This is a genomic window from Pseudomonas idahonensis, assembly GCF_037903935.1.
In the GTDB taxonomy this organism is placed as follows: Bacteria; Pseudomonadota; Gammaproteobacteria; order Pseudomonadales; family Pseudomonadaceae; genus Aquipseudomonas; species Aquipseudomonas danubii.
Genome location: NZ_CP149586.1, coordinates 2,866,468 through 3,093,469, shown reverse-complemented (window position 1 = coordinate 3,093,469; position 227,002 = coordinate 2,866,468). Strand labels below are relative to the sequence as shown.

The window sequence follows — 227,002 nt, the reverse complement described above, 5'->3', positions numbered from 1 at the left end:
CAGTTGCGCAAGCATCAGGTACTCAGCGTGCATCAGTTGATGGAGATGTTCGACTGCTCGCACATGACGGTGCGCCGGGATATCGCCCTGCTGGAACAGGAAGGCCGCGCCCATTCGGTGACCGGTGGCGTACGCATCGCCAGTCAGTTGCACAGTGAGCCCAGCCATCAATCCAAGGCTGTGGTGGAACTGCCGCAGAAGCAGGCCATGGCCAAGCTCGCGGCGGGCCTGTTGCATGCGGACATGACGGTGTACCTGGATGCTGGCACCAGCACCCTGGAGATCGTGCCCTACATCAAGGCGCTGTCGGGCATGACCGTGATCACCAACGATTTCGGCGTGGTCCAGGCGTTGCTCGACGCACCCCAAGTGACAGTGATCCACACCGGTGGTCAGCTGGACCATTCCAACCATTCCTGCGTTGGCGGGCTGGCAGTGGCGACTCTGCGCCAGGTGGTCACGGACGTGGCCTTTATCTCCACCAGTTCCTGGGACCTGCGCCGGGGCCTCACCACGCCCTCGGCGTTGAAGGTCGAGGTCAAGCAGGTGGCAATGCAATCGGCGACCCAGGTGGTGCTGGTGGCCAGCAGCTCCAAGTACGGCACCTTCGGCATGTACAAGATCGCCGACCTGGAGCAGTTCGACATCATCATCAGCGACGCGGCCCTGGCCCCCGCAGCGGCGGACGGCATTCGCAAGCACGGGGTGGAATTGCTGCTGCCGGCACCATCCTGAGGCCAGCGATAGCCCCCAACACCTGCAATCCGTGGCCAGGGAACGTGCTCCCACTCATCTGCGCAGCAGACGCAATGCCTGATGCCCCTCAATCCCCGAAAGGTCGCGCCGTCCGGCTTTGGGGCGGCGGCGCCACCTGGCATGAGCACGTTCCCTCACCACAAAGAGTGAACAGCCCTCCCTAGGCTTTGTACGTAAAGCCTTGATACTCGGTGAAGCTGCGTGGAAAACGGTCTCGTGCGCGAGTCCGATCGGAAGGCTCATTTACACCCCGTAAAGTCGAACGCGACCCTGGCCGTTCCTCGACCGTTTTCGCCTTGCCTGACCTTCGTCTCAACACTTTTCGTACAGAGCCTAGTGGGCTCTCTCGGTGTCGGCCATGAACTGCCCCAGCTCACGAGCATAGAACCGGGCCATGCCGGTGGTGCCGTGCCCGCGAGTTTCGGCGCTGGCGGGAATCAGCAGCAGGCGAGCATCTTTCACTTGCTTGAGCGCCGCTTGCAGGGTGCCGGTTTCCGGCGGGTTGCGCTCATCGTCCGCGGCGTTGATCACCAGCACCGGCGCCTGGATCTTGCTCAACCCCGGCGCGGCGTTGTAGTCCGCCGAAGACTGCCACTGGTAGATGAAGTCGTTGGCATCGGCGGTCTGTGGCGCCTTGAGGCGCTCATCCACCAACTGGTCGGCCTGGGCCCGGGTCGGCGCCAGGGCCTGATAGGCCAGAGTGCCGCCGCTGGTGCCAGTGGCGAACAACGCATTGGCCAGACGCAGAGACGGCGGCTGGACCCGGTAATTGCCGTTGTCCCAGGCCGGGTCCTGCTTGATCGACTCCACCAGCAGCCGGCGCATCATCCAGTTGCGCGAGGACATTTCCCCGGGCTGGGAGGCCATGGGCACCAGGGCGTCCATCATCTGCGGCCATTGCTGGCCCCAGAGCCAGGTCTGCATGCCGCCCATGGAATTGCCGATGATCAGGCGCAGGTGCTTGACCCCCAGCCCCTCGGTGACCAACCGGTACTGGGCCTGGACCATGTCGTCGTAGTTGTACTGGGGAAACCGCGCGCGCAGGCCATCGGAAGGCTTGCTCGACTGGCCGACGCCAATGCCATCGGTGGCGATGATGTAATACTTGCTCGCGTCCAGAGGTTGCCCCGGGCCGAACAGCTCGCCACCAAAATCCTTGCTCAGCAGGTCGCTGGCCGGCCGGTAGGTGCCGTGCAGGTAGAGGATCGCCGGGTGCTTGGGGTTGCCCAGGGTGATGTAGTGCAGTTTCAGGTTGGCGAGCTGTTCGCCGTTGTGAAAGGTGAATTGCGGGGCAACCCAATCGCCCTCGGTGGCCGGCGGCAAGCTCGCGGCCGCGGCCAGGGACATACCGCCCAGGGACAAAATCAGGCCGAGCGCGGCCCGGCAGGCAAGACGCTGCATGGAAAAACTCCTGTGTTTATCGCTACGAATCATCGCAAGCCGTTCGTGGCCTTCGTACCCTCTGTAGCCGCTGCCGCAGGCTGCGCAAGGCACCGCAGGGGCCTCGGCGGTTGGGGAATCGCTGCGAGCCTACGGCTCGTTCGCAGCCTTCGGCAGCGGCTACATAAAGCGCCCGCAGGGCCTTGCGCGACGTTCCCCAGATACCTTTTCCTGCGCAACCTGCAGTAGCGGCTACACCGCCGAGCCTTGGCGCGCCTGCCAGTCGCGCAGCCATTGCAGGCCAGCGGAGGTGTCGCCGCGGGGGCGGTATTCGCAACCGACCCAGCCGTCATAGCCAAGCTCGTCCATCAGCTGGAACAGGTAGGGATAGTTCAGCTCGCCAAGGTCCGGCTCGTGACGATCCGGCACCCCGGCGATCTGGATATGGCCAATGCCCGCCAGGTCCCGACGCAGCTTCACCGCCAGGTCGCCTTCGACGATCTGGCAGTGGTAGCAGTCGAACTGCACCTTGAGGTTGGCCGCGCCGACTTCCTTGCAGATGGCCTGGGCCTGGTCCTGGCGATTGAGGAAGAACCCCGGCATGTCACGGGTGTTGATCGGCTCCAGCAGCACGGTGATCCCGGCCTTGGCCGCCTGGGCCGTGGCATGGGCCAGGTTCTCCAGGTACACCGCGTGATGGCGGGCCCGGTCCTGTTCCGACGGCAGCAGGCCGGCCATCACGTGAATCCGTGAATTGCCCAGCACCGCGGCGTACTCCAGGGCCTGGTCGAAGCCCTGGCGGAACTCTTGCTCGCGTCCGGGCAGGGAGACGATGCCCCGCTCCCCCGCCGCCCAGTCACCGGGCGGCGCGTTGAACAGCGCCTGCTGCAGGCCATGATCGTCCAGGTGCTGCTTGAGCACCTGGGGGCTGTAGTCGTAGGGAAACAGGTACTCCACGGCCGTGAAGCCGTCTGCCGCTGCGGCGGCGAAACGTTCAAGAAAGGCATGTTCCGGGTAGAGCATGCTGAGGTTGGCAGCAAAACGAGGCATGGGAACTCCTGGGACAAAGGGTCAGACAAACGGCCAGATCAGCAGGGTAATACAGAACCCCAAGGTGCCGAGCAAAGTGGTAATCACGGTCCAGGTACGCAGGCCATCGGCGACGTTGAGCCCGGCCAGCTTGGTGAAGATCCAGTACCCGGCGTCATTGATATGGGACATGGCCAGCCCGCCACCGCCCATGGCCAGGCACAGCAGGGCCATGTGGTTGGGGCTCAGGTCGAGGGTGGCGATCAGCGGCGCGATGATGCCCGCCGTGGTCACCAGGGCCACGGTGGTGGAGCCTTGCACGGCACGCAGCAGCATGGTCAGCAAAAAGCCCAGGGCCAGGACCGGCAGGCCGGTGGTGCGCAGCATGTCGGAGACCACGGCACCGATCCCGGTGTCCACCAGGACCTTGCCGAACACCCCGCCGGCACCGGCGATCAGGATCACCATGGCCACCCCGGGCAAGGCCGAGCCGATCACGTCGGAGACCTGGCTGCGGCTCCAGCCACGGCGCGAGCCCAGCAGCCAGGCACAGAGCAAGGTGTCCAGCAGCAGTGCCACCAGCGGTGCCCCCAGTACGGTCAACACGCCGCGCAGGGTGGATTCCAGAGGCAGCAAGGACGTGGCCAGGGTGCCCAGCAGGATCAACACGATAGGCAGCAGGATCAGGCTGACGATCAGGCCGAAACCCGGTGGCGGCGCCGGCGGCAGTTTCGCCGCCAGAGTGCCGGTGGATTCCTCCAGGCCCATATGGGCCACGGCCGCCAGTGCTTGCGGGCTGGCCGATTGCTCGGCGCCACTGTTCCAGGCCGCCAGGTCTTCATTGGTGACATGCGGGCCATAGACTTCGGCGCGGATATCGTCGGTCATCGAGTAATTGCTCCGGGTCATGCGCCCGGCCACGCGGTAGCCGACGTAGCACAGCAGCGCGGTCAGCGGCAGGCCGAACATCAGCACCCGGCCCAGGTCCGCGCCCAGTTGGCTGGCCGCCGCCACCGCGCCCGGATGGGGCGGCAGGAAGGCATGCACGGTGAGCAAGGCGGCACACATCGGCAAGGCGAACACCAGCAGCGGCTTGCGCGCACTGCGGGCCACGCCGTAGGCCAGGGGCATGAGGATGATCACCCCGACCTCGAAAAACACCGGCACGCCGATGATGAAGCCGGCGATGGTCAGGGCCAGGGGCGTGCGGCGGTTGCCGAAGCGCTCGATCAGGGTCTTGGCCAAGGCCTCGGCACCGCCGGACAGTTCGATGATGCGGCCGATCATGGCGCCCAGGGCAATGATGATGGCGATGTGGCCAAGGGTCTTGCCCATGCCGCCTTCGATGGTGGCCACCAGCTCCGCCGGTTTCACCCCGGCCACCAGGGCCACCAGGATGCTCACCAGCATCAGCGCGACAAAGGGCTGGAACTTGTACTTGAGCACCAGAAACAGCAACAGGGCGATGCCGGCCCCGGCGGTGATCATCAGAATCAGCGGGCTCATTGGGCAAGCCCTCCACCCAGTGGTTGGCAGGTGTTGCAGGTGACGCTGGAACCCGTAAAGCCAATGCAGTCATTCATCTCGGGAAGTCCTGTTGTTATTGTTTTTTACCGGCAAGCCGCTCCCCACGAGAGCCCGATGGCGCTCCCGGGGGCGCTTGCCGTGAAGCGTTGTCAGTGATTACCAGGCGGTGCCGAAAGCGTCCCGCAGTTCGTCCAGGGCGTGTTGATCCAGGGGCTCAGGTCGCGGCTGGCTCATGAGCCACAGGCGCGCGGTTTCCTCCAGTTCTTCCAGGGCATAGCTGGCCTTGGACACGCTGCTTTCCCAGACCACCGGGCCCAGGCGTTCGAGCATCACCCCGCGCACCCGGTTGGCCAGTTGCGCCACCTGCTCGGCGACCTTGGGCGAACCCGGACGCTGGTAGCCGATCAGTGGAATGTGCCCGACCTTCATCACCTGGTACGGGGTCAGCGGCGGCAGGATGTCGTCGTCGCGCCAGACCCCGGCCAGGGTCAGTGCCACCAGGTGAGTGGAATGGGTGTGCACCACCCCGCCCACACCCGGATTGCGGTCATACACCTGGCGATGCAGGGCCAGGGTCTTGGACGGCTTGTCGCCGCTGACCCACTCCCCCGCCAGGTTGACCTTGGCGATGGCTGCCGGATCGAGGCGCCCGAGGCAGACATCGGTGGGGGTGATCAGCCAGCCATCGTCGAGCCGCGCGCTGATATTGCCGGCGCTGCCCACGGTGTAGCCGCGCTGATAGAGGCTGCGGCCGACGTCGCAGATTTCTTCGCGCAGGGCGTTTTCGCGGCTCATGGCTGACCTCCGGCCAGTTGGCGCAGGGCCTTGCTGAAAAAGTCGCGACCGCCGAAGTTGCCGGACTTCAGGGCCAGGGCCAGGGGCTCGCCGCCGCTGCTGACCGTGGCCGGCACCCCGGGATCGATCTGCGCACCGATCTGCAGCAGGCGCACACCCAGGGCCTTGACCACCGCTCCGGAGGTTTCGCCGCCGGCCACCACAAAGCGCCGCACGCCGTTATCCCGCAGGCCACGGGCGATCTCGCCCAGGGCGTTCTCCACCAGGGCCCCGGCACGCTCGACGCCCAATTGCCGCTGCACCGCCTTGACCTGCTCGGGAGTGCTGGTGGCGTAGATCAGCACCGTGTCCTGCTGCGCCTGGACAAAGGCCAGGGCCTGGGCCACCACCGATTCGCCCGCCGCCAGGGCCAGGGGATCGATGCGTAGGGCTGGACGCTCGGCCTCAAGCCAGGCGTCCACCTGGGCATTGGTGGCCGCCGAGGCGCTGCCGGCCAGCACCACTTCGCCACCGGCCACCGACGGCAGATTCGCGGCGTCGAGATCACGCAACTTGCCGGCGCGGCGGAAATTCTCCGGCAGGCCCAGGGCCAGCCCGGAACCGCCGGTCAACAGCGGCAGGTCGGCGCAGGCGGCGCCGAGGGTATAGAGGTCGGCATCGGACAGCGCATCGGCAATCGCCATGGCGACGCCCTTTTGCCGCAGTTCGGCGATCTTCGCCCGCACCGCGTCCACGCCCTGGGCCACGCTGTCGTAGCGCAGCAGGCCCACCGGCAGTGCGGTCTGCGCCTGCAGCACCCGCACCAGGTTGGCGTCGGTCATCGGCGTCAGCGGGTGATGCTGCATGCCCGATTCATTGAGCAACTGGTCCTGGACAAACAGATGGCCACGGAAAATCGTCCGGCCGTTCTCCGGAAACGCCGGGCAGGCCAGGGTGAAGTCGCCACCCAACGCCTTGAGCAAGGCCTCGCTGACCTGACCGATATTGCCCGCCGCGGTGGAGTCGAAGGTCGAGCAGTACTTGAAGAAGATCTGTTCGCAGCCTTGCTCGCGCAGCCATTGCAGCGCCGCCAGGGATTCGGCCACGGCCTCGCCCACCGGGGTGGTGCGGGACTTCAGGGCGATCACCACGGCGTCGGCGTCCAAGCCGGCGGCCACTTCGGCGCTGGGAATGCCAATGCTCTGCACCGTGCGCATGCCGCCGCGCACCAGCATGTTGGCCAGGTCGGTGGCACCGGTGAAGTCATCGGCGATGCAACCCAGCAACGGGCGTGGAGTGGAAGTCGTCATCACAGGCTCCTCAAACGGCATCGGGCTTGGCCACGGGCAGCTCGATGCCCGGGAAGATCTTGATCACCGCCGAGTCATCCTCGCGACCGAAACCGGCGCTGGAGGCCTGCATGAACATCTGGTGCGCGGTGGCCGACAGCGGCAGCGGGAATTTGCTGGCGCGGGCGGTATCCAGCACCAGGCCCAGGTCCTTGACGAAGATGTCCACCGCGGACAAGGGCGTGTAGTCGGCCTTGAGGATATGCGGCACGCGGTTCTCGAACATCCAGGAGTTGCCGGCGCTGTGGGTGATCACCTCGTACAGGGCATCGGCATCCACCCCTTCGCGCAGGCCCAGGGCCATGGCTTCGGCGGAGGCGGCAATGTGCACCCCGGCCAGCAACTGATTGATGATCTTGACCTTGGAGCCCAGCCCGTGGGCATCCCCCAGGCGGTAGACCTTGCCAGCCATGCCCGCAAGGATCGCCTCGGCCTTGGCGTAAGCGCTGGCCGGGCCGGAAGTCATCATGGTCATCTCGCCGGCGGCGGCCTTAGCCGCGCCCCCGGAGATCGGTGCATCCAGATAGAGCATGCCCAGGGCCTCAAGGCGCTGGCCCAGGTCCACGGCGTAGGTCGGGGCCACAGTGGCGCAACCGATCACCAGGCTGCCGGGGCGCAGGGCCGCGACCGCCCCGCCCTCGCCGAACAACACGCTCTCGGTCTGCTCGGCATTGACCACCACGGTGATGATTACCTCGCACTGCTCTGCCAACTGCGCGGCCGAGGCGCAAGCCACGCCGCCTTCAGCGGCGAACTGCTCGGTGACCGCGGCACGCACATCGCAGGCGTGCACCTTGAAACCGCTGCGCAACAGCGAACGGGCGATGCCCAGGCCCATGGCGCCAAGACCGATGACGCCGACATTGTTGTTATTCATGGGGGACTCCAGAAATAGACCAGGACTGTGCCGCGCCGGACAGGCGCCGGGCAAGAACCGGACAGGACAGGGAAATCCGGATTGCAGGTCCGGCAAATGCAACACAGAGAGCGGCAACAGGCGCAGCGCCAGACGGCAAGCCCGGAAGGTGCATGGCACCGTGAACCGGTGCCGAGAGAGGCAGGAGCGAAGCGATCATCATGGCCATCCTGTTGCTGTTGTTATCAGGTTGAGCGTTGGCTGTGAATGATCATCCACCAATGAGCGGATTATGTGAAGATATTTTTCAATCTAACATTTTTTAACATCGCTTTTTCCTGCCCGTTGCCTCCGGCCCGCGCCCGCCACTGGTCGGAACATAGAGGTCCAGTCGCCATCCCCTGCTACAACCTTTCACAGCCCTGATCTGGATCAGCATTGAGCGCGAGATCCTGACCGAGGCTCAGGACAGGTGAAGGCGGACTGGCGGTAGCACCCTTCATCGCAACCCCGTTGACGCCCCCACTGACCAGGGGCTCAATGGTCCGTCTCGTTATGCTTGGATAAGGATGATTCAACATGGCAAATATTGAAGTTTTATCGGGCGATTTTCTGCAGGGCGCTGGCGAGTACCGCCACGGCACCTTCAGGCTCAAGACAGTGCTCAACAGCGCCGGTGTCGAGATCAAGGCATCGGCCTTCAAGAGCCTGGAAATCGCTACTGAAAGTCCCATCGCCAACAAGGACGCGTTTGGCTATGGCATCGCTGGCGCCATGCTGCTGGGGCCGGTAGGCGCCATTGCCGGTTACCTGATGGCGGGGACTGAAAACGAGGTGACCTTCATCGGCACCTTAAAGGATGGACGGCAACTGATGGCCGCCACCGACAGCAACACTTACAAGGATATCTCCCGGCACTTGCTGAACTGATAATCCGCGAAGTTATATTCAGTGCCCATGACGCCCCATCGGTCATGGGCACTTTTTATTTGTATCCCTTATATGTTTCCCACTCTCGACGCCTGAACTCATCCCTCAAGCTGAACCTCACCTGAAACTTCATCATCGAACAACGATTCAAGGCAATTTAACCTTGACTCGATGGACCCTCCTGAGTAAATTGCGCGGGCCGGGAAATCCGGCCTTTTTTCAACTCACTAAAGAAGCCAATGGACACAGTATCTAGACGCTGTCTGGTCACTGCCGCTGCGCAGCGCCAGGCACCCCTGAAAAATGACGGGACTCGACTCCGCGGTCGGGTGAGCTGCGCTAGGGCTTGACGCTCCAACGTAACTTGCCTCCCCGGAACCAGTCCGGTCACGAGGCACAAGTTATGCACTTCACATCTTCTGTAATGCCCGGCGTACGCGCCTTTGCCGCCACCATGCGGGTCAAGCTGTGCCGTGAGCCCAAGGCTCTCGCACGCTCGCCGTTCTCCTCATCCTCACCTTGCGCCGCCACCGCCCTGCGGGCCAATTGGCGCGTCTGCCCGATGACCGGCCAGCTGCAACAACGCTGGAGCCTGGACGACAGCCAGGACCCGCAGAGTCGGGGCGCGGCCCTGCTCTTGCAGCAGGCCGGACTGATCTTCGGCCTGTACCTCGGGGCGCGCACTTACCCATAAATCAACGGTCACTTTCCGTTGTTTTCACACAAACTTCTTACTTGGAAGTTTGACGGCGCCTTATTGCCTTCTCGTTAATGAAACTTGCTGGAGAAAGTTATGGAAGAGGCCAGTAGTAGGTTCGCTGTCCATTCAACTTCATTGTTTGGGCAGCGAACGTTAAAACCTGAAAAACGCCAAGATCCGTATCGATCGCTAACCTGCGGCTCGACATACTTTCGCTCGTCTTTAATTAGTTGAGTGGTCGCTGTGTCGTGCCGTAGTCAGGCGGCAGGAGCACACGCAATGACTGTAAAAACCACAACTTCCCGCAACACCAGCGCCACCCGCGACAGCAACAAACTGTCGATGCGTGCCGCCCGCGAAGCCCAGAACGGCCTGGCCGTGACCCTGGCCAACGTCAACTCCAGCACCGCTGGCCTGACTGAACTGGACGCCGAAGGCCGCCTGCAACGGGATGGCCACAACGAGGTCGCCCACGACCGTCCGCCCCACGCCCTGGTGCAATTGCTGCAAGCCTTCAACAACCCCTTCATCTATGTGCTGATGACCCTGACCGGTATCAGTTTCTTCACCGACTTCTGGCTGCCGCTGCAAGCCGGCGAAGAAACTGATCTGACCGGCGTGATCATCGTCCTGGTGATGGTGCTGGCCAGCGGCCTGATGCGCTTCTGGCAGGAACACCGCTCGGCCAAGGCCGCCGAAGCCCTCAAGGCCATGGTCCGCACCACTGCCGCGGTGCTGCGCCGCGAGCAGATGGGCATGCAGGCCCGGGTTCGCGAAGTACCGATGCGCGAACTGGTGGTGGGCGACATCATCCAGCTGTCGGCCGGCGACATGATCCCGGCGGACATCCGCCTGATCGAATCCCGTGACCTGTTCATCAGCCAGGCGGTGCTCACCGGCGAAGCCCTGCCGGTGGAGAAATACGACACCCTGGGGGCCGTGCAGGAAAAATCCGCCCAGGCCCTGGCCGCCGACCAGCAAGACCTGCTGGACCTGCCCAACATCTGCTTCATGGGCACCAACGTGGTCAGCGGCACCGCCACCGCCGTGGTGGTGGCCACCGGCGGGCGCACCTACTTCGGCTCCCTGGCCCGCTCCATCGTCGGCTCGCGCACCCAGACCGCCTTCGACCGTGGGGTCAACAGCGTCAGCTGGCTGCTGATCCGCTTCATGCTGGTGATGGTGCCAGTGGTGCTGCTGATCAATGGCTTCACCAAGGGTGACTGGGCCGAAGCCTTCATGTTCGCCCTGGCGGTGGCCGTCGGCCTGACCCCGGAAATGCTGCCGATGATCGTCAGCGCCAACCTGGCCAAGGGCGCCGCGGCCATGGCCAAGCGCAAGGTGGTGGTCAAGCGCCTCAACGCGATCCAGAACTTCGGCGCCATGGACGTGCTGTGCACCGACAAGACCGGCACCCTGACCCAGGACCGGATCATCCTCGAACACCACGTCGACATCAGCGGCAGCCGCTGCGACGCGGTGCTGCAACTGGCCTGGCTCAACAGCCACCACCAGAGCGGCATGAAGAACCTGATGGACCGCGCCGTGGTCAGCTTCGCCGAGGGCAACCCGCACTTCACCCCGCCGGCCGCCTGGCGCAAGGTCGATGAGCTGCCCTTCGACTTCGTCCGTCGGCGCCTGTCGGTGATCCTTGCCGACGCCCGTGGCGACCACCTGTTGGTGTGCAAGGGCGCGGTGGAAGAAATGCTGGAAACCGCCACCCGGGTACGCCAGGACGGACTGGCCGTGAGCCTCGACGCCGAGCGCCGCGCCGCCCTGCTGCAACTGGCCGAGGACTACAACCGCGACGGCTTCCGCGTGCTGCTGGTGGGCACCCGGGACCTGCCCAAGGGCCAGACCCGCAGCCAGTACAGCGCCAGCGATGAGCGCGAGCTGGTGATCGAAGGCTTCCTGACCTTCCTCGATCCACCCAAGGAAACCGCCGGCCCGGCTATCGCCGCCCTGCGTGACAACGGCGTGACGGTCAAGGTGCTGACCGGCGACAACCCCATCGTCACCGCGAAGATCTGCCGCGAAGTGGGCCTGGAAGCGGGCGAACCGCTGCTGGGTCGCGACATCGAGCACATGGATGACCAGGTGCTCGGGCGCCTGGTGGAAGAGCGCACGGTGTTTGCCAAGCTCACTCCCCTGCAGAAGTCCCGGGTGCTCAAGGCCCTGCAAGCCAACGGCCACACCGTGGGCTTCCTCGGCGACGGCATCAACGACGCCCCGGCCCTGCGCGATGCCGACGTCGGCATCTCGGTGGACAGCGGCACCGACATCGCCAAGGAATCGGCGGACATCATCCTCCTGGAAAAGAGCCTGATGGTGCTGGAGGAAGGGGTGATCAAGGGTCGCGAGACCTTCGGCAACATCATGAAGTACCTGAACATGACCGCCAGCTCCAACTTCGGCAACGTGTTCTCGGTGCTGGTGGCCAGTGCCTTCATCCCCTTCCTGCCGATGCTGGCGATCCACCTGCTGCTGCAGAACCTGATGTACGACTTCTCCCAGCTGGCGCTGCCGTGGGACAAGATGGACAAGGAATACCTGGCCAAGCCGCGCAAGTGGGACGCCAACAACATCGGGCGCTTCATGCTGTGGATCGGGCCGACCTCGTCGATCTTCGACATCACCACCTTCGCCCTGATGTGGTACGTGTTCGCCGCCAACAGCGTGGAAATGGCCGCCCTGTTCCAGTCCGGCTGGTTCATCGAAGGGCTGCTCTCGCAGACCCTGGTGGTGCACATGCTGCGCACCCGCAAGATCCCGTTCATCCAGAGCACCGCGGCCCTGCCGGTGATGCTGGCCACGGGACTGGTGATGGCGCTGGGGATCTACGTGCCCTTCTCGCCCCTGGGCAGCATGGTCGGCCTGGTGCCGCTGCCGTGGGAATACTTCCCTTGGCTGGTGGGCACCCTGCTCGCCTACTGCGTGGTCGCCCAGACCATGAAGACCCTGTACATCCGCCGCTTCAAGCAGTGGTTCTAAGGGCCTGAGCCCGGCGCGGCCGCCCTCGGACGGCCGCGCCCGATACACCTAACCAACGATGCCACCGTCGGCGCGGCCAGCGCCCTGCCGACGGCGACGCTGTTCGCCCGAAAGGAGCATCGCCATGTATCTCAAGCCTTTTTCCATGTTGCAACGCGGCCTCCAGGCCCTGCTGGTCTGCAGCCTGTGCACCTGCGCCCGCCTGCTCACCCGCGTGAGCATCCGGCTGTATGTCCGCGGCCTGCTGAGCGCCGTTGAAATTCGTTTTCTGCTGGGTTTCAGCGCCGCCCTCACCCGCGCCTCGCTGCGCGTGGCGATGGCCTGAACCTGTCACCGACCCGGGAGCACACTCATGTCGGGCACCACTCTTCTGATCAACCTGGCCGGCGCCATCGCCCTGCTGCTGTGGGGTTCGCAGATGATCTGCGGATCACTCCTGCGCGGCTTCGGCAGCCCACTGCGGCACTGGCTCGGGCAACACCTGAACAACCGCTGGCTGGCGCTGCTGTGCGGCGTCGGCATCACCGGTGTGCTGCAAAGCAGCACCGCAGTGAGCCTGATGGCCAGCTCCTTTACCGCTGCCGGCACCCTGGGCCTGGCCCCCGCGCTGGCGGTGATGCTGGGGGCCAATATCGGCTCGACCCTGGTGGTCCAGCTGCTCAGCCTCGACCTCTCGCTGCTGGCCCCGGTGCTGCTGCTGGCGGGTTTCCTGACCTTCCGCCTGCGGGACGACTCGCGCTTTGAAAGCATCGGCTGCGCGCTGATCGGCCTGGGCCTGATGCTGCTGGCCCTGGGCATGCTCGGCGCCACCCTGGGCGCGGTGGAAAGCACCCCGGTGTTCCAGCTGGTGATGACCAGCCTCGACGGCGACCTGTTGCTGGCGCTGCTGGTGGCCATGCTGCTGACCTGGATGTGCCACTCCAGCGTCGCGGTGGTGCTGCTGATCGCCTCCCTGGCCGGCACCGGCCTGCTGTCGCCAGCCACCAGCATGGCCCTGGTGCTGGGGGTCAACCTCGGCGGCACCCTGCCATCCCTGCTCGGCGCCAGCGGCAACGTGGCCCGGCGCCTGCCCCTGGGCAACCTGCTGGTGCGCCTGGTGGGCGTGGTCCTGGTGCTGCCCTGGATCACCGCCCTGGCCCACCTGGACGCAGTGCAAGCCCTGCCACCGGAGTTGCTGGTGGTCTACCTGCACAGCGCCTTCAGCCTGATCCTCGGCCTGCTGTTCATTGGCTTCACCGAGCCCCTGGGCAAGCTGCTGACCCGGCTGCTGCCGGCTCCCGCCCCGGTCACCGATCCGGGCATGCCGCTGTACCTGGACCAGGCCGGCCTGGAAGTGGCCAATATCGGCCTGGCCAACGCCGCCCGCGAAGCCCTGCGCATGGCCGACATGCTTTCGAGCATGCTCGACCGGGTGCTGCAGCTGTTTCGCACCTCAAGCATCACCCATGCCGAGCAGGTGCGGCACATCGACCAGTCCCTGGACCTGCTCAGCGCGGCGATCCGCGCCTACCTGGCGGACATCGGCAAGGAAGGCATCAGCGACCAGGACGCCGACCGCTCCCAGGAAATCCTGCTGCTGGTGATCAACCTGGAACACGCCGGCGACATTCTTTCCACCAGCCTGGCGCAATTGGCAGTAAGGCGTCTGCGCCGTGGCGAGGCCTTTTCCGCTTTCGAGTTGGGCACCCTGTACCCGCTGCACCAGGAGTTGCTGGACAGCCTGAGCCTGGCGATCACCGTGTTCCTGCGCGAAGACCTGCCCACCGCCCACCAGTTGCTGGCGCGCAAGGAAAACGTTCGGCGCCTGGAAGCCGCCGCCGGCCGCGAGCACTTTCGCCAACTGCGCGAAGACCAGAGCGCCTGGGCCGAATCCGGAGACATCTTCCAGCGCCTGCTGCGCGACTACCGCCGGGTCCACCACCACATCGCCGCCCTGGCCTACCCGGCCCTGGAGCGCGCCGGTGAGCGCGACATCGAGCACGGCTACCTCAGCGAGCCCCTGGCCGACGCGCCCGGCGCCGAGCACCCCGTGACCGGAGCCAAGGAGGACAGCCCATGCGCGTCCTGATCTGCGCCGGCCGCTACTACGCCGACAGCCGCCTGTGCCGCCGGGTCCTGGAAGCCTTCCAGCGCCTGCACGAAGTGCGGGTGGTGATCCACGGCGGCAGCCAATTCCTCGGTGCCCACATCGAGGACTGGGCCCGGGAAACCGGGGCCCACATCGTCCGCTACCCGCCCAACTGGCAACTGCACGGCAAACACGCCGAGCGCCTGCGCAACAGCTTCATGCTGGCCGACAGCCGCCCGGACATCGTCCTCGCCCTGCCCGGCGGGGAAGACACCGAAGAGCTGCTGGCCCAGGCCCGGGTCCGCGGCATCCAGACCCTATCGGTCGACGACCAGTAAACACCCCACGCAGCACCCACCCGCGCCGGCTCCCCAACCAAGCGGTCCGGCGCCCCAACAGAACGAGATCCGCCATGTCCAAGCACCGTCCACATCGCTCCTCGCGTTCCGCCTCCTGGGGCCACACCCTGCCTGCCGCAAAAAGCCGCATGCTCAAACGCAACCTGCTGTTCCTCGCCCTCACTGCCGGGGCCACCGCCACCCTGGCCCTGTGCTCCAAGGCCCAGGCCGCCGGCGGCGCCTATGTAGTGGATGACGGCGCCATCAACGCCCCTGGGGAATGCAATGTCGATGTCTGGTACCAGAGCACCCGGCATCAAGGCTCCAGCCACAACAGCGTGATTGCCCCGGCCTGCACCTTCAGCCAACTGCCCTGGGTGCAACTGGGGGCCGCCGTGCAGCGCCAGCAGGCCGACGATCACGGCGAAACCCAGCTCAGCCCGCAGATCAAGGTCCAACTGCTGAACCGCGAAGACCTGGGCCTGCAACTGGCCCTGGCCGGTTCCGCCCACTGGGCCCTGAACCGCCACCACAGCTTCGACGGCGGCGACCTCACCCTGCCCCTGACCTTCAGCGCCAGCGACAGCCTGCGGCTGAACCTCAATGCCGGCTGGACCCATGCCTACGACGATGGCGAACAGAACCACCGCTGGACCTGGGGCAGCGGTGTGGAATACGACCTCATGCCGAGCCTGACCCTGATTGCCGAGCGCTACGGCCAGCGCGGCGGCGAACAAGGCTGGCAGGCCGGCCCGCGCCTGCACGTGGGGCAGCACCTGGACCTGGACCTGATCGTTGGCCAGCACCTGAGCGAAGACCGCGACCGCTGGCTGACCACCGGAGCAACCCTGCGCTTCTGAGCGCCCCATAGAATCGCCGCCCCCTGTAGCCGCTGCTGAGCCTGCGAAGCTGCGCAAAGGCCCAAAGGGCCTTGCCTGACGATCGCCTGCCGATCTTGGGCGGCCTTAAGATCCCCGCGTCTCCTGCGTCGGAATGCCGCCCAAGCCGTTCGCAGCCTGCGGCAGCGGCTACACAACCCCGATCGGCATTGGCCCTGTAGCCGCTGCTGAGCCACGGCGAAGCTGCGAAAAGGTCCGCAGGACCTTGCCTGACGATCGCCCGCCAAACTCGCAGCGATCTCAAGAACGCCGCGGCCCTCGCGGGCCGTTCGCAGCCTGCGGCAGCGGCTACAGGGGCAGTGGATGCAGGGCTTCGTCGAACTGGTCCAGGCGCGGGAAGACCAGGGGTTGCTCGTCCGCCAGGTGCTGCAGGCGTTGACGGTAGCTGTGCAGGAATTCTTCTCGGGCTTCCTGGCTGATGTAGGGCACATGCCAGGCCACGAACGGTTCCAGTACGTCACAGCCCACATAGGCCAAAGTGCCCCGCAGCAACGGGCGCAACATCTCTTCGAGCGGTCCATGGATCGCGCCGTCACCAAACATGTGCTCGCGCCCGCCCAGGGTCAGGGTCACCAGGGCTTTCTTGCCCGCCAGCCCGCCCTGGTCATAGAAACGCTTGCCGCCATAACACACCCCCGACACCAGCACCCGGTCGATCCAGCCCTTGAGCATGGCCGGCACCGAGAACCAGAACACCGGGAAGTTGAGGATCAACAGGTCAGCCCACAGCAGCTTGTCCAGCTCGCCCTGGATGTCCGCGGCGATGCTGGCGTTCTTCACCCCCAGACGTTGCTCCAGGGCGTACACCAGATAATCCGGATTATCCCGGGCGCCAAAGTCGGCGGCGCTGGCCACCGGGTTCCAGTTCATGGCGTACAGGTCGCTGACCTGCACCTGATGCCCCTGGGCCTCCAAGGTGCTGCGGGCCTGGTCGCGCAAGGCGGCGGTGAAGGATTGCGGTTCGGGGTGGGCGTGAACGATCAGTACCTTCATGAAGACTCCTCAAACAGTGGGCAAAGTGGCAGGGGCAACCCGGCGGCTCAGGCAGTGCTCAGCGCACAGGGCGATGCGCCGACAGGCTTCGCGCAAGTCATCCGGCTGCAGCACCAGCCCCAGGCGGATATGCCCAGCGGCGCTGGGGCCGAAGGCTTCGCCGGCCAGCACCGAGACGCCCTGCTCGTCCAACAGGCGCTGGCTGAAGGCCTGGGCGCTGAGCCCGGTGGCGCGGATGTCGACCATGACGAACATGCCGCCATCAGGCTTCAACGGCCGGGCGCCGGGGCAATCGGCCAGACAGTCGCAGACCAGATCCCGCCGCTGGCGATAGGCCTCGGCCATCTCCCGCAACTGCGGCAAGGGTTGCTCCAGGGCCACGATGGCTGCGTCCTGAATGAATTCCGGCGAGCCGTAGAGCATGCACAGGGCGAGGTTTTCCAGGTGCGCCGCCAGGGCCGTCGGCGCCACCACCCAGCCCAGGCGCCAGCCAGTCATGGCGTGAGACTTGGACAGGCTGTTGAGGGTCGCGGTGCGCTCGGCCATGCCCGGCAAGCTGGCCGGGCTGACGTGTTCGCCCTCGTACAGCAGCTCGCTGTAGACCTCGTCGCAGATCAGCCACAGGTCATGTTCGATGCACAGCGCCGCCAGGGCTTCCCAAGTGGCCCGGGGAATACTCGCGCCCGTGGGGTTGTGCGGGGTGTTGAGCACCAGGGCCCGGGTCTTGCCGGTGATGCGCGCGGCCACCGCCTCGGGCTGCACCCGAAACCCGTCCTCGGCCCGCACCGGCAACGGCACCACCTGGGCATTGCAAGCGCCGAACACCGCTTCATAGGTGACGTACATCGGCTCGGCCACGATCACCTCATCGCCCGGGTCCAGCAGGCACTGGGCCACGCTGTACAGGGCGCACTGGGCACCGGCCAACACCACCACTTGCTCGGCATCCACCACTTGCCCGCTGCGCTGCTGATGGCGCCGGGCAATGGCCTCGCGCAAGGCGCGCTTGCCGCGCACATCGGCGTAATGGGTGTGGCCGGCCTGCAGGCTGTCGATGGCCGCCTGGACGATGGGTTGCGGAGTGTCGAAATCCGGGTCGCCCACCGACAGCAACCAGACTTCCTCGCCACGTTCGCGTTTGGCCAGGGCCCGGTAATGAATGTCCCAGGCGGCGGCGCCGTCTCCGGCAATACGTTGGGTCAGTTGAGAAAAGCGCATGCTCAGGCTCCAGGCAAAAGGGGATGGTCAACGCGCGCAGGCGTGCTTGAGTTCGATCAGGGTCACGCCATTGCGGGCAAAGCCGCTGCGCAGTTCCTGCTGCAACTCATCGAGGCTGGCGGGCTGGCTGACGCTGCAACCAAAGGCCCGGGCCAGGGCGGCAAAATCCGGATTGCGCGGCAGCACACCGATGGGTTCGATGTTCAGATCCAGCATGTCATCGCGAATCTGCCCCAGGGCGTCGTTGTTCCACAGCAGCACCACCAGCGGGCTGTCCAGCTCCTCCACCGCCGTGGCCAGCTCCTGCACCGTGTAGAGAAAACCGCCGTCGCCCACCAGCACCAGCCCCGGGCGCTCGGGGGCGCCGAGCTTGGCTCCGATGCCGGCCGGCAAGCCGTAGCCGAGGGTGCCGTAGCCGGTGGGATGCAACCAGCTGCGGGTGGCCCGGCTCGGGTACAGGTAGTTGCCGCTGTAGGCCAGTTGGGTCATGTCGCTGGCGATAAAGCCGTGCTCCGGCAGTTCGGCGGCAATCCGTTGCAGGATCGAGCGGTGAATCTGCTGCAAGGGCCCCTGCCCGTTCTGCACCGCCTGACGCAGATCGGCCACCGCGTGAATCGCCGCCCCCGCTTCGGCCGGTGTGGCTGGCAAGGCCTGGAGCAAGGCGTCCAGGGTGGCGCGGGCATCACCGTGCAAAGCCACCGCACACGGGTAGAAGTCATTGAACTTGCGCGGGTCGATATCCAGGCGCAGCAGCTCGCCGTTCAGCGGCAGGCGCTCGCGCCAGTAGTCGGTGTCGGCCATCTCGGTGCCCACCGCCAGCACCACGTCGGCCTGACTGATCAACTGCCAGCCGGGCTCAACACACAGGGTCGCCCCGGCGTTCAGCGGCGCCTCCTCCGGCAGCAGGCCCTTGCCCGCCACGCTGCTGAAAAACACCGCGCCCAGGCGCGTACTCAAGGCCCGCAACTGCTCGGCCGCGTGCAGCGCGCCGCCACCGGCAATGATCATCGGCCGCTTGGCCTTGCGCAGTTTGTCCGCCGCTTGCTGGATATCCGCCGCCGCAGCCGGGCCGCGAGCGGGGCGTCGCCGCACCTCGCCGGTCCAGTCCCGGGCGAGCTTGGCCGCCAGCACATCCAGGGGCACGCTGATGTGCACCGGGCGCGGGCGCTCGCTGTCGAACACGGCAAAGGCCCGGGCGATCAGCTCCGGCAGATCTTCCGGGCTCAGGGCCAGGGCCGAAAAGGCGGTGATAGGCGCAGTGATGGCGCGCTGGTCCTGGGTTTCGTGCAGCGAGCCGCAGCCCTTGCCCAGGCTGGCGCTGTGGTTGACGCTGGAAATCACCAGCAGCGGGATCGAGTCGGCATAAGCCTGGCCAATCGGCGTGGCGACGTTGGTCACCCCCGGGCCGCTGATAACGAAGCACACCCCGGGCTTGCTACTGACCCGGGCGTAACCGTCGGCCATAAAGCCCGCGCCCTGCTCGTGGCGGGTCAGCACGTGGCGAATGCCGCTGCCGGGCAGGCCGCGATACAGCTCCAGGGTGTGCACCCCGGGAATGCCGAACACCGTGTCGACGCCGTAGCCGGCCAGCAGGCGTACCAGGGCCTGGCCACCGGTCAAGGTCTGATCGTGCATGTCTCTCTCCTCAAGCCTGGCCAAGGCGAATCAACGCATCGACCGCGACGGTGCCTTGGGCACCGACCAACAATGGGTTCACATCCAGTTCCAGCAATTGCCCGGCGTGTTCGCAGGCGTAGTCCGCCACCGCGCCGATGGCCGCCACCAGGGCTTCAAGATCAGCCGTCGGGCGCCCGCGAAAACCCTGCAGCAAGGCGGCGCTGCGCAGGCTGAGCAGGGCCCGGCGGATCGCCCCTTCGGTGGTGGGCAGCAGCAGGCTGCGACTGTCCTTGAGCAATTCCACCAGCACCCCGCCAGCACCGATCACCAAGGCCAGGCCGAAGTCGTTCTCGCGCTTGATGCCGACAATCAGCTCCGCCAGGGGCGGCGCGGCCATGGGTTCCAGCAACACCCGATCAAAGGCTACCCCAGGCGCATGCTCGGCGATCCGCGTGCGCATCAAGCGCAAGGCCGCACCCAGGGCTTCAGGGTCCTTGAGATTCAGGGCCACCGCCCCGGCCTCGGTCTTGTGCGGCAACTGCGCGCTGACCGCCTTGAGCACCAGCGGATAACCGACCGCAGCGGCCGCGCTCAAGGCCTGCTCGGGGGTGCTCAGCACACCGTCCGGAATGCTCAGGCCGAAGCCGCGCAAGGCCTGTTTGGACTGCCACTCGTCCAGCAGCACGCTGGCGCCGTGCAGGGCCTGCGGGCACAGCGGCACCAGGGCCGATTCACCTAGGGCCAGCAACGCCGAGCGTCGCTGTTGATAGGCGACGATCCGGCCCCAAGCGGCAAGGCCATCCTCCACCCCTTGCAAGGCGGGAATGCCATGCGCATGCAAACGCTCCCGGGCGCTGGCCGGCAGCAGTTCGGGAAAGGCCGAAGTGACAAAACCGCGCTTGCCGTGGCGTTGCAGCGCCGCGCAAAACAGCTCCAGCAGCAGGTCGCATTCCTTGCGCTCGCCAGTGAACTCGGCCGGGTAATCCAGCACCAGCATGGCGCTGTCGGCCTCGGTCCGCAGGGCGCTATCGAGCATGGTTTGCAGGGCCTGGGCGTCGCCCCAGATCGCCGTGGTGAAATCCAGCGGGTTGACCAGATTGGCGTAGCCCGGCAGCACCTCGGCCAGCTCAGCACATTGCCCGGCCTCCAGCTTGGGCAGCTGTAGGCCGTTGCGCTCGGCGTAGTCAGCGATCAGCCCGGCATCGCCCCCCGAACAGGCCAGGGCCATCAGTTGCGGGCCGGCCGGCAACTGCCCGCAGGAGGCGGCCTTCAAGGTCTCGACAAAACTCACCGGACCGCTGACCCGGATCACCCCCAGGCGCTGGAACAACGCGTCGTACAAGGCATCGGAACCCGACAGCGAACTGGTGTGACTCAAGGCCAGCTCGGCGCCGATCTGCGACACCCCGGTCTTCAGGGCAATGATCGGAATGCCCTTCTCCAGGGCTTTATGTGCCGCCCGGGCAAACCTCGGCACGTTCTTCAGGCCTTCCAGGTGCAGGCCGATGGCCGTGACCCGGGGTTCGTCCAGCAGCACGTCCATCAGCTCGGCAATGCCCAGCTGCGCCTGATTGCCCACCGACGCCATGTAGGCCACCGGCAGCGAGCGATCGCTCATGGACAGGTTGTAGGCAAAGTTGCCGCTCTGGGTCAGCACCGCCACACCGCGTTCCACGGGTTGACCGCCATGGGCCACCGGCCACAGCGCGGCGCTGTGCAGGTAATCCAGCAGGCCGTAGCAGTTGGGACCCAGCAGCGCCATGTCGCCCGCGGCCTGCAGCAGTTGCTGTTGCAGGGCCTGGCCCTGGGCGCCGGTTTCGGCAAAGCCCGAGGCGTAACAGATCGCCCCACCCGCGCCCTTGGCCGCCAGCGCCGCGACGCAGGTCAGGGTCAGCTCGCGGTTGGTGGCGACGAACACCGCATCCGGGGCGCAGGGCAACTGTTCGATGCTGGCCACACAAGGCACACCATCGAGCTCGGCATGCTGCGGGTTGACCAGCCACATGGGCCCGGTAAACCCGCCTTCGGCGCAGCGCTTGAGGGCCCGGGCCATGCTGCGCCCACCGACGAAGGCCAGGTGCCTTGGGGCCAGCAGGCGCTTGAGATTGTCACGTAGAGTCTGGGACATGACGGCAATTCTCCAGGGCGCTCAGCGCATCAGCGGCCGCAGCAGTTCACGGGAAATGATGTGGCGCTGGATCTCCGAAGTACCTTCCCAGATGCGCTCGATCCGCGCATTGCGCCAGATGCGTTCCACCGGGCCTTCGTCCATCAGGCCCATGCCGCCGTAGATCTGCACCGCCTCGTCGGCCACCCGGCCCAGCACTTCACTGGCGAACAGCTTGGCCATGCCGGCCTCGCCGTCGGTCATGCTGCCCTGGTCCATCTTCCAGGCGGTGTGCAGGGTCAACAGCTCGGCGGCGCGGATCTGCGTGGCCATGTCCGCCAGCTTGAACGACACCCCCTGGTAACTGCCGATGGCCTGGCCGAACTGCTTGCGATCCGCCGCCCATTGCAGGGAGGCATCCAGGGCGCGCTGGGCCTGCCCCACGCAGTTGGCCGCCACCATCACTCGCCCGGCGGTGAGCCAGGCGTTGGCCACTTCCCAGCCCTTGCCCACCTCCCCCAGCACCTTGTTGGCCGGCACCCGGCAGTCGTCGAAGAACATCTCGAAGGTGTGATAGCCACGGTTGCTCACGCACTTGGGGCCACGGCGGATGGTCAGGCCCGGGGTGTCGCGGTCCACCAGGAACGAAGTCACCGCGTTGCGCTGACGACCGTTGTGCTCATAGGTGCCGGTGACCGCAAAGACAATGGCAAAATCCGCATGCCCGGCGTGGCTGATGAAATGCTTGCTGCCGTTTAGCACGAAGTCGCCGCCGTCGCGCACGGCGCGGGTCTTGATCGCATTGGCATCGGAACCGGCGCCGGGTTCGGTCAGGGCGAAGCAGTCGACCTTGCGCCCTTGCACGCAGGGCAGCAGGTAGTCGCCGATCTGCGAGCCGGTGCAGGCCATGAGGATTTTCGACGGCCGGGCCACGAACACATGCAGGGCCCAGGAACACTTGGCCAGCTCACGCTCGATCAGCGCCTGGGACAGGTAGTCCAGGCCACCGCCGCCGACTTCCTCGGGCATGTTGAAGGCATAGAAACCAGCGGCGATGGCCTTGCTGCGAATTTCTCCAGCGAGGTCGGCACTGACCTCATCGGCGCGGTCCACCGCGTCCTCGTGGGGCAGCAACTCCTTGCTGACAAAACTGCGAACCGCGTCCACCAGCATTTCTTGTTCTTGGCTGAGTTGGAAATTCATGGCGCTACCTGTGAGTGAGTGACGGTGCAAAAAAACAGTGATCGGGCAGGACGGCCTGCCGAAAAAACCTTCCCGTAGGAGCCAGCTTGCTGGCGAAGAGGCCCTTGAATAAGGCGCTGTTCTTGCGGGCGCCTTCGCCGGCAAGCCGGCTCATACAAAATGGGCGCATGGCCCAGGGGCCCTTTCGCCGGCAAACCGAGCGCCGCCCGGCCGCTCCTACATGCCCTGGAAACGTGGCGGGCGTTTTTCCGTAGCAGCGCGCAGGGCTTCGGCACCGTCGGCGCTGCGCCCGCACAGCAGGCCGGCGGCCAGCTCGGCCGCCAACTGCTGCGGCAAACTGCGCTCGGCGCCCTGGCGGATCAGCTTCTTGGTCTGGGCAAAGGCGAAAGTCGGGCCAGCGGCCAAGCGCGCGGCCAGCTCACTGACGCTGGCGATCAACTGCTCATCGGCGCACACCTCGCCCACCAGCCCGGCGGCCAGGGCCCGTTCGGCGCTCCACAATTCGTCGAGAAACAGCAGGCGCTTGGCCTGTTCGCTGCCGATCAAGCGCGGCAGGTGCCAGCTGGCGCCGGCGTCCGGCGAGTAGGCCATGCTGGTGTAGCCGGCCTTGAACCGCGCCGACTGCGCCGCCACCCGCAGGTCGCAGCACAGACTCAGGTCCATGCCCGCGCCCACGGCGGTGCCGTTGATGGCGGCGATGGTGGGTTTGTCCAGGCTGTGCAGCCGGGTCATCAGGGCGTGGGCGGTTTCGGTCCAGCCGTAGCTTTCCAGAGCGCCGCGGGCTTCGGCTTCGGCCCACTCCGCCAGGTCGGCACCGGCGCAGAAACTGCGGCCGCTGCCAGTGAGTACCACGGCTCGGACGCTGGGGTCGCTGTTGCAGGTGTCCAGCAGGCTGTGCAGCGCTTTGAGGGTCGGGATGTCCAGGGCGTTGCGTTGCGCCGGGCGGTTGAGGGTGATCCAGGCTACGCCGGCTTCGATCCGGCTGAGCAGCGACGATGAAAGGGTCATGGGCGTCCTCGAATTATTGTGGTTGGCGTGAGGGGGTGGCTTGAGGGTGATACTAAACGAGTGTTCAACAAGGCGGCAATTGGGGGGCTTGGGGGGAGTTTTGGTCGACTTTTTGAAGTATCCCTTTGTTTTTATTAGGTAAAAATCTGGGCATTGGGGGTTGTTGCGTGGGGGTTGTTACAACTTCGAACAAGCCTCGACAAAAGTGCGGGTGGGGGAGTTTTTTTTGTGGCCAGGGCGCTTGCTCCCGCTCGGGCGCGCGGCGGTCGTAAAACATGAGGGTGCGGTCTGATTGGTGGGCATATCCGTTGCTGCGGGTGCGGCGGCTTATGGTTCCGCTTTTACAGCGGGGGTTGGGTACATATCCGTTCCTGCGGGTGCGGCCGCTGGCGGTTTCGCTCTTACAGCGAGTCACTTTGAAAAGCCCAAAGTAACCAAAGGCTCCTGCCCCTCCACTCGGTGCCTCGCCTAGGCTCGGCATGCCCGAACTCCGGCATTGATCCGTGGGCCGCCGCCACCGGCCATCCATGGCCGGGTGGCGGCTAACCCGGCATCCCTGCCGGGTTACCCACGGATCAATGCCTGCGTTCGGCCATCGTGGTTGACGGGGCGTTCAGATCAAGATCAAAAGCCAGAGCAAGATCAAAATCTGACGGCGGCCTGCCGGCCGGCCTGTTTCATTGCCGTTCGCGTTAATGTAGCCGCTGCCGAAGGCTGCGAACGCTCTGGGCGGCACTCCGTCGCAGGAGACGCTAAACCTGCCTCCCCGATATTCCTGACATATCGCGTCGCCTGGTTTCGCAGCCTTCGGCAGCGGCTACAAAGAGCCGGCCTGCGCACCTTGGCTTTGGCTTTGGCTTTTGATCTTGATCTTGATCTTGATCTTCAGGCCCCTTCCCAGCAGGCCGAGCGTAGGCGTTGCGTAGGGGGCAGCTCGGCATGGATGCCGAGCTAGCCGCCACCCGGCCATGGATGGCCGGTTGGCGGCGGGCCCCCGGAGCAATGCCGAAGCGAGGGAACCCCGAGCCCCAGCGAGGGGCCCATGGAGGGGCAAGCGTTTTTGGTTCCTTTTTAGGCGTTTGTAAAAAGGGACTCGCCGTAAGGGCGAAACCCTAAGTGGCCGTGACCGCAGCAACGGATATGTACCCCGTCAACCTCGCTGTAAAGGCGAAACCATCAGCGGCCATGACCACAGGAATGAATATCTACCCCGTCCTTCTAGCCGCAAAGCCGGCAAAGGCATCCACCCAGACGCTGCACGCCTCACGGGCCCCTTCGCCGGCAAGCCGCTCCTACAAGGCGGCGGCAGGTTGCAATTGACGCTTGCGCTGCATCAGGTAATAGGCGCCATAGCACAGAGCGATAAAGCCCGACCCCCAATACAACGACGGCCGCTGTGTTTCATCCATAGCCAGAAACACAAACAACGAGCTGCACAGCACGATGCACAGCAACGGCACCAGAGGAAACCACGGCGCGCGGTACTTGAGCTGCTCCAGCTGCCCGCCCTCACGCAGGAACTGGCGACGGAAACGGTACTGGGCCAGGGCGATGACGATCCAAGTCACGGTGCCAGCCATGCCACTCACAGCCATCAGCACCATGAACAGGGTGTCGGCAGCGATAAAGCTGGTCATCAGCGAGATCAGGGCAAAGCACAGAGTGATGAACAAGGCACGCAGGGGCACACCCTGTTTGCTCAGGGGCGACAGGGCCTTGGGCGCCATGCCGGATTTGGACATGGCCCAGAGGATGCGCGTGGAGGCATACAACCCGGAGTTGCCCACCGAAAGAATCGCCGTGAGGATCACGAAGTTCATCAGGTCGGCAGCGTAGGGAATGCCCACCATGTCGAACACCTGGACGAAGGGGCTTTCCACCAGCCCGGCTTGCTGCCAGGGAATGATCGCCGCCAGCACCATCACCGCCAGGACGTAAAAGATCAGCACGCGGAACACCACGTTGCGCACGGCCCGCGGAATGCTTTTTTCCGGCTGGTCGGTTTCGCCGGCCGCCACGCCCATGATCTCGCAGCCCTGGAAGGCGTAGACCACGGTCATCATCACCGCGAACACCGCCGGCAGGCCGTTGGGGAACAGGGAGTCGCCCTTGAGGTTGTCGAACATCGGCGCCGGGGCGCCGCTGGGCAGGTCGATAACACCGAAGATCACCAGCGCGCCGACCACGATAAAGCTCAGGATCGCCAGCACCTTGATCCCGGCAAACCAGTATTCGGCCTCGCCAAAGGCGCGGGTGGCCAGCGCGTTGATGCCGAACAGCAAGGCCACGAACAGCGCCGACCAGTACCAGATCGGCACGTCGGGGAACCAGCGCTGCATCAGCATGCCGGCGGCGGTGAATTCCAGGCCCACGGTGGTGGCCCAGCTCATCCAGTAGACCCAGCCGATCATGAAGCCGGTGGCCGGGCCGATGTACTTGGTGGCGTGGGCCTGGAACGAGCCGGACACCGGCATCTGCACCGACAGCTCGCCGAGGCAGACCATCACCAGGTACATCAGGAACCCGGCCACCAAATAAGAGAGGATCGCCCCCCAGGGGCCGCCCTGGTTGATGGTGACCCCGGAGCCCATGAACAGCCCGGTGCCGATCACGCCGCCCAGGGACAGCATGAAAATGTGCCGGCTCTTCAACGAGCGGGTCAGGTGGATGCCTTTACGTTCAGTGGTGGTTGTCATGGCGCACCTCAGCAGTCGGTAAGGCGCGGAGCGAAGGGGTGTGGCGGAAGGCGGAAGCAGCTTGCAGGCAGTTCATTATTATTATCTCCAATAAGCTTCGAAGACCGCGGCGGGCGCGGCTCAAGCGATTATTGGAAAGCCATGTAAGTTCGGATTGAACGCCAGGATCGAAGATGTAAAAAGTCGTAAGGATTTTGTACGTCAGGCCGCCAACAGCTGGTGCAGCAAGGTGCGGGACTGCTGCCAGGACGGATGCAGGCGCGCCGCCAGGGCCGTCAGCGCCGGGCGATCCGTCTGCTGCGCCGCCTCCTCCACTTCCCGCAGCACCCGGGCCAGGGCGCAGAAGCCCAGGGAATCGGCGCTGCCCGCCAGGCGATGGGCCAGGTGCTGGACTTCGGTGCAGTCTTCGGCGGCCAGGGCATCAGTCAGCAGGGGCAGTTGCTGATCCAGGGCATCGGCCAGGACTTGAAGCAGGCTGTGTAATTTCTGCTCGCCCAACAGGCTGCGATGGGTGTCCAGCAAGCCCTGGTCGAGCAAGCCCTCCTCTGTGTCGGCCTGCGGCATCTGCACCTGCCCAGCCAACACCTGCCGCAGGCTCTCCAACTGCAACGGCTTGCCAAGAATGCCTTGCATCCCGGCCTGCAGATAACCGCGCACCACGGACGGCTGGACGCTGGCGGTCAGGGCGACAATGCGCACCTGCCGGTTGGGCCCGGGACGCTGGCGGATCTCGCGGCACAGCTCGACTCCGCTGATGCCCGGCAAGTGCACATCCAGCAGCAACAGGTCAAAGGCTTGCTGCTGACACAGGGCCAGGGCGCTTTCACCGTCTTGCGCCAGCCACACCTGATGGCCGTCACGCTCAAGCAGTCCGCTGGCCACTTCGCGATTCAGGGCCACGTCTTCCACCACCAGGATTTTCAAAGCCTGCGTCGGCAGCTGAAGCGCGGGCGCCGGCAAGGGCTCTTGAGCAATTCCCAGCAGCAGCTCGAACCAGAAACAACTGCCCTGCCCCAGCTCGCTGTCCACGCCGATGTGTCCGTCCAGTTGCTGCAGCAGGTGCTTGCAGATGGCCAATCCCAGGCCGGTGCCGCCATAGCGCCGGGTCACCTCGTCACTGGCCTGGACGAAACGCTCGAAGATCTTCTCGCGCATCGACGCAGCAACGCCGATGCCGTTGTCGCGCACGCAGCAGCGCAGGCGCTGGCCCTCGGCGGTGCTGCCGAGCACTTGCACTTCGACCCGCACCCAGCCGTCTTCGGTAAAACGAATGGCGTTGGCCAGCAGGTTGCTCAGCACCTGGCGCAGGTACTGCTCGGCGCCCTGCTGACGCGGCGCCAGTTGTTCGTCGATGTGCAATTCCAGGCGGGTGCGGTTGGCCTCGGCCCGGGGCTGCAACAAGGTGGTGACTTCTTCCAGCAACTGACGCAGGGAGAAGTCCCGCACTTCCGGGCGGCTTTCGCCCTCCTCCAACCGGGCAAAGGACAGTACTTCATTGAGGATGCTCAGCAAGCCCTCCCCGGCTTGATGCAAGGCCTGCAAACGCTGACGGTCCTGCTGGTCCAGGGGCGCCTGGCGCAGCAGTTCGGCCATGCCGAGGATGCCGTTCAACGGGGTGCGCAGTTCATGGCTCATGGTCGCCAGAAAGCGCGACTTGGCGAGGTTGGCGGCTTCGGCCTCGTCCTTGGCGTGCATCAGGCTGGCGGTGCGGCGCTGGACCATTTTCTGCAATTCGTCGCGCTTGTCCTGCAAGGCCAATCGGTCGGCTTCGCGGCGCTGCACGTCGTCGAGCACTGCCCGGCGCATGTCGTCCAGGGCCCGGGCCACGGTGTCGATCTCGTCGCCGCCGGGGCGCTGGCGCTTGTCCAGGCGCAGGGGCTCGTGCAGCTCGCCGGCGGCCACACGCCGGGCGAAGTCGGCCATCACTTGCAGGTGGCGGGTCACCAGACGGTAGAACAGCCCGGACAAGGCCACCGCCAACCCGCAGAGAAACACGCTCATCCACAACAGGCTGGCCAGCCCGGTGGCGTACAGGCGCCGATACACTGCCCCCAGATCGGTGCTGACCTGCAACTCGCCCAACTGGCGCAAGGGTCCGGATGGCGGTTGATAGCTCAAGGGAAAACGCTCCACCCGCAACGGCCCGATCAGCTCGGCGCTGCCCTGCTGCAAGTCGAAATCGTTGCTGATCAGGTGCACCCGGGCCACGTCGGAAAAGTCCACCAGCCCCTGCAACTGCACGGTCAGTTGCTCCTGGTTGAGGTCCCACAGGTTGCGTTCCAGGCTGCCCAGGTAACCGGCGCGGATCAGCTCCATGCGGCTGTCGATCTCGCGCATTTCCCGGCGGTATTCGAAGTACAGCTGCACGCTGCTGGCGAGCACGGTGAAGCACAGGCTGAACAGCAGGATAAACAGCAGCAGGCGACGCAACAGGCCGGCGGAACGCAGGGCGATCATGGCGCTGTCTCCCGTTGCGCCTTGAGCATGGCGCGGTAGTCGTCCTGGCTTTGCGCCAGCCAGCGCTGCACCGCGCCGCTGTCCACCTGGCGCTGCAACTGCGCGTCGATCTCGGCCATGCGCGGCGCCAGGGGCGAGTGGCGCGACACCGCCAGGCGCAGGTAGTCGACGCTCACCGCCTGGGGCAAGGCGATGATGTCTTCGGCCCCCGGCAACTGCTCGATAAACAGCTGCCCGGTGCGGCGTTCATGGGGGATGAAATCGATGCGCTGGCGGATCAGCTTGCCGAAGTTCTGCTGACTGCTGGAGACCCATTCGATGTTGCCGTGCTGCACCACTTCGCGGTCGAAATCCTGGCCGTAGCTCTCGCCGAACAGCAGGCCGCCGCGATAGCCCCGCAAGTCCTGCAAGTGCGTAAAACGCGGCAGATGGCGACGGTTGACGAACAGCGCGACTTCTTCGCGCAGCACCGGCACCCGGGAAAACAGCAGGTCCTGCTGGCGCTGGCTGGTGCTGTAGGCCAGCACCACATCCACCCGGCCTGCGGCGGCGTCCAGCAGGCAGCGCTTCCAGTTGCCCAGCACCACCACCTGCACCTGATAACCCAGGTCCCCCAGCACCTGGCGCACCAGGGTCGGCGCCAGCCCGCGCACTTGCTGGCCGTCGCTCCAGGAAATCGGCGGGTACACCGGGTAGTCGCAATAACGCAGCACGGGCCGGGGTTCAGCGAACGTCGGGCCGGCCAGGAGGATCAAGCACAGGCTCAGGCACAGGCCCACTGCGCGGCGCAGCAATTCAGGCGGCCACGCTGGCGGTGAACAGGTAACCGGCACCGTGGATGGTGATGATCAGCTCCGGCTCGGCCGGGTCGTCGTGCAGCTTGCGTCGCAGGCGGCCCACCAGCACGTCGATGGAACGGTCGCTGGGCACCCATTCACGGTTGCGGATCTGGTCCATCAACTGGTCGCGGCTCAGGGTGTGGCCGCTGTTGCGCAGGAACACGCTGAGCAGTTGGTACTCGCCATGGGTCAGCAGGGTTTCAGCGCCCCCGGCATCGATCAGCCGACGGCGGTCGGTGTCCAGGGCCCAGTCGGCGAACTGCTTGACCGGGCTCGGGCTCGACGCCTGGGGTTGCGGCTGGCGCGCATGACGCACCCGACGCACCAGATTCTTGGCTCGGGACACCAGCTCGCGCGGATTGAGGGGTTTGATCACGTAGTCGTCGGCACCACATTCCAGGCCGACGATGCGGTCGATGTCGTCGTTGCGCCCGGTGATCAGGATGATCCCCACCTCCGAGCGCACCCGCAGTTCCCGGGTCAGGGTCAGGCCATCCTTGCCCGGCAGGCGGATGTCCAGCATCAGCAGGTCCACCGTGTGCTGGCCAAGAAAGCTCTCCGCCTGCTCCGCGGTGGCGGCGCAATGCACGTCGTAGCCTTCCTGGGAGAGATAAGCCTGAAGCAGTTCGCGAATCAGCGGATCGTCGTCGACGATCAAAACCCGAGGAGTCATCGCCTGTTTCCTGATTATTTTTATTGGAGATCAAGCCTTGCGCACGCTAACCATTACTGAACAACCGATCAATAGCCCTATGTCGGCCTGATGAAGCCGCGCCCCTGGCTGGCCAGCAAGCCCTCGACCCAGGCTTCACAGATCTGCACGCCTTGCTGCGGGCTGAAGGTCCCGGGGTTGAGCCCGGACTCCAGCCACAGGCCGTCGAGCAAGGCGCTGAGGCTGATGGCCGCCAGATCGGCGTCGAACTGCGCCCAGCCCTGCTCCCCGGCCAAGCGGGTCAGCAGGCTGGCCAGCTCGTTGCGGTATTCGCCGTAGGAATGTTCATGGGCCAGATTGATCGCCTCGGCGGTCTTTACCGCGCCCCAGAACGCCAGCCAGGCGTCCAGCAGCTTGGGGTCCAGCAGTTCGGCGCAGAACGAGGCGCGAAAGAACGCCGACAACCGTTGCCGCGGATCGGGCGCGGCCTGCTCCATCGCCTCGCGCAGCAGACTCATGACCCGTCCGGTGACCGCCCGATACGCCTGCGCCACCAACTCGTCCTTGCCGGCGTAGTGATGGCTGATCAGCCCCACCGACACCCCGGCCTCGGCGGAGATCTTGCGGATCGACGCCCCCTGAAAGCCGTGACGCTTGAGACAGGTCAGGGTCGCCTCGATCAGCTCGGCCTTGCGCAGGTCGGGTTCCAGACGGGAAAAGCGCGCTTCCTGGCTCATGGGGCGGGTTCCTTGGACGGTGGCGGGAAATTGAAACTGAACGACTGTACAACAGGCCTTTCGTGGCGATCCAGCGTTTGTGTGGCCGCCCAAGCCGCACCGCTTCCTGTGGCCGCTGCCGCAGGCTGCGAACGAGTTGGGCGGCATTCCGTCGTAGGGACGCAAAGATCCTGCGGGCGCCACAGGTTCGGCTGGAGATCGTCAAGCAAGGCCCTGCGGGCCTTTTCGCAGCTTCGCCAGGGCTCAGCAGCGGCTACAGGCAGATACGAACCCACGGGGGGGTCAGGCGCGGTAGTCGGGGGCGATGCGCTCCAGCAGGCGCAGCAACGCTGCCCAGGCCAGTTGCATGGCGTCCGGGTCGTTGAGTTCGCCTTCCTGCAGTGGCCGACCCGGGTCGTTGAACTGGCGTTCGGTGTGGGCACAGACCGCGTCCGGTGGCAGGACGATCTCCCCCGCCGCCTGGGCCGCCAGTTGGATCTCGCAGGCTTTCTCCAGGTAGTACATGCGCAAAAACGCCTGGCTCACGGTTTCGCCCACGGTGAGCAAGCCATGGTTGCGCAGCATCAGCACGCTCTTGTCGCCCAGGTCAGCCACCAGCCGTTGCTGCTCGCCCAGGTCCAGGGCCACGCCTTCGTAATCGTGGTAGGCCACGCGGCAATAGAACTCCATGGAAATCTGGTTCACCGGCAGCAAGCCGCACTTGAGCGCCGCCACCGCGCAACCGGCCTTGGTGTGGGTGTGCAGCACGCACTGGGCGTCTTCCCGGGCGCCATGAATCGCGCTGTGGATCACAAAACCCGCCGGGTTCACTGGGTACGGCGACGGCTCCACGGCCTCGCCATTGAGGTCGATCTTCACCAGGTTGGAGGCGGTGATTTCCTCGAACATCAGGCCGTAGGGGTTGATCAGGAAATGATGCTCGGGCCCAGGCAGGCGCACCGAGATATGGGTAAAGATCAGGTCGGTCATGCGAAAGTGCGCGATCAGCCGGTAGCAGGCCGCCAGCTCTTCGCGCAGGCGCTGTTCAGTGGCGCTGCGCTCGGTCAGGGCGTGGGGGCTGGGAGCGATATTGTTCATTGTTGGAGTCCTCCAGGCAGGTGGTCGGGCAAACAGGGTCGGTAAAAAGAGCCGGCAAACAATAGGACCGGACGCCCGCAGGCGTCCAGCCCGTTGCGCTTACTTGCTGGCCCAGGCGTTGAAGCGCTCCTCCAGCTCTTCGCCATGATCGACCCAGAACTCCACGTTCATCGCCAGGGCGTCCTTGAGGTTCTGTTCCGAGGTCGGCACCCACTGCGCCAGGGCCGGGTCGAGCTTGGCCGCGGCCAGGGTGTTGGTCGGGCCATAGGGGATCTGCTTGACGTAGTCGACCTGGACCTCGGGGCGGTTGGCAAAGGCGATGAAACGCTTGGCCTGATCCACGTGTTTCGAGCCCTTGATGATCGCCCAGTAATCCATGCCATACAGGCTGCCGGGCCAGACCACCGCCTGGGAGGCACCGCCCTGGGCCGCCACGGCGATACGCCCGCTGTAGCTGGAGGTCATCACCACATCACCGGCGGCCAGCCACTGCCCCGGCTGGGCCCCGGCTTCCCACCACTGGATGTAGGGCTTGAGCTCGGTCAGCTTGGCGAAGGCCCGTTCCACCCCTTGGGGCGTGGCCAGGACCTTGTACACGTCCTCGACCTTGACCCCGTCGGCCATCAGGGCGAATTCCAGGTTGTACACCGCGCGCTTGCGCAGGCCGCGCTTGCCGGGGAACTGCTTGACGTCCCAGAAATCCGCCCAGGACGCCGGGGCCTTGGCCAGCTTGTTGCGGTCGTAGGCAATGGCCACGCTCCACACCAGCACCGCCGAGCCGCAGGGCTGGGCGGCATCTGGAATCAGCTGCTCGGCACGGCCCAGAGTCTTCCAGTCCAGGGGCTCGTACATGCCCTCCTCGCAGCCGCGCATCAGGTCCGGGCCTTCGATCTGCACCAGGTCCCAATCGACGTTGCCGGTGTCGACCATGACCTTGATCCGGGCCATTTCGCCGTTGTATTCGCTCTGGATCAGCTTGCTGCCATCGGCCTTGCTGAAGGGTTGGAACAACGCCACGTCCTGGGCTTTTTGTCCGGCTCCGCCGTACGCCACGACCACCATGTCGGGGGCTGCCTGGGCCTTGTTCTGAATCAGCGGCTGGCCCAGGGTCAGACCCAAGGCCAGGCTCAGGGCCAGGAAAGAACAACCGTGCTTGCGGGTGAGCGCTTTCATCTGTGAATCCTCGTCGCGGTGCCACACCGGCAGGCGCCGGCACGGCCCTTTTTTATTGTTGTGAGGTTCGCGCCAAAAGCGGGCGCAGGTCGAAGCTACTGCAAGCCTTAGTAAAAAAACAAGTTGATTTTTTACTGGCGGTAAATTTTGATAGGCCAACAATAACAACGCCAAGGCTGTGCTCCCCTGCCCTTGGCCCGCCTGGAGTCACCGCAATGACCAGCGCCTTCCCGCACCTGTTCGCACCCTTGCAGATCCGTGGCAAACGCCTGAAGAACCGCATCATGTCCAGCGGCCACGACACCTCGATGCCCACCGACAACCTGGTCAACGAACAGCTGATTGCCTACCACCGCGCCCGGGCCGAAGGCGGCGTCGGCCTGATCGTGCTGCAGGTGGCCGGGGTCCACGACAGTGCGCGCTACACCAGCCACGTGCTGATGGCCACCGACGACGCCTGCATCGACGGCTACCGGCGCCTGGCCGAAACCTGCCACGCCCACGGCACCGTGGTGCTGTCGCAGATCTTCCACCCGGGGCGGGAAATCATGGAGTCCGCCGACGGCCTGCTGGCCGTGGCCTATGCGCCCTCGGCGGTGCCCAACGAACGCTTCCGGGTCATGCCCCGGGCCCTGGACCAGGACATGATCGACGAGATCATCCAGGGCTACGCCGACGCCGCCCGGCGCCTGCATCAGGCCGGGCTGGACGGCGTGGAACTGGTGGCCAGCCACGGCTACCTGCCGGCGCAGTTCATCAACCCGCGGGTCAACCGCCGCACCGATGGCTACAACGGCGAACTGGAACAGCGCCTGCGCTTTATCCGGGAAATCCTCGACGCCATGCGCGCCAGCACCGATGCCGACTTCATCATCGGCCTGCGCATTTCCGCCGATGAACGCGACCCCGAAGGCCTCACCGAAGACGAATCCCTGGCCGCCGTGCAATTGCTGCAAGGGCAACTGGACTACGTGCACATCGTCGCCGGCACCTCCGCCTCCCTCGGCGGCGCCGTGCACATCGTCCCGCCCATGGCGGTGGAAGCGGCTTATCTGGCCCGGGAAGCCGGCACCTTCAAGGCCAAGCTGTCGATCCCGCTGTTCGTCACCGGGCGCATCAACCAGCCCCAGGAAGCCGAGGCGATCATCGCCAAGGGCCAGGCCGACGTCTGCGGCATGACCCGCGCGCTGATCTGCGACCCGCAAATGCCCAACAAGAGCGACAGCGGCCACGCCGAAGACGTACGCGCCTGCATCGCCTGCAATCAGGCGTGCATCGGCCACTTCCACAAGGGCCTGCCGATCTCCTGCATCCAGCACCCGGAAACCGGCCGCGAACTACTCTACGGCCAGCCCAAGCCCAGCGCCCGCGGCAAACGCATCCTGGTGGTGGGCGGCGGCCCGGCCGGGATGAAAGCCGCCGCCGTCGCCGCGCAACGCGGCCACCGCGTGACCCTCTACGAAGCCAGCGCGCAACTGGGCGGCCAGGTCCAACTGGCGCAACTGCTGCCCCGACGCAGCGAATTCGGCGGCGCCAGCACCAACCTGCAACGGGAAATGCAACTGGCCGGTGTGGAAGTGGTGCGCAACACCCGAGTCGACCGCGCCCTGATCGAACGGGAAAAACCCGACCACGTGATCATCGCCACCGGCGCCCAACCCTACTGGCCGAACTTCGAACGCGGCGGCGACCTGCAAGTGGTGGACGCCTGGCAAGTACTGCGCGACGAAGTGCAACTGGGCCGCAGCGTCGTGGTGGCCGACTGGCGCTGCGACTGGATCGGCCCCGGCATCGCCGAGCGCCTGGTACGCGCCGGGCACCAGGTGCAACTGGCGGTCAACGGCACCCACTGCGGCGAAAGCCTGCCGCTGTACGTGCGCGACCAGATGGCCGGCGAACTGCACAAACTGGCGGTCCCGATCATCCCCTACGCCCGACTCTACGGCTGCGACGACAGCACCGTGTACCTGCAACACACCGCCAGCGGCGAACCCATGCTGCTGGAAAACGTCGACAGCCTCGTCCTGTGCCAAGGCCACCAATCCGTGGACGATCTCGGCCAGCAACTCAAAGGCCTGGTGCCCTTCCAACGCATCGGCGACTGCCTGGCACCGCGCACCGTCGAAGAAGCCATCCATGAAGGCTTGAAAGTCGCCTGGGCGCTTTGAGGCTGCTTTATACTCCAGGCCTTTTGCAGGACGGGTGCCCGAGCAGGCTGTGTGAAAACGTCACGAGTGAAGGCAAGACAAGGCAAAAACAGGCGAGGAACGGCCGGGGTCGCGTTCGACTTTACTGGCTGTAAATGAGCATTCCGAGCCTGTTTTTAACGCAGTATTGCCAAACGCAGTAGTTTTCACACAGCCTGCGGATGCGCCCGTTCTCTTGGTCCGGAGCCCGCCATGAACCCCAGCAGCAAGACGCCGCCCGCGAGCCGCCCTCCCGCAGCGGAGCCCGGCACCGACAACCAGGCCCCTGGCGGCCCACAGTTTCTTGGCACCCGCATCCGCGGCCTGCGCAAACGCCGCGGCCTGACCCTGAGCGAACTGGCCCAGCAGAGCGAACTCACAGCCGGCTACATCAGCCAACTGGAACGCAACCTCGCCTACCCCTCCATCCCCGCCCTGTTCAACATTGCCCGCAGCCTGGGCGTGACCATCCAATGGTTCTTCGCCAGCGAAACCCAGACCGCGCCCGAGGATCAGGGCTATGTAGTGCGCAAGAAACAGCGGCTGCAGGTGAATTATGAGAACGGGATTATCGATCAGCTGCTAACCCCACAACCGACCCGGCAGCTGGAGTTTCTGCACTCACGGTTTCCGCCGGGGACCTACAGCAAGGAGAGTTACAGCCATGAGGGGGAAGAAGCCGGGTATGTGCTGTCAGGGAGTTTTGAGCTGTGGGTGGGGGAACGGTATTTTCAGCTGAGTGAGGGGGATAGTTTTAGCTTTTCCAGCCAGGAACCGCATAAGTATGGGAATCCTGGGGAGGAGGATGCGGTGGTGTTGTGGGTGATTACACCGCCGACGTTTTGAGGGGAAACTACTGAACGGGGTATTTTTTAATTAAGGAGTCTTGTTGGCTTAATCGCGCCTCAGGCGCTCAGGGAGCGGGAACGAAATGTCAGGTAAGATCGTACCAACGCTAGACAAGATGAACGTGTTAGAAAACGCCGTAATCTCAATTCAATTAGGCATTGAACACTATCAACTTACTCAGGGAGAAAGAGAAAACCCGCTCCGAGCAGTATCTGCAGCTCGCAATTTGTTCGCTGGTGCACTTCTATTATTTAAGTACAAGTTTTCAACTTTGGCTGACTCCCCCGAGCACGCAACGAACCTAATCTATAAACCCAGGAAGCTCAAACCGTGCCTAAAGGATGACACCAACATTGAGTGGCGCCTTGAACTTGAACAAAACAAGACAATCGACGTGACAGATATTCAACTTTACTTTGAAGGCTTGGGAGTTCGGACAGACTGAAAAGCGGTTAACACCTTACAAACTTGTCGAAACGATCTAGAACATCTCCACCCAAAACATCCACTGAAAGAAATTAATAATTTTTTCTTGACCTATTTCCACCTCTGAGAGACTTCATCACACACGAGCTTTCAGAGAACCCTGCGCCCCTGTTAGTTAATACATGGGAGGTGATGCTCAAAAACCATGAGTTTTTTTCGCTAGCAACCTAAATGAGATACAGTACCAGTGGGCAAAACTAGATGTTATGAAGCATACACGGAAACTGTTCAAAGCTTGCGTATGCCGCACTTGTGGATCCTCATTATTAGAGCCAAACCGTGACAACATGCAATTGGGGGCGCCATTACAATTGTATTGCCTTCAACCAAACTGATCCGTTTATTGAGTCGATGACTGAGCAACTACGCTTATCAAAGGAAGACCCTTTCAGCAATGAGGAGGTGATTACAGATTGTGGCAACAGTGGAACGTCGATGTTTGACTTAACCGAGGGCCACTGCCATCTATGCGGCTACAGCTATCAACCACCAAGATGCGTAGGTTGCCATCAAATACTTGAAGGTTACGAAACAGAGAGTGGAACGCTCTGCGATAGATGCTCAGAATATGCACACTACAACGATGAATACGAGCAAAACATAAGCTAGACCACTGAAACCGTATAAAAAACAATATGCAATTTTTAAGCCCCGCCTAGAGCATCAAGAGCAAGTGGCAGCACCTCCACAGCCTAATTTTAACCGTTGACTACCGTTGATAGCGGTCTGCAACCTATAAAAAGCAATCTATTTAGAGCAGAGAAAACAACTCCCCCTCTTTACAACGAATTACAGACGCAGATATAAACCCAACAGAGCAGCATGAACCACCCTGTTGGTTTACTGCCGAAACACTAACCTCGAATTATTGACCCAAGCAACTGCATAACTGCCTGCCGATTAGCTACAAAGTAATTTTCAGCAAAAATCTTCAGCACTACTTCTTTCACGTTCATGAATGTAGCGTTCGGGATCTGAACCATAAGAGCATTACAAACTTCGTTAACTATGTCCTTGCAAGTATTCCTTGACCCTGGGGTTCCCTGCTGAGGAGGTTGTCGAACATCGCGAGTTCGAAGATGCACGCCGTTGAGTCCGAAGTGCAAACGAATCTGAGCCTCTAAAGCTACTCTATTCATAAAAATATATTTAGCGGCTTCTTCCTCCGGTGTGAACGGAAGAAAGGATATTCTCTGCCTTTCGTCTCTGTAAATGCTAATCAGATCGAGCTTCGTAGCATTCTCAAGTTCATACTCCGCGTCGGCATCAAGCATCACGTAAGCCCGAGTGATTGATGGTAGCATTGCCCTCTGTCGAATATAGAACCTCAATACTTCAACGAAACCTCCCACCGCAATTACAGTGACACTTGGAATCAGGTGCTGTTGGGAAATTGCGCTCGTTAGAAACTTCCGAACAAATTGTTCGAGAATTGTTCGGGCAGCTTCATCTTCAACATATATTAGAACGTCAGACGCTGACTCCTCTTGATATGCAAGCGCACCCAACACATAGGAAGAGAAGCAATTTTTAGCGCAGATTACGTTACCCTGCTCATCCGATTGCAAATATAGAATACTGCCCCGATCAGCTTGCTTTATTAAAGTTGCAGAGTGTGTGGATACCACCACAGTCAATGATTTCTCCATAGCAATTTCTTTTAGATACTCAAGCAACTCCGCCTGTGCAGTTGGGTGCAATGCCAACTCTATTTCATCAATTAAAATCAATGCCCCACGCTTGCATGACGAAAGCTTGCGTAGGAGCTTTAGAATACAAAGCTCGCCAAGGCTCAGATTTTTTTCCGAGTAATAGCTCTTAGCTTGTTTCCCATGAACCGGTAGCTCTACAACAAATGCTTGAGAACCAATACCCGTTCGAACATTGATCGTTTTTAGAGCGTGAAACTTCTGTGTCCCGAATATTTTATTAGCAGCCTCAATAATATCTTGCTGAGCAGGGCGAACTTTGTTTGGTGAAAAATCCTCTTTACGAGGTTCAATGCGATCTGCATCAGCAGCCACATAAATAGTTTCGGGATAGCCTAGTCCCTCCAAAATTTTACTGGCACTTTTGGGGGTTGGCGCCCATCGCTCGGTAGCGTACGTATATGTAACTTCACCATTACTGGTTTTGTAACAAATTGAGGCACCCTCATTGGAGTCGAGTCGATCAGACTTCCGCGACGCAGGGAAGTGGACAGGAAAAGCATTCTTATATCCAATTCGGCGTAGGCAGCCAAGGACAGATGACTTGCCAGTACCATTGGTACCTGTCAGCAACCAAACTCCAGCGCCGGGAATATCAAATTCAAGACTATTAATATGTCGTAATTTACTAATAATTATCTTTGCCACATCATCTTCCTTGGCGATTTATTATTCGTACTTCAATTCACCAAACAGACTGTACATCAAATCCCCATTCAGAACCTCAAATGGAAGTTCGACGTAGTCATTTCGGTGGCGTGGTAGAGCGCTGCCATCATTAGGTGCATTTTTGGTGTGTCCCTGCACTCGTTCGCCGTTCGCTTTAATGTAAGGCAACACAACGATTCGGCCATGGTTCTTGGATAAAATCGTACCTTCAAACCATACCGTTTCTCCAGTCTCCGACTTGCCGGAAACACCTACTTGCTTAACTACCCATTGCGGAACAACGCCATTCTCATACCAGAATACAAAGTTACCCAAGATCAAGACCCGTTGCCCTCGATACAACGCATCTGCGAGTAATAGCTTCACGCTGGCAAGTTGTAGTAACTTGTTTGCGCGAGGAAGAAGTGCATCGCGAATTGCAGCTTTGGTTTGGCCCCAGTGGTCAGTACCACTCATCCCAAATCCTCGCGCGATTTTTTCGCGGTAAGCATAGCGGGCCACCCTGAGACTATTAGCTCCGATGTTGCGCCAGGTGAAGCGCCCTTCGCGCTCAAGAAGCGCGCCATAACGCGCCAAGAAAACTAGCTGCACATAGGGGTACTGCAGTAGGCGTTTATGCAGTTCTGCCTGTAGGACGTCGTTACCATTGAAGACGGTCAAGTCTTCTAGTCGAGGCCGAGGGTCCGCCGCATGTCGCTTCATAGCTTCCATCAACATGAGCCTTTCCTCACCAATCAACCGCTCCTCAGCTGTCAGCGCCTTCTGCACTTTCAAACGTATCGACTCGGCCTGTTCAAACGGTAAGGCAAGATTGCTTACAGCATGCTTAAGCAGGAGATTTGTGGACTTGGCCTCCGCTACAGCAACGTCATAATCTTGATAGACAATCAAGCCATAGCCGCCATGGGCTACATCATCACGACGAAGATACCAATCAACATTTCCATCTGGCTTCAGTTGTAACTCGAACATATGCCAGACGGATTCATCTTTAAACCACGGCTGTGGCCAACAACCCAGAACAGGTAGGCGGTCGCGGTGTCGCCTCAATGATTTCATTACAAGCTACTCCGTCTACCTAGAAGCTTGATCTTACGCAGAAGCGCTCCTACCAAGCCATCAGTTCTATTCGCTCTCGCCATCGACCTTCGTCTTCTTGCGTGAGTCAGCGTGGATTTTGTAGCGCCGATCACCGCTTCTAGCCGAAAGCTACCTCCTCAAATGAAAAAACTCCGCTTATCAACCAAAAATAAGCAGCGTTTCTGTCTACTTAGTACGGTCTATCCCTAACTCAGAGCCCCTTCGTCAGCCCCTCTTCCCCGCCAAAAAACACACATCATCAATCACCGCCTTGCCCATCTCCGCCAGGAAATCGCCACCAGCGGGTGTCGCCAGGAGCGGACCGCATAGATTATTAATCACCCTTTTTCGGCCTTTACTGCTATCTACCGGTTCGCACCTCTCACCTCACCCCCGATTACAGAAGGCTTTTTATTTACTAAGGCTATCTAGTTTGACTCTTAGCCTCTCGAGCTCCTCTCGCAACTCTAAGTTTTCTTTTTCCAGCATCTTGGCCCGAATAGCTTTTTTGTTTGCGTTGCCGGGAATTGACAACAGTGTTTCAAGCTCATCCTTGTAGGGCATTATCGGCTGGTAAAGCTGGTGATATGCCCTACCAACCGCCCCCCTATAGAGTTGTAATTCTGGACTATTACCCCCTACCAATAGAGTATGCCTGGTTGCAATTCCAGGGTATGGATCTATGAATACAATCTTACTGATTCCTAATTGGTAGGCTTTCTTTGAACAGAGTTCGCATGGGCTTGCTGTAGTAAATAACACTCCATTCCTAAGCTTCATTCCGCCATGTTTTGAAATCTGAAGGAATGCATTTTCTTCCGCATGTAGCGAGCGAGTGTGAACTTGATTTTTTTCGCCGTCTATTTCATTTTGAATATCTTTAAAGCAAAAAGATAAATTGCGTCCCTCCAGTAGTGGTGACTTTCTTAGCTTGTCAAATTTCCCATGTAAAACCTCCCTGAATTTACTATCATTTCTTTCATACTCGCTGTATGCATAACTATCCTGACCAAGCAGTAAATCTTCGGCACTTCTGAGAAGGCACGGTACTTGCCCTTGTGGCGAATTATTCCATCCAACTGACTTAACAGAGAATTCCTCATCAGTTACAACCGCCCCTACCTGTCTTGATATGCAGCCAGAGCTTTGCTTAACTGTGTAAGCAATTTTCATGCAGCTTTCTAAAGATGTTGGCATCACCAAGCCAGGGTGCTGTATCAAAGAAACATACCAAGCAAGCTGACATTTTAGTTCAACATTATTGAATTGTTCTTTTCTTGGATTGTGTATATGTATATCGGATATCTCTATACATTTTTGTATATTTTGGGAGATGAATTTACTGTAACCAGCAAGTTTACTTGGATACTCTTTTTCATCAAGCTCCTTTATTTGAGATTCAGAAAATTTATGTGTACTGCGGAGATGGGCTAGCCTGTTTTCATTTTCTGTGTTTATTGATACCAGATAAAAACCGGCGTAACGCTCTTTGAAAAATATTGCTTCGTATGGGTTCCTAATGGCATCAATCACAATGAAGCAGGACTCATTATTTTTTCGAGCCACATGGTGTGCGGATTTTATTATTTTATTTATAGTTCTTGGAAAGTGAAAGACTTTTGAGTCATCAAACTTAGAGCTATTCGCCTGCCCTGACGCGCGAATGTTGTCACCTGCACTCTGGTATATTTTTGTGTATGCATCTATCGAGATATTTTTTAGGGCCTCTCTTATTTTATTTGAGAAGATTGGTAATTTTCTGAAGTAAAGCTCGAATGCAAACTCTTGCTTCGACTCTATTTCGTCAAGTGTGCTTTCAGGGCTCCTTAGATACTCCGATACTTCGATATGAAGGTCTTCGTACTCTTCTTTTATGTCCCTCATAGCTTCGGAGGCTGTGTGTATATCCCTAGCCATTACATCAGAAATAAAACGACAAAACTCTAAAAAACCTAGCGCAAGAATGTATCTAGTTATGACGGTTCTAACCTGAAGACACTTAAACGACTGCCATCGCTGCTCAATAAATTTCTTTATTATTCTATGTTTTCTGAGCTCATTATTTGAGATTCCAGAATAGGCATTCTCTGGGAGTTCAATGAAGGCACTACAAAGAATTTCAGCTGATGTAGAACAGCCAGATCCAGTTCTCCCAGTCAAACCAACTACAACAAACTTTTTATTCTCTTTGTAAACGCTTCCAATAGCTCTTGATGATGGGTTTCCTGAAAGCTCTGACATATGGTTTTCCATGCGTGGATTTTTTGTGGGGGAACTATTAGCTGCTGTCTAGGTTGGTTGTCAGTCCGTGACATACGGTTAAGCGTAGCGACGCTCATCAATAACGGCCATCTGAAATCATCGCTACCGCACTCACCATCTGCGCCATCGACCGCCATTCCATTCGCCCAACCCTTGGAGCGAAAAGGGGACGCATTTATTTATAGAGCAGATAATCTGCCCGTGGCCGAAAGCTACCTCTCAAACCAGACAGACGCCGCTTACTAACCAGCAATAGGCGGCGTCTCTATCTACTCCATACGATGTTGCCTTAACTCCAAATCCCTCCTGCCACTAACCCCAACCCCACATCATCAATCACCGCCTTCCCCATCTCCGCCAAAAAGTACGCAGCCCACGCATACCGCTCCCCCTGCTCTTCCATGGCCGCATCCAGCGCAAGTTTCTTGGCGTAGTACAACAGCGTCGAAGCCTGCTCCAACGCCTGCTGCAAAGGCACATCCGCATTGACGCGAAACAACGTTAGTTCAGGATCGGCACATTGGCCAAAGGTGACAAAGCCTTGGGTTTTGATCGAGTTTGAATGGCTCATCGTGCACCTCCCGCCAGGGTCTGGCAGCAGAGGCTTTTGAGCGGAGGAAGGCGAAAGGAACAGCAGCAAACTTCACACAGATTACCGGCAGACATGATTGAAGCTCCCTGATCAATAATGTGCCTGTATCTGATCGGGTTCTCAGGCCCGGTCGCTGATTTTGCAGCGACCGCAGCAGACTAGGCGCTCTGCTCAGGGTCCGGCAACCGCTAAACCGTAGCCGGTTATGTCGTTCGGATTAGCGAGCCGTTATGCTCTCCCCCACCCCGGATAAGGACATCTGCCCCCTCATGATCGACCGCGAACAGCTCCATCAAAACGGTTACCTGTTACTGCGTCAGGCGGTGCCCGCCGACTGGCTGGATGAGCTGCGGGCCACGTTCGAGGCGGGGGTGATTGGGCCCGAGCAATGGCCGGTGCCTCGGGGGCCGGACTGGCGTCATGCGCTGGTGGATCTGGATGCACGGGTGCAGGCGGTGTGTCGCTTGCCGGCGCTGTTGGCGGTGGCCGGGGAGTTGATCGGGGAAGGCTTTTTTCTGGCTCAGGTGGAGGGCCGCGAGCCGTTGGCGGGGGGCGGTCATCAGGTATTGCACCGGGATCTGTCGGAGCAGCGCCTCGGTGACCGGGTCACGGCGCTGGTCTATCTCGATGACTATGGGCCGGCCAATGGCGCGACGCGTATCGTGGCCGGCAGTCATCGCCCCGGGGAGCGGTTGGCGCCCTTTGATTTCAGTGATGAATCCCGTGTGATGCAGCTGGCGGGGAATGCGGGGGACGTGCTGCTGTTCGATGCTGATCTGGTGCATGGGGCCAGTCTGAACCCCAGTGGTGCGCGCCGCCGCAGCTTGCTGGTCAGCTATTGCGCCCTGGGGCTGTATGAGTCCCATCTGCAAACGCTGGGCCTGCGTGCTATCCGCATGGACACCAGCGAGCGCTTCGAACCGGCGGATTTTGTCTGAGTGGGCTCGGGCGCGAGGTGTGCGTCAGCCGCAGCGTGGCGCTCATTCAGTCGGCCAGGCGGCTGGCCAAACGTTGCAGTGCCTGGGCCAGTTCCAGGGCCTGTTCTGCCGTCAGTTCCACGGGGTCGTTGTGCGGGCTGATGGCCTTGAGATGAATGGCACTGCCCTGCTCTATCCATAGGCGCACGTCGCCTTCGCTGCTCTCGAAATAATCCGTTGTGCGGTCAGCCGACATGCTCATTCACCTTGTGCGTGGGCGCTGGCCAGTTCCAGCAGTCGGGTGAAGTCGGCGATGGCGAAATACAGGTCATCGCGGGTGTCGCCGTCCCAGTCTTCGACGGCTTCCCTGTCTGCCTTGAGTGAGGCGATGCGGGTTTTGATCTCGGCGATTTCCGCCGCGCCGCACTGGGTGGCGATGGCCTCCCAGCGTTCCTGGGGAATGTTTTGCTGGACCGACAGCCCGGCTTGGGCTTGGGCGATCAGTGCGGTGAGTTGGCTCATGGGGTATTCGTCCTGAAAATGCAGCCTTTGAATCGGGGCGCGATCGCGGGCTGGAATGTGCAGAGGCGCAGCTTGTGCGTCAGGCGCTTTGAGGCGGGTCACTTTATCGGTAAGCGTCTGGACAACACACCTTCCAGACCCCGACGCCAAAGGCGATGGTGTACACCTCAATTTAAGTGGACACCCTCTCTGGCCTTTTAAGCGGGTCTTTCCATGCAGCCACAACGCCGTTCCTATTCCTAATCCTTCAAGGCCCAGGTTGGCCAAGAATGCGCCCAGCCCGGCGCTTCGATTGCCAGCGTCGCGCAGAAGCACAGTATGCGTCTGGCCGTCCCATCCTGATGGCATTGTCAAGGCATGAACAACCTTCAGAGAGCTGTGGGACACCTCAATTGGCTCTGTAGAATATGGTGCATTGGGTGGGGGGAATTTTTAACATGCTTTTACTTTTAAGTCTTCGTGACGTTATCGAAGCCCTGGCGACCTGTGATAGCAATAACGATGTCTGGAGCCGCTATTCATGGGTCTATGTCAAGGACGGAGCACCGCTGATCGAAGCTCGCTTTTACCTTTCTTCGCCCGAGGAAGAATCGAATAGCGTACCCGGCGAGAACGGTGAGGAAATGCCGGCCTTTGCCGTAGCGCACGGCCTTTCGTATTGCCTTGAAGCTGCCGACTTTGTAGATGTACTGAGCGTACAGAAGCGTCAGCAGCCGCTCTCACAACTTGAGGACTATGCCGCTGCGCTTGAACACTACGTCGAGCGAGACGCCTTTCTAGATCGGGGCGAGTTCTACAGTGATCGGTGCGTGGATCAACAGCCGTTGCCAGGCATTTCACGCGACTTTTTTCCCGAATACGATCTTCAGCTGGATACGTGTCCGGCTGATCGCATCCGAGATGCTGCGCGCGTCATCGCTAAATTGCTGCACATAAGTGTGGCTGATGCTCTCGCGCGTTGCAGGAGGCTGCCGGTAATTCTGGGGGAACGCACCGACTCACAGGGGCGCGTGCGGATTGAGACACAATTCATCGCTCTTTCGTTGCCGCTGCAAATAACGACACACTGGCCGCTTGCCTGGCTTCCCGGAGTTGATCCGTAAGAAGTCGATGAACGCGCACCGCCACTGCCCATGCGTTGCCAGGGTAAACCCAACACCAAGGCCTGAAGTTGCTCGGTATTCAACTCGAGTTCAGGGCCTTGGCGAATGCCTGGCCAGTGGAACTTGCCTTGGTTCAATCGGCGAGCAGCCAGCCAGATGCCAAACCCATCATGCACCAGCACTTTCATGCGATTGGCGCGGCGGTTAGCAAACAGATAAGCACAGTGCGGTTGCGCCGCACCGAACACGGCAACCACCCGGGCCAGCGCAGTTTCAGTTCCGGCGCGCATGTCCATGGGCTCGATAGCCGGGCAATGCTGACCGGCTATGGACGGATAGAAAACCTCAACGGCTCGCTTTCAGCGTTTCAAGCATCGCCTCGGCGGCCAGGCTGTGGACTTTGCGGGTCGGGTGCCATTCATCCCAGTAGTAATGGGCATCCGGATCCGCACACACGGGTTTGACGTCCGGGTAGGTGGCTTGGCACGGGGTATCCAGATCCTTCAAGCCCGCCACCTCGGGTGCCGCGCGAAGCGTGTTGCTGAAGGCCAGATGGTCGAAGTAGCCAATACTCACGTGATGGGCGTTAGCCAGTGTTGTCAGCACGGCGGGCAGTTTTTGTTCGAGTATCTGCTGGTATTGCGTTGCGTTCTTGACTTGATTGCCCTGCACCACAGCCGGCACATGGCTCAAATCCGTGGTCCCCACCACCATCAGGTGCTTCGCCCCTGCGGCGATCAGCGTCTCGGTGCTCTTCTGTATGTTCGCCACGCTGTTCTGGCCAAGCACGTCGATCGTTTCTGGGTGCGCGAAGTCGGCCCATTCAAAAAAGTCGTTGGCTGAGATGAAAATGAAATACAGCGCATCCGGATCCGCCTTGTGTGTTTTAGCGGCCTTCAGGTGATCGGCGATTTGCCCGAAAACCCCGGTGTCGCGAGAGGGCTGCATCCAGGCGTAGTAGTTGCCGTTGCCGCTTTTGGCGCCGCCAATGGCGTAGTCGGTCAATGGGATTTTCAAGGCCTGCGCCAAGTGTTCGACCGCGGTGGGACCATTGCTCCAGCGTCCCTGCCAATACAACGAACCGGGCAGCTCCTGTGCATCTTTGACCTTCTGCGCGGCCATGGTTCGGGTGAAGGTTTCACCCGCGCCATTGTCAGAGTAGCTGTCACCGAACGCATAGAGATGATCGTAGCCCGGGCCGCCAAAGGCGGTTGCGGCAGTCATGGTCAATAGAGCGGCCAAGCAAGCGCGTCGAATCATTGAAAGTCTCCCGGGTGGTGCTCTTAGACTACCGGTGGCGACGTTTTGCCTTGCCACGCTTGCGACCTGTATTTAGCCGAGGGCGCAAAGAGTGTGCTGTTCGCGACAGGTCGGTGGCGGGTGAGTCCAGCGTGTGCACCGGTTTTTTTACCCCGCCTGCTGCCTTGGGTGCTTGGCAGCGCCGCACGGGTCGGCTTCAATAACCGCCCCTTTTCATGTTCAGGAGCTAGAAGGATGCAGCTTTATTACCGCTGGGCGGCCGCATGGGTCATGGCGTGGGTACTGGGAACCGGGCTGGCCCAGGCTGAGGAACGACCACAGGTGGCGGACAAGATCCTGGCCTACACCGGGCCGCACGGGGTGAAGGTCTGGACCTTGCGCATTGGTGAGCGCAGCGCCAATCAGGCGTTGGTGCAGGTGGAAGACGCCGACCACGACTGGAACATGCGCATTCAGAAAATGAACGTGGAGCAAACCGACCGCGACACCCGTTACTTCACTCAGGTGGACGGGCAGAAGTTCGTGGTGCTGCTGCTTCAGGAAGGCTATGGCGAGCTGCATCTGCCGGGTGAGGCCAAGCCGCTGAAGGTGGGCTATGACAGCAACCTGTCCAGCTATGGCGATGCCCAGGCGTTTCTTAATGAGTACCTCAAGGCCCAGTAAAGCGTCGGGCGAGCGCTGCAGGTGCGACGCTCGTTGATCTGCAGCGCTCGTGCCGCGAGCGCTCTGCAACAACGCCTCCCTAGGGAGGCGTTGTCGTTTTACCCGGTTTGCAAACCTCTCAGCGCAGATCGAACCGATCCAGGTTCATCACCTTGTCCCAGGCCGCGACAAAGTCCTTCACGAACTTCTCCCCCGCATCCGCCGCTGCATACACCTCGGCCAGGGCCCGCAGTTGCGAGTTGGAGCCTAGCAACAGGTCCACGCGAGTACCGCTCCATTTGTATTGCCCGCTGGCGCGGTCGCTGCCCTCGTACAGGTCGCGGGCCTCGGACTGGGGTTTCCATTGGGTGCCCATGTCCAGCAGGTTGACGAAGAAGTCGTTGCTCAGGGTGCCCGGGCGCGCGGTGAATACGCCGTGGGGCGATTGCCCGACGTTGGCCCCCAGCACCCGCAGGCCGCCCAGCAGCACGGTCAGTTGCGGGGCGGTCAGGGTCAGCAGTTGTGCTCTGTCCACCAGCAGGGCTTCGGCGCTGACGCCGGAAACCGGCTTGAGGTAGTTGCGGAAACCGTCGGCCACAGGTTCCAGCACGGCGAAGGATTCGACGTCGGTCTGTTCCTGGCTGGCGTCCATGCGCCCCGGGGCGAAGGGCACGGTGATGCTGTAGCCGGCATTTTTCGCCGCCAGTTCCACCGCCGCGCAACCGCCGAGGACGATCAGGTCCGCCAGGGACACGCGCTTGCCAGTGCTTTGCGCGCTGTTGAAGGCGCTCTGTACCCCTTCCAGGCTGCGCAGCACCTGGGCCAGTTGCTGCGGTTGGTTGACCTCCCAGTCTTTCTGCGGGGCCAGGCGAATCCGTGCGCCGTTGGCGCCGCCGCGCTTGTCCGAGCCGCGGAAGGTCGAGGCCGAGGCCCAGGCGGTGGACACCAGTTGCGCCACGGACAGGCCGGAGTTGAGGATCTGGCCCTTGAGCTGCTGGATGTCCTGGGCGTCGATCAGCGGGTGGTTCAGCGCCGGAATCGGGTCTTGCCAGATCAGTTCCTCGGCCGGCACTTCCGGGCCCAGGTAGCGGGCGCGCGGGCCCATGTCGCGGTGGGTGAGTTTGAACCAGGCCCGGGAGAAGGCTTCGGCCAGTTGCTCGGGGTGCTGGTGGAAGCGCCGAGAGATGGCCTCGTAGGCTGGGTCGAAGCGCAGCGACAGGTCGGTGGTGAGCATCGACGGCGTGCGGCGTTTGTTCGGGTCGTGGGGGTCGGGCACGCTGTCGGCCCCGGCGCCGGCTTTGGGCCGCCATTGGTGGGCGCCGGCGGGGCTGGTGGTCAGTTCCCATTCGAAGCCGAACAGGTGGTCGAAGAAGTCGTTGCTCCAGCGGGTCGGGGTGGTGGTCCAGATCACTTCCAGGCCGCTGGTGATGGCGTCGCCACCAACGCCCGTGCCGAAGCTGCTTTTCCAGCCCAGGCCCTGCTCTTCCAGGCCGGCGGCTTCCGGTTCCGGGCCGACGTGGGTCGCGGGGCCGGCGCCGTGGGTCTTGCCGAAGGTGTGGCCGCCGGCGATCAGGGCCACGGTTTCTTCGTCGTCCATGGCCATGCGGGCGAAGGTTTCGCGGATGTCCCGGGCCGCCGCCAGCGGGTCGGGGTTGCCGTTGGGGCCTTCCGGATTGACGTAGATCAGGCCCATCTGCACCGCCCCCAGGGGGTTCTCCAGCTCGCGGTCGCCGCTGTAGCGCTGGTCGTCGAGCCAGGTGGTTTCGCTGCCCCAGTAGACGTTGTCTTCCGGCTCCCAGACGTCCTGGCGGCCACCGGCAAAGCCGAAGGTTTTAAAACCCATGGATTCCAGGGCGACGTTGCCGGTGAGGATGATCAGGTCGGCCCAGGAGATCTTGCGCCCGTATTTCTGCTTGATCGGCCAGATCAGCCGCCGCGCCTTGTCCAGGCTGACGTTGTCCGGCCAGCTGTTGAGCGGGGCGAAGCGCTGCTGCCCGCCCCCGGCGCCGCCACGGCCATCGGCGATGCGGTAGGTGCCGGCGCTGTGCCAGGCCATGCGGATGAACAGCGGGCCGTAGTGGCCAAAATCCGCCGGCCACCAGGGTTGGGAGTCGGTCATCAAGGCCAGCAGGTCGCGCTTCACCGCGGCCAGGTCCAGGGTCTTGAATTCGGCGGCGTAGTCGAAGTCCTTAGGCATCGGGTCGGACAGCGGCGAGTGCTGGTGGAGGATCTTCAGGTTCAGTTGGCCGGGCCACCAGTCACGGTTGCTGGTGCCTTCACCGGCGGTGTGTTTGAACGGGCACTTGGATTCATTGGACATGGGTCACTCCTTCGGTCATCGGAAACCTGCCGCTCGACGTTGGCCCCGGGTTGGACAACCGTGTGAACAGCGTAGTGAAGGACAAGCGAAGGTAAAAATAGCTTCGCTTGATGACCCTGGCAGAAAAAAACCATGACAGGTGCCAGACCCCCAGCGGGCGCCCTGCCCCCTGGAGCCTGTTCATCCTCTGGCGAGCGATGCTCAGGCTTGTTCAACGCGGCATAAGGCAAACACCGCACATCCTGAACCGCGGCTTAGCCCTGGGCGTTCAGTCGACGCTGGGTGTCGATGTCGATCTGCTGGCGCAGGGCCTGGAACAACGGGCTGGCATCGGTGTAGCGGCGGCCGTAGCCGAGGTTGAAGCGGTAGTCGAAGTCCGCCGGGTTCTGGCCCTGGGTGTGTTGCAGCAGGGTTTCCAGCTTGTCCAGGGCCTTGACCGTCTGCGCCTCGGCGCTGGCGGCGCCTTCGTATTCATCCCACAGGTCCAGCAGGCGTTGGTGGGCCGGGGCGTCCAGGGCTCGGGCGAGCAGTTGCAGGTCTTCGCGCTCCTGCTGGCTCTTGTGCGGGTGGCCGGCCTGGGCCACCGCCGGGATGTCGCCGTGAATGGCCTCCCCCAGGTCGTGGACGATGCACAGCTTCAGCACCCGCAGCAGGTCCAGTTCGCCCAGTTGGTCTTCGAACAGCAACGCCATCAGGCACAGGCGCCAGCTGTGTTCGGCGGTGCTTTCCTGGCGGCCGCTGGAGGTGTGGGCGCTGCGCAGCACGTCCTTGAGTTTTTCCGCTTCACGGAGGAATTCAAGGCGGCCGCTGAGAAGTTCGGGGGTCATGGACAAGCCTGCTGCAAGTGAACGAGGCCCGCGCCGTGGGGCGGCGGGCGATGGCTTACCAGACTAGTCAGCGGCCGGAGCCCGGTCCACGGATAAAATATGCGTGGCGTGGCCTCGACAGGCGCTTCAGAGGGTTTCCACCAGCCGCACGGCGTTGCCGTCGGACAGGTTGAGGCGGGTCCAGCGGCACTGGCTGGGGGCGATGGGCACGATGGCCGAATCGTTGTGGCCGCTGAAGAATTCCACGGACGGCGGCGCCAGCACTTCGCGCCAGCCCAGGTCATCCAGGGCGGCTTCCTTGCGGGTGATTTCCTCGGTGCAAAAGCCCCACAGCGATTGGCCCAGCAGCTCACTCAAGGGCACGCCGAACTGCCCGGCGCGGGTCGCTGAACAGGCCAGCAGGCGGTGGGTCAGGTCGCACACCAGGTGCACGGCGCGCGGGCTGTCGTTCACCAGCCGCGCCAGGGCCTGATCGGCGGCGGCGCTGAGATTGGCCGCCAGCAGTTGCTCCAGGCGCGCACGCTCTGTCGGCTCCATGGCCTGCTGGCCGTTTTCCCAACGGGAAATGCTCGACTGCGCCACACCGAACAGCTCGGCGGCGTGCTGTTGCTTGACCCGGTGCAACAGGCGCCAGCGCCTGAGGGCCAGGCCCAGATGGGGTGAGGTGAACAAGGCTACGGACATGGCCTGGGCGATGCGAGTAAAGGGGCTGGCAGTTTCGCAGGCGCGGCGCATGGCGGGCAACTGGCGCCGACCAATGCAATTGGTCCGGCCCGCCACAAGTTGCTGGACAGTGCAGTAAAAGCCCCGAAAAATCAGCGCCTTTGCCCTGCCCTCCACGGGCCGGGCGCCTGTGCCAAGGAGTTCGGCCCAATGCTCAATGTCTTGTTTGTCTGCAGCCAGAACAAGCTGCGCAGCCCCACCGCCGAGCAGCTGTTCGCCGATTGGCCGGGGATCGAAACCGCTTCGGCGGGGCTCAATCACGATGCCGAAGTGCCCCTGGGTCCGGAACTGGTGCAATGGGCCGGGCTGATTGTGGTGATGGAAACCCGGCACCGGGAAAAACTGCGCAAGCGCTTCAAGGCGCAGCTGCGCGAGCAGCAGATTGTGTGCCTGAACATTCCCGATGATTACGAGTTCATGGACCCGGAGTTGATCCAGTTGTTGCGGCAGAAGGTCCCGCCGTTTCTTCCCGATGGCGGCGAGGGTCGCTGATATGCCCCTGATCTTCAGGGCCCCGCCTGAGCTGCGGGTGGAGCTGCGCAAGCCCCCATGGGTTTGCGAGATCGCTGGCGAGCCTGCGGTGCCTCGGCGGTTGGGGGATCGCCACGAGCCTGCGGCTCGTTCGCAGCCTTCGGCAGCGGCTACATGAAGCGGATGCTGGCGCTGGCGTCATGGGCACCTCTGTAGCCGCTGCCGCAGGCTGCGCAAGGCACCGCAGGGGCCTCGGCGGTTGGGGGATCGCCGCGAGCCTGTGGCTCGTTCGCAGCCTTCGGCAGCGGCTACATGAAGCGGATGCTAGCGCTGGCGTCACGGACACCTCTGTAGCCGCTGCCGCAGGCTGCGCAAGGCACCGCAGGGGCCTCGGCGGTTGGGGGATCGCCGCGAGCCTGTGGCTCGTTCGCAGCCTTCGGCAGCGGCTACATGAAGCGGATGCTAGCGCTGGCGTCACGGGCACCTCTGTAGCCGCTGCCGCAGGCTGCGCAAGGCACCGCAGGGGCCTCGGCGGTTGGGGGATCGCCGCGAGCCTGTGGCTCGTTCGCAGCCTTCGGCAGCGGCTACACGAGGCGGATGCGGGGTGGGGTCATGCGCGGTGTGCGGCGCCAAGGGCGGCGGTCAGTTCGGGCGAGGCGTTGTACAGCGGTGTGCTGCCCTGCAACAGGATCTGTGCGCTGCGCCGGTAGGCGGCGCCGTCGATCAGCAGCTCCCCGGCCACTTGCCGGGCATTGATCAGGGTCTCCAGCACGCCGGCGGGATTTTCAATCGCCAGTTGGTACTCGCCCGGCTCCTCGCCTAGCACCGGCGCCCGCGCCAACAGGGCGTGGGCCACGGTGCCCTCGGCCAGGCAGGCCGCCGCCAGGCAGCAGCCACCGGACACCGCCAGGGACGGGTGGGCGTTCTGCGGGGTGAAGTAGCGGGTGGCGATATCCCCGCCTTCTCGCGCCGGGCTGACGATGCAGATCTTCGGGATGGTTTCGCTGCGCCGCAGGTCGTCGGCGCTCATCAGGCGGCCGTCGCGCTGGCGCAGGCCCATGCGCAGGCCGCCTTGCACCATCAGGTCCAGCAGACGCGCCTTGAACTGCGGGTCGGCGTCGAGTTCGGCCGGAGTTTCCTCGCCGGTCTGGCCCAGGTCCGCTGCGCGCAGGATGACCATGGGCACCGCCACATCGATGCAGGTGGCGGCAATGCCGTCCAGCAGGTCGACCCGTTGCCCGGTGGGAAACAGCGCGCCGGTCTTGGCCCCCACCGGCTTGTCGAGAAACAGGTCGACCCCGGGAAACACGCCGTTGACCCCGGGAATGCGCGTGTCGCTCAGCAGCCGACCGTCGCGCAGGCTCAGGCGTGCATACATCGTGGTCTGGGTGTTGCTGTTGTAGATCTCGATCTGTCCACCGCCCTCCCCGGGCTCCAGCCAGCCGCGTTGCAGGGCGTACAGCGGCAGCGCCGCGGACATGTTGCCGCAGTTGACGCTCCAGTCGATGGCGCTCTTGCCCGCCGCCAGTTGCGCCAGGGTGCTGATCATCCGTGTCTCGCCGGGGCGGCGCTCGACGATGAACACCTTGTTGCTGGTGGGCCCGCCGCGCCCCAGGCCGGTGATCTGGGTGTTGCCCGGCCACTCGCCCTGCAGCGGCACGCCCATCAGGTGGCGCAGCAGTTCTTCCACCAGGGCTTCGTCCCGGGGCAGCGCTTCGCGGGCCAGGATCAGCCCGGTGGAGGTGCCGCCACGGGCGTGGCACACGGGGAACTCAGGGATAGCAGCAGGCTTTTGCAGATCGGGCATGGCGGGCGCCTCCACGGTGGGCGAAAAGAGCAGCCCCTTGTCGCGCGGGCAACGGGCGGCAGCGCAGCATGATAAACCGTCGCGGCCGATCCCGGGGCGGCGGCATGGCGAGCCGCGGTCGCCTGATACAGCCCTTGCTCGCGCAGCCCGAGCACCGTACTTTCTAGCGCCGCGCGCGACCCTGCCGTCAGCGCGAGGGTTCAATCCACCGCCCATGGACCCGGAGCGATGCCATGCCCCAAGCCCCCCAACAACTGTTGTTCCTGCCCGGCGCCTCGGGCAACCGTCAATTCTGGCAACCGCTGGCCGCGCAGCTGCGCCATCCGGCGCGCCAGGTGCACCTGGGCTGGCCGGGTTTTGGCGACACCCCGGCCCGGGCGGACGTGCAGGGCATGGACGATCTGGTGGACCTGGTGCTGCAACACATCTACCAGCCCACCGCGCTGGTGGCCCAGTCCATGGGCGGCATCATTGCGGTGCGTGCGGCCCTGGCGCGACCGCAGCTGATCACCCATCTGGTGTTGAGCGTCACCTCCGGCGGCGTCGACATGTCCGACCTGGGCGCCAGTAACTGGCGCAAGGATTACACCGCGGCCTATCCGCAACTGCCCCGCTGGTTTGTCGATGACCACAGCGACCTCGGCCCGCGCCTGGGGGAATTGCCCATGCCGGTACTGCTGCTGTGGGGCGACTGCGATCCCATCAGCCCGGTGGCGGTGGGTCAGCGTCTGGCCCGACTGTTGCCACAGGCCCTCTTGCGTATCGTGCCCGGGGCCGACCACGACCTGGGCCTGAGCCATGCCACTCAGGCGGCGCAATGGCTCGACCAGCACCTGGGCGCAGCCTGATCGAAGGCGCCCAAGCGGACGCCTGCCCCTGGCCTTGCACCGCTCGTCTTGTGCTCGCTCTTTTTACAGCGGGCCATTTGACTAAGCGTCTTGAGGATCTAGATTCCACTCGCGACTTCACGGAAGTGCATCAAGCTCGAAGCCCGGCAAACCGGGGCCCGGGTACCGATGCTCAGTGGCCGCGCCCGGAAACTCGATTGCCTGTTTGCCTGGGCACTCCAGGCATCTAACGCGACAGCAGGGAGCTGGACATGAACGACAACATCATCGACATCATGGTCACCATTGATGTGGACACCATTCTCAATAGCCAGGGCAAACAATTCGACAGCGGCCAAACATTCAACCTGCAAAAAAGCGACCCGACGCAGCCCAGCCACCTCTACAACTTCACCACCGGCGGGGTAAGGCTCTCCAGTCAGGCGATCTACATGGTTGCCAGACGCAACAACGCCCCAGTCGGCGAAGGTACGGATGAACTGTCGGTCAACCTCAAGGAGGGCGACCTGATCCACTGGCGCAGCACCAGCCTGTCCGAGGGGCTGTACCACACGGTGCTGCTGTATCAGTACACCCAGACGTCGCCGGTAGTGACGCAACAGAACCCCAATTACGTGCAAGACATCACGCCGGTGGTCTTGAACCACACGCCCATGCCGATCATCAATCAAAGCAATCCATCCGCGCAGCCCATCGCCCAGAGCGTCAAGAATTTCTATTGGGAAGGCCGCGCCGTGCGCCAAGGCAGCATCACCTATACCTGGGCCTTCATGATTGTCGACAGTGACAACCAGGTGGTGGGTTACTGCGACTGGGACCCCTACATCAATATCAACTGAGTGCCTTGCCCCTCTCCCTGTCGGCACCGGGAGAGGGGCTTGCCGTCGCCCTGCCCGATCACTGTCACTGCCTCTCCTCCCCGCTCAACCTTGGCCAAGCCTTGATGCACCGCGAACCAGGCACTTGCCTCCCGCCCGACGCGGCCCGTATTTTATCGCCCCCCGCCGCAACAACCTCCCGGCCAGCCCCGAGGTCGCCGATGGCGTGGGCCCGTTCCCCTTGCCTTGTCCCGGAGACTGTATGGATCTCGCCACCCTGAGCCTGTTCATCCCCGCCTGTTTCGCCCTGAACATGGCCCCCGGCCCGAACAACCTGTTGTCCGTGAGCAACGCCACCCGTTATGGCTATCGGCAATCCTGCCTGGCGGGCAGCGGCCGGTTGCTGGCCTTCGCCGCCATGATCGCCCTGGCCGCCGCCGGCCTGGTGGTGGTCCTGCAGACGTCGGAACTGTTGTTCCATGCCATCAAGATCCTCGGCGCGGGGTATCTGCTGTACCTGGCCTGGCAACTGTGGCGTGCCAATCCCGGCAATGAAGTGGCCGATGACCCGGCCCGCGTCGGCCTGTGGGCCCTGGCCCGCCAGGAGTTCCTGGTGGCGGCGGGCAACCCCAAGGCGATCCTGATCTTCACCGCCTTCCTGCCGCAATTCGTCGATCCGGCGCAGCCGATGGGCCCGCAGTTCCTGACCCTGGGCGCACTGTTCCTGGGGCTGGAGTGGATCGCCATCTGCGCCTACGCCTACATGGGCCTGCACCTGCGCCGCTGGTTCGCCGAACCCCGGGGCAAGCGCCTGTTCAATCGCGCCTGCGCAGTGCTGTTGTCGGGGGCGGCGTCGGTGCTGCTGATGGCGCGGCGGGGCTAGTCTGGCCAGGCCAGGAACCGCCAATGCCTGGCCACTCTCCCCCAGCGGCCTGAACTGCACAGCCTGGCTGGCCGCTCAGGCAGAGCCTTGGGTTGGCGATGTATCGCTCGCCGGTCAAAGCGCGCCGGCAAGGCGCAACGCGTAGACGCGGATATCCCCGGGCCAGTGCTCGATGCACTGTTGCAGGCGCGCAAGGTCCGCGGCGAACAGCGCCCGGGTGGCTTCCTCATAACCGGGAAGGTCGCCGCCCATGGCCAGCATGAACTGGTAGGCCGCCTCTTGCGCGGCCCGCTGGCGCTGCGGTTCGGCGCCATTGCGCCGGGCTTCGTCCACCAGCCGGCGCAGCACCGCCGAGGCACCGCCCGGCTGCTCGGCCAGCCATTCCCACTGGCGCGGCAACAGGGTCACCTCGCGGGCGATGACCCCCAGCTTGGGTCGCCCCCGCCCCCGAGGCGCGGCTTCTTCGCCTTCGACTGGTGCGGCGGCAGGCTGACGCGGGCGATAGCGCCCGTTGCCCGGCGGCAGCGTGGCGGCCAGACGCTGGCGCACTTCGTCCGCGGTGCCCCGCAGGTCGAGGTCGATGACCCGGCCGCTGGCATCGTCAAACACCAGCAACGGCTGCGGCTCCGCACCTTCACTGGCGCGCTTGACCAGCAGCGCTACCTCCAGCAACGGGCCAGCCGCCAGCACCTGCTGGGCCTGAAACGCAGTGACGGGTTGGGCAAGTGAGTCGGACATGGCTATGGCCTCAAGGAAACGAGGCTGCATATTACCCGGGTATTAATCAGGCAAGCAATAACACCCGGGTAATATTTACACTGCGGACCGCACTCGCGACTGCTGCGGCTGTGGGGCCGCCTCAGTGTCGGCGGAGATCTCGATGCCCCAGTCGCCGTCCAGGTACCAGTCCTCCCCGAGCATTTCCGCCGGGTGCATGGTGCGATCAGAACCATTACCGCAGGCCAGGGCATTGGCCGCGCAGTAGCGGTCGCAGCCCCAGCAGATCCGCTCGGGATGCTTGGGGCGCAGGGGAAAGGGCTTGGCCATGGCGGCTCCCGGAACCTGGAGGAAGGAGCCTGCACCTTAGAACCTGCGGCGCCTTCGAGGCTTGATCCCGATCACAATGGCAGGGTGCGGTCCTGGATTACCTGCTTCATCACCAGGGTCGAGGTCAGGCGCTGGACGTTGGGCAAGGTCGACAGGCGTTCGTCATACAACCGCTGGAACGCCGGCAGGTCGCGGGTGATCACCTGCAGCAGGTAATCGGGCTCGCCGAACAGCCGCTGCGCCTCGACGATCTGGACAATGCCCTGCAAGGCAGTTTCGAAGGCTGTCACGGCCTGATGATCGCCCTCGCGCAGGGTGACGAACACCATGGCCGAGAAATTCAGCCCCAGGGCGCTGGGCGCCAGTTGCGCGCGATAGCCGAGAATCACCCCGGACTGCTCCAGCGCCCGTACCCGGCGATGGCAAGGCGACAGGCTGAGACCGACCCGCTCGGCCAGGTCGGTGACCGAAAGGCGGCCGTCGGCTTGCAGCTCGGCAAGAATCTTCTGATCAATCCGGTCCATTTGAATAATTCTCCCCAAACAAAGGTTTTCGCTTGGAATATTAGAGAAAAAATCCCCCTCGATCTTCACTATTCTTTCTTCACACCTTAAAGCCCCTGTTCACCGCAGCTGTCCGGCGGTCGAGCCCCTGATGCCCGTGAGAAAGCCCCATGCCCTACCCCCTTGCCAAGCCGCGCCCTGCGCTGCCCACCGCGACCGCCTGCCCCACCCACGCTGCCTGCAGCCAGCCGAGGTAAGCCAGCATGGAACCGAGCATGTTGGCCGCGTTCTGGGCAGTGTCGCTGCTGTTCGTGATCACCCCCGGCGCCGACTGGGCCTATGCCATTTCCGCCGGGCTCAACGGCCGGGTGGTGATTCCCGCGGTCTCCGGGCTGCTGAGCGGGCACCTGCTGGCGACCCTGGTGGTGGCCGCCGGGGTCGGCGGGCTGGTGGCGCGTTACCCCCTGGCCCTTGCGGGCCTGACCGTGGCCGGTGCCGGCTACCTGCTGTGGCTGGGCGTCGGCCTGCTGCGCCACCCGTCCACGCCCCAGGCCGGCGCAGGACAGGCAGATGCTTCCTGGGCGCGCTGGTCATTCAAGGGCCTGTGTGTCAGCGGCCTCAATCCCAAGGTCTTCCTGCTGTTCCTGGCCCTGCTGCCACAGTTCACCAGCCCCGCGGCCGCCTGGCCGGTGTCGTTGCAGATCCTCGCCCTGGGGCTGCTGCATGCCTTCAGTTGCGCGGTGATCTACCTGCTGGTGGGCTTCGGCTCGCGCACTGTTCTGCAGGCGCGGCCGGTGGCGGCGCTGTGGGTCAGTCGCCTGTCGGGCGGGTTGATGGTCCTGATTGCGCTAGTGTTGCTGGCGGAACAACTCCTGGCTTGAGGAATACCCATGCACAGTTTCAGACAACGGGCGGCTCGCGGGCTGCAAAGCGGTGACAGCTTCAGCCTGTCGCGATGCTTCACCCTCCAGGACATCCAGCGCTTCGCCGAAATTTCCCGGGATTACAACCCGGTGCACTACCACCCCCCCTTCGCCGAGGCCCGGGGCTTTCGCGAACCGGTGGCCCACGGCCTGCTGAGCGCCAGCCTGGTGACCGAGATCGGCGGGCAGATCGGCTGGCTGGCCTCGGCGATGAGCTTCCAGTTCCGCCGCCCGGTCTATGCCGGGGATACCGTGACCTGCCGCTGGCTGATCACCGAGGTGGATGCCCGGGGTCGGGCCACGGCGGTCATCACCCTGAGCAACGAAGATGGCGTGATCGTGCTCGACGGCGAAACCCGCGGCGTGCTTCCCGGCGAACAGGAACGGCAGTTACTGAGCCAGATGCTCGCCGAAGGCGACCCCGGCAATCCGCTGACGCACTCCGGCGTAAAGCGGCTCAAGGACGATGAGCATCGATAAACAACTCCCGCAGTTGTCGACGCATCCAGGCATGGGCATCGCTGCGGGCGTACTTGGCATGGCTGTAGAGCTTCAGGGTGTAAGGCGGGATCGTGAACGGCGCCGGATACAGCGCAATGCCCGCCGCGGATTGCAGGGCCTGGGCCGCCTGGCGCGGAATGGTCATGATCAGCTCCGTGCCTCGCCCCAGGGCGTGATGACCGCATGCCGTTCCGCCAGGTAGCCCGCAAGATCAGGCGCCCCCTGGATTCGCGGCTGCGGCGCCGGCAAGCTCATGCTCAAGCACCTGGCCCGGGAAGCCTGCGCCAAGGGTTGCGGGCGTTTCGAATGGAGCGTGCTGGACTGGAACGAGCCGGCCATCGAGTTCTACCAGTCCATGGGCGCGCGCCCACAGGCCGAATGGGTGCGCTATCGCATGGACGGCGACACTCTAAAGAACTTTGCCCAATCCTGATGATGCCGGGGCAGGCTGGCGGTTCGTTGCGCTGACCAGGGCGGGCCGCGATCAGGCCGCCTGATAGCGCTCGATGGCGGCGAACAGCTTCAGGCGTCCACGGTGCAGCAGCACTCGCGCATTGGTCAGGGAGATCGCCAACTGCTCGGCGATCACCTCCAGTTCCAGGCCCTGGCGTTCGCGCAGCAACAGCACCTGACGCTGCAACCCGGGCATGGCGCCCAGGGTCTGCTCCATGCAGCAACGCAGATGTTCTTCATCCAGCAGCGCTTCGGGGGTGTCTTCATGCCATTCCAGCGGGCCTGGCGACCAGCCGCCGTTGCTCGGCGCAGAGCGCTGTGGGCCCAGGTTGCCGGGCAATACCGGCCCGGCGCCGCCATTCTGCTCCCGCCGGGTCTGCAGGTAGCGGCTCTTGGCCGCGTTGGCGGTGATGGTGAGCATCCAGGTCTTGAGGCTGGAGCGGCACTGGAAACCGCCAAGGCTGCGCACGATGGCCAGCCAGGCTTCCTGTACCACGTCATCGACATGGCGCTGGCCGACGATGGCAAAGGCCACCGCACGCATGGCCACCGAATAGCGCTGCACCAGCTCGCGATAGGCCTGCTGCTCGCCGGCCAGCAAGCGCGGCAACAACTGCGGATCGTCGTGGTTCGATAGCGGCGTGACCGGCTGCTGTAATTCCATGTCCCTGGCACTCCCGAATGGCAAAGTTCGCCCCTTCACAGGAAGGGTAAGGACCATACGGAGCAGGCATGGAAACGGATGCGGCGACCGCATATTTTTCTCTGACAGCTTCTGCAGGGTCGCTATGATGGTTCCCCATGACACCTAGCACGCCCATCCGCCAACCCTGTCCGCCCGGCGCCTGCATTTGCGAGCGCGAGCAGTTGCTGGACACCCCCGGAGCCGACCTGCGCATCCTCTTGCTCACGCGCCAGGAGGAAAAGCGCCTGCTCGAACGCCTGGAAAACCTCAAGGACCTGGCCGACCTGGAACACATGCAGCGCCAGATGCAGGAGAAACTCGGCATCCGGGTGCAAATCACTCCCAGTGACAACGAAGTGCGCAGCATGCGCGGCATCGCCATTTCCCTGGGCGAGCTGCCCGGGCTGTGCCGCAAGACCCGGCAATCGATTCCGGCCGCCATTCGCCGGGCCATGGAGAACCGCCCGGAAATCGCCTACCGCCTGCTGGACGCCCAGGATCTGTTGCGCGGCACCTGAGCCCCGCCCGCTCAGGCCCCGCGCTGGCCGCTTGAGGCTTGCAGCCGGGCGCGTGAACCCGGAAACTTGCCGCTGCTTTTTCCAGGACTCCCCTCATGCAAAACACCCCACTGAACGCCGCCGACTTCGAGCTGATCGAAGACACCCTGCTCCAGTACGGCGACGACCACTCGGTGCTCAACCCCTGCGAGCTGGACGGTTACTTCACTGCGCTGGTATCGGGCCCGGCTCAAGTCGATATCGCCGAATGGTTCCCGGGCATCTGGGGCGGCGAAAACCCGGCCTGGGAAACCCCGGAGCAATGCCGGCAGTTCATCGACCTGTGCGTGCGCCACATCAACACCCTGGCCGCGCAATTGGCCCAGGCCCCGCAAGCGTTCAAGGCGCGCTTCGAACAGACCGAGCACCAGGGCCAGAACCTGCTGCTGGCCGAAGAATGGTGCTTCGGCTACCTGCGCGGGGTGGCCGTGGGCAACTGGCCGGAGATGCCGGCGCCGCAGGTCCAGGCGCTGCAGTTGATCATCGACTGCGCCGAACAGGACAACTTCGAACTGCCCGCCGACCTGAACCTGGAGCAGCATCGCCAGCAGATCGCGGCCATCGAACCTGCCGCGCGGCAGTTGCATGCCTACTGGTTGGCGCAGCGCTGAATCTAGCGACGCCAACAGCAACGCCCCTCTCCCCTAGGATTGAAAAAAGGCAGGTTTCCCGTTCAGGGATACCGGCCTGCCAAGTACGGATACTTCCCCATGCTCAAATGCATCAAAAGACTTTTCACCGCGCCTGCCCCGGTAACGGAACAAGCACACGACATTCCCGTACAAGCCACCGCGCCAGCCACATTCAAGGAATATTTAGCAGGCTTGCCGACTTGCGATCATGAGCCCAGCGAGGACTTCTATTACAGGACAGAGGCCGCTGAAAAATGGCAACAGTACTTCTCAAGCGAGTTCAGAGTGACCTGTCGCAATTCAGCAGGAGGCCACTCTCAGGATCTCGCCATGAACGCTGCTATGCGAGACGCCTGCGACCAGGGCCTGGTACATGCTTTCTACTACTACGCCCCCTTCACCTATGCAAAAGAGAGAATTGCCTCGCACCATGAGCAGTGCATCAGGTCGCATCTGATCTCGACTGATATGCATTGGATGACTCTTTGCTTTCTGGCCCGTTATAAAAAAAACACCGAGGCCTTGGCTGGGCGAACAAGCCATGTCGATGGGACCCAGAACAATAAAGGGTGCCGATACATCATTTGCGGCACTGACGGCCTGACCATTCCACGGCAGGACATCCAACTTCACTTGAATGGTCACTGGTATCCACTTCCAGATATCAGCGATGCAACCCTGAGAAACCTCCTGGTGACTTGGCGCGATGATGCCTTGTCCCGCGAATCGCGCGCCTCTTCCTTACTCCAGGCCTTGAAGGTCTGATCAAACTGGAGCTTGCCTAGGTGTAGGTCATCAGGGCTGCAACAGTAAGGCCCTCAAGTCATTGAGTAGGCGCATATTCCTCAATCAGCTTCCACAGCAGACGGCCCATCGGCAGACGGTAGATATCGCTGTGAGCGCCTCCTCCAGACCCCGGCGAGTTGAATTGGGTAATGCCGTTCGATGCATCGATGTAAGCCACTTTCCTGTCCGGGCCGTTGCTTTTGAACGGCTCGGCGCAGCCTTGTTGACCGTACTTACAGACTTCGAAGCGCCCCCCAGGAACTGCGGATGTGTCAGAAGCCGTCATGCACTCGAATATGCGCTGGTACTGGGAGTCGGCCGTATCACAGGCCTTGTGGTAAGAGCCTATCGACCCGGAAGGATCGGTCCAGACGATAAAGGGAGCACCAGTCGCCGAATCGTTGGTAGCTGCCGTCAGCACGACCTTGGTCTTTTGAAGATGCCCGTAGTCCCGATAGGGAGCGCCTTCACGTCCGAGATCCGGGGCAAAACGGTTGATGCTCATCGCCCCCTGCAGGCCGACTGCTAGATCAACCGGGCTGGTGACCATAGGCTGATCGGGGAACTGACTGTCCAGCGGGACCAGGACCGGCGAACTGAACACCGCGCGAGTCATGGCACGCGCACCGAAGCTGTGGCCCAGCGCAACGACTCTGGCCTTGCTGCCAGAGGCCGCCAGGCTGCGCGGGATGGTTTCGTTGAGAATCTTGTTCAGCCAGGACAAGCCTATTTCGTCCGCATCATTGGCCTTATTGGAATAGCTGAATACGTTGCCAAAAGAGTTGGACCAATAAGACGGCCAGGTCACACCAATGACCAAGGGGCGGAAGTTGCCAACCACCTGATCATTGACCAGTGGTTTAATTGCCATCGTCCTGTCGATCGGACTTTCCTGCAGTCCCTTCGCTGCTTCCAAGGAAGCAGCCATCAAATTACCGGCCAGGTCATTGAAGTTCCGAATCGCCTCTTGCTGGGCAGTGTTCCACCCCATGACAATCACCAGGACATGGGTATAACGACCTCGCCGAAGATCCTGGGTCAGATTATCTTCCAGTGACCGCAACGCATACTTTCCATAATCGTAGAATTGATAGGCACGGGCATCTACCTTGTCCAGGTTAGTGGATATGGAACAAGCATGCCAATCACTTATTTTCGCCAGATCATAGTTCTTTTGGATTAGTGATAATTGCTTGGCCGCGTAAGCGTTATATACAAAGCAATGGTCTTTTGAAAGATAAGGATCACTCGTTCCTGCATCGTCCTTGGCGATCGAGTTTTTTATGATGTGCGAAATAAACATCGCCTTTGAGTCACTTTCCTGAAATCTTCTTATCTGACTTGGTGTTCCCCAAGTGCTTGGCTTTTCTGCATTAATATATTGACCGCTCCGGACGAAGCTGACCTGAGGATAGGGCTTGGGGCCACCGACAATCGACTGCGGGCTTTTTTCAATGGCAACGATATACCCCGGATAATGCAACGCTGTTCCAGATGGAAAATACAGGCTGGAATGGAAATTCTTTGCATTGGTGCTTTCCAGTTGCAATGCCGACTCGTAAGGCTCCATGACCGACCCAGGTCCGGAACAACCAGCGACTCCTAATCCCAAGGCAATCAGGCTTAACCATTTAAGACGCATCATAACCAACTCCTTGGATCATTCTTGACCCTTATGCCGACAAGCACGCTATAGACACCACAACTAGAGACAAACTGAGTGCGTCGCCTAGTTACAACACCACTATAGTCGGCAAACTCCCATGAGCCAGCATCTCAACATATAAAAATTAAGACTTACCCCTAAAGCAATTCTCACATAGAAGCCACTCTAAACCCGCGCTTCAATCGAGCTTCTTCTTGCCAATAGAACCCAAACTTAAACTCAGATCTTACTTGAAAAATCCTACTCAATAGCCAACTTATAGTTAGCCAGCAATCAAATTTTACTTATGAAAATCAAGAGCAGCCAGTGGATAGAAGATCAACTACAGCGGGCTCAGGCCAGTGCAGTTACACAAGAATATTGGCCCCGCAGCAGGTTCGTTCAATAAAAAACGCCGCATGCCCTGAACAGGCAAGCGGCGTTTCTATTGGCGCCCGGCCAGCGGCGCGAGTTACAGCAATCTGCGCTGCACCGCTTCATCCAGGGTGCTGCGGGCCAGTTGCTGGACCACGTCGCGGGTATCCGCCTGGAAAGGAATGGCGACGATCAGCAGCAACTGCATCCAGGTGCGCACCGACTCGCTCTTGCGAATCCGCCCCAGTTCCTTGCCGTCCTTGTCCTTGAACACCGTCTCCAGAGTAAAGGTGTTCTTGGCCGTGGACGGAATCACGAAGAAGGTGGCGCCGGTGATGATGGCCGAGGCCATGCTGAACTGTTCGTTGTTGTACAGGGTGGCTTCGGCATACAGGTCCGATTCGACCTTGTCGGTGCTGACCCGGGCAAAGCGCCCGGACTGGCGGTAGGCGTCGGCCACCACGGTTTCCCAGGCGGCCGCCGGAGCGCCGGCGGCGGCATTGGCCGGGCCGCCGTTGACCTGGTACATGGCGGTGGTGCGGACAAAGGCGCTGGGCTTTTGCTCGGTGGTCTGTGCCGCCGGAGGCCAGGTGCCGACGGCTGTCAGTTCGTGTTGCGAGTAGGACACGCAGCCGCTCAGCAGCACTGCGCCGAGCACCAGGACGTGCTTGATGGAAACCAACATGTGTCTCTCCTTGATCTTAGCGTTGTGCCAAGCGGGCGCTGGCGTTGTCGAGCAATTTGGCAACCAGTTCATTCAGTTGCTTGGCGCCCTGGGTCGGGGCCCAGTACTCACGGCCGTACAGGCCGACGTTGCGCTCGAACTTGAGCTGCTCCTTGGCACTGGCCAGTTCCTGGCCGTTGCGGTCGACGATCGACAGCTCGCCGGCCAGGTCGAAGCTGTCGACGTAGATCGGCCCGTTGACCCAGATCCATACGGTCAGGGTCAGCAAGGCTCCGGGCAGGTAGCCCGGGTGGGGCGCGCGGTGGCCCTTGAGGGAGGTCATGTTGAATTTCAGCACTACGTCCTCCTCGCCCAGGCGGGTGGGGAACTCGCTGAGCTGGCGGAAGTAGCCGGCGCTCTTGACGTAGGGGGTCAGCTGGGCTGTGAGGGAACGGCTGATGGCGGTGCGTGTGGCTTCGTCGATACCGGGAGCGGTGACTTGCACATCGGCAATTTGCGCAGTGCGCGGGCTGCTGATGGGCGCGGGATGCAGCGGCGCGCCCAGCGGGCCGGTGACGCTATAGGAGACACAGCCGGTCAGCGCCAGGGTGGCGATAAGGGCGGCGGCCCTGAGGAGGGTTTTGAACACGAAATATCCTTATTGATCAACGGACAGCACCAACGTCTCGACCCCAGGGCCCAGAACTTTAGGAAAACCTCGCATTCAGTTGGGTGCTACAGGCCCGCTCCCGGGCCTTATTGATAATCCTCTTCACAGGCCTGGAGCAGATTGAACAAGTGCTCCTGGGGCATCGCGCAGTCCTGCAACGGTTCGGGCGCAACCCCGTTCCACTCCTCATCGGGGTCGCTTTCGACAATCAGCAGCGGCACCTGGGCGTTGTTGAAGAAGGCGAGGATGTCGCGCAGTTCCTGCTCGCGTTCCACATGGTCGTTGTGAAACAGCTTGGCGCTGTAGAAAAAACCCTCGGCGCCACGGCGCAGATAGCCCTGGGCAACGCTCAGGGACAGGCCCAGGCGTTGATGGAGAAACTTCACCAGCGCCAGGCTGCTGGTGGGGGTCGCCGTGGCGAGGCTGATGCGGGACATGGCAGGTTCCTTGAAAAACGACAGGTAATGACAGCGCGGTTACTCGGGGCGCCACAGTTCGAGCCCTTGCACATGACGCTCGATGTCGTCCATGTCGTCCTCCCCCAGGGTGCGGTCGAAGGGCTCGCTGAGAATCCTGCGCACCTGCGCCAGGCGCTGGGTGACCTGCTGGTTATCGATGAAATCGGTGGTGGCGCGCTGGTAGTCGGCCACGGGTTTATCCCTGTAGTAGGCGCCCATCTTGTGCAGCGAGATCAACACGAACTCCAGTTCCGCCAGGGCTTGCAGGGCCTGCTCCCCCGAGAGGGTGATGGTGCGGTTGCTTTCCAGCATCGAATACTTCCTTGACTCTCAACCATTGGACAGACCGCCGCCACCTGGGTAGCGTGCGGCGCACATTTCAAACAGGCAGGCCCCAAACATGCTGATCAGGGACTTTCAAAGCAGCGACCTGCAAGCGTTGCTGGCGCTCTGGCTGGACGCCTCGATCCAGGCCCACCACTTTGTCGACCCCGATTTCTGGCGCGCCAAAGTCGAGGACATGCGCAACCTCTACATTCCCCATGCCCAGACCCGAGTGGCCGAACGCGACGGCCAACTCCTGGGTTTCTACTGCCTGCATGAGGATCAGCTGGCAGCGATTTTCGTCAGTGTGCAGCACCAGGGCCAGGGCGTAGGCAAACAGCTGCTGGCCGATGCCCGCGAGCGGCGCTCACGCCTGGAACTGGCGGTGTATGCCGCCAACCTGCCAAGCATCGGCTTCTACCGCCAGCAGGGATTCCAGGTGATCGGCAACGGCATTGACCCCAATACCGGAGAAGCCGAGCTGATCATGGCCTGGCCGGGCTGAAGGGCGCGACTCTACTCCCACAGGCGGTGCCCGGACAAATCCGCCGGCGGGTATCAGGCCGGCTCGTTAAAGCCACCGCTGCTTCAGAGGAAGAGGCTGCCCTTCAGGTACAAGGCGCCGTGGCCGCTGATGATCACCCGCCCGTTATCCAGCACCTGACACTCCAGCTGGCCCTTGCGCGCCCCGCCCTGTTGCGCCCGCAACTGACGCTTGCCCAGGCGCGCGGCCCAGTAAGGCGCCAGGGAGGTATGGGCGGAACCGGTGACCGGGTCTTCATTGACTCCGACCCGCGGGCCGAACCAGCGCGAGACGAAATCGAATTCCCGGGACGGCGCCGTCACGGCAATGCCGCGCACATCAAAGGCCGCCAGTGCTGCGAAATCCGGCTTGAGCGATTCCACCAGGCGTTCGTCGTCCACCACCAGCAGGTAATCGTCGGTGCGATACAGGGCCTCGGCCGCTGGCAAGCCCAGGGCTTGCAACAGGGCCGGAGCAATCGCCACGGCCTCGGGCTGCTTGGCGGGAAAATCCATGGACAGCAGGCCGCCCTCGCGGCTCACCCGCAACTCGCCGCTGCGGGTGGCAAAACGCAGCACGTCGCGGCGCTCGCCCAACTGCTCGAACAGCACCCAGGCCGCCGCCAGGGTGGCGTGCCCGCACAGGTCGACTTCCACCGTGGGGGTGAACCAGCGCAGCTCGAAGACTTCGCCCCGGGGCACGAAATAGGCGGTTTCCGACAGGTTGTTCTCCAGGGCGATGCGCTGCAGGAGCTCGTCCGGCAACCAGGCCTCCAGGGGGCACACCGCCGCCGGGTTGCCACCGAAGACGTGGGAGGTAAAGGCATCCACTTGAAAGATATCGAGTTGCATCGCGGTCATTCCTCGGCGCCTTCGGCGCGGATCTGTTCCAGGTAGTTGTAGATGGTGTAGCGGGTCACCCCCAGGGCCGCGGCGGCCTTCTCGATTCCGCCCTTGACGATGAACACCCCGCGCTCCTGCATCTGGCGCACGGCGTCGAGCTTGTGCTGCTTGCTCAGGCGCGTCGCGTTTGCCGGGCAGGCACCCTGGATGATCTGGGCCAGCAACTGCTCCATGTCGCGGGTTTCATCGTGGCGCGGCGCAGGCGCGCTGCCCAGGCCCAGCAACTGGCCCAGGCAGGCGTGGGCGGCGGCGATGCCGCTCAGGTCGCTGTTGCTGCACAGGCTGGCGAAGGGCTGCCCGCTGCGGTCGCGAAAGATCACCGTGGAGCTGCGCAGCTCGCGGCCGTCGGGGGCCAGGGTCGGGTAGTTTTCCAGCACCAGCGGGGTGCTCGCCGAGCGGTCTTGCAGGGCACTCAGCACCGCGGCAAAACCCAGGTCCTGGCGCGGCCCGCCCAGCACCGGGTCGCCGACCCGGCGCCCGGTGACATGGCCGTTGGCGATGGCGACGATCGACGATTCCGGGCGGTCCAGGTCATGCAGGACGATTTCCACATGCTGGCCAACCACGCTGGCGAGCATCTGCAAGGTGCTGCGCAGCACCTGCAGGACCAGTTGGCGCTCGGCAAGAAGGGCATCGCAAGGCGGGTTCATGGGCGGTTACCAAGGAAAGTGGCCGGGAAAAATATCAACACCTTGTTGAACATTCAACTTTTAGTCGATCAACGACTCAATCCTGTCAACCCATCGTGGCAATTGCACAGCCAGGGGCATTGCTGCAATATCCGCAAATGTAAAACATTCTCATTAGAGACCTCCATTCAAGTGCTCTCCCCCATGCCCCCCAACCTGCTCCTCGTGGAAGACGACGCCCGACTGCGCGACGATCTGGACCGGCATTTGCGCCAGCGCGGCTTTGCCGTGACCACCTGCACCGACGGCCGCCAGGGCCTGGCGGCGGTGCGCGCCGGCCGCTTCGATCTGGTGCTGCTGGACATCATGCTGCCGGGCCTGGACGGCCTGGCCCTGCTGGAAACCCTGCGCCAGGAGCAAGACACGCCGGTGATGCTGATGTCGGCCCTGGGGGCCGAGCAGGACCGCATCACCGGCTTCACCCGGGGCGCCGACGACTACCTGCCCAAGCCCTTCAGCCTGGCCGAACTGGACGCCCGCGCCGACGCCCTGCTGCGGCGCATGGCCCGGGTGCAACAGCAGCAGGCCACACGCCAGGACCCGAACCTGAGCTTCGACGACCAGGCCCAGGATGTGCTGCACCAGGGCCGCGCCGCGGGCCTGACCGGCTCGGAATACCGGCTGCTGGTGACCCTGCGCGAGCACCCCGGAGAAACCCTGAGCAAGCCCTTTCTCTATCAGCACGTACTGCACCGCATCTATACGCGCCTGGATCGCGGACTGGATGTGCACGTGTGCAACCTGCGGCGCAAACTCGCCGACCTTGGGGTGCAGCACCTGCAGATCCAGGCGGTGCGCGGTGCCGGCTACATCCTGGTGGAGGCGCAACGTCACTGATGCGCCGTCATCCCCTGCTGTGGAAACTGGCCGGGCTGCAGATCGGCTTCTGCCTGCTGCTGACCTGGATCATCTGGACCTGGGGCCTGTCGGCCGAGCGCAGCACCTATTTTCTCGACCCCGCCGACCGCCAGTATCTGGCCCGCTATGCGCAGCAGGCCGAGGCCGCCTGGCAGCAGGGCGGCGCAGCGGCGGTGGATGCCTTTGAAAAACGCCTGGCGGCCGAGGAAGACACCTGGGTCGCGGTGCTCGGCGAACGCCTGCAACGCCTGGGCAGCACGCCGCTGAGCGCCGAGGACGCCAGCCACCTGACCTTCATGCGCAAGCTCGACTGGCCCATGAGCCGGCGCCTGCAGGACGAGTTGCCCTACGTCAGCATCGAGTTCCCCGAGCACCCGGAACAAGGCCGGCTGGTGCTGCAACTGCCCGAGCGCCTGCTGCCCAGCGGCCTGACGCCCTGGACCCACCTCTTCAGCCATGGCGTGGTGCCGACCCTGCTCGCCGCCCTGCTCGGCCTGTTGCTCTATCGCCATCTGGTGCTGCCACTGAACCGCCTGCGCGACCGCGCCGATGCCTTGCGCGCCGACGACCTGGAAAGCCAGGGGCTGGGCACGCCCCTGGTGAACCGCCACGACGAACTGGGGGAACTGGCCCTGGCCTTCGAGCACATGGCCGAGCGCCTGCGCCAGAGCCTGGCCCAGCAGCGCCTGTTGTTGCGCACCTTGTCCCATGAGCTGCGTACGCCCCTGGCGCGGTTGCGCATCGCCCACGACAGCCCTTTGCCGCCGGAGCAGTTGCGCCAGCGCCTGGACCGGGAGATCGCCGACATGCAGCGCCTGCTGGAAGACACCCTGGACCTGGCCTGGCTCGACACCGAACGTCCGCAACTGCCCACCGAAGCGGTGCAGGTGCTGTCGATCTGGGAGGCGCTGCGCGAGGACGCCTGCTTCGAAAGCGCCTGGGACGCCGAGCGCCTGCCCTGCCTGCTGGACGCCGAGTGCCGGGTCCAGGTGCACCTGGACAGCATCGCCCAGGCCCTGGAAAACCTGCTGCGCAATGCCATCCGCTATTCCCCCGCCGACGGCCGGGTGAGCCTGCGCGGCTGGCGTGAAGGCGGCTATTGGCACCTGTGCCTGGAAGACCAGGGACCGGGCGTGGCCGAGCAGGACCTGCAACGGATCTTCCAGCCCTACCAGCGCCTGGACTCGGCACAGGGCGACGGTTTCGGCCTGGGCCTGGCCATCGCCCGGCGCGCCGTGGAACTGCATCAGGGGCGGATCTGGGCCAGCAATGGCAAACCCGGGTTGTGCATGCACCTGCTGCTGCCTGCCGCCTAGACCCACGACCTGGAAGTGTTTAGAAAGTTAATGCGCTTTACTCGCAAATAGCAGTCATTATCATTCGCGATCTTCTGTTTCTGCCTCTGTCCGGAGATCACCGATGTCCATGCGCTCGCTGCGTCCTTTCGCCCCCTTCCTGCTGTCCGGCTGCTGCCTGCTCAGCCACGCGGTGCAGGCCGCCAATGCAGGCTCGACCCCACCGGTCCTGGAGCTGGAACCCCAGAGCGTCATCGCCACCGCCAAGGAAGAAACCAAGCAGGCACCGGGGGTCTCGGTGATCACCGCCGAGGACATCCAGAAGCGCCCGCCGGCCAACGACCTGTCGCAGATCATCCGCACCATGCCCGGGGTCAACCTCACCGGTAACTCCACCAGCGGCCAGCGCGGCAACAACCGGCAGATCGACATCCGCGGCATGGGCCCGGAAAACACCCTGATCCTGGTGGACGGCAAGCCGGTGGGCAGCCGCAACTCGGTGCGCTACGGCTGGCGCGGCGAGCGCGACAGCCGCGGCGACACTAACTGGGTGCCGGCCGATCAGGTCGAACGCATCGAAGTGATCCGCGGCCCGGCGGCGGCCCGCTACGGCAACGGTGCCGCTGGCGGGGTGATCAACATCATCACCAAGCAGGCCGGCAGCCAGACCCACGGCAACGCCACGCTCTACAGCTCGTTCCCGACCCACAAGGACGAAGGCGCCACCCAGCGCGCAAGCTTCGGCCTCAACGGCCCGCTCACCGACACCTTGAGCTACCGGGTCTACGGCAACGTGGCCAAGACCGACTCCGACGACGCCGACATCAACGCCGGCCATGAATCCCTGCGCACCGGCAACCAGGTCGGCACCCTTCCCGCTGGCCGCGAAGGCGTACGCAACAAGGACCTCAACGGCCTGTTGAGCTGGCGCATGACCCCGGACCAGACCCTGGATTTCGAGGCCGGTTTCAGCCGCCAGGGCAATATCTACACCGGCGATACCCAGAACACCAACAGCAACAAGAATGTGCAGAACCTGCTGGGCCACGAGACCAACCGCAGCTACCGCGAAACCTACGCCCTGACCCATCGCGGCGATTGGGACTTCGGCAGCTCCATGGCCTACCTGCAATACGAGAAGACCCGCAACACGCGGATCAACGAAGGCCTGGCCGGCGGCACCGAGGGCATCTTCAGCAACAGCGAGTTCTACACTGCGGTGCTGCGCGACCTGACCGCCCATGGCGAAGTCAACCTGCCGCTGCACTCAGGTTTCGAGCAGACCCTGACCCTGGGCAGCGAATGGTCCCAGCAGAAGCTCGACGACCCCAGCGCCAACACCCAGAGCACCAGCGAAGGCGGCGCCGTGGGCGGCCTGAGCTCAAGCAATCGCAGCACCCAGTCCAGCGCGCAGATCTTCTCGCTGTTCGCCGAAGACAACATCGAACTGCGCCCGGGCACCATGCTCACCCCGGGCCTGCGCTTCGACCACCACAACATCGTGGGCGACAACTGGAGCCCGTCCCTCAACCTGTCCCATGCCCTGAGCGACACCCTGACCCTCAAGGCCGGCATCGCCCGGGCCTACAAGGCGCCGAACCTGTACCAGCTCAACGCCGACTACCTGCTCTACAGCCGCGGCCAGGGCTGCTATGGCCAGAGCACCAGCTGCTACCTGCAGGGCAACGACAAGCTCAAAGCAGAAACCAGCGTCAACAAGGAACTGGGCCTGGAGTACAAGGCCGACGGCTGGGTCGCCGGCCTGACCTACTTCCGCAACGACTACAAGAACAAGGTGGAATCCGGCCTGGCGCCAGTGAGCCGAGCCAGCGGCGGCAGCGGCGCTTACCGCAACGCGGCGATCTACCAGTGGGAGAACGTGCCCAAGGCCCTGGTGGAAGGCCTGGAAGGCACCCTGACCATCCCCCTGGCCAGCCAGCTGACCTGGAACAACAACTTCACCTACATGCTGCAATCGAAGAACAAGCAAACCGGCGACTACCTCTCGGTGACCCCGCGCTACACCCTCAACTCGATGCTCGACTGGCAGGCCACCCAGGACCTGTCGTTGCAGGCAAGCGTGGCCTGGTACGGCCAGCAGACGCCGAAGAAGTACGACTACCACGGCGACCGAGTCACCGGCAGCGCTACCCAGCAACTGGCGCCCTACGCCATTGCCGGGGTCAGCGGCACCTACGCCCTGACCCGTCACCTGAGCATCACCGCCGGGGTCGACAACCTATTCGACAAGCGCCTGTTCCGTGAAGGCAATGCCCAGGGCGTGAACAATATCGCCGGGGCCGGCGCCGCCACCTACAACGAACCCGGGCGCACCCTGTACACCAGCCTGAGCGCATCGTTCTGATGTCATCGCCCAGCCCCTGCCGAGAACGCCTGATGAGACGTTTTGTTCTGCCCCTGGCCCTGGCCTGGGGCCTTGCGGGAACGGCCCTGGCTGCCCCCGCCCCGGACCAGCCCATGGACCGCAGCCTGCTACAGCGCCAGGACCTGCCCTACCGCTTCAGCAGCCTGCAACTGGATTCCGCCGACGGCCAGCGCCACTACCAGCTGTGGATCGGCCAGCCGCTGCAGGCACCGCCGCCACAGGGGTACCCGGTGCTGTGGATGCTCGATGGCAATGCCGCCATCGGCGCTCTGGACCCCGAGCAACTCAAGCGCCTGGACCGCGGCCCGGCGCCGCTGCTGGTGGCGGTGGGTTACCAGACCCCGCTGCGCATCGAACGCAACGCCCGCACCTATGACTACACCCCGCAGCAACCGGGCCTTGAAGCACAGCAAGACCCGCTGACCGGGCAGCCCAGCGGCGGCGCCGAGGCCTTCCTGCAGTTGTTGCGCGAACGCATGCGCCCGGCCGTGGCGGCGCAGGCGCCGATCGACCCGGCGCAGCAGACCCTGTGGGGCCATTCCTACGGCGGCTTACTGGTGCTGCAAGCGCTGTTCGCCCGGCCCCAGGAATTTCGCCACTACGCCGCCGCGAGTCCTTCGCTGTGGTGGGGCGACGGCCTGGTCCTGACCCAGGCCCAGGGCCTGGCCGGACGCCTGCAGGGCCAGCGTGCGCAACTGTTGCTGATGCGTGGCGGCGCCGAACCGGGCAACCCGCGTCAGCCAGCGGGGCCCGAGGCCGACCAGCGCGCCCGCCAGTTGCAAGCGCAACTGGCCCAGGTGCCGGGGCTGGCCCTGGACTACCACAGCTTCGAAAAACTCAGCCATGGCCAAACCCTGGCGGCTTCCCTGCGCTACGTGCTGGAGCAGCTCTACCTGCCGGCGGCCAAGGACTGAAAACCCTGCGCCCGGGTGCAAGGCCCGGGCAGCGAGTTCCAGCGCAAGAGACGGGGTGCAAGCCTTGGGGCGGCGGGCTAATCTGCCGCTCGCCCCGCCACGTGTTCCGGATCGCCAATGCCCACCTGCCCCGCCACTCGTTTTCTTGCCGCACTGGATGCCGACTGGGCCGCACTGATCGCCGCCGTCGGCCCCTGCCTGCACCAGCCCCGCCCGGAGCGCGAGCCTTATCAGGCGCTGGTGCGCGCGGTGGCCTACCAGCAACTGCATGCCCGCGCCGGCGACGCGATACTCGGCCGCCTGCGCGCCTTGTTTCCCGGGCAAGCCTTCCCCACGCCCCGGCAACTGGCCGATGCCAGCCTGGAGCGCCTGCGCGGCTGCGGCTTCTCCGCACGCAAGGTGGCGACCCTGCACGGCATCGCCCAGGCCACCCTCGACGGCCGCGTCCCCGATGCCGCCAGCGCCCGCGGCCTGGATGACGAACAGCTGATAGAGCGCCTGACCCAACTGCCTGGCATTGGCCGCTGGACCGTGGAGATGCTGTTGATCTACAGCCTTGAGCGCGAGGACATCTTGCCGGTGGACGACTTTGGCGTACGCGAAGGCTACCGCCGCCTCAAGGGCCTGGAGCAACCGCCCAGCCCCCGCCAGCTGCGCCAGATCGGCCAGGCCTGGAGCCCCTGGCGCACCACCGCCGCCTGGTACCTGTGGCGCGTACCGCCCCGCCAACCGTAACCCTGTAGCCGCTGCCGCAGGCTGCGAAAAGCCCCGAAGGGGCTTCGGGGACCTCAAGAGCGGCGCCTGCTTCGCAGTCGTTCGCAGCCTGCGGCAGCGGCTACAGACAGCCAGTGCAGCCAGTTGCAGCCAGTTCAACCAGTTCAACCAGTTCAACCAGTTCAACCAGTGCAGCCGTGCAACCAGCGTCTCGTTTACATGCCCAGCCAGTTGGGCAAGGCCAGGGAGATCAGCGGCACGTAAGTCACCAGGATCAGGAACAGCAGCAGGATCATCAGCCACGGCATCGCCGCGCGGATGGTCTGGCCCAGGGTCAGGCCGGTCACCGCCGAGGTCACGAACAGGTTCAGGCCAACCGGCGGATGCACCAGGCCGATCTCCATGTTGACCACCATGACGATGCCCAGGTGAATCGGGTCGATCCCCAGCTTCATGGCAATCGGGAAGAAGATCGGCGCCAGGATCAGCACGATCGCCGAGGGCTCCATGAAGCTGCCCGCCACCAGCAGCACCACGTTGACCATCAGCAGAAAACCCAGCGGCGTCAGGCCTTCGGAAATCACCCAGGCGGTGATTTCCTGGGGGATCTGTTCGGTGGTCAGCACGTGGGCGAAGAGCATGGCGTTGGCGATGATGAACATCAGCATGATCGACAGCCGCCCCGACTCCAGCAGCACCTTGGGGCAGTCGCGCAGCTTCATGTCGCGGTAAACGAACAGGGCGACAAAGGCCGAGTACACCGCCGCCACCGCCGCCGCTTCAGTGGGGGTGAACATGCCGCTGTAGATGCCGCCAAGGATGATCACCAGCAACAGCAGGCCCCAGAAGGCCCGGCGCGCAGCACTCAGCCACTGGCCAAAGGTCGCCCGTGGCTGGGCCGGCAGTTTTTTCACCCGGGCCACGATGTAGATCGCCACCATCAGCAGCAGGCCCAGCAGCAGCCCGGGAATCACCCCGGCCATGAACAGCTTGCCCACCGAAGTCTCGGTGGCGGCCGAGTACACCACCATGACGATCGAGGGTGGAATCAGGATGCCCAAGGTCCCGGCGTTGCAGATGATTCCGGCGCCGAATTCCTTGGGATAGCCGGAGCGCACCATCCCCGCCACGGCAATCGAGCCCACCGCCGCCACCGTGGCCGGCGACGAGCCTGACAGCGCGGCGAACAGCATGCAGGCCAGCACCGCGGCAATCGCCAAGCCGCCACGGATGTGCCCGACGCAGGCATTGGCAAAGTCGATCAGGCGCTGGGCCACACCGCCGGTGGTCATGAAGGCCCCGGACAAGAGGAAGAACGGAATCGCCAGGAAGGTGTAGGCATCGGAGGTCTCGAACAGCTTGATCGCCAGGGAACTGAGGGAGTCCTGGCTGAACATCAGGATCGACATCGCCCCCGACAGACCCAGGGCAATGGCAATGGGTACACCGAGGAACATGAAGACCAACAAGAAGGCAAACAGACAGAACACGGCCATCAGTCACGCTCCCCCGGGTGGCCCGCCAGCTTGCTGGCCTCCCCCGCTTCGTCCGCCAGCCCCAGGCCGACCTGACGCCGGGTGAACAGGCGGTAGAAGATCTCCAGGTAGCGCAGCAGCACCAGGGCAAAGCCGATGGGCACTATCACCACGATGTGGCTGACCCGGATACCGAAGCGGTCCAGGTCTTCGGCGCCGATGTGGGCGGCCATGATCGCGCTCAGCCATTTGAAGCTGGCCACCATGAACAGCCCGGCGTACACCAGGCAGCACAGGCAGGCGAGCAGCGCCAGGTAGCGTTGCACCGGGCGCGGGGTCAGGCGCACCAGGGCGTCCACCCCCAGGTGCCCGGCAGTACGCACGCCGTAGGACATGCCGAAGAAGATCAACCAGCCGAACAGCGCCTTGGTCAGGGCCACGCTCCAGGTCATGTCCTGGGCCTGGCCCATGCAGGCATCGCCCAGCGCATTGAAGAAAGCACTGCTGGCGGCCCAGCGGTCGGCCAGGGCAAAGAACAGCGTGTAGATGTTGTTGAGCATCACGTAGACAAAGGTCACCAGGGTCATGGTCGCCAGCAGCAGGGCAATCAGGCCCTCCTCCAGGTGCTCCCAGATACGTCTCAGGGACTGCATAGAGATACCTCGCAAAACGAGCGGGGCCGTCCGCAGCGGGACGGCCAGAGGGCAATCAGCGACGCTGGTTGGCGGCGTCGGCGGCCTTGATCAGGTCGGCGCCGACCTGCGCCTCGAACCGGCTCCACACCGGGCGCATGCTGTCGCGCCAGGCCTGGCGCTGCTCGGGGGTCAGTTCGATGATTTCGCTGGTCTTGGCCTCGACGATCTTCTGCCTGGCGCTCTGGTTCAGGGCCTCGGCCTGCTTGTTCACCTCCAGCGAGACCTCGCCCATGATGGTTTCCAGCTCGCCGCGCACGTCCGCCGGCAGGCCGTTCCAGAAGCTAGCGTTGGTGATCACCATGTAGTCGATCAGGCCGTGGTTGGACTCGGTGAAGTACTTCTGCACCTCGTTGACCTTCTGGCTCTCATAGTTCGACCAGGTGTTCTCGGTGCCGTTGACGGTGCCGGTCTGCAGGCCCTGGTAGACCTCGGCGAAACTCATCTTGCGCGGGTTGGCGCGCAGCGCCTTGAACTGCTCTTCGAGCACGCTGGAGGCCTGCACGCGGAACTTCAGGCCACGGGCATCCTTGGGTTCGTGCAGGGGCTTGTTGGCCGACAACTGCTTCAGGCCGTTGTGCCAGTAGGCCAGGCCGAGGATGCCCTTGCCCTGCATCGCGGTCAGCAGCTGCTTGCCCTCGGCGGCCTGGAAGCGGTCCACCGCGGCCAGGTCGTCGAACAGGAACGGCAGGTCATAGATCTGGATCTGCTTGGTGTACTGCTCGAACTTGGCCAGGGACGGCGCCAGCATCTGCACATCCCCCAGCAGCAGCGCCTCCATTTCCTTGCCATCGCCGAACAGCGACGAGTTGGGATAGACCTCGACCTTGACCCGCCCCGGCAGGCGCTCCTCGGCGAGTTTCTTGAACAGCAGCGCGCCCTGGCCCTTGGGGGTGTTCTCGGCCACCACGTGGGCGAACTTGATGACAATGGGACTGGCACCGGGATCGGCAGCCTGGGCCAGGCCGGCGCTGAGCAATGCGGCGGTACCGAACAGCGCTCGAATGAGCTTGAACATGGACTTCACCTTTTTATTGTTGTGATTGAGGGAAGAGTGCCCAAGGCGCGGCGTATAGAGAATTTCGAATTTTTGATACCCGCGTTCACCGCAGACGAACACCTCGCGTTCACTACCCGCCTCTTCGCAAGAACTGGCTTGCCGGCGAACAGGCCCTCAAGCCTGGCGCTACCCTCGCCGACGCTTTCGCTGGCAAGCCCGCTCCTACAAGGGGCAGTGCCTGCGCAATCGCGCTGCCAGCGCCTGCAAGTGGGCAATTGAACCGCGCGCGCGTAACCCCTAAAGTCACGCCTCCCGCTTTCAATCTGAGATCGCCGATGGCCGCTCTTCGCCTGACTACCCTGCACACCACTCAAGCGGTGCTGGACGCCTTTCGCGACAGCGATGTATCGCCCGAGGTGCTGCTCGAAGGCAGTGGCATCCAGCTGGCCGACCTGGACCTGCCCAACAGCCTGATCAACATCAGCCAGGAAATGCGGGTGTTCAGCAACGCCGTGAAATTTCGCCAGGACCTGGGGCTGGTGCTGGGACGCAACCTGCATATCAGCGCCTACGGCATGTTCGGCCTGACCCTGCTGACCAGCGCCACCCTGCGCGAAGGCTGGTCCCTGGCGCTGCGCTACCCCTTGCTGCTGGGCACCTTCTTCCGCCTCGACCTGGAGGTCCGCGACGGCCTGGCCTGGCTCACCGCCGACCAGTACAGCGAGACCGAGCTTGAGGTGTTCAACACCGACTTCTGCATGTCGTCCTACCGGGTCACCTGCCAGGACCTGCTGGGCTGCTCCCTGCCCTTGCGCCAGGTGCAACTGATGCACGGCCCGCAACCCTACCTGGACAGCTACGAGCAGGCCTTCAACTGTCCGGTGCAGTTCAACGCCGGGCGCAATGCCATCGGCTTCGACCTGGAATGGCTGGATCGGCGCCTGCCCCTGGCGGACCTGGTCACCCAGAACGACATGCTGCAACGTTGCATCCGCCTCAACGAAGAGCTCAGTGCCCGGCCGACCTGGATCGATCAGGTGCGGCGCATCCTCAATGAACAGCTGCACGCAGTGCCGGACTTCGACAGCCTGGCGCGCCAGGTGCACTGTTCCCCCAGCACCCTGCGCCGACGCCTGCGGGCCCAGGACACCAGCTATCAGCAGTTGCTCGATGAGCTGCGCTATGCCCGGGCGCAACAGTTGCTGGGCCAGCACAGCCTGCCCATCTACCGCATCGCCGAAGCCCTGGGCTTCAAGGAAACCGCAAGTTTCCGCCATGCCTTCCAACGCTGGAGCGGTGTCGCTCCCGGGCGCTTCCGGCAGTTGGCCGGCCAGCTCGGACCGCTCTCGGACTGCGCTGAAGATTGACGCTAAATATCCCCTATTGACCGTTGCCAACATTCTCTCAGGGACCTATCCGGCCAAGAATGATCCACTCGGAAGGTCCCGCTCATTTCAGACATGGAGTTGTCGCATGAAATCGCTGCATACCGCCCTCACCCGCCTGGCCCTGAGCTGCTCCCTGAGCGCCCTGGCCCTGAGCGCCAGCTTCAGCGCCCACGCCGCCCCCGAGCGCACGGTGAACATCTTCAACTGGTCGGAGTACATCGCTCCCAACACCATCAAGGACTTCCAGGCCCAGAGCGGGATCAAGGTCAAGTACGACATCTTCGAAAGCAATGAAGTGCTGGAAGCCAAACTGCTGACCGGCAACAGCGGCTATGACGTGGTGGTGCCTTCCAGCGGTTTCGTCAGCAAGCAGATCAGCGCCGGAGCCTTCCAGCCCCTGGACCGTGGCCAACTGCCGAACTGGAAGAACCTCGACCCGGCAGTGATGAAGCTGCTGGAGCAGAGCGACCCGGGCAACCGCTACGTGATCCCCTACATGTGGGGCACCAACCTGATCGGCTACAACCGCGACAAGGTCCAGGAACTGCTGGGCACCGATGCCCCGGTCAACAGCTGGGACCTGGTGTTCAAGGAAGAGAACCTGAAGAAGCTCAGCCAGTGCGGCGTGACCTTCCTCGACTCGCCCGCCGAGATGCTGCCCCTGGCCCTGCACTACCTGGGCCTGGACCCCAACAGCCAGAACCCCGAGGACTACCGCAAGGCCGAGGCCCTGCTGCTCAAGCTGCGTCCCTATGTGCGCTACTTCCACAGCGCCAAGTGGATGGGCGATATCGCCAACGGCAACATCTGCGTGGCCGTGGGCTACTCCGGCGGCTTCCTGCAGGCGGCCAACCGCGCCAACGAAGCCAAGAACGGCGTGCACATTGAAATGCGCATTCCCAAGGAAGGCACCCTGGTGTGGATCGACACCGTGGCCGTTCCCGCCGGCGCCAAGCACGTGGACACCGCCCACGCCTTTCTCAATTACCTGATGGAACCGAAAGTCATCGCCTCCATCAGCAACTACGTCGGTTACCCCAATGGCGTGACCGACTCCAAACCGTTCATCCAGCAGACGCTGCTGGACAACCCGGACCTGTTCCCCAGCGCCGAGACCATGACCCGCCTGTACCCCCTGGCACCGCTGCCGGCAAAGGCCGAACGCACCCGGACCCGGACCTGGGTCAAGGTCACCAGTGGCCGCTGAGTTTCTCACCCTCAAGGGTTTGCGGGCCGCCACCAGCGGCGCGTTCGCAGCCCTTGCCCGTTGGCCCGCCACCGGCGCCCCACGGCCTTGATAGAAGAGCTGCCCATGTCGTTATCCCCGTCCAGCACACCGGCCCTGCACCTGCTGTCCATCGAGGCATTGCTGCACGGCTTTGCCGCCCGGCAGTTCACCCCGGTGGATCTGCTGCACGCCGTGCTGGCCCGGATCGAACGCCATGAGCCGCAACTCAACGCCCTTTGCGAGCGCCAGGACGAAGCAGCCCTCGCCGCCGCCCAGGCGGCTACCGCGCGCTGGGCCGCCGGGCAACCGCTGGGCCGGCTGGACGGCATCCCGATCCTGGTCAAGGACAACAGCGACATACAGGGCTGGCACACCCGCAGCGGCTCCAGGGCGCTGGCCGACCGACCGCCCATGACCTGCGACACCAGCCTGGTGGCGCGGTTGCGCGAGGCCGGGGCGATCTTCATTGGCAAGACCACCCTGCCGGAACTGGGCAGCACGCCCCTGACCGACAGCCCGCTGACCGGCATCACCCGCAACCCCTGGAACCTGGCCCTGCATGCCGGTGGCAGCAGTGGCGGCAGCACCGCTGGCGTGGCCGCCGGTTACGCCCCGGCGGCCACCGGCAATGATGCCGCCGGATCGATCCGCACCCCGTCGAGCTTTTGCGGGGTGATCGGTTTCAAGCCCAGCCATGGCCTGGTGTCCGCCTGCCCGAGCATCGACCCGGGGGGCATGGCCGCCGAAGGCCCGATTGCCCGGCATGTACGGGATATCGCCCTGCTGATGGAGCTGATGAGCGCCCATGAGCCTGATGAACCTTTCGCCTGGCCCCATGCTCCCGGCCAGTTCCTGTCCGGCATCGAGGACGGCATCAGCGGCCTGCGCATCGCCTTCAGCGCCGACCTGGGCCATGCCGCCCATGTCGATCCGCAGATTGCCGCCCGTTGCCTGGCCGCTGCCCAGTTGCTGCAGCAGGCCGGGGCGACCGTGGTCCAGGCCTCGCCGGACATCGGCCGGCCGGCCGCGAATTACCTGCGGGCCTGGCCGGTGGAAGTGGCCAGCGCCATGGCCGAGGAAATCCCGCTGGAGCGCCAGCACCTGGTCGGCGACTTCCTCCAGCAGGCCCAGGTCCGCGCACGCCAGCTCAATGCCCTGGATTACGCCTGCGCAGTGCAGGAGCGGCATCGGGTCGCGCAACAACTGCATGACTTTCTCGGCGACTACGACCTGCTGCTGACCCCCACTGCGGTGGTCGAGCCCTTCGCCGTGGAGCGCCAGATGCCGCCCGACTGGCCGGAGCAGATCAGCGCCATGTGGCAGCCCACCACCTTCCCGTTCAATTTCAGCCGCCAACCGGCGCTGAGCATGCCCTGCGGCCTGAGCGCCGCCGGCCTGCCCATAGGCCTGCAGATCGTCGCCCGCTTCGGCCATGACGAACGGGTCCTGCGGGCCGCCCGGGCCCTGGAAAAACTGCTGCCTGCCGGGGTGTTCGCTCATCCCGCCGGCCTGCTGGACGCCCCCCGGGCGTGAACTGCACTGAACAACCCGCTGACGCAGCAACATCGCGCCGCTTTACGGACAAGGAGGTGGACCATGGAGTCTTCTAGCAGTTGGTATCAAGACACTCAATTCGACCACGACATCTACGTGATGATCATTCGTGAGCCGAGTTCGCCGAGCCTCTACGCACATCAATCCGGCGCCAGCTTCAGCTACGTCGGACGGCTCACCGGCCATGGACAGCACCCGTGCTTTTCCGTGCACTTTGCCTGCCCGCCCTACGGCAACGACTACGCCAGCACCGAAGCCGCCCTGCAAGCCGGGCTGGCCCATGGTCGCGCCCTGATCGAACACTGGCGCACCCGGGGCAGCAAGCCACCGGCGCGCAACACCGAAGTCGCCCTTTCCAACTACAGCAACTGAACGCCCCGGCGCCGCTGGCCCTGGGCTAGCGGCTCAAGGCCGGTCCAGGCTGTCGAGGTATTGGATGGCCTGGCGGTACTTCTCCAGGCGCCGCCGGTCATCCTCGCTGGGTTCGGGGATGCGTGACAGGTCACTGTTCTCCGCCAGGTCCGCCCGCTTTACCCGCCGCGCCAAAGGATTCTGTGCAGCGCGGCGGATAAACCCCGAATAGTCCTCACCCTCGACCTTGGTCAGCGCCGCCAGGGCCTGCAGCACCTCTTCACTGAAACCTTCGCCGCGCAGTTGCTCCAGGGTCACCGGGCTGTCTTCGATGACGTCGTGGAGCACCGCGACCAGCTGTTCCCGGGGCTCGGACAGCCGCAGCATGACCCGCAGGGGATGCAGGATATAGGGCGCACCGCCCTTGTCGACTTGCCCGGCATGGGCCCGGGCAGCAATGGCGATGGCGCGTTCCAGGGTACTCATGGGCGGTGGCTCCGGATCTTGGCAAAAATGCTGCGGCCATACTAACCCGACCGGTTCAGGCCAGGGCCAGCAGACGCCGGGCCCGTTGCAGCACCGGTGCGTCGACCATCTGCCCGTCCACCTGATAGGCCCCGGCGCCGCCCTGCCCGCCCTCCACCACCCGCCGTGCCCAGGCCAGTTCCTCGGCGCTGGGGGCCAGGGCCTGATGGATCACCGGCACCTGTCGCGGATGGATGCACAAGGCACCGGCAAAGCCCATGGCGTAGGCATGACGGATCGACGTCGCCAGGCCGGCACTGTCGTCGATTGCCGGGTGCACGCCGTCCAGCGGCGCCATGAGCCCCGCCGCCCGGGAATGCAGGATCAGCGCCAGGCGCGCCTGATCCAGGGCGAACTCAGCCGCCGCCGAACCGCTGCTGAGGTTGAGGTCCAGGGCCAGGTCCAGGCCGCCGAAGGACAGGCGCTGGACTCCGGTCGCCATGGCAATCTCGGCCAGGGCCAGCAGGCCCCGGGCACTTTCGATAATCGGCCAGATCGGCTTGCCGGTGGCAGCCACCCGGGTGACCTGGGCGGCGCTTTCGACTTTCGGCAGGAGGATGCCCGCCACTCCGGCATGGCTCTGGCAGAACGCCAGATCGGCCAAATGCTCAGGGTGCTCCGGTGCATTGACCCGCACCCAGAGCCGCACCTGGGGCTGCCCCACGAGGAAGCGTCCCAGGTGTTCCCGGGCCAGGACCTTGAGGGGTTCTTCGACAGCGTCCTCGAAGTCGACGATCACCGCGTCGGCGCCGCTGGCCAGGGCCTTGGCGAAGCGCTCGGGGCGGCTGCCGGGAACAAACAGCGCAGAGCGCGCAATGGGGTTGGACATGTTCGGTTCCTTGTTATCGATGGCCAATGGCGGGCCCTGATGCGGCGTGTTGCTTCATCCTCGTAAGAGACGGCTGGCCGGCGAAGGCGATCTGTGGGGCCTTTTCGTCGACAAGCTGGCTCCTGCACCCTGGTACCAGGGTGGCGAGGTCAGATGACCCCTCGGGAGCGCAATTGGCGGATGCGCTCGGCAGACAGGCCCAGTTCGCCAAGGATCTCGTCGCTGTGCTGGCCCAGGGCCGGGACGGCGTCCATGCGCGGGGCGAAAGCGCTGTTGCGCGCCGGTGGCAGCATAGCCGGCAGGCTGCCGGCCGGGCTGTCCACCTGGCACCAGGCATCCCGGGCCGCCAATTGCGGGTGCTGCCAGACCCCCTGCATGTCGTTGACCCGGGCATTGGCGATCTGCGCCAACTCCAGGCGGGCCATCACCTCGGCCACGCTCAGACGGCTGAAATGCTCGACGATGATCCCGCGCAAGGCTTCACGGTTGGCCGAGCGCTTGAAGTTGGCGCTGAAGCGTTCGTCCGTGGCCAGCGTCGGCAGCTGCAGCACCTTGTCGCAGAACGCTGCCCATTCCCGTTCGTTCTGCAGGCCGAGCATGACCGTGCCGCCATCACCGGCGGGAAACGGCCCGTAAGGATAGATGGTGGAATGGGCGGCGCCGGCCCTGGGCGGCGGTTCGGCGCCCTCGAAGGCGTAGTACATCGGGTAGCCCATCCACTCCACCAGGCTTTCCAGCATGCTGATGTCGAGACGGCTGCCCAGGCCGGTGCGCTCGCGCAGCAACAGGGCCGAGAGGATGCCGCTGTAGGCATACATGCCGGCGGCGATGTCGGCAATGGAGCAGCCGGCCTTGGCCAACTGTTCCTCCCCGGGGCCACCGGTCACCGAAAGAAAGCCGCCCTCGCTCTGGATCAGCAGGTCGTAGGCCTTTTTCTGTGCATAGGGACCACCCTGGCCATAGCCGGAGATGTCGCAGACGATCAAGCGTGGAAAGCGCGGGTGCAGCGCTTCGAAGGACAGGCCCATGCGCGCGGCCGCCCCCGGTGCCAGGTTCTGCACCAGGATGTCGGCGTCGGCCAGCAGGCTCTCCAGCAGGCTGTCGGCATCGGCATGCTTGAGGTCCAGGGTCAGGCTTTCCTTGGAGCGGTTGGTCCACACGAAATGCGAGGCCAGGCCCCTGACCCGCTGGTCGTAGCCCCGGGCAAAGTCGCCGCTGCCGGGGCGCTCGACCTTGATCACCCGGGCCCCGAGGTCCGCCAACTGGCGGGTGCAGAACGGTGCGGCAATGGCGTGCTCCAGGCTGACCACGGTGATGCCGTCCAGCGGCCGGGGCTGTGCTGTGTGCTGTGTCATGTTCGGTCCTCGCCCTGTTCGATGTCGGGCATTCAGAGCAGTGAGTTGAGGTCGCCAGCGTCCCGCAGGGCCCAGACCCGACGGATCAGCTCGGCCCCTTGCTGCGGGCTGCGGGCCCCGGAGAACTGCAGCAGACGCTGGAACTTGTCTTCCAGCTCGGCCCGGGACAGGCCATTGCCCGGGTCGCCCTTGGGTTCTTCGATGGCCCCGTACAAGGTCCGGCCATCCCGGCAATCCACCTCCACCCGCCCCAGCCAGCGCCGCGGGTAGGCCGCGTCCACTTCGGGGTCCAGGTGCAGGCTCACCTTGTGGCGAAAGGCGGCGACCTGAGGGTCGTTCAGAGCCCAGCGCTGAAACTCCGGCAACCCGGCCTGGCCATGCACCGCAATCAACCCCAGCACGGTGCCCATGGAGAACTTGGCCTGGTGCACGGTCTGCGGCACCTGGACCCGGCCCAGCACATCGATGGCGCCCTGGTGCACTCGGGTTCGTACCCGGGTGATCTGCCCGTGCGCCAGCCCCTCACGCTGCATCAGCCCTAGCAAGGCATCGGCGGCGGGATGGGTATGACGGCAGGAGGCGTGAAACTTGAACGAAGTCTCCAGCAGGGCCCAGCGACTGCCGAGGCGATCACTCAGCCGCCTCGGCTCGGCATCGCGGGACATGCCCGCCGCCATGCCCTGCTCGCCCTCGAGGATATTGCGCGCCCCGCTCAGGCCGTCCCGGGTCAGGTAGGCCGCGAGCAGGCCGTCGGCGGCGGCCTTGGCCGTGTGCAACTGCTTGGAATCGGCGGCGTCCCGCAGAAACTCCCAAAGCCCCGCGGCCTGGGTCCCGGCGCTGCCCAGCAGGTTGATGAATTGTTCGCTGTCGAACGCCATCAGCTTGCCCACCGCCACGGCAGCGGCCAGGGTGCCGACGGTGGCCGTGGTGTGGAAGATCCGGTAGTGGGAACGACCGAGGAACTCGCCGATGCGAATCCCCGCCTCATAACCGGCCACCGCCGCCAGCAACAGCTCGCGGCCGGACTTGCCCAGGTCCTGGGCCGCCGCCAGGGCTGCCGGGAACACCACGGTGGCCGGGTGCAGCACTGAACTGTTGTGCAGGTCGTCCTGCTCCACCAGATGGGATGAGGCGGCGTTGACCAGGGCGGCAAAATACGCCGAGGTGCCGCTGCCGTTGACCAGGATGCGCGCCGGTCCGGCGGCCGGTCCCATGTGCCGGGCATAGGCCTCGAACAGCGGAATCGGGTGGGCGCCCTGGGCCGCCAGGGCCGAGCCCAGCCAGTCGAGGAACAGCTCCTCGGTGCGCAGCAAGACTGCTTCGGGCAAATCGTCAGGGCCCAGGCCGGCCAGGAATCCGGCCAGATCGTCGGTGTGGCTCATGGGGATTCCTCAGAAGCTGCGGGGCAGCTCCAGCAAGTGTTCGGCCACGTAGGACAGGATCAGGTTGGTGGAGATCGGCGCCACCTGGTACAGCCGGGTCTCGCGGAACTTGCGCTCGACGTCGTATTCGCAGGCGAAGCCAAAACCGCCGTGGGTCTGCAAACAGACGTTGGCCGCTTCCCAGGAGGCCTTGGCCGCCAGGTACTTGGCCATGTTGGCACTGGCTCCGGCGTTGACCCCACTGTCGTATTCGGCACAGGCGCGCCAACGCATCAGGTCGGCCGCCTCGATCTCGACATGGGCCTCGGCGATGGGGAACTGCACCCCCTGGTTCTGGCCGATGGGCCGGCCGAACACCACCCGCTCCCGGGCGTAGGCGCAGGCCTTGTCAATGAACCAGCGACCGTCGCCGATGCATTCGGCGGCAATCAGGGTGCGCTCGGCATTGAGGCCGTCGAGGATGTACTTGAAGCCCTGGCCCTCCTCACCGATCAGGCTGTCGGCGGGCAACTCAAGGTTGTCGAAGAACAGCTCGTTGGTCTCGTGATTGACCATGTTGGCAATCGGCTGCACGGTCAGGCCCTTGCCGATAGCCTCGCGCAGGTCGACGAGGAAGATCGACATGCCCTCGGACTTTTTCTGCACCTGGGCCAGGGACGTGGTGCGGGCCAGGAGAATCATCAGGTCGGAATGCTGGACCCGCGAGATCCACACCTTCTGCCCATTGATCAGGTACCGGTCGCCGCGCTTGATGGCGGTGGTCTTGATCTGGGTGGTGTCGGTGCCGGTGGTAGGTTCGGTGACCGCCATGGATTGCAGGCGCAGTTCGCCGCTGGCGAGCTTGGGCAGATAGTGGCGCTTCTGCACTTCGCTGCCATGACGCAACAGGGTGAACAGGTTGTACATCTGGCCGTGGACGGTGCCGGAATTGCCGCCGCAGCGGTTCACTTCTTCAAGAATCACCGAGGCCTCGGCCAGCCCCAGGCCGGAACCACCGTACTCGGCCGGAATCATCGCCGCCAGCCAGCCGGCCGCGGTCAGGGCCTTGACGAAGGCCTCGGGAAAGCCTTTTTGCTCATCGATGCCGCGCCAGTAGGCGGCATCGAATCCGGCGCACAGGGCGCGCACGCCTTCACGGATGGCATTGAGTTGTTCAGTGTCATGGGGGGTCATCAATCGGCACTCCGCCTTGGCTTATGGTTGGAATTCAGTCGAATTGCACGTCGCCGCGCTGGGCCAGTCCGGCCTGATTGCCGGCCCAGAGTTCGGCGCGTCCGGGGGCGCTGAGGCGCCCGCCCACCTCGAAGGCCTGGGGGGCAATCAAGGGGCGCAGGCCGCGGTAGGAAAAATGCCGCAGACGCGCTGCAGGATGGGCCCGGCAGAAGGCTCGCAGGCTCAGGGTGGCGATCAGCGGGCCGTGCACCACCAGGCCGGGATAGCCTTCGGTGGCGGTGACATAGGGATGGTCGTAATGAATGCGATGGCCATTGAAGGTCACCGCGCTGTAGCGAAACAGCAGGGTCGGACTCGGCGTCACCGGCTCGCGCCAGTCACCCTGGACCAGGGCCTCGCCACTGCTGAGCCTGGGCGGACTGGGCTCGCGGTAGACGATGTCCTGCTCTTCGCGCAGTGCCAGCCGACCGTCCTGGAAATACTCGTGGCACAAGGTGACAAACAGCAGCTGGCCCGTGCGCCCGGCCTTTTCCTCGACCGCAATAACAGTGCTGACACAGGTGGCCGCAGCACCGGCTCGCAGCGGCTCATGGAAGTCCAGGCGGCCACCGGCCCACATGCGATTGCGCCCATCTGCCGGTGGCAGGAAGCCGCCCCGAGCCGGATGACCGTCCTGGCCCAGGGCCGACTCCGGTTGCGGTTCCTGGAAAAAGCACCAGTGCCACAGCGGCGGCAAGGCGCTGCCCTGGGCCGGGGTCTGCTCCCCCAGGGTGGCGGCAATGCGGGTCAGCAGGTTGTGGCTGAGCAGGTCGTCAGTGCGCTGGCTGCGGCCGATCCAGGCGCGGGGGTCGGTGGCACTCATAAAGGCGGGGTCCTGTTACGCAAGGGGTGAGCGCCATGATGCAAGGGCCGGTCGCGTACTGAGAATTTGCATTTTTATAAACCGGCGTTCGTTTATGCTGAACGCCTTGCGCCCACAGGAGCCCGGACATGCATTTCGATCTGGCGGACCTACGCCTGTTTATCCATATCGCCGAATCCCCCAGCCTGACCCAGGGCGCACGCCGCGCCTTTCTCTCCCCGGCCGCCGCCAGTGCACGGATCAAGGCCCTGGAAAACCAGCTGGACACCCGCCTGCTGTACCGCGACAGCCGCGGGGTCGAAGTCACTCCGGCCGGCGAACGGCTGCTGCAGCATGCGCGGCTGATCATGCGCCAGGTGGACTACCTGAAAAGCGAGTTCACCCAGTACGGCGGCGACGCCACCGGGCACATCCGCATCTTCGCCAACACCACGGCCGTCACCGAATTCCTCCCGGAAGTGCTGGCGGGCTTTCTCTCGGCGCGTCCCGGCGTCACCGTGGACCTGCAGGAGCGCCTGTCCCGGGACATCGTCCGCGGGGTGCTGGACGGCACCTCCGACATGGGCATCATTGCCGGCCCGGTGGAAGCCAGCGGCCTGCAGGTGCTGCATTTCAGCACCGACCGGCTGGTGCTGATGGTGCCGGTGGACCACCCACTGGCCCGAGAAGCGTCAGTGAGCCTGGACCAGACCCTGGCCTACCAGCACATCGGCCTGCACGAGGGCAGCACCCTGCTGAGTTTCTTGCGCGAGCACGTGGAGCGCCTGGGCAAGCAGCTGTCGCTGCGCATCCAGGTGTCGAGCTTCGAAGCGGTGTGCCGCATGGTGGAGGCCGGGGTCGGCATCGGCATCATTCCCGAGTCCGCGGCGCTGCGGCACAGCCGCACCATGCAATTGGTGACGGTGAAACTGAACGAAAGCTGGGCCGTGCGCGAGCGCAGCATCATCGTCCGCGAACTGGAGGCCCTGCCCGGCACCGTACGGGCGCTGATTACCACGCTGATTCCGCCAACGCCGAACTAGCCGGCGGCGAGCACGGCGTGCGCAAAAGCCATCTCATCCATGTCAGGGTGGGGTAGATCGGCCCGATAACTGCGCCAGGCCCGTTCGAACTGGGCTCCGCGAATATCGCCATCACTGGCGATGAAAGCGGCGGCATCATCCTTGGCGTAACCAAACAGGTTCTTGATGCTGTCATAGGTGAAGACAGTAGCGGCGAAGGTGGTAGTCGTAGCAATGGTGGTCACCATACAGCCCATCATCAGCGCCTCATGGGGCTCGGTCCAATCGCAGGAATTTCTCCACTCCCAGGGCTTTGCCCAAGTGGCGTGGCTGAACAACGCGCCCGGCAACACTAGCGCAACGGCAGTGAACATCAGCTTCGGGTTGAAACTTAGACCTAGTCGAATAGACATGACTTACATCCTGTTAAGCCTTACGGGCAGCAACCTTCTGCCGTGAAGGCCCATTAGGCCATGACCGACAGCAACCTACAAAGGCGGCCCAAACCGCCCCTGGCCGATCACCCCAGCACCGCGTGTCGCCAGAGGCCAGGTAACGGCAGGCCCCAGGCCCCGGATCGGGCCATGACCGGTGATCGCCAGCCGAGGCGCGACAGCAGCGGACATTGATGCCGATCAAGCGCCCGGGTCGCCGGCGGAGTAAAGCTTGTGGCAATCACCTGCCCTTTGCTTCCCCGGAGACTTGATCATGTCCAGCAGCGCCCTCGATGTCCTCGCCCAACCGCCATTTCCGGCCCAGCAAGGCCAATACTGGATCGACGCCCTGAGCGACGGCAGCCACGTGCTGATCCGCCCGCTGCGCCCTGAAGACCGGGGCCGGGAAAAGGCCTTTATCGAAAACCTCTCCCCCGTCACCCGGCACCAGCGCTTTCTCGGTGAGGTCAAGGAAGTCGGCGATCAGTTGCTGGATCAGCTGATGGATGTCGGCACCCCGCAACGGGTGGCCTACGTGGCCCTGGTCCACGACAACGGCGAGCTGCGGGAAGTCGGCATCAGCCGTTATGCCCAGGTCGACGACCAGCCCTGGCGCTGCGAGTTTGCCGTGACCATCGCCGATCAATGGCAAGGCAAGGGCCTCGGTGCCCTGCTGATGCAGCATCTGATCGATGAAGCCCGTACCAATGGTTTCCAGCAGCTGTATTCGGTGGACAGCGCCGCCAACTACAGCATGCGCCGCCTGGCGAAGACCCTCGGTATGCGCAGCGCCATCGACCCCGACGATGCCACCCAGGTGATCCACAGCCTGGAGCTGTAACCCGCCCAAGCCGCGCCTCGGTCCGAGGCGCGGCCACCTTCGCTTAACACTCTTTGACAGTTTCCAGACAAAGCTGCCAAAGACTCCTCAGACGCCCTTCCCTAGCATCCGCTCATCGAATTTCCGGTCGGGTGCTGCATGTCCCCCAAACTTCTCGGCCTGCCACTGCTGGGCATCCTGCTGAGCAGCCTCGGCTGCAATGGCCAACCACCTGCGCCACCGGTCATAGCGCCCGGCGACTACGCCAGCATCATCAGCTACTTGAAGCAGTACATCCCCCGGGAGATGGCCGAGCACCGGGTCCCGGGGCTGTCCATCGCCCTGGTGGACGGCCAGGAGCTGATCTGGGCCCGAGGCTTCGGGTTTGCCGACCAGGCACGGGGCCTGCAGGTGACCGAGAACACCGCGTTTCGCGCCGGCGCCCTGTCGCAGTTGCTGACCGCTACGGCGGTCATGCAACTGGTGGAACAGGGACGCCTGCAGTTGGATGCGCCCCTGCAGGACAGCCTCAAGGAATTCTACGTCCGCTCGCGCTTTCACCAGGACCAGAACGCCGCCGACCAGGCCGTGACGGTGCGCCGTCTGCTCAGCCATCAGGCCGGGATGCCCGCCGAGTACCTGCGCGACTCACGTACGCCCCAGGCCCTCAACGAGCTGCCGAGAAAGGTCAGCGGGGTCTGGCTGAACAATGCCCCGGGCACCCGGACCGCCCCCTCCAACCTGGGCTACGCCCTGCTGGGCGCGGCGGTGGAACGCAGCAGCGGCCTGGATTTCGAGATGCAACTGCAAAAAAGCCTGCTGCGCCCGCTGGGCATGAGCCAGTCGAGTTTCATAGGCGGCAGCGGCGCACAACCCTACCGCACCCAAGGCTATACCGACGGCACCCGCAGCAATGATGTCCTGGTGCGCGACTTGTCCGCCGCTGGCTTGTGGAGCAATCCACGGGACCTGAGCCACTTCGTGCGCATGCTCTTCGCCCAGGGCAGCTACAAGCATCAGGCGTTGCTCTCGCCGGCCTCGATCAAGGAGATGGTGCGTCCGCAGAACAGCGGCAACCCGCTGGATTTCGATTGTCAGGTGGGCCTGGGCTGGTTCCTCTCGCCCTGTGGCGACGAGTGGGTCAACCCGGGGATTGGCACTTGGCAGCGCAGTGGCTCCGGCGATGATTTCCACGCCCGGATCAGCGTGCTCCCGGAGCAGCAACTGGCAGTGATCGTGATGAGCAATTCCGGCTCTGGCGCAGCCCTGGCCCAGCCGTTGGTGCCGCAGATTCTGCGCATGCTGCAGCAGGCCCATGGCGCCCCCGAAGGGATGCAAGCCGGCCCTGTTCAGCAGGGCTGCGTTCAGCACGATTCCGGCCAGGATGGCTCCGTAGTGGATAGCCCCGTACCGAGTAGCTCCGTCCAGAGTCGCACTGACCAGAAGGGCTCAGACCAGCCCAGCCCGCGGCGCCGGGCGCCGGAAGCCGCCGACCGCCAGCATCTGGCGGGGTTCTATGCCACGACCTGGGGCGTGCTGCGCATCAAGGACCAGGACCAGCGGCTGTTTGGCGAACTGGCCGGCACGCGCTTCGAGTTGCTGCGCGACGAACACGGCTGGCTGCGGGCGCAGAAGAAAATCCTCGGCCTGTGGCAGCAGGACCTGGGCGACCTGGGACGGGTGCAACTGGACGTCATGAACGTTCAGGGCAACCGGGTATTTACCGCAAAGCGCCACGGCCAGCTACTGGCCATGGGGGAACGGATCGATCCGGTGCCCCTGCCCGACAACTGGCTGGCCATGGTCGGCACCTATCACGCCCTCAACGATGACGAAGCCAACGCCCCCTTGAACGGCGTCAGCATCGCCCTGGAAGACGGCTTCCTGATGATCCGCAGCCTGCAACAGGGCCGCACCCTCACCGATTACATCCTGGCTCCGGTGGACAACGCCCATGCGGTGATTGCCGGCCATGGCCCCGGGCTGGGCGACACCGTGCGCCGCCAGGTCAACGGGGTCAACGTCCTCGGCTACTCCTTCAAACGTATCTACACCCCCCACTACCTGAGGTTCTAAAACACTATGAAAAGCCTGAAACGCTGCACCACCGTCGCCCTTTGGGCGGGCACCCTCGGCCTGGCCACAGGGTCTGCAGCGCTGCATGCCGAGGACTGGAAATATGGCGTGCGCGGCGGTGTGGCCAGCGTGCCGCGCTACAGCGGCAGTGACGAGCGCACCGTGGCGCCGATTTTCGGCGGCGAAATCATCAGCCCCTATGGCCTCTTCCTCAACACCGACCAGGGCCTGGGCTGGGGCCATGAATGGGGCGACCTGTCGTTCAGCACCTGGGTCGGCCCCAGCGAAGAACGGCGCGACAAGAACCACCTGGGCCAAGGCTCCAAGCGGCTCAAGGGCATGGGCCAGATCAAGTCCCGTGCACAGTTCGGCGCACACCTGGGTTACGACCTGGGCCCGTTCGAACTGGGAGCCACGGTGACCCACGCAGTGAAGAAAAATGACAACAAGGACACCGGTTCGGCGTACAGCCAGCTGCAGCTGAGCATTGGCACCAACCTGTACGAGGGCCGTTTGGGCAGCCTCGATGCCAGCCTCAACAGCCTGTTCGGCAATGCCGACTATATGCAGACCTGGTACGGCGTGAGCGGCACCCAGGCCGCCAACAGCCGCTTCAGCGCCTACCGCGCCAAGGGCGGGCTGGTGAGCAATGGCCTGGACCTGGAATGGACCCTGCCCCTCAACGAGCAGACCAAGCTTTCGACCCTGCTGTCCCTGCAGTACCTGGGCAAGGAAGCCGGCGACAGCCCGATCGTCGATCGGCGCATGCAGACGGTGCTGGGCACCCAGCTTGAGTACAGCTTTTAAGCGGTAGGCTTCGAGCGGCAAGCGGCAAGCAGCGAACTGGCGGCTTGAAGCTTGCCGCTTACCGCTTGCAACTTGCCGCTGCCGCTAATCGACATGGGCCCAGGTCAGGCGAAACGAGGCCCCGCCCCACTCCGAATCCACCACCTCGACCTTGCCGCCATGCCACTGGGAGACCCGTCGCACCAGGGCCAGGCCCAGGCCGAAGCCACCGGTACGCCGGTCGCGGCTGGCGTCGAGCCGGGAAAAGGGTTCAAAGATTTTCTCCCGTCCGTCCACCGGCACGCCGGGCCCGTCATCATTGACCCGCACTTCGTAGCCCTGCTCCAGGCGTACCAGGGACACCTCCACCCGCCGGTCGGCGTAGCGAATGGCGTTGCGCAGCAGATTGATCACCGCCCGGGCCATGAAGCGTGGCTCGATCCGCACGTACTCGACCTGGCAGGAGCGGATCAGCAACTGCACCCCCGCCGCTTCCGCCTCCAGGGCGACACTGCCGACCACGCTGTCGAGCCAGCTCTGGGCCTGGATATTCTCGCGACTGATGGTGGCCGCGCCGTGCTCCAGGCTGGCGTAGGACAACAGCTCGGAGACCATGTCCTCCAGTTCGCCAAGGTCGGCGTACATGTCGGCGATCAGCTCGCGGTTTTCCTCCGGGTCCGGTTGCTGCTGCAACTGGTCCAGCTCGAATGACAGCCGCGCGATGGGCGTGCGCAACTCGTGGGACACCGCGTTGGTCAGCTCGCGCTGGTTGGCGATCAGGCCCTCGATGCGCGCCGCCATGCGGTTGAAGTGCTGGGCCAGGTCGCGAATGTTGGAACGCTGGGACAGTTGCAGGCGGGTGCTGAGGTCATTGCCGCCAAAACGCTCGGCGGCCAGGCGCAGGCGCTCCAGGTCGCGCCAGTGCGGGCGCACCCAGAAGTACAGGACGATGGCCAGCAGCGTGCCGAGCAAGGCATAGGCGGCGATGTTGTAGAGCAGGGTCAGGGGTGGGTCTTCCGGCAGCTTGATGCTCAGTAACTGGGGACCGTCGTCGATGCTGGAAATGAATTCGTTGAAATCATCCCGGACCACCAGCTGCTTGGCGCTCAGCAGCGCCCGCTCCTTCTGGTTGAGGTCCAGCTCGCCGGCCTGCACCAGCTTGAGCCCCAGCCCGTAATGGGGTTTGAGCAACTCCAGTTGATGCTGACGCCCGGCCTCGTCAAAGGGCCGCAGCTGCTCGCTGAGGCTGTAGGCCGGCCCGCGCACCGCATCACGGTTGTAGGCCTCGATCAGGTCCACCGCCAGGTAGTTGAGGAAGATGTGTTGCACCGCGGTCATGGCTCCGGCAAAGCCGAGGGCCAGGAACAGGTAGAGCCCCAGAAACAGCCGCAGCATTCAAATCTCCCAGGCGAATGGATTGAACAGGTAGCCCTTGCCCCACACGGTCTTGATGCACACCGGCTCGCGCGGGTTGTCCTTGAGCTTGCCGCGTAATTTGCTGATGTAGACGTCGACGCTGCGGTTCAGACCGTCGAACTCGATACCGCGCATGCGGTTCAGGATGTCATCCCGGGACAGGGTCTTGCCTGCCGCATTGGCCAGCAGCCAGAGCAGCTCGAACTCCATGGTGGTCAGTTCGATCGGCTCGCCGGACAGACGCACCTCGCGGCTGCTGCGGTCGATGCTCAGCACGCCGAACTCCAGGGCCCCGCGCAAGGCGGTCGACTCCGGCACCTGGCGCCGCTGCAGGGCCCGCAGCCGCGCCAGCAGCACCGCCGGCTTGATGGGCTTGATCACATAGTCGTCGGCGCCGGACTCCAGGCCGAGGATGTGGTCCAGGTCGTCTTCCTTGGCGGTGAGGATGACAATCGGGGTATCGGCCACGGCGCGGATTTCCCGGCACACGTGCAGGCCGCTCTGGCCCGGCAACATCAGGTCGAGCACCACCAGCTTCGGTTTGAATTCGAGAAACGCCGCCAAGGCCACATCGCCCCGGTATACCGTCAGCACTTCAAAGCCATGCTGGGACAGGAAGCTGGCAATCAGCCCGGCGAGCTTCTCGTCATCTTCCACCAGCAGGACTTTGCCAAGACCCAGGTTTTCCATACCTTCCCGTTCGCAAGCACACAATTTTGAGTGCGCGCATTATAGAAGGACCCAGGTTAAAAAAAGGCTAAGGTCGCGGCAAAACCAGCGACTTATCGCGGCTTTGCGCAAAGTTTCATTCTTTTAAGAGTTTTTAACAATTTGCCCCTGCTTTTATACAAGGGCAGCGACACAAGGGTTGTGCCTTACCAGGCCGGTACGCCGCTGTGGAAGCGGAATTCCGGGTCCGGGGACTCGATCAGCTCCTGCTCGGCGGCCCGCACCTTGTCGATCACCTGAGCGATGTCCCGGGCGTCGCCATACTGGTAGGCCAGCTTCAGGTAGCCCTGATAGTGCCGGGCCTCGCTTTTGAGCAGGCCGAAATAGAACTTGCCCAACTCCTCATCCAGGTGTGGCACCAGGGCTTCGAAGCGCTCGCAACTGCGGGCTTCGATAAAGGCGCCGACCACCAGGGTGTCCACCAGCTTCACCGGCTCATGGCTGCGCACCACCTTGCGCAGGCCCGAAGCGTAGCGCCCGGCGTGCAGTTGGCGCAGCTCGACCTTGCGTCGTTTCATCAGGCGCATGACCTGTTCGTGGTGCACCAGTTCTTCCCGGGCCAGGCGCGACATCATGTTGATCAGGTCGACATGGGAATGGTACTTGGCGATCAGGCTCAGGGCGGTGCTGGCGGCCTTGAACTCACAGTTCTTGTGGTCGATCAGCAGGGTTTCCTGGTCGGCCAGGGCCGCCTGGACCCAGGCGTCGGGAGTCCGACAGCCGAGGAAGTCATGAATTTGTGGAAAGTTCATCGGCGCATTTCCGAGCAATCCGCCACAGCAAGGCGAGCAATGGCGGCACTATCAGTGATCGATAACATGAGGCTCACGAGACAAATAAGGCTTCACAGCGAAAGGCTGGCGATTATACCGGCCACGTCGCAGACCACCAGCGGCCGCGCTTGATATGCATCAACATGCGGCGCGGGCGCCAGCAACTATAGTTGTGCACGCTAGGGTCTGTTCCCGTTTGGTGACGAGCCGCGTTGCTGGGCCAAACGGGAACAGACCCTAACCATTCATCCCTTTCCTGGAGATCCCGATCATGCAAAGTATCCGCAGCATCCTGGTGGTCATCGATCCCACGCCTGGCGAAAGTCTCGCCCTCAAGCGCGCCAAGCTGATTGCCGGGGTCACCCAGGCCCACCTGCATCTGCTGGTCTGCGACAAGAAGCACGAACACTCGGCGCTGCTCAGCGTGCTCAAGAGCAGCCTGACCGGCGAAGGCTACAGCGTCACCACCGAGCAGGCCTGGAACGAGAGCCTGCATGAAACCATCATCGACGTGCAGCAGGCCGAGGGTTGCGGCCTGGTGATCAAGCAGCATTCCCATGACAATCCGCTGAAGAAAGTCCTGCTGACCCCGGCGGACTGGAAGCTGCTGCGCTACTGCCCAACCCCGGTGCTGCTGGTCAAGACCGCCACCCCCTGGGCCGGTGGCGTGGTCATGGCGGCCATCGATGTCGGCAACATGGACGGCGAACACCGCACACTGCATGCCAGCATCGTTGACTATGGTTTCGACATCGCCAGCCTGGCCAGGGCCCAACTGCACGTGATCAGCGCCCATCCATCACCGATGCTTTCGGCATCCGACCCGGTGTTCCAGCTCAAGGAAACCATCGAGAAGCGCTATCGCGAGGAATGCAGGGCGTTCCAGGCCGAGTTCGATATCGACGATGCGCACCTGCATATCGAGGAAGGTCCGGCGGACGTGCTGATTCCCCATATGGCCCACAAACTGGGGGCCGTGCTGACCATCATCGGCACCGTGGCCCGCACCGGGTTGTCGGGGGCCTTGATCGGCAACACCGCCGAAGTGGTGCTCGACTCCCTGGACAGTGACGTGCTGGTGCTCAAGCCGGCGGACATCATGGACCACCTGGAAGAACTCGCCGCCAAAGCCTGAGCCCCTTCCCCGCAACGCCAGCGCGTAACCTGCGTCGCCCATGACGACGCTGTCGCTGGCAAGCCCATGCCTGCAGCACCCTTTGCGCAGGAAGTGGCTGGCCGACGAACCTCTCAGCCCAGGGCGTCCTTGAGAAACCCCGGGGCGATGTAGCGCTGGTAGTGGGCTTCCGACAGCAGGAAGAATTCCCGATCGATGGCGTCACGCAACTCCGGCAGGCCCCAGTCGCGGAACTCCGGCAACAGCGCCATACCGTAGGCGTCGAGCTGGTTGATCACCCGCGCGCCCCGGGCAATCAGCTGGTAGGCCCAGCAATACTCGGACTGGTGCGGCACGAAACGGATCTTGCGCTGCTCCAGTTGCCCGCGCAGACGCGCCGGGTCGAAGACTTCCAGCTTGGCCGCCATCACCTGCACCAGCAGTTGTTCAAGACGCAACCAGACCGCGCGTTTCTCCTCCTCGTTGTAACCGTTCCAGTTGATCACTTCGTGATGGAAACGCTTGCAGCCGCGGCACACCAGGTCGCCGTAGACGGTGGAGCAGAGGCCGACGCAAGGGGTCTTGATGGTCTGATTGGGCATAGAAAAACAACACACGCAAAGGCAAAACAGTCGGCAATGTTAGCCCTTTGTCTAAGATTGATCACCCCTCAAACTTCAATACAGCAACTTACGTTTAGATTTTTTTTGCCGTAGAATCAGCCAGCCTTTTTAGGCGCCAATGTCCGTTTGAAGCTGTTTTCAAAGCGTCACGAGCACAGTCGTTCCTTCAGAGCGGTGTTGGCGAGGGATTTTTCCAGCGGGGAAAAATCCAGCGCCAACCCTCATCAGCTCCCCGTTCTGCAGGCGTAAAACTTTGAAAGCAGCTTCTGTAAGGAATTGTCGGTAATTCTGGCTAAGTGGCCCACAACGCCACGCAGCGCATGAGTACGGCAATTTCGGGATGAGCGTCCCGGACACCCATTTGGGACCACTGATGAGGGTAATAACTGTGCTTGAAGCCTACCGCAAACATATCGAAGAGCGCGCAGCACTGGGTATCGTTCCCCAGCCGCTTAACGCCGAACAAACTGCAGGCCTGGTCGAGCTGCTGAAGAATCCCCCGGCTGGCGAAGAAGCTTTCCTCGTTGACCTGATCACCAATCGCGTTCCGCCAGGAGTCGACGAAGCCGCCTACGTCAAGGCCGGTTTCCTCTCCGCGCTGGCCAAAGGCGAAGCCTCCTCCCCTCTGATCGACAAGAAGCGCGCCGTAGAACTGCTGGGCACCATGCAGGGCGGCTACAACATCGTGACCCTGGTCGACCTCCTGGACGACGCCGAGCTGGCGCCTGTTGCTGCCGCTCAACTCAAGCACACCCTGCTGATGTTCGACGCCTTCCACGACGTCGCGGAAAAAGCCAAGAACGGCAACGTTCACGCCCAGGGCGTACTGCAATCCTGGGCCGACGGTGAGTGGTTCAAGAACCGCCCGGTACTGGCCGACAAGATCAGCCTGCGGGTGTTCAAGGTCACCGGCGAAACCAACACCGACGACCTCTCCCCTGCCCCTGACGCCTGGTCCCGTCCGGACATCCCGCTGCACGCCCTGGCCATGCTGAAAATGGCCCGTGACGGCATCGTGCCTGACGTGCAAGGTTCCATCGGCCCGATGAAACAGATCGAGCAGATGCGCAACGACGGCTTCCCGATCGCCTACGTTGGCGACGTGGTCGGCACCGGTTCGTCGCGTAAGTCGGCGACCAACTCGGTCCTGTGGTTCTTCGGCGACGACGTTCCTTACGTGCCGAACAAGCGTGCCGGCGGCTTCTGCTTCGGCAGCAAGATCGCTCCAATCTTCTACAACACCATGGAAGACGCCGGCGCCCTGCCGATCGAATTCGACGTGTCGAAGATGAACATGGGCGACGTGATCGACCTGTACCCGCACGCTGGCAAAGTCACCAAGCACAACAGCGACGAAGTCCTGGCCACCTTCGAAATGAAGACCCCGGTGCTGCTCGACGAAGTCCGTGCTGGCGGCCGTATCCCGCTGATCATCGGCCGTGGCCTGACCGAGAAGGCGCGCGCCGAGCTGGGCCTGCCACCGTCCGACCTGTTCAAGAAGCCTGAAGCTCCAGCCGAAAGCACCAAGGGTTTCACCCTGGCGCAGAAGATGGTCGGCAAGGCTTGCGGCGTGACTGGCGTACGTCCAGGCACCTACTGCGAACCGAAGATGACCACCGTCGGCTCCCAGGACACCACCGGTCCTATGACCCGTGACGAACTGAAAGACCTGGCTTGCCTGGGCTTCTCCACCGATCTGGTGATGCAGTCGTTCTGCCACACCGCGGCCTATCCGAAGCCGATCGACGTCACCACTCACCACACCCTGCCTGACTTCATCATGACCCGTGGCGGCGTGTCCCTGCGTCCGGGCGACGGCATCATCCACAGCTGGCTGAACCGCATGCTGCTGCCGGACACCGTCGGCACCGGTGGTGACTCCCACACCCGTTTCCCGATCGGCATCTCGTTCCCGGCCGGTTCCGGCCTGGTGGCCTTCGCCGCCGCCACTGGCGTCATGCCACTGGACATGCCGGAATCGATCCTGGTTCGCTTCAAGGGCAAGCTGCAGCCTGGCGTCACCCTGCGTGACCTGGTCCACGCCATCCCTTACTACGCGATCCAGAAAGGCCTGCTGACCGTCGAGAAGAAAGGCAAGAAGAACGCCTTCTCCGGCCGCATCCTGGAGATCGAAGGCCTGGAAACCCTGACCGTCGAGCAAGCCTTCGAACTGTCCGACGCCTCGGCCGAACGTTCGGCTGCCGGTTGCACCATCAAGCTGTCCAAAGAGTCGATCGCCGAGTACCTGAAGTCCAACATCACCCTGCTGCGCTGGATGATCGGCGAAGGCTACGGCGATGCCCGTACCCTGGAGCGTCGCGCTCAAGCGATGGAAGCCTGGCTGGCCAACCCTGAGCTGCTGGAAGCCGACAAGGACGCCGAGTACGCCGAAGTCATCGAGATCGACCTGGCCGACGTCAAGGAGCCTGTGCTCTGCGCGCCGAACGACCCGGACGACGCTCGCCTGCTGTCCAGCGTCGCTGGCCAGAAGATCGACGAAGTGTTCATCGGTTCCTGCATGACCAACATCGGTCACTTCCGCGCGGCCGGTAAGCTGCTGGATCAGGTCAAGGGCCAGCTGCCAACCCGTCTGTGGCTGTCGCCGCCGACCAAGATGGACGCTCACCAACTGACCGAAGAAGGCTACTACGGCATCTACGGCAAGGCTGGCGCGCGCATGGAAATGCCGGGCTGCTCGCTGTGCATGGGTAACCAGGCCCGCGTTGAGCCGAACTCGACCGTGGTGTCGACTTCGACCCGTAACTTCCCGAACCGTCTGGGCGATGGCGCCAACGTCTACCTGGCTTCGGCCGAGCTGGCGTCGGTGGCTTCGATCCTGGGTCGCCTGCCGACCGTCGAGGAGTACATGGAATACGCCGGCAAGATCGACAGCATGGCAGCGGACGTGTACCGCTACCTGAGCTTCGACCAGATCGCCGAGTTCCGTGAAGCGGCGGCCAACGCCAAGATCCCGGTGGTGCAAGCCTAAGGCTCTAGCGTTGTAAAAAAGAACGCCGCGTATTCCACGATACGCGGCGTTTTTTTATGCCTGTAACTTTTGCTGACTGCCCTGCCCGCTAGTTCGCGCTGCGCTACGCTGCCACAGGCCAGGCGCGATACACCCAAGCGCCAAGACTCAATGCCAGAGTCCTGCCTGAGCCTGACCGCTCCAGATCTGCAGGCTTTCCTGCAGCGTATCGTCGACGCTGGTGCCACTGAGCAACACCTGATGCTCGGCAGTCGACGGCAGGCCCGCCAGGGCTTCCTTGGCCCTGTGCTTGAGCCGGGCCAGGGCCAGGCGCTTGTGCTCCAGGCGGACCTGACGGAAGAAGTCGTCCAGGGCCTCGATGCTGGTGCCGTCCAGATTCGGCGACTCTTCCAGGCTGAGAATGACCGTGTGAATCGGCGTCTGCACATGCCGGATCAGATGCAAGGCACCGCCCAGGATGCGCTCGGCGTTGGCGAAGAACAGCGCCTCCCCCGGACGCAGAATCAGCACCCCCGGCACCTGCCGCGCCTGAGGATGGCGGCTGAGGTCGACAAAATCATGTCCGCTGCCCAATTGACCGAGGATCTGGATATCCGCCGCCGACAACTGGCGCAGCATCAACAGAATGCTCACCCCTACCGAAAGCAGCAAACCATCCAGCACCCCCAGCACCAGCACCGCGGTGACCGCACAGATCACCAGCAACCGATCCCGGCGCCAGATGAAATAGCGCCCCAGCGGTTGCAGGCTCAGGCCATGGCCCAAGGCATAGATGACGATCGCCGCCAGCACCGGCTCCGGGGTCAGGGCGATATAGGGCAGCACCGTCAGAACGATGATCAGCATCACCGCAGCAGCGGTCAGCCCGGCCAGCCGCGAGCGGGCCCCCGCCGCTTCGTTGGCGGAAGTGGCCGAATAACCGGCGCCGACGGGCATGCCATGGAACAGACCGGAGAGCAGATTGCCAGCGCCCAGGGCCAGCAGGTCGCGGTTGGACGAGACCCGGTCGCCATGCTTGAGCGCCAGGGAGCTGATGGAGCCGTAGGACTCGGCATACAGGATCATCACCAGGGCAAACGCCAGTTCCCCCAGGCGCAGCCAGTCGGCAAAGGGCAGGTCCGGCAGGCTCGGCACCTGCAGCTTGAGTTCGATCACCCCGATCAGGGCCACCCCATGAGCCGGCAGATCGAGCCATTGCCCGGCGCCAATGCCGATCACCACCGCCACCAGCCCACCGGGCACGTAGGGAATCCGCGAACAGATCGCCAGCACCAGCAAGGCCAATGCCGCCACCGCCGCGCCGGCCCAGTTCCACTGCGGCCACTGCTCCAGCAACTGGGGCAGAAAACGCACCAGGTTGCCGGTGCTCAGGTGCACCCCCACGATGGTGGCGAACTGCTTGAGGATGATGGTCACGGCCAGGCCGAAGGCGAAGCCGCGCAGCACCGGCTTGGCAATGAACGCGGTCACGCCGCCGAGGCGAAACAGCCCCGCCAGGACGAAGAAGCCTCCGGTCAGCAGCACCAGGGCGAACGCCAGGTTCAGGCGCAGCTGCACGTCGCCCTCTGCCAGGGACAAGGTGGCAGCGGCCAGCACCGCCGCCGATGAGGACGTGGCCGAGACAATGGCGAAGCGGCTGCTGCCCAGCAGGCCGTAGCACAGCAACCCGGCGAACAGGGCAATGACCCCGGCCTGGGGCGGCAAGGCGGCAATACCGGAATAGGCCACAGCCTCCGGCAGCAACAGGCCGGCGATGGACAAGCCGGCCAGCAGATCACGGCTGCGCTTGGGGACAACAGTTGGCTGGGTGAGGGGTTCAGTGGCCAATCGGGTTCGTCCGTGACAAGGCAAAATTCGAATTCAGAGGGTGTCGCCCAACGGCATCAACGCCTTTGGGCCAGATTGCAGCCCGTGTGACGGGAGTGGCCATTGACGGGTTCCGGGCAGCAATAAGAGCACCAGCTTAGCCCTTTATTCAAGGCAGCAAACGATCCTGATCAATGCCTTGAACGACAACGCCGCCGGTGCTGTGAGCACCGGCGGCGTTGGTTGTGTTGCCAGCAATCGCGTCAGGCTTGAGGGCCTGTCCGCCGGCAAGCCGGCTCCAGGCGGTGAGCGTCGCGCAGGTGTGGAATGCCGGCGAAGGCAGCCGCCAGCGCGTCGCACCACTCACGAAGCCAGGGAGTACACCAGGGCGGTAATGGCCACCAGGCCCACCAGGGTCACGAAGACGTTGGAGGCCTGGCCGCGATAGCGGGCCATGGCCGGCACTTTGCGAATGGCGTACATCGGCATCAGGAACAGGATCGCCGCGATCACCGGGCCACCCATGGTCTCGATCATCGTCAGGATGCTCGGGTTGAGGGTCGCCACGGCCCAGCAGATCACCAGCATGAAGGCAGCGGTAACCCGGTCCAGGGTTTTCGCCCCAGGACGCCGGCCGCTCTTGCCGATCAGGCCCTTGAGGCCTTCGCTGGCACCGATGTAGTGACCCAGGAAGGACTTGGCGATGGCCACGAAGGCAATCAACGGTGCGGCGAAGGCGATGGTCGGATTCTGGAAGTGGTTGGCCAGGTAGGACAGGATCGACAGGTTCTGCGCCTTGGCTTCGGCCAGTTGCGCCGGGTTCAGGGTCAGCACACAGCTGAAGACGAAGAACAGCACCATGCCCACCATCAGCAGATGGGCACGCGAGAGGATCTGCGAGCTGCGCTCTTCGGCGTGCACGCCATAGCGGCGCTTCTGGTCCACGGCAAAGGCCGAGATGATCGGCGAGTGGTTGAACGAGAAGACCATCACCGGAATCGCCAGCCACAGGGTATGCAGGAAGGCCGAAGGCGCCGGGACATCGCTGACGGTGGCGAGGATGCCGCCATTCCAGTGCGGGATCAGGAACACCGCGAGGAACAGCAGGGCCACGATGAACGGATAGACCATCAGGCTCATGGCCTTGACGATCACCTGCTCGCCGCAACGCACCACCACCAGCAGGCCGAAGATCAGCACCAGGGCCAGGATCGCCCGCGGTGGCGGCGCGATGTGCAGTTGATTGGTCATGAAGCTGTCGACGGTGTTGGTCAGGGCCACGCTGTAGATCAGCAGGATCGGGAAGATCGCCAAAAAGTACAGCAAGGTGATCAGAGCACCGGCGGTGAGGCCAAAATGTTCTTCCACCACGTCAGTGATGTCCGCACCGTCACGCCCGGAGAGCACGAAGCGGGTCAGGCCGCGGTGTGCATAGAAGGTCATGGGGAAGGCCAGCAGCGCCAGGATCAACAGCGGCCAGAAACCGCCGATGCCGGCATTGATGGGCAGAAACAGGGTACCGGCACCAATGGCGGTGCCAAACAGGCCCAGCATCCAGGTGGTGTCTTGGCGGTTCCAGCTACTCAGGGTCGCTGGGGTCGCCGTTTCAAAGCGTTGATCAACGCTGTTGGCCTGATCATTCATCCGGTGGGATCTCCACATTCCGGTCGTTTGCCATTCGATCAGGGCGCGTCGGAGTACCCGACAGACAGAGCCCCGACCGAAACAGAGGGGGCGCGATTGTCCGGGATTCCGCGAGCGCTGCATAGACTTAGCTGAGGAACGGTTTGTACGGTGCAGATTTATTTTTTTGCCGTGGCGAAGCGTCTGGCCCGGCCTTCTCCCGCCTTCCCCTGGCACCGGCTTGCCGGCGCAAGCGTCCGCGAAGGCGATGCACATCCCACGCACCTGTTCCTCGGCAAGCCGACGCGCGCTGGGCTGCGTTGACAAGATTCACGGCCAGGCGGCATGATCGGCCCCCATGAATATCTACGCGCTCAACCCTACCTCTACCACCACGACTGCCTACGGCGGGTCGTGTGGTAGCTGTGCGGGATGATGCAAGCACAGTAAAACCAAGGCCCCGCCAGCAATGGACGGGGCCTTTTGTTTCTCCGTCCAGCTGGCACTACAAGGAGAGACAAGATGCCTTTATCCAACGCCAAGCGTGCCCTGCTGGTCATCGACATGCAGGTCGGCCTGTTCAACGGACCGGACAAGCCCTACAAGCGCGAACAGACCCTGGAAAACATCAACCAGCTGATCCGCCGCGCCCGCCAGGCCGGGGCGCCGATCTTCGCCGTGCGCCATACCGGCCCCACCGAATCGCCGATTGCCGCCGGCAGCCCGCTCTGGCAACTGCTGCCGACCCTGGAAGTGGATGAAGAACTGGACTGCGTGCTGGACAAGACCCGCCCCAGTTGCTTTGTCGGCACCGGGCTGGCCGAGCGCCTGCAGGAAGCCCAGGTCAATGAGCTGGTGATCGTCGGCATGAAGACCCAGTACTGCGTCGATGCCACCTGCCGCGCCGCCGGCGACCTGGGCTTTGCCGCCGTGCTGGTGGAGGACGCCCATACCTGCATGGACACACCCGTGCTGGGGGCGAAGAAAATCATCGCCCACCATAACGCCACCCTCAACGGCCCCTTCGTGCGCCTGGCCACGACCGCCGATGTGACCTTCTGACCCCATAGTCCCCACACCGCCCCGGGCACGCCGAACATGGCGTGACTCCCCCGGGAACGGTGCCGGCGAGCATTGCCAAAATCCCTCGCAACCCGCACCCTTGAGCCTTCGTCCCCGCCTGTATGGAATCCTCCATGAGCGCCACCACGATCGCCGGCTGCATCCTCTACAGCCTCGACCCGCCGTCACTCGCCCGCTTCTATGCCGACCTGCTGGGCTGGCCCATCACCGAGCAACAGGCGGATTACCAGCAACTGGTGCATCAGGGCTTCGAGCTGACACTGGTCCAGGTGCCTGCGGCGATTGCCGCGCGCATCGTCGTGCAGGAACCGCCACTGCCCCGTAGCGATGGCGCGTGCAAGCCGCTGTTCCAGGTTGCCGATCTGCAACAGGCCAGGCAACGGGCCGCCAGCGCCGGGGGCCGGTTGTACGAGGCCGAGCGCGAATGGTCATTCAAGGGGGCGCAGATCTGCGACGGCGTCGACCCGGAAGGCAACATCTTTCAATTGCGCCAGCCCTTGCCCCATTAACTGCTGAGGAACCGTCATGCGCGCCACCGTCCTGGTCCTGGTCGAGAACGTCAACGCCTACCTGCCCTTGCTCGAAGCGCTGGGCTTCAACCTGATCCTGGCCCCCACGCCCGCCGAACGGGCCCAGGCCATCAAGACCCACGCCCCACAGATCGACGCCGTGCTGACCCGAGGCCCACTGGGGCTGACAGCGGCGGAAATCAACGCCCTGCCCCGGCTGCAGATCATCTGCGTGATCGGTGCCGGCTATGAGCAGGTGGACCTGCAAGCGGCGAGCAACCGCGGGATTGCCGTGACCAATGGCGCCGGGGTCAATGCCTCGTCCGTGGCCGATCATGCCCTCGCCCTGCTGCTGTCGCTGGTCCGAGGCATTCCCCAGTCAGATGCCGCCGTGCGCCAGGGGCAATGGCCAAAAGTCCTGCGCCCTTCCGTGGCCGGCATGCGCCTGGGCATCCTCGGGCTGGGCGCCGTGGGCCAGGCCATCGCCCGGCGCTGTGCCCTGGGGTTCGACATGACCGTGAATTATCACAGCCGCCAGCCCCGGCCGGACCAGCCCTACCGCTTTTGCCCGAGCCTGCTGGAGCTGGCCCGGGACTCGGATGCCCTGGTGATTGCCACCCCCGGCGGCGCCGACACCCGGCATCTGGTGGACCAGCCGGTGCTGGAAGCCCTTGGCGCCGAAGGTTTCCTGGTGAACATCGCCCGGGCCAGCGTGGTGGACACCAACGCCCTGCTGCAGGCCCTGAAACAGCGGCGGATTGCCGGCGCGGCCCTGGACGTGTTCGATGACGAACCGCAAGTGCCGGACGGTTTCAAGGGCCTGGACAATGTGGTGCTGACGCCCCACGTCGCCGGCCTTTCGCCCCAGGCCAGCCGCGACACCGTGGACATGGTCGGCCAGAACCTGGTGGCCCACTTCGAGGGCCAGCCCCTGCTGACCCCACTGCCCCTGCCGACACCCAACTGACCCATCCCCTGGGCAACGCCTATGCTCGTGGGGCGGACAACCTCTGGCCTGCATGGCTTGTGCAGGAGCTGGCTTGCCAGCGAAAGCCAGCGCCGGTCAGGACATCCTCTTCGCCGGCAAGCCGGCTCCTACGGGGGCTTGCTCTCACCGGGTCGTAGACACACGGGGGTAAATTCAAACGCTTGTATCAAAAGCAATGATTGTCCGGCAACACGCGCACCTATAAAGGCTCGCCGCGATTGTGAGGGGCCGGTAGGCGCATTAGATTAGTCAATAATCTCTGGCCTCCAGAATAAGCAGAAGGGATAAGCATGGCGCTTACAGACCAATCCACCCGTACTCGCCCCGGCGAGGAGCTCGATGCCAACCTGATCAATCCGTACCTCAAGGCGCATATTCCCGGCCTCAGCGGCACACCGCAAATCAGCCAGTTCCCAGGCGGTGCCTCGAACCTCACCTACTTGCTGGAGTACCCGGACCAGGAATTCGTCCTGCGCCGCCCGCCGTTTGGCCACAAGGCCAAGTCCGCCCATGACATGGGCCGCGAGTTCCGCATTCTCAACCAGCTCAGGGACGGTTTCCCCTACTGCCCCAAGGCCTATGTGCACTGTACCGACGAGTCGGTGATCGGCGCCGAGTTCTATGTCATGGAACGGGTCAAGGGCATCATCCTGCGCTCCGACCTGCCGGCGGAACTGGGCCTGGATGCCGGCAAGACCCAAGCCCTGTGCAAGAGTTTCATCGACCGTTTCGTCGAACTGCATCGGGTCGACTACAACGCCTGCGGCCTGGGCGACCTGGGCAAGCCTGAAGGCTATGTGCAGCGCCAGATCAAGGGCTGGAGCGAGCGCTACGAGAAAGCCCTGACCCCCGATGCGCCGCACTGGGAAACCGTGAAGGCCTGGCTCAACGACAAGATGCCCGCCGATCACCCAACCTCAAGCATCGTGCATAACGACTACCGCTTCGACAACGTCATCCTCGATCCCCACAACCCGATGCAGATCATCGGCGTGCTGGACTGGGAACTGACCACCCTGGGCGATCCGCTGATGGACCTGGGCAACACCCTGGCCTACTGGATCGAGGCCGCCGACCCGGCGCCAGTGCAACTGATGCGGCGCCAGCCGAGCAACGCCCCGGGCATGCTGACCCGCCAGGAATTCGTCGATTACTACGCCGAACGCTCGGGAATCGAAATCGGCAATTTCGACTTCTACTACACCTACGGCCTGTTCCGCCTGGCCGGCATCGTGCAGCAGATCTACTACCGCTTCTACCACGGCCAGACCCAGGACAAACGCTTCGCGCAGTTCATTCACATGAACAAACTGCTGGAGCAGATGAGCCTGCAGGTCATCGAAAAATCCAGCCTCTGACCGCGCCCTCGGCGCCCGACAGCCCAGCAAGGAAAAACCATGTCCAAGACTCAGTTGTTCGACCTCGACGGCAAGATCGCATTCGTCTCCGGCGCCAGCCGCGGTATCGGTGAAGCCATTGCCAAGCTCCTGGCCCAGCAAGGGGCCCACGTGATCGTGTCGAGCCGCAAGCTCGAAGGCTGCCAGCACGTGGCCGACGCCATCATCGCCGCCGGCGGCAAGGCCACGGCGATTGCCTGCCACATCGGCGAAATGGAGCAGATCAGCCAGGTCTTCGCCGGGATTCGCGAGCAGTTCGGCCGCCTCGACATCCTGGTCAACAACGCCGCCACCAACCCGCAATTCTGCAACGTCCTGGACACTGACCTGGGGGCCTTCCAGAAGACCGTCGACGTCAATATCCGCGGCTATTTCTTCATGTCGGTGGAAGCCGGCAAGCTGATGCGCGACAACGGCGGCGGTAGCATCATCAACGTCGCCTCGATCAACGGCATCTCGCCGGGGATCTTCCAGGGCATCTACTCGGTGACCAAGGCCGCGGTGATCAACATGACCAAGGTCTTCGCCAAGGAATGCGCACAGTTCGGCATCCGCTGTAACGCCTTGCTGCCGGGCCTGACCGACACCAAGTTTGCCTCGGCCCTGGTGAAGAACGACGCCATCCTCAAGACCGCCCTGGCGCAGATCCCCCTCAAGCGCGTGGCCGACCCGAGCGAAATGGCCGGCGCGGTGCTCTACCTGGCCAGCGACGCTTCCAGCTACACCACCGGCATTTCGCTGAACGTGGATGGCGGCTTCCTCTCCTGAGGCCCGCTTGCACCACCGAAAAGGCAGCCTCCGGGCTGCCTTTTTCATTTCCCTTGGCAGCGGGCTTGCCAGCGAACAGGACCTTGAACCCAGCGCAAGCCACAGGGGCCCTGTCGCCGGCAAGCCGGCTCCTACAGCGCCAGTCAAAATTTTAATTCCAGCAATTGCAATTAGAGAATTTTTATTCCATAACTAGCCCTTCCTAAAACAATAATTCTGCAGGTGCGGCTATGGATGAACTTGGCATTGGCTTGATCGGTACCGGCTTCATGGGCCGGGCCCACGCCCTGGCGTTTCGCAGTGTCAGCGCAGTGTTCGAACTGCCGGTGCGCCTGCACCTGGCGGCCCTGGCCGATGCCGATGCGCAGCGCGCCGAGCACTGCGCCGGGGCCTGGGGCTTCGCCCGGGCCCATAGCGACTGGCAAGGCTTGATCGCCGATCCCCGGGTCAATCTGGTGGCCATCACCACCCCCAACCATCTGCACTTCCCCATGGCCATGGCGGCCCTGGCGGCGGGCAAGGCGGTGTACTGTGAAAAACCCCTGGCCATCAGCGTCGAGGAGGCCCGGCAGATGCACCACGCCGCCCAAGCTGCCGGGGTGGTGACCCGGGTCGGTTACAACTATCAGCACAACCCGATGATCGCCCTGGCCCGGCAGTTGATCGGCCAGGGCGAGCTGGGGCAGTTGGTGAGTTTCCAGGGCGAGTTCAGCGAGGATTTCATGGCCGACCCGGATTCACCCTGGTCCTGGCGTTGCGACCCGCAGCACGCCGGCGGCGCCCTGGCCGACCTGGGCAGCCACCTGCTGGCCATGGCGCGCTTTCTCATGGGGCCGGTGCAGGCGGTGTGCGCCGATGTACAGACGGTGCATCTGCAACGACCGACCCACGCCGGCAGCCAGGAACGGCGCCATATTGCCGTGGACGATCAGGCCCACGCCTTGTTGCGTTTCGCCAATGGTGCGCGGGGCACGTTGAGCAGCAGTTGGATCAAGCATGGCTACAAAAACCACCTGAGCTTCGAGATCAGCGGCACCCTGGGCACCCTCGCCTTCGACCAGGAACGGCTCAACGAACTGCGCCTGTACCGGGTCGGGCAGAAAGGCTTCCAGCGCCTGCTGGCCGGACCGGACCTGCCCGGCTACGCCGCCTTCAGCCCGGCCCCCGGGCATCAACTGGGCTACAACGAACTCAAGACCCTGGAAGTGCATGAACTGATCATGGCCCTGTGCGGCCAGGGTCGGGACGGCACGGATTTCGCTGAGGCCTGGGAAATAGAGCGCCTGGCCGCGGCGATCCGCACTGCCGCCCAGGAACAGCGCTGGATCACCCTCCTGTAGCCGCTGCTGAGCCCGCGAAGCTGCGCAAAGGTCCGCAGGACCTTGCTTGACGATCGCCTGCCGATCTTGGGCGGCCTCAAGATCCCCGCGTCTCCTGCGTCGGAATGCCGCCCAAGCCGTTCGCAGCCTGCGGCAGCGGCTACAAGGGCAATGCCGCCAGGTGCGCGGCGAGGGCCTTGGCCTGCAGGGCGACGTCGGTGACGGCGGTGCTTTCCCACCACAGGCCGCGCAACGGCGGGCCCATGGCGAACAGGCGCTCGGATGCCTGGCCACGGGCGTTGTGCACGGCACCCTCTGCCGTGGCGCTGATGCCCAGGGCCAACGGCCCGGGGATGACCAGACCACGGGCCAGCAGTTGCTGCGGCAAAGGCCGGGCGACCCGGCGCCAGTCGTATTCAATGCCGCTGGAGTTGATCAGTGCGTCCCCCTCCAGGCGCTCGCTGTGCTCGGTGCCGCGATAACGCAGGCGGATCGTCAGGCGACCCTCCACCGAAGGTTCCAGTCCCTGGTAGGCCGCGGCATGAATGCGCAAGCGGCCCTCGGCGTGCAGGCGCGCCACCCGCTCGGCGCTCAAGGGCGGCGAGCGATGGTGGTGGCTCTCCCACCAGGGCCGCACATGCCGCACGAATTGGCGTTTCTGCGCCTCGCTGGCTTGGCTCCACAACCGGCCGATATGCACCCGCACCGTGTCCAGCGGCGCTTGCCAGTCGATGCCTTGAGCCTGGGCCTCGCGGCACTGGCGCCGCACCTCCCGCAGCAGTTGTCGCGGGCTGCGCAGCTTGAGGTCGGCGGCGAGGAAGTCCACCCAGGCCGGCGGCTGGCGGCGCACATGGGGCAGCAGGCCGTGCCGGGAAAACACCTCGATCGGCCCGCGATGCCCGGCCTGCTCCAGGGACACCACGGCGTCCACCATGGTCAGCCCGGAGCCGATGATCAGCACCGTCGCCTGCGGGTCGAGGCAGGCCATGGCGGCCACGTCCCAAGGGTCCAGGGCTGCGGCATTGAGGCCGCTGGACCGGGTTTGCGGTGTGCGCGCCGCCGGGAACATGCCGGTGGCCAGTACCGCCATCCCACCGCGCAGCTGGCGGCCGTCCGCCAGTGTCAGACGGACACCGTCACTGTCGGTTTCCAGGTCCACCGCTTCGCCGCGCACATGGCTCAGGCTGGAGCCCTGTTCCAGGCCCAGCTGCAGCGCCTCGGCCAGGCGTTGCTGCACATAGACGCCAAACAGCCCCCGAGGTGGAAACAGCTCGCTGACCGGCACCGACTGGCGGCCCGATTCGGGCCAGCCACCGCCGGCAATATGCTGGGTCAGCCAGTGGGTCAGGTCATCGGCATTGTCCGGATCGACGCTCATCCGTGCCGCGTTGCCGTTCAGGGTATGCCCCAGCTCGACAGCGCTGTAGGCCTCGCCGCGACCCAGCTCGCTGCGGGGCTCGATCACTAGCATCCGCCGCCGCCCCGGCAGGCGCAGCAATTGCGCTGCCAGCAAGGCGCCACTGAGGCCGCCGCCGACAATCAGAATTTCAGCATCACGGGTGGCTGGGGTTGCCTGTCCGCTGTGGGTTTGGCTCATGGAGTACTCACGTTCAGTGTTTGCCCAGGTAGAAGTTCTGCAGATCGCCCCGGGCCAGCAGTTGCTCGGCGGTGCCGGACAGGGCCACCCGGCCGGTGTCCAGCAGGCAGGCATGGGAAACGTAGTTGAGCGCCAGATTAATGCTTTGCTCGGCGATCAGAAAGCTCACTCCCGCCTCACGATTAAACTGGGCAACGATCTGAAAAATCTCCTGGACGATGATAGGCGCCAAGTCCTTGGAAGGTTCATCCAGCAGTACCAAAGTAGGATGGGCTCGGTTGGCGTCATGCGATGTTCCGTTTGAATTCGGCGGCCCAGGCCGCAGTTGTGGGTTGAGCCGTGGCCTGGGGCGGCTGCCAGATGAACTTCAGGCGGACACCCCCCTCGCAGCCGGGGCAGCGAACGACAGCCGTGACGGGGGCCAGCCCGGGGGGCAATCGGGGCAAGGATGGCTGGCCTGGTCGCTGGCAAGCCAGCCCCTACCTGCAGGTCGGCGGCGTCTCTGTAGGAGCCGGCTTGCCGGCGAAGGCGCCGGCAAATCGGGCGCAGGTCTTGCGGGCCTCTTTGCCGGCAAGCCAGCTCCTTATCTGTTCTAGATCTGCCAAATTAGGTGTCGAGAGTCGGCGTGGACGATCGCTAGCTCCTAGATCCAAACGATCGCCTCGTAGCAAGGTCTCCACGCCGATATCTCCTCAGCGACGCCCGTACAGTTGCTCGAGCCGACACTCGAAGATAAGGCTGGGCTGCCGAGGAGAACTCTCGACGTCTCAAGACTAGAGGAGATCATCATGGGCTGCATAGGTGCCGGTATCGATGTCAGCAAGGACACCCTGGATGTAAAGGTGGACGGACATAAGCCCCAACTGCTCACCACCAATGACCCAGCAGGATGGCAGCGAATCATTGACTGGCTAGCCCCATTTGCTCCTCAGCAAGTCGTACTTGAGGCCACCGGCGGCTATGAGCTGAAGGCACTGGAAGCCCTTTATAACGCAGGTTTATCCATGGTCAGGGTCAATCCTCGACAAGCCCGGGACTTTGCGCGGTCCACAGGCCAGTTGGCCAAAACGGACCGCTTGGATGCCAGCGTGCTTGCCCATATGGCCAGTGTTCTCAAGCTCAATCGTTATCAGCCGCTGAGCGAAAAGTCTCAGTTCCTGCACGCTTGTCATCGGCGCCGTCAGCAAGTGGTACAAATGTTGGCTGCTGAAAAGCAGCGGCGTCGTCTGACTGAGCATCCGGCCATGCGCCATATGCTCGAGCGCAACATCCAGCGCTTGGAAGCTGATCGAGATGAGCTGGACGTTAAGATTGCCGAGCAGCTCAAAGGGACGCTGCAAGCGCAAGTAGCCTCGACGATTAAAGGCGTTGGTCCAGTTGTTCTCTCGACGCTTGTTTGCGACATGCCTGAACTGGGTTATTTGAATCGCAAGGCTATCGCCAAGCTATACGGTGTGGCGCCCCTGGCCAGGGATAGCGGTAAGTCCCATGGAAGACGGATTACCTGGGGTGGGCGTGCTAGTCCACGAGCGGTGATCTACATGGCGGCTTTGAGTTCGATTCGATATGACCCTGTCCTCAAAGCGTTTTACGAGGGGCTGGTTGGTCGAGGCAAGTCGAAGAAACTGGCGCTGGTTGCAGCCATGCGCAAGCTCGTCACTATCTTGAACGCGCGAATGCGCGAAGCCTTGCAGGCTTCTGCGCAAATCGCGTGAGGAACACAGTTGCTACGAGAGGCGCGGGGTCAGGCGCTGGCGCGTTGCGGCTGAAGCCGGGTTGCGAGGTCGCGCCAGGCGCTGCCGGGGTGGTTCACCGGCAGCCGCGGGCCGGCGCCAAAGAGCTTCTCTCGCAGGGTGCCCGGTGCGTATTCGGTCTTGTAGACCCCGCGTTTCTGCAACTCGGGCACCAGCAACTCCACGGCATCGATAAAGGTTTCATGGGTCAGGGCGTAGGCCAGGTTGAAGCCGTCGACATCGGTCTCCTCGACCCACTCCTGGAGCAGGTCGGCCACGGTTTCCGGGCTGCCGACGAACAACGGGCCAAAGCCGCCGATGCCGACCCAGTCCGCCAGTTCGTGGGGCGTCCAGACCTTGTTCGGGTCTGCGGTGGAGAAGGCTTCCACCGCAGACTGGATGGCGTTGGTGTGCACGTGTTTGAGGGGCTCGTCGGGCTTGAAGCGGCTGAAGTCGATGCCGGTCCAGCCGGAAATCAGCGCCATGGCGCCTTCGTAGCTGACCCAGGACTTGTATTCCTCGAACTTGGCCTTGGCCAGGGCATCGGTCTCGCCGAGGATCACCGTCTGCAGGTTGAAGATCAGGATCTTCGACGGGTCGCGCCCGGCTTCGGCCGCGCGGCGGCGGATGTCGGCCACGGTCTTTTTCAGCAGCACCTTGGACGGCGCGGCAACGAACACGCATTCGGCCTGTTCGGCGGCGAACTGCTTGCCGCGGCTGGACGCCCCGGCCTGGTACAGCACCGGAGTGCGTTGCGGCGACGGCTCGCACAGGTGAATCCCCGGCACCTGGAAGTGTTTGCCCGCGTGGCGGATCTCGTGGATCTTGCTCGGGTCGCTGAAGATCCGCCGCTCACGGTCACGTAGCACCGCACCCTCCTCCCAGCTGCCTTCCCAGAGCTTGTAGCAAACCTCCAGGTACTCCTCGGCGTAGTCGTAGCGCGCATCGTGTTCGGTCTGCGCCTGCTGACCGATGTTCTTCGCCCCGCTCTCCAGGTAGGAGGTGACGATGTTCCAGCCGGCGCGGCCCTTCGTCAGGTGATCGAGGGTCGAAAGGCGCCGGGCAAAGGGGTACGGATGCTCGAACGACAGCGAGGCGGTGAGGCCGAAGCCCAGATGCTCGGTGACCAGGGCCATGGGCGGAATCAATTGCAGCGGGTCGTTCACCGGCACCTGGGCCGCCTGGCGGATCGCCGCCTCGCCATTGCCGTTGTAGACGTCGTAGATGCCCAGCACATCGGCGATGAACAGCCCGTCGAACTTGCCCTTCTCAAGCATGCGCGCCAGGTCGGTCCAGTACTCCAGGTCCTTGTACTGCCAGGAACGGTCCCGAGGATGGGCCCAGAGCCCCGGTGACTGGTGACCGACACAGTTCATGTCAAAGGCATTGAGGCGGATTTCACGGGACATCACACAGCACTCCTGAAACCTTGGGGCAGCACGCCATTGAGGCGGTAGTTGCCGATCAGTTGATACTTCCAGCGCAGCGGGTCTTGCAGGGCCTGTGGCTGCGGGGTGCGCTGGCCGGTGAGTTCGAATTCGGCGTTGCCGGCCGCCGCCAGGGCTTCGGCGGCGGCAATCGCCGCCTCGGCCAGGGCGATGGCGATCTCGGCCGGGTCCTTGCCCTCTTGCAGCCGGTACTGCGCCCGCTCCTGCAGGGCGGCGGCCACCTCGATGCGGATCTGCAGATCGCCAAAGCGGCTGATGACATACGGGTCGTCGCTGGCCTTGCTCAGGCCGCTGCCAGACCAGGGCCGGGCCTGGTCGCGAACGAACTCCAGGGTCCGCTGCAACAGGTCGCGGGCCCTTTGCAGTTGCTCGCCGATCGCGGCCAGGGCGGCCTGGGGGCTGTCGGGTTGGGTCAATGCGTTCATGGCGGTGTCCTTTCAGTTCCAGGCGTGACGGGGTGGCTTGACGCCGTTGAGCAGGAAGTTGCCGATCAGGTGGTATTTCCAGCGGGCCGGGTCGTGCAGGGTGTGGGTGCGAGCGTTGCGCCAGTGGCGGTCGAGGTTGTACTTGGCCGACACCGAGCGGGTGCCGGCCAGTTCGAACAGCTTGCTGGCGGCGAGCAAGGCGCTTTCCGCCGACAGCACTTTGGCCTGGGCCACCACCAGCGAGGCCTGGGCGACGCTGTCTTCGCTGGGGCTGGCCAGGGCCTGATCAACCGCCTCGGCGGCCTTGACCAGGATCGCCTCGGTGCCGTGCACCCGCCATTCCAGGTCACCGATGGCGGCCTGGGTAAAAGGGTCCTGCCAGCCGTGATCCAGGCCACTGTCGATCCACGGCCGGGACTGCCGGGCGTAATGCTTGGCGTCTTCCAGGGCGGCGACGGCGATGCCGGTGTCCACCGCGGCCTGGATGATCTGCGAGATCGGGCCGTCGGCGGTGGGTTGGTCGAAGGCCCGGTGGGCCGGGATCACCGCGCTGCGCGGCACTTGCACGGCCTTGAGGCTGACCCCGCCGCTGGCGGTGGTGCGTTGGCCGAAGCCGTCCCAGCTGTCGATCACCGTGAGGCCGGGGTTGTCGCGTTCGATAAAGGCGATATGGGCCTGGTTGTGCTCATCCACCGCCACCGTCGGCACGATGTGGGCAAACAAGGCGCCGGTGCAGTAGAACTTCTCGCCGTCGACCTGCGCCTGCTCGCCGGTAAAGCGGATCTGGGTTTCAAAGGCACCGACGTGCTTGCTGCCGGCCTCGGAAAACGCGTTGCCAAAGCGGTAGCCCTGCAACACCTTGGCGAAGTAGTGCTGCTTCTGCTCTTCGCTGGCGGTCTGCAACAGAATGTCCACCACCCCGAGGTGGTTCTGTGGCAGCTGGCCCAATGAGGGATCGGCGGCGGAGATGAGCTTGATCACCTCGGCCAGGGTCACGTAGGACACCCCGGCGCCGCCGTAAGCCTGGGGAACGGTGATGCCCCACAGGCCGCTGGCAGAGAACTCGTCGAGTTCCGCCACCGGCAGGCGCCGTTCGCGGTCGCGTACCGCGGCCTCCACGGCAAAGCGCTGGGCCAGGGCCTGGGCCACGCTGATGGCCTCGGCATCGCTGCGGATGAGGTGGGCACTGGGTGAGGGTTGGGCTGGGGCTGTCATGGGCCGACTCCACGTCCTGAAGATCAAGATAAACACCGCTCGGGTGCTCGCTATCAGGACAATTGCAGGAGTCGTGCCTAAATATAAAATCTTTTTATTTCAACAGCTTGAAGATTACTTCGGAGAAAAGGCATCAACTGAAAACAGGCAGAATGTTCAACCGCTGTTGACTGGCCAACAGTGGCCGGCACGCCTGGGCAATCAGTACACCACGTTGCGCACGAAGCGCGTGGCCTGGGCGCCGTCATTGCGATAGCCGTGAGGCACATGACTGGCGAACATGAAGAAGTCGCCGCTTTCCAGGCGCCGCTCGGCGTCGCCGAAGAACAGCGTCAGGCAGCCCTCGACGACATAGATCTGCTCGCTCCAGCCGACGGTGTCGCACTCCGAGTGATAGACCTCGCCAGGCTCGAGCTGCCACTCCCAGAGTTCCACTTCACGGCTGGCCTCGGCCTTGGCCAGGAGCAGCGCCTTGCTCCCGGGGATGACGCCGGCCCAGGCCAGCTCGTTGATACGACTCGGGTCTCGGGCATCCGGGGCCTGGATCAGGTCGCTGAAAGCCACGTTCAAGGCCTCGGCCACTCGGTCCAGGGTGCCGAGGCTGACGTTCTTCTCCCCGGCCTCGATGGCCACCAGCATCCGCCGACTGACGTCGGATTTTTCCGCCAGGGCGCTCTGGCTCAAGCCTGCGGCATGGCGCAGGCGTCGCACGTTGAGGCTGACATGTTGCAGGACCGAAGCCCGTTGGACGTTATCTTTGTGCACTATATTGCTCGCTCTCCGGGCCTGCGCAGTATACTGCCCAGCTTCAGGCGCATTGTGCGTCCCCCCTCAGGTAGCACGCAAGGCCATGACTTCAACGCCCTCCCGCGCAATGCGCTTCCCACTCAGCAGGGCCGAAGCGGTGCTGGTGCTGATCACCATGATCTGGGGCGGCACCTTCCTGCTGGTGCAGAAGGCCATGAGCGTCAGCGGTCCGATGTTCTTCGTCGGCCTGCGCTTTGCCGCGGCGGCGTGCATCGTCGCCCTGTTTTCATTGCGCCACCTGCGCGGGCTGACCCTGTTCGAGCTGCGTGCCGGGACCTTTATCGGCACCGCCATCATGCTCGGCTACGGCTTGCAGACGGTGGGCCTGCAAAGCATTCCCAGCAGCCAATCGGCGTTTATCACCGCCCTCTATGTACCTTTCGTTCCCCTGCTGCAATGGCTGTTCATGGGCAAGCGTCCGGGGCTGCTGCCAAGCATCGGCATCATGCTGGCGTTTACCGGGTTGATGCTGCTGTCCGGCCCCAATGGCGCCTCGCTGGATTTCAGCCCCGGGGAGATCGCCACCCTGATCAGCACAGTGGCCATTGCCGCGGAAATCATTCTGATCAGCAGCTTCGCCGGGCAGGTGGATGTGCGCCGGGTCACGGTGGTGCAACTGGCGGTCACCTCACTGCTGGCCTTTGCCATGGTGCTACCGACCGGGGAAGCGTTGCCGGGGTTTTCCTGGCTGCTGCTGGCCAGTGCCTTGGGCCTGGGGGCAGCCAGTGCGGCGATCCAGGTGGCGATGAACTGGGCGCAGAAAAGCGTCTCGCCGACCCGCGCCACCCTGATCTATGCCGGTGAGCCGGTGTGGGCCGGGATTGTCGGGCGGATCGCCGGGGAACGCCTGCCTGCACTGGCGCTGCTGGGGGGAGCCCTGATCGTGCTGGCGGTGATCATCAGCGAATGGAAACCCAAGGGCCGGGCCGCGGATGCTGATCAACCGCCATTGACCGGGCAGGCAGCGGACGGCCTGTAGCACCCGGTTTGCCGGCGAAGGCGGTCTCGCGGGCCTCTTCGCTGGCAAGCCAGCTCCCACGGTTGGCAGGGATATCGCGGAGAATCTGTAGGAGCCGACTTGCCGGCGAAGGCGATCTTGCGGACCTCGTCGCTGGCAAGCCAGCGCCTAGAGCGCGGGGTCGCCGGGGGCGTAGAGCCAGGTCGGGACGGTCAACGACCCCTTGTGCTTGGGCTCCAGCAGCACCCGGTCACCCTCGGGCTCGCCGTGATAGTAGAAATAGGCATGGTAGAGCACATGCCCCTCGGCAAAGGCGCGGTCGAAGTAGAGCACCGTGCCCGCTGGCAGCTGGTAGGTCCGCTCATCCCCCATCGGGCCTTCGATGATCAGCGCCTGGCGGGTCTTGAGCATGTCGGGTCGGTCGAGATAATGCTCCACACCCACCCCCAACCCGGCGCCGAAGGCAGTGAACAGCAAGGCGAAACAGCCCCGTCGAAACAGCCGGCCCATGGCCGATCCTTTAATCATGTGCACCCTTGTCGATCCTTGTGGTGTTTTGACCTGGGCAGGACCTTGGCCCTGCAGCGCCCGGTGAACGGGCGCATCAGGCATTTGTCTCCTACCTTTGAAAGCGTATGTAACATTTCTTTGGGGGGCCGGGCCGCGCATGGCGGTTGGTGATCCAGGGCCTGGCACGTATTATGCGTCATACTTTTCCGCAGATTAGAAGCCTATGTCCCTGATAGTTCTACTGCTTCTGCCATTCATAGGCAGCTGTCTGGCGGCCGTGCTGCCGCACAACGCACGTAACACCGAATCCCTGCTGGCCGGCCTGGTGGCACTCATTGGCACCGTCCAGGTGGCTTTGCTGTACCCGCAGATCGCCGATGGCGGGATTATCCGCGAGGAATATACCTGGCTGCCGAGCCTGGGCCTGAACTTCGTGCTGCGCCTGGACGGCTTCGCCTGGCTGTTCTCATTGCTGGTGCTGGGTATCGGCAGTCTGGTGGCGCTCTACGCGCGTTACTACATGTCGCCGCAAGACCCGGTGCCGCGCTTCTTCGCCTTCTTCCTGGCGTTCATGGGGGCCATGCTCGGCCTGGTGATTTCCGGCAACCTGATCCAGATGGTGTTCTTCTGGGAGCTCACCAGCCTCTTCTCCTTCTTGCTGATCGGCTATTGGCATCACCGCTCCGACGCCCGCCGTGGCGCCTACATGGCGCTGATGGTCACCGGCGCCGGGGGCTTGTGCCTGCTGGCGGGGGTCATGCTGCTCGGCCATGTGGTCGGCAGCTACGACCTGGATCAGGTGCTAGCTGCCGGAGACAAGATCCGCGCCCATGCGCTCTACCCGATCCTGTTGCCATTGATCCTGCTGGGCGCCCTGAGCAAGAGCGCGCAGTTCCCCTTCCACTTCTGGCTCCCCCACGCCATGGCCGCGCCGACGCCGGTCTCGGCCTACCTGCACTCGGCGACCATGGTCAAGGCCGGGGTGTTTCTCCTGGCCCGCCTGTGGCCGTCGCTGTCCGGTACGCAAGAATGGTTCTACATCGTCAGCGGCGCCGGGGCCTGCACCCTGGTGCTGGGCGCTTACTGCGCGATGTTCCAGAACGACCTCAAGGGCCTGCTGGCCTACTCCACTATCAGCCACCTGGGCCTGATCACCCTGCTGCTGGGCCTGAATAGCCCCCTGGCGGCGGTGGCGGCGGTGTTCCACATTCTCAACCACGCCACCTTCAAGGCGTCGCTGTTCATGGCCGCCGGGATCATCGACCACGAGAGCGGCAGCCGCGACATCCGCAAGCTCAACGGCCTGATCAAGCTGATGCCCTACACCGCAACCCTGGCCATGGTCGCCAGTGCCTCGATGGCCGGGGTGCCGCTGCTCAACGGCTTCCTGTCCAAGGAGATGTTCTTCGCCGAGACGGTGTTCATCAATTCCAGCGCCTGGGTGGAAATCGCCCTGCCGGTGATCGCCACCATCGCCGGGACCTTCAGCGTTGCCTACGCCCTGCGCTTTACCGTGGATGTGTTCCTCGGCGAACCGGCCACCGACCTGCCACACACGCCCCACGAGCCGCCACGCTGGATGCGTGCGCCGGTTGAGCTGCTGGTGTTCACCTGCCTGCTGGTGGGGATCTTCCCGGCGCAGATCATCGGTCCGCTGCTGGCCGCCGCCGCACGGCCGGTGGTGGGCGGCACCCTGCCCGAATACAGCCTGGCCATCTGGCACGGCCTCAATGCGCCGATGATCATGAGCCTGATCGCCATGTCCTGCGGCATCGTGCTTTACCTGTTGCTGCACAAACCGCTGGTGGCGGGGCGTTTCGCCTACCCGCCGGGAGTGGGCCGACTCAACGGCAAGCTGCTGTTCGAGCGCAGCCTGGTGGGCATGACCCGCCTGGCCCGGCGCCTGGAGCGGCGGCTGAGCACCAAGCGCCTGCAGACCCAGCTGTTTCTGCTGATTCTGGCGGCGGTGATCACCGGCCTGATTCCCATGCTCTACAGCCAGCTGACCTGGGGCGACCGGCCGAAGATCCCCGGCTCCATCGTCTTCGTGACCTTCTGGCTGCTGGCCATCGCCTGCGCCCTGGGCGCCGCCTGGCAGGCCAAGTACCACCGGCTGGCGGCCCTGACCATGGTCAGCGTCTGCGGGCTGATGACCTGCGTGACCTTCGTCTGGTTCTCGGCGCCGGACCTGGCCCTGACCCAGCTGGTGGTGGAGGTGGTGACCACGGTGCTGATCCTCCTCGGCCTGCGCTGGCTGCCACGGCGGATCGAGGATGTCTCGCCGCTGCCCAGCAGCGTGCCCAAGGCGCGCATCCGCCGCCTGCGCGACCTGAGCCTGTCGATCGCCGTCGGCCTGGGCATGGCCGTGCTGTCCTACGCCATGCTGACCCGCCCCACTCCCAACGATATTTCCTCGTTCTACCTCAGCCGTGCCTTGCCTGAAGGCGGCGGTACCAACGTGGTCAACGTGACCCTGGTGGACTTCCGCAGCTTCGACACCCTGGGCGAAATCACCGTGCTGGCAGCCGTGGCCCTGACCGTGTTCGCCCTGCTGCGACGCTTCCGCCCGCCCAAGGAAAGCATGCAATTGCCGGCGCAACAGCGCCTGCTGGCCCCGGACGTGGTCACCGATCTGGTCAACCCGCGCCAGGCCAGCGACACCGCCCTGGGCTTCATGATGGTGCCGGCGGTGCTGGTGCGCCTGCTGCTGCCGATTGCCCTGGTGGTGTCCTTCTACCTGTTCATGCGCGGGCACAACCTGCCGGGCGGCGGTTTCGTCGCCGGGCTGGTGATGTCGGTGGCCTTCATCCTCCAGTACATGGTGGCCGGCACCCAGTGGGTCGAGGCCCAGATGAGCCTGCGGCCGCTGCGCTGGATGGGCACCGGCTTGCTGTTCGCCCTGGCCACCGGCCTCGGCGCCCTGGCCTGGGGCTACCCGTTCCTCACCACCCACACGGTGCATGTGGACCTGCCGCTGTTCGGTGATATCCACATCGCCAGCGCCCTGTTCTTCGACATCGGCGTGTACGCGGTGGTGCTGGGCGCGACCCTGCTGATCCTCACCGCCCTGGCGCACCAGTCGGTGCGGGCCCACAAGCCGGCCAGCCAGTCCAAATCCCTGATCAAGAGCGGAGCCGCCTGATGGAAGAAGTCATCGCAATCGCCATTGGGGTCCTCGCCGCTTCCGGAGTCTGGCTGGTCCTGCGCCCGCGGACCTTCCAGGTGGTGATGGGCCTGTGCCTGCTGTCCTACGCGGTCAACCTGTTCATCTTCAGCATGGGCAGCCTGTTCATCGGCAAGGAACCCATCGTCAAGGACGGCGTGCCCCAGGACCTGCTGCACTACACCGACCCGTTGCCCCAGGCCCTGGTGCTCACCGCCATCGTCATCAGCTTCGCCATGACCGCGCTGTTTCTGGTGGTGCTCCTGGCGTCCCGGGGCCTGACCGGCACTGACCACGTCGACGGCCGGGAGCCCAAGGAATGAGTTCGTTGTCCCACCTGATCGTCGCCCCCATCCTCCTGCCGCTGCTGACGGCGGCCATCATGTTGCTGCTGGGGGAGAAACACCGCCCGCTCAAGGCGCGGATCAACCTGTTCTCCAGCCTGCTGGGGCTGGCCCTGGCCGCGTACCTGCTGTACTGGACCCAGGTCCAGGGCGCCACCGGCTCCTTCGGCGTGTACCTGCCGAGCAACTGGCAGGTGCCCTTCGGCATCGTGCTGGTGGTGGATCGCCTGTCGGCACTGATGATGGTGCTCACCGGGATCATCGGGGTCAGCGCGCTGCTGTTCGCCATGGCCCGCTGGGACGGCGCCGGGGCCAGCTTCCATGCGCTGTTCCAGATCCAGCTGATGGGCCTGTACGGCGCCTTCCTCACCGCAGACCTGTTCAACCTGTTCGTGTTCTTCGAGGTGCTGCTGGCAGCCTCCTACGGCCTGATGCTGCACGGCTCTGGACGGGCGCGGGTGTCGTCGGGGCTGCACTACATCACCATCAACCTGCTGGCTTCGTCGCTGTTCCTGATCGGCACGGCAATGATCTACGGGGTCACCGGGACCCTGAACATGGCCGACCTGGCGATGAAGATCCCCCTGGTGCCGGAAGCCGATCGCGGCCTGCTGCATGCTGGCACGGCGATCCTGGCCATCGCCTTCCTGGCCAAGGCCGGGATGTGGCCGCTGAACTTCTGGCTGGTGCCGGCCTATTCCTCGGCCAGCGCCCCGGTGGCGGCGCTGTTCGCGATCATGACCAAGGTCGGGATCTACACCGTGCTGCGCCTGTGGACCCTGCTGTTCTCCGGGCAGGCCGGGGCCTCGGCCTACTTCGGCAACCAGTGGCTGATCTACGGCGGCCTGGCGACGATCTTCTGCGCCGCCCTGGCGATTCTTCCGGCCCAGCGCCTGGAGCGCATGGCCAGCCTGAGCATCCTGGTGTCGGCAGGCATCCTGATCGCGGTGATCGGCTTCGCCCAGCCGGCGCTCACCGGCGCGGCGCTGTTCTACCTGTTCAGCTCGACCCTGGCGCTGTGCGCGCTGTTCCTCCTGGCGGAGTTGATCGAGCGCTCGCGCTCGGCGGTGGAAGTGCCTCTGGAAGACGAAGGCGAAATCCTTCCGCGGCCCATGGAAACCCTTCCCCCGCCCCGGGGCAGCAACCTCGACGACGAACAGCAAGTGGTGGTCGGCCAGGTGATTCCCTGGACCATGGCCTTCCTCGGCCTGAGCTTCATTGCCTGCGCCCTGCTGATCATCGGCATGCCGCCGCTGTCGGGCTTTATCGGCAAGCTCAACCTGATCGCCGCCCTGCTCAACCCGACGGGCCTGGGAACCAGCAGCGACACGCCGATCCCGCTGGCGGGCTGGATTTTCCTGGTGCTGCTGATCCTCTCCGGCCTGGCGTCGCTGATCGCCTTTGCGCGCCTGGGCATCCAGCGTTTCTGGAGCCCGGAGGAGCGACCTTCACCGGTGTTGCGGCGTCTGGAATGCGTGCCGATCGTGGCGTTGCTGGGGCTCTGCGTACTGCTCAGCTTCAAGGCCGAGCCGCTGCTGCGCTTCACCCAGGCCACCGCCGACAGCCTCAATCATCCGGAGCACTATGTGATGGCGGTACTGGGCACCCGCACCGTGCTCAGCCCTGAGTCCAAGGCCACCCAGGCGGCGGAGGTGCAACCATGAAGCGTCTGTTCCCTGCCCCCTTCCTGTCCCTGGCGCTGTGGCTGCTGTGGCTGGTGCTGAACCTGTCCATCAGCCCCGGCAATCTGCTGCTGGGGGCCATCCTGGGCTTTCTCGCACCGCTGCTGATGCGCCCGCTGCGGCCGCTGCCGATCCGCATCCGCCGCCCCGGCACCATCCTGCGGCTGTTGCTGCGGGTAGGCTGCGATGTGCTGGTCTCCAACCTGATCGTGGCCTGGGGCGTGCTCAACAACGGGCGCCGGCCGGTGCGCTCGGCCTTCGTCAAGATCCCCCTGGACCTGCGCGACGCCAATGGCCTGGCGGCGCTGTCCACCATCACCACGGTGGTGCCGGGCACGGTCTGGTCCGAGCTGTCCCTGGACCGCAGCATCCTCTTGCTGCACGTCTTCGATCTGCAGGACGAAGGGCAATTCATCCAGCACTTCAAGGCGACCTACGAGCGCCCGCTGATGGAGATTTTCGAATGAGCGTGCTGTTGACCAACGCGATCCTGCTGAGCCTGTTCCTGTTTTCCCTGGCCATGGTCCTGACCCTGGTGCGCCTGTTCAAGGGCCCCTCGGCCCAGGACCGGGTCCTGGCCCTGGACTACCTGTACATCCTGGCGATGCTGATGATGCTTGTGCTGGGCATCCGCTACGCCAGTGACACCTACTTCGAGGCGGCGCTGCTGATTGCCCTGTTCGGCTTTGTCGGCTCCTTCGCCCTGGCCAAATTCCTTCTGCGCGGTGAGGTGATCGAATGAACAGCCTGGAACAACTGCCCCTCTGGGTGGAGGTCCTGGTGGCCGTGCTGCTGGTGATCAGCAGCGTCTTCGCCCTGATCGGTGCCCTGGGCATCCTGCGCATGAAGAGCTACTTCCAGCGCATGCACCCGCCGGCCCTGGCCTCAACCATGGGCTCCTGGACCGTGGCCCTGGCCTCGATCCTGTATTTTTCAGCGCTCAAGTCCGGGCCGGTGCTGCATGCCTGGCTGATTCCGATTCTGCTGTCGATCACGGTGCCGGTCACCACCCTGCTGCTGGCCCGCGCGGCGTTGTTCCGCAAGCGCATGGCCGGTGACGATGTGCCGGCAGAGGTCAGCAGCAAACGCAACGAAAGCGGCAACTGAGCGCACCACCCCATGCAGGAGCCGGCTTGCCGGCGAAGAGGCCTTTGAGCCTTGCAGCGAATCGGCTGGCGCCTTCGCTGGCAAGCCAGCTCCTACACCAGCCAGCGCCCACAGTGGGCGGGCTTGCCCTTCAGGCCCAGGCCAGCACCAGCAATCCGGCACCCAGTACCACGCACAGCGGGGAATAGAACAGGGTGTCGAGACGGGCGAACTTCGAGTCACGCACTTGCTTGAAGAAGCCAACCAGCTCGGAATCGCCAATGGCCCGGGCGAACATCAGCAAGGCAATGGCGCTGATCACCCATTGCAGGGACGGATGGGTCACGGTCGGCAGGTAGAGCCCAACCCGCAGGCAGACCAGCATCGCCACCAGCAACAGCCCCACCGCCACCAGCAAGGTGGCCAGGGCCGGAGGGTGAAAGGCCGGTTGGCTCTGCCCGGGAACCGGCCCCGGCACTTGGGGGATCACCGCGTCGCTGCCGCGCTTGCCTCCGGCGGCCCAGTACAGATGGATCAGGCTGATGAACAGAAAAGTGCCGGACATCCCCTGAGCGAGCAGAAGATTCATGTTCAGACGTCCTTGTAAAAAAGTCGTAAAGAGAATGGACTCGATTGCTGGTTTTTGTAAGTACGTTCGTCGCCTTCGATGATAAAGTGCCGCCCCATGAAATTGACCCGTTCCGATCGCTCGCTCGTTGCCTGGATGCTTTATTGCTGCGTCCTGTTCAACGTGTTTGCCTGCAGCATCGGCCACGGGCAGATGCTCGGCATGCAGCTCAACGGCATCGGCGGGCAGTTCTGCAGCATCGATCCCAACACCCAAGCCCCCCTGCAACAGCCGGCCGACCAGGACTCCCTGCCCACCCTGTCCAAGGCCTTCGGTTGCCCGCTGTGCTCCACCGGCGGCATGGGCCCGGCACTGAACTCCAGCGTCACCCTGGCGCTGTTGCCCCAACCCCAGGCGCCGCCGCTGGCGCGTCAGCTTCAGACCCACCTCCCGGCCCGTTTCACCTGGCCCGCCGCCCATCCTCGGGCACCGCCCTACGCCTGATTCCTGCTCGTGCTCGACCCGCCCACTGCGCTGCTGCGCGGCGCGCTTTCGTGGGCCTTTTCCTAGTCAAGAATTCAGGATGCATGCATGAAACACCTTCCTTTACTGGCGAGCCTGCTGGCCTGCCTGTCCGTCAACGCCTGGGGCAAATCCGGCCTGGAGCTGGCCCCTACCACCGTTAACGCCGAAGAGGCGGACGTTGAACCCGGCCTGTCCCTGGAGCAGTCCAGCGGCATGGCCTCGCGTTTGGGCCTGAGCCTGCGGGAAACCCCGGCCTCGGTGGCGATCGCCAGCCGCCAGGACATCGAGCGCCGTGGCGCCCAGACCTTCCAGGACGCCGCCAACGCCCTGCCCGGGGTCAATGCCAGTGCACCACCGGGGTTCGGCGGCTTCATCTCCTACCGCGGCTTCACCAGCAGCCAGATCACCCAGATGTTCAACGGCATCAACGTCGCCACCGGCCTGGCACGGCCGGTGGACGCCTGGATCTATGACCGGGTGGAACTGGTGGGCGGCCCCTCGTCGCTGATCAATGGCGCCGGCTCCGTGGGCGGCTCGCTGAACTACGTGACCAAGCTGGCGGACCGCCGCGAACAGGCGGCCGAGGGCCTGCTCAGCTACGGCAGCTACGACACCACGCAAACCGCTTTCGGGGTCAATCACGCCCTGAGCCCGGCGGGTGCCGAGGTGCAGCACTACGCGCGCTTCGACGTCAGCCACAACACCAGCAACGGCTACATCGACCGCCAGGAGCGCGATGCCTGGAGCCTGGCCTTCTCCCTGCTCAGCGACTTGACCCCTGACCTGTCCCACACCCTGGCGGTGGAATACCAGGACGAGCACGAAGACAGCCCCTACTGGGGCACCCCGGTGCGCAACCCCAAGGCCGGCGAGCTGAAGATCGACAAGCACCACCGCTTCAACAACTACAACGTCGCCGACGGCCTGTATGAACAGCGCACAGTGTGGCTACGCTCGATCATCGACTACCGGATCAACCCCAGCACCAGCCTGCGCAACACCCTCTATCACCTGGACAGCCAGCGCGACTACCGCAACCTGGAGACCTACCAGTACAGCCCCGACAACAGCCGGGTGAACCGCTCCACCGCCTATCTGGTGCGGCACCAGGGCCAGCAGGACGGCAACCAGTTCGAACTGCGTCATGACGATCAACTGTTCGGCCTCGATACCACCTGGTCCGGGGGTTTTGAGTACAAGGTCAACAGCACCACCAGCTCCCCATGGAACGTCTCGGCCAACAACAGCGTGGACCCCGGCAACTTCCAGCCGGGGTACTTCTACGACCTGAAGGGCACCCGCCAGAGCTGGGTCAAGGACAAGACCAACCAAGTCACCACCCGCGCCCTGTTCGTCGAGAACCGCCTGGCCCTGACCGACGAGCTGTCCCTGCTCAGCGGCCTGCGCTATGACGCCATCGACCTGGACGTGACCAACCACCGCGTGATCAGCGCCAGCAACCCGCGGCATCTCAAGCGCAGCTGGGAGCCGGTCACCGGGCGCCTGGGGCTGACCTGGCAGTTCCTGCCCAGCGCCAACGTCTACGTGCAATACAGCACGGCCGCCGAACAGCCCAGCGGCACCCAGAACTTCGAGGTGTCCACCGGCAAGCAATGGGAAGTGGGCAGCAAGTTCGACTACCTGGACGGACGCGGCTCGGCGACCCTGGCGGCCTACCGCATCGAACGCAAGGACTTTGCCGTCACCGATCCCCAGGACCCGGCCAACAGCATTCCCGTGGGCCAGCAGACCTCCAGGGGCATCGAGCTGGCCAGTTCCCTGCGGGTCACCCCCAAGCTGCTGGCGGAAGCCAACTTCGCCTGGGTCGACGCCGAATATGACGCGTTCAACGAGAAGGTGGCCAGCGGCGCGGTGGTCTCACGCAAGGGCAACACCCCGACCAACGTCCCCGAGCGGGTGGCCAACCTGTGGCTGACCTATGACCTGGCCCCAAGCTGGCAGACCGGCGTCGATGCCCGCTACGTGGCCTCGGTGTACGCCGACAACGCCAACACCCTGACACTGCCGGCCTACACCCTGTACGGCAGCTTCCTGCGCTACCAGGTCGACAGCCACACCACCGTCACCGGCCGGGTACGCAACCTGACCAACGAGGTCTACGGCAAGTTCGCCCATGTCTCCCCGGCTTACTACCTGGGCACCCCGCGCACCTTCGAACTGGCGGTGCAGACCCGCTTCTGACCCGCCTTGGGGGCCTCTTCGCCGGCAAGCCGGCTCCTACAACAGGGCGGCGGCGACTTTGGCGGCGACGTCCTGGGGCACCCAGTTGCGCCAGAGATCAGGATGCTGCTTGAGGAAGGCCCGGGCCGCGTCACGGGGCGTGCTGTGGTTTTCGCTCATCTGCGCCAGGGCCTGGTTGAGGGGTTCGATGGGCAGCTCGACCTGGCTGAAGAAGCTCACCAACTGCGGGTACTGCTTGTGGAATGGCGCAGACACGCCGATGGACAGTTTCGAGGCCAGGGAACGGCTGGGACGCGGGTTAGGGTTGCTGGCGTCGGTCAGGGTCTTCCAGGCCTCGGCATCAAAGGGCGGCTCTTGCAGCTGGATCAGTTTGAAGCGCCCCAGCAGCGGCGTCGGTGACCAGTAGTAGAACAGGATCGGTTTGCCCCGACGGATCGACGAGCTGATCTCCGCATCCAGGGCTGCGCCGGAGCCACTGCGGAAGTTCACGTAGCTGTCCTCCAGGCCATAGGCTTTGAGCTTCTGCTGGTTGACGATCTCCGAGGTCCAGCCAATCGGGCTGTTGAGGAAACGTCCCTTGGTCGGACTCTCCGGGTCCTTGAACACATCCTTGTAGCGCGCCAGGTCGGTAACGCTGCGCAACTCCGGCGCCAGGGCCGCGATGCCCTTGGCGGGATCACCCTTGATCACGTACTCCGGCACCCACCAGCCTTCGGTAGCGCCCTTGACCGTGTCCCCCAGGGCCAGCACCTTGCCTTCGGCCTCGGCTTTGACCCACACCGGGCTGCGCCCCGCCCACTCTTCGCCAATCACCTGGATATCGTTGTTGGCCAGGGCGGTTTCCAGGGTGATGGTAGTGCCAGGCAGTGTATCGGTGGGCAGGCCATAACCCTTCTCGACCACGATCCGCAGGATCTCGGTGATCAGGCTGCCGCTCTCCCAGTTCAGGTCGGCGAAGTGAATCGGCGCGGAAGCCGCCGCCACCGGTGGCGCGTTCAAGGCGGCAAGGGCCAACAGGCTGCTGGCCAGCAGCGCTCGAACTCCTTTCATGGGTGCACCTCTCGGATCAGGACCAGGACCAAAGGGACACGCCACGCAAAGCTGCCAGGCCCCTGAAGCATTCAGTCAACTGACTGTAGTAGAGGTTCCATATTTTCAACCGGGGTCGCGGCCCGGATCGACCATCAAGGGTCCGCCGGCTCCTGCAGCCGCTGCAACTCGCGGCGCACCATGCTGGCGTATGCCGCCGGGCGCAGGTGGTACAGCTGGCCGGCCACCCAGTTCAGCCAGGCGCCCTGCAAGCGCGCCTTCTCGGCGAACAGGCGTTGAGCTTCGTCACACGCGGCCTGCTGGTGCTGCTGGTGAAACTCGGCGCGGCTCTGGCTCATTACTCGCTGGCCTTGAAACTCACCAGTTCGCCCTTGCGGAATTTGGCCGCCTTGGCGCTGACCGCCTTGAGGGTCTTGCTCAAGCCTTCCTGCAATTGCTCGTTGGCGGCGAAGACCATCACCACCGAGTGACCTTCCTTGAACACAATCCCCTGCCCCAGGGGACTGCTGACAAAGGCATAGTCGCCCAGGCCGTATACCGTCAGCTTGATCTCGCGAAAGCGGATTTCCAGCTTGCCGCCTTCCCGGCTGGGCAGTACAGCAGCGCGAAAATGATCGCCCACCTTGAGCTCCAGCCGAGGCTTGTCGTCCACCACCAACGCGCTCTCGGTATCGATCTCGGCGATGTAGATGCCTTCGGCGGACTGTTCGGTGATGTAGACAAAACGAGATTGGAACTGCTTGACCAGTTTTGCGCGCAAATCACCCAAAACGAACAACGCATGCATTTCAAGATTACTTACTGCCAAGGAACACTCCCCGATACTCAAAAGGGTGCCGTCCGAGGAAAAACGGACAGCACAAAAAACCGCCATGACGGCGTGATCACCCCAATCAGTTACCCCAAAAAAACACTCAAATGCAGCGGGTACTCCAGGCCACGGCGTTAACGCCGGCGCTGAGCAGCGGGCATTTCGCCGAAGCATCAGGCACAGGTCAAAGGCTGTAGGAGTAGGCTCTGACACCCCGAAAAGTGTGGCGGCGAGCTATCTGGGGCGGGTACTGAAACAGGCCGGAAAGCCGGATATACCCTGAGATTGAATCCCCGGATCGGCAGCCACTTCGGGTTGCAGAAGCAATTCTAGAGCAACTTTGTGCATTTCGACCATTTAAAGCGAGCGATTCATGACTGCACGGCCATTCATTAGTACAAAGACTAATGTTGCTCATCAGCGGGTAATCTTGCCCGCAGTCGTCACGCAAGGCCCGGCATTCTAACCAGTAACACTCTGGTGCAGTGATCTGGATTGGCGGATTGAAGCGTAAGAAAGTTCACTTTAGTGCCCCAGAACAATCTCTACCTAAAACCGCAATGACATAACTCAGCCCGTCGCAACGCAACAACTGCCATACTCCCTCGCTGGTTGAGCGCTCGCGGTACGGGCGCTCAAGCACTCACTCATCTCCAAGGGAAGGCTAGAAGTGACCGAACTAGATATTGGCGAGTTTTTCATTCGTGGCGAGTGCAGAGAAGTCGAAGGCGAATTCCAGGCCGTGATTGCCATGCGCGCCAAACCTCCACTGACCCAGATCACCTTCCACCAGGTGGAACGCGACCGCTGGTTCAAGACCTCCGAAGAAGCTGCAGCGGCGGCCAGGGAATCCGCCAAGGCCCTCAAGCTGGCCATTGACCAGGGCGCCCTGAACGCCTGATACCTGCCACAGCGCGCCGCCCGGGAACCCAGCGGCGCCCCCGTGACCCAGGCGAGATCCGTTTAAGAGCATCATGATGATTAACTTAACACCAGCGACTCGCCTTCGGGCCCTGCCTGCAACAGCCTGAATCCAGACATCCGCCCCAACCGATCAAGCCTCTATCTGCCACCCAAGCATCAAGCCGAATGCTGGAATGCATGGCGCCCAGGCCGGCACTGCGCCAGTTTCGCCTGCCAGGCCTGCCGGCACTCCTCGGCCTCGACGCGGCTGGCAAAGGCAGTGCCACGTTGTTCGCCATTGACCAGCACCACCCAGCACGCCTTGCGTCCCAGCTCCCGCAGCATGGGGGGAACACCACTGCCGATCATCACGGCTACATCAACTTTGCTGTGCATGGAGAACCTCCAGGAATTAGTTAGCTCCCTAACGATGTGAGCATACTAGTCAGTTCCCGGCGTCTGAAACAGTCACATCCTGCACAGCAGTCTTACGCCCCTGGTAACAATGTTCTCAGCCCTTGCGCTGGGGCGGCGCCTGCTCGGGCTTGTAGCCCAGGCGCAACCCGCCCCAATGCCGCCCCTGGACCCAGATCGGCACCGACAAGTCGTGCATCAGTTCGCCGGTATCGCGGGTATAGGTTTGCAGCAACAGCGGTTGCTGGTGACTGCCACAACGAATGCCGGTGCGATCGGCGAACTTGCGCTTGCTGCGGTTATGCAGGTTGTCCGCCACGGGATCGCCGGTCAACGGCTGGGAGAAGGCCAGGTTGTGGGTCGGTACATAACCCTCCTGGGTACAGGCGATGGAGAACACCAGGCCATCGTGGCGCGGCAGCAGGGATTCCTGGATCGGCGGCAGCACCTGATCGGTGTAGCGGTCAAAACGGGTCTGGTACCTGGCCGGATCGGTGTTGGCGATCAACTGGTAATGGCGGTCGAACAGGTCGTCGAGGCTGATGCGGTTCTGCGCCAGGTCGGTCTCGAACTGCTCGGCGATACGCCGGGCGCCTTCACGGGCCAGGTCATAAATGCGCTGGTGGTAGTCATCCAGCCCCACAGCCGCCAGACGCTCACTGATGGTTTCCGCCTGCCCTTCCATCTGCACCGCCGCCTGAGCCAGGCTGCGGGTCTGCTGATCGCTGACCGCCAGGTCGCTGCGCATCTGCTCCACGGCATGGAACAGGCTGTCCAACTGTTCGCGGTTGGTCTCGGCGCCCCGGGCGATCTCGCTGACCTGGCCTTCCACCCCTGCTGCCAGACGGGCGATGTTGTCCAGGTGCCGACCGGTGTGTTCCACCTGCTCCACCCCCAGGTTCAGGTCGTCGGACAGCTGACGGATCTGCTCCACCACATCGCTGGTGCGTTGCTGGATATCGGCCACCATCACCCCGACCTCATCGGTGGCCGTGGCGGTGCGCCCGGCCAGCCCGCGCACCTCGTCGGCGACCACGGCAAAACCCCGTCCGTGCTCCCCGGCCCGGGCGGCCTCGATAGCGGCATTCAGGGCCAGCAGGTTGGTCTGGCTGGCGATGGACTGGATCACCAGGGTCACCCGCTGGATCTCTTCACTGCGCTGGCTCAAGGCCTCGATCAGCTCGCGGCTGCCACTGGCCCGCTCGCTCAGGGAGTGCATGCGACTGATGGACTCCCCCAGCACCGTGCGCCCTTCGGCGCTGCTGGCGTGGGCCTCACTGGCCGCCTCCAGGGCCTGTCGGCTGAGTTGCGAGGTGGCCTGTTCGGTCTTGATCATCACTTCGGCGTTGCCGACGATGCGCGCCGCGGCATCCAGCTGGGATTGCAGCTTGCCCGCCAGTTGCGTCACCGAATAGGCCACGCCAGCGGCAGACAGGGCGTTATGGGTGGTGCTGTAGGACAGGTCGCGGGTCAGCGAGGACAGCTCGCTGTCGGCCGTTGTCGCCGGCGCCTCGGGCACCTTGCGGCTTCTCAGCCGGGGCAGCCAGACCACCAGCACCGCCAGGGGCAGGCACAGGTACAGCGGCCAGTCACCCAGTGCCTGGCCACCCAGCAAGCCCATCAAGGCCGCGCTCTGCAAGGTCGGCGCCCACCAACGGACGGCGGGTGTTGCTGCCAGCGGTTGCGCGATCGGCACCGCTAGAGATCCTTCTCTTGACATGTTTAGCACCCCACATCGTTCTAATTATTTTCGGCATTAGACGCCACTAGAAGGCCATTATCCATGGTCCCTTAGTCGGGGGTTTGCAGTAGATCAAGGGAATGAGCGGGTATGGAGTCGTACCCGAAAAAACAAAGCCCCCGCTGTGGCGGGGGCTGGCGATCAGGCTTGACGCTGATGCTTGTCGATCTGCTCGTGGCGCTCTTGGGCTTCGATGCAGTACTTGGTGGTTGGGCTGATCAGCAGGCGCTTGAGGCCGATCGGCTCGCCGCTGTCATCGCACCAGCCGAAGCTGTCGTCACTGATCCGGCCCAGGGCCTGCTCCAATTGCGGCAGCATGCGCTGGTCACGATCAATGGCGTTGACCAACCAGGTGCGCTCTTCTTCGACGGAAGCGGCGTCGGCCGGGTCAGCCGGGGTGTCCAGGCTTTCAATGGCGATCCGGTTCTGTTCGATGCGCTCGTGGGTTTCCACCTTCATGGCTTGCAACAGGTCGCTGAAAAAAGCGTGCTGCTCGGCATTCATGTAGTCATCCGCCGGCATGGCCAGCAACTTTTCCTTGGTCATTGATTTCTCTATAAAAAATACGTGCATTAAGGCGAATTCAAACTGTTTCCGGTTGACCCGTCAGGTCATCAGAAAGGCGCCATACCTTCCAAGCGCCACCCGGCACTCAATTTACGAGGGGCGGCAGTCTAAGGCCGGTTTGAGGGCGCAGCAACTGAAATGACAGCGAATCTGTCTGACAAACCGCACAAAGCCCGCAATTGCGGGCTTTGGTGGCGCTTGTCAGAGTGCTTTTATAACAAAAAATTCCATATGAGCAGGTCTTTTAGAAGACAAACGGCAGTACCGGACGGCGGATTCGGAGCCTTTTCCCCCGTTTCTCCGCCGCAAAAACCAACTTGCCGGCGAACAGCCCCGCCCGTTGTACCTCATCTTGTGGGCGCCTTCGCTGGCCAACCAGCGCCGACAACAGGCTGGTGGATCAGCGCTTGAGCTTGCGCTTGTTGCGGTACTGGTCAATGACCACCGCCACCACGATGATCAGGCCCTTGATGATGTCCTGGATGTAGGCGTCCACGCCGACAAAAGTGAAGCCGCTGGCCATGACGCCAAGAATCAGCGCGCCGATCACCGTGCCGGTGATCCGCCCCACGCCACCGGCCAGGCTGGTGCCGCCGATCACGGCCGCGGCAATCGCATCCAGTTCATAGGACATGCCCATCCCCGCCTGCCCGGTGGCGGCCCGCGCCGAGGCCACCACCCCGGCCAGCCCCGCCAGCAACCCGGCGATGCTGTAGACGATCACCAGATGGCGCTTGACGTTGATCCCCGAGGTGCGCGCCGCCTGCATGTTGCCGCCGATGGCGTAGGTGTACTTGCCGTACTTGGTGTAGCGCAAGGCGATGTGGAAGATCACCGCCACCACCAGGAAGATGATCACCGGCATCGCCCCGTGACCGATGGCGGTGTAGGAATCGGACAGCATGCTCACCGGCTGGCCTTCGGTGTAATAGCGGGCCAGGCCGCGGGCCGACACCATCATGCCCAGGGTGGCGATAAAGGGCGGAATACCAGTGATGGCGATGATGCTGCCGTTGATCGCCCCCGCCAGCAGGCCCACCCCCAGCCCGGCCACCACCGGTATCCACACCGGCAAGTCGGTCAGGGACGGAAACACTGCCCGGGCAAAGTCCGAGGTCTGGGCCAGGCTGGCGGCGATCATCGCCGACAGCGCCAGCACCGAGCCCGAGGACAGGTCGATGCCCGTGGTGATGATCACCTGGGTCACGCCGATGGCCAGCAGGCCGATGATCGACACCTGGAGGATCATCAGCACCAGGCGCTGGGAGTTCATCAGGAAGCTCTGGTCACGCACGATCCAGCCGAACAGCTCGAAGACCAGGCCGATGCCGATCAGGACCAGAAAAATACTCAGTTCGGTGGGAAGGCGCCGGCGCGTTCTAGCGGGCGCCGCGGCCGGTTTGTTTTCAGACATCACGTTCATAACCACTCACCTTTGTTAGTGCCTGGCCGCGGCGAATCACAGCGCCGCCGACCGCCATCGATTGAAAATCAGTGCACCACCGACATTCCTGACGCCAATTGCATCACCCGTTCCTGGGTCGCCTCGCTGCGGTCGAGGGTGCCCATGAGTTCACCTTCGTGCATGACCATGACCCGGTCGCTCATGCCCAGCACTTCGGGCAGCTCCGAGGAAATCATGATCACCGCCATGCCTTCGCTGGCGAGGAAGGAGATCAAGCGGTAGATCTCGGCCTTGGCCCCGACGTCGATACCCCGGGTCGGCTCATCAAGGATCAGGATGCGCGGATTGGTCATCAGCCAGCGCGCCAACAGGGCCTTCTGCTGATTGCCCCCGGACAAGGTATCGATGCATTGCTCCAGAGACGGGGTCTTGACCCGCAGCTTCTTGCACATGTCCTCGCACAGGGCACGCAAGGCCTTCTGCTGGACAAAGCCGCCGCCGGCGTAATGCGGCAGCACCGCCACTTCCATGTTTTCCAGGACCGACAGGCACGGGAACAGCCCGCTGAGCTTGCGATCCTCGGTCAGCAGGGCAAAGCCCTTCTCGATCGCCTGGTGCGGGTCGCTGATGCGCAGGGCCTGGCCGTCGAGAACCATCTCGCCGCCGTCGCAGGGGGTGATGCCGAACAGGGTCTCGGCGACATTGGTCCGGCCCGAGCCCATCAGCCCGGCGATGCCGAGGATCTCCCCGGCGTGCAGGTCGAAGGACACCCTGTCGAACACCCCGTCCAGGCGCAGGTCGCGGACCTGGAGCAGCAGGTCGCCGACAGGGTTCTCGCGCTGGGGAAACAGCTGGCTCAGCTCGCGCCCCACCATCATCGAGATCAGGCTGTCGCCGTCCAGGCTGTCGGCCCGTTGCAGGCCGATATAGGCACCGTCGCGGAACACCGCCACTTCATCGGCGATGGCGAACACTTCGTTCATTTTGTGGGTGATATAGATGATGCCCTTACCCTGGGCCTTGAGGTCGGCAATGATCGAGAACAGGTGCGCCACTTCCTTGTCGGTAATGGCCGAGGTCGGTTCGTCCATGATCAGCACGTCGGAGTCGTAGGACACCGCCTTGGCGATCTCCACCATCTGCCGCTCGGCAATGCTCAGGTTGCCCACCTGCTCCTCGGGGTCGAGGTTGATGCGCAGGCGTTCCAGCAACTGCGCGGTGCAGCGGTGCATGGCGCGGTGATCGATCATGCGCAGGCCGTTGAGCTGCTCACGGCCGATCCAGATGTTCTCGGCAATGCTCATGTGCGGCATCAGGTTGAGCTCCTGATGGATCATGGCGATGCCCGATTGCAGGGCCTGCAGGGGCGTTTCGAACACCACCGGCCGGCCCTTGAGGCGCAGCTCGCCGGCGTCCGGCTGATAGATGCCAGCGATGATTTTCATCAGGGTCGACTTGCCGGCGCCGTTCTCGCCCATCAGCGCCAGCACCGTTCCCGGGCGTACCCGCAGTTGCACATCGGACAGGGCGACCACACCGGGAAAGCCCTTGCTGACATTGATGACCTCCAGCAGATAGGGTTCTTCAATCGATGTGGCGGCAGGCAAGATACCCGCCAGCGGGGTGCTCGAGGCAGTCGCGCTAGAGAACATGATCAGGTACTCCATCGGCAAGGCCGCCCGAGGCCGCCTTGCCACTTATTACTTATTGTTGTTAGAGCCTGTTCTTCTGGAACAGCTCTGGAAGGTGAGCGGCGTTACTTGAACTGGTCGACGTTGTCCGGGGTGATCAGCCGATACGGAACCCACACCGCCGGCTCTACCGGCTCATGCTTGATCATCTTCACCGCGGTATCGATGGAACCGTCCGCCTGGCCCTTGGCGTCCTGGAACACCGAGAGCGCCAATTCGCCCTTCTTCACCGCACGCAGGCCATCCGGAGTGCCGTCGACACCGGCGATCAGCACACTGCCCTTCTCGACTCCGGCCTGCTTCAGCGCCATGGCGGCACCAATAGCCATTTCATCGTTGTTGGACACCACCGCGTCGAACTTGCGGCCCTGGGTCAGCCAGTCGTTGACCAGGGTCATGCCCTTGTCCCGCAGCCAGACCCCGGTCTGTTCCTGGTCGACCTTGATCCCCGGGTACTGGGCCAGCACCTCCTTGACTCCCTTGGTACGGTTGGTGGTGGAGTTGTTCGCCAGGTCGCCCAGCAGGATCACGATGTCGCCCTTGCCGCCCATCTTGTCGGCCAGGTACTGCATCTGCATTTTCCCGGCTTCCAGGTCATTGGAAGCCACGGTCACCACGCCCTTGGGCAGGTTCAGGTCATCCGGGCGGCGGTTGACGTACACCAGGGGGATGCCGGCCTTCACCGCGGCCTCGGTGATTTTCTTAGTGGCGGCGGTGTCCACCGGGTTGACCACGATCGCGTCGACTTTCTGGCTGATGAAGTTCTCGACCTGGCTCAACTGCTTGACCACATCGCTGCGGGCGTCTTCGAACTGCAGCTTGACGCCATCGGGCAGGGACTTGGCTTTCTGATCCATCGACTCGCGCAGATAGGTCAGCCAGGTGTCATCGAACTGCGACATGCTCACGCCGATCTTGATGTCGGCGAAGGCGGCCCCACTGGCCAGCAGCATCGACAGTGCAAGCGAGGCAAAACGGATCTTGGTGTTCATCACAGGTCTTTCTCCACATTCTTGTAGGTTTTATGGATAAAGCGCAGAAACCACTCAGAGCGACAGATGCACGATGGGGGCACCGGGTACGCAGCACAGCAGTGAACCGTTGCGTTCTACACACAGAAAGCCGAGGCAGGTCAGGAGGACGGCAGAGCGGCTGGGCCGAGGCGAAGCGGAGGTTGACGCGGGCGAGCTGCGAAACCGCGAACGTAGAGCGAGGATGGTGCTAGTGAAGGTTTTCATCGACGGTACCTGTTGTTTTTGTGGGTCGGTCCGCACGCCTCTCATGGTTTGCTTGAGGGCGTGCGACCTAGCGAGTCGGCAACCTGAAAATGACTTTATTGGAAAATAATTTCTACATCAACTCATTTTAGAATTTTATTCCAAATCAGTTAAAGCCTTGAAAATCCTGGCCCCGTGGCGAATGTGCGCCCAAGCCCAATGGGCGCGCGCCCGGGGAAAACCCGGGCGGCGGTTCAGCGGCGCGCAACCGGAGGCGCCCCCGCAAATCCCCCCGGGCGGGCCCGGTACAAGGTCAGGCGTAGAAGCCCGGGCGCTCAGGCAGCTCGATTTTGACGATCTGGCCGCTGCCCTGCGCTTCGATGCAGGCATCGGCCGCCACGGCGGCAGCAAAGCCGTCCCAGGCCGAGGGCCCGCCTACCTGGCCGGCGCGCACGCCGTCGATAAAGGCCTGCAACTCCACGTCATAGGCGGCGATAAAACGCTCCTTCCAATCCATCAGGATGGCGTTGGACAGCTTGGCTTCGCTGCGCAATTGCACCTGGGACGGCTCCGGCAGCCTGGCGATACCGCTCTCCCCCACCACTTCGCACTGGATGTCGTAGCCGTACTGGCAGTTGACGAACACCTCGACGTCGATGCGCGTGCCACGGGCGGTTTCCAGCAGCACGATCTGCGGGTCGCGCAAGTGGGCCAGGGCCTTGCTGGTCTTGCGCGGGAACACCACCTGCACCGACACATAATCGTCAGCCAGCAGCCAGCGCAGTACGTCCAGCTCATGGATCAGGGTGTCGGTGATGGCCATGTCGGTCTTGTAGTTCTCACCCACCCGCGGGTTGCGGTGGGCGCAGTGCAGCATCAGCGGCTCGCCGATCTGGCCGCTGTCGATCACCGCCTTCAAGGCCTGGTAGCCGGCATCGTAGGGGCGCATGAAACCCACCTGCACCAGGCGCTTGCCGTGGGCGATTTCGGCCTCGACGATGCGCCGGCAGCCGGCGGCGGTCACCGCCAGGGGCTTTTCACAGAACACCGGCTTGCCCGCGGCAATCGCCGCCAGCACGAACTCCTCGTGGCTCGGCCCCCAGGAGGTGACCAGCACTGCCTCGACGTCCGCCGCCTTGATCAGCGCGTGGCCATCAGGATAGACCTCGGCGCTGAGCTTGAGGTCGCTGACCACCTTGGCCGCCGACGCCAGGTTGATGTCGGTGACCGCCACCACCTGGCTGCCCAGCAGGGTCTGGCTGCAACGACGGATGTGATCCTGGCCGATGGCCCCGGTCCCGATAACGCCAAGTTTCAAAGACATGCAGATACTCCTGTTGTTGTTCGTTGCAGAGCAATCAGTACTGCCGGGCCTGGGCCAGGCGTTCATTAAGGGTCTTGGCCGCCGCATCGGTGCGTTCGCTGGTGGACACCTGGGCCACGCCCACCCGCCACCAGGACAGGTAGCTGTGGATCATGGTCTTGGGCAGGACCTTGATGTCGATCAGGGTCGATACCGTCTGGGTCCGGGCATCGGCCAGGGCCGCCAGCAGTTGCTCCTCAGTGCTGACCTTGTAGGTCTTGCAGCCGTAGGCGGCGGCGCTCATGGCGAAGTCCACCGGCACAAAGCCGCCGTCGAGCTTGCCGCTCTGCAGGTTGCGGTAGCGGAACTCGGTGCCGAAGCTGTCCATGCCGTGGCCCATCTGCAGGTTGTTGATGCAGCCGAAGGTCATGTTGTCCAGCAGCACCACGTTGATCTTGCGCCGCTCCTGGATCGAGGTGACCAGCTCCGAGTGCAGCATCAGGTAGGAGCCGTCGCCCACCAGGGCGTACACCTCGCGATCCGGCTCGGCGAGCTTGACCCCCAGGGCCGCGTTGACCTCGTAGCCCATGCACGAATAGCCGTATTCCACGTGGTAGCTGTTGACCCCCTTGCTGCGCCAGCTGCGCTGCAGGTCGCCGGGCAGGCTGCCGGCGGCGGCGACGATGATGCCGTCCTCGGGCAAGGCCTGGTTGAGCAGCCCGAGCACCCGGCTCTGGGTCAGGCAGGAGCCGGTCAGCTCGATGAATTCGCGCAGCACCGCCGGGTCCATGTGGTCGTTGATCTCCGGGACAAAACCGTCGTCCTGGTATTGCACCTGATACACCCGGTCCACCTCGGCCTCCAACTGCGCCTTGGCCGCACTGATCTGTCCGTCCCAGGCCGCCCGATAGCCGCTGCGGCCCAAGGTTTCGCTCAGGGCCTGCAAGCCGGCGCGGGCATCGGCCAGTAGCTGCACGCCCTCCATCTTGAGGCTGTCGCCAGGGCAGACATTGAGGTTGAGGAACGCCACCTCCGGGTGCTGGAACAGCCATTTCGACGAGGTGGTGAAATCGCTGTAGCGGGTGCCGATGCCGATGATCAGGTCGGCTTCCCTGGCCAGCAGGTTGGCCGCCAGGCAGCCGGTCTCGCCGATCCCGCCGACGTTCAACGGATGCTCGGAAACCACCGCGCTCTTGCCCGCCTGGGTTTCGGCAAAGGGGATGCCGAAGCGTTCGGCAAAGGCCTGCAACGCCCGGTTGGCCCCGGAATACTTGACCCCGCCGCCACAGATAATCAGCGGCTTGCGCTTGCCCTGAAACAGCGCCAGGGCATCGCCGAGCATGGCCTCGGTGGCCGGACGGCGGTCGATGCGATGCACGCGCTTGGCGAGGAAGGAATCCGGGTAATCGTAGGCTTCGCCCTGCACATCCTGGGGCAATGCCAGGGTCACGGCGCCGGTTTCCGCCGGGTCGGTGAGCACACGCATGGCGTGGATCGCCGCGCTCATCAGTTGCTCGGGGCGGTTGATGCGGTCCCAGTATTTGCTCACGGCCTTGAAGGCATCGTTGGTGCTGATGCTCAGGTCATGGAACTGTTCGATCTGTTGCAGCACCGGGTCCGGCTGGCGGCTGGCGTAAACGTCCCCCGGCAGCAACAGCAAGGGAATCCGGTTGGCCGTGGCGGTGGCCGCCGCGGTCAGCATATTGGCCGCGCCGGGGCCCACCGAGGAGCTGCAGGCGTAGATCTTGCGCCGCAGGTGCTGCTTGGCGAAACCGATGGCGGCGTGGGCCATGCCCTGCTCGTTGCGGCCCTGGTGCACCACCAGGTCGCCACTGTCCTGCTCCAGGGCCTGGCCCAGGCCGAGCACGTTGCCGTGGCCGAAAATGGTGAAGACCCCGGCGATGAACTTGCTCTGGACCCCATCCACCTCGACGTATTGGTTATCGAGGAATTTCACCAGGGCCTGGGCCATGGTCAAGCGTGTCGTACTCATGGTTTGCACCTTATTCATGATGTAAAGCCAACGGCCCTGCCAATACTCCCGTAGGAGCTGGCTTGCCTGCGAAAGCGCCTTGGAGACTTGCGCCCCGCTGTGGGGCCCCTTCGCCGGCAAGCCGGCTCCTACATGAGGGCGGCGTCAAGTCAGGGATTGCTGCAGGTGGGCCATGCTCGCCCCGATCGCCTGCTGGATGTCCGCCAGCCCGTGCACGCTCTCGGCAAAAGGCTCGAACGACAGGTAGCCGCTGTAGCCACTGCTGCGCAAGGTATCGATCTGCGCCGCATTGCCGAGGATGTCCGCCTCGCCTACTAGTACCCGATGGCCGTCGCGAATGCGGTTGAGCGGCGCTTGGCGGTCCTCGACACCGGAGATGTGCACCAGCCCGGTCAGCTCGGGGAACAACTCATGCTCGCCGGCCAAGTGGTGGTGGAAGGTGTCGTGCACCAGGCGCAACACATCCAGGCCGCCGATGGCACGGATCGCCTCCACTGCCGTGCGCTTGTGGCGCAGCGCACATTCCTCAAAGCCCAGGGGCTCGATAAACCCCAGCAGGCCGTGATCCCGCAGAATCGGCGCCAGCTCGGTCAAAGCGCTGCGCAGAGCGCTGCTGCGCTGGGCCTCAGTGCGCGGATCGGCAGGGTCATTGAGCGGGCACATCACCAGCCCCTCGGCCCCGCAGGCACGGGCATAGGCGGCAAGTTTCAGGGCCTGCTGGCGACGCTCGTCGTTCCACACATCGAAGGGGTACAGGGCGTTGATCGACAACACCTTGATGCCCTGGGCCGCGCACAATTCGCGAACCCGCTCCGGCGGCGTGCCGTCCTCGATTTCCACGCCCGCAAGGTCATTACGCAGCTCAATGGCATCGACCTTCAGCGTCAGCGCCAGGTCGATAAACGCCGGCAATGACAAACGCGGTGCAACCATACGATTCAGGGCGAAACGCAGGGGCTGGCTCATTCTTCTTGTTCTCCAAAATCCATCGCGTCGCGACCGTTACTTGGCCGTCGGCATGCTGAACTCCGGGCCCTTGGCGATGCTGTCGGGCCAGCGCTGCATCACGCTCTTGTAGCGGCTGTAGAAGCGCACGCCTTCCTCGCCGTAGGCATGGTGATCGCCGAACAGCGAGCGCTTCCAGCCGCCGAAGGAATGCCAGGCCATGGGCACCGGAATCGGCACGTTGATGCCCACCATGCCCACCTTGATACTGCGGGCAAAGGCCCGGGCCACGCCGCCGTCGCGGGTGAAGCAGGACACGCCATTGCCGAATTCATGGGCGTTGATCAGCGCCACTGCGCTGGCAAAATCAGGCACCCGCACAATGCCCAGCACCGGCCCGAAGATTTCCTGCTGGTAGATGCTCATCTGGGTGGTGACGTGATCGAACAGGGTGGCGCCGACAAAAAAGCCCTGCTCCGCCCCCGGTACCTTGAAGCCGCGACCGTCCACCAGCAGCTGTGCGCCCTGGGCCACGCCCTGGTCGATGAAACCTTCAACCTTGGCCTTGTGCTCGGCGGTCACCAGCGGCCCCATGTCGCTGTCGCCCTGCAAGCCGTTGCCGACCTTGAGCTGGTCGATACGCGGCAGCAGCTTGGCGATCAATTCATCCGCCACCTCGCCCACCGCCACGGCGATGGAGATGGCCATGCAGCGCTCGCCGGCCGAGCCGTAGGCCGCACCGATCAGTGCATCGGCGGCCTGGTCCAGGTCGGCGTCGGGCATCACGATCATGTGGTTCTTGGCCCCACCCAGGGCCTGCACACGCTTGCCCCGGGCGCTGGCCTGCTGGTGGATGTACTCGGCAATCGGCGTCGAACCGACAAAGGAAATCGCCTCGATGTCCGGGTGCTGGAGCAAGCCGTCCACGGCGCTCTTGTCGCCCTGGACCACGTTGAACACCCCTTCGGGCAACCCGGCTTCCGTCAGCAGGCGCGCCATCAGCAGGCTGGCGGACGGGTCGCGCTCGGACGGTTTGAGGATGAAGCAGTTACCGGTGATCAGGGCGATGGGGATCATCCACAGCGGCACCATCACCGGGAAGTTGAACGGCGTGACCCCGGCGCACACGCCCAGGGGCTGGCGCAGGTTCCAGTTATCGATGCCGCCACCGATGTTGTCGCTGAAATCGGTTTTCAACAGGTTCGGCGCGCCACAGGCGTATTCGACGATCTCGATGCCACGGGTCACCTCGCCCATGGCGTCGGACAGCACCTTGCCGTGCTCGCGGGTGATGATCTGCGCCAGTTCCTGGTGGTGCTGGTCCAGCAGTTCCTTGAACTTGAACATCACCCGCGCGCGGCGCAGGGAGGACTGTTCGGACCAGGCGGGAAAGGCCTTCAGCGCCGAGGCCACGGCCTCGTCCACGGTCTTCTGGCTGGCCAGGGCGACGCGGGCCTGGACCGCCCCCGTGGCCGGGTTGAACACCTGGCTGAAACGTTCGCCAGCGTCCTGCACCTGACCGCCGATGTAATGACCTATTACCGGGGTGTCGCTCATTGTTCTTGTTCTCCGTAAAGGGTTGCCGTCTGAGTTCGGCGCTTCAGAGATCCAGCAGCCAGCTGTGCTGCGGGTCGTTATGGAACTGCCAGACGCGCTTGGGCCCGGCCATGACGTTCAGGTAATAGGACTCGTAGCCGTAAGGCACGCTGACCGGGTGATAGCCCTTGGGCACCACCACCAGGTCGCTGTTTTCCACGGCCATGGCCTGGTCGATGCTGCGGTCGTCGGTGTAGACCCGCTGGAAGACGAAGCCCTGGGGCGGGTTGATCTGGTGGTAATAGGTCTCTTCCAGAAAACTCTGGTGCGGCAGGTCATCGGTGTCGTGCTTGTGCGGCGGGTAGCTGGAGGAATGCCCGGACGGCGTGCGCACCTCCACCACCAGCAGGGAATGGGCCGGCTCGCTGTCGGGCAGGATGTCGCAGACATAACGGGTATTGGCGCCCTTGCCGCGCACGCTGCGCTTGCACTGCTCCGGGCGGATCAGCCGTGGGCCGAGGCCAGCGGCGGCATCACCCGGGGCGGCGCACAGGGCAATCTGCACCTCGCTCAAGGCGGTGACCTGGGCCTGGCTGCCCGGCGGCAGGTAGGCGGCAAAGGGCGATTTGTCTTCGAACACCGATTGCCGGTCCCCCAGGTTGTCCCACTGGAAGGCGCCCTGGGGCGCTTGGCCCTGCACATCGATGCGGCCACTGAGCAGCACCAGGCACAGCTCCTGGTCGCCGGCACTGACCGGCAGGCTTTCCCCCAGGCTCAGGCGGTAGGCACTGAAGCCCACGTATTCCAGGGCGCCCTCTGGCAGCCGGACCAGGGTCCGGCCCTTGGCCGCGCTTTTCACCAGCAGGTTCATTGGGCAGTACTCCTGCGGTGCAGGCCGGCGTCCAGCAGGGCCCGCAGGGTGTCGTAACCTTTTTTCGCATAGACGTAGCTCGGTGCCACGGCCGGGTCCTGCTCGGCTTCCACCACCAGCCAGCCCTGGTAGTCGGCGGCCAGCAGCACATCGAGCAAGGCGGCAAAATCGAGGTCGCCATCACCGGGCACGGTGAAGGTGCCGTTGACGATGCAGTCCGGGAAGCTCCACAGGTTGTTGCGCGCCAGCTGCACCACCGGCTTGCGCACGTCCTTGAAATGCACGTGGCAGACGCGGCGGATATGCTTGCGCAGCACCTCCAGGGGTTCGCCGCCGCCCATGTAGCAGTGGCCCGAATCGAACAGCAGGCCGACTTCCTCGCCGGTCAGGCTCATCAGCTTGTCGATGTCTGCCGGAGACTCGACGTAGGCGCCCATGTGGTGGTGATAGGCCAGGCGCACGCCCTGGGACAGGGTGAAGCGCGCCAGCTCCGTGAGCTTGTCGGCGTAATCCTGCCAGGCCTGTTCACTGTGGAAGCGCGGGCGCTCGATCAGGCGCACCGGTGAGCCCTGGATCGAATCGGCCACTTCGCCGTAGACCAGCACCGAGGCGCCGTTGCGTTTCAGCAGTTCGACGTGGCTGGCAATGGCGTCGATTTCCTGCGCCACCGAACGCCGGGCCAGGCGGCTGGAGTACCAGCCCGAGACCAGCGCCAGGTCATAAGGGCGCAACACATCGCCCACGCCCTTGGCGTCCTTGGGGAACTTGCCGTTGAGTTCAAAGCCTTGGTAACCGATGTCGCGGCCTTCGCTCAGGGCGGTGCTAAGGGGCGTTTCACCGCCCAGGGCCGGCAGGTCGTCGTTGCTCCAGGAGATCGGGTTGATGCCAATTCGGATAGCGGGCATGGCTGCACCTTTTGTTGTTATTCATGAAAGCGTGGAGTACGGCCTCGCACTCGTAGGAGCTGGCTTGCCAGCGAAGGCTCCGGCGAGCCTGGCACCAGGCTCAAGACCCTCTTCGCCGGCCAGCCGGCTCCTACTGGGAGCGGGCGCTGCGCCAGGCGTTGATCAGTTGTTCGAAGGTGCCCTGCACTTGCCGGATCAGGGTTTCGTCGTCGATCTCCCCCGCCAGCCACCCACGGCTCGGTTCCTGGAAAATCGTCCGGCCCACGGCAAAGCCACGGCAGGTCTGGCTGTTGGCGGCTTGCCGGAAGCCCTCGGCCAGGCACTCGGCCGAGGCATTCAGGCCCAGCAGCACCACGCCACGGCAGTACGGGTCACGCTCCTGGATCAGCTCGTCGAGCTTTTGCCACTCCTCGGCCGACTGCGCCTCGATCTTCCACCACGCCGGGTAAATGCCCAGGTTGTACAGGCGCTTGAGGCTGCGGTAGAGCACCTCGGGATGGGCCCCGGGCAGGTCCTTGGGCGGGATGATTTCCAGCAGCAGCTCGTGGCCGCTGACCTGGGACGCCTGATACAGGCCGCGGATCTGTGCTTCCTGCTCCAGGCGCAGCAGGGGTTCATCGTCCGGGTGATATTGCACCAGGCACTTGATGATCTGCTCCTGGGGCCAGGCGATCAGGTTGCTGCCCACCGAGCGCCCATGCTCGAAGGCCAGCGGCCGCGAGCCCTGCACCTCCACCGGACGCGCCACCCACCAGCCGCGTCCGGTGGCGGCATTCAGCGCATCCTGGCCGAAGCGCTGGTCGGCCAGCAGGCCGACATCGGCCGCCACGCCCTGCTCGCGCAGCAGTTGCTCGACCCGCTCCACCGCCTGGATAAACAGCTGCTTGAGGACGCTGATGCGCGTCGGGTCCTGGCCGCCCTGTTGCGCCAGTTCCACCAGTTGCCCACGGTGATCGAAGGCAAAGACGAACAATTGCTTCCAGGCCTTGCGCGGCACGCTGACCTGATGCAGGCGCTGCAGGATCGGGTCCTGGTCGGGACGGGTAATGGGCACCGGGCTGCTGAACAGGTAGTCCAGTTCGGCGCGGGTCGGCATGGCCGGGGCACAGGCATGGCGCGACACCACCAGGCCGCCGCAGGCGTTGGCCAACTGGCAGCAGCGCTCATCGCTGGCGTCTTCCAGCCAGCCACTGAGGAAGCCGGACATGAAGGCATCGCCGGCGCCCAGCACGTTGAGCACCTCCACCCGCACACCGGGATAGATCGCCCCGTCCTCCAGGCGCTGCGGAATCTCGCCGTGGATCACCGTGCACCCTTGCGGGCCGAGCTTGACCACCAGGGTCGCGGCGCTCAAAGAGCGCACCGTGCGCAAGGCCGTCAGCAGGTCTGCGCTGCCGCCGGCAATGAGGAATTCTTCTTCGGTGCCGACGATCAGGTCGAAGCGCGGCAGGATGCTTTGCACATGCTGGCTGACCTGGTGATCGGCGACAAACCGGGTCTCGCCGTCGGCCTTGCCCGCCAGGCCCCAGAGCACTGGCCGGTAGTCGATGTCCAGGACCCGCTTGACCCCGTGCTTTTGCGCGTAGTCCAGGGCCTGGAGGCTGGCCCGGTAGACGCCGTCGGTGGAGAAATGGGTGCCGGTGATCAGCAAGGCCTTGCTGGAGGCAATAAAGGCTTCGTCGATGTCTTCGGCGCGCAGCGCCATGTCCGCGCAGTTCTCGCGGTAGAACACCAGGGGGAAGGTTTCGCGGTCCTTGAGGCCCAGCAGGACCATGGCGGTGAGGCGTTGCGGGTCGACCTGGATGGCGCTGACGTCACAGCCTTCGCGCACCAGGGACTCCACCAGGAAGCGCCCCATGTGATCGTCGCCGACCCGGCTCAACATCGCCGACTTGAGGCCCAGGCGCGCGGTGCCGAAGGCAATGTTCGCCGACGAACCGCCGAGGTACTTGGCAAAACTGCTGACATCCTCCAGCCGCGCACCGACCTGCTGTGCATAGAGATCGACGCCCAGGCGTCCGAGGCAAATCAGATCCAATTGACGCCCACTGGCAAAACGAGTCTGGCCCATGCTGGCTCCTGTTATTTTTATCAGCCTGTGCTCGCCGCCCTTGGCAGGCGCCGAACACTCTTGGTGGATGCAGACTAAAACGTCTCTCGGCGCCAATCAATATTTTTTCTATAAGTTTTTTACGTGGAATATTTTTTCCATTAAACTTGTTCTAGCCTGAGCCAGAGGTCATGCATCGTTTCAGCAAGGTGCCGGCCGGCATCAGCCCGAAGATTTTATGGGCCCCTACCCTGTAGACTGCCGGCTGCCCACCTATTGTCAGGGGACGGGGCCACAGGCCGTTCCCATAAGCACAAGCCAGAAGGATTTTCTATGTCCCGCACCGATCAGCCGGCCTTGTCCGAGAGCACGCCCGAGAGCGACCTCGTCAGCCCTCCGATCAATGCCGAACGCCTGCTGCAACTGATCACCGAGGAATACGAGAGCCTGCCGCGCCAGCTAAAGCGCATTGCCAGCTACATGAGCCAGCAGAGCGACCGGATCATGGTCGACCGCATCAGCGACATCGCCCGGGAATGCGAAGTGCATCCCTCGGCCATCGTGCGCTTCTCCCAGCGTTTCGGCTTCAGCGGCTTCAGTGAAATGCAGGCACTGTTTCGCCAGGCCTACACCCACAAGGCCACGCCGGTACAGAACTACCAGCAGCGCATCCGCAGCATGATTGCCAACAAGTCGCAGAAAGCCAGCGGCGGCGACCTGGCTCGGGAATGCGTCAACGCCACCCTCTCGGGCATCGAGCGCCTGGGCCTGGAACTGGACGACACGGCCTTCGACAAGGCCGTGGACCTGGTGGTCAACGCCGACAACATCTACGTGGTGGGGGTGCGCCGTTCCTTCGCCGTGGCCGACTACCTGGTGTACAACCTGCAGCACACCAACAAGCGCATTCATCTGGTGTCGGGCCTGGGGGGCAGCTACCGCGAGCAGATGCGCAGCATCCGCCCCAACGACCTGGTGATCGCCATCAGCTTCACCCCCTATGGCAAAGAGACCCAGCACTGCCTGCGCATTGCCCAGCACAACCAGGCCAAGACCCTGATCATCACCGACAGCACCCTGTCGCCCCTGGCCAAGCGCGCCAACAGCGTGCTGCTGGTCAATGAAGGCAGCTCCTTCGCCTTCCGCTCACTGAGCGCCACCCTGTGCCTGTGCCAGGCGCTGTTCATCGCCGTGGCCTACCGCCTGGAACTGAAGATGGACGAGATCCACGAACAGGGCGGCTTCGACGACTAGCCCGTCCGACAGGACGAGGCCTGCAGCGCCAGGCCCTTGCGCAGCAGCTCCTTGCGCAGGATCGGCCGGGCCAGGCAATGCACGCCGTCCAGGGCGCTGCACTCCAGCAGCCGCTCCAGCTTGCGGGCACTGCCCGGGCTGCCGGTCAGCAAGTAGCTTTTGCCCTCACTGAGGCTGATCAGGTTCAACAGCCAGTCATCGCCCCACTGCCCCAGCACCTGCTCGATCAGGCTGCGCTGGCGCGCCAGCAGGTCCTCGCCATTCCACAGGGTCAGTTGGGCAAAGCGCCGCGGCAGGTTGCAGGAAGGTTCGAGGACTTTCAGGTCCTTGAGCAGGGCCTGCGCCAGTTGCGCTTCGATTTGCTGCTGGCATTGCTGGAAATACGCTTCGGGCCACTGCGGCCCCAGGCCTGCATGGGCGGCCAGGGCGGAATAGGCCTGGCGGTCCGCTGCGGTGCATCCCTGGTCGGTGAAGTTCAGGGTGTTGTCGAGGATTCCCGCCGCCAGCAATTGCGCGCTGTCGCGGCTGATCTTGGGCAGCAGCCCGGAATCGCGCCAGCGCTCATAGACCTGGGTGCAGGCGGCGCCGATCTGGCGGATATCGGCGTATTTGCCCAGGCGCTCGTCCCAGAAGGCCTCGAACCCGGGGTGATGGTCGATGACCTCGATCACCCGGGCGAGGTCCACCAACGGGTCCAGGTGCAGATGGTTGGAGATGTCCACCAGCACGAACTGGTCGGCGCCCTCCGGGACGTGGCGGTCCAGGCCCTTGAGCTGCTGGCGGAAATGGGCCGGGATGCTCTCGTTCAGCGGTGCGCTGCTCAGGGCCCGGGCCGGGCGGCCGCTGAGGTTGAGCAATTCGGCGTAGGCGATGCAGCCGGCGTAGGCGTCGATATCCAGATAGGCCGCACCGGCGGTGACAATGATCATGACGTCCGTGTAATCCACAAAGGCCGAAGGCCGGGGCGTCGAGGGTGCCCGAGCGAGATGACAGCCCGATGACCGTCAGGGCTCACCGCTCATGTTCCTGCCCCGCCTCGGCCACCAGCAGCGCCGCCAGACGCGCACCGCTGAAGCGGATCTGCGCCAGGCTCAGGGCCGCATAGCCGATGATCACCGCTGGTGCCCGGCGCACCTGCTGACAATGTTCAATCACCCCTTGCAGCAACAGGCCCTGCTCTGCCGCGCGCTGGCGAAAGCCCGCCTCGTCGCTGCCCGGCGGCAATTCCAGAAGCAGATGCAGCCCGGCCTGCTGGCCACTGATGCGGTAACAGCCGGGCGCCTCCCGCGCGAGAATCGCCAGCAGCAGGTCGCGGCGCTCCTGATACGCCTGACGCGCCGCCCGCAGGCAACGCAGAAAAGCGCCACTGGCGATGTAGTCGGCCAGGGCCAGCTGTTCGATCACCCCCACCGAGCGCCCGGTGTTCTGCAAGGTGGCCAGCAGCCGGGCACGCAGCGCCTCGGGCACCAGCATGAAGCCCACCCGCAAACCGGCGAACAGGGTCTTGTTGAAACTGCCGCAGTAGATCACCCGGTCATCCGGGTCCAGAGACTTGAGAGCCGCCAGGGGCGCGCTCTGGTAGTTGAATTCGCTGTCGTAGTCGTCTTCCACCACCCAGGTGTCGCTGTGCCGGGCCCATTCCAGCAGCGCCAGGCGCCGGGACACCGGCATGGTCATGCCCAGGGGCGCCTGATGGGCCGGGGTCACGTAGACCATGCGTGCATCGCGGTGGCCTTGCAGTTGCGCAACGTCGATGCCCTCCTCCTGCACCGGAATCGGCACCAGCCGCGCACCGGCCAGGGCAAACAGGCCCTGGGCCGAAAGGTAGCCGGGGTCTTCGATACACACCTTGTCCCCTGCACTGAGCAGGCTGCGGGCCAGCAGATCGAGGCCGTGGCGGATGCCGGTGGTGATCATCACTTGCCCGGCATGGCAGGCGATGCCGCGGTGCTGCCCCAGGTACTCGGCGATCTGCTGGCGCAGCGCCGGCAGGCCGGCGGGGTCGGCATCGCACAGCGATTGCGCCGTGGCGCTGCCCAGGGCTCGGGTCAGGGAACGGGTCCAGCGTTGCAGGGGAAACAGCGCCGGGTCGGCGAGTCGTGCCACAAAGGGCTGGCCGGCACGTACGCTCAGCGGCGGATACAAGGGCTCGTTGTCACGGGTGGCGGACGGTGCAACGCGTGCCGGGGTGCTCAGATACAGGTCCGGCACCACCGCGCAGACCCGGGTCCCGGAACCGCTGGCGCGACTCACATAGCCTTCGCTGCGCAGGCGGTCGAAGACCACTTCCAGGGTGCCCCGGGACAGGCCCCAGCGCTGGGCCAGGGTGCGGGTCGAAGGCAAGCGGCAGCCGGCCGGCAGGCGCTTTTCCAGGATCGCCTGACGCAAGGCAGCGTAGGCGCTGTCCTGCTTGCCCAGGGTTTCATCCATGCGCTCCGGCAGGGGCAGGTCGAGAGGCACGGGGTGTTTTCCACGGCTCATTGTTTTCCACGGCTCATAGTGGTCCAGTCAAAAGCGCTCTAAACGGTGCTCGGCATTAAACCATAAAGACCCTAATTTCAGCGCCGTCCCCCTTGCGCCGAGCCTGCCATGCCCCCCGTTGCCCCCTCCACCACCCGTTCCATCGCTATTGAACCCGCCCTCGCCCCCTGGCTCTGGACCTTGTTGCTGCTGGTGGTGGTCTGCCTGCCACGGATCAGCATCGACCTGTACCTGCCGGCGCTGCCGGCCATGGCCGACGACCTGGTGGCAAGCGACGCCCAGCTGCAACTGACCCTGAGCCTGTACATGCTCGGCTATGCCCTGTCGATGCTGCTGGGCGGGCCGCTGTGCGACCGTTATGGCCGACGCCCGGTGCTGCTGGCGGGCACGGCGCTGTTCCTGCTGGCCAGCCTGGCCTGCATGCTCGCCGCCAACGTCGAGGTGCTGATGGTCGCCCGCCTGGTGCAAGCGTTGGGCGGTTGCTGCGGCACCCTGATCGGCCGGGTCATGGTCCGCGACCGCTGCGCCCCCGAGGAGCAGCCGCGATTGCTCGGGTTGCTGTCCATGGGCATTGCCCTGTCGCCGATGCTGGCGCCGCCGCTGGGCAGCCTGATCGACCACCTGCTGGGCTGGCGCGGCTTGTTTCTGTGCCTGAGCCTGGTGGCCGCGGCGGCCTGGCTGCTGATGTACAAGCGCCTTGCCGAAACCCGCCCGCCCCAGCTCTGCCCCGTGGCCGCCAGAAGCCTGCCGCGCCTGTACCTGCGCCTGCTGGGGGAGGCCTATTTCATGCGCTACTCCCTGGCCATCGGCTGCCTGTACTGCACCTATTTCCCTTTTATCCTGCAATCGCCGGCGCTGTTGCAGCGCCAGCTGGGGCTGTCTTCCAGCGCTTATGCCCTGGTGTTCGCCGCCACCGTGGCCGGCTACCTGCTGGGCTCTCGGCTGTTCCAGCGCCTGGGGGTACGCCACAGCGCCGACCGCCTGATTGCCGGTGCCTGTGTGCTAAACCTGGCTGGCGCCGGCCTGCTGCTGCTTGCCCGCAGCCTGTGGCCCGACAGCCTGTGGGCAATCGTCCTGCCGATGCTGCCGCTGATGCTTTCGGTGGGCCTGGCGATACCCGCCTGCCAGTTGGCGATCCTGCAACCCTATGCGGCGGTGGCGGGCACCGCCTCGGGGCTGTTCTTCTTTATCCAGATGGCCATGACCGCGGGCTGCGGACTGCTTGCCAGCCTGTTGGCAGACAGCCCGGCCGGTTCGCTGCAAGCTCTGACCGGCCTGTTCAGCGTCGCCCTGGGCCTGGTCTGGTGGTGCCTGCGACCACGGCAGCGCTAGCACCTGTGGGCACGCGACGAGCACCTGCCGGTCGCCGATTACCTGCATTGCTGTAGCCGCTGCTGAGCCCGCGAAGCTGCGCAAAGGTCCGCAGGACCTTGCTTGATGATCGCCAGCCGAACCCGCAGCGGCCTCAAGAGCGCTGCGGCCCTTCGTGCCGTTCGCAGCCTGCGGCAGCGGCTACACAACCCCGTTCGGCATTGGCCCTGTAGCCGCTGCTGAGCCATGGCAAGGAGCTGTGCAAGGCCGATTCAATGCCGCTACATTAACCGCGCCTTCCCCATCCGTTGCGCCGTTCAAGACAAGGAAATATGCGATGAAACTCATTGGAATGCTCGATTCACCCTATGTGCGCCGCGTCGCCATCAGCCTCAAATGCATGGACCTGCCCTTCGAGCATCATTCGGTCTCGGTATTCAGCACCTTCGAGCAGTTCAAGGCCATCAACCCGGTGGTCAAGGCACCCACCCTGGTCTGCGACGGGGGTGAAGTGCTGATGGATTCGAGCCTGATCCTCGACTACCTGGAAAGCCTGGCCGGCCCGCAAAGGAGCCTGATGCCCGTGGCCCTGCCAGCGCGTTTGCATGAGTTGCGGTTGATCGGTCTGGCCCTGGCGGCCTGTGAGAAGTCGGTGCAGATTGTCTACGAACGAAAGCTGCGTCCGGCGGAGAAACAGCACGGCCCCTGGCTGGAGCGGATCGGCGGCCAATTGCAGGCCGCCTATACCGAGTTGGAACAGGAACTGCAGAAACAGCCCTTACCCCAGGACGGCGCCCTGAGCCAGGCCGGGATCAGCCTGGCGGTGGCCTGGAGTTTCAGCCAGATGATGCTGGCGGACCTGTTCGGCACCGAGCAATTCCCGGCGGTACGCGGTTTTGCCGAATACGCCGAACAACTGCCGGTGTTCCTCGACACCCCCGCCACCTGACCCACACAGCGCCATCACCGTAGCCAGCTTGCTGGCGAAGAGACTCGCGAGCCGTGCAGCGCTCTTGGAAACGCTTTCGCTGGCAAGCCAGCTCCTACGACAGTCCAACAGACCCTGCCCCCCGTAGGAGCCGGCTTGCCGGCGAAGAGGCCCGCGAGCCGTGCAGCGCTCTTGGACACGCTTTCGCTGGCAAGCCAGCTCCTACGCAAGTCCAACAGATCTCCGTGGGGATCTGTCAGGCCGGTTCGGGCTGTTTCTTCACCGGGGCAGTGGCGAAACGCCGGGCCAGGAACGGAGTGATGTCCAGCGGCAGGGCTTCGTCGTTCACCAGTTTGTCCAGCAGTACGCCGGTGATCGCCGAGGTCAGGATGCCGGTACGGAAGTGTCCACAGGCATTGAGGTAACCCTCGACCCCGTCCATCGGCCCAAGAATCGGCAACTCGTCCGGCGAGCCCGGACGCAGGCCCGCCCAGCAGCGCTTGAGGTTGACCTGGGCCAACTCGGGAATGCAGCGCACTGCCCCCTGCACCAGGCCGTTGATTTCCGGGTAGGTGGTGCTGACGTCGAAGCCCTTGTCCTCGGTGGTGCTGCCAATCAGGATCTCGCCGTTGTCCTTCTGCGCCATGTAGCAGTCGCTGGTGGTCAGGCAACCATTGAGCAGCTTGGGCATGCGCTCGGTGAGGAGGATCTGGCCCTTCACCGGCTTGACCGGAATCTCCACCCCAGTGGCCTGCAGGCTCAGCTCGGCGGCCCAGGCACCGGCGGCATTGATCAGGGTCGAGCAATGGAACAGCCCGGCCTCGGCGGTTTGTACTCCACTGACCCGATTGCCCTGGTGCAGGACCCCGGTGACGTTGGTGTTGAAGTACACATCCACGCCGTTCTGCCGTGCGCCTTCGGTGTAGGCATCAGTCAGGCGGAAGGGGTTGACCTGGTGGTCGCAGAGGAACTCCAGGGCGCCCTGGGCTTCGTGGCTGACCTTCGGCTCGGCGGCGCGCAGGGCCGCCTGGTCGAGCCAGCGCACTTGATCGGACAGGTGCGGGATGCAACCGACAATGTGTTCGGCGTACAGGCGGTCCTCGTCGTCATAGATGACGAACTTGAGCCCGGTCTGTTCGAACTTGAAGTCCATGCCGTGCAGGCCGATCAGTTCGCGGTGCAGGCGCGGGTACAGCTCGTTGGACTGCAGGGCGAAGTCGAAGAACGACTGCGGCAGGATGTGCGGGGTGCTGGAGTCCACCACCACCGCCGAACCCTGGGCCTCGCGCTTGCGGTTGGCCGACATCATGCGAAAGAAGATCACTCCGCAGCCCAGGCCCACCGACTCGCCGATGGCCCACAGGCCGCCGGCCGAAGCCCGGCTGGCGTTGCCCGGACGCTTGGCGTCGATCAGCGCCACTCTGAGGTCTTTGCGCTTGGACAACTGATAGGCGCAGGACGCCCCGATCACGCCGCCACCGGCAATCACCACGTCGTAATACTTACTCATGTCCGGGGACCTCCTGGTCTGGGGCTGCAAAGGCGGAAAACGGAATCGGGTCCAACGGGAAGCGCGGGCGAATCCAGCCCACATCCTTGCGTCCGGTGGCCTGGCGCAGGCGGTCGCTGCAATAGCCGACGCACATCCGCCCCTGGCAGTCGCCCATGCTCACCCGGGTGCGCATTTTCAGGCTGGCCATGTCCTGCACGCCCTGGCTCAGGGCGCGCTCGATATCGTTGCGAGTGGTGTGTTCACAGCGGCAAATCACCGTGTCGCCCTTGGGCAGGTCTATCTGCCCGGTGCCACGTGCGGTATAGCGGTCCACCGCGCCGCGAAAGCGCAGGATCGAGGCCAGTTTGCGCTCGTAGCCCTGGCGCCGTTGCAAGGCCGCCTCGTTGCTCAGCACATCGCGCTGCATGAGGATCGACAGCGCCGCAATGCGGCCGGTGAGCATCGCCGCTTCACCACCGCGAATCCCACCCATGTCGCCGGCCAGATGGATGTGCGGCTCGCTGCTCTGCTGCCAGGCGTTGGCGTTGGCCCGCAGATAGCCGTCATCGCTGAAGCCGTGATCCAGGCCCATCTGCTGGCTCAGTTGGGTGCGGGGAATGAAGCCATAACCCACCGCCAGGGTCTGGGCGGCGATGCGCTCGGCCTTGGCCATGTCCGGCTGCCAGTCGGCGGAATAAGGGGCAACCGTGACCACGCTCAAGGCGTCCTGGCCCTGGGCCTCGACCACGCCCCAGCCATAGCGCAGGGGGATGCTGTGAAGCTTGAGGTAGGCCAGCATGCTCAGGCCGTCGAGAAACAGCTGGGGCTTGTTCAGCAGGGCCAGGCTCTGCTTGGCGATCTTGCTCAAGGCACTGGCCTCGTAGACCCCGGCCACCCGCACGCCCGAGGCGTGCAACTGGCACGCCACCAGTGGCAGCAAGGGCCCGGTGCCGGCGATCACCACGGGACCTTGCGGCTTGACCACGCCGCTCTTGATCTGCAGTTGCAGGCCACCGAGCAACTTGACCCCCGGCAGCGTCCAGCCGGGAAACGGTACGCTGCGTTCATGGCAGCCGGCCGCCAGCAACAATTGCCCATAGGCCACCCGCTGCACCTGCTCGTCGGCATCCAGCAGCATCAGGCTGTCAAGGCCCTCGGCGCCGATCACCCGGTGGTTGAGGCGCACCTCGATCATCTGCTCGTGATCGGAAAATTCGCCGTGCAGCTTGGCCAGCGTCTCGCAGTAGCGCGGCCCCAGGTAATCCAGTTGCACGCCATCGCGCAGCGGGCCACGAAAGACCACGCCACCCAGGCGCGAGGCTTCTTCGATCAGGGTGCTGCGCACACCGTGCTTGGCCAGTTCGATAGCCGCCGCCATGCCCGCCGGCCCTCCGCCGACAATCACCGGGTTCAGGCTCATACCGTGGGCTCCGTCTCGCTGATGCGGTTGCTCAGGGTCTGCACCTGCATGCCCGGCTTGACCAGGGTCTGGCAGGCGCGGCGCTTGTGGCGGCCGTCGATCTGCACCAGGCAGCAATGGCACACGCCCATGCCGCAGTAGGCACCGACCAACTGTCCGTGATCATTGCGCGCCACCTGGCGCAGGCCGGTGGCCTGGATCACGCTGAGGACTGTTTCACCCAGGGCGGCAGTGACCGGCTGGCCGTTGAGACTGATGGTCATGTCCGCATGCTGCAGCGGCTGAATATCAAAATTGCGGTCTATCTGACGCATTGCGGTTCATCCGTGAGAAGTGAGTGGGGTTACCGGCATCCTGCCGCCTGGAGTCCTGGGGCAAGGACGCGGTCACACCGCGGTTCCGAAGAGGCTGTCAGAACCGAGCGCGGGCCAATCTAGTGCTTTTGTCCGACAGAAATATTGATCTGGGCCAAGCAAAAGGCCGGAGTGCACCCAAGCAGTGCATCCCCCTTCTCAAACTTGCGACACGGGGCACAAAAAAGCCGCTGCTGGCAGAAGCCGGCAGCGGCGCATGGACAACGGGTAACCCGTTTCGGGAGGGTGCTTAGTGCATGAAGATGGCGATCAGGATAATCACCGGGATCGGCACACCGAGGAACCACAACAGTAATGAGCGCATGGGAATTCTCCTGGGTCAGTGAACGGGAGTCGGGGCCACGGTGCGCGGCTGGACGTCGGTTTCAAACCAGACCACGGCATCCCGGCGGCGGCCACCGAAGGTCGCCGCCAGGCTGGCGAAGAAAGCCCCGCACAGCAGCGCGATGAACATCCACAACGACGACCAGGCGGCCACCTTGGCGGCGCTGTCGGCGGCCTCCTTGGCAGCTTGCTGGGCTTCATGCAGCGCTTGCTGGGTCTTGGCGAACACCTCGTCCACCCGGCGCTCGGCCTCGGCCTGGCTGAGGTCGGTGCGCTGGGCCACCAGTTGCGCCAGGTAGCGGCGATCCTCAGACGAGAGCTGACCGTCGTTGCTCAAGGTACGCACGAAGATCCGCGACACCGTGCCCCGCGCCGCGTCGTCGCTGACCGCTACCGGACGATCATCGCGGAACAGGCTGTCGACGAAATAGCCGTAATCGTCTTGGGAGCCCTGGGCCGCCGCATGACCGACCACTTGGGTCGCGGCGCTGGCGGCACCGGAAGCGACCTGGGCACCGGCCTGCACACCGCCGCTGATGACGCTCGTCACCGAGCCCACCACCAGGGTCGCAGTCACCAGGGTGGCCACGGCCCAGGCCAGGAAACCGTGGGCCGTGTCTCGGAAGTACACTTCATCGCCGTGCAGATTGGCCCACTTCACCCGCAGGCGCCCGGCGATGTAGCCACCCAGCCCGGCAGCGAGAATCTGCGTCAGGGCCAGCCAGACAATGCTGGAGATACCCAGGCCCTTGGCACTGATGCCGCTGCCGGCCCAGGGCGAAACCGCGGAAAAGCCCAGGCCGAAGCCCAGCAGTAAAAGGATCAGGGACAAGGCTGCGGCCGCCGCGGCGCCGGCGAAGATCGCCGCCCAGGACACCCCCGAGTAATGACTCGAGGCGTCCGCAGTGGCGAGCAAGTGTTCAGAGGGTCTGTTCATTGTTGTTCTGCTCCAGGCATGAAAAAGGCTGTTGCACGTCTCCAGGGGACAAGTGCAGTCAGCGTGCCAGTTGCACGAACTTTATAACTCGATGCATTTCAATGACTTGCGATCAGCTCCCGCGCCAGGGTCGTGCAATTTACCGGCCTGGGAGTTTTGTGGCGGGCGTTCTGCACGGCCCCCCTCAGGCGCGCTTGCTCAGGTAAAGCTCCCGGCCCCGGGTGTAGCACCAGTGCACCAGCAGCCCAAGGCCCCACAGCGCCAGCAGCAGGTTGGCCGCCAGCGTCAATGGCGCGATGCCCTGCCCCCACAAGGTAAAGAGCGGCAATGCCAGCCAGGCTGAACGGCGAAAGTCCAGCAGCCGCATGATGCCCGGCACTATCACCGCCATCAGGGCAATGACCAACACGTCCAGGCCGCGATACCCCAGCATCCAGCGCGCATAGCGGGGATCGGCGGCATAAGCCTGCAGATAGCCAGGCAGGCGCAGCGCCAGATCCACGGCCAAACTCAACAGCAGGCTAGCCACCGCCAGCCACAGCAGCCCCTTGAAACGTGATGCGTATTTCATTGCATGACACCTTGATACAGAGAAGCTCAGTCGGGGCTTCAACGCCGCTTGTAGCTTTTATTGCCACTGGGGGTCAGGCAGTAGACCCCGCCCCGCGGGCCGGTGCAGAAACTGCCGCTGCCGCAGGTGCAACCCTGGGTATCACGCAGCAGCGGTTCGGCGCGGGGGGTGGAAGAACGCTGGCCGAACATCAGCGCGCAGTTCTTCTTCGAAGCGCTGATGGAGCCGTCATTGCACAGGAACAGCTCGCCGTCACAACGGGCGATGCCGCCTTTCTTTCCGGAACAGGGTTGATTGGCCGCCTGGGCCGCCGCGCTGCACAGCAGCATCAGGCACACCGCGAAAAAGGGCTTCCAGCCGACCCGAGTCAGGGCACTCATGGTGATGCCTCCTGGCAAAAAAGTGGCCGGATGATATCAAGCTTCACCCTCCCCGACTCGAACCGTGCAGACCGGACGACAAGCCAGATGAAAGTTTATTTAGAATCCCGCCCCTGGTTTCTTGGCAAAATGCCCGCCTGTGTCACGAACCGCTAAGCAGGTAACGCCTATGACCCGCATTCTGACCATCGAAGACGACGCCGTAACGGCCCGGGAGATCGTCGCCGAACTGAGCAGCCACGGCCTCGACGTGGACTGGGTGGACAACGGCCGCGAAGGCCTGGTGCGCGCCGTGAGCGGCGACTACGACCTGATCACCCTGGATCGCATGCTGCCGGAACTGGACGGCCTGGCCATCGTCACCACCCTGCGCACCATCGGTGTGTCGACGCCGATCCTGATGATCAGCGCCCTCTCCGACGTCGACGAACGAGTACGCGGCCTGCGTGCCGGCGGCGACGACTACCTGACCAAGCCCTTCGCCTCCGACGAGATGGCGGCCCGGGTCGAGGTGCTGCTGCGACGCAAGAACACGGTCAAGGATTTCGCCACCAGCCTGCGAGTGGCCGACCTGGAGCTGAACCTGATCAGCCGCGAAGCGACCCGCGCCGACCAGTTGCTGAGCCTGCTGCCCACCGAATACAAGCTGCTGGAATTCCTCATGCGCAACACCGGGCAGATCCTCTCGCGGATGATGATCTTCGAAGAGGTCTGGGGTTATCACTTCGACCCGGGAACCAACCTGATCGACGTGCACATCGGCCGCCTGCGCAAAAAAATCGACCCGCCCGGCATGACCCCGTTGATCCGCACCGTGCGAGGCTCGGGCTATGTCATTGCTGAACCCCTCTAAGGGCTGGCGCTCCTCCAGCAGCCGCCTGCTGGCGCTCTACAGCACGCTGTTCGTGGCCTGGAGCTGCATCCTCATGGGGGTGCTGTACTACGAAGTCTCCACCTACCTGGACAGCCTGGCCAAGCACTCGCTGATGCAGCGCCAGCACCTGTTCGCGCGCTTCGAAGGCGAGCAACTGGTGGAAGCCCTGGCCACCAGCATGACGTTCGACATGCGCGCCATCGACGCCTACGGCCTGTTCGACGAACAGCGCCGGCCCTTGAGCGGACCGATCCGGCAGATCCCCGAGGACCTGCCCCTGGACGGCCAGATCCACGAGTTGAAGAACTGCATCGACTCCGACGACACGAACCTGCCCCGCGACAGCTGCGACGCGGTGGCCACCCACACCCGGGACGGCCGCTGGCTGGTGCTGGTGCGCGACAACGGCTCGCTGTTCGCGGTGACCCGGATCATTCTCCACGCCCTGCTGTGGGGGATTTCCCTGACCATCATTCCCGGGGTCGCCGGCTGGCATCTGCTGCGCCGCCGGCCGTTGCGGCGTATCCGCCAGATCCAGGCCAGCGCCGAGGCCATCGTCGCCGGCGACCTGACACGGCGCCTGCCGCTGTCGGACCGGCGTGACGAGCTGGACATGCTGGCGGCCATCGTCAACGCCATGCTCGAACGCATCGAGCGGCTGATGCATGAGGTCAAGGGCGTGTGCGACAACATCGCCCACGACCTGCGCACCCCGCTGACCCGCCTGCGGGCCCAGCTCTATCGCCTGCAGCAACAGGCCGAGGAAGGTTCGCCCCAGGCCCTGCAGATGGACCAGCTGCTGGCCGAGGCCGACACCTTGATGGCGCGCTTTCGCGGGTTGCTGCGCATCTCCGAACTGGAGGACCAGCAACGGCGCTCGGGCTTCCTCGAACTCGATCCCCTGCCCCTGCTCCACGAGCTGTACGACTTCTACCTGCCCCTGGCCGAAGAAGGCCGCCTGACCCTGGTGCTGGATGTGCCAGCCAGCCTGCCCCGGCTCACCGGCGACCGCGCCTTGCTGTTCGAGGCCCTGGCCAACCTGCTGAGCAACTCGATCAAGTTCACCCCGCCAGGCGGCGAAGTGATACTGCGCGGCCTCGACGATGACGGCAGCCCGCGCCTGGAGGTGCTGGACTCAGGTCCCGGCATTCCCCCGGCGGAACGGGCGGCGGTGTTCCGGCGCTTCTACCGGGTCGACGAAAGCAACGCCCAGGGCGGCTTTGGCCTGGGCCTGTCGATTGTCGCGGCGATTGTCAGCCTGCACGGCTTCAAGCTCGAAGTGGGCAGCAGCGAACGCGGCGGCGCGCGCCTGAGCCTGGATTGCCGGCCAAGCCTGATCGCCGACAACTGACCCACCCAGCCCTGTAGCCGCTGCTGAGCCTGCGAAGCTGCGAAAAGGTCCGCAGGACCTTCAGCGACCTCAAAAGCAGCACCTCCTGCGACGGAGTGCCGCCCAGAGCGTTCGCAGCCTTCGGCAGCGGCTACAGGTGGCCCAGGGAGTTGCTGTCCAGCTCGTAGAGCAACTCGTCAATGAGCCGCAATACGTCGGCCTCGCTCTGCAGGGACTTGATGCGCAACCCGCTGACCACCAGATCGACCCGGCCGCTGTCGGGCTCGAACACCCGCAGGGTCAGGGTGCCGTCGCCGGCATGGCTGAAACTGCAGGCCAGGGGCGCTAGGCGCTGTTCGATACAGGCGCGCCATTGGGCCTGGGTGAGCACCGCCGGTGCCTGATCGGTCACGGTGCCCTTGCTCTGTTCATCACCCATGCGGGCTGTCCTTGTGCTGTGGTTGTGCTCTGCCACAGCCCCATTGACCGGAGCTGTGGCAGCTCCAAGGGTAGAAAACACCCACCACGCAAAGAAGGCGCATTTGCACGGGTTGCCCTGGTGCATATGCACCAGTTCAGCGTCCCCGACTGCCGACCGTGCCGACGAACAGCCCGCGCTCCCGGGCCCAGACGATGGCTTCGCCCCGGCTGTGCACCCCGAGCTTGGAATACAGAGTGGCGACATGGTTGCGCACGGTGTTGGGCGCCAGCTTCAACTGGGCGGCAATCTCTTTGTCTGCCAATCCCTGATAGATCAACCCCAGCACTTCCCGCTCGCGGGCCGTCAGGTCGGCAGAGGACACCCCAGGCGTGTCCCGGGCCTTGGGGCTTCTCACGTTGGCCAGCTTTTCGATCAGGGTTCGGCTGAACCAGGAGGCGTCGCGCATCACTTCTTCGATGGCGCCCACCAGCTCCAGTTCGGAGCGCTTGCGCTCAGTGATGTCCATCAGCACCAGCAGGTAACAGGGGCTGTCCTGGATGAGCACGGTGTCGGCGTAGGCCACGCAATCGATCAGCCCGGCGTTCTTCTGGCGCACCTTGAGGTCCAGGCCATCGACGTTGCCGGCCTTCTCCAGTTGACTGAACAGTTGGCTGGCCGCCGCAGCTTCGGCGATGAACCCGATGGCGCCGACGTTCTTGCCCAGCAGCTCTTCGCTGCTGTAGCCGCAGGTATTGAGAAAGGCCTCGTTGACGTCGACGATCTGTTGCTCGGCGCTGCACACCAGGGTCGGCACCGGGGTCAGGCGGAACGACTTGGCAAAGCGTTCCTCGCTCTGGCGCAGGGCAATCTCGATCTTGCGCCGCGGCTCCAGGTCCATGAAGGAAAACAGCATGCAATCCTCGTCGTTGATGTCCAGGGGCTGGCCGGCGACGATCACCAGCTTGCTGCCACCGTCGGGCAGGCGCAGCTCGGCCTGCATCTGCGGAATGGTCGCGCCCTGCCCCAGGCGCTCGATGGCCAGGTCCTTGTGCTCGGCGTCCTCCAGCACATCCAGCTCGTACACCGAGCGGCCGATCACCTGGTCCCGGGCATAGCCGGTCATTTCCAGGAAGCCCTGGTTGACCTTGATGTAGCGCAAGTCGCTGAGGCGGCAGATCACCGCTGGCGCCGGGTTGGCGTTGAAGGTCTTTTCAAAGCGCTGTTCAGCGCTGGCCCAGTCGCTGGCATCGCTGAGGATCAGCACCAGGGATTCCGGCGCGCCGCTGCGATCAGTGAGGATCATGCTGCGCACCCGGTGCACCCAGTGCCGCGGTTCGCCGTCGATCTCGGCCTGCACTTCCACCACCACGTCGCTGAAGGTTTCACCGGCGGCCACCCGATTGATGGGATAGGCCTCCAGGGCCAGGGGGTGATTGTTGCGATAGCGCAAGGCATAGCGCCGGGCGTACTCGCGGACATTGGCCCCCAGCTCGCCGACCTCGCCGACGCCATGCATGGCCAGCGCCGCTTCATTGGCCCAGAGCAGGCTGCGGGCCTTGTCGGTCTCGATCAGGATCACCCCGTCGGACAGACCGGCGATGATCTGCTGCAACTGGCGGCGATTGGTTTCGGTAGCAAGTACGGCCTGGCTCATGGCATCTCCAGTCAGAACCGGCGCCACAGCGGACAGGCTGCGCGCCGCAAAAAAGGGGCTGAACACTACGACCACGACCGCTCGCCATCGTGCCCTGCACCTTCACCGCGGCGCACTGGAGCCTCCTCGCGCCAAGGGTTAAGCTGCTGCGCCCGGTCCGACCGCCCTCAAGGAGTGAAGCATGATCACCATCCGTGAAGCCGACAGCCGCGATATCGATGCCCTGCAGGCCATAGGCTGCGCCACCTACCGCGAACACTTCGCGGCGATCTGGACGACTGACGGCATGCAGCAGTTTCTCGACCAGGACTTCTCTCCCGCCAACCTCGAAGCGTCCGTAGCGGCCCGGGACCGGCACCTGTGGCTGCTGGCCCTGGACCCGCAGCACCAGCCCATCGGCTTTGCCAAGCTCAACTGGGCCCGCCCGACGCCGGGCAGCGGCCGGCTCGGGGCCGAACTGCAGAAGATCTACCTGCTCAAGTCCCAGGCCGGCCAGGGTCATGGCCGGCGCCTGCTCGAACACGTGTTGCAACGGGCCAGCGCCGCCGGGGAATCCTGCCTGTGGCTGGACGTGCTCAAGAGCAACAGCGGCGCCCGGCGCTTTTATGAAAGCGCCGGCCTGCGCCAAGTCGACGAGGTGCCGTTCAGCACCGATCTGGAGCAGATCGGCATGTGGGTCATGGCCTGCGACCTGCCCCTCAAGGAGCACTCCGCCCAGGGCTGAGGCTGCCTTCCCCGCGCTCTGCGCGCCACTACAAGCCCAGGGCCTTGAGCCGCCGGTACAGGGTTCGCTCGCTCAGGCCCAGGGTCTTGGCCAACTCGCTGCGCGAGCCGTCGAACACTTCCAGGGCATGGGCCAGCTGTTCCAGGTCCTTGCCGGTGCGACGGCGGGTCACCGGGACCGGTGCCTGTGGGCTGCGCAGTTCTGCCGGCAGGTCCTGCGGGCGGATCACCCCGTCATCACTGAACAACCGCGCCCGTTCGAGGATGTTGCGCAGCTCGCGGATGTTCCCTGGGTAGGTGTACAAGCGCAGTTGCTCAAGAGCCTGGGGATCGACCCGCGGCACCACACCGGGATCGAGGCGGCGCAGCAGGCTGTCGATCAGCAGCGGCAGGTCGTCGCTGCGTTCGCGCAGGGCCGGCAGGCGGATCGGGAAGGCGCTGATGCGGTAGTACAGGTCCTGGCGAAAGGTGCCAGCGGCGACCATTTCCTTGAGCGGCTTGTGGGTCGCCGCCACCAGGCGGAAGTCCGAATGCACGGTGCGCAGGCTGCCCACCGGGCGGAAGCTGCCGGACTCGATCAGGCGCAGCAGCTTGACCTGCATGGCCAGGGGCACCTCGCCGATTTCGTCGAGAAACAGGGTGCCGCCGTGGGCCGCTTCCGCCAGGCCGATCTTGCGTTGCAGGGCGCCGGTAAAGGCGCCCTTTTCATAGCCGAACAATTCGCTTTCCAGCAGGCTTTCGGTGAGCCCGGTGCAGTCCACCACCACCAGCGGCCCGCTGGCCCGGGGGCTGCCATCGTGCAGGGCACGGGCAAAGAGTTCCTTGCCGGTGCCGGACTCACCCTGCAGCAACACCGGAATCGGCGCCGGGGCCGCCCGCTGCAAGGCGCTCAAGGCTTCGTTGAAGGCTGGCGAGCGGCCCACCAGGCCCTTCTGCTGGGGCTGCACCGACGCCACCGCCACTGAGCTCAGGCGTTCGACATAGGCCACCACGGTGCCGGCCTCGCCAATGATAGGCCGCAACTCCACATCCACATGCTCGGGGCCGCGAGGTGTGTGATGAATGTGCAGCATGCGCTCCGGCACCCGGCTGTCATGGGCCTTGCGCATCGGGCAATGCTCCCCGGCCTGGTCGCAGGGCACGGCGAACTGGTGAGACACGCGATAGCACTTGGCGCCGACGTGGGGCTTGCCGGCCACGCCGAACTGGCGCTGGTAGGCGGTGTTGGCGGCGATGATGTTGTAGTCGGTGTCGAGCACGATGGTCGGTTGCGGGTCGTGTTCGAGGTAGGACACCAGGGCAGACATGGACGGCGGGGCACGGTCGGTGGCGATCAGGGACATGAGGCAACTCCGGGGCAGTGGCGGCAGCTTAAAGCACGCCGCGGCCTTCTGCCATTTTCTGTCACAAACTGCCATATCACTGCCAGATGACGCTGGCAGTCGCCTCGAAAAACACCTGGTGGCAGCCTCTGCGGCCTTCTACTTCAATGAACAGGTGGCCAATCCGGGTGCTCGAGGTTGGCACGTTTATTGACAGTCCAAGGGACGAGCGACAGCGCAGACTGCCCTCACCTTCATTGCCTGGAGTGCCCCATGATCATCAGCGACACGCTGCGTGTAGAAGCCTTTTTCGACCCTCACACCTGGACCATCAGCTACCTGGTGATGGACCAGGCCAGCCGCCGCTGCGCGCTGATCGACAGCGTGCTGGACTATGACCCGAAATCCGGCCGCACCCGCACCGAGTCCGCCGACCGCCTGATCGCCCGGGTGCGCGAGCTGGACGCCCGGGTCGACTGGATTCTGGAAACCCACGTGCACGCCGACCACCTGTCCGCTGCCGCCTACCTCAAGGATCAGCTCGGGGCCCAAGTGGCCATCGGCAATCAGATCACCCGGGTGCAGAAAGTCTTCGGTGCGCTGTTCAACGAAGCCCCGGCCTTTGCCCGGGACGGCAGCCAGTTCGACGTGCTGCTCGAAGACGGCGCCGAGTTCGCCATCGGCGGCCTCAGCGCCCGGGCGCTGCACACTCCGGGACACACCCCGGCCTGCATGACCTACCTGGTGCAGGTGGGCGACGAGTGCGTGGCCTTTGTCGGCGACACCCTGTTCATGCCCGACTACGGCACCGCCCGCTGCGACTTCCCCGGGGCTGATGCGCGGACCCTGTACCGTTCCATCGGCAAGATCCTCGCCCTGCCCCCAGAGACCCGGCTGTTCATGTGCCACGACTACCTGCCCAACGGCCGCGAACTGCAATACATGACCACCGTTGCCGAGCAGCGCGCCAACAACATTCACATCCATCAGGGCGTCGACGAAGACAGTTTCGTGAAGATGCGCGAAGCCCGCGACGCAACCCTGGACATGCCGGTGCTGATCCTGCCTTCGGTGCAGGTCAACATGCGCAGCGGGCACTTCCCCGAGCCCGAAGACAACGGCGTGAGCTACCTGAAGATTCCCCTGAACACCCTATAACGATTACTGACTCCACACGGAGAACTTGCCATGCGTCCCTTCAACCCGGCCCTGCGCGCCGTCGACGGCAGCCATCAGGTGCTGATCGTCGGTGGCGGTGCCGCTGGCATTGCCGTCGCCGCCAGCCTCATGTCCCGCGATCCACACCTGGACGTGGCGATCATCGACCCGGCCAGCAGCCACTACTATCAACCCGGTTGGACCCTGGTGGGTGCCGGGGTGTTCAGCGCCCAGTCCACCGAACGCAGCATGGCCGCGCTGATGCCCAAGGGCGTCAAGTGGCTGCAGCACGCCGTCAGCCTGTTCGAACCAGGCAACAATGCCCTGGTGCTGGACGACGGCCGCGTGCTGGGCTACGACCAACTGGTGGTGTGCCCCGGGCTCAAGCTCGACTGGGCGGCCATCGACGGCCTGCCCCAGGCCCTGGGCAACCACGGCGTGACCTCCAACTACCGCTACGACCTGGCGCCCTACACCTGGCAACAGGTGCAGCAGTTGCAACAGGGCGAGGCGCTATTCAGCCAGCCGCCAATGCCGATCAAGTGCGCCGGGGCGCCGCAGAAAGCCATGTACCTGTCCTGCGACCACTGGCGGCGCAACGGCCGCCTGGGGTCGATCAAGCCGCGCTTCCTGAATGCCGGCGGCGTGCTGTTCGGCGTCGCCGACTATGTGCCGGCGCTGATGGAATACGTGAAGAAGTACGGCATCGAACTGGATTTCGGCCACAACCTGGTGGCGGTGAACGGCCCGGCCCAGCGCGCAACCTTCGTGCGCACCCTGGCCGACGGCCGCCAGGAAACCCTTGAGCGTGCCTTCGACCTGCTGCATGTGGTGCCGCCGCAATGCGCCCCGGACTTTATCCGCCAAAGCCCCCTGGCCGACGCCGCTGGCTGGGTCGATGTCGATCCCCATAGCCTGCGCCACAAGCGCTTCATCAATGTCCACGGCCTGGGCGATGCCACCAACACCAGCAATGCCAAGACCGCCGCGGCGGCACGCAAGCAGGCACCAGTGGTGGCCAACAACGTGCTGGTGGCCCTCAAGCGCCTGACCCGGCTGGCCGAGTACGACGGCTACGGCTCCTGCCCGCTGACCGTGGAACGGGGCAAGATCGTCCTCGCCGAATTCACCTACGGCGGCAAGCTGGCGCCGAGCTTCCCGCGCTGGCTGCTGGACGGCCGCCAGCCGACCCGTCGTGCCTGGTGGCTGAAGGAACGAATCCTGCCGCCGCTGTACTGGCGCGGCATGCTCAAGGGCCATGAATGGCTGGCACAACCGACCCTGGCCACGGACACCCCGAAGACATGAATGAACACAGTCTTTTGGGCGCTGGGCTGGGGGCGGTCATTGGCGCGATCCTGGCGCTGACTGGAGCCGGCGGCGGCATCCTCGCGGTGCCACTGCTGGTGTTCGGCCTGGGTTTGAGCATGGTCGAGGCCGCCCCTATCGGCCTGCTGGCGGTGGGCTTGGCCGCCAGCGTCGGCGCGGTGCTGGGTCTGCGCCAGGGCATCGTGCGCTACCGTGCGGCGGGGTTTGTCGCCAGCATTGGCATTCTCATGGCGCCGCTGGGGCTGTGGCTGGCCCACCGCCTGCCCAACCTGCCCCTGGCCCTGCTGTTTTCCCTGGTGCTGCTGTACGCCTGCGGACGCATCCTGCGCAAGGCCAGCCTGGAATTGAAACAGGGCCAGGTCGCGCCACGCACGGCGTTCCTGCCCTGCGTGCTCAACCCGGCCCAGGGCCGTTTGCGCTGGACCCTGCCCTGCGCCCGGGCACTGACCTTCACCGGCATGCTCTCGGGCCTGCTGTCGGGGTTGCTCGGCGTCGGCGGCGGCTTCGTGATCATCCCGGCCCTGAGCCGCTACACCAACCTGGACAGCAAGAGCATCGTCGCCACCTCTTTGGCGGTGATTGCCCTGGTGTCCCTGGGCAGCGTGGTGACCGCCAGCCTCAGCGGCGTGATGCACTGGGCCGTGGGTGCGCCCTTTGCCCTGGGTGCGGTGGTGGGACTGGTACTGGGACGACAAGTGGCCAGCCACCTGGCCGGCCCGCGCCTGCAACAACTGTTTGCCATCACCGGCATGCTGGCGGCGCTGCTGCTGGCGGGCGGGGCCTTGGGTTGGCTGTCCCATTGAGGCCCTTTCGCCGGCAAGCCGACTCCTGCAACAGCGGGTACAGATCCCCCATGGGCACTGGCTTGCCAGCGCAGGCGTACGCACCGACGCTGCGGTTGCGCGGTGGAAATGCCTGAGCCATGACCGACCCCTGCACCAGCATGGGCCATGCAGAGGAAATCGATATGCTCTTTGACGCCGCACATTTCACCCCGGGCTCGGCCCTGGCCGGAGGCGCGTTGATCGGCCTGGCGGCCGGGCTGTTGATCGTCGCCAACGGGCGCATCGCCGGAATCAGCGGCCTGCTCGGCAGCCTGCTGCAACCGGGCAGCGACGGCTGGGGCGAGAAAGCCCTGTTCATCCTCGGGCTGCTGCTGGCGCCGCTGCTCTGGGGTCTGTTTCACGCCCTGCCCGTCGCCGAGTTCCAGGGCGGCCTGCTCGGCCTTATCAGCGCCGGCCTGCTGGTGGGCATCGGTACCCGCTACGGCGCCGGTTGCACCAGCGGCCACGGGGTCTGCGGTATTTCCCGACTGTCGCCACGCTCGATCATCGCCACCCTGTGCTTCATGGGCACCGGCTTCGCCACGGTCTGGGTGCTGCGCCACGGACTGGGGCTGCTGCCATGAGAAAACTCAGCGCTTTTGTCGCCGGCCTGCTGTTCGGCATCGGCCTGTTGCTGGCGGGTATGGCCAACCCGGCCAAGGTCCTGGGCTTTCTCGATCTGGCGGGCACCTGGGACCCGTCACTGGCGCTGGTGATGCTCGGCGCCATCGCGGCGGCCTGGTGGCCCTTCCATTGGGCCATGGGCCGCTCGCGCTCGCTGCTCGGGGCGCCCATGCAGATTCCCGCCAAGCGCAATATCGATCGGCGCCTGATCGGTGGCAGCCTGCTGTTCGGCGTCGGCTGGGGCATCGCCGGGATCTGCCCGGGGCCGGCCCTGGTGCTGTTGCCGGGCGGGCACTGGCAAGCCTGGGTGTTCGTCCTGGCGATGCTCCTGGGCATGTTGCTGTTCCAGCGCCTGGAGGCCCGCCAACGCGGCTGAAGCGCACACCCACGCATACACCGCCCCTGCGCAGGAGCGGTCTTGCCAGCGCAGGCTCTCGCTGGCACCGCTGACCTGACAGAGGATTGATGACGCCGTCATCGGCCTCTTCGTCGGCAAGCCTGCTCCTGCCTGGGAAACGGCCAGGGAAATATTGGCCTCTGCCGGTCAGGGGCGCGGGCGGCGACGATGGCCAGGACCTGTATCTCCCAGGAGTGCGCCATGTCCACCACCCAATCCCTTGAACTCTGTCTCTGGCGCAAGATCGGCCGCTACGCCTCGCGCATCGGCCGGACCTTGATCCAAAAAGCCCTGTGGCTCTACTACGCCGCGCAACGACCACAAACCCCGATCTGGGCCAAGACCACCATCTACGCTGCCCTGGGTTACTTCATACTGCCGCTGGACATGGTCCCCGACCTGCTTCCCGGGGCCGGATACACCGATGACCTTGGGCTGCTGGCCGGTTCAGTGGTGGCTGTGGCTGCGCATATCAACGCCGAGGTCCGGGAACAAGCCAGCGCACGCCTGGCGGACTGGTTCGGCAGTGAGCCGGAATGAGCCGAAGGTCGGCGCCAGGGTGCGCATAGGACTCAGCAAGGCGGTGCAGAACCCCGGACACAATGGCCGTTCGACTCACCGCGTCTGGGTGTCCAGGGCATAAAACTCCTGCAGCTTGGCCTGCAGCAGCTTCTTGTCCGGCAGTTGGGTCCGGTACTCGGCGATCAACGCCGGCGACAGTGAACGGTTGAGGGCATATTCCACCACCTCGTCATGCTTGCTCGCACAGAGCAACACGCCCAGCGCCGGGTTTTCATGGGGTTTGCGCACCTGGCGGTCCAGGGCCTCCAGGTAGAAGTCCAGCTTGCCCAGGTACTCCGGTTCGAAGCGCCCGACCTTGAGTTCAACGGCCACCAGGCAATTCAACCCACGATGGAACAGCAGCAGATCCAGGGCAAAATCGCGCCCGCCGACCTGCAGGGGATAGCCAGAAGCGACAAAGCAGAAGTCGCGCCCCATCTCGATCAGAAAATCCTTGAGCTGGCGCACCAGCCCCTGGTGCAGATCGGCTTCATCATGCCCCTGGGCCAGGCCGAGAAACTCCACCATGTAGGCATCCTTGAAGACCTTCAGGGCCTCGGGACGGGCCTGTCTCAAGGTAGCCGAGGCGCTTGCCGGGCGGGTCAGCGTGCGTTCGAACAGGGCGGACTTGATCTGTCGTTCCAGTTCTCGGGTCGACCACTGTTCCTGAATGGCCATGCGCAGGTAAAACTCGCGCTCTTGAGCGCATTTACCTTGCGCAAGAATGATCAGGTTCTGGGTCCAGGGTAATTGTGTCAGCACTGCTGACACTTTCTCCTGCCCTCGATAGACCTCATAGAATTGACGCATGCGGAACAGGTTACGCCGGGTAAACCCCCGTAGCCCCGGCTGCTGCCGCGCCAGGTAATCCGCCAATTGCTGGACCACGCCATCGCCCCATTCCGCCGCCTCGAGCTTGCGGCTGATATAGGCGCCGACCTGCCAGTACAGCTCCACCAGTTCAGTGTTCACCGCCCGCACCGCCCGCTGCCGTGCGGCGGTGATCATTAGAGCCACTTCATTGAATGCCACCTCGGTGGAGGTGACGGCCGCTTGCGCCTCTTGCTTCATGACGAACGCCCGGTTGCCTGGATAAAGGCCTCCATCATCACCCGGCTCACCGTGCCGCTATAGTCGGCCCCGTCTCTTTAGCTTGAGCGAAACGTCCTTGTTTCAGTGACGCAAACCGCCCCGTCAGCCTGGCATGCAGGCAAAGCCATGGGTGCTGGCCACCTGCTTGCCCTTGGCGTCATACAAGCGAACCGACACCTCGGTCCCCAGGCTCGACTCCACCAGTTTGTAGTGTTCACCGGCCTTGAAGCCGCTATAGCTGATATGGCCATTGCAGTCTTGCTGATTGGAGTCGCCGACGCTCTCTTCAAACAAGGTCACGTCCAGGCGATGGGCGCCGGGCTTGACCTCAAAATAACGCCCATCGTCGACCTTCTTCCCGTCCACCCGTTCGGCCATCAGGTCGTTGGGCGCCTCTTCCTGCAGGCCAATCCAGGCCTGGCTGGGGTCGGGCTGGGGCATCGGCCCGGCGCAGGCGCTGAGCAAGCAGGCAAGCCCCAGGACGGGAATCAGCAACAGCGGTTTGAGTGTCATGAAAACGTACCTCGCCAATAACAGAAATGAGTGCGACGCCAGTCCAGGACAACCGACTGCGTCGATGCCCATCAAGGGTGTCGAGGCGTCGGTACGAGTACAAATGAATCCCAGTGAAAGGAATTTCAGGCCTTACCTAAAACTTCCTTCACCTGGCTGAAAGCCGCGTGTTAGGTGGGTCGCTGCAGGCTGCCGAGGTTTGCAATCCCACTCCCTCGGAGGTTTTCGGCATGCTCGGGCTGGTCAAGACCGCACTGCTCAAGCCCTACACGTTCATCGTGCTGGCGATATTCATCTGCATCATCGGGCCCCTGGCGGCCCTGCGTACCCCCACCGACGTGTTCCCCGATATCGGCATCCCGGTGGTGGCGGTGGTCTGGCAATACAACGGCCTGTCGCCGGACGCCATGGCCGGGCGGGTGATCTACACCTACGAGCGCTCCCTGAGCACCACGGTCAATGACATCCAGCACATCGAGTCGCAGTCGCTGCCGGGCATGGGCATCGTCAAGATCTTCTTCCAGCCCGGAGTGGATATCCGCACCGCCAACGCCCAGGTGACGGCGGTGTCACAAACCGTGCTCAAGCAGATGCCACCGGGCATCACCCCGCCGCTGATCCTCAACTACAGCGCCTCGACGGTGCCGATCCTGCAAATGGCCTTCTCCAGCCCGACCCTGTCGGAGGCGAAGATCCGCGACCTGGTACAGAACAACATCCGCCTGCCCCTGAGCGCCCTGCCGGGGCTGGCCATGCCCACGCCCATGGGCGGCAAGCAACGGCAGATCACCCTCGACCTGGACCCGCAGGCCCTGGCCGCCAAAGGCCTGTCGGCCCAGGACGTGGGCAATGCCCTGGCGGCGCAGAACCAGATCATCCCGGTGGGCACCGCCAAGCTCGGCCGCGATGAATACACGGTGCTGCTGAACAACAGCCCCACCGCCATCGAAGAGCTCAACGACCTGCCGATCAAGACCGTGGACGGCGCCCTGATCACCATCGGCCAGGTGGCCCACGTGCGCGACGGCTCGCCGCCGCAGACCAATATCGTGCGGGTCGACGGACGCCGCGCGGTGCTGATGCCGGCGCTGAAGAACGGCAATATCTCCACCCTGTCGATCGTCGATGGCATCCGCCAGATGCTGCCGCGCATCAACGAAACCCTGCCGCCGGCGCTGAAGACTTCGCTGCTGGGGGATGCCTCGGTGTTCGTCAAGCAGTCGGTGGGCAGCGTGGCCCGGGAAGGCATCATCGCCGCCCTGCTGACCAGCGCGATGATCCTGCTGTTCCTCGGCAGCTGGCGCTCAACACTGATCATCGCCGCCTCGATTCCCCTGGCGGTACTCTCGGCCATTGCCCTGCTGGCGGCCAGCGGCCAGACCCTCAACGTCATGACCCTGGGCGGCCTGGCCCTGGCGGTGGGGATTCTGGTGGACGATGCCACCGTGACCATCGAGAACATCAACTGGCACCTGGAACAGGGCAAGGCGGTCAAGCAGGCGATCCTCGACGGCGCCAGGCAGATTGTCGGCCCGGCCTTTGTCTCGCTGCTGTGCATCTGCATCGTCTTCGTGCCGATGTTCCTGTTGCAGGGCATCGCCGGCTACCTGTTCCGGCCCATGGCCCTGGCGGTGATCTTCGCCATGGCCAGCTCGTTCATCCTCTCGCGGACCCTGGTGCCGACCCTGGCCATGTACCTGCTCAAGCCGCACACGCCAGAAGCCGGCCCCGGGCATCACCCGGAAGATGCCTTCATCAACCACCACGAAGGCGAACAGCACGCCAAGCCGCGCAACACCCTGGTACGCGGGCTGTTGGCCTTCCAGCAGGGTTTCGAGGCACGGTTCTCCAACGTGCGCGACACCTACCACGGCCTGCTGCACCTGGCCCTGGGCCGGCGCAAGAGCTTCATCCTCGGCTTTCTTGTCTGTGTGCTGGCGTCCTTCGCCCTGCTGCCGAGCCTGGGCCAGGACTTCTTCCCCGCCACCGACGCCGGCGCCCTGGCCCTGCACGTGCGCCTGCCCCTGGGCACGCGGATCGAGGAAAGCGCGGCGGCCTTCGACCGCATCGAAGCGCGGATTCGCGAAGTGATCCCGGCCGAGCAACTGGACAGCATCATCGACAACATCGGCATCCCCCTGAGCGGCATCGACATGGCCTACAGCAACAGCGGCACCATCGGGCCCCAGGACGGTGATATCCAGGTCACCCTCAAACCCGGCCACGCCCCCAGCGCCGACTACGTGAAAAAACTGCGTGAAGCCCTGCCGGAAAGCTTCCCCGGCAGCCAGTTCGCCTTCCTCCCGGCGGACATCAGCAGCCAGATCCTCAACTTCGGCGCCCCGGCCCCGCTGGACGTGAAAATCTCCGGGCCCGATGACGCGGCCAACCGCGCCTTCGCCCTGGAACTGCAACGGCGCCTCAAACATGTGCCGGGCATCGCCGACCTGCGCATCCAGCAATCCACCGGCTACCCGTCCTTGCAGGTCAAGGTCGACCGCCTGCGGGCCAACGGCCTGGGGATCACCGAGCGCGACGTGACCAACAGCATGGTGGCGTCCTTGGCCGGCAGTTCCCAGGTGGCGCCGACCTTCTGGCTCAACCCGAAGAACGGCGTGTCTTACTCCATCGTCGCCGCCACCCCGCAGTACCGCCTGGACAGCCTGCCGGCCCTGGAGGCACTGCCGGTGACCGGTAGCAATGGCCAGTCGCAGATCCTCGGCGGCCTGGCGGACATCTCCCGGGTCGAGAGCCCGGCGGTGGTCAGCCACTACAACATCCAGCCGACTCTGGACCTGTACGCCAACGTCCAGGGCCGCGACCTGGGCGCCGTGGCCCACGACATGCAAAAGGTCCTGGACGACGCCGCGGCCCTGCGGCCCAAGGGCGCCACGGTCAGCCTGCACGGGCAGATCGACGCCCTGCACGAAGCCTTCAGCGGCCTGAGCCTGGGCCTGCTGGGGGCGGTGGTGCTGATCTACCTGCTGATCGTGGTCAACTTCCAGTCCTGGGTCGATCCGTTCGTGATCATCACCGCGCTGCCGGCGGCCCTGGCCGGGATCGTGTGGATGCTGTTCTTGAGCGGCACCTCGCTGTCGGTGCCGGCCCTGACCGGGGCCATCCTGTGCATGGGGGTGGCCACCGCCAACTCGATCCTGGTGGTGAGTTTTTGCCGTGAGCGCCTGGCGGAACACGGCGATGCCCTCAAGGCCGCCCTGGAAGCCGGCTACACGCGCTTTCGCCCGGTGTGCATGACCGCCCTGGCGATGATCATCGGCATGCTGCCCCTGGCCCTGTCCGAGGAACAGAACGCCCCACTGGGCCGCGCGGTGATCGGCGGGCTGCTCCTCGCCACCGTGGCCACCCTGATCTTTGTCCCCGTGGTCTTCAGCCTGGTCCACGGCCGTCGTCCCCAATCCGCTGTTGCTGGAGAACACACCCATGTCGCCTGATCACACCCCTTCGCGCAAACGCCTGATGCTGCTGGGCATCGGCAGTCTGAGCCTGGCCGCGCTGCTGGTAGCCAACGGCCTGGCCGCGCGCACCCGGCATGAACGGGCCGTGGCCGCCTGGACCGAAACCGCCGCCGTGCCGCAAGTGCTGGTGTTGCAACCACAACCGAATGTGCTGGGCGACACCCTGCGCCTGCCGGCGCACCTGGAGGCCTGGAGCAAGGCACCGATCCACGCCCGGGTCAGCGGCTACCTCAAGGACTGGAGCCAGGACATCGGCGCCAAGGTCAGCGCCGGACAGGTGCTGGCCCATATCGACAGCCCCGACCTGGACCAGCAAGTGGCCCAGGCCCGGGCGCGGATGATCCAGCAGCAAGCCAATGCCCGGCTGGCCCAGACCACCGCCGCGCGCTGGCAGCACCTCCTGGCCAGCCACTCGGTATCGCGCCAGGAAGCCGATGAAAAGACCTCCAACGCCGCTGCCGCCAAAGCCAACGCCGAGGCGGCCGCCGCCGACTATGCACGGCTCTCGGCGCTGGAGGACTACAAGACCATTCGTGCGCCCTTCGCCGGCACCCTCACCGCCCGCCACACCGACATCGGCCAGCTGATCAAGGCCGACAACGACAGCGACCCGGAGCTGTTCGACCTGGCGGACACCCACAAACTGCGGCTCTACGTGCCGATTCCGCAGAACTACGCCAGCGTGATCCGCCCTGGACTGGTGGCGCAGTTGAGCGTGCCGGAACATCCCGGCCAGCACTTCAGCGCGCAACTGCTGGGCGACTCCACCGCCATCGACCCACGCTCCGGCACCCTGCTGGCGCAGTTCGTCGCCGCCAACCCCGACGGTGCGCTGATGCCCGGCGACTATGCCGAAGCAACCCTGGCGATTCCCGCCGACACCCACGGCGTGAGCATCCCCGCCAGCGCCCTGATCTTCCGCGCCCAGGGCACCCAAGTGGCGGTGATCGACAGTGCAAAACGCGTGCACCTGCGCAGCATCCATATTGGCCTGGACCTGGGGGAACGGCTGGTGATCGACCAGGGCCTGCAAGCCACAGATCAGGTCATCGACAACCCGCCGGACGCCCTGCGCGAAGGCGACCTTGTGCAACTGGCGGACGCGGGAGGCGAACATGCGCCCAAGGCTTAAGCCCCTCGCCGCCCTGCTGTTGCTGGCCCTGCACGGCTGCTCCCTGGCGCCCCACTACCAGGTGCCGGCCATCGACCTGCCGGCGCAGTATCGCGAACAGAACGCCGACGGCCCCTGGCACCCGGCCGCCGCGCCCCAGGGGATCGCCGAGCACTGGTGGCGGCTGTACCAGGCCCCGCAGCTGGATCACCTGCAACAACGCCTGCTCCAGGCCAACCCGGATCTGGCGGCGGCCCTGGCACACTACGACGCTGCCCAGGCCTACGCCAGCCAACTGCATGCCGGGCTGTTCCCGCAGATCAGCGCCAGCGCCCAACCGCTGCGCCAGCGCCAGTCGGACAACCGCCCCCTGCGCGGCAGCACGCAACCGTCGATCTACAACAGCAACACCGCCGGTTTCGCCCTGAGCTTGGACCTCGACCTCTGGGGCCGGATCCGCAATCAAGCGGCTGCCGGAGACGCCCAGGCCCAAGCCTCTGGCGACGACCTGGCAGCCGCGCGCCTGAGCCTGCAAAAACAGCTGGCGAGCCTGTATGTGCAACTCAATGGCCTGGACGCCCAGAGCCGCATCCTCAGCCACTCCCTGGAGGATTACGCTCAGGCCTTGCAACTGACCCGCGACCGTTATCAAGGGCAGATCGCCTCGGAACTGGACCTGACCCGGGCCCAGAGCCAACTGGCCAGCGCCGAAGCGGAACTGGACGAAGTACGCGCCCAACGCAACCTCACCGAACACGCGATTGGCGAACTGGTGGGGGAACCGGCCAGCCGGTTCAGCCTGGCGACCTCTTCGCGGCTGCTGAGCCTGCCGGACATTCCCCAGCAACTGCCCAGCACCCTGCTGCAACGCCGGCCGGACATTGCTGCCGCCGAACGCCGGGTGTACGCCGCCAATGCTGGCATAGGCATCGCCCGCGCCGCCTGGTACCCGGATTTCAGCCTGACCGGGATGCTCGGTGGGCAGACCCAGGGCGTGGGCAACCTGCTGGCGGCGGGCAATCGTTATTGGGCCTTGGGGCCGTTGGTGAACCTGCCGATTTTTGATGGCGGGCGGCTGAGCGCCAATGAGCGGCAGGCCCATGCCGAGTTCGAAGAAGCAGCCGCGCATTACCGTGGGCAGGTGCTGCGGGCGGTGCGGGAGGTGGAGGATAACTTGGGGCAACTGCGGGATTTGCGCCAGGAGGCGCTGGATCAGCAGGCGGCGGTGAATGCTGCTCAGCACACGCAGACCTTGGCCATGAACAGCTATCAGGCCGGGGCGGTGAGTTACCTGGATGTGGTGACGGCGCAGACCGCGGCCTTGCAGGCGCAACGGGGGTTGCAGGCGGTGCAGACCAGGGAGTTGCAGGCGAGTGTGGGGTTGCTGGTGGCGTTGGGTGGAGGAGAATCAGCGGCAAGTTTGTAGCGGCAAGCGGCAAGCTAAAAGCTTGAGGTTTGCCGCCTCGCCCTATGCGTCGCCAACCGTTGCTGATAGTGTTGAGCGCCAAAAAGTAGTTATCATACCCACCACCGCGACAGGGAGTTGAAAGCGATGTGAACAGCCGGCAACTCATCGCCCAGATCGAAGCAGATGGTTGGTATCTGGTCAGGGTCAAGGGCAGTCACCACCACTTCAAACACCCAACCAAGCCAGGCCTGGTCACCATTCCCCATCCAAAAAAAGATCTACTGGCCAAAACGGTAAGCAGCATATTGAAACAAGCCCGGCTCTAACCACCCAGGCTCAACGCTCCCAGGTCCGAAGGAGGATCAGTCCATGCTCTATCCCATTGCCATTCTCCCCGGTGACGACCAACACGCCTGGGGTGTGGAAGTACCCGATATTCCTGGCTGCTTTTCCGCCGGTGACGACCTCGACGACGCCATGGCCATGGCCCGCGAAGCCATCGAAGGCCACCTGGAATTACTGGCCGAAGAAGGAGCAGCCATTCCCACCGCGCGCACAGTGACCCTCCACGCCGCCAATCCCCAGTATCAAGGCTGCACTTGGGCCGTGATTGATATCGACATCACTCGCTACATGGGCAAGGCGGAAAAACTCAACATCACGCTGCCGGGCTATTTGCTGAATCGAATTGATGAATATGTGAAACATCATCCGGAACAGAAAAGCCGATCGGGCTTTTTGGCTCAAGCTGCGTTGAGGGTCTTGCAGGGCGTTTGAGGGCTTTGCACTTGCTCTCACTCCCACTTCAGGAGCCCGGAACGAGGCGCCGGAAACCGGAGCAGGAACCCTTTGGTTATTTTGAGCTGGACCGGCATTCCGGCTTTGCCAAAGTGATTCGCCCTTACCGCGAGTTCTGGGTACATATCCGTTGCTGCGGTTACGGCCGCTTAGGGTTTCGCTCTTACAGCGACTCACTTTGGAAAAGCCCCAAAGTAAGCAAAGGGCTCCTGCCCCTCCACTCGGTGCCTCGCCTAGGCTCGGCATGCCCGAACTCCGGCATTGATCCGTGGGCCGCCGCAATGGGCCATCCCTGGCCCAGTGCGGCTAACCCGGCGTCCTGCCGGGTTACCCACGGCTCAATGCCTGCGTTCGGCCATCGTGTCTAAAGGGGCAGGAAGATCAAAAGCCAGATCAAAAGCAAAGGCAAAATCTGACGGCGGCCTGCCGGCCGGCCTGGAGATTGATCGGTGTGCACCGCCCCCTGTAGGAGCTGGCTTGCCAGCGAAGGCGTCCGCCAGGGCGACGCATGTCTTGCGGGCCTCTTAGCCGGCAAGCCGGCTCCTACGAACAGCGCGTAACACGCGCTTGGCTTTTGATCTTGATCTTCAGGCCCCTTCCCAGCAGGCCGAGCGTAGGCGTTGCGTAGGGGGCAGCTCGGCATGGATGCCGAGCTAGCCGCCACCCGGCCATGGATGGCCGGTTGGCGGCGGGCCCCCGGAGCAATGCCGGAGCTCGGGCACCCCGAGCCCTAGCGAGGGGCCGTATGGAGGGGCAAGCCCTTTTGGTTCCTTTTGTGGCGTTTGACAAAAGGGACTCGCCGTAAGGGCGAAACCCTAAGTGGCCATGACCGCAGCAACGGATATGTACCCCGTCCCCCGCCATAAAGGCGAAACCTCCAGCGGTCGTTACCGCAGCAACGAATATGCATCCCGTCAACCTCGCCACAAAGACAAAACCGCCAGCCGCCACACCCGCAGCAACGGATATGCCCCCCACCAAAACCAGCCACCTACACCACGAAACAAGCGCTCAAACATCTCCCCAACCACCCTGTTGCAGCGCTATGACGCCGCTCCTATAGTCAGCCCCTCGCAACCCAATCCGCGAGCGACCTTGGCCGGTCGAATATAGGAACGCATCCACTTTCAAACATCCTCGCAGTCGCTTTTGTCCCTGCGATCAAAGGTTATGACGGTGGTGCGCGGGACACCTCAAGATGTGCTGTTGCCCTATCCCCGGCCAGCCTGCTCGCGCATCACTGCCCCAATCCTCACGGTCGGCAAAAAGGCGATTGCTCTATAAGCAGGAGCCGCACCTATGACTGACCATCACCTCCCTCGCTTCACCCCCATCGACACCCACGACACCGAACACCCGGTGTTCTACCTCGACACCCAAGCGCCCTTGAGCGACCTGGCCAGCAGCGCCGCCCACCGTTTCACCGTGGTCCGCGACCTGATGGACAGCCTGTCCACCCTGGGGCTGAAAGACATCAGCGATTGCGACCTGACCCGCATCACCCGTGGCGTGCACCTGCTCACCCGCGAAGGCTGCGCGGTGCTGGAAGTGATTCAGTGGCGGGTCGCGTAGGAATTCTGTTCGCTGACCTGTGGCGAGGGAGCTTGCTCCCTCGCCACAAAGAGCAACTTGCATACAGACAACTGAGACTCAAGCTCCAAGCTTGCGGCTTAAATGTGGCAACTGCTCAGGCCATTCCTCTCCAGGTAACGCTGGTGCGCTTCATCCGCCAGGTCGAAACGGCCCAGGGGCACGATGACCGTGACTACGGGTTTGTTGAGGCGGCCGGAGTCTTGCAGGGCGGTCTTGGCCGCCCTCGCCTGTTCGGCCTGCACAGCGTTGGTGTGGAAAATCGCCGAGCGATATTTCACCCCGCCATGCTCACCCTGACGATCCACCGAAGTGGGATCGTGCAGATCCCAAAAGTGTTCGATCAGGCGGGTATACGCCAGCACCTGCGGGTCGAAATCCACCTGCACCACTTCAATTTGCAAGGCTTCATCCGCCGCTTCCACGGCGTAGCCGACGCGACTGTCCACTACCCCCGGCAGCGCCCGGAACGCGGCTTCCGCGCCCCAGAAACACCCGGCGCCGAAGGTCGCTTGTTCAAGCCCACTCATTGAGCCACCCCAACCTTTTCACCGCTGGCACCCAGCCAGCCATCAACGATCTGCGGATGCGCCGCCACCCATTCCTTGGCCGCCTGCGCCGCCGGTTGCTGTTCCTTTTCGATCTTGAGAATCAGGTCGTTCAGGGCCTGAGGTTCGATGCTGAAGTTCTCCAGGAACGCGGCAATTCGCGGCGCGCGTTTTTGCAGGGCGCTGGACGCCAGAACATACACCCGTGCATCCGGGTAGGCGCAGGTGATCTTGCTCTTGCTCAGCCAGTCGGCATCCACCGTCGGGCTGATGAACTTCCAGCAGCCGTCGGCCTTGTACAGCGGGTCGCCCTTCTTGTTGTCCTGGGCGTAGCCGTCGAACGCCGGTTCATCCAGGCGGCGCAGGTCGAAGGCGGAGAAGATCCAGTCCGGGGTGTAGGCGTAGAACACCACGCCACGTTGGGCCTTGTAGGCGGCGGCGAGCTTGGCGTAGGTCACCGAGGCTTCGGTGGACACCGATTCGAATTGATCGGCAAAGCCGAAATCCTTGGCCTTGATCTGGCCGATGTAGGTCGACTCCCAGCCCGCCGGGCCCACCAGCAGTTGGGCCTTGCCGCCGCCCAGGGGTTCGAAGAGTTTGGCCACTTCAGGCTTTTGCAGGTCGTAGACCGACTTCACGCCGTATTTGTCTTGCAAGTAGCCGGGAATGTAGAAGCCCTGCACCCCCAGGTACGGCTGCTTGTTGGGCACCAGGGAGCGGGTGCCGCCGGTGACGTATTTGGCCCAGGCGGCGGACTGGTTGGGCAGCCAGATATCGGTCAGCACGTCCACCGAGCCGTCGCCCTTGGCAGCGGCGGCGAACAGTACCGGTACATCACCGGCGAGGTAGGAAACGTCGCCGTCGAGGCGGCTTTTGATCACTTCGCCAAGGATGTTCTGGATGGCGATGGCGCCGGTCCAGTTCTGCTCGCCAATGACGATCTTGTCCTTGGCCAGCACCGGCAGGGACAAACCCAACAACAGCGCGGCGGCGCCAAGGGTACGAGTAAACGACTTGTTCAAGGGACACCTCATGATTGATGCAATGTGCGATCCCGCTGGCGCAGGGTCGCTTGAATGATGCGGTCGGGAATCAGCGCGCAGAACACGATCGCGGCGCCGGCCAACATGCCCTCGCCGCCTTTGATGTTGCGCAGCGCGGTCATCACGTCGTAGCCCAGGCCGCCGGCGCCGATCAGCGCCGCCACCACCACCATCGACAGGCTCATCACCAGGGTCTGGTTGATCCCCAGTAGCAAGGAGCCCGCAGCCAGGGGCAGTTCGACCTTGGTCAGGATCTGCCACGGCGTAGCGCCGTGGGCCAGGGCCGCTTCGACGGCGGTCTTGGGCACTTCCTGAATCCCCAGGGCGGTGAGGCGGATCATCGGCGCCAGGGCGAAGATCACCGTGGCGATCACCGCCGGGGTCTTGCCCACCGAGAAGAACGCCACCGCCGGAATCAGGTACACGAAGGTCGGCAGGGTCTGCATCACGTCCAAGAGCGGAGTGATCAGGCGCCGGGCCAGGGCGCGCTTGGCCAGGAGGATGCCGGCGGGCACACCGATCAACAGCGAGATCAGCACCGAGGAACCCACCAGGGCCAGGGTGGCGATGGTCCGTTCCCAGAAACCGAACAGGCCGATGTAGAGCAAGGCCGCGGCGCTGGTCAGGGCCAGGGCGGCACCGGCGCTGCGCCAGGCCAGCAGCACCAGGGCCAGGGCCGGCACCGGCCAGGGCAGCCAGCCCAGCAGGCTTTCGGTGCTGTCGATCACCGTGCGCACGGCGACTATCACGCCGACGAAGGTGCTTTCGAACGTCACCTGGGACCAGGCAATCAGTTGGTCGATGGCCGCGGCGGTGCCCAGCAGCACTTGGCGGTCGGCGGGAAACTGCAGCCAGGGGCCCGAGGCATCGGCGGCCAGAACCCGCCACAGCACCAGGGCCTGGCACAGCAGCAACACCAGCCACGGCAGACGCCAGTCGGAACGGCCCAGGCGGCTGGGGCGGCGGGCCAGGGTCAGGCTCAACAGGCGGCTGAGCAGCAAGCCGATGAGCGCCAAGCCGGCCCAGGCGAAACTGGCCGTGGCCAGCCCTTGCCCCAAGGCTGCGGCCGCACCCAATTCCAGGGCAAAGCCCAGCCAATACAGGCCACCGCGACCGCTGGCGGCCAGGGCGGCGGGCCCCAGCAGCAGGGCCTGGGCCGAGGACAGTCCGGGGCTGACCGGTGCCGGTGCCGCAACAGCGTTGCTCGGTGCAATCGCCGCCACCACCGGCGTGGCGCTGCGGGCGCCGTGTTCCTGGAAGAAGTCCGCCACCTCGGCATCCGCCGGTTGCTTCAGCAGTTCCTCGGGCGTACCGACCTGAATCAGCTGGCCGTGGCGCAGCACAGCGATGCGGTCCGCCAGGCGCAGGGCTTCGGCCGGGTCGTGGGTCACCAGCAAGGTACTAATGCCACGCTCGCGCACCACCCGCAGAAAGTGGCTTTGCAGGTCACGGCGAATGGTCGGGTCCAGGGCGCTGAAGGGTTCGTCCATCAACAGGATGTCCGGCTCGCTGACCAGGGCCCGGGCCAGCCCGACCCGCTGCTGCATGCCGCCGGACAGTTCATGGGGATAGTGATCGCCCCAGCCTTCCAGGCCCATGGCCTGCAACTGCACGTCGGCTGCGGCATGGCGCAGGGCTTCAGACTCGCCGCGCAGCTCCAGGGGCAAGGCGACGTTGTCGCGCACGCTGCGATGGGGCAGCAGGCCGAAGTGCTGGAACACCATGCCGATGCGCCGCGAACGCAGGGTGCGCAGTTCCTTGGCCGACAGCTGGCTGATGGCCGAACCGTCGATCAGCACTTCGCCGCTGCTGGGCTCGATCAACCGGTTGATATGGCGCAGCAAGGTGGACTTGCCGCTGCCGGAGGTGCCCATCAGGCACAGCACTTCGCCACGGCGCACCTTGAGGCTGACCTGCTGCACCGCAGGCGGAGCGGACTGGCCACGGCGGCGGGCGTAGTGCTTGGTCAGGTGGCGTAATTCCAGCACCACGTCGGCGTTATCCGCGGGCGGGCTGACGGAGGCTGGGACGGCAAAGGCCTCTTGGGGGTGAACGGCAGACACGGGAACTCCTGACGCCGGGCGCGGGATGGCGTAGCCGGCGGTGAACAAGAAAAAGGGGGACCTGTTCGCCGGCAAGCCGGCTCCTACAAGCGAAAGCGACCTAACGAGCCACTACAAGGATTTGGGGCTCCACAACTGCACCGCCCGGGCATCCACCGGCTTGGGCAAGAGCTTTTCCTGGTAGAAGGCATCGGCGATTTTCTGCTGCTCGCCCAGGGCGTCCGGCTTGACCGCTTCCACCTTGTAGGTGCGGCGGCTGTTGGCCAGTTCCACCGTCGGCACGTCCAGGTTGCCCCACAGCGGGCCCAGCAGTTTCGCCGCCTCGGCCGGGTGCGCCTTGACCCAGGTGCCGGTCTTCTGCAGCTCGGCGAACACTTGCTGCAACACCTCGGGATGGGCCTTGGCGTAGTCGTTGGAAGCCAGGTAGTAACGGCGATAACTGGCCAGCCCCTGGCCGTCGTGCAGCACCCGCGCGCCCTGCTGGCGCTGGGCGCTGGCGACAAAGGGTTCCCAGGTGACCCAGGCATCGACCTTGGCGGTTTCAAGCGCCGCGCGGCCGTCGGCCGGGGTCAGGTACACCGGTTGGATATCGGCGAAGCTCAAGCCCACTTCGCGCAAGGCGGCGATCAGCAGGTAGTGGCTGCCGGCAGCCTTGGTCACGGCGATGCGCTTGCCCTTGAGGTCGGCCAGGGATTTGAGCGGCGAATCCTTGGGGATGACGATGGACTGAGCGGCGGGCGACGGGGTTTCAGTGGCGAAATAGGTCAGTTTGGCCCCGGCGGCCTGGGCGAAGACCGGCACCGTGTCGGCGACATCGGCGCTGATGTCGACGTTGCCCACGTTCAGCGATTCAGCCAGCGGCAGGCCACTGGTGAATTCGTGCCAGGTGATGTTGACGCCCTGCCCCGCCAGCTGTTTTTCCAGGGTGCCCTGGGCCTTGAGCAGCGCCAGCAGGGTCGAGGATTTCTGGTAGCCGATGCGCAGATCGGTATCGGCCTGGGCATTGAGGGCCATGCCCAGCGCCAGACCGGCCAGGGCGGTGATCGACAAGCTACGACGCAAAGCAAAGGGCAGGCGCATGGGGGCGAACCTTCTGGGAGACAGGAGAGTCGCTAAAAGCTAATCGATCTAATAAATCGAAAATAAATACTTTTTAGGAATTAGCTTAGGTTCGGCTGGCAGCTCTATCTCGGCCCTACCCCCTACGCCCGTGCCGGGCGTGCGCAGCCTGCGGCAGCGGCTACAAAAAACCAGCTCGCCACGGACCCTGTAGCCGCTGCCGAGCCCGCGAGGCTGCGAAAGGTCGGGCCGCGTTCGGTAAGCAGGGCCTTGCTTTTTGGCTACCGACCGCACGGTGTCGAGCCGCCGAACTTTGTAGCCCGCAGGCAGAAGAAACTGTCCTTTTTCAGGGTCATCGGCGCCACGGCACACGGCAGCACGGCCTGATTGACCTCGATCGACAGCTGCTCGCCCTGCAACTCGCGCGGGCCCAGGTCGATGATGCACAGGCCTTCGCTGCTACGCCGCGAGAAGCCAGCAGCCTGAATGGGCCGGTTGTCCAACTTCAGCAGCAGAGGGTTTTGCGCAGGCGAAGCACATGTCATCAGGCTGGGGTGATTGGCCCTGATCTGCACATGGCCGTCATCGTCCGACGCGGAAAACAACGGGATGAAGAACAGCGATAAAAGTTGATGGGAGGCGTGGGTCTCCACGTTCACATACAGAGGGCTGCCCCCGCAGGCCAGCTGGAACGCCGTGCCTTTGTCGAAACCGACAACGCTTGCGTCTTGCCAGCCGCCCGGATTGTCGGCCTTCCAGTCGTGGCCCCATTTGTAATCGATACAGCCCCCCAGGCTCAGAGCCAGGGCCAAGCAAAGCGCCATCCTGTGCATTGTCGACATCCCGTGCGAAAAGTTCGCCAGTGTACGCCAGGCAAAGCGGCTCACGCTGCTCCGGCAGGAGCAGGCTTGCCAGCAAAGGCCTCGGCATGGGCGGTGCACGTCTGGCGGGCCCCTTCGCCGGCAAGCCGGCTCCTACGCTTGGCGCTGGGCGATGGATTGGGAGGCGGCGAGCATGGCGCGCAGCAGGACGGCGCAGCCGGCGGCGAGGTCGTCGGGGTCGGCGTTTTCGATTTCGTTGTGGCTGATGCCACCTTCGCAGGGCACGAAGATCATCCCCGCCGGGCCCAGTTCGGCGACGAAGATCGCGTCGTGCCCGGCGCCGCTGACGATGTCCATGTGGGACAACCCCAAGCCCTGCGCGGCTCCGCGCACGGCGTCGACACAGACCGGGTCGAAGTACAGCGGTGGGAAGTCCGCGGTGGGGGTCAGTTCGTAGCTCAGGCCGTGTTCTTCGCAGGTGTTGTCGATCACTTGGCGCACTTCGGCAATCATCGAATCCAGGCGCGCCGGCTCCAGGTGGCGGAAGTCCAGGGTCATGCGCACCTCGCCCGGAATCACGTTACGCGAGCCCGGGTAGGCTTGCAGGCAGCCGACGGTGCCACAGGCGTGGGGCTGATGGCCGAGGGCGGCGCGGTTGACCGCCGCGACCACGGCCGCAGCGCCCACCAGGGCGTCCTTGCGCAGGTGCATCGGCGTTGGGCCGGCGTGGGCTTCGACACCGCGCAGCTTGAGGTCGAACCACTTCTGGCCGAGGGCGCCGAGCACAATGCCTATGGTCTTGCGCTCGTCCTCCAGGATCGGGCCTTGCTCGATATGCGCTTCAAAATAGGCGCCCACCGGATGCCCGCTGACCGGGCGCGTGCCGGCGTAGCCGATGGCGTTCAGCGCCTCGCCGACGCTGATGCCCTCGACATCGGTCTTGGCCAGGGTGTCCTCCAGGGTGAATTTCTCGGCGAACACCCCGGAGCCCATCATGCACGGTGGGAAGCGCGAACCCTCTTCGTTGGTCCACACCACCACTTCCAGGGGCGCTTCGGTTTCAAGCTTGAGGTCATTGAGGGTGCGCAGCACCTCGACCCCGGCCAACACGCCGAAGCAGCCATCGAACTTGCCGCCAGTGGGCTGGGTGTCGATATGACTGCCGGTCATCACCGGAGGCAGGTGCGGATTGCGCCCGGGGCGGCGGGCGAAGATGTTGCCGATACCGTCCACCGTGACCGTGCAACCGGCCTCCTCGCACCACTTCACGAACAAATCCCGGGCCTGGCGGTCGAGGTCGGTCAGGGCCAGACGGCAGACCCCACCCTTGACCGTGGCGCCGAGCTGGGCCAGCGCCATGAGCGACTGCCACAGACGGTCGCGGTTGATGTGCTGATGGCTGGATTGCAGAACCTCGACGGCAGCGTTCATGGTGATCTCCTCAGGCATTTCTTCTGATTTTGTCGGGGGATGCGTGACGCAATCACCCGGGATAACGGCCTTGCAACAATCGGTAGGAGCAGGCCGGGTGGTGTTGCGCTTGCCGGCGAAGGGGCGCGCAAGATGTGCGTCGCCCGTGCCGACGCCTTCGCTGGCAAGCCAGCGCCTACAAAAAACCGCGCGTATGTGGTGAGCACGTGAGCGCTGGCTGGGTGTTCATGTTGGGGTCTTGGCGGTCGCCACCTGGGTGCTGCGCCAGGTGCACAGGCCGTAGTAGATCAACCCGCCCAGGGCCGAACCGGTGAACCAGCCGTAGCTGTAGAACCAGTTGAAGGCGCTGCTGCCCAGGGACATCAGGGTCAGGGCCACCGGTACGCCAAAGGCGATGAAACCGTGCCAGTTCCACGCCGGGTAGACGTCGTCGCGGTACAGGCCGGCCAGGTCCAGGCGCTGTTTCTTGATCAGGAAATAGTCCACCACCATGATCCCGGCGATCGGCCCCAGCAGGCTGGAGTAGCCCAACAGCCAGTTGGAATACACCGTCTCCAGACTGACGTCGGAAATCAGCAGGCCGAGCTTTTTCAACAACTCGTGGCCCATCAGCGCCAGCCCCACCAGGCCGGTGAGGATCACCGCCGTGGTGCGGCCGATCAGCTTGGGCGCCAGGTTCTGGAAGTCATTGGTGGGCGAGACGATATTGGCTGCGGTGTTGGTGGACAAGGTGGCGATAATGATCAGCGCCATGGCCAGGGCTACCCAGCCCGGGCTCTGGATGTGGCCGATCAGGCTCACCGGGTCGGAGACAGTGACCCCCACCAGTTTTACCGAGGCGGCAGTCATCACCACCCCCAGGGCGGCGAACAGGAACATGGTCAGCGGCAGACCGAAGATCTGCCCGAGGATCTGGTCCTTCTGGCTTTTCGCGTAGCGGCTGAAGTCGGGAATGTTCAGCGACAAGGTGGCCCAGAAGCCGACCATGGCGGTGAGCCCGGCCATGAAGTAACTGGTGACGCTGGCGCCTTCGGGACGCTTGGGCGGGATCGCCAGCAACTCAGTCAGCGACACACTGGGCAAGGCCCACACCAGCAGCCCGATGCCCACCGCCACCAGCAGCGGCGCAGACAATGTTTCCAGCCACTTGATCGACTCGGCGCCGCGCAGCACCACCCACAGGTTGAGGGTCCAGAAGATCATGAAGCCGATCACCTCGCCGGTGCCGCCCAGGGCCTTCCAGCCCTCGAAGATCGAGCCCAGGAACAGGTGGATCGCCAACCCGCCGAACATGGTCTGGATGCCGAACCAGCCGCAGGCTACCAAGGCGCGGATCAGGCACGGCACGTTGGAGCCGATGATGCCGAACGACGAGCGCAGCAGCACCGGGAACGGAATGCCGTACTTGGTGCCGGCAAAGGCGTTGAGGGTCAGGGGCACCAGCACCACGATATTGGCCAGCAGAATCGCCAGCAGCGCCTCGCCGACGCTGAGGCCGAAGTAGGCGGTCAGTACCCCGCCCAGGGTGTAGGTGGGCACGCAGATCGACATGCCGATCCACAGTGCGGTGATGTGCCATTTGTTCCAGGTGCGTTCCTGGACCTTGGTTGGTGCGATGTCGTGGTTGTAACGGGGGCTGTCGAGCACGTCGCTGCCGGCGTCCAGCTCATACAAGCCTTCGCGCTCGGTCACCTGGGATCTGATCTGTTGCATGGCCGCTCCACTGTTGTTCTGATTATTTTGCTCATCAGGCCGGCGCACTCAGGAACAGCGCGCCGGACGATGGCCGGAGAACTGACGACTTCCGCCCTCCTGGCCAGCGATCTGCGGCGGCAATCAATAAAGATGCCAACTACGGCCGAACTCGCTACTGCACAGTGTGCGAAATCCATGTAAACAACTGATACCACTCAGTTTTATTCAACCAACTTTGTAGCCCTCGGTTAGTTGCCAACTCACTCAGGCCGGGTGTTTGGCAAGTTGTCCGTTTGGTCAGGACCCAAAGCGGTGCACGTTAATTTTCCAAGTTATCGATTAGTCTTTCTCGCGACTCCTCAAGCAGCTGATTTGACATAGGAAATCTCGACTATTTTTCGATCCTGTCAAGTGCGTCAAAATGGTGATGAGCCGCACCATTTTGCGGATTTGTGTTTTTTATCGTTATTTTTCAACAAGTTAAAGTGAATATAAGCTTATATAAAATATTCTTGCTGTTTCTTTAAACTCCGGCTAGCTTCTAATCCTGACACCGCTGACAGGATTATTAAGTCGTCAGTGCGTTCAATAAAAAAGTTAGAACCGGCACCAGTCGGTCATGCCTGCGAGGAACTCGGAATGTCTCTGTTGATCCGTGGCGCCACCGTTATTACCCATGATGAAAGTTACAAAGCCGATGTACTCTGCGCAGGCGGTCTAATTCGCGCCATCGGCAACAATCTGGATATTCCCGCCGGCTGTGAAGTGCTCGACGGCAGCGGCCAATACTTGATGCCTGGCGGCATCGATCCCCATACCCACATGCAACTGCCCTTCATGGGTACCGTGGCCAGCGAAGACTTCTTCAGCGGCACCGCGGCGGGCCTGGCGGGGGGCACCACCTCGATCATCGACTTCGTGATTCCCAACCCGCAGCAGTCGTTGCTGGAGGCCTTCCACCAATGGCGCGGCTGGGCCGAGAAATCCGCCAGCGACTACGGCTTCCACGTGGCCATCACCTGGTGGAGCGAGCAGGTGCGCGAGGAAATGGCCGAGCTGGTACAGCACCACGGCATCAACAGTTTCAAGCACTTCATGGCCTACAAGAACGCCATCATGGCCGCCGACGACACCCTGGTGGCCAGCTTCGAGCGCTGCCTGGAACTGGGCGCGGTGCCCACGGTGCACGCGGAGAACGGCGAACTGGTGTACCACCTGCAACGCAAGTTGCTGGCCCAGGGCATCACCGGGCCAGAAGCCCACCCGCTGTCGCGGCCCTCGCAAGTGGAAGGCGAAGCCGCCAGCCGGGCGATCCGTATCGCCCAAACCCTGGGCACGCCGCTGTACCTGGTGCACGTTTCGACCAAAGAGGCGCTGGACGAAATCACCTACGCCCGCAGCAAGGGCCAACCGGTCTACGGTGAAGTGCTGGCCGGCCACCTGCTGCTGGACGACAGCGTGTACCGCGACCCGGACTGGCAGACCGCCGCCGGTTACGTGATGAGCCCACCCTTCCGCCCTCGTGGCCACCAGGAAGCGCTGTGGCACGGCCTGCAATCGGGCAACCTGCACACCACCGCCACCGACCACTGCTGCTTCTGCGCCGAGCAGAAAGCCGCCGGCCGCGATGATTTCAGCAAGATCCCCAACGGCACCGCCGGCATCGAGGACCGCATGGCCGTGCTCTGGGATGAAGGGGTCAACAGCGGACGCCTGTCGATGCAGGAATTCGTGGCCCTGACCTCCACCCACACCGCGAAGATCTTCAACCTCTACCCGCGCAAGGGCGCGATCCGCGTCGGCGCCGATGCCGACCTGGTGCTCTGGGACCCGCAAGGCACGCGGACCATCTCCGCCAAGACCCACCACCAGCAGGTGGACTTCAACATCTTCGAAGGCAAGACCGTGCGCGGCGTGCCCAGCCACACCATCAGCCAGGGCAAGCTGGTGTGGGCCGACGGCGATCTGCGAGCCGAACGCGGCGCCGGGCGCTACATCGAACGCCCGGCCTACCCGGCAGTGTTCGACCTCTTGAGCAAACGCGCCGAGCAGCACAAGCCAACCGCCGTCAAACGCTGATCCCGGCGCAAGAACGTCACGCAAGGCCCAATGCCAATCCACGCTCTGTGTAGCCGCTGCCGCAGGCTGCGAACGAGCGGTACGCTCGCAGCGTTCTTGAGGCCACCAGAGGGTTGGCGGGAGATCGCCAAGCAAGGCCCTGCGGGCCTTTTCGCAGCCTCGCAGGCTCGGCAGCGGCTACAGGGAGTGCGGGGAACAGGTGGTTTCGTGTAGCCGCTGCCGCAGGCTGCGAACGAGCGGTACGCTCGCAGCGTTCTTGCGGCCACTAGAGGGTTGGCGGGAGATCGCCAAGCAAGGCCCTGCGGGCCTTTTCGCAGCCTCGCAGGCTCGGCAGCGGCTACAGGGAGTGCGGGGAACAGGTGGTTTCGTGTAGCTGCTGCCGTAGGCTGCGAACGAGCGGTACGCTCGCGGCGCTCGTGAGGCCAGCAGAGGATTGGCGGGAGATCGCCAAGCAAGGCCCTGCGGGCCTTTGCGCAGCCTCGCAGGCTCGGCAGCGGCTACAGGACGGCAGGACGGCAGGACAGATAGCAGTTTCGTGAACACCCATGCCCGTCAGAGGCAGATGAAAAACCGTGAGGCCAAAACCGTGATCAAGACCTTGAACCACTTGCCCCACCCGACCCTGGACGGCGCCACCCTGGCCAGCCATTTCAGCGATCTGGCGCCACCACTCAACGCCCGCCAGGCCCATCTGGAAGCCTCGCGCTGCCTGTATTGCTACGACGCGCCCTGCGTCAACGCCTGCCCCAGCGAGATCGACATTCCTTCGTTCATCCGCAATATCCACACCGACAACGTCCAGGGCGCGGCGCAGAAGATTCTCTCGGCCAATATCCTCGGCGGCAGTTGCGCAAGAGTCTGCCCCACGGAAATCCTCTGCCAGCAGGCCTGCGTGCGCAACAACGCCCAGGAGTGCGCGCCGGTGCTGATCGGCCTGCTGCAACGCTATGCCCTGGACAATGCGCACTTCACCGAGCACCCGTTCCAGCGCGCCGCACCCACTGGCAAGCGCATCGCCGTGGTCGGCGCCGGCCCGGCGGGTTTGTCCTGCGCCCACCGCAGCGCCCTGCACGGCCACGAGGTGGTGATTTTCGAAGCCCGGGAGAAAGCCGGCGGCCTCAACGAATATGGAATCGCCAAGTACAAGCTGGTGGATGACTTCGCTCAGCAGGAGCTGGAGTTCCTGCTGGGGATTGGCGGCATCGAGATCCGCCACGGGCACAAACTCGGCGCCAACCTGAGCCTGAGCCAACTGCATCAGGAGTTCGACGCGGTATTCCTTGGCCTCGGGCTGGCCGCCAGCAAACAGCTGGGGCTGGAACATGAAGACGCCCCCGGGCTGCTGGCCGCCACCGACTACATCCGCGAACTGCGTCAGGCCGACGACCTCAGCCAGTTGCCCCTGGCCGACCGCTGTATCGTCCTCGGCGCCGGCAACACCGCCATCGACATGGCCGTGCAAATGGCCCGCCTCGGCGCCCGGGACGTCAATCTGGTGTACCGCCGGGGCGTCGAGGACATGGGCGCCACCGCGCACGAGCAGGAAATCGCCAAGGCCAATCAGGTGCGCCTGCTGACCTGGGCCGCACCGCAAGACGTGCTGCTGGATGACCAGGGCCGGGTGCGCGGCATGCGCTTCGCCCGCACCCACATGCACGAAGGCCGTTTGCAACACACCGGGGAAACCTTCGAGCTGGCGGCCGACGCGATCTTCAAGGCCATCGGCCAGTCGTTCGACGGCGGCGCCCTGGCCGATCCACTGGCGCGGGAACTGCAGCGTTGCGGGGAACGTATCCAGGTGGACGAACAGCTGCGCACCAGCATTCCCGGGGTCTACGCCGGCGGCGATTGCGTCAGCCTCGGCCAGGACCTGACCGTGCAGGCAGTGCAACACGGCAAGCTGGCCGCAGAAGCCATGCATGCCCAACTCATGCTCAATGTGGAGGCTGCGTAAATGGCCGATTTGTCGATTGTCTTCGCCGGTATCAAAGCCCCCAATCCGTTCTGGCTGGCCTCCGCGCCGCCCACCGACAAGGCCTACAACGTGGTTCGCGCGTTCGAGGCCGGCTGGGGCGGCGTGGTCTGGAAAACCCTGGGTGAGGACCCGGCGGCGGTCAACGTCTCGTCCCGTTATTCCGCGCATTTCGGACCGAACCGGGAAGTGATGGGCATCAACAACATCGAGCTGATCACCGACCGTTCCCTGGAGATCAACCTCAAGGAAATCACCCAGGTGAAGAAGGACTGGCCGGACCGGGCGCTGATCGTGTCGCTGATGGTGCCCTGCGTCGAGGAATCCTGGAAAGCCATCCTGCCCCTGGTGGAAGCCACCGGTTGCGACGGCATCGAGCTGAACTTCGGCTGCCCCCACGGCATGCCGGAACGCGGCATGGGCGCGGCGGTGGGCCAGGTGCCGGAATACGTCGAGCAGGTGACCCGCTGGTGCAAGACCTATTGCTCGCTGCCGGTGATCGTCAAGCTGACGCCGAACATCACCGACATCCGCATGGCCGCCCGCGCCGCCCATCGCGGCGGCGCCGATGCGGTGTCGCTGATCAACACCATCAACTCCATCACCAGCGTCGACCTGGAACGCATGGTGGCCCACCCGATGGTGGGCAGCCAGAGCACCCACGGCGGCTACTGCGGCTCGGCGGTCAAGCCGATTGCCCTGAACATGGTGGCCGAGATTGCCCGTGACCCGCAGACCCGCGGCCTGCCGATCTGCGGCATTGGCGGCATCGGCAACTGGCGCGATGCGGCGGAGTTCGTCGCCCTGGGCTGCGGTGCGGTGCAAGTGTGCACGGCGGCGATGCTGCATGGCTTTCGCATCGTCGACGAGATGAAGGACGGCCTGTCGCGGTGGATGGACAGCCAGGGCTACCACAGCCTGCAAGACTTCTCCGGGCGCGCGGTGGGCAACACCACCGACTGGAAGTACCTGGACATCAACTACCAGGTGATCGCCAAGATCGACCAGCAGGCGTGCATTGGTTGCGGCCGCTGCCATATCGCCTGCGAAGACACCTCGCACCAAGCGATTGCCAGCCTCAGGCAGGCCGACGGCACCCATAAATACGAAGTGATCGACGACGAGTGCGTGGGCTGCAACCTGTGCCAGATCACCTGCCCGGTGCAGGACTGCATCGAAATGGTGCCCCAGGACACGGGCAAGCCCTTCCTCGACTGGCTGCACGACCCGCGCAACCCCTACCGCGAAGCCGTGTAACACCGCACCACTTGTAGCCGCTGCCGCAGACTGCGAACGAGCGGTACGCTCGCAGCGTTATTGAGGCCAACAGAGGAGTGGCGGGAGACCGTCAAGCAAGGCCCTGCGGGCCTTTTCGCAGCCTCGCAGGCTCGGCAGCGGCTACAGAAATTACGGGGATCGGATGGTTTCTTGTAGCCGCTGCCGCAGGCTGCGAACGAGCGGTACGCTCGCGGCGCTCGTGAGGCCAACAGAGGTTTGGCGGGAGACCGTCAAGCAAGGCCCTGCGGGCCTTTTCGCAGCCTCGCAGGCTCGGCAGCGGCTACAGGAATTGCGGGGGTCGGGTGTTTTCGTGTAGCCGCTGCCGCAGGCTGCGAACGAGCGGTACGCTCGCAGCGCTCTTGAGGTCAACAGGGATTGCAACTTCGCGTGTTGCTCAGGGCTCCAGGCCGATGCCCCGCAGGATGACGCTGGTGACGGTCTGCACCGCGCGTTCGAATTGCAGGTCCGACAGCGGCTGGTGGTCGTTGAGGATCATCACCTGGTGGTCGAAGTCGGCGTAATGCTGGGTCGAGGCCCAGATCATGTACAGCAGGCTCGACGGTTCCACCGGCAGGATCCGTCCAGCCTCGACCCATTGGCGGATCTTCGCTTCCTTCATCTTCGCCCAGTCGTACAGGCTGGCATCCAATGCCTCGCCCAGGGTCGGCGCGCCATGGATGATCTCGTTGGCCCAGACCTTGGAGCCATAAGGCCGGCTGCGCGAATGCTGCATCTTGGCGCGGATGTAGCTGCTGAGCACCACCCGCGGATCGTCGAACATTTCAAAGCACAGGGCGTCCTGCTTCCACAGGTCCAGCAGGTCCATGAGCACGGCGCTGTACAGCTCGTTCTTGGTACTGAAGTAGTAATGCAGGTTGGAGCGCGGCAGTTGCACTTCTTCGGCGATGTCGGCCATGGCGGTCCCGGCATAACCTTTTTCGGCGAAGATTTTCTCGGCCGCCAGGAGGATCTTTTCCACGTTGCTGCGACGAATCTCGATCTTGTGATTGCCCATGAGGGCTCCTACGAAAACAGTCTGCGGCAAGACTAGCATTCGCCCGCGCCCTGCGGGGAGCTGTCAGGCCTGCGACATTGCGGGCCTGGATGGGTCTTTCGCCGCCCGCCCGTATTGGGTAGGATCGGCCTCCCGCTCATTTGCAGCAGCCACTGCGGTGCTCCGTCCAGGCGTTAATTCGCGACACGGGCATACAGGTCTCTGCCCGAATGCCGGCCCTGCCCCATCGCCGGCCATCTGTCCTGTTACCGATGGAATACCCCCATGAAGATTCGCCCTCGCGTCGCTGCGGACGACGCCCTGCTGACCGCGCTCTGGGAGCGTTCGGTCCGCGCCACCCATGACTTTATTGCCGAAGACGATATCCAGCGCCTGTACCCGCTGGTACGCGACAGCTACCTGCCGGCCCTTGAAACATGGGTCTGGGACAACCCCGACGCCAGCCCCGGCGGTTTTATCGCCACCAGCGACGACACCGTTCAGATGCTGTTCATCGAACCGGCCCAACGCGGCCAGGGCATCGGTCGAAAGCTCCTGGATCACGTACGCCGTCCGGGCCTTAAGGTCGACGTCAATGAACAGAACCCACAGGCCCATGGCTTTTACCGTCACTACGGTTTCGTCGACTGCGGCCGCTCGGAAACCGATGGCGAAGGCCGGCCGTTTCCGATCATCCACATGCAGTTGCCCGATCGTTGAGCCCCTGCCCTCTATATAAAGGTAACCCTCTCATGTCACTGAAAAACCTCTTCACCACCACCGCCCTGCTCGCCTCGCTGCTGGGCGCCTCCTCGGTATTCGCCCACGCCCACCTGAAAGGCTCGAACCCGGCGGCCAACAGCAGCGTGGTTGCGCCCAACGAACTGCGCCTGATGTTCAGCGAAGGCGTGGAAGCGGCCTTCACTCAAGTGACGATCAGCAAGGACAGTGCCCCCCTCGAAGTGAAAAGCCTGGCCACCGAAGGTACGGACAAGAAAACCCTGGTGGTCACCCCCGCCGCCACGCCGCTGCGCGCCGGCGAATACAAGGTGGAATGGCACGCGGTGTCGGTGGATACCCACAAGAGCGAAGGCAGCTACAGCTTCAAGGTGAGCCAGTAATCCATGGCGTCATGGCTGGTGCTGTGCCGCTTCGTGCACTTTGCGGTGGTGTTGACCCTGGTCGGCGCCTGGGTGTTTCGCCCGTTGTTGCTGGGCCGAGATGCCGCGCACAACGGCCATGGCGCCGTGCATCGACAGCTCGACCGGCTCAGCCGCTGGTTGACGCTGATCGGCCTTTGCAGTGGCCTGTGCTGGCTGCTGCTGATCACCGCCAGCATGGCCGGCTCCTGGCCGGCGGCGCTGGACCCGGCAACCGTGGGGTTGGTACTGGGCAGGACCTTCTTCGGCCAGATCTGGACCTGGCACCTGCTGCTCAACCTCTTGTTGCTGGGGCTGCTGCTGACTCCGCTGGGCCGAAGCCTGCCACTACAACTGGGGCTCGGTGCCCTGCTCCTGGCAACCCTGGCTCCGGTGGGTCACGGCGCCATGCTTGATGGGCTGCAGGGGCAGATGCTGATCCTCAATCAGATCGTGCACTTAAGCTGTGTCGCCATCTGGTTGGGGGGCTTGCTGGTGTTGTTGCTGGTGTTGCGCCAACCCGCGAGGCTGTCTGTCGAACCCTTGTTAAAGCGCTTCAGCGGCGTGGGTTACGGGCTGGTAAGCGGCTTGCTGATCACCGGCCTGATCAACGTCCGGGTGCTCACCGGACAGTGGTGGCCGACGCCATTGTTCAGCGGTTTTGCTCTGATCCTGCTGATCAAGGTGCTGCTGGTGGCGGGCATGCTCGGGCTGGCGCTGTTCAATCGCCTGCGCATCCGCGGCTGCGACCAGCGCCTGTCGAGCCTGCGCAGCAGCGTGCTGGTGGAGTGGTTGCTGGGTGTGGCCGCCGTGGCCGCCGTGTCGTTACTGGGCACCTTGCCGCCAATGCAGGCGGCATAACCTCCCGCGCACCGCGCCCCTGTAGCCGCTGCCGCAGGCTGCGAAAAGGTCCGCAGGACCTTCAGCGATCTCAAGGCCTCCCCCCCTGGTCTTGAGCATTGCGGTGGGGCGCCATCCTTGGCGTCTGCTGCGCAGCCGGTCGCAGCCTGCGGCAGCGGCTACAGAGGATCCGCGGCGAGAGGGTTCAAGGCGTGACGGAGGTGTCGATGCTGACCACCACCGACAATCCGGGGCGCAGGCGCTCAAGCTCTGGCTGATCCGGGTCGACGCTGATCCGCACCGGGACGCGCTGGGCAATCTTGACGAAGTTGCCGGTGGCGTTGTCGGCCTGCAACAAGGCGAATTCGGAACCGGTGGCCGGGGAAATCCGCTGCACCTTGCCACTGAAGGTGCGGTGGTTCAGGGCGTCCACGGTAAAACTCACCGGCTGCCCGACCCGCACATTGTCCATCTGGGTTTCCTTCATGTTGGCCATCACCCACAGTTGGTTCGGCACCAGGGCCATGAGCTGGGCGCCGGAGTTGACGTAGGCCCCCAGGCGCACGCCGATCTGCCCCAGTTGCCCGTCGCGGGGCGCGAGGATGCGGGTGTTGGACAGGTCGATGCGCGCCAGCTCCACCGCAGCTTCGGCGCTGGCCACCGCCGCTTCCAGGGAGCCGCGGTTGACGATCACCGTCTGCAGGTCCTGACGGGCGATGTCCAGTTGCGCCTGGGCCTGGGCCACGGCGGCGACGGTCTGGGCATTGGCCGCGCGGGTCACGTCCAGCTCACGCTGGGACACCGAACCGTCGGCAATCAGTGCCTGGTTGCGTTGCAGGTCGGCCGCGCTCTTGCGCGCCTGGGCCTGGCTGTCAACCAGTGCGGCCTGGCGCAGCTTGATCGTGGCTTCGGCACTGTTGCGTTGCTGCAGGGCATTGGCCAGGGCTGCCTTCTGCACCGCCAGTTGCGCCAGGGACTGGTCCAGGCGCTGGCGATAGATGCGGTCGTCGAGGCGCACCAGCAGATCGCCGGCCTTGACCTGCTGGAAGTCCTGCACCGGCACCTCGAACACATAGCCGCTGAGCTGCGGGCCGATGATGGTCACCTGCCCGCGCACCAGGGCGTTCTCGGTGCTTTCGATGGCGCTGGAAAACGGCGGCAGCTGCCAGGCATAGAGCACGATCAGCACACCGACGATGGCGATGGCGGCAAAGCCCAGGGACGAGAGGATGCGCACCGCCAGCGGGCGCGGCTCGGTCGCCGGAAGACTCGGCGGGCCGTTGGGCTCGGGAGTCGAGGCGATGGCATTGGTGGTGGGGTTGACGGTTTCGCTCATGAAGTTGGGGCACCACTTTGTTGAACGGGAGCCGCGGGCGCGACCGCTCGGGTCGTGCTCATCAGCCACAGGCTGCGGATGAATATCCAGAGCATGGTGAGTACGGCAATCACCGCGATCAGCATGAATACATCGTTATAAGCCAGCACGTTGGCCTCGCGGGTGGCCGCACTGGCCAGGCTGCGAATGCCTTGCAGGGTGCGCAGGTCCGGGTCGGCGATGACCTTGCCGTAGGCCGCCGCGCCGCTCTGCACCCGGGCCAGGACCTGGGGATCGAGCAGGGTCAGTTGCTCGACGATGTGGCTGGAGTGGTACTTCTCGCGCACGATCTGGAAGGTGCCGAGCAAGGCTGAGCCGATCAGCCCGCCGAGGTTCTGGCAGATGCCGAACAGCACCGAGAAGCTGACCAGATTGCGCGGGTTGGTCAGCACATTGCGGGTGCCCAGGACCATGGTCGGGCCGAGAAAGAAGGTGCTGCCAAAGGCCAGGAGGAACTGGCTGAGGTACATGTTGGCCGGGCGCGTGAGGTTGCTGGAGAAACTGTCCATCACCGAGCCCACGGCCATCAGCGCCAGGGAAATGACCAGCGGCATCAGCAGATGCGCCGGGTTGATGGTCAGCGCGCTGGTGGCCAGCCCGGCGATGCTGCCCAGCAGCATCACCCCGTAGAGCAGGCGCATCTGCTCGCTGCTCATGTTCAACGCCTGGAGAAAGCCCACGGCGCCGGTGGACTGTTCCGACAGCACCATGCGAATCAGGATCACCGCCAGGGCCAGGCGGATCATCGCCCCGCTGCCTAGCCAGCGGGTCATCAGCATCGGGTTGCTGCGGTTATGTTCGATGCACAGCCCGGCCAGGATCAGCACGATGGAGCCGGCACTGGCGTAGCCGATCCACGGCGCTTCCAGCCACCAGTCGATGCGCCCCAGCGATAGCACCGCGCACAGCAGGGCAACGCCTGTAGCCAGCAAAGCGAAGGTCAGGAAGTCGAGTTTCTCGAAGGTGCGAAAACGGTCCCCCGGCGGCAGCTTGAGCAGGAACACGCAGCCCAGGGAGGTCAGCGCCAGGCCCAGTTCGAACAGGTACAGGCCGCGCCATTCGGCGATCTGCAGCAGGTCCTCGGAAAACAGCCGGGCCAGGGGCAAGGCCAGCTGCGAGGTGCCCAGCCCCAGCACCAGGGCCTTGAGCCGCCATTTCGCCGGGAAGGCCTGGACCATGTAGTACAGGCCCAAGGAGCTCAGCGCGGCGCCGACCATGCCATGGGCCGCACGCACGGCGATGGCCGAACTCAGGTCGTTGACGAACAGGTGGCCGAAGGTCACCAGGGCATAAAGCACCAGGAACACTTCGGTGAAGGCGCGCAGGCCGAACTGCTGGCGAAACTTCACCAGCAGCAGGTTCATCGACACATTGGTCATCACGTAGGCGGCCGGCAGCCAGGCCATTTCCGCGGTGGTCGCCCCCAGCGCGCCTTGCAGGTACGGCAGGTTGGCGATCACCAGCGAGTTGCCCAGGCCGCCGGTGATCGCCACCAGCAAGCCCACCAGGGCATAGGCCAGGCGCTTGTGGGCGGGGTGCAGCGGTGTCGAGGGGGAACCGGGCAAGCTGGGCTTTTCGTGGGGCTGCCAGTTGCGCGGGGCGTAATGATCCATGCCGTGACCTTGTGCTGTGCCGGTCGCTGCTGCAGCGGTTGGCGCTGTTCGCGGTGCTCCGGCAGTGTGCCGGAAAATCCCGCCGTCCAGGCAATGCCCAGGCTTGCAGGATGAATTTTATTTTAAGGCGCTGGCGCCGGTGGCGTTTTTTCGCAATCCTGCCCTCGCTGGCGCCCGTCGAAGCGGGCGCCGCCTGCCCTCGCCCATCGGAGCTCGCATGCCGCTGAACTTTGTCAAGATGCACGCCAATGGCGACGACTTCGTGCTGATCGATGCCCGTGGCCGCGACAACCCGATCACTGCCGAACGGGCCCGGGCCCTGGGCGATCGCCGACGCGGCATTGGTTTCAATCAGTTGGTGGTGCTCGGCGATTGCCACGAGAGTGCGGCGCAACTGACCTTCTTCAACGCCGATGGTTCCAGCCTGGACACCTGCGGCAGCGCCACCCGCGGCGCCGCCGACCTGCTGATGGAGGAAAGCGGTGCCACCTCGGTGCAGCTGACAACCGCCCGCGGCCTGCAGCACTGCCTGCGTCTTGAGGATCAGTCGGTGTCCGTGGAAATGGGCCGACCATCGTTCGACTGGCGGGACGTCCCCCTGGCCCGAGAGCTGGACAGCCTGCACCTGCCGCTGCCAGGAACACCGGCGGCATGCAGCATGGGCAACCCCCATTGCAGTTTTTTCGTCGACGATCTGGAGCAACTGGACGTTGCCGCCCTGGGTCCCAGGATCGAGAGCGACCCGCTGTTTCCACACAAGACCAATGTGCACTTCATCCAGGTGATCGACCGCCAGACCATCCGCCTGCGCATCTGGGAGCGCCATGGCGCCATCCCCCTGGGCTCCGGTTCCTGTTCCTGCGCGGCGGCGGTCAATGGCATCCGTCGCGGCTTGCTCGACAGCCCGGTGCAGGTGCTGTGCGACGGCGGGCCGGTGACGGTGAGCTGGGACGGCCAGGGCAAGGTGCGCCTGGCCGGTAGCGTGACCCGGGTGTTCAGCGGGTCACTGTGAAGGGCTCTACATCCAGCCCAGCCACTTCCACCAGGTCATGGCGAACACCAGCATCAACAGGTAGCCGATCAGCGTCACCAGCAGCCCGACCTTGGCGAACTGCCGGGCGTTGAAGGTCTCGGTACCCAGGCAGACCATGTTCTGCGGCGCGTTGATCGGCAGGATGAAACCGTAGCTGACGACAAAGCCCAGGAGCATGGTCATGCCCAGGCGGCTGAACTCGCCCGGCAGGGTTTGCAGCACGGCAATCAGGATCGGCAGCAAGGCCGAGGTCAGGGCCGTGGCACTGGCGAACCCCAGATGAATGAGGATCAGGAACGCCGCGAGAATCGCGAACACCGCCAAAGGCCCGACCTGGTCCAGGCCGGTGTGGGCCACCACCTGCCCGCCCAGCCATTGCCCGGCCTGGGTGCTGAGCAGCGCCGAACCGAGGCTGATGCCGACCCCGAAGACGATCACCGTGCCCCAGGGAATGCGCGACTGCACGTCCTTCCAAGTCATGATGCCGATGCGCGGCAGCAGCAGGATCACCAGCCCGGCGTAGGTGGTGGTCGTGGTGTCGAAGGGGTGCAGCTTGCCTTCGGTGGACCAAGCCAAAAGCAGCAGCAGCGACACCGCCAGCAGGCGCTTCTGCGGCCCGGTCATGGGCCCGATGTCCACCAGGGACTGGGCCACCGCTTCCTTGCCGCCGGGGATGCTGTCGGTTTCCGGCGGCAGCAGTTTCAGCACCAGCCACAGCAGCACCAGGGACATGATCAGCGCCCAGGGCGCCCCGGCGATCAGCCAGTCGAGCCAGGCCACGCGCTGGCCGAGCATCTTGTCCATGAAGCCCACGGTCAGCAAGTTCTGCGCCGCGGCGGTCTGGATGCCGACGTTCCAGATGCTGGTGCCCTGGGCCACCACGATCATCAGCCCGGCGGCGATATTGGAGCGCTTGTCGACGCCGAACGCGGCGATCACCCCCATCATGATCGGCACCACGCAGGCACTGCGGGCCGTGGCGCTGGGCACCAGCAGGCTGAGCAGGATGGTCACGGCAATGGCACCGATGAGGATGCGCCGGGTGCTGGTGCCGACCCGGGTCAGGGTCACCAGGGCGATGCGCCGGTCGAGGCCGGTGTGGGTCATGGCGGCGGCGATGAACAAGGCACCGGCCACCAGGGCCAGGGCCGAATTGGAGAACCCGGTCAGCGCCAGACTGATGGCCGCCGAGCTGCCATAGACCTGGGTCGGGTCCTGCAGGGTCGGCGCGGTGCCGATCAGGAACGCCATCAGTGCGGTGATCATGATCGCGCTGGCCTCGTAGGACACCGCTTCGCTGATCCACACCACCACCGCGAAAGCGAGGATCGCCAGCATCCGCTGGCCGGCCACCGGCAGGTCGGCGGGCAGTGGCAGAAACAGCACACCGATCATGGCCAGCACGGCGATCAGCAATCCAATCGGTAGTACTGCCTTGGCCGCGGGCGCCGTTGTCAGAGGCGTAGTCATGGGCCTTTTCCTTTGCAATTGGAGAGGCGCCAAGCTTGCTACAAAACCGCCAAAAGCGCGTTGATAAAGGTCAAGCCGCGGGGTTGCCCGCCCTTGCGGCGACGCTAGGTTGAAGCCCGCTGGACGCAAAGAAATATTTTTACATCCCTACAGATTTTTCATCTTTTTAGAGTCACAGTGCTATCAGGGCGACAAGGAGTCGAAAAGCAATTGGCGGTATCACTCCAACCTGCAAGGTGCCTGTATGGTGACAAGAAACTTGAAACTGACGTCCAGGGCGCTCCTGAGTTTTGGCGCTATCTGTGTGCTAGTGGTCGGTCTGGGGGGACTGGCGCTGTGGAGAATGGGACAGATTCACGACGCTGCACTGGACCTGCGAAGCAATTGGCTGCCCAGCGTCAGGCAAGCCACGAAAATCGAATCTTCCACCTTGCGTGTGCGCCTGGAGGCCCTGCACTACGCCACTGAAAGCGAAGCCCAGAAAGGCGCATCCCTGGACAAGCTGGGTAGCCTGAAAGCCACCCTGGCCCAGGCCATCAAGGACTACGAGCCACTGGTGTCCAGCGCCGAAGAGAAAACCGCCTTTGATCAGGTCAAGCGCGGCGCCCAGGACTACCTGGACAAGCTGGCGGTGCTGATCGATGCCAGCAAGACCAACACCGCGCAGCAGAACAGTGACTACATCAATCAGGTCACGGTGCCCCTGGCCAATGCCTTGCAAAGCGCCATCGAAGCCCTGATCGCGATCAACGAGAGCGGTGCCGCGCACTCGGCGACCCTGGCCGACCATCAGTTCGACAGTGGCCTGACCCTGACCTCGCTGATCATCGTCCTGGCGATTGTCCTGACCGTGCTCATCGCCACCCTGTTCACCCGCAGCATCACCCGCCCAGTGCAATCGCTGCTGGCCACCACGCGCAAAATCGCCGAGGGCGACCTGCGAACCCAGGTGGAAGTCAGCGGCCAGGACGAACTCACCGACCTGCAGAAATCCACCCAGTCCATGCTCGACAACCTGAAGTCGACCATCCGCCAAATTGCCGATTCCTCGACCCAGCTGGCCTCCGCCGCCGAGGAAATGAGCGCCATTACCCGCGAGTCCAACGCTGGCATCCAGCAACAGAGCATGGAGACCGATCAGGCCGCCACCGCGGTCAACGAAATGACCGCCGCGGTGGAGGAAGTGGCGCGCAACGCGGTGTCCGCCTCGCAGTCGACCCAGGAATCCGAGCGCTCCGCCGGGCTGGGCAAGGAGCGGGTCGAGCAGACCATCCACTCCATCGAGAAGCTCACCGGCACCGTGGAAAACACCCGGGTGGAAATGGCCGGCCTGGCCCAGCAGGCCCAGGACATCAGCAAGGTCCTGGACGTGATCCGCGCCATTGCCGAGCAGACCAACCTGCTGGCCCTCAACGCCGCCATCGAGGCCGCTCGGGCCGGCGAGCAAGGCCGCGGCTTTGCTGTAGTGGCCGATGAAGTGCGGGCCCTGGCCCACCGTACCCAGCTCTCGACCCAAGAGATCGAGCAGATGATCCAGGGCGTCCAGAACGGTTCGAGCAAGGCCATGCTGTCCATGCAGCAAAGCAGCGAGGATGCCAGCCAGACCCTGGCCATCGCCCACGAGGCCGGCGCCGCCATCGGCCATATCGCCCAGGCCATCAGCGAGATCAACGAACGCAACCTGATGATCGCCACCGCCTCGGAGGAACAGGCCCAGGTGGCGCGCTCGGTGGACCAGAACCTGATGAGCATCCGCGACTTGTCGCTGCAAAGCTCGTCCGCCGCCAGCCAGACGTCCATTGCCAGCAGTGAACTGTCGTCCCTGGCGGCGAGTCTGAACAAACTGGTGGCACGCTTCTCCCTGTGAGACGGGCCAAGGCCCGGTAAGACGTCAGGTAGAGAAAAGCGCTGGCGCTGTTAGCCGGCCATCTGGCTCCTACACTGATCTGTAGGAGCCAGATGGCCGGCAATGGCCGACGGCCTGAAAGGGAGTGTTGTTGATGCTGAAACTGATTTCGATCCATCAGTTGCAGATGGGCATGTACATCCATCAGTTCTGTGGCTCCTGGCTGGACCACTCTTTCTGGAAGGCCGGCTTTGTTCTTGACAGCCATGCCGACCTGCAACGCCTGCGAAGCTCCAACCTCAGCAGCCTGTGGATCGACACCAGCAAAGGTGGCGACCTGCCCGAGGCCCGTGCAACCACCACGCCGGACCTGCCGCCGACCGCACAGCCGGCCACCGCTGCCACGCCCCGGGCCAGCATGGATGAGGAAGTGCAGCGCGCCCTAAAGCTCTGCGCCTACTCGCGCAAGGCGGTGACGGCGATGTTCCAGGAAGTGCGCATGGGCCAGGCCCTGGAGATGCAGCAAGCCGAGGATCTGGTGCTGCAGATCGGCCAGTCGCTGCTGCGTCATCCCGATGCGCTGATCAGTCTGGCGCGGCTCAAGAACGCCGATGACTACACCTACATGCATTCAGTGGCGGTCTGTGCGCTGATGCTGGCCACCGCGCGGCAATTGGGCTTGTCGGAGGACTATATCCGCCTGGCAGGCATTGCCGGATTGCTGCATGACGTGGGCAAGCTGACCATCCCCGACAGCATTCTCAACAAGCCGCAAAAGCTCTCGGACACTGAGTTCGAACGGGTCAAGCTGCACCCCGAAGCCGGTGGCGCGATCCTGCGTCAAAGCCCCGATGTGGATGCGCTGGTTCTGGATGTGTGCCTGCATCACCACGAAAAGGCCGACGGCTCCGGCTATCCGCACCGCCTGGCCGGCAACCAGATCAGCCTGTTCGCCCAGATGGGCGCGGTCTGCGATGTGTACGACGCGGTGACCTCCAATCGGCCCTACAACCGTGGCTGGGACCCGGCCGAAGCGATCCAGCGCATGTCCACCTGGAAAGGTCATTTCGATCAGCGGGTGTTCCAGGCCTTCGTCAAGAGCGTGGGCATCTACCCCGTTGGGGCCCTGGTGCGCCTGGAGAGCGGGCGCCTGGCGGTGGTGATCGAACAAAACCCCAAGTCGTTGCTGACGCCCAAGGTCCGGGTGTTCTTCTCCACCCGCTCCAACCTGCCCCTGGAACAGAACGTGGTCGACCTGGCCAAGATCCACGGCCAGGATCGCATCGTCGCTCGCGAAGCCCCGGAAGACTGGGAGTTCAAGAACCTGGATCGGCTCTGGAGCGGAGTCCCCGACTGACCCTCAGGTGCCCAGGGTCAGGCCGTTGGCCGGCAGTGGCAGCGCGGTCTTGTAGCGCACCTGCTTGAGGGCGAAGCTGGAGCGGATATTGGCCACCCCGGGCACCTTGGTCAGAAAGTCCATCATGAAGCGTTCCAGGGACTGGATGGTGGGCACCAGCACGCGGATCAGGTAGTCCGGGTCGCCGGCCATCAGGTAGCACTCCATGACCTCCGGGCGGTCGGCGATGGCCTCTTCGAAGTGCTGCAAGGCCTCTTCCACCTGCTTCTCCAGGCTGACGTGAATGAACACGTTGACGTGCAGCCCCAAGAGGTCGGCATCCAGCAGGGTCACCTGCTCGCGGATCAACCCCAGCTCCTCCATGGCCTTGACCCGGTTGAAGCACGGCGTGGGCGAAAGGTTCACCGAACGGGCGAGGTCGGCGTTGGTGATGCGAGCATTCTCCTGAAGACTGTTGAGAATGCCGATGTCGGTACGATCCAGTTTGCGCATGAGACAAAACAACCTGTTTTTTATGTTTATGCAGATTTTTTATCTGCAAATAACTTCCAGCGCAATGAAACAGAGATAAATATTCTTCTACGCCCGGCCTATGATGTTTGTAGGACAAGATTTCCCTTACCCAGGGAATGACTGTCAGCTAGCGCGCCCAATTACAAGAAATCCACAAGATCGAGCGTAGAAAGCCATGACCACAGCGTATGCACCGCTACGCCTGCACGTTCCCGAACCCTCGGGCCGTCCCGGCTGCAAGACCGACTTCACCTACCTGCGTCTGAACGACGCCGGCCTGGCTCGCAAACCTCCCATCGATATCGAACCTGCCGACTGCGCCGACCTGGCCCGCGGCCTGATCCGTGTGCTCGACGATCAGAGCAACGCCCTGGGCGACTGGGCCGACGACGTGCCGCTGGAGATCCTGCGCAAGGGCATGCGCGCCATGCTCAAGACGCGGATCTTCGACAACCGCATGGTGGTCGCCCAGCGCCAGAAGAAGATGTCCTTCTACATGCAGAGCCTGGGCGAAGAAGCCATCGGCAGCGCCCAGGCCCTGGCCCTGAACATCGACGACATGTGCTTCCCCACCTACCGCCAGCAAAGCATCCTGATGGCCCGGGAAGTGCCGCTGGTGGAAATGATCTGCCAACTGCTGTCCAACGAGCGCGATCCGCTCAAGGGACGCCAGCTGCCAATCATGTACTCGGTGAAGGAATCCGGGTTCTTCACCATCTCCGGCAACCTGGCGACCCAGTTCGTGCAGGGCGTGGGCTGGGGCATGGCCTCGGCCATCAAGGGCGATACCAAGATCGCCTCGGCCTGGATCGGCGACGGCGCCACCGCCGAATCGGACTTCCACACCGCCCTGACCTTCGCCCACGTGTATCGCGCGCCGGTGATCCTCAACGTGGTCAACAACCAGTGGGCAATCTCCACCTTCCAGGCCATTGCCGGCGGTGAAGCCACCACCTTCGCCGGACGCGGCGTGGGCTGCGGCATCGCTTCCCTGCGGGTCGACGGCAACGATTTCATCGCGGTCTACGCCGCCTCGCGCTGGGCCGCCGAACGCGCCCGGCGCAATCTCGGGCCGACCCTGATCGAGTGGGTCACCTACCGCGCCGGCCCGCACTCCACTTCCGACGACCCGTCGAAGTACCGTCCGGCCGACGACTGGAGCCACTTCCCCCTGGGCGATCCGATTGCCCGTCTCAAGCAGCACCTGATCAAGATCGGCCAGTGGTCCGAAGAGGAACACGCCACAGTCAGTGCCGAGCTCGAAGCCCAGGTCATCGCCGCGCAGAAGGAAGCCGAGCAGTACGGCACCCTCGCCGGCGGCCAGATTCCCAGCGCCGCGACCATGTTCGAGGACGTCTACAAGGACATGCCCGAGCACCTGAAACGTCAACGCCAGGAACTGGGGGTCTGACATGAACGATCACAACAACAATATCCAGCTGGAAACCGCCATGACCACCACCACCATGACCATGATCCAGGCCCTGCGCTCGGCCATGGATGTGATGCTCGAGCGTGACGACAACGTGGTGGTGTTCGGCCAGGACGTCGGTTACTTCGGCGGCGTGTTCCGCTGCACCGAGGGCCTGCAGGCCAAGTACGGCACCTCGCGGGTGTTCGACGCACCGATCTCGGAAAGTGGCATCGTCGGCGCGGCCATCGGCATGGGCGCCTACGGCCTGCGCCCGGTGGCGGAAATCCAGTTCGCCGACTACGTCTACCCAGCCTCGGACCAGATCATTTCCGAAGCCGCGCGCCTGCGTTATCGCTCCGCCGGCCAGTTCACCGCGCCCATGACCCTGCGCATGCCCTGCGGTGGCGGCATCTACGGTGGCCAGACCCACAGCCAGAGCATCGAGGCGATGTTCACCCAGGTGTGCGGCCTGCGCACCGTGATGCCGTCCAACCCCTACGACGCCAAGGGCCTGCTGATCGCCTCCATCGAAAACGATGACCCGGTGATCTTTCTCGAACCCAAGCGCCTGTACAACGGCCCGTTCGATGGCCACCACGACCGCCCGGTAACACCCTGGTCGAAACACCCGGCGGCCCAGGTGCCGGACGGCTACTACAAGGTGCCGCTGGATGTGGCAGCCATTGCCCGCCCAGGCAAGGACGTCACCGTCCTCACCTACGGCACCACCGTCTATGTGTCGCAAGTGGCGGCCGAGGAAACCGGCATCGACGCCGAGGTCATCGACCTGCGCAGCCTGTGGCCGCTGGACCTGGACACCATCGTCAAGTCGGTGAAGAAGACCGGCCGTTGCGTGGTAGTACACGAAGCTACCCGCACCTGCGGTTTCGGCGCCGAGCTGGTGTCGCTGGTGCAGGAACACTGCTTCCACCACCTGGAAGCCCCGATCGAGCGCGTCACCGGTTGGGATACCCCGTATCCCCACGCGCAGGAGTGGGCATATTTCCCAGGGCCGTCCCGAGTGGGCGCGGCGCTGCAACGGGTCATGGAGGTCTGAATGGGCACGCACGTTATCAAGATGCCGGACATCGGCGAAGGCATCGCGGAAGTGGAACTGGCGCAGTGGCACGTAAAAGTCGGCGACCAGGTGGTGGAAGACCAGGTCCTGGCGGACGTGATGACCGACAAGGCGATGGTGGACATTCCCTCGCCAGTGCACGGCACGGTCATTTCCCTGGGCGGCGAACCCGGTGAAGTGATGGCGGTGGGCAGCATCCTCATCAGCATCGAAGTCGAAGGCGCGGGCAACCTCAAGGAATCCGCCCAGGCCGCCGCGCCGGCGCAACAAGCGCCGGCAGCTATTAATAAGCCGGCTGCCGCGCCAGTGGTCGAAGCACCGAAGGTGGAACAAGCCGTCGCCAGCCAAGCCGCCTGCCGCCCTGCTCCCCAGGCGCCGGTGGCGCGCCAGGCCGACGAACGCCCCCTGGCCTCGCCAGCCGTGCGCAAGCACGCCCTGGACCTGGGCATCCAGCTGCGTCTGGTGCAGGGCAGCGGCCCCGCCGGGCGCATCCTGCACCAAGACCTGGAGGCCTACCTGGCCCAGGACAGCCAGCCGCTCAAGGGCTACTCGGCGCCGGGCACAGGCTATGCCGAACGCCACGACGAAGAGCAGATCCAGGTGATTGGCATGCGCCGCAAGATTGCCCAGCGCATGCAGGAATCCAAGCACCGCGCCGCACACTTCAGCTATGTCGAGGAAGTGGACGTCACCGCCCTGGAAGAGCTGCGCATCCACCTCAATGAAAAACACGGTGCCAGCCGCGGCAAGCTGACCCTGCTGCCGTTCCTGGTACGGGCCATGGTCGTGGCCCTGCGCGACTTCCCGCAGATCAACGCGCGCTACGACGATGAAGCCCAGGTCATCACCCGCCACGGCGCGGTGCATGTCGGGGTCGCCACCCAGAGCGACGTCGGCCTGATGGTGCCGGTGGTGCGTCACGCCGAAGCCCGCAGCCTGTGGGGCAACGCCGAGGAAATCTCGCGCCTGGCCAAGGCCGCCCGCAGTGGCAAGGCAGCCCGGGATGAACTGTCCGGTTCCACCATCACCCTCACCAGCCTCGGCGCCCTGGGCGGGATCGTCAGCACCCCGGTGCTGAACCTGCCGGAAGTGGCGATTGTCGGGGTCAACCGCATCGTCGAACGGCCGATGGTGATCAAGGGCCAGATCGTGATCCGCAAGATGATGAACCTCTCCAGCTCCTTCGATCACCGGGTGGTTGATGGCATGGACGCTGCGCAATTCATCCAGGCCATTCGCGGCCTGCTCGAACAACCCGCCACGCTGTTTGTGGACTGAGCATCAGAGGAGCAGGCATGCAACAGACTCTCAATACCCAGCTGCTGATCATCGGCGGTGGTCCTGGCGGTTACGTGGCGGCGATCCGTGCCGGCCAGCTGGGCATCTCTACCATCCTGGTGGAAGGCCAGTCCCTGGGCGGCACCTGCCTGAACATCGGCTGCATCCCGTCCAAGGCGCTGATTCATGTCGCCGAGCAGTTCCACCAGACCCGCCACCACAGCCAGGGCTCGGCCCTGGGCATCGAAGTGGCGGCGCCGACCTTGAACATCGGCAAGAGCGTGGAATGGAAGGACGGCATCGTCGACCGCCTGACCACCGGGGTCGCCGCGCTGTTGAAGAAAAACAAGGTCCAGGTGATTCACGGCTGGGCCAAGGTCATCGACGGCAAGACCGTGGAGATCGAAGGCACCGATACCCGCATCCAGTGCGAGCACCTGCTGCTGGCCACTGGTTCAAAAAGCGTCAATTTGCCGATGCTGCCCATCGGCGGGCCGATCATCTCCTCCACCGAGGCCCTGGCACCCAAGACCTTGCCCAAGCGCCTGACCGTGGTCGGCGGCGGCTACATCGGCCTGGAACTGGGCATCGCCTACCGCAAGCTCGGGGTCGAGGTCAGCGTGGTCGAGGCCCAGGAACGCATCTTGCCGGCCTATGACGCGGAACTGACCCAGCCGGTGCTGGAATCGGTGAAGCAGCTGGGCATCAAGCTCTACCTCAAGCACAGCGTGCTGGGCTTTGATGCCGCCAGCAGCAGCCTACAGGTGCGCGAGCCCAATGGCGACACCCTGAACCTGGCTACCGATCAGGTGCTGGTGGCCGTGGGTCGCAAACCCAACACCCAGGGCTGGAACCTGGAAAGCCTGAACCTGGACATGAACGGCGCGGCGATCAAGATCGACCACCGCTGCCAGACCAGCATGCGCAACGTCTGGGCCATCGGTGACCTCAGCGGCGAGCCGATGCTCGCCCACCGGGCCATGGCCCAAGGCGAGATGGTCGCCGAGCTGATCGCCGGCAAGCACCGCGAGTTCAACCCGGCGGCGATCCCGGCGGTGTGTTTCACCGACCCGGAACTGGTGGTGGTGGGCAAGACCCCGGACGAAGCCCGCGCTGCCGGCCTGGACTGCATCGTCAGCAGCTTCCCGTTCGCGGCCAATGGCCGGGCCATGACCCTGGAATCGAAAAGCGGTTTCGTGCGGGTGGTGGCCCGAAGTGACAATCACCTGATTGTCGGCTGGCAGGCGGTGGGAGTCGGTGTCTCCGAATTGTCCACGGCGTTCGGCCAATCCCTGGAAATGGGCGCGCGCCTGGAAGACATCGGCGGCACCATCCACGCCCACCCGACCCTGGGTGAAGCGGTCCAGGAAGCGGCGCTGCGGGCACTGGGGCACGCCCTGCACCTGTAAACACAACCTGTAGCTGCTGCCGCAGGCTGCGACAAGGTCCGCAGGACCTTCCGAGGGCCTCAAGAGCACGTCCTCTTCGAGGCAGATCGCAGCCTGCGGCAGCAGTTACAGGGTTCAATACGGGGATGCGGTAAGCCCCCGGAATGCAGTATTGTTGTGCCCATCCAAAAAAACGTCAGAAGCCTTAAGCCGTTCCGGCGGTTGTTAAGTGATAGAGGGTGTCATGGGTAACGAAAGCATCAATTGGGACAAGCTGGGTTTTGACTACATCAAGACAGACAAGCGCTATCTGTCGCACTGGCGTAACGGCGAGTGGGACGCAGGCACCCTGACCGAAGACAACGTGCTGCACATCAGCGAGGGCTCCACCGCCCTGCACTACGGTCAGCAATGCTTCGAAGGCCTCAAGGCCTACCGCTGCAAGGACGGCTCGATCAACCTGTTCCGTCCGGACCAGAACGCCGCGCGCATGCAGCGCAGCTGCGCCCGCCTGCTGATGCCGCAGGTGTCCACCGAGCAGTTCATCGAAGCCTGCAAGGCCGTGGTCAAGGCTAACGAGCGTTTCATTCCGCCATACGGCACCGGCGGCGCGCTGTACCTGCGTCCGTTCGTGATCGGCGTCGGCGACAACATCGGCGTGCGCACCGCGCCGGAGTTCATCTTCTCGATCTTCGCCATCCCGGTCGGCGCCTACTTCAAGGGCGGCCTGACTCCGCACAACTTCCTGATCTCCAGCTACGACCGCGCCGCCCCACAAGGCACCGGCGCGGCCAAGGTCGGTGGCAACTACGCCGCCAGCCTGATGCCGGGCTCCCAGGCCAAGAAGGCCAGCTTCGCCGACTGCATCTACCTCGACCCGCTGACCCACAGCAAGATCGAGGAAGTGGGTTCGGCCAACTTCTTCGGCATCACCCACGATGACAAATTCGTCACCCCCAACTCGCCATCGGTACTGCCGGGTATCACCCGCCTGTCGCTGATCGAGCTGGCCAAGACCCGCCTGGGCCTGGAAGTGGTCGAAGGCGACGTGTTCATCGACAAGCTCTCGGACTTCAAGGAAGCCGGTGCCTGCGGTACTGCCGCGGTGATCACGCCGATCGGCGGCATCCAGTACCAGGACAAGCTGCACGTGTTCTACAGCGAAAAAGACGTCGGCCCGATCACCCAGAAGCTCTACAAAGAGCTGACCGGCGTGCAGACCGGCGACGTGGAAGCGCCAGCGGGCTGGATCGTCAAGGTCTGATTCGCCCCCTGCTGCACCCCAGCCCACCCCTGCCTGCCAGGGGCGGGCTTTTTATTGCCCGCCGCCAATCCGCTTGCCGCGCCGCGCCGCCACCTGGCTGGCCTGGCCGTCGCGCTGCTTGCCGTGGCGCGCTTCACTGATCAGCGCCGGAATCAGCGGTCCCTCCGGCAGGTGCTTCCAGAACCGGGTCGGCAAATGCCCCTGCATGACCTTGGGGTTGAGCCGCGCCGGGTTAAAGATGTGGCTGTAGTAGGCCAGCCACAGCTCGCCTCCGGGGTCGTCGCCGGCCTGGGCCAGTTGCTGCCAACCAGCGGGGCACTGGCGCTGGTGGTGCAGTTGCTCGCCGTCGAAATACACCCCGTCCCGGGGCGTGGCGATCATCCAGCGGTGGCGCCCCATGCGTCCGATGAAGTGCCGGCTGGCCTGGGCCAGGATGTCGTGGGCCGGTTCGTGCCAGGCCACGTATTCGGGTTGCTCGGCCAGGGATGAGCGGCCCTCGGGCAGCCTGACGAAGCGCACGAAGGCATGCAGGTGATGGGCCTCGCGGTCCACCTGCTTGATCCGCCGCTGCAACTCGCTGCCCAGTTGATCGCCGCTGAGCATGGCCGTGCGGTCGCCATGGCTGACCCGCCACAGCACCTCGTAGAGCAGGCTCCAGCGCTGCTCGCCGCGATAGCAGGCGGCCCGCTGCAACAGCTCCAGCAGGGCCTGGGGAATGCGCGCGCGAAACGGTCCGGGCTGTTCGGGGCAGCTCTCGTCGCTGGCAAAGAGGTCGGCCTCCCGGGTCCCGGCCCAACTGACCCGACTCGGATCGATGGAATGGCTGAGCAGCCAGCGCGCCTGCTGGCGCCAGGTGTCGAACAGGTCGTCGCAGTCCAGGCTGATCATCCCCAGAGCCCCATCTGCTGCGGTTGCGGCCGGTCCCGCAGTTGCTGGTAGAGCAGCGCGCTGCTGGTTTCCGCCTGCTGCGGGTGATAGTCGCTGGTGATGAAGAACGGCTTGGCCTTGCTCAGCACACAGCGCATGCGCGCCAGGTCCTCGAAGCGGATGCGCCGCTCGCGACGCAGTTCCACCAGGCGCTGGGTAGTACGCAGGCCGATCCCCGGGATGCGCGCGATCAAGGTTGGCTCGGCGCGGTTCAGGTCCAGGGGAAACAGGTTGCGGTTCTCCAGCGCCCAGGCCAGCTTAGGGTCGATGTCCAGGGCCAGGTGCCCCGGCCCCTTGAAGAGTTCGTTGGCGCTGAAGCCATAGCCGCGCAACAGGAAGTCGGCCTGATACAGGCGGTGCTCGCGCATCAGCGGCGGCGCGGCCAGGGGCACGCTTTTCGGGCTGTTGGGGATCGGGCTGAACGCCGAGTAATAGACCCGGCGCAGGCGGAAATTGCCGTACAGCGCCTCGGCGCTGTGGAGAATGGTGCTGTCATCGGTGTCGTCGGCGCCGACGATCATCTGGGTGCTCTGCCCGGCCGGGGCGAAACGCGGCGCCCGGGGCTCGTTGAGCACGGTCTGCTCGCCGGTATAGATGGTGCCCATGGCCTGCTTGATCGAGCCCAGGTGTTTTTCCGGGGCCAGGGTCTTGAGGCCCTGGTCAGTGGGCAGCTCGACATTGACGCTGAGGCGGTCGGCATAGCGCCCGGCTTGCTCGATCAGCAGCGGGTCGGCGTCGGGAATGGTCTTGAGGTGGATGTAGCCGCGGAACTCGTGCTCTTCACGTAACAGCCTGGCCACCTGCACCAGTTGCTCCATGGTGTAGTCCGCCGAGCGGATGATCCCGGAGCTGAGGAACAGCCCGCTGACGCAATTGCGCCGGTAGAAATCCAGGGTCAGGCGCACCACTTCCTCGGGGCTGAAACGGGCCCGGGGCACATCGCTGGAGCGGCGGTTGACGCAGTACTGGCAGTCGTAGAGGCAGAAATTGGTCAGCAGCACCTTGAGCAGCGAGACGCAGCGTCCGTCCGGCGTATAGCTGTGGCAGATGCCCATGCCATTGCTCGAACCCAACCCGCTCTTGCCTTCGGAACTGCGCTTGGGCGCGCCGCTGCTGGCGCAGGAAGCGTCGTACTTGGCGGCGTCGGCGAGGATGCTCAGCTTGTCGATCAGTTGCATGGCGAGGCTCGAATACTGTTTTTATATACAGTACAGAGAGTGCCCCATGCCGTTCAAGCGGTGTTTATCGGCGCCGGCAAAAAAACGCTGATTGCCCTGCCTGCGCCAGCAATCCGGCGCAGGCAGCCAGGGACTGGCCCCTTAGAAGTACTTCAGCCAGGCCAGGTCGCGGCGCCGGGCCTTGAGTCGGGCGAAGCCCCGCACCGGCGGGTACAGGACCAAAGCCAGAAGCAATGTGATCAGCCACAGCCAGCCCAGCGAGTCGAAGCCAAAATAGGCCCCTTGATTGCGCCCCAGCAGCGCCACGGCCAGCAGATACAGGCCCTTGAGCACATACAAGTGCAACAGGTAGAAGAACATCGGCGCCGCGCCAAATACGCCGAGCACCCGGATCAAACCGCTGTCCTGCCGCCGCTCCAGGGCCCGCAGCAGAAGCAGCCCGGCGCCCAGGGTCAGGGCGATGAACAGCAGCGACGGCGGGTATTTGGTGATGTTGAAAAAGCTCATCAGGGTTTGCACCCAGGTCTCGCCACTGACCCAGGGCCGCTCGCCATAGCCGTTAAGCAGCCGCAGCACGATGAACCCCACCAGCGCCGCCAGCCCCCATCGCAACAGACGCTGCTGTCGCTGAGCGGCCTCGGCTTCGCGGGCGAACCAGGGCCCCAGGGCATAACCCAGGCCGATCACGCCGATCCATGGCAGCAGCGGATAAGAGGTCCGCAGACGCAGCCCTTCGCCCCATTCGATCCAGCCGCGATCATGCAGGATCGCCCAAGGCACGTGCAGCGCCTCGCCCGGGGCGAAATGCAGCCCATCCAGCAGATTGTGCCCGCCGATCAGCAGCAGGCTCAGGCCCAACAACAGCGCCCGAGGCAGCCACAACAGGCCCGACAACGCCAGCATGCTCAGGCCGATGACCCAGATCACCTGCAGATAGATCAGCGTCGGCGGAAGCTGCCCGGTCCAGGCGAAGTTCACCAGGGTCAGCTCCAGCACCACCAGGAACAACCCACGCTTGAACAGGAAAGCGCTGGCCTCGGCCCGATGGCCGTGCTTCTGGGCAAACAGGTAAGCCGAAAGCCCGGTCAGCAGGACAAACACCGGCGCGCACAGGTGTGCCAGGGTGCGGCTGACAAATAGCCCGGGCTCGGTGGTGGCCACGTCCATGGGATCGCTCACCTGCCGGTGCAGGAAGAAGGTTTCCCGCACATGGTCCAGTAGCATGAACAGCATCACCAGGCCGCGCAGGGCATCGATACTCAGCAGCCGGGTGCCGAAGCTCGCGGGAGGGTTGGGTAAAGAACTCATAAGGAGGGATCGCAGCGTCAGGTTCAAAGGGACGGTGCCGGTCTCGCGCCCGGCAAATCGGCCGTTATTTTATAACATCTGCCTGTCTATCCAAAACTCCTTAGCTGTGGTCACGGCCCCAGGCAACAATCGACCCGTAGCGCCGCGCCCGGCCAGGGCATGGGCGGCGACGCTGCGCGGCGTTACTGATGCTGGAACTGCACCATGGAACTGACCTGGACCCGAGCCTGCATCTGTTCGGCCCCTCCCCCGCGACGCATGCCGCGCACCGGGCAGGCATCCAGGTAGTCCAGGCCCACCGCCAGTTTCAGGTGACGCTCGGGTCGCGCCAGGCGATTGGTCACGTCGAAGCTGTACCAGCCGTCGTCGAGCCAGGCTTCGGCCCAGGCATGGCTGGCCAGGTGGCTGGCGTCCTCGGTGCACAGGTAGCCGGAGACGTAGCGCGCGGGAATCCCCAGGCTGCGGGCGCAGGCCAGGAACGCGTGGGTATGGTCCTGGCAGACCCCGGCACCGCCGGCAAAAGCTTCGGCCGCAGTACTGCCAACCCCGGTGGCGCCCGGGCTGTAGGGCATGTGCTCGGCCAGGGCCTGCATCAGCTCGATCAGCGCGGCGCGGTCACGGCGCTCGCCGCAATGGCGCCGGGCAAAGTCGCAGAGGGCCGAGTCCGCCTTGCTCAGGTGGCTGCAACGCAGGAACGGCAGCGGCGACTGGCTGTCGCCCTCCACTTCCCGCGTGCCATCGATCTGCACTTCGCCAAAGGCCGTGAGGACAATGGCGCCATGGGGCTCGTCGAGGGTCATGACATGCAGGATGTTGCCGTAGGGGTCGCGCTGGGCGCGCACCTGCCGTGGCAGCTCCAGGTGCCATTGGAGGACCTGCTGGCGCTGGCTGTCCTGGGGCGTCAACCGCAGGAACTGGATGCTGGTGCAGACTTCATCGGCGTAGCTGTAGGTCGTGTCGTGACGAATGGACAGTTTCATACCACCTCCAGATAGGACTCATGCACGGTCTGCCCCAGGTGGCGGATCTGAGCGATGCAATCGGTCAGCCACTGGTGCAGGCCGGAATCGAGAATCTCGTTGATCCCGGTATAGCGCAGGCGCGCGTTCAGTTCGGCGGCCAGGCGCTGGGCCGGGCGTCCGTTGTCCCCCGGCAAGGTGGCCAGGAGCTGGTCCAGCTCCTCGACGCAGGCATGCAGGGAGCGCGGTACATCGGCGCGCAACAGCAGCATCTCGGACACCTGCTCGGCCCCCGGGGCATTGCGGTAGATCTCGTTGAACGCTTCGAAGGACGACAAGGCACGGAGCAAGGCGCTCCACTGGTAATAGCCCCGGGCCGAGTTATCGCTGACTTCCTCGGACTCCTCGCCGAACATTTCATAGCGTGCGTCGAGCAGGCGCAGGGTGTTGTCGGCGCGCTCGATAAAGGTCCCCAGGCGAATGAAGCGATAGGCGTCGTTGCGCATGATGGTGCCGGCGGTGGCACCGCGGAACAGGTGCGAACGCTCCTTGACCCACTCGCAGAACTGGCTGATGCCGTAGCGCCCCAGGCCGTTGCGGGCGATGTTGCGCATCTCCAGCCAGGTGGCGTTGATGTTCTCCCACATGTCCGCGGTGATCCGCCCGCGCACCGCGTGAGCATTGCTGCGGGCCGCCCGCAGGCAGCAGTAGATGCTCCCCGGGTTGGTCTCGTCGAGGGCGAAAAAGTGCAGCATGCGCTCGGTGTTCAGTTCACCGTAGCGCTGGTTGTAGTCATCGAGGGTGCCGGCCGCCAGCAACGACATGGCCAGCTCGGCATGGCCGTCACCGCGCCCGGCCTGGGGCATCAGCGACAGCGAATAACTGACCTCGAGCATGCGTGCCAGGTTCTCGGCGCGCTCCAGGTAGCGGGACATCCAGTACAGGTCCGCAGCGGTTCTTGAGAGCATGGTTCAGTCCTCCACTACCCAGGTGTCTTTGGTGCCGCCGCCCTGGGACGAGTTCACCACCAGCGAGCCTTCGCGCAGCGCCACGCGGGTCAGGCCGCCGGGCACCAGGCGGGTTTCCCGGCCGGAGAGTACGAACGGCCGCAGGTCGATGTGCCGCGGGGCGATGCCGCTTTCGACAAAAGTCGGGCAGGTGGACAGGGACAGGGTCGGCTGGGCGATGTAAGCCTCGGGGCGAGCCTTGAGGCGGGTGCGGAATTCTTCGATCTCGGCTGCGGTGGCCGCCGGCCCTACCAGCATGCCGTAGCCGCCGGAGCCCTGGGTTTCCTTGACCACCAGGTCCGGCAGGTTGGCCAGCACATGGGACAGCTCGGCGGGCTTGCGGCACTGCCAGGTGGGCACGTTCTTGAGGATCGGTTCTTCGCTCAGGTAGAAGCGGATCATTGCGTCCACATAGGGATAGATCGACTTGTCGTCGGCGACCCCGGTGCCCACGGCGTTGGCCAGCACCACGTTGCCGCAGCGATAGGCGGCGATCAGCCCGGGCACCCCGAGCATGGAGTCCGGATTGAATGACAGCGGATCGAGGTAGGCATCGTCCAGCCGACGGTAGATCACGTCCACCGCCTGGGCGCCGGCCGTGGTGCGCATGAACACCCGGTCGTCACGCACGAACAGGTCGGCGCCTTCCACCAGTTCCACGCCCATTTCCCGGGCGAGGAACGCGTGCTCGAAATAGGCACTGTTGAAACGTCCCGGGGTCAGCACCACCACCGTCGGGTTGTCCAGGGGGCTGGAGCTCTTCAGGGTGTCCAGCAACAGGTTGGGATAATGATCGATGGGGGCAATGCGCTGGGCGGCAAACAACTCGGGAAACAGACGCATCATCATCTTGCGGTCTTCAAGCATGTAGCTCACGCCGCTGGGGGTGCGCAGGTTGTCCTCCAGCACGTAGTAGCTGCCATCGCCGTCGCGCACCAGATCGACCCCGGCGATATGGGCGTAGGTGCCCCGGTGCAGGTCCAGGCCCTGCATGGCCACCTGATAGCCTTCGTTGGCCAGCACCTGCTCGGCGGGAATGATGCCTTCCTTGATGATCCGCTGGCCGTGATAGATATCCGCCAGGAACAGGTTCAGCGCCTGGACCCGCTGCACGCAGCCGCGCTCCACCGTGCGCCACTCGCTGGCCTTGATGCTGCGGGGAATGATGTCGAAGGGAATCAGGCGTTCAGTGCCCTGTTCGTCGCCGTACAGGGTGAAGGTGATACCGGCGCGGTGGAACAACAGGTCGGCTTCACGCCGACGCTGGTCCAGCAGCTCCAGGGGCGTGTCCGCCAGCCAACGGGCGAACGCTTCGTAGTGTGGTCGACAGGTGCCGCTGGCAGCGTACATTTCATCGAAAAAAGCGCGGGACATAGCCAACTCCTTGCCGTGATATGAACGGCTTTTTATTTGAACCCTGTGTGTGCGTGACCCGGCTTTAACCTAGAAGGGATGATAGTTCCCCTGTGTGCGAGCACCTCCTGGGCCCACGGTCGAACGGCCCCTGCCGCCCGCTTCACAGAGCGGTAGCAAAGGCTATGCCGCAAATGCCCAAACCACGGCTACTGCGGCATATGGTCTGAAAAACCCCACAAATAGCGACAAATACATTCATAAAAGAGACATACATCCCCGCCAGGAAGCGGTCTTGGGGACGCCCATGGGGACCCTGCCCAAGTCATGGCAAACGGTTGCGGGCTGAATCGGTGCACAAAGCCCCAGGGAGGATTTTTTTGCCCCGTTATCGGGAGCTTTGCCGGCAATATGGCGTGCACTGGCCAGCAGCGGCCCCTGAACACTGACCGCCAGCGCACCATCGAGGTTCAAGGCATTGACTGGCCACAGCGAGGATTGGCCGGTCGGCCGTCAGCTGCGCACCGGCAACCGAGCCAGGATCAGCGCCACCGCCTGCTGCGGCGACAGGCTCGCACTGTCCAGGCGCAAGGGCGACTCCGCCCAGGCCTGGTAGTCGTGATCGAGTACCGACTGCCAACTGGGCGCCTGCAGCCCCGGCACATCCACCTGCCGGGTCTCGACCCGCCGTCGATGTTCCCGGTGGTCGGAACAGATCACCTCGACATCCAGCAGGAGCACTCCCAGTCGCTGCGCCAGATCGCTCCAGGCCTGGCGACTTTCGGCCACGGGATTGACGCAGTCGGCCAGCACCGGGTTGCCCAGGGCCAGATTGGCCTCGGCCAGTTGCAGGGCGATCTGGTAACCGGCCTTGCCGACCTCTGGCAGGCCGGCATCGCGCAGGCCCTGCTCGATGCTGTCGATACGCAGGTAGGTGGCTCCCAAGTGGGGAGCCAGGGTGCGAGCGATGGTGGTCTTGCCGGAGCCCGGCAATCCGCTGAATACGATGAGCATGCATGGCCCTGGCTGGAACGTTGGAGGGCAAGCTTCAACGCAATCGCCGTCGACGTCCAGCGAGGGACCCTCCAACACCGCAGAGCAGTGTCAGGGAAACACTGCAGGTTGCTCGGCCGGGATGCTTCGCGGCCAGGACAACAGTGCGCTTTCCGACATCGGCCGGGCGTACCAGTACCCCTGGGCCATGACGCAGCCTATTTCCAGCAGCAGGCGCCGTTCGAGCTGGGTTTCCACCCCCTCCACCACCAGGCACATTTCCAGGTTGCTGGCTAAGGCCAGGGAGGCACCGACCACCGCGCGACAGCGTGGCTGACGCACCAGTTCACGGACAAAATGCGCATCGAGCTTGATCTGGTTGAACGGCAGTTCGCACAGGCGCTGCAAGGAGGAGTAGCCGGCGCCGAAGTCGTCGATGGCCAGGTTGCACTCCATCATCCGCAGGCGCACCAGGTTTTCCAGGCTGATGGCCGGCGCCTGCACCAGGCCCACCTCGGTGATTTCGAACGTCAGCAACCGCGGCGGAACCTGATGCCGGTCGATGGCCTGGCGGATGTGCCTGACGATGTCTCCGCTGGCCAGTTGTCGGGGCATCAGGTTGAACGCCAGCTCCAGTTCTTCACCCTGGTCCAGCAGTCGGCGCTGCAGGGCCATGCTCTGGTCAAGCTGCTGATGGAGAACCTCGTCCAGCAGGCCTGCGGCCTCCAGCTCATCGAGAAAGGCCGCCGGCGCCAGGACCCCGCGCTCGGGATGGCACCAACGCATCAGCACTTCGGCGCCACAGCAACTGGCGTGGCGCAGGTCGAACTTGGGCTGGTAGTAGGCGACGAACTGGCCCTGCTCGACCCCCCGCTGCAGGTCTTCAAGGCTCACCGGGGCGAAGTGCCGGGACGGCGCCGGAACCTGTTGCTGATGGCGCTGCTGATACAGTTCGAGCATCGCCTGCAGGGCTTCCAGGTCCGCCGGCTTGCCCACGTCCCCCAGGACGATCAACCCATGCAGGCTGATCATCTGCAACACGGCGCGACGCAGATCGGACTCAATCAGGCTGTAGAGAATCACGGCCCGCACCAATTGCTCCTCACTGGCCCGCCGCAAGAACTCCAGGCCGTCCATGCCCGACATCTGCAAGTCGCAGAGCACGATGTCCGCCGCACCGTGCTCACGCAGCAGGTTCAGGGCACTGTCCCCATCGGACGCCGCCAATGGCTGAGCTACATCCAGGCGTCGCAACTGCTCCAGGGCCAGCAGTTGCTGCACCGGATGGTCTTCAAGCACCAATATTTTCAGGGTATTCACGCGCGGCTCCAGGGTGAGCGGCGACTGCCGAGGGGCCCGATAACGGATCGCTTGGCACCTTCTGTGGCGCTAACCGACAGAAGTATCGCAAGGGTGCAGATAGACACAAGCGTATCGCCAACCGAACGCGGGTCAAGACAAAGCCCCTACCTTCGGTCCGCCAGCCTCGACGGGCTTGCCCAAGCCCGAGCAACTCAGGAAAATAGGCCCGTTTCGCGCTCATCCTTGATCTATATTGATATCCAGCATTGACGATCAGCCCTTGTGCGGCGGTCAACTCAGCCAGCCCAGTTCCTCCTCGACTCATCCTTGTGCCGTTCTTCGATCAGGAGCCCCGATGCCCCGCTTCCTCCTGCCAACGCTGATATGGCTGGCATGCTTTCCCGCCTTGGGAGACACCGCAACTCCCTTGCAACTGCTCAACTATGAATCACCCCACCACCATGAATTGCCCTTGACCAACGATGATTGGCAATGGCTGCGCAACAAGCGCGAACTGGTGCTGGGCACCTCGCAGCAGAACCTGCCACCGCTGGAGATGGTCAACGAGTCCAGGGAATACGAAGGCATCACCGCAGACTACATCGGCCTGCTGGCAGACGCTCTGAGGGTGAAGATCAGCGTCCGCGCCTATGACAACCGCGAACAGGTCTTCAAGGCCCTGGCCAAGGGTGAGATCGACTTCATGGGCAGCGTGACACCGGTCGATGCCCAACAACGTCAGCTCCTGCGCAGCCAACGCTACCTGGTCAATCGCCCGACGCTGGTGGCCCGACTCGGGGACTCTCCATCGCTGAAAAACGGCTTGCAGGGACGCCGCCTGGCCATTTCCCTGGACACCATCAGCCTGCCCGTTGCCCAGGCCATGTACCCCAAGGCACAGATCGAAGGCTACGACAACACGGATGCCGCCATGGCCGCCGTGGCCTTCGGTGATGCCGATGTGCTGCTCAGCGATGCGGTCTCGGCGCAGTTCCTGATCTCGCGCAACTACAGCGACTACCTGCGGATCATCTATAGCGGCCCCGCGAGCATCCCGGGTTTCGCCTTCGCCGTGAACCCGGACAACCAGCAGTTGCAACGCCTGATCGACAGTGCACTGCAAGCGATCCACAAGGAACAGGACATCAGCATCCGCAATCGCTGGGGCGACCGCCTGCTGCTGAGCATGGAAAAAACCGATCTCACGGCCGACGAACAACGCTGGATCGAAAACAACCCCGTGGTGCGCATCGGCATTCACCGCTATCTGCCACCGATGTCCTACTTCGACGCCGAGGGCAATTACCTGGGGATTACCTCCGACCTGCTGGCCATGCTGGAGACCAAGACCGGGCTGAGTTTCGAGATCGATGCCATGCCCAGCTTCACGGACCTCAACAACGCCGTACGCGAGGGCCGGGTGCAGATGGTGGCCGATCGAGCCCGCAACCCCGAGCGCGAAGGCTACTTGCAATTCACCCGCCCCTATCTGGTCGGGCCCTACATGTTGATCACTCGCGACGCTCCCGATGCGCCGAAAACCCTGGAAGAAATGGCCGGCAAGACCCTGCTGATCGGCAGCGGCCATGCCCTGGTGCCGCTGCTGCGCCAGCGCTATCCACAGATCCGGATCAAAGAAGTACAAACCAACTTCGAAGCCCTGGCCCTGCTGCGCGATCACAAGGGCGATGCTGCGGTGCAAGCGGAAATCGCCGTCAGTTTCAACTTGCCGCGCATCAAGCAAGACCAGCTCAAGGTCCGATCAGCCCTGAACCTGCCGTTGCTGAACGAATCCTTTGGCGTGCGCAGGGACCAACTGGAGCTGTTCAGCATCATCGACAAGTCCTTGCGCAGCATTTCTCCCGACGCCATTACCGAGCTCAATAATCGTTGGCGCTCCAAGGCCGCTGTCGTCCCCCCTTCCTGGCGCGACTACCGCACCACCCTCTACCTGGCGGGTGCCGTCTCCGTGCTGTTGCTGCTGATCGCCCTGGCCTGGGGCTATGCCATGCGCCGCCAGGTCAGCCAGCGCGAACGGGCCGAGCATGCGCTCAACGATCAAATGCGCTTCATGGACGCGCTGATCAACGGCACGCCGAATCCGATCTACGTGCGCGACCTCGAGCGGCGCCTGGTGATCTGCAATGACAGCTATCTCAAGACCATGGGCACCAATCGCGAGAGCGTGCTGGGCAGCAACCTCGAACAGTTGGCGGTGCCCGAAGCCAGTCTGTTCGCTAAAGATTTCCAAAGCATCCTCGACGGTGGCCCGCCGCTGCTGATCGACCGCACCGTCCATATCCGCGGGCAGCGCACGCAGATCTACCACTGGATGCTGCCCTATCGAAATGCCCAGGGCGAAATCCTCGGCATCATCGGCGGCTGGCTGGACATCAGTGAGCGCCAGCAACTGCTGGACGAGCTGACCCAGGCCAAGAATGACGCCGACAAGGCCAACCGCGCCAAGACCACCTTCCTGGCCACCATGAGCCATGAGATCCGTACCCCCATGAGCGCGGTCATCGGCATGCTGGAACTGGCCCTCAAGCGTGCCGACCAGGGCCAGCTCGACCGCAGCTCGATCGAGGTGGCCTACAGCTCGGCCCAGGGCCTGCTGGAGTTGATCGGCGACATCCTGGACATCGCCCGGATCGAAAGCGGACGCCTGAGCCTGAGCCCCGAACGAGCCAACCTGCGGGATCTGGTGGAGTCGGTGTTCCGGGTCTTCGATGGCCTGGCCCGGCAAAAGGGCCTGCGCCTGGAGCTGGATCTGGACAGCAGCGTCAATGGCGACGTGCTGGTGGACCCATTGCGCTTCAAGCAGGTGCTGTCGAATCTGCTGAGCAATGCGATCAAGTTCACCGAACACGGCGGGGTGCAGATCCGTTTGCAGGCCGAGGGTGACGATGCGCAACTTTTGCCCCTGCTGATGACCGTCAAGGACACCGGGATCGGCATCGATCCCGACGACCAGCAACGGCTGTTCCAGCCCTTCAGCCAGGTGCCAGGGCAACATCAGAACGCCCGCTCGGGCACCGGACTGGGGCTGGTGATCTGCCGCACGCTCTGCGAAATGATGGGCGGCCAACTGCGTCTGGAGAGCCAGCCGGGCGTCGGCACCCTGGCCCGGGTGCAGGTGCAGTTGAATCGCCTCGACCCACTGCCCGATGCCCCGCCTGCTGTAACGCAAGCCACCCCGTCGGTCGCAGCCAGGGCACCGCTGCATATCCTGGTGGTGGACGACAGCCAGGCCAATCGCCAACTGCTGTGCGAGCAACTGCGCTTCCTGGACTATTCATTGAGCCAGGCGCAGAACGGCGCCGAAGCCTACAAGGTCTGGCAGCGGGAAACCTTCGACGTGGTGATCACCGACTGCAACATGCCGGTGCTGAACGGCTATGAGCTGACCCGACAAATCCGCGTTGCCGAACAGATCCAGGGCCGGCCACCGGTGCAGATCTTCGGCTTTACCGCCAACGTCCAACCCGAAGAGGAACAGCGTTGCCGGGACGCCGGCATGAATGGATGCATCTTCAAGCCCATTGCCCTGCCGGAACTGGACCGCCGTCTGCGAGAACTGCCCGCCCTGCCCCGCTTGCAACTCAAGGCCAACAGTGAGCGCTTCGACATCCAGCAACTGGACCACCTCACCGGCGGCAACCCAGCCTCCATTCAGCGGGTGCTCAAGGGCTTGCACCAGAGCAACCAGCAGGACTTGAAGCAGATCCGCGGGTTGCTGGCCAACCCCGACAATAAAGGCGTGACCGACCTGGCTCACCGTATCCGCGGCGCGGCGCGGATCATCAATGCCCAGGCCCTGATCGATGAATGCGAATACCTGGAGAAGGCCTGCCGCGAAGGCGCGAATGCCGGCCAGATCAAGACGGCATTGACGCGATTGGAGCAGGCCATGGTGGGGCTGGATCGTGACTTGCTGGAGTCCGTGGTGCCCGATTGAGCAGCCCTGGCATCAGCTGATCGCACACTCGGGCACCGCACCAGAGCCCCTTACCGCCCAGCCACCGGGGTTCAGGCCCCCAGGCTTTGCAGCTCCAGACTGGCCGATGCCGACAGCGGCTTGGATGGCTGAATCAAGGCGATACCGAAGTACTTGCTGATGTA

202 protein-coding genes and 5 pseudogenes (2 of these 207 running past the window's edge) are annotated in these 227,002 nt (G+C 64.0%); 90 read left to right on the top strand and 117 right to left on the bottom strand.

The genetic code is table 11. The features are described from left to right. A protein-coding gene (locus WIN67_RS14160) for a DeoR/GlpR family DNA-binding transcription regulator (protein WP_102879661.1) crosses the window boundary here: on the top strand, positions 1–735 show its 3' portion. 78 nt of this gene lie to the left of the window's left edge; only the last 735 of its 813 coding nucleotides appear in the window; the start codon falls outside the window, past its left edge; the stop codon is at positions 733–735. A gap of 354 nt (positions 736–1,089) precedes the next feature. Here the strand turns inward: WIN67_RS14160 and WIN67_RS14155 are convergent, their stop codons facing one another. From WIN67_RS14155 to ltnD, 6 genes are all read right to left on the bottom strand, one after another. Then, on the bottom strand, positions 1,090–2,157 hold the full coding sequence (locus WIN67_RS14155) for an alpha/beta fold hydrolase (RefSeq protein WP_102879662.1): 1,068 nt from the start codon (positions 2,155–2,157) through the stop codon (positions 1,090–1,092). A gap of 231 nt (positions 2,158–2,388) precedes the next feature. Continuing rightward, positions 2,389–3,186: a 2-oxo-tetronate isomerase gene (gene otnI, locus WIN67_RS14150; protein ID WP_339071516.1), complete on the bottom strand. Its 798-nt coding sequence runs from the start codon at positions 3,184–3,186 to the stop codon at positions 2,389–2,391. A 21-nt stretch (positions 3,187–3,207) separates the two neighbouring features. Then, positions 3,208–4,671, bottom strand: coding sequence for an SLC13 family permease (locus tag WIN67_RS14145; protein WP_339071515.1), 1,464 nt, complete (start codon positions 4,669–4,671; stop codon positions 3,208–3,210). A 177-nt stretch (positions 4,672–4,848) separates the two neighbouring features. Beyond that, a complete protein-coding gene (locus tag WIN67_RS14140) occupies positions 4,849–5,487 on the bottom strand; it encodes an aldolase (RefSeq protein ID WP_115582332.1) in 639 nt (212 codons plus the stop codon). Further along, on the bottom strand, positions 5,484–6,776 hold the full coding sequence (gene otnK / locus WIN67_RS14135) for a 3-oxo-tetronate kinase (protein ID WP_102879666.1): 1,293 nt from the start codon (positions 6,774–6,776) through the stop codon (positions 5,484–5,486). The genes WIN67_RS14140 and otnK overlap by 4 nt, the downstream gene beginning before the upstream one ends. 10 nt (positions 6,777–6,786) lie before the next feature. After that, positions 6,787–7,692 carry an L-threonate dehydrogenase gene (gene ltnD / locus WIN67_RS14130; RefSeq protein WP_339071514.1) on the bottom strand — a complete coding sequence of 302 codons (906 nt, stop codon included), beginning with the start codon at positions 7,690–7,692 and terminating at the stop codon, positions 6,787–6,789. A gap of 558 nt (positions 7,693–8,250) precedes the next feature. Between ltnD and WIN67_RS14125 the strand changes: the two genes are divergently transcribed. The 7 genes from WIN67_RS14125 to WIN67_RS14095 all read left to right on the top strand — a co-directional run bounded on the left by WIN67_RS14125 (position 8,251) and on the right by WIN67_RS14095 (position 15,558). Beyond that, positions 8,251–8,601: a hypothetical protein gene (locus tag WIN67_RS14125; protein ID WP_025128277.1), complete on the top strand. Its 351-nt coding sequence runs from the start codon at positions 8,251–8,253 to the stop codon at positions 8,599–8,601. A 403-nt stretch (positions 8,602–9,004) separates the two neighbouring features. After that, a complete protein-coding gene (locus WIN67_RS14120) occupies positions 9,005–9,295 on the top strand; it encodes a hypothetical protein (RefSeq protein WP_102864541.1) in 291 nt (96 codons plus the stop codon). Between the two features lie 285 nt (positions 9,296–9,580). Next, positions 9,581–12,292 (top strand): magnesium-translocating P-type ATPase, encoded by a 2,712-nt coding sequence (gene mgtA, locus WIN67_RS14115; protein ID WP_102879668.1) that lies wholly within the window; start codon positions 9,581–9,583, stop codon positions 12,290–12,292. A 124-nt stretch (positions 12,293–12,416) separates the two neighbouring features. Continuing rightward, positions 12,417–12,617 carry a hypothetical protein gene (locus WIN67_RS14110; RefSeq protein ID WP_102879669.1) on the top strand — a complete coding sequence of 67 codons (201 nt, stop codon included), beginning with the start codon at positions 12,417–12,419 and terminating at the stop codon, positions 12,615–12,617. A gap of 27 nt (positions 12,618–12,644) precedes the next feature. After that, positions 12,645–14,360, top strand: a complete 1,716-nt coding sequence (locus WIN67_RS14105; RefSeq protein WP_273905756.1) for a Na/Pi cotransporter family protein — start codon at positions 12,645–12,647, stop codon at positions 14,358–14,360. Continuing rightward, positions 14,348–14,698: a DUF2493 domain-containing protein gene (locus WIN67_RS14100; protein WP_092314336.1), complete on the top strand. Its 351-nt coding sequence runs from the start codon at positions 14,348–14,350 to the stop codon at positions 14,696–14,698. Before WIN67_RS14105 ends, WIN67_RS14100 begins: the two co-directional genes overlap by 13 nt. Before the next feature lie 74 nt (positions 14,699–14,772). Then, positions 14,773–15,558 carry a hypothetical protein gene (locus WIN67_RS14095; RefSeq protein ID WP_339071511.1) on the top strand — a complete coding sequence of 262 codons (786 nt, stop codon included), beginning with the start codon at positions 14,773–14,775 and terminating at the stop codon, positions 15,556–15,558. A gap of 327 nt (positions 15,559–15,885) precedes the next feature. On the opposite strand, the gene WIN67_RS14090 is transcribed toward WIN67_RS14095, so the two are convergent. From WIN67_RS14090 to WIN67_RS14030, 13 genes are all read right to left on the bottom strand, one after another. Next, positions 15,886–16,590, bottom strand: coding sequence for an NAD(P)H-dependent oxidoreductase (locus WIN67_RS14090; RefSeq protein WP_339071510.1), 705 nt, complete (start codon positions 16,588–16,590; stop codon positions 15,886–15,888). Between the two features lie 9 nt (positions 16,591–16,599). Further along, entirely contained in the window at positions 16,600–17,808 is a 1,209-nt protein-coding gene (locus WIN67_RS14085) for a pyridoxal phosphate-dependent aminotransferase (protein ID WP_339071509.1), read from the bottom strand. 27 nt (positions 17,809–17,835) lie between these two features. Then, positions 17,836–19,443: a 5-guanidino-2-oxopentanoate decarboxylase gene (locus tag WIN67_RS14080; RefSeq protein ID WP_339071508.1), complete on the bottom strand. Its 1,608-nt coding sequence runs from the start codon at positions 19,441–19,443 to the stop codon at positions 17,836–17,838. A gap of 10 nt (positions 19,444–19,453) precedes the next feature. After that, the gene (locus tag WIN67_RS14075) at positions 19,454–21,553 is read right to left on the bottom strand and encodes an acetate--CoA ligase family protein (protein ID WP_339071507.1); all 2,100 of its coding nucleotides are present in this window, start codon (positions 21,551–21,553) and stop codon (positions 19,454–19,456) included. A gap of 21 nt (positions 21,554–21,574) precedes the next feature. Beyond that, positions 21,575–22,735 carry an acyl-CoA dehydrogenase family protein gene (locus WIN67_RS14070; protein WP_110595526.1) on the bottom strand — a complete coding sequence of 387 codons (1,161 nt, stop codon included), beginning with the start codon at positions 22,733–22,735 and terminating at the stop codon, positions 21,575–21,577. A gap of 216 nt (positions 22,736–22,951) precedes the next feature. Beyond that, a complete protein-coding gene (locus WIN67_RS14065; protein WP_253084897.1) occupies positions 22,952–23,743 on the bottom strand; it encodes an enoyl-CoA hydratase/isomerase family protein in 792 nt (263 codons plus the stop codon). 1,292 nt (positions 23,744–25,035) lie between these two features. After that, positions 25,036–26,439, bottom strand: a complete 1,404-nt coding sequence (locus tag WIN67_RS14060) for an amino acid permease (protein ID WP_272755348.1) — start codon at positions 26,437–26,439, stop codon at positions 25,036–25,038. A gap of 201 nt (positions 26,440–26,640) precedes the next feature. Next, the gene (locus tag WIN67_RS14055) at positions 26,641–28,896 is read right to left on the bottom strand and encodes an ATP-binding protein (protein WP_339071506.1); all 2,256 of its coding nucleotides are present in this window, start codon (positions 28,894–28,896) and stop codon (positions 26,641–26,643) included. Further along, positions 28,893–29,690: a substrate-binding periplasmic protein gene (locus WIN67_RS14050; RefSeq protein WP_339071505.1), complete on the bottom strand. Its 798-nt coding sequence runs from the start codon at positions 29,688–29,690 to the stop codon at positions 28,893–28,895. The genes WIN67_RS14055 and WIN67_RS14050 overlap by 4 nt, the downstream gene beginning before the upstream one ends. A 1-nt stretch (position 29,691) precedes the next feature. Then, positions 29,692–30,408 carry a response regulator gene (locus tag WIN67_RS14045; RefSeq protein ID WP_047304616.1) on the bottom strand — a complete coding sequence of 239 codons (717 nt, stop codon included), beginning with the start codon at positions 30,406–30,408 and terminating at the stop codon, positions 29,692–29,694. A gap of 77 nt (positions 30,409–30,485) precedes the next feature. After that, positions 30,486–31,124: a TetR family transcriptional regulator C-terminal domain-containing protein gene (locus WIN67_RS14040; RefSeq protein WP_339071504.1), complete on the bottom strand. Its 639-nt coding sequence runs from the start codon at positions 31,122–31,124 to the stop codon at positions 30,486–30,488. A gap of 282 nt (positions 31,125–31,406) precedes the next feature. Then, positions 31,407–32,201: a class II aldolase/adducin family protein gene (locus tag WIN67_RS14035; RefSeq protein WP_339071503.1), complete on the bottom strand. Its 795-nt coding sequence runs from the start codon at positions 32,199–32,201 to the stop codon at positions 31,407–31,409. Between the two features lie 99 nt (positions 32,202–32,300). Next, the gene (locus WIN67_RS14030) at positions 32,301–33,374 is read right to left on the bottom strand and encodes an ABC transporter substrate-binding protein (RefSeq protein ID WP_339071502.1); all 1,074 of its coding nucleotides are present in this window, start codon (positions 33,372–33,374) and stop codon (positions 32,301–32,303) included. Between the two features lie 215 nt (positions 33,375–33,589). Between WIN67_RS14030 and WIN67_RS14025 the strand changes: the two genes are divergently transcribed. The 3 genes from WIN67_RS14025 (at position 33,590) to WIN67_RS14015 (ending at position 36,854) form a co-directional block, all read left to right on the top strand. Then, a complete protein-coding gene (locus tag WIN67_RS14025) occupies positions 33,590–35,542 on the top strand; it encodes an FAD-dependent oxidoreductase (protein WP_339071501.1) in 1,953 nt (650 codons plus the stop codon). Between the two features lie 231 nt (positions 35,543–35,773). After that, complete coding sequence (locus WIN67_RS14020; RefSeq protein WP_047304621.1) at positions 35,774–36,406, top strand: cupin domain-containing protein; 633 nt, start codon at positions 35,774–35,776, stop codon at positions 36,404–36,406. 85 nt (positions 36,407–36,491) lie between these two features. Further along, on the top strand, positions 36,492–36,854 hold the full coding sequence (locus WIN67_RS14015) for a hypothetical protein (protein ID WP_339071500.1): 363 nt from the start codon (positions 36,492–36,494) through the stop codon (positions 36,852–36,854). 895 nt (positions 36,855–37,749) lie between these two features. Here WIN67_RS14015 and WIN67_RS14010 read toward each other — a convergent pair. From WIN67_RS14010 to WIN67_RS13995, 4 genes are all read right to left on the bottom strand, one after another. Further along, positions 37,750–39,252: an ATP-dependent nuclease gene (locus WIN67_RS14010; protein ID WP_339071499.1), complete on the bottom strand. Its 1,503-nt coding sequence runs from the start codon at positions 39,250–39,252 to the stop codon at positions 37,750–37,752. Between the two features lie 21 nt (positions 39,253–39,273). Further along, complete coding sequence (locus WIN67_RS14005) at positions 39,274–40,332, bottom strand: hypothetical protein (RefSeq protein ID WP_339071498.1); 1,059 nt, start codon at positions 40,330–40,332, stop codon at positions 39,274–39,276. Positions 40,333–40,764: 432 nt separating this feature from the next. Beyond that, positions 40,765–42,594: a hypothetical protein gene (locus WIN67_RS14000; protein ID WP_339071497.1), complete on the bottom strand. Its 1,830-nt coding sequence runs from the start codon at positions 42,592–42,594 to the stop codon at positions 40,765–40,767. 310 nt (positions 42,595–42,904) lie between these two features. Next, entirely contained in the window at positions 42,905–43,186 is a 282-nt protein-coding gene (locus WIN67_RS13995; RefSeq protein ID WP_339071496.1) for a DUF3077 domain-containing protein, read from the bottom strand. Positions 43,187–43,476: 290 nt separating this feature from the next. Between WIN67_RS13995 and WIN67_RS13990 the strand changes: the two genes are divergently transcribed. Further along, positions 43,477–44,145 carry a phytanoyl-CoA dioxygenase family protein gene (locus tag WIN67_RS13990; RefSeq protein ID WP_339071709.1) on the top strand — a complete coding sequence of 223 codons (669 nt, stop codon included), beginning with the start codon at positions 43,477–43,479 and terminating at the stop codon, positions 44,143–44,145. A 46-nt stretch (positions 44,146–44,191) separates the two neighbouring features. Here WIN67_RS13990 and WIN67_RS13985 read toward each other — a convergent pair whose 3' ends face one another. Together WIN67_RS13985 and WIN67_RS13980 are read right to left on the bottom strand one after the other, a co-directional pair. Next, the gene (locus WIN67_RS13985) at positions 44,192–44,380 is read right to left on the bottom strand and encodes a DUF6360 family protein (protein WP_339071495.1); all 189 of its coding nucleotides are present in this window, start codon (positions 44,378–44,380) and stop codon (positions 44,192–44,194) included. 2 nt (positions 44,381–44,382) lie between these two features. Next, a complete protein-coding gene (locus WIN67_RS13980; RefSeq protein WP_072442108.1) occupies positions 44,383–44,646 on the bottom strand; it encodes a hypothetical protein in 264 nt (87 codons plus the stop codon). 437 nt (positions 44,647–45,083) lie between these two features. On the opposite strand from WIN67_RS13980, the gene WIN67_RS13975 reads away from it, so the two are divergent. Then, the gene (locus WIN67_RS13975; protein WP_339071749.1) at positions 45,084–45,749 is read left to right on the top strand and encodes a DUF7716 domain-containing protein; all 666 of its coding nucleotides are present in this window, start codon (positions 45,084–45,086) and stop codon (positions 45,747–45,749) included. A 41-nt stretch (positions 45,750–45,790) separates the two neighbouring features. On the opposite strand, the pseudogene tnpB reads toward WIN67_RS13975, so the two are convergent. Continuing rightward, positions 45,791–46,045 (bottom strand): annotated as a pseudogene (gene tnpB / locus WIN67_RS13970) (IS66 family insertion sequence element accessory protein TnpB); the annotation flags it as partial. Between the two features lie 49 nt (positions 46,046–46,094). Then, positions 46,095–47,009 (bottom strand): SGNH/GDSL hydrolase family protein, encoded by a 915-nt coding sequence (locus WIN67_RS13965; RefSeq protein ID WP_253085709.1) that lies wholly within the window; start codon positions 47,007–47,009, stop codon positions 46,095–46,097. A 234-nt stretch (positions 47,010–47,243) separates the two neighbouring features. Here WIN67_RS13965 and WIN67_RS13960 point away from each other — a divergent pair, with 234 nt between their 5' ends. Continuing rightward, positions 47,244–47,672 (top strand): hypothetical protein, encoded by a 429-nt coding sequence (locus WIN67_RS13960; protein WP_102879695.1) that lies wholly within the window; start codon positions 47,244–47,246, stop codon positions 47,670–47,672. Positions 47,673–47,790: 118 nt separating this feature from the next. Here WIN67_RS13960 and katG read toward each other — a convergent pair whose 3' ends face one another. The 3 genes from katG to WIN67_RS13945 form a co-directional block, all read right to left on the bottom strand. Then, positions 47,791–49,971 (bottom strand): catalase/peroxidase HPI, encoded by a 2,181-nt coding sequence (gene katG / locus WIN67_RS13955; RefSeq protein WP_339071494.1) that lies wholly within the window; start codon positions 49,969–49,971, stop codon positions 47,791–47,793. Positions 49,972–50,225: 254 nt separating this feature from the next. After that, the gene (locus WIN67_RS13950) at positions 50,226–50,798 is read right to left on the bottom strand and encodes an HD domain-containing protein (RefSeq protein ID WP_170004256.1); all 573 of its coding nucleotides are present in this window, start codon (positions 50,796–50,798) and stop codon (positions 50,226–50,228) included. Positions 50,799–50,924: 126 nt separating this feature from the next. After that, entirely contained in the window at positions 50,925–51,482 is a 558-nt protein-coding gene (locus tag WIN67_RS13945) for a helix-turn-helix domain-containing protein (RefSeq protein ID WP_273906644.1), read from the bottom strand. Positions 51,483–51,671: 189 nt separating this feature from the next. Here WIN67_RS13945 and WIN67_RS13940 point away from each other — a divergent pair, with 189 nt between their 5' ends. Further along, positions 51,672–52,013 (top strand): low molecular weight protein tyrosine phosphatase family protein, encoded by a 342-nt coding sequence (locus tag WIN67_RS13940; RefSeq protein WP_102879698.1) that lies wholly within the window; start codon positions 51,672–51,674, stop codon positions 52,011–52,013. Positions 52,014–52,602: 589 nt separating this feature from the next. Here the strand turns inward: WIN67_RS13940 and WIN67_RS13935 are convergent. Further along, positions 52,603–53,799 carry a PrpF domain-containing protein gene (locus WIN67_RS13935; RefSeq protein WP_339071493.1) on the bottom strand — a complete coding sequence of 399 codons (1,197 nt, stop codon included), beginning with the start codon at positions 53,797–53,799 and terminating at the stop codon, positions 52,603–52,605. 233 nt (positions 53,800–54,032) lie between these two features. Here WIN67_RS13935 and WIN67_RS13930 point away from each other — a divergent pair, with 233 nt between their 5' ends. The 3 genes from WIN67_RS13930 to WIN67_RS13920 all read left to right on the top strand — a co-directional run bounded on the left by WIN67_RS13930 (position 54,033) and on the right by WIN67_RS13920 (position 56,348). Continuing rightward, positions 54,033–54,647 carry an alpha/beta fold hydrolase gene (locus WIN67_RS13930; RefSeq protein WP_339071491.1) on the top strand — a complete coding sequence of 205 codons (615 nt, stop codon included), beginning with the start codon at positions 54,033–54,035 and terminating at the stop codon, positions 54,645–54,647. Positions 54,648–54,898: 251 nt separating this feature from the next. Next, positions 54,899–55,486, top strand: coding sequence for an AidA/PixA family protein (locus WIN67_RS13925; RefSeq protein WP_102879701.1), 588 nt, complete (start codon positions 54,899–54,901; stop codon positions 55,484–55,486). 241 nt (positions 55,487–55,727) lie between these two features. Then, positions 55,728–56,348, top strand: a complete 621-nt coding sequence (locus WIN67_RS13920; RefSeq protein ID WP_339071489.1) for a LysE family translocator — start codon at positions 55,728–55,730, stop codon at positions 56,346–56,348. Between the two features lie 114 nt (positions 56,349–56,462). On the opposite strand, the gene WIN67_RS13915 is transcribed toward WIN67_RS13920, so the two are convergent. The 3 genes from WIN67_RS13915 to WIN67_RS13905 form a co-directional block, all read right to left on the bottom strand. Further along, a complete protein-coding gene (locus WIN67_RS13915; RefSeq protein ID WP_422394687.1) occupies positions 56,463–57,086 on the bottom strand; it encodes a DUF2239 family protein in 624 nt (207 codons plus the stop codon). A gap of 75 nt (positions 57,087–57,161) precedes the next feature. After that, positions 57,162–57,395 (bottom strand): DUF3079 domain-containing protein, encoded by a 234-nt coding sequence (locus WIN67_RS13910; protein WP_339071487.1) that lies wholly within the window; start codon positions 57,393–57,395, stop codon positions 57,162–57,164. A gap of 71 nt (positions 57,396–57,466) precedes the next feature. After that, positions 57,467–57,919, bottom strand: coding sequence for an Lrp/AsnC family transcriptional regulator (locus WIN67_RS13905; protein ID WP_306400191.1), 453 nt, complete (start codon positions 57,917–57,919; stop codon positions 57,467–57,469). 242 nt (positions 57,920–58,161) lie between these two features. Between WIN67_RS13905 and WIN67_RS13900 the strand changes: the two genes are divergently transcribed. Beyond that, complete coding sequence (locus WIN67_RS13900; protein ID WP_011060975.1) at positions 58,162–58,779, top strand: LysE family translocator; 618 nt, start codon at positions 58,162–58,164, stop codon at positions 58,777–58,779. A gap of 9 nt (positions 58,780–58,788) precedes the next feature. Then, entirely contained in the window at positions 58,789–59,301 is a 513-nt protein-coding gene (locus WIN67_RS13895) for a MaoC family dehydratase (protein ID WP_339071486.1), read from the top strand. Here the strand turns inward: WIN67_RS13895 and WIN67_RS13890 are convergent. Next, positions 59,279–59,464 (bottom strand): annotated as a pseudogene (locus WIN67_RS13890) (LysR family transcriptional regulator); the annotation flags it as partial. The gene WIN67_RS13895 and the pseudogene WIN67_RS13890 sit on opposite strands and share 23 nt — an antisense overlap. A gap of 78 nt (positions 59,465–59,542) precedes the next feature. Between WIN67_RS13890 and WIN67_RS13885 the strand changes: the two are divergent. Next, a pseudogene (locus tag WIN67_RS13885) lies at positions 59,543–59,755 on the top strand (GNAT family N-acetyltransferase); the annotation flags it as partial. Between the two features lie 51 nt (positions 59,756–59,806). On the opposite strand, the gene WIN67_RS13880 reads toward WIN67_RS13885, so the two are convergent. Next, complete coding sequence (locus WIN67_RS13880) at positions 59,807–60,439, bottom strand: RNA polymerase sigma factor (protein WP_339071485.1); 633 nt, start codon at positions 60,437–60,439, stop codon at positions 59,807–59,809. A 137-nt stretch (positions 60,440–60,576) separates the two neighbouring features. Between WIN67_RS13880 and WIN67_RS13875 the strand changes: the two genes are divergently transcribed. The 3 genes from WIN67_RS13875 to WIN67_RS13865 all read left to right on the top strand — a co-directional run bounded on the left by WIN67_RS13875 (position 60,577) and on the right by WIN67_RS13865 (position 62,414). Next, entirely contained in the window at positions 60,577–60,978 is a 402-nt protein-coding gene (locus tag WIN67_RS13875) for a hypothetical protein (RefSeq protein ID WP_306400195.1), read from the top strand. Between the two features lie 95 nt (positions 60,979–61,073). Continuing rightward, complete coding sequence (locus WIN67_RS13870) at positions 61,074–61,628, top strand: UPF0149 family protein (RefSeq protein ID WP_268562792.1); 555 nt, start codon at positions 61,074–61,076, stop codon at positions 61,626–61,628. A gap of 99 nt (positions 61,629–61,727) precedes the next feature. Next, on the top strand, positions 61,728–62,414 hold the full coding sequence (locus WIN67_RS13865) for a hypothetical protein (protein ID WP_339071484.1): 687 nt from the start codon (positions 61,728–61,730) through the stop codon (positions 62,412–62,414). A gap of 58 nt (positions 62,415–62,472) precedes the next feature. Here WIN67_RS13865 and WIN67_RS13860 read toward each other — a convergent pair whose 3' ends face one another. From WIN67_RS13860 to WIN67_RS13840, 5 genes are all read right to left on the bottom strand, one after another. Further along, positions 62,473–64,080, bottom strand: a complete 1,608-nt coding sequence (locus tag WIN67_RS13860) for an alpha/beta hydrolase (protein ID WP_268562790.1) — start codon at positions 64,078–64,080, stop codon at positions 62,473–62,475. 472 nt (positions 64,081–64,552) lie between these two features. After that, positions 64,553–65,140, bottom strand: a complete 588-nt coding sequence (locus tag WIN67_RS13855) for a hypothetical protein (RefSeq protein WP_339071482.1) — start codon at positions 65,138–65,140, stop codon at positions 64,553–64,555. A 16-nt stretch (positions 65,141–65,156) separates the two neighbouring features. Beyond that, positions 65,157–65,768, bottom strand: a complete 612-nt coding sequence (locus WIN67_RS13850) for a hypothetical protein (RefSeq protein ID WP_110597001.1) — start codon at positions 65,766–65,768, stop codon at positions 65,157–65,159. 107 nt (positions 65,769–65,875) lie between these two features. After that, positions 65,876–66,226 carry a hypothetical protein gene (locus WIN67_RS13845; protein ID WP_268562789.1) on the bottom strand — a complete coding sequence of 117 codons (351 nt, stop codon included), beginning with the start codon at positions 66,224–66,226 and terminating at the stop codon, positions 65,876–65,878. A gap of 39 nt (positions 66,227–66,265) precedes the next feature. Further along, entirely contained in the window at positions 66,266–66,559 is a 294-nt protein-coding gene (locus WIN67_RS13840) for a hypothetical protein (RefSeq protein WP_110653538.1), read from the bottom strand. 88 nt (positions 66,560–66,647) lie between these two features. On the opposite strand from WIN67_RS13840, the gene WIN67_RS13835 reads away from it, so the two are divergent. After that, positions 66,648–67,076 carry an N-acetyltransferase gene (locus WIN67_RS13835; RefSeq protein WP_181430935.1) on the top strand — a complete coding sequence of 143 codons (429 nt, stop codon included), beginning with the start codon at positions 66,648–66,650 and terminating at the stop codon, positions 67,074–67,076. Positions 67,077–67,159: 83 nt separating this feature from the next. Here WIN67_RS13835 and WIN67_RS13830 read toward each other — a convergent pair whose 3' ends face one another. Together WIN67_RS13830 and WIN67_RS13825 are read right to left on the bottom strand one after the other, a co-directional pair. Further along, on the bottom strand, positions 67,160–67,945 hold the full coding sequence (locus WIN67_RS13830) for a PhzF family phenazine biosynthesis protein (protein WP_253166715.1): 786 nt from the start codon (positions 67,943–67,945) through the stop codon (positions 67,160–67,162). Positions 67,946–67,950: 5 nt separating this feature from the next. Beyond that, entirely contained in the window at positions 67,951–68,646 is a 696-nt protein-coding gene (locus WIN67_RS13825; protein ID WP_102879712.1) for a helix-turn-helix transcriptional regulator, read from the bottom strand. A gap of 183 nt (positions 68,647–68,829) precedes the next feature. Between WIN67_RS13825 and WIN67_RS13820 the strand changes: the two genes are divergently transcribed. The 5 genes from WIN67_RS13820 (at position 68,830) to WIN67_RS13800 (ending at position 74,873) form a co-directional block, all read left to right on the top strand. After that, positions 68,830–69,522, top strand: a complete 693-nt coding sequence (locus WIN67_RS13820) for a response regulator transcription factor (protein ID WP_339071480.1) — start codon at positions 68,830–68,832, stop codon at positions 69,520–69,522. Further along, positions 69,522–70,859 carry a HAMP domain-containing sensor histidine kinase gene (locus WIN67_RS13815; protein ID WP_339071478.1) on the top strand — a complete coding sequence of 446 codons (1,338 nt, stop codon included), beginning with the start codon at positions 69,522–69,524 and terminating at the stop codon, positions 70,857–70,859. The genes WIN67_RS13820 and WIN67_RS13815 overlap by 1 nt, the downstream gene beginning before the upstream one ends. A 103-nt stretch (positions 70,860–70,962) precedes the next feature. Next, the gene (locus tag WIN67_RS13810) at positions 70,963–73,203 is read left to right on the top strand and encodes a TonB-dependent siderophore receptor (RefSeq protein WP_339071477.1); all 2,241 of its coding nucleotides are present in this window, start codon (positions 70,963–70,965) and stop codon (positions 73,201–73,203) included. A 32-nt stretch (positions 73,204–73,235) separates the two neighbouring features. Then, positions 73,236–74,138: an alpha/beta hydrolase gene (locus WIN67_RS13805; RefSeq protein ID WP_339071476.1), complete on the top strand. Its 903-nt coding sequence runs from the start codon at positions 73,236–73,238 to the stop codon at positions 74,136–74,138. A gap of 117 nt (positions 74,139–74,255) precedes the next feature. Next, positions 74,256–74,873: a DNA-3-methyladenine glycosylase family protein gene (locus WIN67_RS13800; RefSeq protein ID WP_306383464.1), complete on the top strand. Its 618-nt coding sequence runs from the start codon at positions 74,256–74,258 to the stop codon at positions 74,871–74,873. A gap of 194 nt (positions 74,874–75,067) precedes the next feature. On the opposite strand, the gene dctM is transcribed toward WIN67_RS13800, so the two are convergent. From dctM to WIN67_RS13785, 3 genes are read right to left on the bottom strand one after another with little or no spacing between them, the layout of a single operon-like run. Next, positions 75,068–76,348 carry a C4-dicarboxylate TRAP transporter large permease protein DctM gene (gene dctM / locus WIN67_RS13795; protein ID WP_339071475.1) on the bottom strand — a complete coding sequence of 427 codons (1,281 nt, stop codon included), beginning with the start codon at positions 76,346–76,348 and terminating at the stop codon, positions 75,068–75,070. Beyond that, positions 76,348–76,980: a TRAP transporter small permease gene (locus WIN67_RS13790; protein ID WP_339071474.1), complete on the bottom strand. Its 633-nt coding sequence runs from the start codon at positions 76,978–76,980 to the stop codon at positions 76,348–76,350. Before WIN67_RS13790 ends, dctM begins: the two co-directional genes overlap by 1 nt. A 55-nt stretch (positions 76,981–77,035) precedes the next feature. Beyond that, positions 77,036–78,037, bottom strand: a complete 1,002-nt coding sequence (locus WIN67_RS13785; RefSeq protein WP_339071473.1) for a TRAP transporter substrate-binding protein — start codon at positions 78,035–78,037, stop codon at positions 77,036–77,038. Between the two features lie 317 nt (positions 78,038–78,354). Here WIN67_RS13785 and WIN67_RS13780 point away from each other — a divergent pair, with 317 nt between their 5' ends. The 4 genes from WIN67_RS13780 to WIN67_RS13765 all read left to right on the top strand — a co-directional run bounded on the left by WIN67_RS13780 (position 78,355) and on the right by WIN67_RS13765 (position 82,561). Then, positions 78,355–79,386 (top strand): AraC family transcriptional regulator, encoded by a 1,032-nt coding sequence (locus WIN67_RS13780; RefSeq protein WP_170004227.1) that lies wholly within the window; start codon positions 78,355–78,357, stop codon positions 79,384–79,386. Between the two features lie 106 nt (positions 79,387–79,492). After that, complete coding sequence (locus tag WIN67_RS13775) at positions 79,493–80,614, top strand: polyamine ABC transporter substrate-binding protein (protein ID WP_102879720.1); 1,122 nt, start codon at positions 79,493–79,495, stop codon at positions 80,612–80,614. 105 nt (positions 80,615–80,719) lie between these two features. Continuing rightward, entirely contained in the window at positions 80,720–82,168 is a 1,449-nt protein-coding gene (locus WIN67_RS13770) for an amidase (protein WP_339071472.1), read from the top strand. Between the two features lie 63 nt (positions 82,169–82,231). Next, positions 82,232–82,561: a hypothetical protein gene (locus tag WIN67_RS13765; RefSeq protein WP_102879722.1), complete on the top strand. Its 330-nt coding sequence runs from the start codon at positions 82,232–82,234 to the stop codon at positions 82,559–82,561. Positions 82,562–82,594: 33 nt separating this feature from the next. Here the strand turns inward: WIN67_RS13765 and WIN67_RS13760 are convergent, their stop codons facing one another. The 6 genes from WIN67_RS13760 to WIN67_RS13735 all read right to left on the bottom strand — a co-directional run bounded on the left by WIN67_RS13760 (position 82,595) and on the right by WIN67_RS13735 (position 88,666). Further along, positions 82,595–83,026, bottom strand: a complete 432-nt coding sequence (locus tag WIN67_RS13760; protein ID WP_339071470.1) for an HD domain-containing protein — start codon at positions 83,024–83,026, stop codon at positions 82,595–82,597. Between the two features lie 55 nt (positions 83,027–83,081). After that, positions 83,082–83,894: a CoA ester lyase gene (locus WIN67_RS13755; protein ID WP_339071469.1), complete on the bottom strand. Its 813-nt coding sequence runs from the start codon at positions 83,892–83,894 to the stop codon at positions 83,082–83,084. Positions 83,895–84,043: 149 nt separating this feature from the next. Next, positions 84,044–85,249 carry a CaiB/BaiF CoA-transferase family protein gene (locus tag WIN67_RS13750; protein ID WP_339071468.1) on the bottom strand — a complete coding sequence of 402 codons (1,206 nt, stop codon included), beginning with the start codon at positions 85,247–85,249 and terminating at the stop codon, positions 84,044–84,046. A gap of 32 nt (positions 85,250–85,281) precedes the next feature. Beyond that, positions 85,282–86,631, bottom strand: coding sequence for an MmgE/PrpD family protein (locus tag WIN67_RS13745; RefSeq protein ID WP_339071467.1), 1,350 nt, complete (start codon positions 86,629–86,631; stop codon positions 85,282–85,284). A gap of 9 nt (positions 86,632–86,640) precedes the next feature. Continuing rightward, positions 86,641–87,804, bottom strand: a complete 1,164-nt coding sequence (locus WIN67_RS13740; RefSeq protein ID WP_339071466.1) for an acyl-CoA dehydrogenase family protein — start codon at positions 87,802–87,804, stop codon at positions 86,641–86,643. A gap of 34 nt (positions 87,805–87,838) precedes the next feature. Then, the gene (locus WIN67_RS13735; RefSeq protein WP_339071465.1) at positions 87,839–88,666 is read right to left on the bottom strand and encodes an FAS1-like dehydratase domain-containing protein; all 828 of its coding nucleotides are present in this window, start codon (positions 88,664–88,666) and stop codon (positions 87,839–87,841) included. 128 nt (positions 88,667–88,794) lie between these two features. On the opposite strand from WIN67_RS13735, the gene WIN67_RS13730 reads away from it, so the two are divergent. Continuing rightward, on the top strand, positions 88,795–89,688 hold the full coding sequence (locus WIN67_RS13730; RefSeq protein WP_339071463.1) for a LysR family transcriptional regulator: 894 nt from the start codon (positions 88,795–88,797) through the stop codon (positions 89,686–89,688). Here the strand turns inward: WIN67_RS13730 and WIN67_RS13725 are convergent. Next, a complete protein-coding gene (locus WIN67_RS13725) occupies positions 89,685–90,080 on the bottom strand; it encodes a DUF2388 domain-containing protein (RefSeq protein ID WP_339071462.1) in 396 nt (131 codons plus the stop codon). The two genes, WIN67_RS13730 and WIN67_RS13725, sit on opposite strands and share 4 nt — an antisense overlap. Before the next feature lie 295 nt (positions 90,081–90,375). Here WIN67_RS13725 and WIN67_RS13720 point away from each other — a divergent pair, with 295 nt between their 5' ends. From WIN67_RS13720 to WIN67_RS13710, 3 genes are all read left to right on the top strand, one after another. Then, a complete protein-coding gene (locus WIN67_RS13720; RefSeq protein WP_102864490.1) occupies positions 90,376–90,942 on the top strand; it encodes a GNAT family N-acetyltransferase in 567 nt (188 codons plus the stop codon). Between the two features lie 138 nt (positions 90,943–91,080). After that, on the top strand, positions 91,081–92,997 hold the full coding sequence (locus tag WIN67_RS13715) for a serine hydrolase domain-containing protein (RefSeq protein WP_339071461.1): 1,917 nt from the start codon (positions 91,081–91,083) through the stop codon (positions 92,995–92,997). Between the two features lie 6 nt (positions 92,998–93,003). Continuing rightward, positions 93,004–93,804, top strand: a complete 801-nt coding sequence (locus WIN67_RS13710) for a MipA/OmpV family protein (RefSeq protein WP_102879724.1) — start codon at positions 93,004–93,006, stop codon at positions 93,802–93,804. Between the two features lie 84 nt (positions 93,805–93,888). Here the strand turns inward: WIN67_RS13710 and WIN67_RS13705 are convergent, their stop codons facing one another. From WIN67_RS13705 to WIN67_RS13695, 3 genes are all read right to left on the bottom strand, one after another. Further along, a complete protein-coding gene (locus tag WIN67_RS13705) occupies positions 93,889–95,178 on the bottom strand; it encodes an ATP-binding protein (RefSeq protein WP_102864488.1) in 1,290 nt (429 codons plus the stop codon). Further along, complete coding sequence (locus WIN67_RS13700) at positions 95,179–95,889, bottom strand: winged helix-turn-helix domain-containing protein (RefSeq protein WP_339071460.1); 711 nt, start codon at positions 95,887–95,889, stop codon at positions 95,179–95,181. A 185-nt stretch (positions 95,890–96,074) separates the two neighbouring features. Then, positions 96,075–96,680, bottom strand: a complete 606-nt coding sequence (locus WIN67_RS13695; protein WP_110653530.1) for a tRNA-(ms[2]io[6]A)-hydroxylase — start codon at positions 96,678–96,680, stop codon at positions 96,075–96,077. 292 nt (positions 96,681–96,972) lie between these two features. Here WIN67_RS13695 and WIN67_RS13690 point away from each other — a divergent pair, with 292 nt between their 5' ends. Then, positions 96,973–97,836 carry a universal stress protein gene (locus tag WIN67_RS13690; RefSeq protein WP_110653529.1) on the top strand — a complete coding sequence of 288 codons (864 nt, stop codon included), beginning with the start codon at positions 96,973–96,975 and terminating at the stop codon, positions 97,834–97,836. Between the two features lie 113 nt (positions 97,837–97,949). Here the strand turns inward: WIN67_RS13690 and WIN67_RS13685 are convergent, their stop codons facing one another. Then, a complete protein-coding gene (locus WIN67_RS13685; protein ID WP_102879728.1) occupies positions 97,950–98,417 on the bottom strand; it encodes a DUF1289 domain-containing protein in 468 nt (155 codons plus the stop codon). A gap of 409 nt (positions 98,418–98,826) precedes the next feature. Between WIN67_RS13685 and acnB the strand changes: the two genes are divergently transcribed. Continuing rightward, positions 98,827–101,427, top strand: coding sequence for a bifunctional aconitate hydratase 2/2-methylisocitrate dehydratase (gene acnB, locus WIN67_RS13680; protein WP_102879729.1), 2,601 nt, complete (start codon positions 98,827–98,829; stop codon positions 101,425–101,427). A gap of 147 nt (positions 101,428–101,574) precedes the next feature. On the opposite strand, the gene WIN67_RS13675 is transcribed toward acnB, so the two are convergent. Continuing rightward, positions 101,575–103,254 carry a SulP family inorganic anion transporter gene (locus WIN67_RS13675; protein WP_123393879.1) on the bottom strand — a complete coding sequence of 560 codons (1,680 nt, stop codon included), beginning with the start codon at positions 103,252–103,254 and terminating at the stop codon, positions 101,575–101,577. Positions 103,255–103,596: 342 nt separating this feature from the next. Further along, the gene (locus WIN67_RS13670; protein WP_273906604.1) at positions 103,597–104,877 is read right to left on the bottom strand and encodes a serine/threonine transporter; all 1,281 of its coding nucleotides are present in this window, start codon (positions 104,875–104,877) and stop codon (positions 103,597–103,599) included. A 501-nt stretch (positions 104,878–105,378) separates the two neighbouring features. On the opposite strand from WIN67_RS13670, the gene WIN67_RS13665 reads away from it, so the two are divergent. The 6 genes from WIN67_RS13665 (at position 105,379) to WIN67_RS13640 (ending at position 110,941) form a co-directional block, all read left to right on the top strand. Beyond that, positions 105,379–105,918, top strand: a complete 540-nt coding sequence (locus tag WIN67_RS13665) for a cysteine hydrolase family protein (protein WP_306383468.1) — start codon at positions 105,379–105,381, stop codon at positions 105,916–105,918. Between the two features lie 134 nt (positions 105,919–106,052). Further along, on the top strand, positions 106,053–106,448 hold the full coding sequence (locus WIN67_RS13660) for a VOC family protein (protein WP_339071458.1): 396 nt from the start codon (positions 106,053–106,055) through the stop codon (positions 106,446–106,448). A gap of 16 nt (positions 106,449–106,464) precedes the next feature. Next, positions 106,465–107,415 carry a 2-hydroxyacid dehydrogenase gene (locus tag WIN67_RS13655; RefSeq protein WP_339071457.1) on the top strand — a complete coding sequence of 317 codons (951 nt, stop codon included), beginning with the start codon at positions 106,465–106,467 and terminating at the stop codon, positions 107,413–107,415. 311 nt (positions 107,416–107,726) lie between these two features. After that, positions 107,727–108,794, top strand: coding sequence for a phosphotransferase family protein (locus WIN67_RS13650; RefSeq protein ID WP_306383471.1), 1,068 nt, complete (start codon positions 107,727–107,729; stop codon positions 108,792–108,794). Between the two features lie 39 nt (positions 108,795–108,833). Beyond that, entirely contained in the window at positions 108,834–109,601 is a 768-nt protein-coding gene (locus WIN67_RS13645) for an SDR family oxidoreductase (protein ID WP_110653616.1), read from the top strand. A gap of 230 nt (positions 109,602–109,831) precedes the next feature. After that, positions 109,832–110,941, top strand: coding sequence for a Gfo/Idh/MocA family oxidoreductase (locus WIN67_RS13640; protein ID WP_339071455.1), 1,110 nt, complete (start codon positions 109,832–109,834; stop codon positions 110,939–110,941). 139 nt (positions 110,942–111,080) lie between these two features. Here WIN67_RS13640 and WIN67_RS13635 read toward each other — a convergent pair whose 3' ends face one another. Continuing rightward, positions 111,081–112,517 carry an FAD/NAD(P)-binding protein gene (locus tag WIN67_RS13635; RefSeq protein ID WP_339071453.1) on the bottom strand — a complete coding sequence of 479 codons (1,437 nt, stop codon included), beginning with the start codon at positions 112,515–112,517 and terminating at the stop codon, positions 111,081–111,083. 13 nt (positions 112,518–112,530) lie between these two features. Next, positions 112,531–112,785: pseudogene (locus WIN67_RS13630) on the bottom strand (ABC transporter ATP-binding protein); the annotation flags it as partial. Between the two features lie 520 nt (positions 112,786–113,305). On the opposite strand from WIN67_RS13630, the gene WIN67_RS13625 reads away from it, so the two are divergent. Continuing rightward, positions 113,306–114,232, top strand: a complete 927-nt coding sequence (locus WIN67_RS13625) for a transposase (protein WP_339071452.1) — start codon at positions 113,306–113,308, stop codon at positions 114,230–114,232. Between the two features lie 29 nt (positions 114,233–114,261). On the opposite strand, the gene WIN67_RS13620 is transcribed toward WIN67_RS13625, so the two are convergent. From WIN67_RS13620 to WIN67_RS13605, 4 genes are all read right to left on the bottom strand, one after another. After that, positions 114,262–115,659 carry an LLM class flavin-dependent oxidoreductase gene (locus tag WIN67_RS13620; RefSeq protein WP_110653619.1) on the bottom strand — a complete coding sequence of 466 codons (1,398 nt, stop codon included), beginning with the start codon at positions 115,657–115,659 and terminating at the stop codon, positions 114,262–114,264. Continuing rightward, entirely contained in the window at positions 115,659–116,123 is a 465-nt protein-coding gene (locus WIN67_RS13615; protein WP_170003268.1) for an acyl-CoA dehydrogenase, read from the bottom strand. Before WIN67_RS13615 ends, WIN67_RS13620 begins: the two co-directional genes overlap by 1 nt. Before the next feature lie 12 nt (positions 116,124–116,135). Next, positions 116,136–117,338, bottom strand: coding sequence for an SfnB family sulfur acquisition oxidoreductase (locus WIN67_RS13610; protein WP_339071451.1), 1,203 nt, complete (start codon positions 117,336–117,338; stop codon positions 116,136–116,138). Between the two features lie 201 nt (positions 117,339–117,539). After that, entirely contained in the window at positions 117,540–118,103 is a 564-nt protein-coding gene (locus WIN67_RS13605; protein WP_102879741.1) for a helix-turn-helix domain-containing protein, read from the bottom strand. Here WIN67_RS13605 and WIN67_RS13600 point away from each other — a divergent pair. After that, a pseudogene (locus WIN67_RS13600) lies at positions 118,098–119,124 on the top strand (DMT family transporter). The gene WIN67_RS13605 and the pseudogene WIN67_RS13600 sit on opposite strands and share 6 nt — an antisense overlap. Before the next feature lie 147 nt (positions 119,125–119,271). On the opposite strand, the gene WIN67_RS13595 reads toward WIN67_RS13600, so the two are convergent. Beyond that, on the bottom strand, positions 119,272–119,613 hold the full coding sequence (locus WIN67_RS13595) for a hypothetical protein (protein WP_339071450.1): 342 nt from the start codon (positions 119,611–119,613) through the stop codon (positions 119,272–119,274). 223 nt (positions 119,614–119,836) lie between these two features. Between WIN67_RS13595 and WIN67_RS13590 the strand changes: the two genes are divergently transcribed. The 6 genes from WIN67_RS13590 to WIN67_RS13565 are packed head-to-tail and all read left to right on the top strand — an operon-like array spanning position 119,837 to position 125,909. Further along, on the top strand, positions 119,837–122,755 hold the full coding sequence (locus WIN67_RS13590) for a monovalent cation/H+ antiporter subunit A (RefSeq protein ID WP_102864466.1): 2,919 nt from the start codon (positions 119,837–119,839) through the stop codon (positions 122,753–122,755). Beyond that, positions 122,755–123,099 (top strand): Na+/H+ antiporter subunit C, encoded by a 345-nt coding sequence (locus tag WIN67_RS13585; RefSeq protein WP_011060906.1) that lies wholly within the window; start codon positions 122,755–122,757, stop codon positions 123,097–123,099. The genes WIN67_RS13590 and WIN67_RS13585 overlap by 1 nt, the downstream gene beginning before the upstream one ends. Beyond that, positions 123,096–124,784: a monovalent cation/H+ antiporter subunit D gene (locus tag WIN67_RS13580; protein ID WP_102864465.1), complete on the top strand. Its 1,689-nt coding sequence runs from the start codon at positions 123,096–123,098 to the stop codon at positions 124,782–124,784. Before WIN67_RS13585 ends, WIN67_RS13580 begins: the two co-directional genes overlap by 4 nt. Continuing rightward, the gene (locus WIN67_RS13575) at positions 124,781–125,269 is read left to right on the top strand and encodes a Na+/H+ antiporter subunit E (RefSeq protein WP_102864464.1); all 489 of its coding nucleotides are present in this window, start codon (positions 124,781–124,783) and stop codon (positions 125,267–125,269) included. The genes WIN67_RS13580 and WIN67_RS13575 overlap by 4 nt, the downstream gene beginning before the upstream one ends. Beyond that, positions 125,266–125,544, top strand: a complete 279-nt coding sequence (locus tag WIN67_RS13570) for a K+/H+ antiporter subunit F (RefSeq protein ID WP_016962858.1) — start codon at positions 125,266–125,268, stop codon at positions 125,542–125,544. Before WIN67_RS13575 ends, WIN67_RS13570 begins: the two co-directional genes overlap by 4 nt. Then, positions 125,541–125,909: a Na+/H+ antiporter subunit G gene (locus tag WIN67_RS13565; protein ID WP_102864463.1), complete on the top strand. Its 369-nt coding sequence runs from the start codon at positions 125,541–125,543 to the stop codon at positions 125,907–125,909. Before WIN67_RS13570 ends, WIN67_RS13565 begins: the two co-directional genes overlap by 4 nt. 130 nt (positions 125,910–126,039) lie before the next feature. On the opposite strand, the gene WIN67_RS13560 is transcribed toward WIN67_RS13565, so the two are convergent. After that, positions 126,040–126,477: a DUF3995 domain-containing protein gene (locus WIN67_RS13560; RefSeq protein WP_102864462.1), complete on the bottom strand. Its 438-nt coding sequence runs from the start codon at positions 126,475–126,477 to the stop codon at positions 126,040–126,042. A 96-nt stretch (positions 126,478–126,573) separates the two neighbouring features. Here WIN67_RS13560 and WIN67_RS13555 point away from each other — a divergent pair, with 96 nt between their 5' ends. Continuing rightward, positions 126,574–126,960 carry a DUF2946 domain-containing protein gene (locus WIN67_RS13555; RefSeq protein ID WP_170003274.1) on the top strand — a complete coding sequence of 129 codons (387 nt, stop codon included), beginning with the start codon at positions 126,574–126,576 and terminating at the stop codon, positions 126,958–126,960. Between the two features lie 87 nt (positions 126,961–127,047). Beyond that, positions 127,048–129,183: a TonB-dependent receptor gene (locus tag WIN67_RS13550; protein WP_339071449.1), complete on the top strand. Its 2,136-nt coding sequence runs from the start codon at positions 127,048–127,050 to the stop codon at positions 129,181–129,183. Positions 129,184–129,219: 36 nt separating this feature from the next. Here the strand turns inward: WIN67_RS13550 and WIN67_RS13545 are convergent, their stop codons facing one another. From WIN67_RS13545 to WIN67_RS13535, 3 genes are all read right to left on the bottom strand, one after another. Then, positions 129,220–130,233, bottom strand: a complete 1,014-nt coding sequence (locus tag WIN67_RS13545) for an ABC transporter substrate-binding protein (protein WP_339071448.1) — start codon at positions 130,231–130,233, stop codon at positions 129,220–129,222. A 134-nt stretch (positions 130,234–130,367) separates the two neighbouring features. Next, complete coding sequence (locus tag WIN67_RS13540; protein WP_102864458.1) at positions 130,368–130,571, bottom strand: hypothetical protein; 204 nt, start codon at positions 130,569–130,571, stop codon at positions 130,368–130,370. Further along, positions 130,571–131,041, bottom strand: coding sequence for a hypothetical protein (locus WIN67_RS13535; RefSeq protein WP_102864457.1), 471 nt, complete (start codon positions 131,039–131,041; stop codon positions 130,571–130,573). The genes WIN67_RS13540 and WIN67_RS13535 overlap by 1 nt, the downstream gene beginning before the upstream one ends. Before the next feature lie 673 nt (positions 131,042–131,714). Between WIN67_RS13535 and WIN67_RS13530 the strand changes: the two genes are divergently transcribed. Next, complete coding sequence (locus tag WIN67_RS13530) at positions 131,715–131,945, top strand: hypothetical protein (RefSeq protein ID WP_102864456.1); 231 nt, start codon at positions 131,715–131,717, stop codon at positions 131,943–131,945. A 179-nt stretch (positions 131,946–132,124) separates the two neighbouring features. On the opposite strand, the gene WIN67_RS13525 is transcribed toward WIN67_RS13530, so the two are convergent. The 13 genes from WIN67_RS13525 to WIN67_RS13465 form a co-directional block, all read right to left on the bottom strand. Beyond that, positions 132,125–132,343, bottom strand: a complete 219-nt coding sequence (locus tag WIN67_RS13525) for a hypothetical protein (RefSeq protein WP_296414365.1) — start codon at positions 132,341–132,343, stop codon at positions 132,125–132,127. 115 nt (positions 132,344–132,458) lie between these two features. Further along, positions 132,459–134,081 carry a methyl-accepting chemotaxis protein gene (locus WIN67_RS13520; protein ID WP_339071447.1) on the bottom strand — a complete coding sequence of 541 codons (1,623 nt, stop codon included), beginning with the start codon at positions 134,079–134,081 and terminating at the stop codon, positions 132,459–132,461. Between the two features lie 162 nt (positions 134,082–134,243). Further along, complete coding sequence (locus WIN67_RS13515; protein ID WP_011060892.1) at positions 134,244–134,648, bottom strand: TraR/DksA family transcriptional regulator; 405 nt, start codon at positions 134,646–134,648, stop codon at positions 134,244–134,246. 421 nt (positions 134,649–135,069) lie between these two features. Continuing rightward, positions 135,070–136,092, bottom strand: coding sequence for an ABC transporter permease (locus tag WIN67_RS13510; RefSeq protein WP_102864453.1), 1,023 nt, complete (start codon positions 136,090–136,092; stop codon positions 135,070–135,072). Between the two features lie 68 nt (positions 136,093–136,160). Further along, entirely contained in the window at positions 136,161–137,726 is a 1,566-nt protein-coding gene (locus WIN67_RS13505) for a sugar ABC transporter ATP-binding protein (RefSeq protein WP_110597018.1), read from the bottom strand. 104 nt (positions 137,727–137,830) lie between these two features. Continuing rightward, positions 137,831–138,757, bottom strand: coding sequence for a sugar ABC transporter substrate-binding protein (locus tag WIN67_RS13500; RefSeq protein ID WP_102864452.1), 927 nt, complete (start codon positions 138,755–138,757; stop codon positions 137,831–137,833). A 538-nt stretch (positions 138,758–139,295) separates the two neighbouring features. Further along, the gene (locus WIN67_RS13495) at positions 139,296–140,306 is read right to left on the bottom strand and encodes a Gfo/Idh/MocA family protein (RefSeq protein WP_110596971.1); all 1,011 of its coding nucleotides are present in this window, start codon (positions 140,304–140,306) and stop codon (positions 139,296–139,298) included. A gap of 34 nt (positions 140,307–140,340) precedes the next feature. Next, entirely contained in the window at positions 140,341–142,278 is a 1,938-nt protein-coding gene (iolD, locus tag WIN67_RS13490) for a 3D-(3,5/4)-trihydroxycyclohexane-1,2-dione acylhydrolase (decyclizing) (protein ID WP_296414366.1), read from the bottom strand. A 144-nt stretch (positions 142,279–142,422) separates the two neighbouring features. Then, positions 142,423–143,244 (bottom strand): TIM barrel protein, encoded by an 822-nt coding sequence (locus WIN67_RS13485; RefSeq protein ID WP_339071446.1) that lies wholly within the window; start codon positions 143,242–143,244, stop codon positions 142,423–142,425. Positions 143,245–143,280: 36 nt separating this feature from the next. Next, on the bottom strand, positions 143,281–144,780 hold the full coding sequence (locus tag WIN67_RS13480) for a CoA-acylating methylmalonate-semialdehyde dehydrogenase (RefSeq protein WP_339071445.1): 1,500 nt from the start codon (positions 144,778–144,780) through the stop codon (positions 143,281–143,283). 43 nt (positions 144,781–144,823) lie between these two features. Beyond that, positions 144,824–145,630, bottom strand: a complete 807-nt coding sequence (gene iolB, locus WIN67_RS13475; protein ID WP_339071444.1) for a 5-deoxy-glucuronate isomerase — start codon at positions 145,628–145,630, stop codon at positions 144,824–144,826. Next, the gene (gene iolE / locus WIN67_RS13470) at positions 145,627–146,535 is read right to left on the bottom strand and encodes a myo-inosose-2 dehydratase (RefSeq protein WP_339071443.1); all 909 of its coding nucleotides are present in this window, start codon (positions 146,533–146,535) and stop codon (positions 145,627–145,629) included. The genes iolB and iolE overlap by 4 nt, the downstream gene beginning before the upstream one ends. 130 nt (positions 146,536–146,665) lie before the next feature. After that, on the bottom strand, positions 146,666–148,606 hold the full coding sequence (locus WIN67_RS13465) for a bifunctional 5-dehydro-2-deoxygluconokinase/5-dehydro-2-deoxyphosphogluconate aldolase (RefSeq protein ID WP_339071442.1): 1,941 nt from the start codon (positions 148,604–148,606) through the stop codon (positions 146,666–146,668). 312 nt (positions 148,607–148,918) lie between these two features. Here WIN67_RS13465 and WIN67_RS13460 point away from each other — a divergent pair, with 312 nt between their 5' ends. Continuing rightward, positions 148,919–149,839, top strand: a complete 921-nt coding sequence (locus WIN67_RS13460) for a MurR/RpiR family transcriptional regulator (protein ID WP_102879756.1) — start codon at positions 148,919–148,921, stop codon at positions 149,837–149,839. On the opposite strand, the gene WIN67_RS13455 is transcribed toward WIN67_RS13460, so the two are convergent. Further along, on the bottom strand, positions 149,836–150,768 hold the full coding sequence (locus tag WIN67_RS13455) for a DHH family phosphoesterase (protein ID WP_339071441.1): 933 nt from the start codon (positions 150,766–150,768) through the stop codon (positions 149,836–149,838). The two genes, WIN67_RS13460 and WIN67_RS13455, sit on opposite strands and share 4 nt — an antisense overlap. Positions 150,769–150,850: 82 nt before the next feature. Further along, positions 150,851–152,320, bottom strand: coding sequence for a PLP-dependent aminotransferase family protein (locus WIN67_RS13450; protein ID WP_339071440.1), 1,470 nt, complete (start codon positions 152,318–152,320; stop codon positions 150,851–150,853). 108 nt (positions 152,321–152,428) lie between these two features. Between WIN67_RS13450 and WIN67_RS13445 the strand changes: the two genes are divergently transcribed. Together WIN67_RS13445 and WIN67_RS13440 are read left to right on the top strand one after the other, a co-directional pair. Further along, positions 152,429–153,652: a multidrug effflux MFS transporter gene (locus tag WIN67_RS13445; RefSeq protein ID WP_339071439.1), complete on the top strand. Its 1,224-nt coding sequence runs from the start codon at positions 152,429–152,431 to the stop codon at positions 153,650–153,652. A gap of 316 nt (positions 153,653–153,968) precedes the next feature. After that, positions 153,969–154,580 carry a glutathione S-transferase gene (locus WIN67_RS13440; RefSeq protein ID WP_339071438.1) on the top strand — a complete coding sequence of 204 codons (612 nt, stop codon included), beginning with the start codon at positions 153,969–153,971 and terminating at the stop codon, positions 154,578–154,580. A gap of 235 nt (positions 154,581–154,815) precedes the next feature. On the opposite strand, the gene hcnC is transcribed toward WIN67_RS13440, so the two are convergent. The 6 genes from hcnC to WIN67_RS13410 all read right to left on the bottom strand — a co-directional run bounded on the left by hcnC (position 154,816) and on the right by WIN67_RS13410 (position 160,057). Continuing rightward, a complete protein-coding gene (gene hcnC, locus WIN67_RS13435; RefSeq protein ID WP_102864439.1) occupies positions 154,816–156,069 on the bottom strand; it encodes a cyanide-forming glycine dehydrogenase subunit HcnC in 1,254 nt (417 codons plus the stop codon). Next, positions 156,062–157,471, bottom strand: a complete 1,410-nt coding sequence (gene hcnB, locus WIN67_RS13430) for a cyanide-forming glycine dehydrogenase subunit HcnB (protein WP_102864438.1) — start codon at positions 157,469–157,471, stop codon at positions 156,062–156,064. The genes hcnC and hcnB overlap by 8 nt, the downstream gene beginning before the upstream one ends. After that, complete coding sequence (gene hcnA, locus WIN67_RS13425; RefSeq protein ID WP_102864437.1) at positions 157,468–157,785, bottom strand: cyanide-forming glycine dehydrogenase subunit HcnA; 318 nt, start codon at positions 157,783–157,785, stop codon at positions 157,468–157,470. The genes hcnB and hcnA overlap by 4 nt, the downstream gene beginning before the upstream one ends. A 379-nt stretch (positions 157,786–158,164) precedes the next feature. Beyond that, positions 158,165–159,106 (bottom strand): hypothetical protein, encoded by a 942-nt coding sequence (locus WIN67_RS13420; protein ID WP_339071437.1) that lies wholly within the window; start codon positions 159,104–159,106, stop codon positions 158,165–158,167. Positions 159,107–159,290: 184 nt separating this feature from the next. Then, positions 159,291–159,677: a hypothetical protein gene (locus WIN67_RS13415; protein ID WP_339071436.1), complete on the bottom strand. Its 387-nt coding sequence runs from the start codon at positions 159,675–159,677 to the stop codon at positions 159,291–159,293. A gap of 38 nt (positions 159,678–159,715) precedes the next feature. Continuing rightward, the gene (locus WIN67_RS13410) at positions 159,716–160,057 is read right to left on the bottom strand and encodes a hypothetical protein (protein ID WP_213666198.1); all 342 of its coding nucleotides are present in this window, start codon (positions 160,055–160,057) and stop codon (positions 159,716–159,718) included. Between the two features lie 169 nt (positions 160,058–160,226). Between WIN67_RS13410 and WIN67_RS13405 the strand changes: the two genes are divergently transcribed. After that, a complete protein-coding gene (locus WIN67_RS13405; protein ID WP_060838882.1) occupies positions 160,227–160,910 on the top strand; it encodes a response regulator transcription factor in 684 nt (227 codons plus the stop codon). Further along, entirely contained in the window at positions 160,888–162,282 is a 1,395-nt protein-coding gene (locus tag WIN67_RS13400; RefSeq protein ID WP_110597262.1) for a sensor histidine kinase, read from the top strand. The genes WIN67_RS13405 and WIN67_RS13400 overlap by 23 nt, the downstream gene beginning before the upstream one ends. 130 nt (positions 162,283–162,412) lie before the next feature. On the opposite strand, the gene WIN67_RS13395 is transcribed toward WIN67_RS13400, so the two are convergent. Next, the gene (locus tag WIN67_RS13395) at positions 162,413–162,700 is read right to left on the bottom strand and encodes a DUF1652 domain-containing protein (protein WP_060838880.1); all 288 of its coding nucleotides are present in this window, start codon (positions 162,698–162,700) and stop codon (positions 162,413–162,415) included. Positions 162,701–162,836: 136 nt separating this feature from the next. Continuing rightward, positions 162,837–164,336, bottom strand: a complete 1,500-nt coding sequence (locus tag WIN67_RS13390) for a helix-turn-helix transcriptional regulator (protein ID WP_102879764.1) — start codon at positions 164,334–164,336, stop codon at positions 162,837–162,839. A 181-nt stretch (positions 164,337–164,517) separates the two neighbouring features. On the opposite strand from WIN67_RS13390, the gene WIN67_RS13385 reads away from it, so the two are divergent. Next, the gene (locus WIN67_RS13385; protein ID WP_102879765.1) at positions 164,518–165,060 is read left to right on the top strand and encodes a GNAT family N-acetyltransferase; all 543 of its coding nucleotides are present in this window, start codon (positions 164,518–164,520) and stop codon (positions 165,058–165,060) included. A 28-nt stretch (positions 165,061–165,088) separates the two neighbouring features. On the opposite strand, the gene WIN67_RS13380 is transcribed toward WIN67_RS13385, so the two are convergent. Then, positions 165,089–166,402, bottom strand: a complete 1,314-nt coding sequence (locus WIN67_RS13380) for a sigma-54 interaction domain-containing protein (RefSeq protein WP_339071435.1) — start codon at positions 166,400–166,402, stop codon at positions 165,089–165,091. Between the two features lie 252 nt (positions 166,403–166,654). Here WIN67_RS13380 and WIN67_RS13375 point away from each other — a divergent pair, with 252 nt between their 5' ends. The 6 genes from WIN67_RS13375 (at position 166,655) to WIN67_RS13350 (ending at position 171,253) form a co-directional block, all read left to right on the top strand. Continuing rightward, entirely contained in the window at positions 166,655–167,539 is an 885-nt protein-coding gene (locus WIN67_RS13375) for an MBL fold metallo-hydrolase (RefSeq protein ID WP_102879768.1), read from the top strand. A 30-nt stretch (positions 167,540–167,569) separates the two neighbouring features. Then, positions 167,570–168,847, top strand: coding sequence for an NAD(P)/FAD-dependent oxidoreductase (locus tag WIN67_RS13370; RefSeq protein WP_273906577.1), 1,278 nt, complete (start codon positions 167,570–167,572; stop codon positions 168,845–168,847). Then, positions 168,844–169,671 carry a sulfite exporter TauE/SafE family protein gene (locus WIN67_RS13365; RefSeq protein WP_339071434.1) on the top strand — a complete coding sequence of 276 codons (828 nt, stop codon included), beginning with the start codon at positions 168,844–168,846 and terminating at the stop codon, positions 169,669–169,671. Before WIN67_RS13370 ends, WIN67_RS13365 begins: the two co-directional genes overlap by 4 nt. 164 nt (positions 169,672–169,835) lie before the next feature. Next, positions 169,836–170,276 (top strand): YeeE/YedE family protein, encoded by a 441-nt coding sequence (locus tag WIN67_RS13360; protein WP_102880086.1) that lies wholly within the window; start codon positions 169,836–169,838, stop codon positions 170,274–170,276. After that, a complete protein-coding gene (locus WIN67_RS13355) occupies positions 170,273–170,692 on the top strand; it encodes a DUF6691 family protein (RefSeq protein WP_339071433.1) in 420 nt (139 codons plus the stop codon). The genes WIN67_RS13360 and WIN67_RS13355 overlap by 4 nt, the downstream gene beginning before the upstream one ends. Before the next feature lie 222 nt (positions 170,693–170,914). Beyond that, positions 170,915–171,253, top strand: coding sequence for a YkvA family protein (locus tag WIN67_RS13350; RefSeq protein WP_102864425.1), 339 nt, complete (start codon positions 170,915–170,917; stop codon positions 171,251–171,253). 75 nt (positions 171,254–171,328) lie between these two features. On the opposite strand, the gene WIN67_RS13345 is transcribed toward WIN67_RS13350, so the two are convergent. Together WIN67_RS13345 and WIN67_RS13340 are read right to left on the bottom strand one after the other, a co-directional pair. After that, complete coding sequence (locus WIN67_RS13345) at positions 171,329–172,345, bottom strand: PDDEXK nuclease domain-containing protein (RefSeq protein ID WP_213666194.1); 1,017 nt, start codon at positions 172,343–172,345, stop codon at positions 171,329–171,331. Between the two features lie 123 nt (positions 172,346–172,468). Further along, positions 172,469–172,879, bottom strand: a complete 411-nt coding sequence (locus tag WIN67_RS13340) for a hypothetical protein (RefSeq protein WP_170004963.1) — start codon at positions 172,877–172,879, stop codon at positions 172,469–172,471. A gap of 230 nt (positions 172,880–173,109) precedes the next feature. On the opposite strand from WIN67_RS13340, the gene WIN67_RS13335 reads away from it, so the two are divergent. From WIN67_RS13335 to WIN67_RS13310, 6 genes are all read left to right on the top strand, one after another. Then, on the top strand, positions 173,110–176,331 hold the full coding sequence (locus WIN67_RS13335; RefSeq protein ID WP_339071432.1) for an efflux RND transporter permease subunit: 3,222 nt from the start codon (positions 173,110–173,112) through the stop codon (positions 176,329–176,331). Next, on the top strand, positions 176,321–177,487 hold the full coding sequence (locus WIN67_RS13330) for an efflux RND transporter periplasmic adaptor subunit (RefSeq protein ID WP_339071431.1): 1,167 nt from the start codon (positions 176,321–176,323) through the stop codon (positions 177,485–177,487). Before WIN67_RS13335 ends, WIN67_RS13330 begins: the two co-directional genes overlap by 11 nt. After that, the gene (locus WIN67_RS13325; protein WP_339071430.1) at positions 177,471–178,892 is read left to right on the top strand and encodes an efflux transporter outer membrane subunit; all 1,422 of its coding nucleotides are present in this window, start codon (positions 177,471–177,473) and stop codon (positions 178,890–178,892) included. The genes WIN67_RS13330 and WIN67_RS13325 overlap by 17 nt, the downstream gene beginning before the upstream one ends. 128 nt (positions 178,893–179,020) lie before the next feature. Further along, positions 179,021–179,200, top strand: a complete 180-nt coding sequence (locus WIN67_RS13320) for a type II toxin-antitoxin system HicA family toxin (RefSeq protein ID WP_092315415.1) — start codon at positions 179,021–179,023, stop codon at positions 179,198–179,200. A 43-nt stretch (positions 179,201–179,243) separates the two neighbouring features. Beyond that, on the top strand, positions 179,244–179,651 hold the full coding sequence (locus WIN67_RS13315) for a type II toxin-antitoxin system HicB family antitoxin (RefSeq protein WP_102864418.1): 408 nt from the start codon (positions 179,244–179,246) through the stop codon (positions 179,649–179,651). 1,320 nt (positions 179,652–180,971) lie between these two features. Beyond that, positions 180,972–181,244, top strand: coding sequence for a hypothetical protein (locus tag WIN67_RS13310; protein ID WP_060843318.1), 273 nt, complete (start codon positions 180,972–180,974; stop codon positions 181,242–181,244). A 98-nt stretch (positions 181,245–181,342) separates the two neighbouring features. On the opposite strand, the gene msrA is transcribed toward WIN67_RS13310, so the two are convergent. From msrA to WIN67_RS13275, 7 genes are all read right to left on the bottom strand, one after another. Then, a complete protein-coding gene (gene msrA / locus WIN67_RS13305; RefSeq protein WP_273923935.1) occupies positions 181,343–181,792 on the bottom strand; it encodes a peptide-methionine (S)-S-oxide reductase MsrA in 450 nt (149 codons plus the stop codon). Continuing rightward, entirely contained in the window at positions 181,789–182,844 is a 1,056-nt protein-coding gene (locus tag WIN67_RS13300; RefSeq protein ID WP_273923936.1) for a glycine betaine ABC transporter substrate-binding protein, read from the bottom strand. The genes msrA and WIN67_RS13300 overlap by 4 nt, the downstream gene beginning before the upstream one ends. Continuing rightward, complete coding sequence (locus tag WIN67_RS13295) at positions 182,841–184,916, bottom strand: ATP-binding cassette domain-containing protein (protein WP_300240346.1); 2,076 nt, start codon at positions 184,914–184,916, stop codon at positions 182,841–182,843. Before WIN67_RS13295 ends, WIN67_RS13300 begins: the two co-directional genes overlap by 4 nt. A gap of 111 nt (positions 184,917–185,027) precedes the next feature. Further along, positions 185,028–185,996, bottom strand: a complete 969-nt coding sequence (locus tag WIN67_RS13290) for an aliphatic sulfonate ABC transporter substrate-binding protein (RefSeq protein ID WP_213666186.1) — start codon at positions 185,994–185,996, stop codon at positions 185,028–185,030. A 260-nt stretch (positions 185,997–186,256) separates the two neighbouring features. Further along, a complete protein-coding gene (locus WIN67_RS13285) occupies positions 186,257–186,862 on the bottom strand; it encodes a hypothetical protein (protein WP_339071429.1) in 606 nt (201 codons plus the stop codon). Between the two features lie 87 nt (positions 186,863–186,949). Then, positions 186,950–188,227: a Zn-dependent hydrolase gene (locus WIN67_RS13280; protein ID WP_339071428.1), complete on the bottom strand. Its 1,278-nt coding sequence runs from the start codon at positions 188,225–188,227 to the stop codon at positions 186,950–186,952. A 225-nt stretch (positions 188,228–188,452) separates the two neighbouring features. Beyond that, a complete protein-coding gene (locus WIN67_RS13275; protein ID WP_265074694.1) occupies positions 188,453–189,940 on the bottom strand; it encodes an NCS1 family nucleobase:cation symporter-1 in 1,488 nt (495 codons plus the stop codon). 621 nt (positions 189,941–190,561) lie between these two features. Here WIN67_RS13275 and hydA point away from each other — a divergent pair. The 3 genes from hydA to preA all read left to right on the top strand — a co-directional run bounded on the left by hydA (position 190,562) and on the right by preA (position 195,230). Beyond that, positions 190,562–192,001: a dihydropyrimidinase gene (gene hydA, locus WIN67_RS13270; protein ID WP_102879786.1), complete on the top strand. Its 1,440-nt coding sequence runs from the start codon at positions 190,562–190,564 to the stop codon at positions 191,999–192,001. 586 nt (positions 192,002–192,587) lie between these two features. After that, positions 192,588–193,955 (top strand): NAD(P)-dependent oxidoreductase, encoded by a 1,368-nt coding sequence (locus tag WIN67_RS13265; RefSeq protein WP_339071708.1) that lies wholly within the window; start codon positions 192,588–192,590, stop codon positions 193,953–193,955. Continuing rightward, positions 193,956–195,230 carry an NAD-dependent dihydropyrimidine dehydrogenase subunit PreA gene (preA, locus tag WIN67_RS13260; RefSeq protein WP_265074692.1) on the top strand — a complete coding sequence of 425 codons (1,275 nt, stop codon included), beginning with the start codon at positions 193,956–193,958 and terminating at the stop codon, positions 195,228–195,230. Between the two features lie 415 nt (positions 195,231–195,645). Here the strand turns inward: preA and WIN67_RS13255 are convergent, their stop codons facing one another. After that, complete coding sequence (locus WIN67_RS13255) at positions 195,646–196,266, bottom strand: TetR/AcrR family transcriptional regulator (protein ID WP_102879788.1); 621 nt, start codon at positions 196,264–196,266, stop codon at positions 195,646–195,648. A gap of 264 nt (positions 196,267–196,530) precedes the next feature. On the opposite strand from WIN67_RS13255, the gene WIN67_RS13250 reads away from it, so the two are divergent. The 3 genes from WIN67_RS13250 to copD are packed head-to-tail and all read left to right on the top strand — an operon-like array spanning position 196,531 to position 198,245. Continuing rightward, positions 196,531–196,965: a GNAT family N-acetyltransferase gene (locus tag WIN67_RS13250; RefSeq protein WP_273923941.1), complete on the top strand. Its 435-nt coding sequence runs from the start codon at positions 196,531–196,533 to the stop codon at positions 196,963–196,965. Positions 196,966–196,997: 32 nt separating this feature from the next. After that, on the top strand, positions 196,998–197,366 hold the full coding sequence (copC, locus tag WIN67_RS13245) for a copper homeostasis periplasmic binding protein CopC (RefSeq protein ID WP_339071427.1): 369 nt from the start codon (positions 196,998–197,000) through the stop codon (positions 197,364–197,366). Between the two features lie 3 nt (positions 197,367–197,369). Further along, positions 197,370–198,245: a copper homeostasis membrane protein CopD gene (gene copD / locus WIN67_RS13240; RefSeq protein WP_339071426.1), complete on the top strand. Its 876-nt coding sequence runs from the start codon at positions 197,370–197,372 to the stop codon at positions 198,243–198,245. 184 nt (positions 198,246–198,429) lie between these two features. Here the strand turns inward: copD and WIN67_RS13235 are convergent, their stop codons facing one another. Together WIN67_RS13235 and WIN67_RS13230 are read right to left on the bottom strand one after the other, a co-directional pair. After that, entirely contained in the window at positions 198,430–199,560 is a 1,131-nt protein-coding gene (locus tag WIN67_RS13235) for an HlyD family secretion protein (RefSeq protein ID WP_115582244.1), read from the bottom strand. Further along, the gene (locus WIN67_RS13230) at positions 199,557–201,212 is read right to left on the bottom strand and encodes an MFS transporter (RefSeq protein ID WP_339071425.1); all 1,656 of its coding nucleotides are present in this window, start codon (positions 201,210–201,212) and stop codon (positions 199,557–199,559) included. Before WIN67_RS13230 ends, WIN67_RS13235 begins: the two co-directional genes overlap by 4 nt. A gap of 217 nt (positions 201,213–201,429) precedes the next feature. On the opposite strand from WIN67_RS13230, the gene dapF reads away from it, so the two are divergent. Continuing rightward, on the top strand, positions 201,430–202,224 hold the full coding sequence (dapF, locus tag WIN67_RS13225; protein WP_273906562.1) for a diaminopimelate epimerase: 795 nt from the start codon (positions 201,430–201,432) through the stop codon (positions 202,222–202,224). A gap of 6 nt (positions 202,225–202,230) precedes the next feature. On the opposite strand, the gene WIN67_RS13220 is transcribed toward dapF, so the two are convergent. After that, positions 202,231–203,715, bottom strand: a complete 1,485-nt coding sequence (locus WIN67_RS13220) for a DASS family sodium-coupled anion symporter (RefSeq protein ID WP_102879794.1) — start codon at positions 203,713–203,715, stop codon at positions 202,231–202,233. A gap of 244 nt (positions 203,716–203,959) precedes the next feature. Here WIN67_RS13220 and WIN67_RS13215 point away from each other — a divergent pair, with 244 nt between their 5' ends. Together WIN67_RS13215 and WIN67_RS13210 are read left to right on the top strand one after the other, a co-directional pair. Next, the gene (locus WIN67_RS13215) at positions 203,960–205,582 is read left to right on the top strand and encodes a methyl-accepting chemotaxis protein (protein ID WP_339071424.1); all 1,623 of its coding nucleotides are present in this window, start codon (positions 203,960–203,962) and stop codon (positions 205,580–205,582) included. Between the two features lie 133 nt (positions 205,583–205,715). Next, positions 205,716–206,918, top strand: coding sequence for an HD-GYP domain-containing protein (locus WIN67_RS13210; protein WP_339071423.1), 1,203 nt, complete (start codon positions 205,716–205,718; stop codon positions 206,916–206,918). A 3-nt stretch (positions 206,919–206,921) separates the two neighbouring features. On the opposite strand, the gene bkdR is transcribed toward WIN67_RS13210, so the two are convergent. After that, the gene (gene bkdR, locus WIN67_RS13205; protein ID WP_060838848.1) at positions 206,922–207,410 is read right to left on the bottom strand and encodes a Bkd operon transcriptional regulator BkdR; all 489 of its coding nucleotides are present in this window, start codon (positions 207,408–207,410) and stop codon (positions 206,922–206,924) included. A gap of 196 nt (positions 207,411–207,606) precedes the next feature. Between bkdR and WIN67_RS13200 the strand changes: the two genes are divergently transcribed. The 5 genes from WIN67_RS13200 to WIN67_RS13180 all read left to right on the top strand — a co-directional run bounded on the left by WIN67_RS13200 (position 207,607) and on the right by WIN67_RS13180 (position 213,853). After that, positions 207,607–208,842 (top strand): 3-methyl-2-oxobutanoate dehydrogenase (2-methylpropanoyl-transferring) subunit alpha, encoded by a 1,236-nt coding sequence (locus tag WIN67_RS13200; RefSeq protein WP_339071422.1) that lies wholly within the window; start codon positions 207,607–207,609, stop codon positions 208,840–208,842. A gap of 1 nt (position 208,843) precedes the next feature. Further along, entirely contained in the window at positions 208,844–209,902 is a 1,059-nt protein-coding gene (locus WIN67_RS13195) for an alpha-ketoacid dehydrogenase subunit beta (RefSeq protein ID WP_047303847.1), read from the top strand. Beyond that, positions 209,903–211,201 (top strand): dihydrolipoamide acetyltransferase family protein, encoded by a 1,299-nt coding sequence (locus WIN67_RS13190; protein WP_047303845.1) that lies wholly within the window; start codon positions 209,903–209,905, stop codon positions 211,199–211,201. Positions 211,202–211,218: 17 nt separating this feature from the next. Continuing rightward, positions 211,219–212,610: a dihydrolipoyl dehydrogenase gene (gene lpdA, locus WIN67_RS13185; RefSeq protein WP_170003059.1), complete on the top strand. Its 1,392-nt coding sequence runs from the start codon at positions 211,219–211,221 to the stop codon at positions 212,608–212,610. A 223-nt stretch (positions 212,611–212,833) separates the two neighbouring features. After that, positions 212,834–213,853 carry a branched-chain amino acid aminotransferase gene (locus WIN67_RS13180; protein ID WP_015635266.1) on the top strand — a complete coding sequence of 340 codons (1,020 nt, stop codon included), beginning with the start codon at positions 212,834–212,836 and terminating at the stop codon, positions 213,851–213,853. Positions 213,854–213,904: 51 nt separating this feature from the next. Here WIN67_RS13180 and WIN67_RS13175 read toward each other — a convergent pair whose 3' ends face one another. From WIN67_RS13175 to WIN67_RS13140, 8 genes are all read right to left on the bottom strand, one after another. Next, entirely contained in the window at positions 213,905–214,741 is an 837-nt protein-coding gene (locus tag WIN67_RS13175) for a TIGR03915 family putative DNA repair protein (protein WP_102879799.1), read from the bottom strand. Then, positions 214,738–215,958 carry a putative DNA modification/repair radical SAM protein gene (locus tag WIN67_RS13170; RefSeq protein WP_110595764.1) on the bottom strand — a complete coding sequence of 407 codons (1,221 nt, stop codon included), beginning with the start codon at positions 215,956–215,958 and terminating at the stop codon, positions 214,738–214,740. The genes WIN67_RS13175 and WIN67_RS13170 overlap by 4 nt, the downstream gene beginning before the upstream one ends. A gap of 141 nt (positions 215,959–216,099) precedes the next feature. After that, positions 216,100–217,266 carry a DUF1624 domain-containing protein gene (locus WIN67_RS13165; protein WP_339071421.1) on the bottom strand — a complete coding sequence of 389 codons (1,167 nt, stop codon included), beginning with the start codon at positions 217,264–217,266 and terminating at the stop codon, positions 216,100–216,102. A 182-nt stretch (positions 217,267–217,448) separates the two neighbouring features. Beyond that, entirely contained in the window at positions 217,449–218,246 is a 798-nt protein-coding gene (locus WIN67_RS13160) for a transglutaminase family protein (RefSeq protein WP_102879802.1), read from the bottom strand. After that, complete coding sequence (locus WIN67_RS13155) at positions 218,243–219,193, bottom strand: alpha-E domain-containing protein (protein WP_110653446.1); 951 nt, start codon at positions 219,191–219,193, stop codon at positions 218,243–218,245. The genes WIN67_RS13160 and WIN67_RS13155 overlap by 4 nt, the downstream gene beginning before the upstream one ends. Positions 219,194–219,196: 3 nt before the next feature. Beyond that, on the bottom strand, positions 219,197–220,606 hold the full coding sequence (locus tag WIN67_RS13150; RefSeq protein WP_102879803.1) for a circularly permuted type 2 ATP-grasp protein: 1,410 nt from the start codon (positions 220,604–220,606) through the stop codon (positions 219,197–219,199). Positions 220,607–221,098: 492 nt separating this feature from the next. After that, positions 221,099–221,599, bottom strand: a complete 501-nt coding sequence (locus tag WIN67_RS13145) for an AAA family ATPase (RefSeq protein ID WP_339071420.1) — start codon at positions 221,597–221,599, stop codon at positions 221,099–221,101. A 90-nt stretch (positions 221,600–221,689) separates the two neighbouring features. After that, positions 221,690–222,898 (bottom strand): EAL domain-containing response regulator, encoded by a 1,209-nt coding sequence (locus WIN67_RS13140; protein ID WP_339071419.1) that lies wholly within the window; start codon positions 222,896–222,898, stop codon positions 221,690–221,692. A gap of 337 nt (positions 222,899–223,235) precedes the next feature. On the opposite strand from WIN67_RS13140, the gene WIN67_RS13135 reads away from it, so the two are divergent. Further along, positions 223,236–226,838: a transporter substrate-binding domain-containing protein gene (locus WIN67_RS13135; RefSeq protein WP_339071418.1), complete on the top strand. Its 3,603-nt coding sequence runs from the start codon at positions 223,236–223,238 to the stop codon at positions 226,836–226,838. 71 nt (positions 226,839–226,909) lie between these two features. Here the strand turns inward: WIN67_RS13135 and WIN67_RS13130 are convergent, their stop codons facing one another. Continuing rightward, positions 226,910–227,002, bottom strand: partial view of a metalloregulator ArsR/SmtB family transcription factor gene (locus WIN67_RS13130; protein ID WP_339071417.1) — the final stretch only. 657 nt of this gene lie beyond the right edge of the window; the window shows 93 of its 750 coding nt (coding positions 658–750); its start codon lies beyond the right edge, outside the window — the gene reads right to left on this strand; the stop codon is at positions 226,910–226,912.

Coding starts and splice junctions, on each gene's coding strand:
- WIN67_RS13610 (WP_339071451.1), bottom strand. CDS start 117,338: ATGACAGCCCCAGCCCAACCCTCACCCAGTGCCCACCTCATCCGCAGC.
- WIN67_RS14055 (WP_339071506.1), bottom strand. CDS start 28,896: ATGATCGCCCTGCGTTCCGCCGGCCTGTTGCGTCGCCTGCTGCTGTTT.
- WIN67_RS13445 (WP_339071439.1), top strand. CDS start 152,429: ATGCCCCCCGTTGCCCCCTCCACCACCCGTTCCATCGCTATTGAACCC.
- WIN67_RS13845 (WP_268562789.1), bottom strand. CDS start 66,226: ATGTCCCGCATCAGCCTCGCCACGGCGACCCCCACCAGCAGCCTGGCG.
- WIN67_RS13835 (WP_181430935.1), top strand. CDS start 66,648: ATGCTGATCAGGGACTTTCAAAGCAGCGACCTGCAAGCGTTGCTGGCG.
- WIN67_RS13945 (WP_273906644.1), bottom strand. CDS start 51,482: ATGTCCGTAGCCTTGTTCACCTCACCCCATCTGGGCCTGGCCCTCAGG.
- WIN67_RS13315 (WP_102864418.1), top strand. CDS start 179,244: ATGCTCTATCCCATTGCCATTCTCCCCGGTGACGACCAACACGCCTGG.
- ltnD (WP_339071514.1), bottom strand. CDS start 7,692: ATGAATAACAACAATGTCGGCGTCATCGGTCTTGGCGCCATGGGCCTG.
- WIN67_RS13330 (WP_339071431.1), top strand. CDS start 176,321: ATGTCGCCTGATCACACCCCTTCGCGCAAACGCCTGATGCTGCTGGGC.
- WIN67_RS13810 (WP_339071477.1), top strand. CDS start 70,963: ATGTCCATGCGCTCGCTGCGTCCTTTCGCCCCCTTCCTGCTGTCCGGC.
- WIN67_RS14100 (WP_092314336.1), top strand. CDS start 14,348: ATGCGCGTCCTGATCTGCGCCGGCCGCTACTACGCCGACAGCCGCCTG.
- WIN67_RS13700 (WP_339071460.1), bottom strand. CDS start 95,889: ATGGAAAACCTGGGTCTTGGCAAAGTCCTGCTGGTGGAAGATGACGAG.
- WIN67_RS13635 (WP_339071453.1), bottom strand. CDS start 112,517: ATGAGCCAAACCCACAGCGGACAGGCAACCCCAGCCACCCGTGATGCT.
- WIN67_RS14030 (WP_339071502.1), bottom strand. CDS start 33,374: ATGAAAGCGCTCACCCGCAAGCACGGTTGTTCTTTCCTGGCCCTGAGC.
- WIN67_RS13650 (WP_306383471.1), top strand. CDS start 107,727: ATGGCGCTTACAGACCAATCCACCCGTACTCGCCCCGGCGAGGAGCTC.
- WIN67_RS13855 (WP_339071482.1), bottom strand. CDS start 65,140: ATGTTGGTTTCCATCAAGCACGTCCTGGTGCTCGGCGCAGTGCTGCTG.
- WIN67_RS14045 (WP_047304616.1), bottom strand. CDS start 30,408: ATGACTCCTCGGGTTTTGATCGTCGACGACGATCCGCTGATTCGCGAA.
- WIN67_RS13710 (WP_102879724.1), top strand. CDS start 93,004: ATGAAAAGCCTGAAACGCTGCACCACCGTCGCCCTTTGGGCGGGCACC.
- WIN67_RS13900 (WP_011060975.1), top strand. CDS start 58,162: ATGGAACCGAGCATGTTGGCCGCGTTCTGGGCAGTGTCGCTGCTGTTC.
- WIN67_RS13930 (WP_339071491.1), top strand. CDS start 54,033: ATGCCCCAAGCCCCCCAACAACTGTTGTTCCTGCCCGGCGCCTCGGGC.
- iolE (WP_339071443.1), bottom strand. CDS start 146,535: ATGCCCGCTATCCGAATTGGCATCAACCCGATCTCCTGGAGCAACGAC.
- hcnA (WP_102864437.1), bottom strand. CDS start 157,785: ATGCGTCAGATAGACCGCAATTTTGATATTCAGCCGCTGCAGCATGCG.
- WIN67_RS14110 (WP_102879669.1), top strand. CDS start 12,417: ATGTATCTCAAGCCTTTTTCCATGTTGCAACGCGGCCTCCAGGCCCTG.
- WIN67_RS13715 (WP_339071461.1), top strand. CDS start 91,081: ATGTCCCCCAAACTTCTCGGCCTGCCACTGCTGGGCATCCTGCTGAGC.
- WIN67_RS13340 (WP_170004963.1), bottom strand. CDS start 172,879: ATGACACTCAAACCGCTGTTGCTGATTCCCGTCCTGGGGCTTGCCTGC.
- WIN67_RS13415 (WP_339071436.1), bottom strand. CDS start 159,677: ATGAAATACGCATCACGTTTCAAGGGGCTGCTGTGGCTGGCGGTGGCT.
- dapF (WP_273906562.1), top strand. CDS start 201,430: ATGCCGCTGAACTTTGTCAAGATGCACGCCAATGGCGACGACTTCGTG.
- WIN67_RS13215 (WP_339071424.1), top strand. CDS start 203,960: ATGGTGACAAGAAACTTGAAACTGACGTCCAGGGCGCTCCTGAGTTTT.
- WIN67_RS13460 (WP_102879756.1), top strand. CDS start 148,919: ATGTCCCGCACCGATCAGCCGGCCTTGTCCGAGAGCACGCCCGAGAGC.
- WIN67_RS13335 (WP_339071432.1), top strand. CDS start 173,110: ATGCTCGGGCTGGTCAAGACCGCACTGCTCAAGCCCTACACGTTCATC.
- WIN67_RS13500 (WP_102864452.1), bottom strand. CDS start 138,757: ATGAACACCAAGATCCGTTTTGCCTCGCTTGCACTGTCGATGCTGCTG.
- mgtA (WP_102879668.1), top strand. CDS start 9,581: ATGACTGTAAAAACCACAACTTCCCGCAACACCAGCGCCACCCGCGAC.
- WIN67_RS14125 (WP_025128277.1), top strand. CDS start 8,251: ATGGCAAATATTGAAGTTTTATCGGGCGATTTTCTGCAGGGCGCTGGC.
- WIN67_RS13950 (WP_170004256.1), bottom strand. CDS start 50,798: ATGACCCCCGAACTTCTCAGCGGCCGCCTTGAATTCCTCCGTGAAGCG.
- WIN67_RS13655 (WP_339071457.1), top strand. CDS start 106,465: ATGCGCGCCACCGTCCTGGTCCTGGTCGAGAACGTCAACGCCTACCTG.
- copD (WP_339071426.1), top strand. CDS start 197,370: ATGGCGTCATGGCTGGTGCTGTGCCGCTTCGTGCACTTTGCGGTGGTG.
- WIN67_RS13200 (WP_339071422.1), top strand. CDS start 207,607: ATGACCACAGCGTATGCACCGCTACGCCTGCACGTTCCCGAACCCTCG.
- WIN67_RS13725 (WP_339071462.1), bottom strand. CDS start 90,080: ATGTCTATTCGACTAGGTCTAAGTTTCAACCCGAAGCTGATGTTCACT.
- WIN67_RS14040 (WP_339071504.1), bottom strand. CDS start 31,124: ATGAGCCAGGAAGCGCGCTTTTCCCGTCTGGAACCCGACCTGCGCAAG.
- WIN67_RS13550 (WP_339071449.1), top strand. CDS start 127,048: ATGAAACACCTTCCTTTACTGGCGAGCCTGCTGGCCTGCCTGTCCGTC.
- WIN67_RS13190 (WP_047303845.1), top strand. CDS start 209,903: ATGGGCACGCACGTTATCAAGATGCCGGACATCGGCGAAGGCATCGCG.
- WIN67_RS13830 (WP_253166715.1), bottom strand. CDS start 67,945: ATGCAACTCGATATCTTTCAAGTGGATGCCTTTACCTCCCACGTCTTC.
- WIN67_RS13995 (WP_339071496.1), bottom strand. CDS start 43,186: ATGAGCCATTCAAACTCGATCAAAACCCAAGGCTTTGTCACCTTTGGC.
- WIN67_RS13735 (WP_339071465.1), bottom strand. CDS start 88,666: ATGAGTGCCACCGACCCCCGCGCCTGGATCGGCCGCAGCCAGCGCACT.
- WIN67_RS14060 (WP_272755348.1), bottom strand. CDS start 26,439: ATGACAACCACCACTGAACGTAAAGGCATCCACCTGACCCGCTCGTTG.
- WIN67_RS14035 (WP_339071503.1), bottom strand. CDS start 32,201: ATGAACAATATCGCTCCCAGCCCCCACGCCCTGACCGAGCGCAGCGCC.
- WIN67_RS13565 (WP_102864463.1), top strand. CDS start 125,541: ATGAACAGCCTGGAACAACTGCCCCTCTGGGTGGAGGTCCTGGTGGCC.
- WIN67_RS14105 (WP_273905756.1), top strand. CDS start 12,645: ATGTCGGGCACCACTCTTCTGATCAACCTGGCCGGCGCCATCGCCCTG.
- WIN67_RS14140 (WP_115582332.1), bottom strand. CDS start 5,487: ATGAGCCGCGAAAACGCCCTGCGCGAAGAAATCTGCGACGTCGGCCGC.
- WIN67_RS13760 (WP_339071470.1), bottom strand. CDS start 83,026: ATGAGTACCCTGGAACGCGCCATCGCCATTGCTGCCCGGGCCCATGCC.
- WIN67_RS13455 (WP_339071441.1), bottom strand. CDS start 150,768: ATGATCATTGTCACCGCCGGTGCGGCCTATCTGGATATCGACGCCTAC.
- WIN67_RS13740 (WP_339071466.1), bottom strand. CDS start 87,804: ATGACCCCCCATGACACTGAACAACTCAATGCCATCCGTGAAGGCGTG.
- WIN67_RS14005 (WP_339071498.1), bottom strand. CDS start 40,332: ATGAAATCATTGAGGCGACACCGCGACCGCCTACCTGTTCTGGGTTGT.
- WIN67_RS13825 (WP_102879712.1), bottom strand. CDS start 68,646: ATGAACCCGCCTTGCGATGCCCTTCTTGCCGAGCGCCAACTGGTCCTG.
- WIN67_RS13290 (WP_213666186.1), bottom strand. CDS start 185,996: ATGCGCCTGCCCTTTGCTTTGCGTCGTAGCTTGTCGATCACCGCCCTG.
- otnK (WP_102879666.1), bottom strand. CDS start 6,776: ATGACGACTTCCACTCCACGCCCGTTGCTGGGTTGCATCGCCGATGAC.
- WIN67_RS13895 (WP_339071486.1), top strand. CDS start 58,789: ATGCACAGTTTCAGACAACGGGCGGCTCGCGGGCTGCAAAGCGGTGAC.
- WIN67_RS13990 (WP_339071709.1), top strand. CDS start 43,477: ATGATCGACCGCGAACAGCTCCATCAAAACGGTTACCTGTTACTGCGT.
- WIN67_RS13165 (WP_339071421.1), bottom strand. CDS start 217,266: ATGAGTTCTTTACCCAACCCTCCCGCGAGCTTCGGCACCCGGCTGCTG.
- WIN67_RS13345 (WP_213666194.1), bottom strand. CDS start 172,345: ATGAAGCAAGAGGCGCAAGCGGCCGTCACCTCCACCGAGGTGGCATTC.
- WIN67_RS13310 (WP_060843318.1), top strand. CDS start 180,972: ATGACTGACCATCACCTCCCTCGCTTCACCCCCATCGACACCCACGAC.
- WIN67_RS13410 (WP_213666198.1), bottom strand. CDS start 160,057: ATGAGTGCCCTGACTCGGGTCGGCTGGAAGCCCTTTTTCGCGGTGTGC.
- WIN67_RS13280 (WP_339071428.1), bottom strand. CDS start 188,227: ATGAACGCTGCCGTCGAGGTTCTGCAATCCAGCCATCAGCACATCAAC.
- WIN67_RS13485 (WP_339071446.1), bottom strand. CDS start 143,244: ATGAGCCAGCCCCTGCGTTTCGCCCTGAATCGTATGGTTGCACCGCGT.
- hcnC (WP_102864439.1), bottom strand. CDS start 156,069: ATGAGTAAGTATTACGACGTGGTGATTGCCGGTGGCGGCGTGATCGGG.
- iolD (WP_296414366.1), bottom strand. CDS start 142,278: ATGAGTACGACACGCTTGACCATGGCCCAGGCCCTGGTGAAATTCCTC.
- WIN67_RS13495 (WP_110596971.1), bottom strand. CDS start 140,306: ATGTCTTTGAAACTTGGCGTTATCGGGACCGGGGCCATCGGCCAGGAT.
- WIN67_RS13615 (WP_170003268.1), bottom strand. CDS start 116,123: ATGAACGCATTGACCCAACCCGACAGCCCCCAGGCCGCCCTGGCCGCG.
- WIN67_RS13545 (WP_339071448.1), bottom strand. CDS start 130,233: ATGAAAGGAGTTCGAGCGCTGCTGGCCAGCAGCCTGTTGGCCCTTGCC.
- WIN67_RS13135 (WP_339071418.1), top strand. CDS start 223,236: ATGCCCCGCTTCCTCCTGCCAACGCTGATATGGCTGGCATGCTTTCCC.
- preA (WP_265074692.1), top strand. CDS start 193,956: ATGGCCGATTTGTCGATTGTCTTCGCCGGTATCAAAGCCCCCAATCCG.
- WIN67_RS13865 (WP_339071484.1), top strand. CDS start 61,728: ATGCTCAAATGCATCAAAAGACTTTTCACCGCGCCTGCCCCGGTAACG.
- WIN67_RS13975 (WP_339071749.1), top strand. CDS start 45,084: ATGCTTTTACTTTTAAGTCTTCGTGACGTTATCGAAGCCCTGGCGACC.
- WIN67_RS13905 (WP_306400191.1), bottom strand. CDS start 57,919: ATGGACCGGATTGATCAGAAGATTCTTGCCGAGCTGCAAGCCGACGGC.
- WIN67_RS13175 (WP_102879799.1), bottom strand. CDS start 214,741: ATGATCAGCCTGGACTGCGACGACCTGTTCGACACCTGGCGCCAGCAG.
- WIN67_RS13195 (WP_047303847.1), top strand. CDS start 208,844: ATGAACGATCACAACAACAATATCCAGCTGGAAACCGCCATGACCACC.
- WIN67_RS13690 (WP_110653529.1), top strand. CDS start 96,973: ATGCAAAGTATCCGCAGCATCCTGGTGGTCATCGATCCCACGCCTGGC.
- WIN67_RS13325 (WP_339071430.1), top strand. CDS start 177,471: ATGCGCCCAAGGCTTAAGCCCCTCGCCGCCCTGCTGTTGCTGGCCCTG.
- WIN67_RS14155 (WP_102879662.1), bottom strand. CDS start 2,157: ATGCAGCGTCTTGCCTGCCGGGCCGCGCTCGGCCTGATTTTGTCCCTG.
- hcnB (WP_102864438.1), bottom strand. CDS start 157,471: ATGAGCCTGAACCCGGTGATTGTCGGCGGAGGGCCGGCGGGCATGGCG.
- WIN67_RS13920 (WP_339071489.1), top strand. CDS start 55,728: ATGGATCTCGCCACCCTGAGCCTGTTCATCCCCGCCTGTTTCGCCCTG.
- WIN67_RS13695 (WP_110653530.1), bottom strand. CDS start 96,680: ATGAACTTTCCACAAATTCATGACTTCCTCGGCTGTCGGACTCCCGAC.
- WIN67_RS13820 (WP_339071480.1), top strand. CDS start 68,830: ATGCCCCCCAACCTGCTCCTCGTGGAAGACGACGCCCGACTGCGCGAC.
- WIN67_RS13910 (WP_339071487.1), bottom strand. CDS start 57,395: ATGGCCAAGCCCTTTCCCCTGCGCCCCAAGCATCCCGAGCGGATCTGC.
- WIN67_RS14015 (WP_339071500.1), top strand. CDS start 36,492: ATGTCAGGTAAGATCGTACCAACGCTAGACAAGATGAACGTGTTAGAA.
- WIN67_RS13250 (WP_273923941.1), top strand. CDS start 196,531: ATGAAGATTCGCCCTCGCGTCGCTGCGGACGACGCCCTGCTGACCGCG.
- WIN67_RS13720 (WP_102864490.1), top strand. CDS start 90,376: ATGTCCAGCAGCGCCCTCGATGTCCTCGCCCAACCGCCATTTCCGGCC.
- WIN67_RS13360 (WP_102880086.1), top strand. CDS start 169,836: ATGCTCTTTGACGCCGCACATTTCACCCCGGGCTCGGCCCTGGCCGGA.
- WIN67_RS13355 (WP_339071433.1), top strand. CDS start 170,273: ATGAGAAAACTCAGCGCTTTTGTCGCCGGCCTGCTGTTCGGCATCGGC.
- WIN67_RS14120 (WP_102864541.1), top strand. CDS start 9,005: ATGCACTTCACATCTTCTGTAATGCCCGGCGTACGCGCCTTTGCCGCC.
- WIN67_RS14095 (WP_339071511.1), top strand. CDS start 14,773: ATGTCCAAGCACCGTCCACATCGCTCCTCGCGTTCCGCCTCCTGGGGC.
- WIN67_RS13220 (WP_102879794.1), bottom strand. CDS start 203,715: ATGACTACGCCTCTGACAACGGCGCCCGCGGCCAAGGCAGTACTACCG.
- WIN67_RS13685 (WP_102879728.1), bottom strand. CDS start 98,417: ATGCCCAATCAGACCATCAAGACCCCTTGCGTCGGCCTCTGCTCCACC.
- WIN67_RS13465 (WP_339071442.1), bottom strand. CDS start 148,606: ATGGGCCAGACTCGTTTTGCCAGTGGGCGTCAATTGGATCTGATTTGC.
- katG (WP_339071494.1), bottom strand. CDS start 49,971: ATGTCCAATGAATCCAAGTGCCCGTTCAAACACACCGCCGGTGAAGGC.
- WIN67_RS13480 (WP_339071445.1), bottom strand. CDS start 144,780: ATGAGCGACACCCCGGTAATAGGTCATTACATCGGCGGTCAGGTGCAG.
- WIN67_RS13560 (WP_102864462.1), bottom strand. CDS start 126,477: ATGAATCTTCTGCTCGCTCAGGGGATGTCCGGCACTTTTCTGTTCATC.
- WIN67_RS14145 (WP_339071515.1), bottom strand. CDS start 4,671: ATGAGCCCGCTGATTCTGATGATCACCGCCGGGGCCGGCATCGCCCTG.
- WIN67_RS13400 (WP_110597262.1), top strand. CDS start 160,888: ATGTCATTGCTGAACCCCTCTAAGGGCTGGCGCTCCTCCAGCAGCCGC.
- WIN67_RS13255 (WP_102879788.1), bottom strand. CDS start 196,266: ATGGGCAATCACAAGATCGAGATTCGTCGCAGCAACGTGGAAAAGATC.
- msrA (WP_273923935.1), bottom strand. CDS start 181,792: ATGAGTGGGCTTGAACAAGCGACCTTCGGCGCCGGGTGTTTCTGGGGC.
- WIN67_RS13420 (WP_339071437.1), bottom strand. CDS start 159,106: ATGAACAGACCCTCTGAACACTTGCTCGCCACTGCGGACGCCTCGAGT.
- WIN67_RS13180 (WP_015635266.1), top strand. CDS start 212,834: ATGGGTAACGAAAGCATCAATTGGGACAAGCTGGGTTTTGACTACATC.
- WIN67_RS13585 (WP_011060906.1), top strand. CDS start 122,755: ATGGAAGAAGTCATCGCAATCGCCATTGGGGTCCTCGCCGCTTCCGGA.
- WIN67_RS13375 (WP_102879768.1), top strand. CDS start 166,655: ATGATCATCAGCGACACGCTGCGTGTAGAAGCCTTTTTCGACCCTCAC.
- WIN67_RS13785 (WP_339071473.1), bottom strand. CDS start 78,037: ATGTTCAAGCTCATTCGAGCGCTGTTCGGTACCGCCGCATTGCTCAGC.
- otnI (WP_339071516.1), bottom strand. CDS start 3,186: ATGCCTCGTTTTGCTGCCAACCTCAGCATGCTCTACCCGGAACATGCC.
- WIN67_RS13620 (WP_110653619.1), bottom strand. CDS start 115,659: ATGTCCCGTGAAATCCGCCTCAATGCCTTTGACATGAACTGTGTCGGT.
- WIN67_RS13440 (WP_339071438.1), top strand. CDS start 153,969: ATGAAACTCATTGGAATGCTCGATTCACCCTATGTGCGCCGCGTCGCC.
- WIN67_RS14075 (WP_339071507.1), bottom strand. CDS start 21,553: ATGTCCCAGACTCTACGTGACAATCTCAAGCGCCTGCTGGCCCCAAGG.
- WIN67_RS13805 (WP_339071476.1), top strand. CDS start 73,236: ATGAGACGTTTTGTTCTGCCCCTGGCCCTGGCCTGGGGCCTTGCGGGA.
- WIN67_RS13160 (WP_102879802.1), bottom strand. CDS start 218,246: ATGAAACTGTCCATTCGTCACGACACGACCTACAGCTACGCCGATGAA.
- WIN67_RS13275 (WP_265074694.1), bottom strand. CDS start 189,940: ATGCAACAGATCAGATCCCAGGTGACCGAGCGCGAAGGCTTGTATGAG.
- WIN67_RS13800 (WP_306383464.1), top strand. CDS start 74,256: ATGCCCACCTGCCCCGCCACTCGTTTTCTTGCCGCACTGGATGCCGAC.
- WIN67_RS13155 (WP_110653446.1), bottom strand. CDS start 219,193: ATGCTCTCAAGAACCGCTGCGGACCTGTACTGGATGTCCCGCTACCTG.
- WIN67_RS13745 (WP_339071467.1), bottom strand. CDS start 86,631: ATGAGCCACACCGACGATCTGGCCGGATTCCTGGCCGGCCTGGGCCCT.
- WIN67_RS13940 (WP_102879698.1), top strand. CDS start 51,672: ATGCTCAATGTCTTGTTTGTCTGCAGCCAGAACAAGCTGCGCAGCCCC.
- WIN67_RS13170 (WP_110595764.1), bottom strand. CDS start 215,958: ATGCAACTGATCGACAAGCTGAGCATCCTCGCCGACGCCGCCAAGTAC.
- dctM (WP_339071475.1), bottom strand. CDS start 76,348: ATGGCCGTGTTCTGTCTGTTTGCCTTCTTGTTGGTCTTCATGTTCCTC.
- WIN67_RS13525 (WP_296414365.1), bottom strand. CDS start 132,343: ATGCACAGCAAAGTTGATGTAGCCGTGATGATCGGCAGTGGTGTTCCC.
- WIN67_RS13705 (WP_102864488.1), bottom strand. CDS start 95,178: ATGCTGCGGCTGTTTCTGGGGCTCTACCTGTTCCTGGCCCTCGGCTTT.
- WIN67_RS13370 (WP_273906577.1), top strand. CDS start 167,570: ATGCGTCCCTTCAACCCGGCCCTGCGCGCCGTCGACGGCAGCCATCAG.
- WIN67_RS14085 (WP_339071509.1), bottom strand. CDS start 17,808: ATGCGCTTTTCTCAACTGACCCAACGTATTGCCGGAGACGGCGCCGCC.
- WIN67_RS13365 (WP_339071434.1), top strand. CDS start 168,844: ATGAATGAACACAGTCTTTTGGGCGCTGGGCTGGGGGCGGTCATTGGC.
- WIN67_RS13665 (WP_306383468.1), top strand. CDS start 105,379: ATGCCTTTATCCAACGCCAAGCGTGCCCTGCTGGTCATCGACATGCAG.
- WIN67_RS13450 (WP_339071440.1), bottom strand. CDS start 152,320: ATGAGCCGTGGAAAACACCCCGTGCCTCTCGACCTGCCCCTGCCGGAG.
- iolB (WP_339071444.1), bottom strand. CDS start 145,630: ATGAACCTGCTGGTGAAAAGCGCGGCCAAGGGCCGGACCCTGGTCCGG.
- copC (WP_339071427.1), top strand. CDS start 196,998: ATGTCACTGAAAAACCTCTTCACCACCACCGCCCTGCTCGCCTCGCTG.
- WIN67_RS13235 (WP_115582244.1), bottom strand. CDS start 199,560: ATGAGCGAAACCGTCAACCCCACCACCAATGCCATCGCCTCGACTCCC.
- WIN67_RS13790 (WP_339071474.1), bottom strand. CDS start 76,980: ATGCAGTCCCTGAGACGTATCTGGGAGCACCTGGAGGAGGGCCTGATT.
- WIN67_RS13570 (WP_016962858.1), top strand. CDS start 125,266: ATGAGCGTGCTGTTGACCAACGCGATCCTGCTGAGCCTGTTCCTGTTT.
- WIN67_RS13405 (WP_060838882.1), top strand. CDS start 160,227: ATGACCCGCATTCTGACCATCGAAGACGACGCCGTAACGGCCCGGGAG.
- WIN67_RS13860 (WP_268562790.1), bottom strand. CDS start 64,080: ATGATGCGTCTTAAATGGTTAAGCCTGATTGCCTTGGGATTAGGAGTC.
- WIN67_RS14025 (WP_339071501.1), top strand. CDS start 33,590: ATGACCAGCGCCTTCCCGCACCTGTTCGCACCCTTGCAGATCCGTGGC.
- WIN67_RS13625 (WP_339071452.1), top strand. CDS start 113,306: ATGGGCTGCATAGGTGCCGGTATCGATGTCAGCAAGGACACCCTGGAT.
- WIN67_RS13555 (WP_170003274.1), top strand. CDS start 126,574: ATGAAATTGACCCGTTCCGATCGCTCGCTCGTTGCCTGGATGCTTTAT.
- WIN67_RS14065 (WP_253084897.1), bottom strand. CDS start 23,743: ATGACCCTTTCATCGTCGCTGCTCAGCCGGATCGAAGCCGGCGTAGCC.
- WIN67_RS13965 (WP_253085709.1), bottom strand. CDS start 47,009: ATGATTCGACGCGCTTGCTTGGCCGCTCTATTGACCATGACTGCCGCA.
- WIN67_RS14070 (WP_110595526.1), bottom strand. CDS start 22,735: ATGAATTTCCAACTCAGCCAAGAACAAGAAATGCTGGTGGACGCGGTT.
- WIN67_RS13730 (WP_339071463.1), top strand. CDS start 88,795: ATGCATTTCGATCTGGCGGACCTACGCCTGTTTATCCATATCGCCGAA.
- WIN67_RS13640 (WP_339071455.1), top strand. CDS start 109,832: ATGGATGAACTTGGCATTGGCTTGATCGGTACCGGCTTCATGGGCCGG.
- WIN67_RS13150 (WP_102879803.1), bottom strand. CDS start 220,606: ATGTCCCGCGCTTTTTTCGATGAAATGTACGCTGCCAGCGGCACCTGT.
- WIN67_RS13350 (WP_102864425.1), top strand. CDS start 170,915: ATGTCCACCACCCAATCCCTTGAACTCTGTCTCTGGCGCAAGATCGGC.
- hydA (WP_102879786.1), top strand. CDS start 190,562: ATGTCTCTGTTGATCCGTGGCGCCACCGTTATTACCCATGATGAAAGT.
- WIN67_RS13580 (WP_102864465.1), top strand. CDS start 123,096: ATGAGTTCGTTGTCCCACCTGATCGTCGCCCCCATCCTCCTGCCGCTG.
- WIN67_RS13590 (WP_102864466.1), top strand. CDS start 119,837: ATGTCCCTGATAGTTCTACTGCTTCTGCCATTCATAGGCAGCTGTCTG.
- WIN67_RS13510 (WP_102864453.1), bottom strand. CDS start 136,092: ATGAACGTGATGTCTGAAAACAAACCGGCCGCGGCGCCCGCTAGAACG.
- WIN67_RS14080 (WP_339071508.1), bottom strand. CDS start 19,443: ATGCACGATCAGACCTTGACCGGTGGCCAGGCCCTGGTACGCCTGCTG.
- WIN67_RS13960 (WP_102879695.1), top strand. CDS start 47,244: ATGCAGCTTTATTACCGCTGGGCGGCCGCATGGGTCATGGCGTGGGTA.
- lpdA (WP_170003059.1), top strand. CDS start 211,219: ATGCAACAGACTCTCAATACCCAGCTGCTGATCATCGGCGGTGGTCCT.
- WIN67_RS13985 (WP_339071495.1), bottom strand. CDS start 44,380: ATGTCGGCTGACCGCACAACGGATTATTTCGAGAGCAGCGAAGGCGAC.
- WIN67_RS13390 (WP_102879764.1), bottom strand. CDS start 164,336: ATGAGCCAGGCCGTACTTGCTACCGAAACCAATCGCCGCCAGTTGCAG.
- WIN67_RS13515 (WP_011060892.1), bottom strand. CDS start 134,648: ATGACCAAGGAAAAGTTGCTGGCCATGCCGGCGGATGACTACATGAAT.
- WIN67_RS13765 (WP_102879722.1), top strand. CDS start 82,232: ATGGAGTCTTCTAGCAGTTGGTATCAAGACACTCAATTCGACCACGAC.
- WIN67_RS13575 (WP_102864464.1), top strand. CDS start 124,781: ATGAAGCGTCTGTTCCCTGCCCCCTTCCTGTCCCTGGCGCTGTGGCTG.
- WIN67_RS13775 (WP_102879720.1), top strand. CDS start 79,493: ATGAAATCGCTGCATACCGCCCTCACCCGCCTGGCCCTGAGCTGCTCC.
- WIN67_RS13915 (WP_422394687.1), bottom strand. CDS start 57,086: ATGTCCGACTCACTTGCCCAACCCGTCACTGCGTTTCAGGCCCAGCAG.
- WIN67_RS13870 (WP_268562792.1), top strand. CDS start 61,074: ATGCAAAACACCCCACTGAACGCCGCCGACTTCGAGCTGATCGAAGAC.
- WIN67_RS13770 (WP_339071472.1), top strand. CDS start 80,720: ATGTCGTTATCCCCGTCCAGCACACCGGCCCTGCACCTGCTGTCCATC.
- WIN67_RS13145 (WP_339071420.1), bottom strand. CDS start 221,599: ATGCTCATCGTATTCAGCGGATTGCCGGGCTCCGGCAAGACCACCATC.
- WIN67_RS13670 (WP_273906604.1), bottom strand. CDS start 104,877: ATGAATGATCAGGCCAACAGCGTTGATCAACGCTTTGAAACGGCGACC.
- WIN67_RS13380 (WP_339071435.1), bottom strand. CDS start 166,402: ATGTCCCTGATCGCCACCGACCGTGCCCCGCCGTCCATGTCTGCCCTG.
- WIN67_RS13925 (WP_102879701.1), top strand. CDS start 54,899: ATGAACGACAACATCATCGACATCATGGTCACCATTGATGTGGACACC.
- WIN67_RS14020 (WP_047304621.1), top strand. CDS start 35,774: ATGAACCCCAGCAGCAAGACGCCGCCCGCGAGCCGCCCTCCCGCAGCG.
- WIN67_RS13880 (WP_339071485.1), bottom strand. CDS start 60,439: ATGGAATTACAGCAGCCGGTCACGCCGCTATCGAACCACGACGATCCG.
- WIN67_RS13815 (WP_339071478.1), top strand. CDS start 69,522: ATGCGCCGTCATCCCCTGCTGTGGAAACTGGCCGGGCTGCAGATCGGC.
- WIN67_RS13300 (WP_273923936.1), bottom strand. CDS start 182,844: ATGAGGTGTCCCTTGAACAAGTCGTTTACTCGTACCCTTGGCGCCGCC.
- WIN67_RS13875 (WP_306400195.1), top strand. CDS start 60,577: ATGACACCTAGCACGCCCATCCGCCAACCCTGTCCGCCCGGCGCCTGC.
- WIN67_RS13595 (WP_339071450.1), bottom strand. CDS start 119,613: ATGGGCCGGCTGTTTCGACGGGGCTGTTTCGCCTTGCTGTTCACTGCC.
- WIN67_RS13210 (WP_339071423.1), top strand. CDS start 205,716: ATGCTGAAACTGATTTCGATCCATCAGTTGCAGATGGGCATGTACATC.
- WIN67_RS13395 (WP_060838880.1), bottom strand. CDS start 162,700: ATGGGTGATGAACAGAGCAAGGGCACCGTGACCGATCAGGCACCGGCG.
- WIN67_RS13230 (WP_339071425.1), bottom strand. CDS start 201,212: ATGGATCATTACGCCCCGCGCAACTGGCAGCCCCACGAAAAGCCCAGC.
- WIN67_RS13840 (WP_110653538.1), bottom strand. CDS start 66,559: ATGCTGGAAAGCAACCGCACCATCACCCTCTCGGGGGAGCAGGCCCTG.
- WIN67_RS13660 (WP_339071458.1), top strand. CDS start 106,053: ATGAGCGCCACCACGATCGCCGGCTGCATCCTCTACAGCCTCGACCCG.
- WIN67_RS13780 (WP_170004227.1), top strand. CDS start 78,355: ATGGCCGCTCTTCGCCTGACTACCCTGCACACCACTCAAGCGGTGCTG.
- WIN67_RS13935 (WP_339071493.1), bottom strand. CDS start 53,799: ATGCCCGATCTGCAAAAGCCTGCTGCTATCCCTGAGTTCCCCGTGTGC.
- WIN67_RS13750 (WP_339071468.1), bottom strand. CDS start 85,249: ATGACACAGCACACAGCACAGCCCCGGCCGCTGGACGGCATCACCGTG.
- WIN67_RS13505 (WP_110597018.1), bottom strand. CDS start 137,726: ATGTTCTCTAGCGCGACTGCCTCGAGCACCCCGCTGGCGGGTATCTTG.
- WIN67_RS14090 (WP_339071510.1), bottom strand. CDS start 16,590: ATGAAGGTACTGATCGTTCACGCCCACCCCGAACCGCAATCCTTCACC.
- WIN67_RS13980 (WP_072442108.1), bottom strand. CDS start 44,646: ATGAGCCAACTCACCGCACTGATCGCCCAAGCCCAAGCCGGGCTGTCG.
- bkdR (WP_060838848.1), bottom strand. CDS start 207,410: ATGCGCAAACTGGATCGTACCGACATCGGCATTCTCAACAGTCTTCAG.
- WIN67_RS14000 (WP_339071497.1), bottom strand. CDS start 42,594: ATGTCAGAGCTTTCAGGAAACCCATCATCAAGAGCTATTGGAAGCGTT.
- WIN67_RS13520 (WP_339071447.1), bottom strand. CDS start 134,081: ATGTCAAGAGAAGGATCTCTAGCGGTGCCGATCGCGCAACCGCTGGCA.
- WIN67_RS13385 (WP_102879765.1), top strand. CDS start 164,518: ATGATCACCATCCGTGAAGCCGACAGCCGCGATATCGATGCCCTGCAG.
- WIN67_RS13755 (WP_339071469.1), bottom strand. CDS start 83,894: ATGTCCAACCCCATTGCGCGCTCTGCGCTGTTTGTTCCCGGCAGCCGC.
- WIN67_RS13540 (WP_102864458.1), bottom strand. CDS start 130,571: ATGAGCCAGAGCCGCGCCGAGTTTCACCAGCAGCACCAGCAGGCCGCG.
- WIN67_RS13645 (WP_110653616.1), top strand. CDS start 108,834: ATGTCCAAGACTCAGTTGTTCGACCTCGACGGCAAGATCGCATTCGTC.